The following is a 230,686-nucleotide window of genomic DNA, read 5'->3' on the forward strand; positions in this document are numbered from 1 at the left end:
ATAGCGCCTCCACACTCTCGAGTTCATTGATGCACTGTTCTGTACTCGCATATTCACTGCCCGCCAAACGGTTCTCGCGAATTTCCGTCAATCTTTCAGGATCTATCGTCAAGCCAAACAACTTATGGCGATGAATTTCGAATTCTGGCAACAGTCTTAGGCGACGAATGTCTTCTTCAATGAATGGATAGTTCACAACTCGCAGGCCAAATTGCATCGCCATATAAAGGCTGGTTGGCGTTTTTCCACTTCGCGATACACCCAATAAGATAATGTCAGCTTTATCTAGCCCCTTAAGCGTAATTCCATCATCATGCGCTAAGGTGTACTCAATTGCTGCGATACGATCAAAATAAGTATCAGAATCTTTACCCACACTCCGTGAGCGCTGCAGCTTCGGTTTTGGCTCCATCTGGATATCATCTTTAACCTGTTGGACGATACTCGCCAGCACATCGTAGCTGAACGCAGGGGCTTTCAATAATTTCTGTTTGATCTCCGGAATAACGATGGAAAAGAACACTAAAGGTTTCACTCCGTGCTCTTGGTAAGACAGCTCAATCTCTTTGAGAAGATCAGCCAATTTATCTTCACTTTCGACAAACGGAAACGTTTTTTCGTTAGCGTTAAACGGGAATTGACCCAAAACAACATGGCCTAATGTCTCACATGTTATGGCCGTTCCGTCAGAAACATAGAATACATCACGACTTTGAATATCAATTTGCATGTTTTATTTAAACTTTAAAATTCTTTTGAGTAGGATGGTCACCATAATATCGATAATAAAACCCGGCTGACAGTTACGTCCCCCACAGCTTTGAAAAATTGTTAAAATTTTTTGAGCCCACGCGTAATCGTTTGCCTTTCCCTACAAAGCTGCAATGTTTCTGGAGAAAGACATGCAAAAGAACACCCTCTGGTTCAATAGCCTATCCATGGAAGATGTCGACAAAGTCGGCGGTAAAAACGCTTCGCTTGGAGAAATGGTTTCAAATCTATCGAATGCTGGCGTTTCAGTACCGAATGGTTTTGCGACTACTTCTTACGCGTTTAACCAATTCCTTGATTATGAAGGTCTGGATGAACGTATCCACCAACTGCTCGATGAACTAGACGTTGAGGATGTAGAAGCTCTGCGCAAGACAGGTGCCACCATCCGTCAATGGGTTTTAGAAGCTCCCTTCCCTGCTGACCTAGAGCAGGATATTCGTAACGACTACCAAGAACTGATTGAAGGTAATACCGAGCTTTCAGTCGCCGTTCGATCTTCAGCAACTGCTGAAGACTTGCCGGATGCCTCTTTCGCGGGCCAGCAAGAAACGTTTCTTAACGTAAAAGGTATCGATGCTGTACTTGAAGCAACGAAACACGTTTACGCATCTCTGTTTAATGACCGCGCTATCTCCTACCGTGTGCACCAAGGTTTTGACCACCGTGGTATCTCGCTGTCTGCGGGTATCCAACGCATGGTGCGCTCAGATAAAGCCTCTTCAGGTGTTATGTTCACCCTAGACACTGAATCTGGCTTTGATCAGGTTGTGTTCATCACTTCCTCTTGGGGTCTAGGGGAAATGGTCGTTCAGGGTGCAGTAAACCCGGACGAGTTCTACGTTCACAAGCCAATGCTTGAAGCGGGTCAGCATCCGATTGTTAAGAAGACATTCGGTTCTAAACTTATCAAGATGATCTACTCGGCCAACCAAGAAATTGGCAAGCAAGTCGATATTATTGATACCTCAGCACAAGAGCGTGAGCAGTTCTCTCTTAATGACGAAGAGATCAAAGAACTGGCAAAACAAGCGATGATCATCGAAAAGCACTACCAGCGTCCGATGGATATCGAGTGGGCGAAAGATGGCATTGATGGCAAGCTTTACATTGTTCAAGCTCGCCCAGAAACCGTATGTTCTCAAAGCGAACAGAACGTGATTGAGCGTTACGAGCTGAACAACAAAGCAGAAGTTTTGGTCGAAGGCCGTGCTATCGGTCAGCGTATCGGATCTGGCCCAGTACGTCTGGTTGACTCGCTAGACCAAATGTCTTTGGTTCAAGATGGCGATGTGCTGGTTACTGACATGACTGACCCAGACTGGGAACCAGTAATGAAGAAGGCCTCGGCAATCGTCACCAACCGTGGTGGCCGTACTTGTCACGCAGCTATCATCGCGCGTGAGCTCGGTATTCCAGCAATCGTTGGCTGTGGCGATGCCACATCTAAGCTGACAGACGGCGCTACCGTTACTGTCTCTTGTTCTGAAGGTGAGACAGGTTACGTTTATCAAGGTGAGCTGGACTTTGAAGTGAAGCGTTCTGCGGTTGATGAACTGCCACTGCTGCCAACTAAAGTGATGATGAACGTCGGTAACCCAGATCGTGCATTCGACTTCGCGCAGATTCCAAACGAAGGTGTTGGCTTGGCGCGTCTTGAATTCATCATCAACAAGATGATTGGTATTCACCCGAAAGCACTGCTGAACTTCGATGCACAGAGTGACGAGCTAAAAGCAGAAATCACTCAGCGTATCCGTGGCTATAAAGATCCTATCGATTTCTACGTTAGCAAGCTGACTGAAGGTATCGCGACTATCGCGGCGGCATTCTGGCCAAAACGTGTCATCGTTCGTATGTCTGACTTTAAGTCCAACGAGTACAGCAACCTCGTTGGCGGTAAAGGTTACGAACCGCATGAAGAAAACCCTATGCTGGGCTTCCGTGGTGCGTCACGTTATATCTCACCTGTATTTGAAGACTGTTTCGAGCTAGAAACTCAGGCGATTAAGCGTGTTCGTAATGAGATGGGTCTGAAGAACGTTGAAATCATGATCCCATTTGTGCGAACTCCGAGCGAGGCTGCATCGGTTATCGATCTTCTTGCGAAGTTCGATCTGCGCCGTGGCGATCAGGGTCTGAAAGTCATCATGATGTGTGAGCTACCATCTAATGCCGTGCTGGCAGACGAGTTCCTCAAGTACTTTGACGGTTTCTCAATCGGTTCTAACGATATGACTCAGCTAACACTGGGCCTAGACCGTGATTCAGGCGACGTGGCTCACCTGTTTGACGAACGCAACCCTGCTGTTAAAGCCATGCTGCAAATGGCTATCGATGCTGCAACTAAAGCTGGTAAATACGTCGGTATTTGTGGTCAGGGTCCATCTGACCATGATGATCTGGCTGAATGGCTAATGGATCAAGGTATCAGCTCTGTGTCACTCAACCCAGATACTGTGATTGATACTTGGCTAAAACTTGGCCAGGTAAGCGGCAAATAAAACGGCTCGATAATTGAGTAAAAACCGCCTAGTCTGACTGGGCGGTTTTTTGTTTTCACGATTAAATCGCTGACTTTATTCTCTCAAAATGTCTATTTATCCGATTTCGACATTTTTCTCTCTACCCACTTTAATTCACCTAAAAACGCTCAACACCTTGCCCCACCTAGCGGCTCAACACTGAATTTATGAGTCCCACCTCTATTATTCAAAATAAAAATAAAGACCACACACAGTTCACGGTTGCAACATAATTTCAATCAAATTAACATCAGCAAAACAAAAATCCACCATTGAACGAAAATAGCACATTTAATCATGAATATTTAGCGGTTTTTATTGAATAGTATTGCAAAGGTATTCAAAAGACAGTAGGCTTGCGCCCGATGATTAAATGCAGATGTATAGTGAATATATATGCCAGGTGGATTGGCCTATCATATTGACTAGTAGTAACACGAGAATTGTAATGCAGAATAACGCTCAATCTATCAAACAGACGAAAGGTAAAGGCAACTTTTGGATGTTCTTTATCCCTTCTTTACTGGGTCTGTTTCTTTTCATGGCGCCGATTAGCTATGACGGTGATATCACCATTCCAGTCGCCGTACTGGCAAAATCCATCCAAGCTGTATTTGGTGATCACCTTGTAGGTATGGTCACTTCTATCATCTTATTTATGGCGGCAACATCATTGCTATGTCGTATTAAGAACCCTGCATTTATTGCTAACAACCCATTTTTGAACAGTCTGTTTAACCCAAGCCCTCTTTGGTTGGCAGTGCGTGTTATTGGTGGTCTTGCTGTTGCGATGACCTTCTTCCAGGTTGGCCCTGAAGCCGTATGGGAAGAAAATACTGGCGGCCTAGTACTAGAAGGTTTGCTGCCAACGCTATTCTCAGTATTCATCTTTGCAGGTCTACTGCTCCCACTGCTACTTAACTTTGGTTTGCTAGAGCTGTTTGGCACACTGCTAAGTAAAGTGATGCGCCCAGTGTTTAACTTACCTGGTCGTAGTGCTATCGACTGTATGGCTTCTTGGCTTGGCGATGGCTCAGTCGGTATCCTGCTGACCAGCAAGCAATACGAAAACAAATTCTACACACAGCGCGAAGCGGCTGTCGTGGGTACAACATTCTCAGCAGTATCCATCACGTTCAGCTTAGTCGTTCTTGCTCAGGTTGAACTAGAGCACTTGTTCTTACCTTTCTACGGTGCAATCTGTCTGGCGGGTATTGTCGCGGCAATCATCATTCCTCGCTTGCCTCCTCTAAGCATGAAGAAAGACGCTTTCATCGATGGCACTAAGCCAGCAAAAGATGCCGATGCTATTCCTTCAGGCCATACAAGCGTGTCTTGGGGTATGGAGCTGGCACTGGCGAAAGCGAGCCAAGTGAAATCATTTAAAGATGTCTTTGGTGAAGGCGTGCGTAACGCGGTAGACATGGTATTTGGCGTGCTACCTGTAGTAATGGGTCTAGGTACGATTGCTCTAGTGATTGCTGAGTACACGTCGGTGTTTAGCTTCCTAGGTCAACCATTCATCCCGTTCCTTGAGCTATTAGGCATCCCAGAAGCGGCAGCGGCCTCTGAAACTATCGTGGTTGGTTTTGCAGATATGTTTATCCCAGCGATTCTAGCGTCGTCTATTGATAACGAAATGACACGTTTCGTCATCGCTGCTATGTCTGTCACTCAGCTGATTTACATGTCTGAAGTTGGTGCGCTGTTACTTGGCAGCCGTATCCCAGTGAACATCTTTGAACTGTTTGCTATCTTCATTCTACGTACTTTAATCACACTGCCTGTGATTGCTGGAGTCGCCCATCTGATTTTCTAATCTCAGATTGCCAATCAATCTTTTTTCAAAGGCCCTTTCAGGGCCTTTGTTTTACCTGCCAACCTAGATCAGCAAAATAAAGTCTCTTACCTATACTTAAGTTAATTTGAGAGGTGGTAAAGGAGGGAGAGATGAGCCCTTTACTTTTGCACGTGCTATTGCTGACAACGCCCGCACCAACAGTCGATGCGAGCTCTTTACCTTTGAAATGTCGCCTACTCCATACTGCTGACAACTTTTGGTTTTATCGCGAGCAGATGGTGTATGAAAGCGAGCAGTTTGTGATCTTCCAAAACTTTAAAGGCCGAGTTGTCACTCAAGTGGACTTAAAAACCAATGAGTTGATCAGAACAACCTACATTGGCGAACCTTACGATCCCAAGTATCAGATCTTGCTTGGATTATGTGATAAATCCAAGCACACGGTTGAAATGTGGAAACTCAAACAAGTTCCCTACGATAATTGAGCCCTACCAATAGCGCTCAAAAGTAATATTACCACCTGTCGCTCGACGGAATTTTTCTAACCCAAACCCTTGCAGAGTCTTGGTGGTCTCTTTGATCATTTCTGGGTTTCCGCACAGCATGACAAAGCTGTTCTCCTGAGTGAGCTCTGCCTGCGCTCTTTCTTGAATTTCACGTTGATCCAACAGCTGAGGAATGCGGCCATACAAGGCGTTAGGGCACTGCTCTCTTGACACGACAGGCACATAAACCAAACGCCCTTCATATTGTTCAACTAACTGCTCAATCAAGTATCGATACACTAAATCTTTTTCATGCCTCACACCATGTACCAAAACAATCTTTTCATACCCCGGGCGAACATTAATATCATCAAGTAAAGACAAGAAAGGACCGATTCCTGTCCCCGTTGAAAGCAGCCATAAGTCTTGAGTCGGTTTAGGGATGGAGCTCAAAATTAAATCCCCGTAGGCAGTAGTTCCTACGTAGATAGAATCCCCCTCTTTCAACTGCTGCAGCTTGGGAGTCAGTTTACCTTCTGGGTTGGATACAATCAGAAATTCCAGTATATCGCTGCTGTTGAGTGGTGCGTTGACGACTGAATACGCTCGGCTGACCAATTGGCCATCATCGTCATATAGTGCAAGCTTAGTAAATTGGCCCGCTTTAAAGGTGAGAGGGGCGCCAGTAAGGCGTAAACTGAATAACTCTGGCGTCCAGTCAGTACGCTTATCGACTTTGGCGAGATTAAAACCATCGGGTGCGGTCATTGCAGATCCTCCATCAGGTTACCTCCTTAAAACCTACTCCTCTGATCTGTATAAGTAAAGACGGGTATTGACTTAGTTATTAAAGATCACATTTTGATAACATTTTCTCCAAACCACTTGATTCAGCATTAGAATAAAAGCTCTTTGAAAAACCAATGCAAGGAACACGCATGGAATCGTTACTAAAAGGCTTTCCTGTCATCACAGAAATTCCGGTCGCTTGGGGTGAAATGGATGCTCTGCAACACGTCAATAATGTCGTCTACTTTCGCTACTTTGAAACCGCAAGACTCGACTACTTTGAGCACATCAATCTTCTCGTCAACCTAAGCCAAAGCCATATCGGCCCAGTATTGGGCGAAACAAGCTGCCGCTATAAAATGCCCATCACCTATCCAGACACTCTGATGATAGGCTCTAAAGTCGTCGACATTCAGGAAGACAGATTCACTATGGAGTATCAGGTTGTGAGCAAGAAAGTCGGTAAAGTCAGTACCGTAGGGCGCGCCACCTGTGTGATGTTTGATTTTAAAAACAACTGCAAAGCAAACTTACCTGAGCAAATCAAACAGTCCATTTTAAATTTAGAAGCGACGGCAGAATCCTAATACACCGCTTGACCTTCCCCCTAGGGGAAGCTTTATGCTAGCCGAGTCATCGTCATTTTAGGTTACGTATGGGCTTCCCTTCGATTCGTAAATACTGGATTCTATTTATCAGCATGAGCGCCATGTTGGTATCCAGTTTTGCTACTAGCGAAACCCTAATGACGTTCGAAATGCTCAGCGATTCCGGTAGCAAGCAGGTTCACTGTGGCATGGCAATGAACATGAGCTCAGCGCTGACAGATTCTTCAATTCCATCAGACCATTGTGAAACCAGCGAAGAGATGGTTCATAACTGTTGTAGCGTGATGTGTGCAACGGTTTTCGCCCCCATTCCCCGAATTGATAAACCTCTACTAATCTCGACTCAGTTGGCTCTGATCCATTCAGATGTCCAAGGTCAGGTCATTACCCGTTTAAGCTCACTCTATCGCCCTCCGATAGCGTAATCCGTTCTCTGTTATCGACTCCCAGCCTATGGCTTTGGGAGATGGTTTTTCGTGCCTGTTAGGCACTCGGAAACGGACAATAAAGTGAAAATCAAACCAAGGATTCTGGCGCTTTCTGTCAGCGCCGCGGTCTGGTTTGCGCCTGTATCAGCAAGCAACTTGCAAGAGCAGGCTCACCAGCCGCAAGTCGTGCTATCACAATTGATCAGCATGGCACTCAATAACGACAGCAATCGAAAGCAATATTTTGCTCAGTCACAAGCTTTGCGCGAGACCGGCGTTGCCAGTGCCACGCTAATGGACCCCAAAATCAAAGTTGGCTTCGGTGGCCTACCTGTAGACAGCTTCAAATTCGACGAAGATCCGATGACGAACATTTCCGTCGGATTGATGCAACAATTTGAGCGTGGCTCGACACTGGAGTTACAACAAAAGAAAAGCAATCAACAAGCGGATGGCGTCGGTTTACAAATTGATGCCCGAGAACTGGATGTCATTAACAGCATGACCCAACTCTGGCTTGAACTGGGTTATCAGCAGCAGGCGAAAACCATCATGCTGGAAAACCGTCGTTTGCTCAAAGAAATGGAAAGCTTCATTCAGACCAACTATTCGATTGGTAAAAGCGAAGCTCAGGATCTGCTCAATGCTCAGCTTCAAGTGAGCAAACTGGATGAGAAGCTTCAGGCTAATCAGCAGATGCAACAGCGCTTGATGGCCCAGCTTTCAGAATGGTTGGGAACCAATTGGTCTGAACAGATTCAGAACGTCAGCGCATCCAATCAACTTAACTGGGCCAAGCTCGACCAACAGCTGAACGAGAACCTAGCAAGCTCCGAGTATTATCAGCAGCTCAGCCTGCACCCAATGGTAAAAATGGCCAGCCAAACTATATCCACTTCCGAAACTCAGGTTGAAATTGCACAGCAGGCTTACCAACCTCAGTTTGGCGTTGAAGTCATGTACGCCTACCGTCAGGCCAACGGCATGATGGGAGAACCTGCATCAGACCTGGTCAGTTCCTATCTAACCATGGACATTCCTCTGTTCACGGGAAACCGTCAGGACAGAAATCTCGCTGCGGCTCAATATCAGGTCGGCGCGGCCAAGTCCCAGAAAGACACGTTACTGGCTCAGATGAATGCCAAAGTCAACGCCTTGCTTGTCGACCGAACCAATTTAGCCCAACGACTAGAACGGTATCAGTCCACCCTTCTTCCTCAGGCCAACGCACGAATTCGCGCAGTTGAGCGAGGTTATCAGAACAACACGTCTCAATTTAACGATGTCATTACGGCCTCTGCCGATGAGCTTGCCCTGCAACTCGAACAGCAACGTCTGATTGCAGATTTAAACATTGTGAACAGCAACTTAGCTGCCCTACTGGACGGTTTTGATTATCAAGTTGAGCCAGTCACTTTGGCTCAAGGCGAACAAGAATAAGGTATCTGACATGAAAACATTACAAATCGCTGCTATCGCTCTGTTGGTAGGAGGCGCACTGGGCTATTCCGCTAATCATTTCCTAGCCGGATCTAGCATGGGAATGGACGCCAGGGCGGAGTCTGGTTCTTCTAATTCTGCTGAACCTCTCTACTGGGTCGCACCAATGGACCCAAACTACAAACGAGATAAACCCGGTAAGTCACCAATGGGCATGGACTTAATTCCAGTTTACGCCGAAGACATGGCGGGAGAACAAGATAAACTCGGAACCATTACGATTGATCCGTCGGTAGAAAACAACCTCGGCGTCAAGTCCGAACCCGTTACCCTAGAACCTCTCTCCCCTCGCATTGAAACAGTCGGTTACATTGCGTTTGATGAAAGCCAACTGTGGCAAACCAACGTACGCGTCGCGGGTTGGGTTGAAAAACTGTTCATCAATGCGATCGGTGAGAAGGTCAACAAAGGTGATGTGCTGTTTACGCTCTATTCACCTGAGTTGGTGAAAGCGCAGGAAGAGTTACTTAATGCCTCTCGAACCGGTCGAACCGGCTTAGTCAAAGGAGCCACTGAACGACTCGTGACACTAGGTGTAGACCGTGCACAGATTAAAGCGATTCTAAAACGCGGTAAAGCGTCACAGACGATAGAAATAAAGGCACCAGCTAACGGTGTGATTGCAAGTTTAAGCATTCGCGAAGGGGGGTATTTGTCACCCGCGCAAGCTGTGATCAGCGCTGGCCCGCTGAACAATGTTTGGGTAGACGCAGAAGTATTCGAACGTCAGGCGCAATGGATTAAAGCTGGCAGCGAAGCTTCGATGACATTGGATGCCATTCCGGGCAACGAATGGCAGGGTAAGGTCGACTACGTCTACCCGATTCTTGATCCTAATACTCGTACTCTGCGCGTCAGACTTAAATTCCCTAACCCAGATGGCGAGCTCAAGCCCAATATGTTCGCCAACATTGCTCTTCAACCTGTCAGTGAAGAGTCGGTACTGACTATTCCTAAATCTGCGGTAATACGCTCTGGCGGCATGGCTCGCATCGTTCTGTCACAAGGCCAAGGAAAATACCGCTCTGCTCGCATAGAAACAGGCCGCGAAGCTGGAGATCGGGTTGAGGTTTTGCAGGGCTTAACCCAAAACGATCAAGTGGTGACTTCCGCACACTTTATGCTCGACTCTGAATCCAGCCAATCTGCCGACCTTGCGCGCATTAATGGTGTTGAACCCGATGAGGAGACCGTTTGGGCTAAGGGAGAGATCACCGATGTCATGGCTGATCATGGCATGTTGACGATCAACCACCAGCCGGTACCTGAATGGGATTGGCCGGGCATGGTCATGAACTTTACTCTCGCTAAAGACGTCGATACGAGTGCATTCACAACAGGCCAAAGCATAGAGTTTGAAATGCAAAAAACCGAGTCTGGCCAGTACGAAATTGTCGACTACAAAGTGGATGACTCTGTTGTTGCTGGCGAGCTTTGGTTGCAAGGCGATATTTCTATGCTGATGGCCGACTTTGGCATGATCACCTTAAACCATCTCCCTGTGGCAGAGTGGAACTGGCAGGCCGGTGAGATGAACTTCTCCGTTGGCGATGAAGTGGATCTATCAGGTTTTGAGGAAGGTCAGCGCGTTCGATTTCTAGTTGAACGACAAGGTGCAGAATACCTGCTCAAGCAATTGGCGACGGATGAGGGCTAACAATGATCAATGCAATTATCCGTTGGTCAATCAGTAATAGACTCCTAGTATTGATTGCCACCTTAGCTATTGTTTTGGCTGGTCTTTACAGTGTAAAGAATACGCCTGTAGACGCAATTCCTGACTTATCGGATGTTCAGGTTATCATCAAAACCAGCTATCCGGGTCAAGCACCTCAGGTTGTCGAGGATCAGGTCACTTATCCATTAACCACTGCCATGTTGGCTGTACCGGGTGCAGAAACCGTCAGGGGATACTCTTTCTTTGGGGATTCCTATGTCTACATCATCTTTAATGATGACACCGATATGTACTGGGCCCGCTCGCGCGTGCTGGAGTATCTCAGCCAAGTCGCACCAAACCTGCCTTCCAATGCCAAACCAACGCTGGGACCTGATGCCACTGGGGTTGGCTGGGTTTACAGCTATGTTCTTCAGGATAAAACCGGACAACACGATTTAGCCCAGTTACGCAGCTTGCAGGATTGGTTCCTCAAATACGAACTGCAAACCGTTGATGGGGTATCGGAAGTCGCCACTGTAGGTGGTATGGTCAAGCAATATCAGGTTCAGATTGACCCCGCCAAACTGCGTGCTTACAACCTGACATTACAACAGGTTAACAACGCGATTCAAAACGGCAATCAGGAGACAGGTGCTTCCGTGATTGAGGTCGCTGAAGCCGAACACATGGTACGCACCACAGGTTACCTGACTAGCATCGAAGATATCCGCTCACTGCCACTTAAGGTAACCGAAAAAGGCACCCCGCTTCTGTTGGGTGATGTCGCGGATATTAACCTTGGCCCACAAATGCGTCGTGGCATTTCTGAACTCAACGGTGAAGGAGAAGCTGTTGGTGGTGTGATTGTGATGCGCTTCGGTGAGAATGCCAGTGAAGTGATCGCCAAAACCAAAGCCAAACTGACCGAGCTGCAACGCAGCTTGCCTGAGGGAGTCGAAATCGTCCCGACGTATGACCGTTCTACGTTGATCGACTCTGCGGTAGAAAACTTATGGAAGAAACTGGCTGAAGAGTTCATCGTGGTTGCGATTGTCTGTGCTTTGTTCCTGTTCCATATCCGCTCATCTCTGGTTATCGCTTTGAGCCTACCAGTGGGTATTCTGACTGCGTTTGTGATCATGCATTGGCAAGGGATTAACGCCAACATCATGTCATTAGGTGGTATTGCCATCGCCATTGGAGCCATGGTCGATGGCGCAATCGTGATGATAGAAAACGTTCACAAGCACATTGAACGCACTCCGCTCACCGATAAGAATCGCTGGCAAGTCATTGGCAAGGCCGCAGAGGAAGTCGGCGCACCGCTGTTCTTTTCTCTGCTAATCATCACGTTGAGCTTTGTTCCTGTGTTTGCTTTGGAAGGTCAGGAAGGGAAAATGTTCTCACCACTGGCATTTACCAAAACCTACGCCATGGCGGCCTCTGCTGGCTTAGCGATTACGCTAGTGCCTGTTCTGATGGGCTATTTCATTCGTGGCAAAGTGCTCCCAGAACACAGAAACCCAGTCAACAAAGAGTTAGTCTCGCTTTACAAACCCTTGCTCAACCTGAGCCTGAACTACCCTAAAACCATGATCGTCATTGCGATGGGACTTATGGCATCGGCTTACTACCCAACCAGTAAGCTTGGCAGCGAATTCATTCCTCCACTCGATGAGGGTGATTTGATGTACATGCCGACCACCTATCCGGGCATCTCGATTGGTAAAGCACGCGAGTTGTTACAGCAAACCAATAAGCTGATTAAGAGCGTCCCTGAGGTTGAAACGGTATGGGGGAAAATCGGACGCGCCGAAACCGCAACCGATCCAGCACCGCTGACCATGATTGAAACCGTCATACAGCTGAAACCTCGCCAGCAATGGCGTGAAGGTGTAACCACCGAATCGCTGCGCAAAGAGTTTGACGATTTAGTGCAGTTCCCCGGGCTAACCAATGCGTGGGTCATGCCAATCAAAACTCGCATTGACATGCTGGCAACCGGCATTAAGACACCAATTGGGATCAAAATTGCAGGCCCTGACCTTAACGTCATTGAACAAATAGGGGCAGAACTGGAGCCTATTCTCAATCAGGTCAATGGTACGGCGTCTGTTTATGCTGAGCGTGTCGCCGGTGGACGCTACGTCACTATCGATATTAAGCGTCGCTCTGCCGCTCGCTATGGCCTCAATATAAAAGATGTTCAACGCGTGATTTCCACTGCGGTGGGAGGCATGAACGTTGGGGAAACCATAGAAGGCTTAGAACGCTACCCGATTAATGTTCGATACCCGCAAGACTACCGTGATTCAGTGGTGAAATTACAGAACCTACCTCTGGTTACCCCAAATGGCGCTCGTATCGCACTGGCTGATGTGGCTGATATTCGTTACGAAGACGGCCCACCGATGATCAAAACAGAAAACGCTCGCCCTAATGGCTGGGTATTCGTTGATATCGATGGACGAGACCTCGGTTCGTACGTTGCCGAAGCACAACAAGTCGTGGCTGATCAGCTCAATCTGCCCGCTGGCTATTCTCTGGCTTGGTCAGGTCAGTATGAATATATGGAACGAGCGAAAGAACGCTTAAGTGTCGTGGTACCGATAACTCTGGCGATCATTATGCTGCTGCTTTACTTCAGCTTCCGTCGCATTGGCGAAGTGCTGATCATTATGATGACTCTCCCTCTCGCCATGGTGGGTGGCTTATGGCTGATGCACTACCTTGGCTATAACTTCTCGATTGCCGTTGGGGTCGGCTTTATTGCCCTCGCGGGTGTCGCCGTCGAAATTGGCGTCATCATGCTGGTGTATCTCAACCAAGCTTGGCACTACAAAAAGCTGGATGCCCAAGGGCAGAATCATTCCGTTACTTCCGATGATCTGTCAATGGCGATTCGAGACGGCGCAGGCCTCAGAGTTCGACCTGTGATGATGACAGTTCTGACCGTCATCATAGGTCTTGTGCCAATCATGTACGGCGAAGGCACGGGCTCTGAAGTCATGCAACGAATCGCCGCCCCTATGATTGGTGGAATGGCATCGGCGCTGCTACTCACGCTTCTGGTACTACCGGCCATTTTCAAATTGTGGAAACAAAGAGAAATCTCACGTCACTCATAACCATAGAACTATGTCCCCGTAGCTCAGTGCTTTGGGGCACCCTACTACTTAAGGAACCAATGATGAAAAAAACAATTCTGGCACTTGCACTGACTCTGGCTAGCACTCAAATTCTCGCTCAAATGGATCACTCATCCATGGAGCATTCCAAAATGAATATGGAAGGTATGGACCACTCGAAAATGATGGGCGATATGAAGGGGATGGACCACTCACAAATGAACATGGGCGAGATGTCCGATGTCGGTATGCCTGCCAAAGGTGCTAAACCAGACAAAGTGGTCCACGTGATCCTAGACGATGATATGAGCATTACATTCAAAAAAGAGGTGGATATAGAACCGAATGACGTGGTCCAGTTTGTGGTTATGAACAAAGGGAAAATCGAGCATGAGTTCTCCATTGGCTCAGCGCAAGAGCAACTCAAGCACCGTGAGATGATGAAGAAAATGGGCAACCACGCTCATGATTCTGGTAGTACAGTGACGGTTGCTCCGGGCAAAGCCAAGCAGTTACTGTGGCATTTCCATGGTGACAATAACGTTGAGTTTGCCTGCAACATCCCAGGACACGCGGAAGCTGGCATGGTCAAATCAGCAGTATTGTAACGCTCCCAAGCCTGCCAGCTGTTGCTGGCAGGCCGTCTGACGTCAGTCAAAGTGCTTCATCGGATATAAAGTGCCAGCTTTGGGCTGCTGTAAGTGACTCGGTAACGCGATAACATCATCAAAGCCCGCTAACGTATAAACTTTTTCGGAATTGGGAATATTATTCTTTCCTTCTCTTAGATGTGCCACGTTGTTGCGGTAAATCAGATTCTCAGCTCCCGGAGCTTGATGCTTGCTCGACTCCCCTGTCGCAATCAAGGGCCAATGATGGCTCCACGGCAACTGAATCAGGTTGTGTTCAACTAAATTTTTCCCACCATCGCCATTGTGAAAGTTCACATCCACTTCAAGGTGATTGTCATAAACCACATTGTATTTGGCTTGTTGATGTAAAGTTAAATGGCGAATTTTTCGCACCCTCTCGTTCGTCACTAAAATGTACTGACCGCGTATATCGTAATAGCAGTTACCGTTAATTCCCTTGTTGTAGCAGCGGTAGATATCATTACCGCGAAATGTCAGGTGTGAGGTATCGCTAGCTGCAAAGATGGGGTTCGTTCCTGCTTCAAACATGCGGGTATCTTGTACCCAAGAATCATGACTCTTTTCAGAAAACTTAGCCAAGCCGACATAGAGGTTTGGATCTGATACAGGTTGGTTTTTGTCTCCGGTTCGAGCCACCTTTACATCATTGGTAAATGGCCACGCAGATTCAACATGAGGCTCATCGAAATTGTTTCTATCTAGAGGCTCAAATCCGTCAACCGCAAGCTGAATCGTCATGTTCTCCAAACCCACCCCAAAGACATCCGAGAATTGGAAAGCAAATCTATCTGTACCATAGCCTTGCCAAGTATTACGCATGGTTACCAGAACATGTGTCTCTATTTTGCTGCTGCCGCGCAATACTACGTTTGAGCGCATCTCCACCGTTTTATCCAGCAAATAAACACCCTCTTCCAGTATTACTATTCCTCCGCCAGCACGCGCCACTTTATCCATTGCCGTTTGAATATCGTCCTTAGGCGTTATCTTCGCAACCACTCGTTCAGGATCAAAACATGGAATTCCACCTCTGACTCCAGCCTTCGTCCATTCTAGGCTCAGCGGAAATCGTTGGTCATACCGGCTGACATCAAACTTCCAATTCGCATCTCCAACCCGACTGCCCGCAGTGCACGCCGCCCAAGCAGATGGCCAGGTTATCAGGCTCAAAGTGGTTATAAGGAAAAGAGACGCTCGACGTAATACCGTAAACGAGAAGGGGATAGACATACTTTAACTCTGTTCAAAGTTGATCTTCTGAGCATAGAGACAAAACGGAGTAATCATTAATAGTTAACAATGATTAACCTTTAAGTAGGTCAAAGGGGGTTTCTAAAAAATCAAAAGAAGTAAATAAAGAAAAAGCCACGTATCTTAGACACGTGGCAAAACAAAAAGTGAATGGCAGTGGATTATTCGCTTCTTGCGTTTTATAGCCCCCAAGTTCAGGTGCTAATACTTAAAGTTTAGACGAAATAGTGCAACTATCTATTCATACGGTTTAATATCAATATTTTTCAAACTCACCGTTGTTGTAGTCGCTGATCGCTTGTTCAATTTCTTGCATGCTGTTCATCACGAACGGGCCATAGTGCACAACGGGCTCATCAATCGGTTCACCTAGGAAAATCAGCACACCGCTTGTGCTGTTTGCATTCAACTCAGCGACTTCTCCAGAAGACAAAAGTGCCATCTCACCTTGTTGCACCCTGCGTTCTTTAACACTAATTTCGCCCTGATAAACATAAAGCATCATGTTAAATTTCTGCGGCGTAAGTAACTTAATCTTCTGGTCTGTTTCAGAACGCCAGTCTGAAACTGATAAGGGCACTCCGGTTTTGCTCAGCGGGCCTTGTTGTACGTTGCCTTCAACGGATACCTCACCTGCTAGAACGCGTAATACGCCAAGGCTCTCATCTTGATATTCTGTGATAGTTTCAGGCTGAAAGTCATGATACTGAGCGGGTTTCATCTTGTCGCGCGCTGGCTGGTTTATCCAAATTTGGAATCCATGCAACTCGCCATCCTGCATGATAGGCATTTCACTATGAATCACACCTCGACCAGCCGCCATCCATTGAGCGCCACCAGAACGTAATTCGCCGACATTGCCCATATGATCTTTATGTTGGAAATGCCCTTTCAACATGTAAGTCAAGGTTTCAATGCCACGATGAGGGTGAGGAGGAAAGCCACCAATGTAATCGGAACGTTGATCAGACTTAAGCTCATCCATCATCAAAAATGGTGAAAAGTTGGCGTTATTAAATCCCGCAACGCGGCTAATTTTGACTCCATCACCATCAGATGTGGCGTGGGCTGAAATGATTTGACGGATTTCTCGAAGCTGGCTCATTGTTTTTCTCCTCAAGAGTGATAAGTACAGTCTATCTTCCTCTGGTCGAAACTTGAGCTTAAGGATTCGAGCTAGTTATTCAAAATATTTGAACAGCGATATCATCTCATCCAGTTGAAGCTTACCCCCTTTGTCGCTCCGATTTAACCTGATAGGATTGGTTATCCGCTTCAACCGGAGTAAAGTAGCCTACTTCACAAAAGGAAATAATAATGAACGCTCAAGCATTTATCGACGCAGGACTGCATTACATCCCCCACTCATTCACTGTGCCATTAGATTACTCTGCCCCGGAGAAAGGACATCTCGATATCTTTGCTCGTGAAGTGTCTCTCGTTGCAGACAAGAATTCGTCAAAACCGTGGCTGGTTTATTTTCAAGGTGGGCCAGGATTTCCATCACCACGCCAAAACGGCAATAACGGATGGATAAAACGCGCGTTGCAAAACTATCGCGTGTTGTTGCTTGACCAACGCGGCACTGGTAACAGTTCGGTTGTTAATCACCAAACATTGGACCATTTACAGCCGCAACAACAGGCTGAGTACCTGAGTCATTTCCGCGCCGACAACATAGTGCGTGATGCGGAATTCATCCGTGAACAGTTCGGTGTCGATAAATGGGCTATCTTAGGTCAGAGCTTTGGTGGTTTCTGCTCTCTGACTTATCTGTCTCTGTTCCCTGAGAGCTTGTCGAGAAGTTACATCACTGGTGGCGTACCCTCTGTTTCCCGTCACCCAGACGATGTCTATCGTGCGACGTTTAAGCGCACGATGGAAAAGAACCAAGCCTTTTTCAGCCAGTTTCCTAAAGCACAGCAATTATGTCAGCAAATTGCCAATCATATTCTGCACAACGAAGTGTACCTGCCCAATGGCCAGCGTTTAACCGTTGAGCAGTTCCAACAGATTGGGATTAACTTTGGCATTAGTGATACATTCTTGCCTACGTATTATTTACTTGAAAATGCATTGATCACCGTAGAAGGGAAACCTCAACTACGCTATGAATTCCTCAATAGTATGCTCATGGAGCAGAATTTCCAGACCAATCCAATTTATGCCATTTTGCATGAGTCCATCTACTGTCAGGGATTCGCCTCACAATGGAGTGCACATCGCATCCGTCAGGAAAACGCAGCGTTCAATTATCAGCAAGGGCAAGACTTTTACTTTACTGGGGAAATGGTATTCCCATGGATGTTCGACCAATATGTAACGCTAAAACCACTCAAACAAGCCGCTGAGTTGTTGGCCGAAAAGCAGGACTGGCCTCCGCTGTACTGTGGAACTCAGCTTTCACAAAATAAAGTCCCTGTGAGCTGCGCGGTTTACGCCGATGATATGTTTGTTGAGATGGATATCAGCCGCGAAACATTGTCAATGATACCTAATGCCAACGCATGGATTACCAATGAATACGAGCACAACGGATTGAGAGCCGACGGCGAGCATATTTTCGACAAACTGTTCGAGATGGGCGAACAAACTGCCGCCAATCTGTCATTGATATAATGAAATCAAGGCGAACACCGAGATCAATGGTTGGTGTTCGCCCTATCAAATCGTATAATTTCCTTATTAGTCTGTTATTGCTGGATTCAGAACATGTCTTCAAAGTTTATTGAACGAGCCTGGTCTCATCCTTGTGTCACTATGGAAGAAAAACTCGTCTTACTCGCTCTGGCAGAATTGTCCGATCGAAGTGGCGCGGTGATTACCACCATGGCAGAGCTACAAGAAATGACCAATGGTTCTGAATCCACGATTGATCATGTCCTTGGTAAACTGGCGGTTGAACAAGCCATTATTTCCTTGAGCAAGACATACACCCGTAAGCAAGGCAATATTAAGTGCAAAGTGAATGTGGGTAACCAGCATTCTATTCCGGTGTATGCTACTTCAGAACCGATTGCCAAGGTGCCGCAATTCCACAAGACTCAAGTCAAACCACTCAATCCCTCTGGTGCAAAGGGTAAAACGATTAACGTTGAAGAGCTGTCACCGAATGTCATTGAGTCTTGGGCGGAGGTCATTATGTTCCGTAGTGGGTTCGCCAATCAAACCAACGTTTGGGCAAGTTTCGTAGAGAAAGTTCAAGCCATTGGTCAGCCGTTGATGAACCAAGACGATCTGAACAGTCGTCTTCACGCACACCTGCACACGGAAAAGAGTTATGGGCAAGGCAAAGGTTTCAGTAATAAAAAGCCAGCAGCGACGAAAATGTCCCCCAACCAAGCCTTCAAGAAAAAGATGGCAAACTTCAACTTTGATTTTGACGATTAGGTAAAAGATGAAAGATATCAACGAGATCGCCTCTTCTTGGAAGCAAAAAAGTCAGGACAAGCCTGTTCAGAAAACTCAATCAGTGGCCAAACAGACTCCCCCTACGGTGCAACAGACTCAAAAGCCTACGACTCCTGCGGCTATTTCAAACGCAATTATCAATAGCGAGTTTAATCAGGAGTTGAAGGATGTACTGCGCCCTTATTCCGTAGAACAACGTAAACACATCATGGCCTTCTTCGGCAAAATGCAGGAGAACTTCTCAACCCAATTCACCCACATGTATGGGTCAGAACCAGATGATGAATTTGCCGCTTTCGCATCAGAGCTTTCAATGGATGATGTTGAACGCATCGTTCACCACCTGCGTGAACGTCTGGTAGCAGGTAAAGAGTGGCCACCCGCACTCGCTTTGCTCTCGATGTTGAAAGATTTACCACTCAACAATGAAATTCTTGAAGCCCGCCATCGCATCTTAATTAAGAAGGATCCGCAAACTCGCGTTGAAAAGTATATCTTCAACCGTAAAAACAGCTACCTAAAATCACTGTCTGAGAAAAATCTCGCCGAGGAATTTAAAGTGCTGTACATCAACGCTTATCAAGAAGTACAAAACAACCTCGATCAGACACTTGATCAACGAGAAAAAGACGTAGAACAGAGTGTCCTTAAAGTAGAACCGACTGACACTGATCGTGAGATTGAGCGTCGTATGGCTCAAGGAATACGACCTAGTGGAAAAATCGGCAGTATGCTTTCTCGTATTGATAAGCTACGTGGTGCTGTTAAAGCTACCCCTCAACCAGACACAGACCATAGCGTATGGGAAGACGTCACCGAACCAACAAAACCAGCGAAGCGAGAACAAATCGATCGTGAACAACAAGCCTTAATGGAACAAATTCTGCGAGAAACAAACGGCGACGATGAGAACCTTTAATATTCTAAAAAAAGAGCGAGATTTCTTTCTCGCTTCTACAGGGCGTTCCCATTGTAAAATCATCATCGACGATTACAGTCGCGACTTGCCGCTCGGTGAAGTCGAGCTGCACGTTGAAGAAGTCTCGAACAAATACAAATACTACTCCAACGAAGCCATTTTTAAGCTCACGCTGCCCCTTGAAGAGCAAAATAATATCGACATTTGTACACTCAGCAGTGGTCGTAAAAATCAGTTTCTTTACAAGAAATGCCTGAGATTAGGCGGAAAGTGGGAAAGCATTCTCGGTCAATGGGTGTTTTCCGCGTCTGTTGAAGACAAAGTACGTGAGCTGGAAAACATCATTCGCTCTGAAGAGCAATACTTCGAAGTGACATTCAAAGAAACCGTTACTCTGACCAACCAAGACCTGACTCTGTTTGGCTACCCCGTCGTACTCTCTTCCTCTCGTACATCCGTGCAAACCATGAAAGGCATCAGATTACATCGCGGTGATATCGCCGTGATGGGCAACAAAACCGTAATAGTCGCAGGCACAAAGATCCGCCTATTTGTGCCATTAGCAATAAAAGACAATCCTGACTTTCGTGAAGACTTCCTATGTGTGACAGAAGTTGAGAAAAAGCGTAAACCAAACAAAAAGACGAGCTATTCTTGGGAATAATGTCAATGCTTCCCTCGGCGAATCGTTCAGTGAGGGAAGCATTCGGCGATCATGCCATAGAGTGTAGGCCGATCATATTCCCTTCCGTATCGGATACGACAGCGATAAAGCCATGCGGGCCAATAGAAAATTTCGAATGTTCAACCTTTCCCCCAGCCTCCGCCACTCTCGCCTCTTCAACACTGCAGTCCTGACATGAAAAATACACCATGGTACTGTTACCTCCTGCGGAAACGCCCTCCATCTTGGCTAAAGCGCCTGTAGCACCGTACTGCTCCATCGATGCTGGGAATAGCCACATTTCCACCCCCATTTTGGCTTCATCATTCATCTGCTCTAGAGACACCTCAAAAACCGTTTGATAAAACGCCTTTGCTCGCTCCATATCATCAACATAAATTTCAAACCAACCAACCGGATTTGTTTGCATAACCTGTTCTCCTTGTGTATTACCCAATCAGTTAAAAGTAGACTTTTTTCACATCATTTCAAAATGAGTTTTGAGGTCAAAAATAAGCTGGGTTGATAGACAAACTGCGCGTCACCTTGTTCCTGCGAATCAAGGAAACTGGCCACTTGTTGAGCATATTTATGGCTATTGGCTCCTTCGGCCACAAACCGAACATCAACAGCATCAGGGTTAGCGTTTACTTCTACACACTCACTGTCAGCGTCAGTAGGACAAATCCTGACGTCATGAGCAGCGAGTGTGGAAATTAAGGTGAGGAGCAGTTGCTCATCAAAGTCACCGCTGGCACTAAAGTCCAAGTAAATATCCGTACAGTCGGATAAATCGCGCAGAGCAGCAGAAAGCAAAGATAACAACTCGTGGCTAGACAACGCAGCTATCGTTTCAAATCCGATCCGTCCTACGCCATTGCGCTTTACCCAAAACACTGTACCGGTTGTCGAATTCAGCTCACTGGTCGTTTCATCATTAATTTGCAACTCAAAAAGTTCTGTATCTAACTCGCTGATCATATGAGTCACCAGCCCCTGCCATTCCTCATCAGAGTTAACACGGTCAGCTTCCACTAGGTAAGGTTGATAGAGTTGCTGCCACTTATCTTCAACCGCTGAATATCGGCTTGTGTCTTGAGCGAATGTTTTCCACATCAACTCGTAGTCATCACTGTAACCGAGGCTGCTTCGGACCGTTGCGACTTGAGCACTTTGTGTCAACACTACTTTCACACTATCTGTATTCGTCCTTCCCCCGCTATCTTTTACATACAGCTCAAAGGTGTAAGTGCCTGTTTGTGTTGGGTTAATTAAGGTCGCAGTTAAACTATCAGAATTCAAAATAGCTAACTGCACTGGCCCTGATGTTTGTGTCCACTTTGTTTCTTTAATGCTGTAGACGTTTTTCGGGTAGGTTTTTGCAGAGCCACTGAGTGAAATCGTATTTTGGGGTAGGTTGTAAACCTTATCACTGCCTGCATCAACTGTAGGTTTGGTATATTTTTCTGCATCGCTGGCATCACTATCACACCCGGACAAGATAACCAAAGCGCACAATAATAGAAACTTAACTAGATTAGACATGCTTATTCCTCGCGTCATTAAAATTGGAAGCTGACACCCGTGGATAGAAAAAGGTTTTCGCTGCTGTAGAAGTCGATCTCGGAGTCTGTTTGTTGATATCCCGCCATCAGGTTGAGATTGGTATTAGGTAAGCCAAGTAAACGTTGATAGCTATAAACCGAGAAAAAGCCGAAGCTTTGCTGATCTTGTTTGCGATTGAAAACGGGATTATCTGCGTCATACTCTGCGGAGCCAAGACGGAACGTCGAGGTCAACGTATGATTTGAGCGGTGAAACGCCAGAGCAATTTGGCCATCAATTTTCTCGAAAGAGTGGGCACGACCTTCCGCATCTCTGAGGCTATAGTAAATGGCTGGCACAAGAGTAAACGAACGACTGATGGGTAGAGCACTCTCCACTCCAAATCGATGGTAATCACTGTCACGCATGAGAAGCGAACGTTGCGCATCACTCAGTGACTGAGAAAAACCGATCTCTTCTGTCTCGACTTCACTTTGCGCGTACGCATATTTTAAAGAAGCGGACAATGGACCATGTAAATCCATCGCAACCCTGAGGCCAGATACCTTATGGTCGGTGACACTTCTAGAAACCCCCGTTAGATAAGGGTCTCGCCACACTTCATCTTGCCCAGGCAGGCTACCAAACAGAGCGGTCGTAATCGCCATGTTTCTGCCTACTTTTTGTGACAAACCAAGCTCTGCTTGGAAGTTGGCTTCTGTTACCTGATCTTCGCTATTGCCAAAGAAAATGATCGTCTGACCAAAATTGTACTGCAGGCGACCTAATAGCATCGGCGAGACTTGATTTACTTTTTTCCCACTGTTGGATAAGTCTTGTGTCACAGCATTATCATCGTGGGTATTGTGCTGGGATTGGCTGCGTATATAACCAGCATTAACACTAATGACCCCGCTAAAGCCTAATACTGATGGATCCACTTGCGCAGACGTACTCGGAGAAAAAATGATGAAAAGTAGTGATTGACATACCAATAAAGGCCTTGTTCTGACGTACATGCGAATTCCTTTTTGAGTGACTGTTCATCAAGCCAATCAAAAGTAACATTCACCAATCAAATCAATCTTCACCCAGTTATGGACAGTTTGTGTCCGCAATGGTCACAATTCCACCAACCTAACTAATACACCCATAACCACTCATCGCTAAAGCGGCTTTTTTCGTTTACCATACGCACCCTTCACCATATGAATAAACACGATCACCTATGGCTGCATTGGATTTTAAACCACGTACAAGAGTGACTCATGCGGGCTATAAACCCATAAAAGGCGCTTTTCAACGTCCTAAAACATCCTCCTCTTTCTACCACTCTGTGCCCGATACACCGGAACCGACGCCTGAGTATCAATGTCGAATAAAAATACATTGTGAGAAAGAGGATCTGAACGCATTAACTGTGGGCGTATGGACACTTGGTAGAACCCAAGCGGACAAGCCGGTGAGGCAGTGGTCAGCAATGTCGTCTGATGACGGTAATACACTGTTGACAGCTCTCTGTTTCGAACAAGAAGAAAAAAACCTTTACCATGATGCTTTTCAACAGGCAGGCCACTCAACTTCATACACGGTTGCCTCAACAACATGCACCTCTGAGTATGTCAATGCAGAGTTTATCCCGGTCAAATTAGCCATCCAGCCCAATGAAACACGGTTAGCTTGGGCGACAGAAGGCTATTTTTATCATTTTGTTGAGAATCGTCTTATAAAAGAATACAAAGTGGTCGGAAACGGTCGATGGACCCTGCAACTCACTCGCTCAACTCATGAGTTGCTAACCGATGAATTAGTCTCAGAGCACCATTACCCGGCCATATTACTACCCTATAAAATAGAAAGGCGTGAAGTCTCACCCCAGCACCTTCTATATCGTTCAGAAAAACTCTCCGCAGAAACATTAGCAAGCCTAGATCATGCTTGGCTGAATCAACATGCCATGACTCTGGATTTACCCGGTATTGTGGCTGAACGAGGAAAACCTCTCATTAAGCGAAAGCCAGCCAGTAAAGTAAAGCAAGATGACACCGTGCCAAGTCAGACTCATATTGTGCAGCGAGTTCCTGAAACAGGTAAGCGTGAATTATGGCCCGATATCGCCGCTCAATATGGGCTGTCATCCAAAGCCTTGCTACAGCTTAATCCTAAATATGATGCAGACCCAACTCAGCTTAGGGTTGGCGATAAACTCACAGTCAGTGAGTCGGTGTGCAAGGCTTTCATGAAGCCACCGGAAATGGCTGCGCCGATTGAATCACTGAAAGAAGTGCATTTACTTGGTAATGTTTGGGGCAGATACCATGAATTAGCGCTCTCAGAATCTGCGGTCAATATAATGGAAGACCGTACCGTTTCAGGCTATGTACCGGTTTTAAACTCCGGTCGAATATACTGTGCCACCACCAACAAACAGAAATAAATGGAGTTCACAGGCGCAATAGAGGGCCATGTGCATAAAAATATGATTAGGTATGGCCATTCTATATGAGTGCGCGGAACTGCAACACAGTAATACTCTTGCTGCTAGTATTCATGGCGTTGTGTTTATAGCCTGATCTTCTACTGGTTGCGCTGACCCTTTAATAGTTGGCCATGTCAGGATAAACTGAGCTCCTCCCAATGGTGATGAGGTCACATTCACCTGACCCTGATGCCACTTCATTACTTGACGAACGATGGCCAAACCAAGTCCATGTCCTTTCTCACTGCTTCGTTCTTGGTTATCAAGCTGAATAAAAGGCTCAAAGATTTTTTCTTTATCTTGCTCATCAATACCAGGACCATCGTCTTCAATATTGAGGGAATACCTATCATTCTCATAAGCGAAAGATATCGATATTGTTCTATTGGCAAACCGACTTGCATTCGCAAGAAGGTTTTTCACCGCACGCATTAACCCTGCTTTGTCGATAAAGGCATAGTGCGAGCGTAAGTGCGGTGAACAATAAAATTTGACCTCCAGATCAACATGCTCTAGACGAAAAAATTCAACCTCCTTCGCCAATTCATCTGCCAGACAACATTGGGTAAATTGAGCTATATCTGCAATGCGATTGTATCTTGAAAGCAATAAATTTTGATTGATCAAATGGTCTAGATCTTCAATGCTCGACTGTATGGTCGTGTGATATTTATCTCTTTGTGCCCGAGGTAAAGCCTCATCCTCTATCATCTCCAAAGCAAAGCGCAACCTATACAATGGGGTACGTAAATCATGGGCTATCGCATTGGTCAGATCTCGCTGACCGGCGATCAATCGTTCAATGTTGTCCGCCATAGTATTAAATGAATGGCTTAATTGTGAAACCACCGATAAGCGAGAAGCCTTTGCCCGTTTGGAGAGTAACCCTTGTCCAAACTCGTTCGAGGTATGCACCAAGCGCTTGAGATCTCGCCAAAGAGGAAGCACCCACAAAACCAAGGCCAGAGAAATAATAACGAAAAATAATCCACCAATCGCAGAGGTGAGTTTTAACTGTGTGCTCTGAGACATATCATCATGGACATGAAGCCAGACTCCATCAGCAACAGGGGCCAGTAGCTCAATTTGTCCTTGTTGATTAATATAACTGACTATTTCTCCTGGCTTTTCTTCAATGGCTGACAAAGCATTGTCAGACAAGTCCTCGTCGTTTTTTAAACTAATCTGAAACGGAATGATTGTATTCTTCTCAGCTAAGTCCTGAGGCCACTCCTCTCTTGGCAAGGCCCGAAGCTGCTCAGAGGCAAGGAACAATGAACCCGCAGCTTGATTCAATGCTGCCAATTGAGTCGATTCATTTAACGCAAAGTAGATAAGGTAATTGCTTTGGCCCACACGTTTAAGCAGTGCCATTGGGTCCCCAAACAGAAAGGTAATCTCGCCACTCTTAATAGAATGGAAGACTTCTGCATCATCTTGGTATTTATCAAGCGATTCCAACTTTAGAGGATAAGCAAAATGCTCGGCATAGGACTGGATAATACCCTGCCATTGTATTTGTGGTTGCGCGAGCAGCTTTCCACTCAAAATATCAAAGTTAACGGCATAAACTTGTTTGTAAAACTGCTCTGAAAATGACTCATTCAAACGTTGAATGGGATTAATAGAGGTGGGAATAATCAGCAAGACAATTGGAACAAAGACCGCCAACCATAGAATAGAAAATGCTCGAATCACTATGCCACATCCTCTGTAGATACACACAACTGGTAACCTATGCCTCGGACTGTTTTGATTAACTCCGGCTCTTGTGGATCATCCTTTAATGTCCGCCTTAAACGAGAAATACGCCTATCGATCGTTCTGTCCAAGCCATCATATTCAAAACCACGAATCGATTGTGCAATCTCATCGCGAGACACCACTTGACCTGCGTTCTTAGCCAATAGATGGAGCAAGTCAAACTCGGAAGTGGTTAGCTTAATCAACTGGTTATCAATGGTTACTGCTCTATGTTTTAAATTGATCATTAAGTGCCCAAACGTCAACTCATCATTGTGTTTACTTGCAGATTGACGCTGCTGACGACGTAACAATGCACGAATACGTGACAGTAACAAACGCGGTTTAACCTGCTTTACCACATAATCGTCGGCGCCAAGTTCAAGCCCCATCACTTGATCAATATCGTCATCCAGCGCTGTTTGCATCAAGATCATACCTTGATAACCCGCTCTGATGGCTCTGCAGACATCCATGCCACTTTGTCCCGGCAGCATAATGTCAAGAATGACCAGATCCGGCTGCCCTTCCAAAATGGCATCTACAGCGCGGATTCCATCGGTGATAACATTGACCTCAAACTCATAGTTCTGCAAAAAATCTCTAATTAAATCAGCTAATTCCACATCATCTTCAACTAGAGTTATCGTATACGTGTTGGCTGTTAACATAGGATAGGTGAGCAAATGAACGTTAGAAGAACTATAACTCACCGTGATAGAAACGAATGTGACTATTTGTGACAAAAGAAAGAAGTTGTGACGAATCTAAGAAATCCACGATTCGCCATTTTCAAACTGACCAGAGCCTTCCCATATCTTATCTCGTTTTTTAGCCAGCGAGCTCTACATAGGCTTGCTCACTGATTAGATCGTCCAATACCTGATCCAGTTTGCTACGATTCTTCACCGTTTGACCCGCGATAATGATATGCGCCATACCATTGGCAACAGCAAGATGATGCTTTCTCCAAGTCGTTTCCGAAGGCTTAGGGAAGACGACTATGGTTGAATTGTCATTTCGCCAAGCTGGAATATTGTGCTGATTGAGCATCTGAACCGTTTCTTCCGCCAGTTCAAGACAGCTCTGAATTCGTTCTCTTTTTTCCTGTTCGCTGCTGCTTCTGATGAACTTCCACAAAAATAAAGGCGTTAAGCCATTGCGCGAACCTGTGAGCGTTTTGTCTGGAGCCGCAATGTATTCAATCTGATGGCTGATCTTATCGGTGTGCTCTTTAAGCGCCAACACCATGCCACACGGAATCGGTGACCCCAGCATCTTATGGCCAGACACAGATATTGAGTCAATGCCGTCTCTGAATGAAAACTTGGGCGGGTTGTCTACGTAAGGAATGATCATGCCGTGAAACGCGGCGTCCGCATGTAAGTAGTACTGATCACGACTAAAACCTGCGTTATACAGACGAGCCTGAATCTGTTCTAGATTATCTATCGCTCCAAGCATAGTCGTACCAATGTTAGCGAAGATAATGGGGGGCTTATTCGAGTTTTTCTTAAGAGCGGATTCAAGCGCATCATAATCCATTTCGCCATTAGCCTGAGACTCCACAACACGGTGCTCGACGTTAAGAAAACGAACAATCTTCATCACAGAGTAATGGGTATCTTTAGAAAAATACATCATTCCATCCGGAAAGCGTTCACGAGCAAGATAACAACCATACATGTTGCCTTCTGTCCCACCATTGGTGACGTATCCCCAAGCCTTGTCGGTTGTGGTATGAAATAACTGACAAAAGTAATTAACAACATCCTGCTCAAATTCAAAGGTGTTCATTGGGTAGTTCGACGTTTCAGCCCAGTCACCAACATTGTTAATGGTAAACTGGAAAAAGGACCATAGATCCTGATAGTCATAATCTGTCGCGACTGGATATCCCAACATCTGATGTTGGTTATCGAGGCAAACTTTGTAAAACTCTGTCAGTCTTTGAGTGTCATCATAAGAAAGTGGCATATTCAATCCTTTACGTCTGATTTATTGACGTCTAAATGCCCTTTTCGACTGATAATTACAACGGTAAATCGAACACCAAGTTCGGATGTGTGACTGGATGTATAAAACCACAGCATTTTGCTGATGAAAAACTAAGGATCAAGTTGCTTAAGTATTATATATCAAATAGTTAAGCCCACTACGTATTCGCGTCTTTAATCATTGTCGTACTCTTCGACAATCACCCAACAATTTACTGCATTGATATCAAGTTTAAGCACTTTGATTTATAGTATTTAGCCTCTCTTCGCTTTACACTTGACCTATCACTTCACAACCCACCCCATTCATGCTCAAAATTTCGAACACAGTGACACTTCAGGCATGGGAAATTCAACTAACGGCAATCCGTGCTCAAGGGGCTGGTGGACAGAACGTGAACAAAGTCTCCTCTGCAATACACCTGCAGTTTGATATTAAGCATTCAACACTCCCTTCAATATACAAAGAACGTTTACTGGCTTTACAGGATTCTCGAATCTCAAAAGAAGGGGTTATTACTATCAAAGCCCAGCAATACCGCACTCAGGAGCAGAATAAAGAAGATGCACTAAATCGACTCGCTGAACTGATTCGCTCCGCTAACGTTGTACAAAAAAAGCGCCGTCCTACCAAACCGACCCGAGCCTCCAAAGAAAGGCGATTGAAAGCCAAGGGAATAAAATCACAAACCAAATCTTTACGCGGTAAGGTAAGCCATTAACTGTCATAGCGAGTTCGGCTCATCCAGTCTGCACACTATGATAACAAAGGGGCTTGACCGTGTACCACGGCTCAATTAGCCGTGGTACACGGTCAACAAGTGATCACTCACTCTTGTTTTGTTTATTCTCGATAATCTGATTGATAAGCAGTGCTGACAAGATGATCGCTAACGCCAACCAAGTATTGTTTTGCACCGATTCGCCTGTTAGAAAAACACCAATCACTACTCCCACAGCAGGAACAAGATAGTTAGTCATTGAGGTAAAAACAGCCCCCGCGTTTTTGATGCTCCTCATGTACAGGTAATAAACTATCCCTGCGCACATGACACCAAGATAGACTAACGAGAGCATTGAAGATATTGTCGGGTTAGACTGACTCAATGGCGTGGTGATCATCGCGATGACAGTGAGCTGAACACTCGCCATACATAGTACATTACGTGCAATGATGAGTGGATGTTCTTGCTGCACTCGGTTAAGTAACAGTAATGCAATCGCAAAAGACACGGCCGCAACAACAATCGCCATCGAACTCAATAAGTTAATTTGCTGAGAGCTGGATGCTAACTCAGGGTAAAATAAAACTAGAAGCCCGCCAAAGCCTACAATAACGCTGATGGTGTTGCCCTTTGTTATTCTTGCACCTTTAATCAGTACTGGTGCGAGAAGTAAGGCGTAAAACGGCAGTGTCCCCATGAGTATTGCTGTGATTGAGCTGGATAATTTTTGTTGGGCCCATGGCACTAGAACAAACGGTATCACCGCTTCTAACAAGCCAATCAAAGCGAAAAGCCCCCACTGCTTGCTAGTACTTGTTATTCCTATGAGTTTACAAATCAGGATCAACGTAAGTGCTCCAAGGATGGCGCGAAATGTACCTATCCAAACTGGGTCAAACCCTGTTAAAGAGAGTTTCTGAAAAATAAACTGCGAGCCCCAAATGAGCCCAATGGCAAGCAGCGTTAAGTAGTTTTTAAACATCATTTGGATAACCTAAAGTGCATCATTTTCACTGGTGTATTTACGTTCTCAATCAAGTAAGTTTTATTGCAATATCAATTACGTCGCTTTAAAAGCAACGGCATCCACCTCTATTTTCATCCCATCAAGCGCCAGCCTTGGAACTGGGATTAACGTACTGGCTGGTAAGTGATCACATGGCCAACGCTTAAGCATCTCATCGCTCCAGATGTTCAGTTTGCTTTCATTATGATCAACGATTAACACTGTAATTTTTAAAACATCGCCGAAACTCAGTGCATGGGCAGTCAGGGCAATATCCAAGTTGGTTAAAACACTCTGTACTTGTTGGCGAAAGTCTTCACTTAAACGGTGCTCAATGCCTTCTCCCCCACTTTGACCTGAGATATAGACAAGTTGTCCATCAGATGGAGCCGTAACTGTGTGACAAAAACCATATGGCGTAGGATTGAATAGCTGTGATGGATTATGAAAAGTGATTGCTTTATCTGACATTTTTAGCTCTCTCTATTGTACGTTCAATTCTCACGCACTATAAAAGCTCGACCTAACTTGAGGTCAATGACATTTTTTATAATTTGGCGTGTTTAGAGAAAGGCAAGAGGTAGACAGCACTCCAAGCTCGAAGACGTTCATTTTCTTGCTCGACAATTATGGGGAAAGGGCTTATTGCGACCACAAATGTTATGTTATAACATATTAAAAATACAATAATGGAACACCAGAAAATACGCAGTTTGGGTGAAGGTTATGGAAGCAATCGAATCAATGGTTGAGCAGGCAGAAAAGCACTGTCTAGCGAAAGGTAAACGACTCACATCAAAAAGGAAGCAAGTACTCGCTACTCTTCTTCATGCTAACAAAGCTCTATCTGTTTACGAGTTAATGGATTACGCAAAAGCACATTTTGGTGAAACCATTCAAGCCATGTCTGCTTATCGCATTCTGGATTTTTTAGAAGAAGAGCACTTAGTACACCGGCTTAACGTTTCTAGCAAATACGTCGCATGCGCTCACATTCATCACGAACACGCCCACGGTGTCCCACAGTTTTTAATTTGTCGTCGATGTAACAAAACGCAAGAGCAGACTTTAGATCCTTCCATGGTCACAACCCTTGAATCAGACGCTGAACAAGTTGGATTTAAGCTTCTCACACCTCAGGTTGAAATTAATTGCCTGTGCGACGAATGCTGTCAAACCTCCTCATAACTCCCACATTCAATAATCGAAAAGGAGATTGCTAAAAGTAATGGCCTCAATATTAATTAAGAATGCCCACATCGTCAGTGAAGGCATAGTGAAGCAAATGGATGTACGTATTGTTGGTCAGAGAATTGATAAGATTGAAGTGAACATTTCAGCAAACTTTAATGATCAGGTTATCGACGCAAATGGTCACTACCTATTACCGGGCATGATTGATGATCAGGTACATTTTCGTGAGCCAGGATTAACTCACAAAGGCTCTATCGCTTCAGAGTCAAGAGCTGCTGTAGCCGGCGGGATCACCAGTTACATGGAGATGCCTAATGTTAACCCTTCTACAACCACGCTTGAAGCACTTGAGAAAAAATACGCCATTGCCTCACAGCACTCCGCTGCCAACTATGCATTTTATCTTGGTGCGACAGAGAATAACTTAGCTGAAATACAACGCCTTGACCCTTCGAAGCATTGTGGTGTCAAGGTCTTTATGGGTGCTTCGACAGGAGATTTATTGGTCGAACACCCACAAGCTCTGGATCGCATCTTTGCACAATCACCTGTATTAATTGTCACGCACTGTGAGAGCAGTCCAATCATTGCCCAAAACCTTGCTGATTTAAAGCAAACCAACAAACCGATCACAATCGAGGATCACCCAAATATTCGAGATGATAAAGCGTGCTATGCGTCTTCATCTTACGCAGTGTCACTCGCTAAAAAACATGGCTCTCAGCTGCATGTTCTCCATATCACCACTGAGAAAGAACTCTCACTGTTCGAACCAGGCCCAATTCAGGGAAAACTCATTACTGCAGAAGCGTGTGTCCATCATTTGTGGTTTAGCCATCAAGATTACGCGGAGCGAGGTAATTTGATCAAATGTAATCCTGCGATTAAATATCCTAGCGATCGTGATGCATTGATCCGAGCTCTTCATACAGGCCACATCGACATTATCGCCACAGATCATGCGCCACATACTTTAGAAGAAAAGCAAGTACCTTATGAGCAAGCGCCTGCAGGGATGCCACTGGTACAGCATGCTCTACTGAGCTTACTCGATCACGTCAGTAAAGGCCGCCTAAACCTAACTCAAGTGGTAGAGAAGGTATCGCACAACCCGGCCATCAGATACGCCATTCAAGATCGTGGTTTTATACGTGAAGGTTACTACGCTGATCTCGTGTTGATCGATATCAATTTCCCCACAAACGTAACCCACAGCAATAGTTTATATCACTGTGGATGGAGTCCTTTTGCGGGCCATACTTTCTCTTCAAAGGTCCAACGCACTTGGGTTAACGGCCAACAAGTATTCGATGGCGAACACGTCATCAGCCAATTTTCAGGCGCGCATGCACTGCTATTCAACCGTTAACGTAACATCAAACCATTGAGATACTTACATGTTAAGAAGAAACCCGAGCGGGCACATGCCTGTCGTCTCCGAAACGGCATTCATTGACCCAACCGCCATCATCTGTGGCAAAGTGATTATCGAAGATAATGTATTTATTGGGCCCTATGCCGTCATTCGAGCTGATGAAGTCAATGACCAAGGCGATATGGAACCTATTATCATTAAACGTGATACCAATATTCAAGATGGTGTTGTTATCCATTCAAAATCAGGCGCTTCAGTAACCATTGGTGAACGCTCTTCGATCGCCCATCGCTCAATTATTCATGGCCCCTGTGACATCTGCGATGATGTCTTCATCGGTTTTAACTCCGTGATTTTTAATGCCGCGATCGGCAAAGGGTGTGTCATTCGCCATAACTGCGTTGTTGATGGACAGGACTTACCTGAAGGGTTTCATGTGCCGCCAATGACCAATATTGGAGCAGATTTTCAGTTAGCGAGCATTTCCAAAGTGCCTCCTGAATATTCTGCTTTCTCAGAGTCTGTGGTTTCTGCAAATCACACCTTGGTTAAGGGATATAGGAGAATAATCAATGAGCTCTAAACATCCAATTTCAGCGGTACCAACCAACATCATTACTGGCTTTCTAGGTGCGGGGAAAACATCCGCAATTCTCCAACTAATGAAACAAAAGCCAGACCATCAGCGCTGGGCAATTCTGGTTAATGAATTTGGCGAAATTGGCGTTGATGGCAGTCTATTCAAAGGTCAGCACAAACAACCCGATCAAGTATTCATTCATGAAGTCCCAGGAGGGTGTATGTGCTGCGCGGCCGGCCTTCCTATGCAAATCGCGCTCAACCAGCTGCTAACCGAAGCCAAGCCAGATAGACTTCTCATCGAACCAACAGGGTTAGGGCACCCCAAAGAAGTATTACAAGTACTGTCATCAGCACACTATCGTGAGGTGTTGTCTTTACAGAAAACATTAACTCTCGTCGACGCTCGTCAACTATCGAATAAACAGTACACACACCACGATACATTCAACCAACAAATAGCCATTTCTGACACTGTAGTAGGTAACAAGGTCGACTTATATCAAGGCGACGAGAAACAACAACTTGAGTCGTATATACAATCCCTATCGGGCTCAGAAAAAAGGGTGATTTTTTCAAAGTTCGGAGCCATACCCTATCACGAGTTTGAAGGCCCAACACGGGCCAATGAAAAAGCTCACCACCACCACGATCACGGTAAGCCCAAGGTTTTAGCGGCAGATCTGCCTATGCCAGAAAGTGGGATAATCAAAGCCGTTAATCAAGGGGAAGGGTTCCGAAGTATTGGGTGGCGCTTCTCACCTGATAAAGTTTTCTGCCGGAAGAAGCTGACACTAATGCTGCTTGACCTTAAGGTCGAGCGTATGAAAGCCGTCTTTATCACTGATTTAGGAGTACTCGGCTACAATATGACCTCGGACGGGCTCAGCGAAGCAGTATTGGATGATGGGTTTGAAAGCCGTGTAGAATTCATTTCCCAGCAATTAGACGACAATCTAGAAGCGAAATTGCTGGCCTGCTTGCTCACTTAATCATCTCGGAGGGATTGTTGCCACATTTCCCTCCGCTTCTATCGTCATAGAGTGATACGTATTTTCTCTGCTAGTGCCATGGCAATATTGCTGGTGCAATAAGCACTTTCATTAATAAAGTGTGGGTACACTTCCTTCTCTCCCTGCCAATGCACGTCATAGCCAAAGAAAGTAGCGAGCAGTGGCTCCCCGGGCTTAACAACTTCAAAGTCTTTCCCACAAACTGTCGGATGAACCGTTGCAAGACGCATCCCATCACCATCCAGAGGGAATGAAACTTCCTCTGTATATCGATAGGCATCGTAACTTGCACCCATGGCCGCTTTACCCAAATTATGCAGTTCAACAAAGTCTAATATGGCAGTGAGCAATTGCTTCATAAGCTCTAGTGTTTCATATGTCAGAGAGCTATGTGCCTGAGCTCCTACTTCCAACATAATACCGTATTGACCGACTGAGCATAAATAAGGTTGCTCAGCCCATGGTTTTTGGTCTTCAAACAATACGTTAGCTTCTGGCATACGATGCTTCACATAGGCTCCCATCTGTCGATAAAAAGGGACCTGTGACAACAAAATCAATGTCGCGCCCATATTGCTGGTCGTGTTGTGTAAATCAACAATTAGCTGATTTTCGACTTGCGCATGTTGATCACGGAAGGAAGCTGCTAGGTTTGCTTCTTGTGACTCCTTAACAGGTGCAGTAGCGGAAAACTGACGGTTGAGATCAACATCAATGAACCGCACGTTCTTTTTCACTGCTTCTGGGTTAGCGACAACACTTTTCACTTCAAACGTTGAACGCTCAACCGAGTAGTTCCCATCTTTGATCAACTTCTGAAGGTACAAACCGGTTAATTCATTACCATGGGTACCTGCCACGACAAGCACTTGATTCAATTTCTGCATAACAATAGGTTCCAACTCCAAAAGGAAAATAATTATGTTATAACATAACAATCAATATAAGTAACTTAGAGATAAAATGCTCTGATTTAATCAAATTAAAAAATAGATAAATATGAGCTTCGTAAGCGTTTTTCAGAGATTTAGCACTATTATTTCTGCCTGGTTCACCAAAAGGTAACGACTAAGAAAAAGGCCACTGATGTGGCCTTTTTCTTTGACTGATGCTTTACCTCGACTCTAGTGGGTAAGAGCGGTAACTCCACATGCCGTAGGTCCGTAGAGCATCTCGATAAATACCGAGCAGCTCATTATCACTTGCCTTTGTGAGTTCCTTCAACGGCTTGTCTGGATAGCCTACAGTGTCAAACGTGATGCCTTGTGGGCCAGTTTGCCAACTGGCGACTTCAAACAAAGTCTGCCCGCGTCGAACATGGCTAGCAGAACTGATAATAGTGGCGTGTTTAATTTTATGACGAGCCAGTGCGTAACTACTAAACAAAGCATTACCAACGGTACTGGTCGCGTAGTTTTCTTCGATGATACGATCTGGGCTTATCCCCTTGGCAATTAACCAATCGGCCATCAATTTGCCTTCCGTCTTATGGTTTTTAGGTACACCACCCGTTAACACAATCAAAGCATCAGGGTTGGCCTTCGCCATGGCTAACGTCGTCTCAAGACGTTCAACCAAAATCTGGTGCATTGAGCCATCAGGGTTTAGAGCATAACCTAAGGTCACAATCGCGCCTTTGTCATTCAGCTTACCTTTTTCTGCACTGTCTTTTAGCGGCGTCGCCAAAACACGATCTACGGTTTCAAAGATACGAGTGATATCAGTGGCCTTGCCTGCATTCAACTTATGAAGTTTTTCCATATGCTTGCTTGATTCAGCATCATTACCTTTAAAGCGTTGCCAAACCGCCAGATACGCGTGCAAATCAATATCATCAGGAGCGACCATTAAAGCTTGTTCAAACAGCTCAATTGCGCGATCGACATTCTTGTTGTAGATCTGCGCGTTGGCCGCCGAAATCAGTAAGTCAGTGCGGTAAGGTTCGAGGTCGTAAGCTTCTAAAAGTCGATTAGTGACGATCTCCATATTGCTTGGCATTTTTGCTGTAAAACCTGCATGAGAGATACGCGCGGGAGATTTAAACGCCGTCACTGCGTCAGCCAACAATTGATCCACCACCTGACGTTTAGTGACAAGCTGTGCGTAGTCTGATGACGCTTGAACCGTCGTATCATTAGCAGCCAAAGAGTAAGGGGCAGCGATTAGCGCAATTGCGCCACTAAGAGCAAGGGCAATGATGTTCTTTTTCATGTAGATGTCCTGATGTAGTTATGTTTTTACTGCGTCTGTTATTTTTTTGCAGTGTAAATTTACTATTCAGAAAAACCGTGAACTCATCCTCATTAACTGATTGAACTGCCAATATTGGTTTAATTACACGAATCAAGATCACAAATTGCTATTAATGACATTTCATTTAAGGTCATAATTTTTCGTAACTAAATAATTTGTACCTTGGTACAACTCCTTGCGTGACTGAATGAAATGGGCGGTTTATACCGCCCAATTAGGAGTTAGAGTTGGTATTTAGTCAGGTCCGGACGCGTAGCAATGGCGTGCTCAACCATAGCGATCACTTTGGCGCGCTCTTCTCCTTTTAGATTCTGTCGAGGTGCTCGAACCTGCTCGGATCCGCGGCCGCAAACCTGTTCAGCCAATTTAATGCACTGAACCAGAGTGGGAATCGTATCCAGACGCAACAAAGGCAGGAACCAACGGTAAATTTCCAGCGCTTCCGCGTAGCGCCCTTGGCTGGCTAACTTATAGATCGCTCCCGACTCTTCTGGGAATGCGTTTGTCAGACCAGATATCCAACCGGTAGCCCCCAGCATCAACGACTCTAGTGCAATGTCATCCACACCGCTGAACACTGTGAATCTGTCATCAAATCGATTGTAGAGTTCAGTAATGCGGCGGGTATCTGTCGTTGACTCTTTCACCGCAACAATGCTGTCGTACTCAGCAAGTTTCTCCATCAAATCTAGGTTAACGTCAACGCCATAAGAGACCGGGTTGTTGTAGATCATGATGGGCATTTCCGGAGTCGCTTGCGCTAAAGTGGAGTAGTAATCGACCGTTTCACTGTCTGAAGTACGGTACACCATGGCAGGCATCACCATACAACCGTCGATTCCTATCTTTTGCGCATCTTGCATGTAATCAATTGATGCCGATGTAATCGACTCCGCAGTGCCCGCAATCAGGGGCACTCGACCTGCAACCACTTCGTGTGCTGCTGCAAGCACCTGACGTTTTTCATCTGGGTACAGCGCGCAATTCTCACCCACGGTTCCAAGGCAGATGATGCCATTGACACCATCATTAATCTGATTGTCGATTACCGTTTGTGTCGCATCTAAATCAATGCTCTGATCTTTGCGAAACTGAGTACTTACTGCCGGGTATACACCTTTCCAACCTACGTTCATCAATAACCTTCCACTTGTATATTATATGCAATTTAAAATAGCGGCCGAAACCACGTGATGAGTAGTCATGCCACTCAGAGTTAAAAAACCTGTTTCTGCGTTAAAACAAACTTCACTGCCGCCAAATCCGCCAATGCACTGCCCACGGATTTATAGAGTGTGATTTGCTGTGAGTCTTCGCGACCAACATGATGCCCACAGCACAGCTCAGGCAGTTCCGCACTTATCTGTTGCTCACTGAAGACACCTTCTTCAATAGGGATCAATAGATCACCGGCTTCCGCTAGTACGTTGATTCTGCTGTCGACAAATACGGTGGAGCGAGTGACCGCTTGCGTATCACACTCTCGTTTGTCTTTGTCGTGGTTGCCAATCAGATCGATGTGTGTGCCAGCTTGGATATTTCGACCATTAAATAGCGGCTGACTCGCACCTGTTACACACGTCACCATGTCTACTTCACTCAGCGCTGGATCGACAGAGTCAACCACTTCAACACTAAAACGTTTTGATTCAGGTAGCGCTTGATATTCACTAGCGGATAAAATCTCGTCCATCGCTTGACAAGCTTTTGCTTCATCGCGGCCCCAAACCAACACCTTACTCAAAGGTCGTACCGCCGCGTACGCCCAAGCCATGTATGGGGCGAGATTTCCAGTGCCGCAAATCAGCAGCCTGCTTGCATCCTGTCTGGCCAGATAATCCGCCGCGAGCGCTGACGCCGCCGCTGTGCGCCAGAAGGTCAATACTTTGCCATCGAGTAGCGCAAGCGGCTCACCGTTAGCGCGATCAAAGGCGAGAATTTTCGACGCCAGACTGTCTTTGCCTTGCTCAGCATTGTTAGGGAAATACGTGAACGCTTTAACGGTGATCAGCGACTCGCTCCATGCAGGAAGCAGTGCAAAAGCGTCATAACTACCGTCTTCAAGCGGCATCACTCTGCGCTGCGGAATGGTTGCCTGCTCGGTATAGGTTTGGCGCATCGATTCGATAAGTCCTCGCATCGAAAGACAATTGACGATTTGCTGCGCGTCGATATTAATCATAGATCCTCCAAAAACAGGACAGAGATTTTCCATTCTCTGTCGGAACATGAGTGAGGTTGCTTGTGTGAACGTCTATCCGAGTTGCTCTGCCGAGTTTCCCCCAAATTTTTATAACTCTGAACACACCCATCTTCGGTTAACTTTGTATTAACATAATTCAGAGGTATATTTTATACAATATTAAATTTTAAAATTTTTAGCCAAATCGATTTAGACAGAATGGCGCTAAATTTATATGTGGTTGCTCGCCACGATGAAGTTGAACAATTAAATCTGCAGTCACCGCCGCTTGAGTCAGCCCCAGATGTTGATGACCAAAAGCAAACAGCATTTTTCCGTTTTTCAGGCTATCAATCACAGGTAAAGAATCCGGTAATGAAGGTCGATTTCCCATCCAGGATGTTCCTGTATTTTCCAGATTACATTCTGGTTTAAGCACCGATTTCGCAAGATTTCTTAGCATGGTTGCGCGGCGCATATTAGCGGGTGAATTCAGGTCAGCATACTCAACAGTGCCCGCTAGTCTCAACCCATTCTGCATGGGCGTCATGATGAATTTTCTGTCTGCTGAGCTCACCGGAAACGGCAGAGTTTTCGCCAGATCTGGCATCATTAGATGGTAGCCGCGTTCCGCTTGTAGTGGCACTTTTATTCCCGTCATTTTCTTAACTAGGGAAGCGGATTCTGCCCCAGTGGCAACAATGACCTTATCAAAACTCTGCGAACGTTGCTGAACAGTGACGACCATTTTTTCGTCCTTTTCTTGGATGTTTTCGACTTCCCCTTTGCTCCACTCCCCCGATAATCCTTGAATGTAAGACTTAAGCTCAACGCACATATCATAAGGGCTCAAGCTATGTGAAGTTTTTGGAAAGAACACACCGTGGTTCACCGAATGAGAAAGTTTAGGCACTTTTTCTCGTACCGTTTTTCTATCCCAAACCTGATAACTGACTCCTTGCTCATCCATGGCATTCAAAGTGGATTGGTAAGCCGAAAATAGCTGAGAGTCTTCGAAAACAAGTAGTGAGCCTTCATCCACGATCAGATGACTCAGCCCAATTTCTTCTAACAAGCGTTGCCAACTTTCCATCGCCGAATGATTAAGTTCAGTCAATGCTTGAGTCGCGTGCTCAGTGGCTGATTTTCTTGCTTTCATCAGAAAGCGAATCATCCATGGCAGCGTTTTGTGGATGTCTTGAAAACGGACAGAAACCGGACTTGATGGGCTCAATAACATCTTAGGAAGTTGCGGGATAAGTGCCGGTGTTGCTAATGGGAAAATTTGCTCCGTTGCGAAGTGGCCAGCGTTGCCTTTGGAGCATCCTTCTCCCGCATTGTCTTTTTCAAATATCGTGACTTTTTCGCCATTCATTTGCAGCTTGAGCGCAATACAAAGTCCAATAATACCACCACCAATGACTGCAATTTTTTGCGCTTGTGAGGAATTTTTGTTCATCATTTATTTTGCTCCTTATCACGTTTCAAAAAATAAATTGTATAAAATATACTTAACATCACGATAACATCCCTCCAAAGCAGTTCAACCAATTTCGTATCCAAGGAGCGAGAAATGAGACAAGGAACCTTCTTCTGCATTGATGCACACACCTGTGGTAACCCGGTGCGTCTGGTTGCGGGTGGCGTACCGCCACTGCAGGGCGAAACAATGAGTGAGAAAAGGCAGTTCTTCCTTAAGCATTATGATTGGATCCGCCAATCCTTAATGTTTGAGCCACGCGGCCACGCCATGATGTCTGGTTCTGTTGTCCTGCCATCCTGTAGCGAAAACGCTGATGCTTCGATCCTGTTTATCGAAACCAGTGGCTGCCTGCCCATGTGTGGGCACGGCACAATCGGCACAGTCACCTCAGCATTAGAACAAAAATTGATTACTCCACGAGAAGAAGGCCGACTGATCCTTGACGTTCCAGCAGGTCAGATAGAAGTACACTATCAACGCGATGGCGAAAAGATCACTTCTGTGAAGATCTTCAATGTGCCTGCCTATCTTGCTCATCAAGATGTCACCGTCGATGTGGAAGGCCTTGGCGAGATCACCGTTGACGTCTCTTATGGCGGTAATTACTACGTTATCGTTGATCCTCAGGAAAACTATCTGGGGCTGGAGCATTACACCTCAGACGAGATCCTGATGTTTAGCCCTTGGGTACGTAAAGCCGTATCCGATGCCGTTGAATGCATCCACCCCGACGATCCAACAGTATGTGGTGTCTCACACGTACTCTGGACTGGCTCACCAACTCAGCCCCAAGCTACCGCTCGCAACGCTGTCTTCTATGGTGAGAAAGCACTTGATCGTTCCCCTTGCGGCACAGGTACCAGCGCACGAATGGCGCAATGGCACGCTAAAGGAAAACTAAAGCAAGGTGATGATTTTATTCATGAAAGCATCATTGGCAGCCTGTTTACTGGCCGCATCGAAGGCATTACGGAAGTCAATGGGAAAGCCGCCATCTTACCCAGTATTGAAGGCTGGGCGCAGGTTACCGGACACAACACCATCTGGGTGGATGATAACGACCCATATGCATTTGGATTTGAACTTAAATAGCCCAAGATCAACAGGACACGACCATGAATAAAACCAGCACTTTTTCTGCCCTCAATCCCGCAAACGAGCAGGTATTGGAAGGACAATTTCCAGAGCATCGGCAATCTGATGTCGACTTTGCGGCCAATGCCGCGGCTGAGGTGGCTAAATCATTTCGCCAAACCTCCCCAGCGATTCGAGCTAAGCTGTTACACAGTATCGCCGACCAACTGGAGCAAGCAAGAGAAGGTATTGTGGAACGAGCTCATCTTGAATCAGCATTGCCGCATGCAAGACTTAATGGTGAGCTAAGCCGCACAACTGCACAGCTTAAGTTATTTGCCAATGTCGTAGAAAGTGGCTTGTGGCAGGAAGCGATTTTCGACACTGCAGATCCTCAACGTTCGCCACTACCAAAACCGGATATTCGCCGTCAGAACATTGCTCTTGGCCCGGTTGCAGTTTTCGGTGCCTCTAACTTCCCTCTCGCTTTTTCCACGGCCGGCGGAGATAGTGCGTCAGCATTGGCAGCGGGTTGTCCAGTGGTCGTCAAAGGGCACCCTGCACACCCTGGCACCAGTGAAAAAGTCGCTGAATGTATTGCCAAAGCATTGGATGAGATGAGTTTGCCTCAAGCGGTGTTTACTCTGCTGCAAGGAACCAGCCATGAGTTAGGTCAGTCCGTGGTTTCTCATCCTAAAATCAAGGCGGTCGGTTTTACCGGATCGATTGTTGGTGGACGTGCACTCTATGATATTGCGCAGCAGCGCCCAGAACCGATTCCTTTTTACGGTGAACTGGGCGCTTCCAACCCTGTCTTCATCCTTCCCCAACGTATGGCGCAGCATGGCCAGTCTTTAGCCGAAGAATATTTGCTGTCGATGAATATGGGCTGCGGTCAGTTCTGTACTAAGCCTGCAGTGGTGTTCATCGTCGATGATAACGCTGGCAAGCAATTCCTGTCGTCGGTACGCCAAGGGATTCAAAACCAGCCTGGGCAGATCATGCTTACAGAAGGGATCAAACAGGGTTACCTGCAGCAAAGTGAGCTGCGCTCTCGCGAGCAAGGGCTGACACTCACCCAATCCCAGCCTGAACAAGGTGTACCCGCGTATCTATTTGAAACCAACAGTGAACAGTGGCGACACAACCCACAATGGCAGGAAGAAATTTTTGGTCCTCAATCCATTATCGTCAAATGTGAAAGCGCCGAAGACATGCTTGAGTTGAGCCAGAATCTGGCCGGAAGCCTGACGGCTACCATTCAGGCAGAAGAAGAAGATTATGCACTCGCAGCGACACTGGTGACTGAGCTTGAAGAAGTCGCTGGTCGCTTAGTGTTTAATGGCTGGCCCACCGGGGTTGAAGTCAGCTATGCCATGGTGCACGGCGGTCCTTACCCAGCTTCAACCATGCCTGCAAGCACATCAGTGGGGGCGGAAGCGATAAAACGTTGGTTACGTCCGGTCGCTTATCAGTCCATGCCGGACGAGTTATTGCCTAAAGCTCTACAGCAAGCAAACCCACTTAACGTGCGTCGGACTGTAGATGGTCAGTAATCACTGTTCAAAAAGGTACCAGCTGGTACCTTTTTGTTTTGACCCATCCCAAAAAACAAACAGGTGAACGGCTGCAAGGGTCGCAATGCCGGACGCTAATGGTATATTGAATAAAATATTGAATAAGAATGATGTGAGCGGAGACTTGGATGTCGCAAAAACCTGTTTTTAAAACTCGAACGCAGTTGGTCGAAGAAGCGATCCGAACCAAGATCCTCAAAGGGGAATTAAAGACGGGCCAACCCCTACGTCAAGATGCCCTCGCCAAAGAGTTCAACGTCAGCCGAATTCCAGTGCGTGAAGCTCTGATGCAGTTAGAAGCTCAAGGGCTGGTTGCGTTTGAGGCGCATAAAGGTGCCACTGTTACCGAGCTATCACCAGAGAAAATTGATGAGCTATTTGAACTGCGCGCCGTCGTAGAGTGCTTTATTCTGGAACGCGCTATCCAGAAAATGACCGATGAAGATCTCGCTAAAGCAAATGAAATTCGTCAACGATTTGAAGATGTTGTCAGCCGCGGAGACGAAGTGGAAGAGTGGAGCAACTACAACTATGAGTTGCACAAAGCCTTGTATGAGCCCGCTGAAATGCCAGAAACCATGGATGTGATCTACAACCTGAATACCAAGTGTGACCGCTATATTCGTATGCAGCTTCTGTTTACATCAGGCATAGTCAAAGCCGACAAGGAGCATGTCGCTCTGCTGGAAATGTGCCAGAACCGTGATATTGAAGGGGCGAAGTACATGCTGAAAAAACACATCCTCGAAGCAGGTGCTGATATTCGCAACTTGCTTATCGAGCGCCAAAACAATCAGGGCTGAAACTCATGCATATAGGACCAGAATTTTTGCTGGCTGCCATCCGCCAGAAAATCAAGAACGAAGGTTTGTGCTATAGCGAATTGTCTGAGAAAACCGGCGTGCCGCTTTCGACCATAAAGCGGCATTTGCATAATCCTTCATTGGGTCTGGACAAGATCCTGATGTACACCAATCACCTCAATAGTGATCTGATGGAGCTGACGCAATTAGCGGTTCAGATCCAACGAGACAATGAGCAGTTCCTCTCTGATGAGCAAAACGCTCTGTTTGTTGAGCACCCCTACCTTCTCGACTTTATCTACCTCATCACCTCACGTAACCAAACACCGCAACAAATTGCCGAGCAGTATCAACTCTCAGATATCAGCTTGAGATTCTACCTCAGCATCGCTGAAATCCTTGGCTATATGGAAGCGCACGGTGACAAGATCGTGTATCGCTCAGGCAGGCGATTTATCATGGAAGAAGGCACTGCACTCGATACCTTATTCAAGCGCCGTTTTGAAACGATCTCGATGAAAGACTCAACCCTTTCTCAGGTTTGTCAGGCAAGAGTGCGTTTGACCCAAGAGCAGAGGCTCAAACTCGAACAGGAAGTGGATCGTAAAGTCAGTGAAATGCACGCGGCGAATTGCGCCAACGAAGAGGGTGAGTTCACCAATGTGCTGTTTCGAATGACGCCCGGCCAGCAGATCTACTTCTCGGACGGACTACCAGAGATAGATGGGGAGCTGCTTAAACAGGTTTCCGCAAAATTCCGTAGGCGCTAAGGCCAGAGCGAGTTTGAAGTATCACTTCCGTCAACTTTCTGTGACTCTGGATTCATTCTCAGACTTTCATTTGTTCATTTTTCGCTCAGTCTCATTTTATAAGACCACAAGTCTCTGAAACTGCCACCTTGTTACAACAATGTTAAATATCGATTGTTGAAAGATTTTATACAATATACATTTTCTCTATCCCTTTCACTCTGTGCAGTACTCGCCACTCCGGTCGTTTTGAGTGTCTGATTTCCCTCCCTTCAGATGATAGGGATTTCATCCGATAAGGACATTACGAGGAAGCTATGAAAGCAAAACAACTGATCGCACTGAGTGCTATTGCAACGGTATTATTTGCCAGCAGTGCTCTCGCCAAACCATACCCATCAGGAACGCAGCTAGCTGAAAAGCAAGAGATTGTTTTAAACAACGGAGCGGAGGTCACCTCAATCGATCCGGCAAAACAAGCCGCAGAGCCAGCATTCAATTTAGGGCGAGACTTGTTTGAAGGTCTGACAACTCAAGACAAACAAGGCAAAACCATTCCCGGCATCGCTGAAAGCTGGCAAGCGAATGACAACAACACTGTCTACACCTTTACGTTGCGTCAGTCTCAGTGGTCGAATGGTGACCCATTAACGGCACACGATTTTGTTTATAGCTGGCAGCGCCTTATCGACCCGAAAACCGCGTCACCTTATGCTTGGTTTGCCGCGATTCCCGGAATCAAAAACTCCGCCAAGATTATGAAAGGTGAAGCACCAGCCAACACCTTAGGCGTGCGCGCCATTGATGATCACACCTTTGAAGTGACATTAGAAAAGCCAGTGCCTTTCTTCATCAAACTTCTGAGCCACCCTGTCCTTGCACCAGTTCACCAAGCCACGGTAGAAAAATACGCCAGCGAGTGGACTCAGCCCAAAAACATTGTAACCAATGGCGCTTTCACTGTGTCTGAGTGGAAAGTAAACGAAAAAATGGTGATGACAAAGAATGAGAAATACTGGGATGCTGACAACGTCATACTTGACCAAATCACCTGGCTACCTATCGGAGATGCCAACGTTGCACTAAACCGCTACTTAGCCGGCGAAATTGACCAAGCTCTGTCGATTCCCTCGGCTCAAAAGAACAAGCTTATAAAACAATATCCCGAGCAGGTAGCGGACACCAGTGCATCACTTGGCTCGACGTTCTACTATCTCAACACCAGTAAGGGCCCGACCAAAGACCTTCGTGTCCGTCAGGCACTCTCCTACGCTATCGACCGAAACATCATCACAAAAGCCATCGCCAAAAATGGCGGCATTCCAATGTTTACTCTGGTTCCACCTCAAACCGATGGTTTCAAATCTCACACACCGGAATTCGCAACTTGGACTCAGCAACAACGTAACGCTAAGGCTAAAACGCTGATTAAAGAAGCGGGTTATAGCAAGAGCAATCCGCTTAAGCTCACTTTCACCGTGCCGACTTTTTCTAAAGACGTCAAAATGGCCACCGCGATGGCGGGCATGTGGAAAAGTGTGTTGGGCGCACAAGTCGAAATTAAGCAACTTGAGCCAAAGGTATTCTATGCGCTGAAAGATCCGGGCAACATTAACCGTGGTGGCTGGACGGCTGACTATAACGAAGCCTCAACCTGGCTTGACATCTTTGTCTCGACTGGTGAATACAATGACTCAAAGTACAACAACCCAGAATATGATCGCCTGATGGCTGAATCGAAAAGCCTCAGTGACCCATCACAGGAATACATGGCTGCGGAACAGCTTCTGATTCAGGACATGGCGATCATCCCTATGTATCGCAATGGCAACGATCAATACCTGGTCAAGGATTACATTGGCGGCTATGAGCGTACCAATCCAGAATCCTCTTACTACCGCAAAAATGTCTATGTGAAAGCACATTAACCCGAGTTTGCCCAAGCCTGTCACTTCCCCCTAAAGCTCGGGCTTTTCTAAGCAAGGAGAGGCTATGTTGTTGTACATATTGCGCCGTTGTTTGATTGCCATACCGACATTGCTGTTTATTGCACTGGTGTCGTTTTGGTTAATGCATATCGCGCCCGGCGGCCCATTTGATATGGAACGTCCAATGCCAGAAGTGGTACGGGCAAATATCGAAGCCAAATTTCACTTGAACGAACCCTTTCTGGTTCAGTTTTTCATTTACATCACCAACTTCCTTCAAGGCGATCTCGGCCCAAGCTTTGTCTATCAGGATTTCACCGTCACTCAGCTTGTTGCTCAATCCTGGCCAGTGTCGGCGATCCTTGGTGTTATCTCGTTTTGTATCTCTGTGCCATTAGGTATGTTACTTGGCACTATTGCCGCTTTGAACCGCAACGGAAAAGTTGACTATTTACTTATGTCACTTTCAATGACAGGAGTGGTCATCCCTGCGTTTGTATTGGCTCCGGTGTTAGTCACGATTTTCTCGATTCAGCTCGGTTGGCTACCCGCCGGAGGGTGGGAAGGGGGTGAGCTGTCTTTCTTGATCTTACCCGTGTTGAGCTTGGCGATTGGATCCGTTGCCAGCATTGCGCGCGTGATGCGCGGTGCCATGATAGAGACGCTCAATCAGCCTTACATCCGCACCGCAAAAGCGAAAGGCTTGTCGACCAGCTACATTCTGTTTCATCACGCGCTTCGTCCTTCACTCATTCCTATCATTGCCATGCTCGGCCCCAGCTTCGTCGCAGTGGTAACAGGTTCGGTCATCATCGACATCTTTTTCAGCACTGGCGGCATGGGGCAGCATTTTGTCTCAGGTGCCCTCAACCGCGACTACGGTTTGGTGATGGGCATAACGCTGATCGTCGCCTCTTTGACCATCTTCTTCAATTTGGTGGTCGACATCCTTTACACCATCATCGACCCACGTATTCGAATTTAGGAGCGCTGCTATGTTAACCAAACGCATTGATGCCACGGAACTGACAGAGCAAATGAGTGCTCAGATAGAGGCGGTTGAAGGTCGGAGTCTATGGCAGGATGCCTGGACACGTTTTCGTAAAAACCGCGCCGCCATGACGTCGGTTTATGTCTTGATGTTTATCATCGTATGCATCACTTTTGGCCCGCAGGTCGCGGCATTCGACCATGATGAAATCGACTGGAACGTCGTCGTCGATCCCTATGAGCTAGGTAAACCATCGTTTAGTTCTGGTCATTACTTTGGTACCGATGATCTTGGTCAGGACATCTTTGCCCGCACCATGCAAGGTGGACGTCTCTCAATCATGGTCGGATTTATGGGCGCACTGGTTGCCGTGATTATCGGCACGGCTTGGGGAGCATTATCCGGATACATCGGAGGCATGGTCGACAGTGTGATGATGCGAATCATTGAAGTGCTCGACTCAGTGCCTTTTATGTTTATGGTCATTTTGTTTGTCACTCTGTTCGGCAACAACATCTATCTGATTTTTGTTGTGATTGGCATGGTGTCTTGGCTCGGGATTGCTCGCGTTGTTCGCGGCGTGACCTTTAGTATTAAGAAACGCGAGTTTATCGAAGCCGCCCATTCCATTGGTGTCTCCCGTTTCACTATCGTTCGCCGCCATGTACTGCCTAACGTACTGGGCATTGTGATGGTGTACTCCTCACTTATGGTACCCGGTTTTATTATGTTTGAATCCTTCCTTAGTTTTCTCGGACTCGGCGTTCAGCCGCCCGATACAAGCTGGGGCATTCTGATTGCGGAAGGCGCTAAGACCATTGATGTGGCTTTGTGGCAACTGATGTTCCCTTCCATATTCTTAGTCGCCACCCTGTTTTGCTTCAACTTCATCGGTGACGGGCTGCGAGACGCCCTCGACCCTAAAGATCGCTAAGGAGGCCTCATGAGTATTTTATCGATCAAAGATATGAATGTGCGTTTCAAAACGCCTGATGGTGAAGTTCATGCCGTCAGTAATCTGTCCTACAACATCCACAAAGGTGAAACACTGGGTATTGTTGGTGAGTCTGGCTCAGGGAAAAGTCAGTCTGTTTTTGCCTTGATGGGTCTGACAGCCGATAACGGTATTGTTTCTGGTCAAGCGAGTTTTCATGGCGAGAATTTACTCCGCATGTCCAAAAAACAGCTTAACCACATCCGCGCGGAAAAAATCGGCATGATCTTTCAAGATCCGATGACATCGCTGAACCCGTTTATGAAAGTCGGTAAACAACTTGCCGAAGTGTTAATGGTTCACAAAGGCATGAACCGTAGTGAGGCAACCCACGAAGCGATCACCATGCTTGATGCCGTCAGGATTCCTTCTGCCGCCACACGTATGGCTCAATACCCTCACGAGATGTCTGGTGGCATGCGACAACGTGTGATGATCGCCATGGCCTTATTGTGTAAGCCGGAGCTTCTGATTGCTGATGAGCCCACTACCGCTTTGGACGTGACGGTACAAGCGCAGATTCTCTCTCTACTACGCGATCTGCAGTCTGAATTTCACACGGCAATCTTGCTGATTACGCACGATATGGGCGTGGTTGCTGAGATATGCGACCGGGTGTTGGTTATGTACGGTGGACAGAAGATGGAAGAAGCGGATACAGATTCGCTGTTCAACCATCCTGCTCATCCGTATACCCTGGGCCTACTCGAAGCCATCCCTTCCATTACTAAAGATATGGACAGGCTTCCGACCATTCCCGGTAACCCACCTAGCGCTCTCACAGAACGTAAAGGCTGCCTGTTTAAAGAGCGCTGCAATCACTATCGACCAGAATGTAACACGTCAGTACCACCATTTCGGTCATTATCTCAACATCAATCTCTGGCTTGCCATGTTAATGGGCCTCAAGCCATTACTCAGATAGCGCGTCGAGCATAGGAGAGCGACATGAAACAGCAAGTATTGCTTTCAGCGCGTGATTTGCGCGTGCACTTTAACATCAACAAACACATCCTGCCGAGTAAGCGCAAAGTGGTCAAAGCGGTGGATGGCATCGACCTCGATGTTTATCGTGGCGAGACGCTCGGTATTGTTGGCGAATCGGGTTGCGGTAAATCAACACTGGCGCGAGCATTATTAAGGCTCATTGTACCTTCAAGCGGTCAGTTACATTGGAAAGGGCAAGATCTGTTAGCGCTGGGGAAACATCAACTCGCCGATAAACGGCGTGAGTTTCAGATGGTCTTTCAAGACCCATCGGCCTGCCTCAACCCTAGGCTCACTATCTCAGAGTGTATTGCCGAGCCTCTATTGACCCACGAGCCCAGCCTGTCGCGCTCAGAAGTGGAGCAGCGCGTGATTAAAATGATGGATAAAGTCGGTCTTTTAGCCAGCCAGCGTAACCGCTACCCCCATGAGTTTTCAGGCGGCCAGTGTCAGCGAGTGGGGATTGCCAGAGCCTTGATTCTCAAGCCCGATCTTGTGGTTTGTGACGAGCCCGTTAGCGCCCTGGATGTTTCTATCCAGGCGCAGGTCATCAATCTTCTTGATGATCTTAAGCAAGAGATGGGATTAACCATGGTGATGATCGCTCATGATCTTAGCGTGGTGCGCCACATCAGTGACCGAGTCATGGTGATGTATCTGGGTAAGCCGATGGAGATTGGCCGATACGACAAAGTCTTTGATGACGCTCATCACCCTTATACCAAAGCCTTGTTATCTGCGGTCCCGGTTGCCAACCCTACCTTGGCAAGACAGAGGAACGTTCAGCTATTGCCCGGCGACCTTCCCTCGCCTCTCAATCCGCCAAGTGGTTGCGTGTTTAGAACGCGCTGCCCGGACTCCAGTGACCAGTGCGCTCAACAAAAGCCCATACTTAGCGGACATTCAGACCATCAGATTTTCTGTACTCATACACAAATAGGAACTTATAACCCATGACCTTAACAACCGTTCCTCAGCGCCTTAATGCACTCCGCGAGAAAATGACTGAGCACCAATTTGACGCCTACATAGTGACAAACAATGACCCACACTCCAGCGAATATTCGGCAGATTACTGGCTGGCAAGAGAGTGGATTTCTGGCTTCACTGGCTCAGCGGGTAACGCCGTCATCACGACACAGTCCGGCGGCCTGTGGACAGATGGACGCTACTATATCCAAGCTGCCGAGCAATTACAGGGCTCGGGATTAACCTTGTTTAAAGCCCGTTTACCGGAAACTCCTACCATTGCACAGTATCTCGCGGACAGTTTAGATCAAAACAGTCGAGTAGGAGTTGATGGACGGAGCATCAGCCAGCAATTTTATCTGGAGTTGAAAGCCGCCTTTAAAGCCAAGTCGATACAGCTGGTCCTTGATCAAGACTTGATCAGCCCAATATGGGCCGACCGCCCTGCAAGACCGAGCGCGCCTTTGTTCAATCATCCACTCGAAGTTGCGGGGCAAACAGCGAGTGAAAAAATCACAAAAATTCGTCGCGTGCTCGAACAAAAAGCGGCTGATGCCCTGCTCGTTTCCACGCTTGACGATGTAATGTGGGCGCTCAATATTCGCGGCGGGGATACCCTGTACTGCCCAATTTCTGAAAGTTATTTGCTGATTACCCTTAACAGATGCCAACTCTTTGTCGACAAGCAAAAGCTGACAACTGACGTGCTCGCTACTCTGACGGAGCACGGTATAGAGATGGAAGACTATACGCAGCTTAGCAAGGCATTAAAGGAAATTACTCCTGATTCCGTACTCACTTATGATTGCAGAAACACCGACAGTTTGTTGATCAGTCACATTCCTTCTCAAGTACGTTTGCTCAATATGGCTTGCCCAGTCACTGCTATGAAAGCACGTAAGAATCACACTGAGCTTGCCAGCATGGAGGAGACGTTACGCAAAGATGGCGCCGCCGTCGTCAGGTTTATGAAATGGCTAGACGAACAAGTGCCCAGCGGTAAGGTGACAGAGCTCAACGCTGAACAAACCTTAATGGGATACCGCAAGGAAATTAACGGCTATATTGGGGAGAGCTTTCGAACCATTGCTGGTTTCGCCGAGCATGGTGCGAAAATGCACTATGCTGCCGACGATAAGAGCAATTACCGCGTTGATGAAAGCCAGTTCTTTCTAGTCGATTCAGGCGGTCAATACCTAGGCGGGACGACAGACATTACCCGCACCTTCCATTTTGGTCAGCCATCGGAGCAACAACGTCGAGACTACACCTTAGTGCTCAAGGCCGTGATTCGTCTCACCCAAACCCGTTTTATGAAAGGCTCCACTGGCGCTAATTTGGATATCATGGCACGCGGCGTTCTGTGGCAACACGGTATAGATTACAAATGTGGTACTGGGCATGGCGTTGGCATCTGTCTGAATGTCCATGAAGGGCCGCAGAACTTCTCTCAAAACCCAGCAGAAGTTGCTTTAGAGCCGGGGATGGTGATCACCAACGAACCGGGCGTTTACCGTCAAGATCAATACGGGATTCGCATTGAGAATATCCTCAAAGTGATTGAACTGGAAGAAAACGAGTTTGGGACGTTTTATGGCTTCGAAACCATAACTTTAGCGCCTATAGCCACTAACATGTTGGATAAATCGTTGCTGTTGAAAGACGAGGTGCACTGGCTCAACACTTACCATCAACAATGCCTTGAACAACTCAGCCCCTATTTGGACTCAGATACCCAGAATTGGCTGAATTCGGCCACAAAGCCGATTTAACCATTTGTCCTTTGTAACTTCTTTGCCAACCGTAAGGTTGGCTTTTTTACGACTAACCATTTGATAGATTTGTGATTTATCAATATCGATCAGAATAAGCAATACTGATAGAATCCCACCAATAAATAATCAATACAAATACCAATACACTTCCACTGATGTATTGGCTCGGAATATTAAAACCATGAAATCACTATCTATTCTAATCGCTACGCTTGCCATATCCGGCTGCGTTACCACACCAAAGTTTGAACAAGACATTTCTGGTCAGTGGCAATGCTCCGCAGAATCGACCATCGAACTCGTTAACCTCAAATACAATGACAACGTCCATTACTTCGAAGATGGACACTATGAAAAAGAGTCACTGCTGAAAATAACCAATTTAGATACCGACAGCACATATGACGTCAATATACTCAGTAACGGGAAATGGATGAAACGCAACGCTGCCCTACTAGAAGTGATTGATAAGCTGGAAACCACTTTTTCAGACAACTCGCCTGACGAGTTGCGGAAAGTTTTCGCTGACGAACTTTCCCCTACCGTAACCGAAAAGTGGAAATTAAAGGCAGTGAATGAAAACACCATTTCAATGACGGCAGAATCAGGTAGCCAGCTTTCTTGCAAAAAAGGCTAATAAAAAAGAGTAAATACACTGGGTATTTACTCTTTTTAATCTCAGGAGAGGTGAGTAATTATTGAACGGTAATTGTTTGAGTCGCTTGGTCTGCGCTCACATTTCCACTGTTATTACCTGAAACCTGCACTTCAAATTCTCCGGAGTTCCAGTTCGTCGCATCTATTTTGCCAGTAGACCAAGAGCCATCCGATGTTACTGTAACAACTTCATCAAGCTTGGTACTAAAGTTCCGCTTAACTTTCACGGTTAGCGTGCCATTGTGTTCGATACCTTTGGATTGCCCTGTGATATAAAACTCGCTAATTTCGTCTGATTCAATAACGTTATCGCCTGTTAATGGCTCGATTTCAATCAGTGGTTTAACAAAAAACGGTTCTTTATACACTTGCCCTACAGTATTGCCTGAAGCATCCTCAAAAGTGTTTAATAGAAACTCTTCCGTCGCACTGCCGGGCGTTAAATTAATCTCACTGCTTGTTTGGCCAGCCCACTGCTCGGAGATATCATCACCCATAGTGACTTTAGTAAAGGTCATAGGTACTCCAGCAAAGCTCCCGGAGAGCCCTTTTACAGACTCATCGAAGTTAACCGTTAAACTCACTATGCTACCCTCTTCTGGCATAGATGGCGTGAGAGACTCCACTTCCGTTACCGTTGGAGGTAAAGTATCTACAATGGATACCGAACTATTAGTCACGGGCTCTGCGGCAATCCCTTGCTGGTTTGTACCAGTGACTTCAACAGTGATAAGCCCCATTGGCCAATCAGAGATATCCTGACCACCACTGTTCGTGGTCCAAACTCCAGCTTCGGAAATAGACACTGTTTCTTGCCAAATAAAAGATGGCTCTTCTTGCGAGGTCACTGTAACGGTAATCATTTTCGTATCACCTGCGAAACCAATGCCCGTACCCTGGATCACCACATGCTTGGCCTCTTCAGAGTCAATCTCATTGTTACCTTCCACGGAATCTAGAGACAGTACTGGTTTCACCCCAGTTGCTGTCTCTTTATCACTGCCCGCTTCATTACCCGAGAGGTCTTGATAGCCCGCATTCACCACCGCGGTAATCGTGTCATCATTGGACGATAGCGTAACCGGCCCCACGGTTTCACCTACCCACTGCTGGGCGGGTTCGTTACCGGTGAAGACCACATCTACACCGCCCACGGTCGCCGTCACATTCGTTACAAGTTCACTAAAGTTCGCTGTAATCGTGACCTTCTTACCATCCTCTGGCACCACTGGTTCAAAGGCAATCTCACCGACCACTTGAGGTAGTGTGGCATCGGTGTAAGTAATGGTATCTGTCGCGGTATCCGCCGCCACACCATTATTGTTCAGACCAACAACCGTGAGATTAATATCACCACTTGGCCAATCACGGATATTTTGCGGTGAAGTACTCCAAGCACCATTTTGTGCTACTACGACCGTCTCTTCAAAATGGTGCTCCTTGGCGCTCCCGCTTAGTCGAGCCACAACCGTCACTTCATCATTCGCTTGAAAGCCTCGCGCCGTGCCTGCAATCACTAGCTGACGGGATTCTTGCTCATCAATGGGCCCACCTCGCTCCGTAATCTCAATCACGGGTTTCACGGGAGCTTCCGTTGAGCCTTCCTGCCCGCTATTGCCTTGCGCATCTAGATATTGCGTTACGGTCACGGTTTTGAGCACTTCATTGGCGTTCACTGTCACCACATCCGACGTGGTCCCTTCCCATACCGTCTTCGCCCCGTCTCGAGAGACAAAATTCACGTTCACACCGTCAACGTTTGCAACAACATTCTCCACGCGCTCGCTGAAAGTCACACTGACGAAGGCCGTTTGGTTATCGATGATAGGATCTCCTGAGTTCACGATGATAGTACTCACCTCAGGCACAATATCATCCTGCAACTCAACATCTTGACTTGCTTCGTCAGCGGCGTGAGAGTGGTCATTCATACCATTAACCGTGATGTTCAAGGTGCCGCTTTCCCATGATGAGAGGTTTTGCGATAAGGTTGCCCAAGCCCCCTCACTCACTGTTGCGGTCAGATCTAGTTCATCATTAAGTGGATTATCACTCGAAACGGCTACGCTCAACTCTGCGCCATCTTCAAAGCCTTTTGAACTCCCCGATATAACAAAGGCATCAGCCTCACTGGTCGATAAGTCATCAATATTCGGTATGGTAATGACGGGCTTAACATCAACCGGTTTCTCAAAACTGTCTCCTAAGTTCGGTGAACTTGCTGTGTCTTCGTAATTTGTTACAACTAACTTTGATGTGGATGAATTATCCGGAAGGATAAGCTCTGGGCTCGTCCCCACCCAGATTTTGGCAACGTCATCAAGCTGGCTAAAGGTAATCACTTGTCCGTTCAGAACTACTTCTGGTTGGCTCACTCGCTCACTGAAGGTCAGCGTGACGGTCGCTACTTCACCATCAATCAGCACTTCCTCTTCCGAGTGGGCAGACATAATAGTGCCTGTGGTTCCAGACATGGAAATTTGAGAATCTAGGACTTCCGGTTTGATACTGTCAATGTATTGGGAATTCTTTTCTTCAACCACCTCCTCAGACTCGCCACTATTTCGGCCTCTCACTTCAATTATGAAGTCCGACTCTTCCCAATTGGACATATCTTGATTCGGTATTGACCAAGTACCATCTTGGTTTACCTTGACCCCTGTGAATTCAAATTTATCGGTATTCGGGCGCTTGTCTGAAACCACTTTGACGGAAAGTTCACTATCTTTTAAAAAGCCTGTTGTTGTCCCGCTAAAGGTTATATTTGTAATGTTATCTTCTTCGGCATCAACAATGTTGTTATCTGTAACATCATCGATAGTGATGACCGGTGTAACAATGATGTCCTCAGAGAACTCCGCACCAACATTATTGAGTTCATCGTGATAAGCACTCACCACTAACTGTTTCGAATTCTCATTAGGATTAAGTGAAATCACTTGCGATGTTGTCCCAGTCCAGAGCTCTTTGAAGTCTTGAGATTCACCAAAATCAATATCGATGCCGTCAAATGTTGCAATGACCGCTTTCACTGGTTCGTCGAATTGTAGTGTTACAGTTATATTATCAGCTTCAGTTGGATGCTCAGGAGCCACTGCAGTAATACTGCCCGCAGGTGGTTCGTTATCTACATAATAAGTTGATGCCACGTAAGGGCCTTCAAAATTGCCGAATCCATCTTCCACCTTAGCGACAATTTCAAATCGTTCAGCTTCCGAGAAATCAGAGGCTAGAGAATCAATCGTGAAATCGTAGACTTTTTTATACTCCGTTGATTTGTCGTTATTGAGAGTAAATTCTATATCGGTCAACGTCTTTTTTTTTGAGTCATTCACCCAGTGGGCTGACAATTCTGTCTTCCGCTCATTAACTGTGGCGATATCTTCGATCGTTACCTTAGAGTGGACTTTACCTGCGATGTTATAATCGGCTCCTCCCGCTTCGGTATAAGCTCCCTCCTGTTGTATTAGGTTCGGCGTCACATTGACCGACGGTGCTTCCTGATCAATGCTGCCACCTTCATCATCAAAGATATCCTCACCAGAAAATGTTGGGTTCGCTGTCGCAAAATGGTTGGCTTGCTCAAGTACCTCCATAGAATCTACATTGTGAATTCCATGCGCCACATCATAGTAACCTTGAGCAAGCTCTTCACGGTACGTGGCCGAAGACAGCTCATAATTGCCAATCTTTATGCTGCCGCTGCTGCCTTCTCCATTTGCCTTACCATCATGCGATAAGTCTTGATAGAAGGCTAAGGCGTAATTCAACGAATTAGCCGACTGGTTCTCCGCCATATTGGTTAAGCTTTCGAGTAAGAAACGGTAGATATACTCATCTGAAAGAGGTTCAGGCAAAGGATCCTCTAACATTTTGTTGGTTGCATATTTCGTCGTAACAGGATCAAACCCAAGCATAGAGTTTGGTTGCGAATCTAGAGCAGAATTAACATCAGCTAAAATTTTTCGGGCGGTGCCTGCGGTTTTATCCGCTCCATCTAACTTATCCCACTGGCTATCAAATAAACCTGTGTGGTAGCTAGAGAATTCAGTTATATAGACGGTATTCTCATCTACTGCAGAAAAATATGCTCCAATATCTCCAGTATCGGGAATAGTAACTTTCGTAAACGTATTATTGCTCCATTGATAATAATGTGTTTCTCCCCCCTTATCACTTAAGTACACTCTAAAGAACTCATACCCTGACGAATCATAAGCAATAGTACAGCTGGCAACATCCTTTTGACCATCCACTTGCACAGTGTCGCATGAGTCTATGTAGTTAAAGGCTCCAAGATCACTCAAACCTTCTAACCTCACTGAAGCATCAATAAAGGGAGTAACAATCGTCACTTCAGGCATATCAAATGAAGTTCGGTAATAGACTTCTTGTGGTTCACTTTCATTGCCAGACGCATCTAAAGTCGAAATAACCAATTTTTGTCTATCCTGAGATGTTTTATTTCCATAAATGACCCCAAGAACCTCTTTAACATAGGGGACATAATACGTCATTTGAGGCACTGTACCGTCTGCTTCATGCTCTAACTTTTTAAAAGGGATCCCTTTGTTTTCACCTGGTTTAGCTTTACTAGCTACTTGCTCTGTTGTGATGTGCTGATGGTATTCATCCTCACCTTCTTTTTTGGAGTAATATTTAACTCTCAAAGTGAGGTTTTCTGCTGAGGAGCCATAGGTTTCTGAACCATTTTGGTCAGTGATGGTCACTGCTACATATGGAACCGATTGATCTACGAGATCTTGTGCGATGAAATCTGTAAACTCCAGCTCATCATCAATCTCTCCCATAGTGATAGCTAAGCCCTTTGAAGCATAATCGTACAGCACTTTAAGATACTCTGTAGCAGTTTCTACTGAGTCACTATTGTATGTAATGTCAGAATACACATCTTTATAAACAACTCCTTGCTCATTTTCAAAGTCAAAGAGTACGTTTGGGTATTCCAAATATAACGTTGGTGGGGTGTTATCGTTATATAATGTAAAGTTATGAGTACCAACGTTACCGTGAATGTCTTCGGCTGTAATTTCAAAATTTGCTTGTTCTCCAAAACTATCCGTTAAATAACCAACAGTCTCAAACTTACACCAAATTTCATCCCCAAAAACTTCCTCACAACTATAAGGCTCTGCTTTGCCATTAGACAAAGAAACAAGTACATTTCCATCTTTTAATAAATTAGGATCTTCTTTTACCAAACCTTGAAGAACATAGCTGTCAGCTTCACTATTGATAGTTTCAGCCGAAGTGATTTCAATGATAGGCGCGATATTGTCCCACTCAAATGGGATTTGAGACCCTACTTGGGCTCCATCTCCATTGCCGAGAACATCAGTAGCATGAATCAACAAATACGCTTCTGGTGAGGCCTCGACACTCTCTGGGTCCAGTTGTTCTGTGTCTACGTAAACTTTTAAGCTTGTTTCTCTTGGCCCTTCAACAAACTCACTTGTATCAAGCCAACAGATATCCCCTTCAGCTGGTTCAGCAGAACATATCACATCAGTCCATTGCTCACCGCTATCAAACTTGTGCTTTAATGTCACTTCCGCCGACTGGATACCAATCGTATCAGTCAGAGTGATATCAATGGACTCTGTGCCTTTAAGCACGCCATCCCCGTCTCGTATCGCAACCGGAGGCTCCTCATCAATGACCGTTTCTTCACGCGCAGGAATCGCACCGTCGGTTGAACCATTGGTACCTAATGCGTTTAGGTGCTCCGCCATCACCAGGTAATCTTCAACCGGGGTATTGGAAACGTTCAGGTCAGGATCACTGACAACCACTAAGGTGTGTTCTGCCATTTGATTGGTATAAGTATCAGGTGTCACTTTTTCTTCACCAAAATAAATATCTTCATCAAACGACCCAATAAGCTCCGAACCGTTAAGAAGCCCATCAGCAACAATGTCTCGATAACCAATATCAGACAGGTTCAACGAACTATAAACATTACCCGCATTACCACTTTCACCAATTAAGTCATAGGCATAGGAAGAATAAGCGGTCAACAATGCACCATACAGGTGTCCATCGCTCGCAGAGCCACTGATTCCCTCTTTGGTAATATCAATAGGCTTCACGGAATTGACATTGAATCCATACATAGCATTGATCGTATTGAGTGCATCATCTACAGCCCTTGAAGCTTCTTCACCTTGTTTGATCTTATATTCTGCAAGGCCCGCCACCATATAAGTCAAGGGAGTGAGCATCACATCTTGATCATTCCCTTCACCATAGTTAATAACACTGACTATCCGAATCGGTTTACCTTCACTGGTTTCTATCACCTCGTCCGTCAGAGGGTCTTTGTAAGCGCCCCCTTTCGCCTCTATATACAAAGGCATTGAAGCCGCATCGACTTCAATCGAATATTCACCGTATGCTGTCGTAGTGGCAGAGCCTAACTTACGACCGACTTTGCCATCTTGATATTCGTAGGCGGTAACAACAGCTTGAGAGACGGGTGCATCAAACACTATCCCGGAAACCGTACCTGTATCTCTGGACTGTGGTGACGAATCACCACCACCTCCACCACCTCCACAAGAACTCAGTGATAAAATGGTTATGATGGTGAGAAAAAGTTTAGTTATATATGGGTATCTCAACATGGTGCCGATGTGACGTTGCAAAAAAGTGGCTAAATTATATTTTCAAGCTCGATAATGGCAACGCGACATAATAACTAGAGATAAGCAATATAAGGATATCTAACCATATATAAATCTACAAAAATAGATTTCACTGCAAGTAAAATTAACTATTGCAATAGTAAAAATGAATGCTAATAAATATTCAAAGATAATGATTATGATATTTTTTTTGAATAATAAGAGCTAGGTAACATTAAATGATAACCATAAAAAATAAATAAAAAAAAACAATAAAAAATACAAATATAATATCTACTCACAAGGAATATAAATATAGAGTTACATTCACGGAAAGAATGAATTAGCTAATTAAGTGATAACATTCACTATTAAAAAATGGTAATGAATGAATGCTTTACATACAAAATATAAATAAAAAAGAGCGTATATCCTTTCAAATATACGCCCTTGTGTGAAAATCAGAATACTATCAATTATTCCGTCGGTGAAATGGTCACTGGTTTGAAGGTGGCGATGGCATTACCACCAGCCCCAGGACGATCAACATATGTTGTATTCTGCATCAAGGTGTAATAAACATCGACATAATCATCATCGTTGGTTAGTAAGCCATCTGGAATCACATCGATGATCTTACCAGTAATCTGAGCAATAATGGCGTAGCCTTGAACTTCTGGATCTGGGATCATTTTCAGAATTTCTTCCGCCGCTTTCACCAACAATTTAGCAAGCTCTTTATAGTCAGTGCCGTCATCTTGTTCCATCAGAATCATATCAACAGCGCCCCAACGATAGCGCGGCCAAAGGATCATAGTCTGCCCTGGATAATAGTCTTGACCATCGTAATCAAGGTAAGGCATTTCGACTAAATCAATTTCTGGCTCAACGCGACTTGGATCGACACCAGTAATAATGGCGTAGACTTCAGCTTTGCCTGAAATCCAAGGCTCTTGGTCGTCATTCAAACGAATTTTAGTCAACTGAGTGGTATTAAGAGGCTCAACATCAGCAGCCATGACCGAGCGGCTCATTTTGCTCATCTTAGTAACGGGCTTAGGTGCTGCATCATTGGTTGTGAGCTCGGTATCCTGACCTAAACGCTTCATCTCCGCTTGCATGGCCATCAAGCCAGCACGCAGCTCTTCGGCACCATTACTGTCCACAACCAGTACAGGCACATCAGGCATCTCATAGACGTCCAACTCATGAACTTGGCCATAAACATCATACGCTTCGATATATTGCCAATTAGAGTCATCACCCGATGGCTCGAATGCAAACAGTGGGCTTTGACCCTCTTTCCAGTTTTTCACCATAGAAGCATCCGCAATGCGTAGCTCCATTATTGAGTCGCTGTACTCACTAATCCCTTTCATTGCACGATAACTGCGCTCCGCTTTTTGCATTTTCTGGCTAAACGCAGAGTATGGCTGAGCAGACTGTAGTTTATTCAAAGGTGCGGAGAGATGCTCTTCACTAATCTGCGACTTGATTGAAGATTCAAGATCCGCATAGCGAGCACTGATTTGTAGTGCGATAGATTGTTTCTGTTGTGCAATAGCCTCAGCCTTGGATTGAGCATCTGTTGTGTCTACAGTCTGCGCATTCGACTGGAAGCCAACCACTGCCGTCGCAAGCATCATGCTGATAGATAGATTTGGTCTCATAAAAAATGATCCTTATTTTAATTTTTATCATTAATAGAGCATTTGCCCTACCCATAAAAACCTATCATCAATATCAATAAGTGGAAGTAAAACGATTGCATTTTGTTTTATTTTCCAGCTCAAGATCACTTTTTAACCAAATTGTATGATATTTAATCTTATCTAAATTAGAATATCCGAATAGATAATCCAATCAATAAACAATTTACAATATTATTAACTAAAAGAGCACCTTAGGTGCTCTTTTGTACTATCAAACTAATAAGTGGCGTACAACTCCACCTCTCCTCCTTGTTGATCAGCACTCAACGTAAAGTGGACATAGCCCGCTTGATCCACCTCAAACTCAACAAACTCACGGCTCCTACTCTGCTGACTCGCTGTATCAAAGTTGTCTCTTGTCGCCCAAGTATGTTTGCCAACGAATACATCCACGTTGCTCTGAATTTCATCTACAGGGTTTACCCAAAGCCTCACTGTAGCTGGTCTCTCAACATACATGCCTACATATCGCGTTTTATTTACCTTGATTTGTAAAGGCTCATTCACCGACATTAGTTTTGGCGTCAAATCATCTTGTTCAGCAGAAGGAGAGCGAGACACCGTTTTACTTGTCACCTTAACGGATTCAAATGATTCGCGAGCGGTTAAGCTGAAATAGTAACGGCCCGGAGTAATGAACCCGTTTGGCTGCGGTTTGATCTCAATTAGCTCGTCGCTTCCGCGCTGAAAGTCAGATAGCTGATACTCATAGTAGTGCGCCACACTTTGGTAGCTAGCGTATAGATCTGCGTCACCATCACCTTCAATCGAAACGGAGAATTCTGTCACTTCCGCAGGGATATCGATGTAAAACAGATGCTCATCGTAGGCGTTAGCGCTAAAGATCTGCGAATAATTGGCGGCAAAACTCGCTATTTCTGAACCTTGTGGCGATTGTTCTTTCTCACCGTCATCGTTGTGCGAGTCAGAATCGGCAGATGAGACTGCTTCTAGCCACAATTCAAACTCGTCATTGAACTCAACACCCAAACGCTTCGCTTGTTCACTCCAAGCCGTATAGTCGCCTTCTCGCGCAGCCTCCAATAAGCGTGCCATGCGCTCAGGGTACTCTTCTAGCATAAACCTCACCCCGAGATAACCCCAGCGGTAGATGCGGTTTACGTCATCTTCATACGTGGTTTCAATGACTTCGCTGAAAGACAGTGGCTGATGTTCAATCAAATCTACCGCGGCTTGGTAACCTTTACGGTAATGCATATACTCAGCAAATCCTTCTAGCCACCAGACCATATGACCACGGCTTAAAGTATCATTAAAATCACCATAGAGGTTGAAGCGCCCATCTAAATAGTGAACGTACTCATGCTCTAGGTTTAGGATGGCAAGCTCATCACCGGAGTCGTAGCGGTAAGCTAAAAAGCGAGCCACATTTTCAGGTTTGGATGGATCACCCTCTAGATATTGCCCTCCATTATCTGTGCTGTTACCGAACAGAAAATTAGAGTAGGTGACGTAAGCATCGTTGTCCTTCCAGACCACCACTTCTACCTTGTCATTATGATCATCATTGACTGGAACCCACCCAGAGTTCACCACCTGATGAAAGTCAGCTTCAACTGCTGACAGAACATCACACGCCTGTTCAGATTGTTGCTCTGATAAGTTTTGCGAACGAATGATCGCAGCGCCCTGACATTCATAACGGTGGGGAAGCACGCTGAGTTCAAGCTGCTGCTTACTTTGTTCAAGCTTTAATTTTTTGCCTTCTTCTGGCGCGTAAAATAAGATCATCTCCGCCGCCGCAATCCATAAACGCTCGCCTGCGCTGCCGATCGCATTACGATCCAGCGTACGTTTCATAAACGCCATCACCTGGTTACGAAGCTTGTCATCACGACTCGCTAATAAACGACCAGATTCACGTACCGCATTGTAGATAAGAAACTCAGCGTCCGTACCCAGTGCCCAGCGATTCTGATCAACAAACCGCTCTAACCTCACCAAATAGTCAGGGTGAGCTGCGAGATCCGCATAAAAATAGTCTCGCGCTACGTGACCACTCATCGCTCTGAACAAATTATTTAATCCATCCACATACTGCAGCTGTTGGCTATTTTGGCGGTTGAAGCTTTCGAGCAGATCAAGCATGGCGGACATAGCAACTGGCAGTTGTTTAACACTATCGACCATTAAGCTTATCGCAGACATCGCACGTACTTGCTCGCGGCCAATTGCTTGAGCATATTGGCTGCTTAGGAATTGAGCTGAGATTTGAGCCAGATCACGACTCAACTCTTCAGAATAATAGCCATAGCTTGATTGGGTTGAGTAACGCGCAAAGTACGAGGCTTTGATAAATTCGCTAAGGTTGGCAATTCGCTTAGCCTGCTGCTCATCCCCATCATACTGCGTCACTTCTTCAAGCAACTCGCGCTGTACTTGTCTGATTGACGTTTCGCTGTAGATGCCCGTCGCTGCTTCTTCAGGCGCATTGAACCATGAGTGATAACACGACGGCTCGGCGAGTTTGATTTGTGTCACCCAGTCAGAAGAGCGCGAAAGTAACTCATACTCACACTCCGGGGCAGATAAGGCATTGAAACTGATGCCAGCTAATAATAAAGCGCTGGCAATTTTCTTGGGAATAAACAAACGTTGATTATGCTTCATACGCAACACCACACTTATTGTAATGATTAGGAGCTGCGTTATATCAACTATCTATAAATCACATAAGACCGATTGATAAGCAATTTAGAGACTGGTTCCGATAATGCCTTAGATTAAATCTTCGCAAACGATTAAATAAAACACTTATTTAACAACTAGTTATAGTTAAAAAAGTTAATACGAAAGTCGCTAATCTGCTGCTCAACGTACTGTTGCCACTCAAGATCAGACATTGCTGACCCCGCCGTTGAACGTTGCTGGTCGAGTGACTCTTTGAGATCAGATAGCTGGCTTTGATAGCTTGCGACTTGTGCCTCCTGACTCGCGACTTGCTGCTCTCGTTGAACAATGGATGCCGACTGTTCAGCATTGAGGTATTTGGTGGCGAGCTGTGCTTTTGCTTGATCCTTTTGCTGCTGCGTAAAAGTGCTTGGTATTAGACTCACGCCTTTTTCATAACGTGCAGCACCGCTATCTAAAGACAGCGACTCTTCATTATGTTGCCATTGATTCAGCAATGCTTCATAGCTTTCAACATAACTCTCAGCGTTATCAGTCGCTAAGGCCTGGGATGCCAAACTAAAGTCATAGAGCGCATATTCTTCAGCAAACATAACACTTGCAAGCTCGCCCCAAATTAACAATGCCTGCCGCTTCATTTCTGCAATTCGATCAGCTAACGACTGGTATTGACTGAGCTCCAGCTCTCCCATTACCTCTTGCCACTGGGCTTTCAATTGAGGGTAACGAGCAAGGAGTTGATACCTAGCGTCCAACAGTTCCGCTTGGAGCTGAGCCAGTAGCAGTTCACAATCGTTACGCTGTTGGCACTGTTGCCAAAAAGATTCCAACGCTTCAACCAGCGTGTTTCCTGACGCTTCCGCAAGAGGATTTAACACTTTGCCTTGATGGGGAATCGTATTTTCGGACTGACTTTCACCCTCTTCCACTGTTCGAACAAGACTCTGGTTAGCAGCGACAGGTTGGTCAGAATACTCCCTCTCAACCGCCGCCCTAGAATTAACAACCTCATCAGCAGGCCAGAGAAAGATGCCCGCCGCAACGACGAGCATCAACAACAGGTAACGATAAACCATTACTTAATAACCGCCGACACAGGGAAATGGTCGGATAGATTGTAGTGCTTCCACAAGCGTTCATCTGTGCTGCGTGGTACATCTACACGGTTATCGTTGAATGATTTCACCACGTACTCGTCACTCACCATCACGTAGTCAAGATATTCGACATTCTCACCACCTGACATGGCTTCGCCAGCAAAATCATTAATGCGTGGATCGAAAGTCGATTCCGTGTAGCCTGAGTATTGCGGTTCAATTGCACTGAGATTCGCAATCATCTGCTGATAATCACCAGGGAACTTACGCTTGTTTACGTTGAAGTCGCCGCTGTAAACCACCGTTTCACTGGATGGAATATTGAGCGATGTAGCCAAGTCACGGATCTGTTTGAACTGACGCTGGCGATAATCACGAGCGGTATCTGTATCGAACGACGCTGTATGCGTAGCAAACACGTGATATGCCTTACCACCTTTAATTACTTCTGCGTAGTTGACACCTTTGTCCGCGAAGCAATCCGTTCCGGTACAATCAGGGAATACATACTGGGCTTGATTGACGATTGGGTAACGGCTGACGATAGTGACACCGCCGTCGTAAATGTTGATGCCATCTTTATCTAACATCTTGGTCTGGTAAGGATACTCTTTTGCCAATTCGCGTAGAAACTCCTCTCGACCGCTGGCAAACACTTCTTGCAAAGCCAACACATCGTAACCTTTGACGTATTCAGGGATCAGTGCGTAGCGATCGCCAATGTGCGAAGCAATAACAGGCAACGCCCAAATGTTGTAAGTCATTAACTTAAGCGTGTTTTCATCTGGCTCAACCGTTTCATCGACTTTGGCTGGTGTGATGGTGTAGTAAAGGTCATCATAACGAGCGGTATTCGCAGACTTAAACGCCAACTCCGCTTGTCGCTCACCAAATGCGGCCGTATTAAAGCGATGTACATTACGGTCATCTTTTAGAGCCAGTTCAACATCAGAGGAAGACACCCCATATTCAATAGTAGAGTTATACCAATGACCTTCCATCACTTGGTTTAGTACGACGCTTTCACCTACAGGGTTGGAAACCACGGTGTTGAATTGGTATGTCTTGCCCGATTTCACCCCTTCCCAGCGATTAAAGCTGAGTACTTGCTTGGTCTCCCATGGCCCAAGTGTTTCTGTGTGCTGTTTCCATTCTTCTCCATACTCAAGTAAATCGGTACCATCATGGCTCACCTGAATAGTCAGAGACTGGTCTGAATTATTGGTCAAATATACATCTGTGTCCGCTAAAGCGGGAAGCGCAATCAGAGACGCTAACAAGATATTCCACTGCTTAAGATTCATGTTTTGTTCCTTAGTTTTTGTTTGAAGGCTAGAACTTAAAGCAAACAAGTTGCATATTTGTTATAAATATATGACAAGAAAAAAATCACACAGGTTAATGAAAAACTGTGACGACAAGTCTATTTTTTGTTCAATTTAATGTTGGGAATTTAACATTTGACCTAATAGGGCAAGACTGGATTTAATCAGCGAGAAGTCGCTACGAAAAAGCCCAGCAACTGCTGGGCTTTATTCGAAGTCACAACTTACTGACGGCAACCTGCTGTATTGAAATCAACCACCAAAGCTGCATTGCTGAACTCTCCTGAGACTTTCAGGTATCCCCAATAATTCGCCTGACCATTAATGGTGATACATTCTGAATTGCCTGAATTATCAGACCATCCATGAAGATTAGATCCTTCGTCATTTGGCCAGCCGAAGTTGCTGTACTCCAACTTCAGATCACCAATCCCATGCGCCGATGTAATCGACATCGACTGATATTCATTAACCCCTTCAATGCTAAGCCAGATAGGTGATTGAGAAGCTAAACAGACAGGCTCTCCCGCGACCAATCGTCCCCCACTGACTTTTGAACGATCCGCGCAGTCCGTTGGCAGTGAATCATTATCGCCTTGGCTACGAATATTGATCGACGTATTAGTACTAGCGCTTAACCCATCATTATCCGTCACGGTTAAACGGACCGAATAACTCCCCTCACGGCTGTATTGGTGCGTCGGATTGGCCTGTGTACTGGTCGAGCCGTCACCGAATTCCCAGTAGTAGTTTGAGATTTCACCGTCGGAGTCTGAGCTGTCTTTGCTACTGAATGAAATGGCTTCACCTATTTGTCCCTCACTTTTGACTGATATTACTGCGGTTGGTGGCTGCGGATCCGAGCCACCATTAACCAACTCTTGTTGCCATTGTTCAAACTCACTTTGGTAAGCCGTAGACCAACCACTGATAATGGTTTTGTATTGCGACCAGTTGCCTTTTCGCGTTTCCACCAGCATCTGGTTTACGTCATCCATATGGCGCTCAAACATAAAGCGGACAGCCAGATATCCCCAGCGATAGATTCTGTCAACATCAAAGCCGTTGTACGTCGTTTCAAAGACTTCACTGAGTGTGTAGGTGGATCCGTCTTTGATCGTGTCTATGGCTTTCTGATTGCTGTCTTCGTTGGCGATATACTCCGCTACCCCTTCACTCCACCACACAACCTTTTCAGTTGGATGACCAAAATCACCATACATATCAAATCGCCCATCCAAGTAATGGACATACTCATGCTCTAGGTTCCAGACAAAATGATCTGGATTGGCGTATGAAGCTTCATAAGCAATGAAGTTAGGAACATTTCCTGGCTTGGCTGGATCACCCTCGAGATACATACCACCATTATTAGTATCAATACCGAATATGGGACCAGCATATTTACCATAGTCATCACTACTATCGAAAATATTGACTTGTAGCTGGGTGTTATGATCATCTTCAACTGGCTGATTACCCGTTTCTAGACGCTGATGGAAATACCCTTCTTCATAGCCCATTTTTTCACAAGCTGCCTGATGCTGAACTTGAGTCATATTCTGGGACAAAATACGCACCGTCGAGCTGCAGGTATAACTTTGGGACAGCACTAATGACTTCAGTTCTGTTTTGAAGTTACATATACCTAGATCGGTACAATCCGAGTAATGTGAAGCTGTGTCCGCCGTTGCCAGCCATACCGCATCGCCAAAGCCATACATTTCATACTGTTCGAAGATCTGCTTCACCTTGGCTTTGACACTCGCCTCAATGGTCGTATTTTGATAGCGCGTAAGTCGGCCAAGTTCACGGCCAGCGTTCGCAGTCATAAACTCATCATCACGACCAATGGAGTCTCGGTTCAATGCAAAATTTGACAATGCATTGACTAGATCAGTCTGTTCACCGATTTTAGCTTGGTATTCATCATTCCAAGTTCCTCCAAATAACACAGTAAATACACTGTTGACCGCATTACGCATATACCAATTTTTAGCGTAATCCGAGTTCCAGCGATGTAGCCATTGCGTGACCACGCCAATGTATTCATGTTCAAGGCTGGCACTGTCCATGGTAATAATCACTTCAGCCAGCACCTTACCGTGAGCATCGCTGTTCTCGTAAAAATGACCGTTGGCAACAAACGCATCTACCGCCTCTTTGACAGCAGGACGTACCGAAGAGGTAAAGCTGACTTCATCGTTGTAAAACTCTGCGTAATAGCCTGCACGTAAGTAAAGGAATAATGCTTCCAACTCATCACTTCCTCCACCTTGGTAATGCTTGGCTAAAGTGGTCGTGTGTTTAGCTACATTGAACATATTGACAGATTCAAATGTCGTCTCCTGAATACGGCTTTCCGCAGAGAACAACTCATTGACGCAGTTGGCACCTTGAGTGGTGATAGTATTAATCAGACTGGTGCTGTTCGATGTAGCAAACGCTTCTACATCACAAGGTATTGTCGCTTCTTCTGCCGTTACCCTATTCAGTTTGCTGATTATCGGCTCAGGCCTTTTAGGCGTGAGTTTGGTTGGTGCGTATTCTAGGTGTTGATCTTCTACACCATGATGATGTTCGTGATTGTGTTCTGCATTGTGCTCGACGACCTGCGGTACGGGCGCGCTGATGGCATAGGCATTCGCACTAAGTAATACACTAGCCACTGTCACTGTTATTTTTTTAAGTTCCATCTTATTTTCTTCTGTCTGTCGTTAAGTAGAAGCACTTCACGGTGAAGTACCATGTGCAATCGATAACCGATCGCCACTTACTCTAAACAGAGAAAAATATGCATAGTAAGCAAAATATTAACACTGGATATTCTGGTCTCAGTTTCTAATCTTGCTGGTTTCAAAATCCCATCCTTGATTTTATTTTCAGGAGAGAAAACCATCTTATGCTACTAATTCAGCCACTTTTTTACCGGAAATAGGCTGTCAAATGGATAAAAAAATCCCCAAACCTAGGCTTGGGGATTGTGGTACTAAAGCGACAATCTGATGACGTTACTCATCATCAACTTTTGGCGCGACTTTCTTTTTCGGGATGAAGACCGAATCACCCACAGCCACATTCTGGTAAAAACCTTTATCTCGCTGAACCGGTTTCTTCGTCGCTTTCTTCGTCTGTGGTTTAGCTTTCTTGACCACTTTCTTCTTACCACGGTAATCCGGTTTACGTGGCTTAATGCCTTTAAATTTACCTTCCAAGCCTTCCAGCTCAGAGAAAGTGAGATCTTGTTGCAGATACGCCTCCACCCGTTTAAAGCTGTCCCAGTCTTTAGGGCCCACCAAAGAGACTGCATCACCTTTATTACCAGCACGGCCTGTTCGACCAACACGGTGAACGTATTCTTCAGTGTGCTTAGGCATATCGAAGTTCACCACATGTGTCACATTGGCAATATCCAGACCACGAGAAGCCACGTCCGTTGTTACTAGAATCTTGAACACCGCACGCTCGAACTGACTCATAATGGTGTTACGCTGTGCCTGATTCAAGTTACCACTCAATGCAATCGCTTTAAGCTTCTTCTCGTTGAGTTTTTCCGTCAAACGCTCGGTGTCAACACGAGTTGCCGTAAAGATGATCAACTGCTTATAGTCAGCTTCTTCTAAAATACGCTCAAGAATCGCTTCTTTATGATCAAGATGGTCACACAAGTAGAACTTCTGTGTGATATCTTTATGTTCTTCGTTCGAAACACCAATTGCAATGCGTTTTGGGGCATCGAGCATTTCAAACGCAATTTCATTCACTTCAGCGTGATCCAACGTTGCTGAGAACATCAGTGTTTGACGGCGACGATGCTTAGCCGCGTTGTGAATACGACGCAGCTCAGGAGCGAAACCAAGATCCAACATACGGTCAGCTTCATCAAGAATAAGTGTCTCTAAACCATCCAAATGAAGAGAGCGGTGGTCAAGGTGATCCGCAAGACGCCCCGGTGTAGCAACGATAAATTTCGGGTAACGACGTAGCGCTTTCACTTGATCGTTGAAGTTTTCTCCTCCGACAATCAGAGTCGCGTCATAAGACAAACCACCCAGCATAGAACGTAGTTCACCGTATACCTGCTTTGCTAACTCACGCGTCGGAGCCAAAATCACACCACGAGGATCTTTTGCAGAAAAAGCTTTGTTCTTTAAAGACTTGTGCAGCATTGGTAGTACAAACGCCAATGTTTTACCTGAGCCGGTTTTTGAAGAAGCCAACAGATCTTTACCAGCAATCGACACCGGAATGGCTTGTTGCTGTATTTCTGTCGCCTTCTTGAAGTCAAAATGCTTCAGGTTTTTCAGTAAGCGATTGTCTAGGCCTAAATCTTTAAAGTGCAAAGTATTCTCCAAGTTCAAATGTGCGTTTCAGCCTTGCTCTTGGTTACGGCTTAAACGCGAAAGTGTTCAAAAACGCGCTATGATACCGTGAAAGGTTAGCACTGGATAGAGATCACAGAAAATTATCTGATTTCACTCCCTTTGCACCCCTCATTGTAGTTAGAACATTGACATTTATACCTCTCACCAGTGAGACATGTATCAACTAATTTGATAATTGCTTAAATTCTTGGGTTTTTTTGACTTTTTTCTGCTTTTTGAAGCCTAGATTTGAGTCTACACTTTATGAACCGTCACTATATGAGCAGAAATGTATAGGGCGTCTTTTTGATACTTTAAATGCAAGGAGTTCTTCTATGAACAAAATGTTGATCGCAGCTGCGGCGTCTTCTGTACTTCTTCTAGCGGGTTGTGCTTCTGGTCCAGACGAAGCATCTTCAGCAAAAATTGACGAGCTAAGCAATCAAGTTAGCCAACTAAGCCAAGATGTACAGGCTCTACAGTCAGAAGTACGTAAATCTGGCGATGCAGCAATGTCTGCTCAAGAAGAAGCGGCACGAGCTAATGAGCGTATCGACAACATTGCTCAGTCTTACACTAAGTAATTCTGTCAATTTTCGATCAGAAAGGGCCTGCAATTGCAGGCCCTTTCTATTCGTTTTAAAGCGATTGATGAATGTAGGAATCACTTGGTGACACCACCTCTACCGGTACTCCGTTTTGCGCCAGAATCGCGGCTCTTGCTTTCGCATCAGACAAATCAAACTCTTCTAACCACCATCTGAGCTCATGAGGAATCGTCAAATCTTTTTTGCTACCATCGCTGCGCGTTAGCGGTTCATGCGCTTCAAGAAACACACTCCGGTCGGGTTCGAGTGCAATCTTTACTGGCTCATTAATCACCCGCACTTTTTCGCCAAGTTTCACTTTTGGAAATAGCCAATCAATATCCTTAGGATCCATACGAATACATCCTGAGCTCACACGCAGGCCAATACCAAAATCTTTGTTGGTACCATGAATCAGATAATCTCCAACACCGTAAGCAAGACGCATTGCGTATTCACCCAGAGGATTATCAGGCCCAGCGGGTACAACTGGCGGCAATTCTATCCCTTTTTCAAGATACTCCTTACGAATAGAAGCTGGCGGCGTCCATGTGGGGTTCGGTCTTTTTTGACTGATGCTGGTGACCATTTCAGGAGTATCACGCCCAACTCGACCAATACCTACAGGAAAAATATGGACCAAGTTTTTCTCTGGTTGGAAGTAGTACAAACGAAGTTCAGCAAGATTGATGACAATACCTTCTCTTGGAACCTGAGGAAGGATAATCTGGGTTGGGATCGTCAACACGTAATCTTCAGCGGGAAGAAAAGGGTCAACCCCCTTATTCGCTGCCATTAGGGTCAGAAAGCCGACATCATACTGCTTAGCAATATCAGCTAAGTTTTCACCACTTTCAACTTGGTGATATTGCGTCCGTCCGACCATATTACTCCCCTCTGGAGGCAGTTCATAGGTTGCGGCAAATAGTGAAGCACTGAAGCAGCAACAGAGAGAGAGTAGTGTTCGCAACATTCTAAGCGTCCTTCGCTTCCTTGTAGAGCCGTAAGGTTACTTCTCTTTCCACCTTGTGATCAACTATTGGCGGCGGATATGACAAGCTTCTTACACCGCTCCATTTCCAAGGTTGATGAATATGTTTGTCTGGTACCTGAGCCAATTCAGGTATCCACTGACGAACGAACTCTCCGTTTGGATCGAAACGTTCTCCCTGAGTAATGGGGTTGAAAATGCGAAAGTAAGGCTGTCCATCACAGCCCGTTGAAGCACACCACTGCCAACCACCGTTATTCGCCGCATAATCACCATCGACAAGCTTATTCATGAAGTAGCGCTCCCCAACTCGCCAATCCACATGAAGATCTTTCGTCAAAAAGCTCGCGACTATCATTCTAAGGCGATTATGCATCCATCCACTCTGATTGAGTTGCCTCATTGCAGCATCGACGATCGGAAACCCCGTCTCCCCCAGCTTCCAGGCCTCAACCTGCTGTGGTTTATTGTGCCATACCAAACGTTCCCCCCAATCCACAAAAGATCTACCTTTACTTAACTTCGGTTCGAAGTAGATCAGATGTTGATAGAACTCACGCCATATCAACTCACTTTGCCAGACTTCTCTACCTTGGCTAAGAGGAGGTGTCTGGCCAAACATCAAACGCGCCATACACTGACGAATGGACAAAGCTCCAATGGCTAGATAGGGTGAAAGCTGACTGGTTCCTGAAACTGCTGGAAAGTCACGATTACGTGCATAACCTTCAATAGCTTGGCTATCAAAGTCTCGCAGCTTTTGAATGATTGATTGTGTATCAACGACATATTGGTCACTCGGCTCTCTTGAGTAACTGAATTTAACATCATCATTAAGCAAAAGAGAGCCTAATTGTTCAGGTAGTTCAGTCGAAGTAACTGCCTTGGGTTGACGAACGTGAAACGAGCAAGCATCAAGTTTTGCAAGATAGGCCTTCTTAAATGGTGTGAAGACTTTGAAGTAACTGCCTTGTTTGTTTACCACACTACCAGGGGTAAATAGGCACTTATCATCGCTGGACTCAAGTTGAATTCCGGCATGACTCAAACAAGATTCAAGCTTAGCATCACGTTGCTGTTCATTAACCTCATATTCTTTATTCACATAGACTCGGGTAGCCCCCAGTAAAGTAGCAACCTCAACCACACATTGGGCGCTCTTCGTATATGTTTCAACCTGCTGATAAAGCAGTGGGATACGCAAAGATTCGAGATCTTGCTTTAATGCCTGTAAGCGGCGATAGATCAAGTCGGCCTGAATAGGTGCCACACCATGATCCTGCCATGTTTCTGGCGTGGCAACATAAATACAGACAACCGGTTCACCCGTTTCAACGGCGTTGATCAATGCAGTGTTATCTTCGACTCTTAGATCACGCCTTAGCCACACAAGATTCATGACTTTACCCCTTAAGTCGCTGAAGCAATTCTGAAAGCACCAACTCACCTGAAACAGAGTCTTCCAGTTGTTTAATGGCAGACAATTGCGACTCACTCACCGCACGCGCACTGTATATCGCCAGTGCTGAGAATTCATCTAAGCATGGGTGATCGATCAAGCCAGACAAATCTTCAACGTCGTCGATCAAGGTGACTTTATATCCCTTCTCCACCAGTGAAAGTGCCATCAGACGAGAACCAATATCCATACTGCCTTGAACGCAAATAAACAGCGCTTTACCTGAACGTGCCACTTTGTTTTCAGCTTCAATGATAGCGTTGAGTTTAGTTAGCATCAGCGTATGGAATAAACCAAACTGAAGTGAACGCAGACTCTGCCTGACAAATCCAAGGGCTTGCACTACTGGTTGAATAAACTGGGCTTCTACAACATGGAGTGGATACTCTTTAAGCACCGAATGTATCAAGGTTTCAGCCTTACCTTTGTTGAGGTTGGCCAAAGCGTCCAAAACAGGCTCAACATCCTCTAGTTGAGTTTCACTAGCAGATACTTCGGATTCAACCTGCTCTCCTGATTCCAGCAAAGCTTTCACCTTACCAATCGACACTCCTTTGCCTAACCAGCCTTGGATTTTATTGATTAGGTCAATGTGTTTCTGAGTATAGAGGCGGTGACCTTTTTCTGTTCTTTCAGGCTCAATCAAACTATAGCGGCGTTGCCAAGCTCTCAGAGTGACTGGTTTTACGCCCGTCAGCTCAGATATTTCTCTTATTGCGTATCTCTTCATCTTATAGTCCGTATCTCAAGCGCATTTCCTGAGGGTGTGGCTGCAAAAATTTCTGCTCGGATAAATAAGCATCCGGATAAGCAGCCAAGTAATGTTTAATTAAAGTGATGGGAGCCAAGAGCGGTAACGTGCCTTGACGATATTGGTCAATGACATTGCACAGCTCGGCTTTCTGTTCTTTAGCAAGGTCTCGTTTGAAGTAGCCCTGAAGGTGCATCAAAACATTGGTGTTATTCTTGCGACTTGCTCGGTGAGAGACCGCCTTCATCAAACCAACACGGTATTTCTGGTAGAAAGTATCAATATCATAATCTTTGATGCTCGCAACTAAGCGGCCAAGCTCTTTATAAGATTGAGGGTGGTGCGCCATCAAAGTCAGTTTATAACGTGAGTGAAATGCAACAATTTTACCTGCTGTCGGTTCCCCTTGCATTGAATCGTAGAAATCTCTTAGCGTGTATATACGAGTAATGAAATTCTCCTTCAGTACAGGGTCATTTAAGCGACCATCTTCTTCTACAGGAAGCCACGGCATCTGCTTCATTAACTCTTGAGTGTATAGGCCGACACCAATATTTTCGGCCCCACCTTTCTTGTACACCTTGACTCGCTCCATACCACAAGTCGGTGACTTAGCGCAGACAATGTAGCCACATAGGTCGGTATGACTTAATTCAGCCACTTTACTTTTGGAGAATTCCACCATTTTGTCTGTGTGATCTATGGATGCATCTTTTGTTTCTACTAGAGCAATACGTTCTTGGTCCGAGATCAATCGGATCGTTGGTCTCGGAACAGGCATTCCCATCCCTACCTCGGGGCAAACAGGAACAAACTCGAAAAAGGGAGCAAGTTCTTTAGTAACAAACTTACTGATCTTATGTCCTGAGTCGAAGCGAACTTTTTCACCTAAAACGCAAGAACTAATGCCGACTTTGATTACGTTGCTCATATGATGCTCCAGTATTCTTGTTAATGTGTACAAAAATATCTTTTGTATAAGTTTTAGCACAACATTCCAAAGTTATACAAGAAATAAAAATGTACAATTTAACGAAGTGTTACGTAATTGATCCGTTTTCGGTTCATTTCTGAAGCAATCGTTTTTCCAAATCGATTGCATTAACCCTTTCAACAAAAAACGTTATAGACACTCATATCTATAGTTAAATGGGTAACTTTTGTGACACACTTCTCACGGAGCCTTGTCATATCTAGCTAGTATTTCTTCAACAGTTTTTTGAGAATCAACAAAATTAGTAATCAGAATACATAATTACTAATAAACTTGGAGTAACTACTATGGCAACCCCACACATTAACGCTCAACCAGGCGATTTCGCTGAAACAGTTTTAATGCCAGGTGACCCTCTTCGCGCTAAATACATCGCGGAAACCTTCCTAGAAGACGTAAAACAAGTTTGTGATGTTCGTAGCATGTTTGGCTTTACAGGCACTTACAAAGGTCAACGTGTTTCTGTAATGGGCCACGGTATGGGTATCCCATCAGCTTGTATCTACGTTCACGAGTTGATCGCTGAATATGGCGTAAAAAACGTGATTCGTGTGGGTAGCTGTGGTGCAGTACGTGACGACGTTAACCTGATGGACGTTGTCATTGGTATGGGTGCATCCACAGATTCCAAAGTGAACCGTATCCGTTTTAATGATCATGACTTCGCTGCAATTGCTGATTACGGCCTTCTAGAAGAAGCGGTAAACCAAGCACGCGCTCAAGAAGTACCTGTAAAAGTGGGGAACGTATTCTCTGCAGACCTTTTCTACACTCCGGAAGCAGACATCTTTGAGAAGATGGAAAAGCTTGGCATTCTAGGTGTAGATATGGAAGCCGCAGGCATCTACGGTGTCGCTGCGGATCTTGGTGCCAAAGCACTGACTATCCTGACAGTGTCTGACCACATCATCCGTGGTGAAAAGCTGAGCTCTGAAGAGCGTCAAAAATCTTTCAATGACATGATGAAAGTTGCGCTTGAGACAGCCATCAACATCTAATGACCTTTCTTTTGCTGCCAGTGCCTTGGCTCTGGCAGCCCAGATAATCCCGAGGGGGAGATAGTGACAACTGGCAAACTGCCTAAGGAAGCAGACGGGTTACAACTCAACTTTTGTAAAACATTGGCGTGTGACAACTTTGGATTGAGTGATGCACATCGATACGTCGTGCAACATGCTAACCCTAAGCGACCTGCGATGGTTTGTCGGGAGTGCGGTGCTTTCCCCCCCTTACTTAACAATCAGGAAGTGTTAAACGAACTCCATCGTTTAAGACAACTCCACAGTGACGGTCTTCCAGCGTGTCGCAATACCGATTGCGAAAACTGTGGCTTGTCTGTCCATACTCACAAACATCTGTATCATGCCTTTGGTTACAGCGGTGACCGTCAACGTTATCGTTGCAAGCTGTGCCAATCGACGTTCGTGGATAAATGGTCAGGTGCCAACAAAAAACTCGCCTTTCAAGAAAACCTCCTCGGTCTGCTCTTTATGGGCTACTCAGTACGTGAAATTTGCCGTAAATTAGAGATCAACCCGAAGACGTTTTACGATCACCTCGATCACATCGCTAGCCGATGCCGCCGCAAACTCGCCATGTTTGATGCCCGTTGGGTAAATCATGCCGAAAAGTATGAGCTCGCCTCTTACTATGTGCCTCTGCAGCCGAAGAGCAACAACGGCGTTTTATGGATCGCAACTGGAGAAGCAAGCTCGGGCTATATTCTTTGCCAGCACGTCAACTACTCTAGCAATGAAGAGCCACAAGGGGATATCGACCACGACCCCTATCAGGAAACCGCGCGATTTGTCTCTCGTGATCACTCATCAGAGGCCAGCATTCCTGTGCCACAGCCTTCACCGGTGCTCAGAGAACGTATCGACCAGCAATATCAAACCATTTTAGCCCGGGGTAATGTCGAGGACCCAATGGGTAACCTGACGGTGTTCAACTACCCATCAAAAGGGGCGCTCATTCGTCCACCTTATACATCTTACGCCCATTTCCTGCACGTTTTGGATCTATGTAACAGTGAGCGTCAGGTTTCTATCTATTTACCTCAGGACCCAGTTTTACGCTCTGCGGCGCTCAGCGTCTGTCTACCACGTATCCAGCGTCAAAATGTCGACCTTCTGTATGTAGAAGAAGACGCTAACTGGAATGAACAGCATCTGGTAGGCAAAATCGACATTGTTCATATGGGATGGTGGCGAGACCGCTGGGCAATTACCTCTTTTGCCAACTCGTCTAAAGGGATCTGTTATCTAGCAGGCAAGAATAACGAGCCTAAAGAATGGCTTAGCAAAGCAAGTATTCGACAAACTGAGTTCTATCAACAACGATTCCAAACTCTGTTTGAAAGCTTCATCAATGAGCCACGCCGTAAGCTTCGTCCAGGCGGGCTACTACCTATGTTGGACATTTTTCGAGCATGGCATAATTTGTGCTACCAAGATAAGAGTGGTATGACTGCAGCGCAGAGTCTTGGTTTAACTCAGTCACCTTTGACTCTGCGGGAACTGCTTTCATAATTACTAATATTGTGAAGTACGCCATTAAACCTTAGGCGTATTAATGCTTTTACTAGAGTTGCATCAGCCACTATTTTTATAATACTTTTGAATGAATATTAGAAATGGCTGCTAAGGGGTTGATTCATTGGATAAAAGCCAGCACCTGCTAGACACAGAGATTGAACAGCTCAAAATACGAATTGAAAGCGAGCCTGAGAAGGTTTTAGCTATCGCTGAACAGTGCGCAACGCGCGCCAATCAGATTTTATACCCGGAAGGGGCTGTGCAGTGCCTGATCATCATGTCTCGCTGTGCTTGGAGTCTAATGGATTATCGGCGTGGGCTGAAATACATCAAAGAAGCTCACAGCAAACTCAACTCTTTAGACACTGACGATTTTCTTCCTGAGATCCTTCATATCCACGCACTCCATTTTTGGGGGCAGGCTAAGTACTATTCCGCCCAGCAGTTCTGGATCAATGCATTGGAGCAATCTGCACTAGTCGATGAAATCGAAATCCAAATTGAATCCTTAATTGGGCTCGGAAACGTCTGGCGTATCACCCATGAGTACCAGCTTGCAAGAACCACTCATGAGCTGGCTGTGACCGTGGCCAATAACACCCGCATAGGTTGGCTGGAAGGTAAAGCAAGGATTCTCCTCGCCTGGGATCTTTACTTACTCAACAATTATGTGGAGATGCTGACGGTACTTGATGGCGCAACCGAGGCACTCAAAGGCCACGATGACAAAACTTGGCAAGCCGAAATGTGGGACTTCCGAGGGCTAGCTCTGCTAGGCCTTGAAAGAATAGAAGATGCAGAAGTGGCAACAGGAAAAGCACAAGCCCTCGCCGAAAAGCATGACCTCGTGTGGATGAAAGCCCATTCCTATATCAGCCAGGCAAGATTGGAGCTTTTGAGAAAGCGACCTGACGAAGCCGCAAAGCTATTGGTCCAGGCTGAGCGTTCTGCGGCTTCTTTCGATAATGGGGAGTTACTGTCACAAATCTGCTTTCAACAATCCCGCGTAGCTGAAGAGCAAGGTGACTTTAAAACCGCACTACGAGCTTTTCAAAAATATCGTAAATATTCAATAGACATGCTCAGAGAGCAAACGGCTCGCGTCAGCAACGATAAAGCTCGGGCATCAAAACGCCAACTTGAGCAACGAGCTCGCAAACTCATTAACCGCATCCGAGGTCAACACGAGTACGATCCTGAGAAACACCTCAATCAAATGGTGTCTGAGATTTACTGGTGGGAACAATTGGTGTTGTTTAAAACGGAACTTAAGCGATCCAATCATGCTGTTGTGATCATTCAACACAATGATCCTGAGTACCTTGAAGTATGTGCTGAACTGGCGCACTCACTTTGTACTCATCGAGATTTGCTCTCTCGACTAAGCAGCGATCGCTTAGGTATCCTACTATCAGAAAAAGACGACGCTGCACTGCAGGTATTCCACGTGTTGGCACAAATGATTGAAATCTATCCATGGCACCGCAAAGGCCTGAATAAGTCACTACCAAAAGTTGTTTTTCAGGACATCCTGACATTCCCGTTTACCCTAGAACAATTAGAAGAAAGCCAACCACTGGAAATACAGAATGGAAACATTGCTTAATAAAATCTCCGAATCGGGTTTAGATGCTTCTTCTGTGTCTGGGGAAGAAGCGATCATTTTCTGGAATCATATTCGCCAGCATATTGCGACAACGCCACAGGAAAAAGCACAAAGCCTGATCATCAGTGCTGAATATCGCAATGAACTTAAGCAGCCGAAGACCAGTATTGAAGAGTTAAGAAGTGCGCTGGAACACCTCTCTTTACCTAATGATGCTGAATTGATACTTGAGGTGAAAAATAGCTTGGCCGATAGGCTGGTTGAAAGTGGCGACTACTCGGGCGCACTTCAAGAATACATTACCTCTTCGACCATTGCGGTAGACACCAGTCATATTGATGCCTACGTATTAGCGGTATTGGGTATGGGCAACCTTTGTGATGCGTATGGCGACCATAACCGTGCCTTACGCTATTACCAGAAAATCGACAGTATTGACCATGCCATTTCCAGCCGTTCGCTGCGACTACGTTATAAGCTGTATATGTTGGCTTGTTATATTGAGCTTAACCGAACTTCCGCAGCACAAGATTTACTCAAAGAATGTTCTGAACTCGCCATTTTAGTCAGCGATAAAGTGCTGGCTGGGCAGATTTTGCTTTATCAGGCCAAGCTATTTCGTCGTCTGGGTAAACATGAACAAGCCATTGAATCCTTGGGCAATGTTCAATACACCGCAGGGAACATCCACTCTATTTGGCTATCGAACATGATTCGTCTTGAATTGGCACACAGCCTCAACGAGTCAAACAAGCCGCACCTCGCAAATTGGGTATTAGAAAGAGCTCAGAAGAAAATAAGGCGCTACGCCTCTCCTGTGCTGAATCTAAAATTAAATACTGCTCTCGGTGATATCTACGAGCAGCAAGGTGACTTTCAACAAGCTCTGGCCTGCCAAAAGAGGGCTTTTCGTATCGAAAGTGACTTAATGAAACAAATTCCCATTGGTGAGCTTGGTGCTGCCCAGTTACGTCGATTGTCACGATTTGAACTGCAGCTTAAGTTGATACTATCAGAGCTTGAAAACCGAGAACTCAAGGAAACAACTGAAAACCAAAAACATACCGTAGCTAAGCTCCAGCAAGACGTGTTTACCGACCCACTGACCAGTCTACACAACCGGCGCTGGCTCGATGTAAAACTCAAAGATCTGCTGTTACATGATGTACCTTTTGCTTTGATGGTGATTGATATTGACCATTTTAAATCGATTAACGACGAGCTCAGCCATCTGGTGGGCGATAAAGCCATCGTCAATGTTTCCCATGAACTGGCCGCCTACTTCAAGTTCAGAGGTGCATCGAGTGTCCGGTTCGGTGGTGAAGAGTTTTTAGTGATTCTTGAGCGTACGACTCTAGAGCAAGCAACAATGCATGCGGAGAACTACCGAGAACGCATTTTCAAATTTGGCTGGCAGAATATTCTTGGTGAGCGTGGACTTACCGTGAGTATTGGTATTACGCTTCACCGCGAAGGTGAAAATACTCAGCGTACCTTCTATCGCGCAGATAAAGCTCTATACCGAGCAAAAGCGAATGGTCGTAATCAAGTGTGCACTGAGTAAAACTAACGCCAAAAGAATAAAGAAATCCCACCAAGCGCAGCCAAAGTCCCCATCATGCTTTTAGCTGTGACCTTCTCGCCTTTAACCATGTAGATAAACAGCATGAACAGTGGACTGGTTGCAATCAACGTCTGAGCAATCGCAGGATTTGCATGTTTTAGCGCAATTTGTTGTAACCAGAGAGCGAGAAAAGTCCCAACAAAGATGGCACTCAACAGCCACAAAAAAGACGACGTAGATAGTTGACGCAAATGCATAATCATCGATGAAAACGGCTTTTTCTCAAACACAGTAATAACCAAAGCCACCGCCAACACTCCGACAGATAATCGAATCAATGCTCCCAACAAAGGCGGTAAATCTCCGGCAACAAGCGCATAATGAGAAATGACTACCCCCGAGGCCTGACAGACACTTGCCAGCATGCCAAATCCTACACCTGACCAATGCGTTTTTTCGCCGTGGACATCCGGTTGAAAAATCACAAAAGTGACCGCTGCAGTGGTGACCAAGACACCTACCCAGCTTTGTAGGGGCAGTATTGATCCCAGTGCAACTAGCGCTAAAACACCGGATAATGGCGGGGCCAACGACTCCAACAGCAGGGTTTTATTCGCACCAATTCGCTTTAATGAGGCAAAGTAGGCACTGTCTCCAATCGCTATTCCTATAATTCCGGACAACGCCAATATCAACAAATGGAGAGTGGATACCTCAGTGGCTGGTCCATCAAGCCATGGCATGACTATTAACATCATCCCAGACGCTGCAACGCCTTTAACAATATTGAGCTGCATCGCTGAAAAGTGATGACTAAACTGGCTGTAAATCCAAGTCGCGACCGCCCAAACAACAGCCGCAGATAGTGCGGCAATTTCTCCCTGAAATTCCATCCGTTCACCTTAAGACTGGATTAAGAAAATGGGTAAACACTCTCTAATTTCTTGTTTTTATTTCTATACTTAACTTCGTATCACCGTACGTTTTATTGAATAAAAACACAATAACAGGGACGCATTTATGTTTTTGGACTACTTCGCGCTAGGCCTACTTATTTTTGTCGCATTGGTCATTTTCTACGGCATCATTGTCATTCACGACATCCCCTATGAAATCGCCAAAGAGCGGCAGCACCCGCATCAAGACGCCATCCACTATGCTGGCTGGGTCAGCTTGTTCACACTACACGCTATTTGGCCATTTCTCTGGATATGGGCCACATTGTGGCGTCAAGAAAGAGGATGGGGGTTTCAGAAACTAGAGGAAGAACAGCACGATATTCATCATCGTGTTGATTCACTCATCGATCAAGTTAATCAGTTGCAGCAAGCCGTGCACCAACTAAAAGAACAGCATCAGGCTGAACTTTCGCTCACTACCCGAACTGGCGATAATAAGGAGGAGCAATAATGGATTTACTCCTCATATTGACCTATGCCGCATTATGTATTGCCATATTTAAAATCTTTAATATTCCACTCAATAAATGGACCGTGCCCACGGCCGTATTAGGTGGTGTGGTATTAGTCGGCACACTGATTCTGCTGATGAACTACAACCATCCGTTCACCCAACTAGGCAATCAGGTATTTTCCAGCACGCCTATTGTCTCAGGTGTGCGAGGCCGCGTGATCGAAGTGCCGGTTGAACCTAATAAACCTCTTAAGAAAGGGGACATTTTGTTCATGATCGATCCGGTTCCTTATGAAGCTGAAGTTGAAAAACTGGAAGCTCAGATAAAAGAAGCCAGCCAAGGCGCACTGGGGCTAGAATCTGATGTGCAAGAAGCGCAAGCTGCTCAAGCTCAGGCCATCGCAGACCGAGACAAAGCGCAACGCGAATATTCACGGTATCAGCGCGGTTTCGATAAAGGGGCGTTCACCGAACAGGAACTGGATACACGACGTCAGGCATACAAAGCTGCTGACGCGGCGGTGAAAGTTGCTGAAGCTAGGGTGGAGCAAGCCAAGATCGCACTCAACTCTGAAATTGGTGGAGAAAACACCACAGTGGCTCGCCTGTTAGCAGAGCTACGACAGGCTGAGTTTGATCTGGAGCAAACCATTGTCAGAGCCCCTACCGATGGCTTTGCAACCCAGTTAGCCTTGCGACCCGGCGTTATGGCCGTTCCACTGCCATTAGCACCAGTGATGACCTTTATTCATACAGAGGAAACACTTTATGCGGCCGCGTTTAGGCAAAATTCCTTACAACGCCTGCAACCTGGCTATGAAGCAGAATTTCTCTTCAGAGCGCTTCCTGGTAAGGTTTTTAAAGGAGAAGTAGTCGATGTACTGCCTGCGATTGGTGAAAGCCAATTTCAAGCCCGTGGAGCTCTTCTAGGGACAGAAGCACTACGGACAAGTGGACGAGTGTTTGTGACACTTAAAATTACGGACGACTTATCTGATTATCATTTGCCCATGGGTACTGCTGTCGAAGTGGCGGTTTATTCAGATAAATTCACCCACGTTTCGATTATGCGCAAAGTCCTCATCCGAATGAAGAGTTGGCAAAACTATCTCTATCTTGACCACTAATGTCGACAGGATAGTACAAAGGCCTCTAAACAGAGGCCTTTGTTATTTAAGTATGCTCTTAGCCGATAAAGGAGATGTAACCTTGTAGGATGATCAGGTTCACAATATCAATAAAGAAGGCGCCCACAATCGGTACGACCATAAAAGCTTGTGGGGAAGGGCCAAATTTATTCACCAAAGACCCCATATTCATAACAGCGGTCGGCGTTGCCCCCAGACCAAAACCACAATGCCCACCCGCAATAACAGCCGCATCGTAGTTTGAACCCATCACCTTAAACGTCACAAAGTAAGCAAAAATACCCAAAATGACAGACTGAACCGATAGGATAATCAGAAATGGAATCGCGAGATCGAAAATATTCCATAGTTTTAAGCTCATCAAAGCCATAGCCAAAAACAGCGACAAAGACACAGTACCCAAAATATCAACCGTCTCCGCATCCACTTTGTGAGTTTTGGTCACTTCCAGAATATTGGTGATAAACACACCGATAAACAACGCATAAACAAAGTCAGGGATCATCAGCCAACTGATTTCTAAGCTGCTAACCCATTGTTCAAGGTATTTAGCACCAGTGACACAAATGAGGAGGATAAAAAGTATTTCAATGACCTTTTTTGCTGTCACCTTATCTTCTTCGTATTCGTTATACGTCACCACTTCTGGGAACTTTTCGTGGGTTTGGGTACCACGCCCGTATTCAGATTCAAAGTTATTCTTGTTAATCAACTTCTGTGCTACTGGGCTACCAATTATACCGCCAATAATCAAACCAAATGTCGCCGAGGCCATCGCGATTTCTAAGGTGTTACTCAAACCATAGGTCTCTGTAAAAGTTTGAGACCATGCAGCACCAGTACCATGGCCGCCGGATAAGGTAATAGAGCCAGCAATCAAACCCATTAATGGGTCTAAACCTAGAGCTGAAGCCAATGACACCCCAACACCGTTTTGAATAATGATGTAAAAAGACGCAACCGCAAGGAAAACAAAGACTTTCGCTCCACCTTTCATTAACTGCGTATAGTTTGCAGCTAACCCCACGGTACTGAAAAACATCAGCATAAAGGTATTCTGCAGTGGCAGTGAAAATTCCAAACTTACGCCATTAAAATGCATTGCAGTGATGATCATCGCAACGATTAATCCACCAACAATAGGCTCTGGAATGTTGAATTTCTTCAAAATTGGCAGCTTTGAGTTTACAAAGTGACCTAGAAATAACACGCTGATAGCAATTAAGAAAGATTCTAGTGGTCCAACCGAAATTATCTGATTCATATAACCTCTTCATTGTTTGTCACTCATCTTCCCTAACGAGTAAAGAGCATACTGCTCTAAGCCTTTTCGTTACCAAGGGAGCAGGTAACAATTGTAGGCATTGATTGAGATATTCTCTATTGAAAGGTGCCCTCTCTACTGTGGATATTCCCACGCGATTTTCAACAGTAAGACCCGATGATGTACTTTAGGGTCAAAAAGAAAGCGGGCATTATTAATAAACTCACGAGCGTTTGTCGAGTACAGAGAGAAAATTCGTTTTATGAATCACTGTAAATTGACGAAGAGTGAGCTAAAAAGCAAAAAAAAAAAAGCCAACCGCAATAATGGCGATTGGCGTATATATTGTGTGAACAAGTTCATTCACTAACAACGTCAGTTGGCTAGGTGACCCTCGGCTTAATAAGGGTCACCCTAAATAAAGCAGGTATCGTGCCAACTTTAAAACCCACAAAAACCCTAATCTTGATCCAACTTTTCACCAATTTATTATAATGAAAATGCAAAATGAAAATTGCATTTTGCAAAAAAGTGCAATTCGATATTAAACAAGTATCTTATCAACTAGTTTATCCATTCACTATTTTCATACTTTTTTGACGTCAATCCGATATACTCCCACTACCTAAACTGAACCGCTGTAACGAATGAACTATCTATCTACTTTCTTCAAAGGCTTAGCTATGGGCGCTGCCGACGTGGTACCAGGCGTCTCTGGTGGTACCATTGCCTTCATCACTGGTATTTATGACACATTATTGGAGAGTATCCGGCGTATTAACCCAAGCTTAATTGGTATTTTAAAACGCGATGGATTGAAAGCTGCGTTTAATCATATCAATGGCTTATTCCTTATCGCTCTCTTTGGTGGTGTACTAACCAGCATTGCGACTCTGGCAAAGCTAATTTCATGGCTATTAGTGACACACCCTATCCCTCTCTGGTCTTTCTTCTTTGGCTTAATTCTGGTTTCGGTCTTCCATATGCTAAAGCAAATTGAAAAAAGAAGTATCAGCCGACTTATCTTCCTATTACTCGGGGTTGGGTTTGCTTATAGCATTACCATCCTCAAACCACTTCAAATGGATCCGACCAATATTAATGTCATGTTTGCGGGGGCTATCGCCATCTGTGCCATGATTTTACCGGGGATCTCAGGCAGCTTCATTTTGTTGCTCATCGGCATGTATAGCTCCGTTCTAGGTGCGGTGAAATCACTGGATGTGACTATCTTGCTGCTCTTTCTCACTGGCTGTGTGATTGGCTTGCTGAGTTTTTCTCACGTATTGTCTTGGCTACTAAAACGCTTCAGGGATGTGACTCTGATTTTTTTAACTGGCTTAATGATTGGCACATTACCAAAGATCTGGCCTTGGAAAGAGACTCTAACCTGGCGGACGAATTCGAGTGGTGAGCAAGTCCCACTAGTCGAGCGCAACCTATCACCGTTTGACTTTGAAGCCATCACGTCACAGCCAGCACAAATAGGCATCGCTGTCGTTCTTATGTTGTGTGCCATTGCTCTAGTGCTGGGGCTAGAAAAGTTTGCCGAAAGCCGCGAACTCTAATCACTAAAGCAGCCAACTGGCTGCTTTTCTTTTCATCTTTGTCTACTGAATCTCATTCCAAAAGCTCATAATGGTCAATGATGGCTCGTCGCCCACTTCACGCAGACGTATTCAAGTATTAAAAAGCGGGGCTGATTAAGTAATCGCTTCATCAATTTGAAACCCGGCATTTGCCGGGTTTGTAATTGTATAGAGAAAACAGCCTGTCAGATGACAGGCTGTTAAATATTTATAGAAGGGTCTGCCGGCTTGGTAAGAAAACTTCACCCAGCATACAACGAACGCTGCCACCCCCGATCGACTCAATGGTCTGAACGTTGAAAGGTAAAAGCTTTCCGTGGCTCGCAAGTTGGGCACGTTGTGCTGATGAGAAGGCATCGTACGCCGATTGTGACATGGCAATCACTTTGTCACCATTCACCGTTTCAAGTTCTAGAATGTTGCCACAGAACTGGTTCATCTGCTCAAGGCTGATAGAAATAACCTGCTTATCTTTCGCCAGAGACTTAAGTACAAAACGACGTTCAAATTCAGGAATCACTTCGTCACAAATGACGCAGAAACGCTCCCCGATCGCCATCATCACATTCGTATGGTAGATCGGCTTGCCTGACGGTAAGGCAGTCTGGAATGACACAACACGATCGTAACCGATACGCTCAGCGTAGTCTTCCAATACTTCGCGATCACAACGCTGTGACAACGCCGCATAAATAGTACGATTGACATGATCAATGACCATCACACCCGTACTTTCTAGATGTGCATTTTGAGCCAGATAATCAGTCAGAGAATCTTCTGACACCACCTTTCGCCCTGCGGCTTCTAGAGCTTCACGCAAAGCATCTGGGCGAACTTCCTGCTGACGGTTTTCACACGCCATAGGGAAAGTGTACAAAGCACCATCAGCAGTAGTGCTGAACCAGTTATTAGGGAAAACGGCATCGGGCGTTTCGACTTCACCAAGAGGGTAATCAAATTCCACAACTTGAACACCAGCTTGGCGCAACTGACCAACCATGGTATTAAATTCTTGCATCGCTTGCTTGCGAACTTGCTCCGTGGTTTCGTTGACTTGATGTTGGAACTCATTGTCTCGAGCGGTTTCAGCATTAAACGCAAATTCTTTTGGTGGAACCATTACCACACAGTTGGCGTTTTGCACGGTAGAAACTGACTTTTCTAGTTGTGTTTGCTGTTTGAACATGGCGATAGACTCGTTATATCTCACTCACTTACGCTGAATTGTAGACATATTGTTAAGATAACAATTACTGAATTCATGCATAACAATCGATACCAATCTTACATTTTTACTGTGAATCTTAAGTTTTACAGTAAATTTTATGGATCGAATGACATTTAAAACCCTTTGACTGAATATTATGCAGCTATTGGTATAACAAATGGTTGATATACGGTTACATTTCACACATTAACGAGCTACCATATGATGCAAAGCGCAACCGCTATCTATAGCTTTCTTCTGCGTTGTGAATTTTAAGGCGAGTTATGTTTAAGAAATTTGAAGGTTTCACGAAACCTTTTCCTAATGAAGAACCTTCTCAGCCACCGAGTGGAATTTTTGCTTTCTGTCGTTATTACACTCGCGGGTTTGAAGTACCTCTGATCCTTATGTCGTTGATGGCAACGGTTGTGGCCATCGTAGAAGTGTCATTATTTGGTGCCATGGGCAACCTTGTTGACTGGCTGTCAACCAGTAACCCTGAAACATTCTGGCAAGAAAACCGATCCGAACTCATGCTTTATGGTGGTTTGCTCTTAGTTGTCATGCCTGTTTTGGTCGTTGCCTATTCACTATTGGTGCACCAAACACTCCTTGGCAACTATCCGATGTCCATTCGCTGGTTAGCGCATCGCTACTTGCTAAAACAAAGCCTGAATTTCTATCAGGATGATTTTGCAGGTCGTGTCGCGACTAAGGTGATGCAAACCTCTCTGGCAGTCCGTGAAACCGTAATGAAAACCATGGACGTTTTCGTTTATGTATCCGTATATTTCACTGCGATCGTCGTGCTTCTGGCTCAAGCTGACTGGCGTCTGATGATCCCTATGGTTATTTGGCTATTGTGTTACATCGCTATTCAGATCTACTTCGTACCTAAATTGAAAAAGGTCGCTTCTGAGCAAGCTGATGCCCGCTCCACAATGACAGGGCGTATCGTAGATAGCTACACCAACATTGCTACGGTTAAACTCTTCTCCCACAGCAAACGGGAAACTGTGTACGCAGAGAATGGCATGCGTGGTTTCCTTGATACCGTTTATCGTCAGATGCGCTTAGTCACCGGTTTTGACGTCGCCGTCGAAGTCACTAACTACCTGCTGGTCTTCACCATAGGTGCTCTCTCTATCTACCTTTGGATGGACAACTCGATCAGTATTGGAGCTATTGCTATAGCCATCGCTCTGGCTTTGCGTATCAACGGCATGTCTATGTGGATTATGTGGGAAGTCGGCGCCCTATTCGAAAATATGGGGACTGTTGTCGATGGCATGAAGACACTATCTAAGCCGATTGATATTCAAGATAAAGACAATGCAAAGCCGTTAACGGTTAAGCAAGGTGGTATCCAGTTTGACGACGTCAGTTTCCATTATGGTGACGAGAGTAGAGGTGTGATCAGCCACCTCAACCTTAACATCAAGCCAGGAGAAAAGGTCGGTCTGGTTGGTCGCTCTGGCGCAGGTAAATCAACTTTGGTCAACCTGCTCCTTCGTTTCCATGACGTTGAAAGCGGTAACATTAAGATAGACGGTCAGGTGGTTTCTGATGTCACTCAAGACTCTCTGCGCAGCAATATAGGTATGGTAACCCAAGATACCTCACTGCTACACCGCTCAATTCGTGACAATATCCTCTATGGAAACCCTGATGCCAGTGAAGACGATCTGCTACGCGCAACCAAACAAGCCCATGCACACGAGTTTATTGAGACACTGAGTGACCCATTCGGTAACAAAGGCTACGATGCTCAGGTGGGTGAGCGAGGCGTCAAGTTGTCCGGAGGACAAAGGCAGCGTATCGCCATCTCACGTGTGCTGCTTAAAGATGCGCCTTTGCTCATTTTGGATGAAGCCACTTCGGCCCTTGACTCAGAAGTCGAAGCTGCAATTCAAGAAAGCCTCAATGAGCTGATGGAAGGGAAAACGGTTATCGCCATTGCCCATCGTCTATCCACCATCGCCGCAATGGATCGATTGATTGTTTTGGATAAAGGACAGATTGTTGAGCAAGGTACTCATCAGGAGCTGATCCAGAATGAAGGCATTTATGCTCAGCTCTGGGCGCACCAGACGGGCGGTTTCATCGGCGACGAAGATCAGCAAAAACAAACGGCTTAATCCACCCGTTTAAAAACATTAAAGCAGAGGTTTCGCCTCTGCTTTTTCGTTTTCGATATTCAATCTGCCACAACAATTGATATATACTCGCGCCATTCGCATTCAACCAAGTTCAACAAAACCAATGAATAAAAGTTTACTGACAAATGTGCTGGCACTGGCGCTATTAGCTGGCGGTTATCAAACAGACAACCAAGTCGCGTTTTACGCCGGCTTGTTTGCTTTTTCTGGCGCAATCACCAACTGGTTAGCGATTCACATGCTGTTTGAAAAAGTCCCTGGTTTATACGGTTCAGGGGTTATTCCAGCACAATTTGAAGAATTTAAAGCGGCAATCAAAAACCTAATGATGGAACAGTTTTTTACTGCAGAAAACATCGACCGATTCTTAAACAAAGAAATGTCAGGCAAAACATTGAACCTTGAGCCCGTATTAGAAAAAGTCGATTTTAATCCAACGTTTGACTCTCTGGTCAATGTCATTGCAAACTCTTCCTTTGGCAGTATGCTGGCCATGTTTGGTGGCACTGAAGCCCTGCAGCCATTAAAAGAACCTTTTGTTGAAAAAATGCAGGAAGCGGTAGTAGAAATCAGTCAAAGCGATGCGGTTAAAGAAGCCCTAAAGGGTCAACTGGAATCGCCAGCTATGATGGAAGAGATTCAGGTTAACATTGAAAATATTATTGATCAGCGTCTAAGTGAACTAACGCCAAAGCTGGTCAAAGAAATCGTCCAGAAAATGATTAAAGAGCATTTAGGCTGGCTGGTAGTCTGGGGAGGCGTTTTTGGTGGCTTGATTGGTATTGCGTCGTCGTTTATCGCCTAACTCAAGACATGAAAACTCAGAAAGGGAAGCTCGCACTTCCCTTTTTTGATCTAGAGCGTCGCTATTAAATCAGCATTCACACCAAAACTGGTTTTGTGCTCTTCAATCACTACTTCACTTCGCGTCTGAATCACACCGGGTAAGGTACCCAGCTTAGTCGACATAAAATTCTGATACGCTTTCATATCTTTAACTCGAACCTTAATCATGGTGTCAAAATCACCAGATAATGAATAACACTCTTCTATCTCTGGCATATCTTCCACCGCTTTAGCGAACTTCTCAAAGATTGAGAAGCTGGTTTGGTCAAGACGGATATGAATAAAAACCTGCACATCTAAACCCAATTTTTCTGGGTTGAGCTCAGCGTGATAGCCCTTGATATAGCCTTCTTTTTCAAGGCGTTTAACCCTTTCAGAGCAAGGTGAGGTGGTCAAGTTTACTTGCTTAGCAAGTTCTACAACAGGTAGGCGGCCTTTTAGGTTTAAGGTTCGGAGGATTTCACGATCAATTCTATCTAAGTCCATTTAACGCTCTGATTAGATGTCTTTCTTTATGCTTATCATAATAGAAACAAGTCAATGAAACCTAATAAAGGAACAGCTTTAGAAGAAATTTTATTGGCAAGAATAGAAATTTATGCGGCTTCAACATTCGAGAGCTCACGCTCTTGGACTAAGTCTGCCTGAGTGTTGCACACACGACAAAACGACTGCTTTTCCATTTTTACATAATGTGCGCCCTGGAAGAGGGTCGCCAAGAAACACGCCAAACTCTTTTTCACAGAGTCATGCTCTTCTTGGCATCGCTTCATAACAACTTTGTGAGCAGTCACTTTTTGGCAGCAATGGCAATATACCTGAGGCATTTTCTTTCTCCGTGAGCGATGGCGTTATTGATAGTGGACATATTAGTAAGGCCTTAGTTCCAATTGCTCAAATTTTCATTTTAAATTTGTGAACCAAGTTCAATTATTAATCAATTTTATTAAAAAAGCCCCGAATATCGGGGCTTTATGTTTCGTCAGTTCACTGCTTATTCAAGCTCAGTAAGCTGTTTTTCAAACTTCGCGTGCTGCACTTTTACCGATTCTTCTGGTTCACCTGTCATCAGGCTTACAACCACAATTGCGATAGTAGAGAAGATGATTCCCGGAACAATTTCGTAAACATCGAACCAACCACCTGTTAGTTGCTTCCATACCACGATAGTCACACCACCAATCACTATACCAGCAAGCGCGCCATTACGGTTCATGCGAGACCAGTAAAGGCTAAGCACCAATGCAGGACCAAATGCCGCACCAAAGCCTGCCCACGCGTAAGACACTAGGCCAAGAACTGAACTGTCTGGCGTCATCGCTAGGATTAGTGCGACGATAGAGATAGCCACTACCGCAATACGGCCAACCATCACAATCTCTTCTGAACTTGCATCTTTCTTCACCAGCTGCTTATAGAAGTCTTCTGCCAACGCGGAAGAAGAAACCAGAAGCTGTGAATCGGCCGTACTCATGATAGCCGCCAAGATCGCCGCAAGTAGAACACCCGCTACAACCGGATGGAAGATAGAGTTCACCAGTAACATGAAGATCTTCTCGCCATCATCAATGGATACGCCAGAGTTGGTAACGTAAATCAGACCAACCAGACCAACCAGCATTGCGCCAACCATAGATAGTGCAGTCCAAATCACGGCGATATGACGCGCAGTGGTTAAATCCTTGTTGCTGCGAGCAGCTTTGAAACGAGCCAAGATATGCGGCTGACCAAAGTAACCTAGGCCCCACGCAACCAAAGAGATGATCGCAATCGCTGACAACGGTTCACCTTTTGTGTCATTCCAGAAAGTCAGCAACTGAGGGTTGATGTTGGTGAGATCAGAGCTTAGTTGACCAAAACCACCTTCCATCGCTGCAATAGGTACAATCATCAGCGCGGCTGCCATCAGAAGGCCTTGTACAAGGTCAGTCCATGATACCGCTAAGAAACCACCGAATAGCGTGTAGGAAACCACACAAACCGTACCAATGATAACAGCTGTGGTGTAATCCAATCCGAATACTGTTTCAAACAGTTTTCCGCCTGCTACTAGACCAGAGCTGGTATAGAAAAGGAAGAATAAAAGGATGAAGAAAGCAGAGATAACCTGAATCAGTTTCGAATTATCATTAAAGCGGCGTGACAGGAATTCAGGCAACGTCAGAGCATCCGTCGTAATACTGTAAGTACGAAGACGCTTAGCACTGATCAACCAGTTCAGCCAAGTACCCACTAACAGACCACCTGCTAGCCAAAATGCTTCAATACCGGCAGCGTATGCATAGCCAGGAAGCCCTAGTAGTAACCAGCCACTCATATCTGACGCACCTGCTGAAAGGGCTGCTGGCCAAGGCCCTAATGAACGGCCACCCAAAAAGTAATCCGCTGAGTTTTTCGTTCGTTGGTATGCAATAACGCCTATTGCCAGCATCAGAATGAGATACGCAATAAACGTGGTCGTAATAGCAAAGCTATTTTCCATGTGTTTGTCCTCTTATAAAAGATCGCCTTCCATGAACGCCCCCACTTACACAGAGTGAGGGCTCTCTGAGAAAGGATTAGTGGGCTTCACTCCCAAGCTCTAGCAAGGTCGCATTACCACCCACTGCTGTTATATTTATTGTTCTCGTTCGCTCTGTGATAAAGCGAAGCGATAAGTGTGGATCGTGTGCGACCGGAATCGCAGTCACGTCCGTTTCCGAAACTAGGCCAACAATCGCGCCTGAACGTTTCGCTAATTGGCGGTTGATTGTACGTTCAACCTCCTGATTACCTATGTATCCAACACTACGTACATCTGACTCCAGTAACTGATGATATGCATCAAGAGAGGCAAATTGTAATAGATTCATAGGTAGGGAAGACTGCTTGTAGGCAGCTTCCAAATCCTGGCTAAGTTGCGCATCATCACTGCACAAGATGATGCTATTACCAGCAATTAAGGCCGCTGTCAGCTGAGCTACGGTCGCCTGCTGAGAAGACGCTGATGCCTCCTCTTGAATTATGAGCGCCACCCCACGGCCAGCGGTATACAACTCGTTAGTTTCGCCTGTCGGACCAATCAATTGGTGTGTTTCAGCCAGCAGGGCTGAAGCATGCTCAATATGATAAGCCATCACGGACGCTAAGTTTTTTTGCTCTAACTGCAAAGCCTGTTTAAAAGAAAGCAAACACTCACTTTTAGAATCAAAGCTAGTCAGATTCCAGTTTTCCCAAGCTGAGTAAGCATCAGAAAAACGAGTTACTTGATGAACCATAATCTTTCTCCTTACCAACAGATTAAGAAAACGAAGTTTGTGTAAAACGGAATAGGTAGTGCGGGCCGCCAGCTTTTGGCCCCGTACCAGAAAGGCCCTGACCACCAAACGGTTGCACGCCAACAACCGCACCCACCTGATCACGGTTGATGTAGCAGTTACCCACACGTGCGTGTTTTTCAATCCAGCGGTAAGTGGTTTCGTTACGGCTATGAATCCCCATAGTCAAACCAAAACCTGTGCTGTTAATGCGATCTACAATCTGATGCAGTTCATTGGCCTTGAAGCGCACAATATGCAGAATCGGGCCAAATTGCTCTTCTTCTAAGCACGAAATATCACGAATTTCAAAGGCACTTGGTGCAACGAAATCACCGTGTTGATGTTCTTCACCCAAAGTAAGTTCAGCCACTTTCTTTTCCGTCGCGGTCATACGCTCAATATGCTTAACCAGTTTGGTTTTGGCTGTCGTATCGATAACCGGCCCCACATCGGTGGAATGAAGATAAGGAAGGCCGACACTCAGTTCCTGCATCGCCCCCTGAATCAGTGCAACGATGCGATCAGCGATGTCTTCCTGAACATACAGTACGCGCAAAGCACTACAACGCTGGCCTGCTGAGGCAAACGCAGAACGAATAACATCACGTACAACCTGTTCAGGTAGCGCTGTACTATCGACAATCATTGCGTTTTGACCGCCTGTTTCCGCGATAAACGGAACTGGCTCAGCATCACGAGCCGCCAATGTTTGATTGATTCGTTGCGCTGTCGCCGTTGAACCCGTAAAGGCAACACCAGCAATGGCAGAGTGAGAGGTTAATGCCGAACCGATTTCAGCACCGCGACCTGGCAGCAGTTGAATAGTCCCCGCAGGGAAACCTGCATCATTCATCAGCTCAACTGCACGTGCAGCAATCAAACTAGTTTGCTCTGCTGGTTTAGCGACTACTGTATTACCCGCAACAAGAGCAGCGGTAATTTGGCCGAGGAAAATCGCCAGTGGGAAGTTCCATGGACTGATACAGACAAAGACACCACGTCCTTGACGAGACACTGTACGAGATTGGCCATCAAAGCCTTGTAGCTGAAGCTCACCTAAAGCATCAACCTGCTTAGCGTAGTAGCGACAGAAATCAACCGCTTCACGCACTTCATCAATGCTGTCGTGAATTGTTTTACCTGCTTCCTGATGGCACAGTGCCACAAGCTCAGCGAGGTTTTCTTCTAGCAGGTCAGCTAACTTATCCAGCTTCTCTGCTCGTAGAGCTTTATCACTCTTCTGCCAATTTGCAAATGCCTGCTGTGCACCTTCGATCGCTGCGGAAACATGATCAAGAGATGCAAAGGCTACCTGACCGACTTTAATACGGCGGTCATAAGGCGCTGTGACCACTTCAGTATTCACATTTACCTTGATCATGCTTTCAGCATAAGCTTGACCATTGATGATCGGGCCTGCCATCCATTGCTTATTTAAGAACCCTTCAACAGCTTGCTCAAAAGGCTTCGCCTCAGACTCCACATCAACGTTGACACCGTAAGAGTTACGACGCTCAGGGAATATTTGTGGTGGCAGTGGAATATTGACATTATTCAGCGTATCAAACGCTTTCAACATATCGACAGGATGCTGCGTCAATGTTTCAACAGGACAACGAGCATCGACTAAGCGGTGTACAAATGAGCTATTTGCACCATTTTCCAACAAGCGACGCACCAAATATGGTAAGAGATCCTTGTGGCTACCCACAGGTGCATAAATACGAACTGGCTGCTGGTAAGCTTCCATCGCATGGTTATATAGGGAATCCCCCATGCCATGTAAACGTTGGAATTCGTAATCTTTATGTTGAGCCATCACTGCGATTGATGTGACGGTTTGGGCGTTGTGACTAGCGAATTGAGGGAAAATATTACCGCGAACATTTTCAGAAAGTAGGAATCGAGCACACGCTAGATAAGCAACATCCGTCGCTTCTTTGCGAGTATAAACTGGATAGTTATCGTAACCAGCTTGTTGAGACCATTTTATTTCACTATCCCAGTAAGCACCTTTAACTAGGCGCAGCGGGATCAAATCACCCTGCTCTTTTGCCAAGCCATTAATCCAAACCAACACAGGCAATGCACGTTTTGAATAAGCCTGAATTACCAGACCAAACTTGCCCCAACCTTTGACTAAGTCACTGCGATACACTTTTTCGAACAACTTGAGTGACAGTTCAAGACGATCGGCCTCTTCTGCGTCAATAGTGATCGCCACATCAAGTTCAACAGCGCGGCGAAGTAGCTGCATTAGCGTATCAGCTAACTCAGTCATCACACGTTCTTCGTTTGCCACCTCATAACGTGGATGAAGTGCAGAAAGCTTGATAGAAACGGAAGGCGCAGGGCTGGTCTCTAACCCATATTTATCGCGTCCAACCGCTTCAATTGCCATTAAGTAATCTTTGAAGTATTTGTTAGCATCTGAAGTAGTCAGCGCAGCTTCACCTAGCATATCGTAGGAATAAGTGAAGCCTTTATCACGCATGTTGCGGCCATTTTTCTGAGCTTCCGCAATGCTTCGACCCAAAACAAACTGATGGCCCATCACCTTCATAGCCTGATGCATCGCTTTACGAATCACTGGCTCTGACATCTTGTTGACTAGGCGATTGACTGCTGAGACAGGACTTTGTGAATCCGCTTCAGGAAGCCCCACCACTTTGCCCGTCAGCATCAATCCCCAAGTGGACGCGTTAACGAATACAGAATCTGAATTCTTAAGGTGAGATTTCCAGTCAGCAACACTGAGCTTATCTCGGATTAAAGCATCAGCAGTCGCGGAATCCGGAATACGCATTAGCGCTTCGGCAAGACACATCAACAAGATACCTTCTTGAGTATCTAAACTGTACTCAAGCAACAGGGCATCAATCATCTGGATTGATTTTTTGTCTGCGCGGATGGTTTCGATCAGCTCAGTTGTTTTCGCGGTGATCTGTGCTTTTTCAGCATCAGTAGGGATTGCCAAAGGCAACAATTGTTCAAGCCATTGGGATTCGTCCACCATATAAAGTGGCGAGATCAATGACCACAGTTTGTTAAGCGGCTGCTCAACAAACTCGGCATTCAACACATCAGTTGCTGTAAACATGCGTTTTCCTCAATCTCAAACCTGATAAATTCATCAGGATTCTTACAATGGTTTGCAGTGTATTTTGAGCGCGAGAGGATTACTTGTCAAAAGCTCCGAGTTTTTTGCTAAAAACTCTGATTATTAACAAAACAAAAACAGAGTCACATGCAAATGAGCAAAATAATATATGGTTAATCTTTTCTTATTTAACCAAATTGTTTCTTGTAGCGGGATGGAGACATGCCTTGCAGTCGAGAAAAGGTATGGGTAAAAGCACTTTGACCAGAAAAGCCTGTCAGTTCTGCCACTTGGCCAAGTGAAAGATGCCCTTTTTCAATCAGTGATTTAGCCATATCAATACGCTTACCGAGCACATATTGATGAGGTGTGATTCCCATCTGTTCTTTAAATAAGTTGTGAAATTGGCTTTCACCCAGAAAGACACTACCAGCTAATTGAGCAACTGAGATCTTTTGACTCAGGTGCTGCTCGATATATCGATCAATCGCCTCAAGGTCGAAACGCGATTCTTTGCGCGAAGGAGCAAACGTCGACATATGACGCTGGAGAAGTGCGATAACCGTATCGTTGCAGGCACGACTAAGAAGCAAGTCTTCTGGGTTGGAATGCATCTCAGCCACCAGCATTTGTATGAGCTTCTGGATTTGTCCGTCGAGCTGAAAATAAGTATCACGCTGACTGATTTCATTGAGCTTTTGTAGCATCAAGGGATCATCTCCTGACGGAGGGGGCATGTTCAAAACCAGAATATCTGACTGGCCGACCACACCACCAAACGCATGACCTGAACCGGAGCTCACAACACAACCTTGGCCCGGGCCAACTAAATTACCAAACCCACTGACTTCAAACTCCGCCTGCCCTTTCAGGCCAATGACTACCTGGGTATAGCTGTGATCATGGCAATCCATATAAGAAGGCAATGTCACTAGCTCCGCAGGCTTAGGTGACAAAAGTTTGGCATGTTCACCAGTCAATGCTGGGTGCTTAGATGAGCTCATAACACAGTTTTGTGATCTTAAATGACACTAGAGTCGCATGTTATACCAAAAACTTCTCAATCCGAAATCTATTCAACCTCATATGCAATCGAGCAAATACTAACCTTGCTCTAGGCTTAAAACCGAGTCCCTAAAACAGGAAAAAGCTGTTCAACATAAGCTTCGGAAGAATGATCAAGTGCACATAAATTACGGTATATGTCACTTCTAGCCACATTTCTTTTTGCAGATGCTCAATCTTCACTTGCATATTTCCCCAATCAACTCAAAATGATAGGTAGCATCCAAGTTTTATATACACTCATGAGATTATTCTGCTCAAACGCTGATTAATCTGTTAAAAGAAAGATGCAGGGATAAAAGAAAAACTTGGGAGAGACAGGGGAACAAGGACTGTCAAAAGTTTGTCTTTTTTGGGTTTTTACGTTGGTAATAAAACGTTAATTGTTGCAGGGAAATATGATAACACGTCGCATCCCAGCGCTTTTAATTGCGCTAAGCCCTATATGGGTATCGACTTCGGTTTTTGCGGAAACGGCTGACTCTGCCGATCCTGTCGCAGCTATCGATAGTAAGTTAGAAAACAAACAAAGTGAACTGCAAGCGCTAGGCGCTGAGTTCGAAGGTGAGTCCGAACGTTTACAACAACTTAGGGCTGAACTGAGCAAATACCAGCGTGAAGAGCAAGAGCTCAACGCTAAGCGTAATCGCGCTAAATCTGCACTGGACAAACAATATAATCGCCTTCTAGACGATCCAGATGTCGATCTGCTGTCTTTCCAACAAGAGTACCAGCAAGCTTGGTCCTCTGTGAAAGAAAACCAAACACAAATTCTTGAACAAGAGCAAGCCATTACCGAGCAGGAAATGCGTTTATCTCAGATAAAGCAGAAACGCTCTCGAATTAACTCCGAGCTGTCTTACCTTAAGGAACAGAAAGTAGAGGCACGCGTTAAACGACTCGATGCCGAACTTCGTGAAAGTGACGTACTCAATACCGCGTTTAAAACCACATGTTCAGCAACCATGACATTGGGTGAGTGCACTAATCAGGGTAAATACCTCACCAAACAACGTGCAGTCAACACATTCAAAGCGAAGCTACTTGACGGTCTAACCGAAGCGAACCTTGCCAAGCAAAACCTGAAAGGTGTTCAGCTCAACGTGTTTGTTCAAGAGAGCCAAATTATCCGCTCAGGCTTCGAAGGCAATAACAGTTACTACACTGAAATGCAGGCACAGCTTCAAGCTCGTCCAGAAGCGTCAGCAGCATGTAAACTACTAAATGTCTCTTCCCGTTACTGCCTGAATGGGGCTGAAGTGACGAAAAAAGACCAGAGCAACAACAAAGAGAAAAGCTGGGCAAACATTACCGTTCGCTCAGATCAGTATGAAGATCGTGTCACCATTAACGGTGTCAACTATGGTAGCACGCCAGTCGAAGTTGTCCTCCCTAGGGGTAAGCATCAGTTCACTGTTTCTAAAGACGGTTTCCAAACTTACAATCGCACTATTGCCGTCCATGGCAATGACACAGTTTGGGTTAAGCTACGTCCGGATTCAGATATTTAACCCACTTCTCTTTTTAGAAAGAGGGGGATTGCACAAAATTGACCAAAAACGCCACTTTGTCGTAAGTTATTGCTTTATAACTTAAGACAAAATGGCGTTTTCGTTTAGAATAAGCCCATCAGATAGAAAAAATTGTAGAAATAGATAATGCGAACTGGTTTACCAACGCTCCTTCTTCTTGCTTTGTCACCTTGCTTTCTCACAGCCAATGCTTTGGCCCAAGAGGCGCGAGACCCTATTGTCGTGATCGACCAGCAGTTATTTGACAAGCACGAAGAGCTAAAAGCAGCAATACAAGCTCGAGATGAGCAAAACGCAAAGTATGAAGAGCAACAACAGTCTGTCGCAGAGTTAACCAAACTCGTCAAATCTTTGGATAAAACACTCAGCGAAGCCAAAGCGAACCTCGAAAGCGACTATTCTCGAATGATTGACAACCCAAGCATCGATTTAGCTGCAACGCAGGAAAAATACCAAGACGCTTGGTCAAAGGTAAAACAAAACCAAAAGCAACGCCTATCTGAAGAACAACAGCTGCAAGAGCTCAAGCACCAACTGGATCTTGCAAATAGTGAAGTCGAAGCCATCGAACAAAGCATTGAAGTTTTAGACCAAAATAAACTCCGTGCTCGCGCTGAACGTCTTCAAGAAGAGCTGCAACAAGCTCACACTTTATCCGTCAGCTTTACTAACCGTTGTCAAGCGGATATGACCATCGCTCAATGTGATCGCCAGACACGTGACCTTGCCTTGCAAAAAGCCGTCAAACAGTTCCAATCCGAGCTTATTGCTAGCACCAGTGAGCCTCAAGTCGTCAAGCTGAACGCCAACAAAGTACCTTTCAATATTCATGTACTTCGCTCAAAATCCAAAGAATCGGGCTTCTATGATGGTGTTCGCTACCGAAGCCTGATGGATGTGGAAATGCAAGCTCGACCAACCCAAAGCGCAGCGTGTACATTGCTCGGTATCGATAAACAATACTGTTTTGAGCCAGAAACTTTGAGTGACAAAGATGCGTTTGTCAGTAACAAAGAAGTCGCTTGGGTCACCTTGACCATTCGCTCCAATCTTTTTGACGATAACGTAACGATCAATGGTGTTAACTACGGTAGCACCCCTGTAGAAGTCATGCTTCCTGTTGGCCCACACATGATCACTGTTGAGAAAGAAGGTTACCGCTCCTTCCACCGCGAGCTGACTGTAAAACGTGACCAAAATCTACGCGCCGTCTTGGTTGAAAAAGCCAATCCTCTACGTGAAGGTGACAAGTTCGCAGATTCCCTAGGGTCAGGGCTTCAAGGGCCAGAACTCTCTACCATTCTTTCTGGTCAATATCTTGTGGGTGAACACGGCTCCAAGCAACTAAAACTCAAACACCCATTGGGGTTTGGAACTACACCGATTACCGTCGGACAATTTAAAGCTTTTGTTGATGCGACCAACTACCAAACCGACGCAGAATTAAAAAACACCTGTACAGCTATCGTCAAAGGTGAAGTGACACCGATTTCAAAAGGTTACTGGCGAAACCCAGGCTTTAAACAAGCATCCAACTCCCCTGTTGTTTGTGTGAGCCGAAATGATGCGCAGGCCTATGCTAACTGGTTAAGTAATAAGACTAATCACAGCTATCGATTGCCAAATGAAGATGAGTGGGAAATTGCCGCTCGAGCAGGGGCTGAAACTCATTACTGGTGGGGCGATCAGTTTATTCCCAACCAAGCTAATACAGGTTGGGGAGGTACTCCTTGGTCAAACAAGAGTACTTCTCCCGTCAATGCCTTCAAACCCAATCGTTTAGGTATTTACGACACAGTGGGCAACGTTTGGCAGTGGACTAGCGATGCCCGAGGTTTGCTCAAAGGCGGCGCATGGAACTTCTCTCCGGATATGGCCGCTGCGCATCAGCAGCTATCATTGTCCAGTTCGTCCGCAGCTAACTATGTTGGCTTTCGAGTTGTACGTGACATCCACTAAGTAGACCAGCAGGGGGGATTTCCCCCCTTTTTTGTACCCATAATCCAGATAGAATCAGTTCTGAGTTCAGCCAACACTGAGCTTAGTATCGATTGGTACGTCTATACTCAGTTCCTCGTACTGAGTTCATAGAACCTCTTCTACACGTCGACAAGAACAATTCTTGTATTTGCCAGCTCTCCTGTCGATTGCTGGCAATTTTTTATTCAAAACACAATTCAAATATAGCCAAAATTTCTTATATTCAGGCCATCAACTGCAATCAGGAATGGATTGGCGGATTACTCATTTGATATCATATGTCGAATACTGTGAACGGCAGGAATGACCTTGGAACCACACTTAATATCCCTGTTTAACCAACTACCTGGTTATTGGGGCTGCAAAGACCGCCACTCGATTTTTGCTTATGCGAACCGCGCTTACGCCAAGTTGATTGGTTTTAATTCACCACAAGACTGTATTGGTCTCACAGATCACCAAATGCCAAGTCCCACCACTAAATGCGCCAGTGACTTTCAAGAGCAAGATCGTTTTGTCATTGAAAACAAGCGGTCAATCAAAGTACTCGACATACACCCCTACCCAGATGGCACTTGGCACACTCATATTTTTAGTAAGTCCCCATGGTTGGATGCACAAGGTAATGTACAAGGAACCATATTCTATGGGCAGGAGCTGACAGATACTGCCATTCTCGAAGTTGGGCATTGGATTTGTCGAGCGACTGGGTTGCACGACGAAGAACGGATATCACTAAATCATCTGTCGCCCAAAAATCACCAAATAAAGCTGACGACACGTGAATCTGAAGTCCTTTTCTTGCTGCTTTATGGCAAGAAGCCAAAATACATCGCAGACATCATGAACATCTCAACCAAGACGCTAGAAAACTACGTGCTCCATCTAAGGGAAAAATTCGGTGCTCACAGTAAAGCACAGTTAATCGATATGGCTTTGGATGCAGGATTTGGCTCACACATACCACACACGCTATTACGCACTCAACTTTCGGTCGTGCTCAATAATGAATACGCCGCATAAAGCGGCGTATTGTATGAGTAAAAGTAACGTTATGGAGCCAGTCGATCGATGTGCCACTCACCGTTTGCTTTGGAGAACAGGAATCGGTCATGCAGGCGGTGATCTCCCCCTTGCCAGAATTCAATGCTTTCCGGCTTAATACGAAAGCCGCCCCAAAAAGTAGGTACAGGAATCTCACCTTGAGCAAACTTCTGCTTCAGCTCAAGAAACTTACCTTCCAATACTCCGCGTGTTGAAATTCGGCTGCTTTGTTTACTGGCAATTGCAGCCAATTGACTCTCTTTAGGCCGTGAGGAGAAGTACTTAATGTTCTCCGTAATACTCAGCTTCTCTGCCACACCCGTAATATGGACCTGACGTTCTAATGGATGCCACGGGAAATGAAGACTTACTCGAGAGTTACCTTCTATTTGCTGCGCTTTACGGCTACCGAGGTTGGTATAAAATACAAACCCTTGAGTATCAACGTGCTTCAACAAAACGATTCGCTGGAAAGGTTGACCCTGCTCGTCTACCGTCGCTACGGTCATGGCCGTCGGATCGGTGAGCTTAGCGTCAATCGCTTGCTGTAGCCATAAGTTGAACTGATCCACTGGGTTAGCTTTAAGATCTTTTCTACGCAAACCACCCTTACTGTATTCACGGCGGATATCTTCGAGTTCCATCTTCTCTCCTGCGAAATTTTTTTGCTGATTGTGCGCTCATATAGACATGAACACAAGCGTATGTACCACATTGCCTGAGAATTTGATGTATTGGAAAGAGCTGTCATTAGCAGATAACAAGTTATCAAGAAAAATACCCGTATATACTTAGTACAACTGATTGATTGTTTTCTATTATGTAAGTGTTTGATATAGCACATCGTTCTAACAGCTATAACTTAACATTTGCCAATATGAATAATAGAATCAATCGAATACGCCAAAGCAACAAGGAACATCAATGAGTCAAGACAGCTACAACAAGCTCTCAAGTAATGAGCTTGAGTATGTGGATGACAAAACGGCAGCACTTCTACTCAATACACCGAGTAGTGCTCGTATTATGCTGTGGGTGATGGTTCTATTTTTCATTCTGGCGGGTATCTGGGCTTCATGGGCTCAAATCGATAAGGTGACCGTAGGGCAAGGAAAAGTAGTTCCCTCTTCTCAAGTACAAATAGTACAAAACCTTGAAGGTGGGCTCGTGAAAGAAATTCTTGTTCGCGAGGGACAGGTGGTTCAAAAAGGCCAGCAACTACTGTTAATCGATGATACTCGCTTCCGCTCTGATTTTCGCGAACGAGAACAACAAGTCGCCAACCTAACGGCAAGTGTGCTGCAGCTCTCCGCTTCTATCACGAGTGTCACTATTAATGAAGACTTCAGTGAAAAATCTTGGCAGAAAAGTGTCCAGATCGATTTCAGTAAGCTTGCTTTCCCGCCCCAACTTGAAGAGCGACAGCCTAAATTGGTTGAGCGTCAGCGCGCGGAATATCGTCAGGATTTAAACAATCTGCGTAACCAGATTTCTTTAATCGATCAACAAGTCAAACAAAAACAGCAGGATTTAGTAGAAATTCAAGCCCGAGTCAGAAACCTGCGTGAAAGTTATAACTTCGCACGCAAAGAGCTAGAGATCACTAAACCCCTTGCGGATGAAGGTGTAGTACCACGGATTGAACTACTCAAGCTTCAACGTCAGGTAAACGATACTCGCCGAGAAATGACCTCCAGCGAACTGAAAGTTCCCGTACTCAAATCAGCGATTAAAGAGTCTATGCTTGGTCGTATTGATGCCGCACAGAAATTTCGTTCAGAGCAACAAGAAAAGCTCAACGAAGCACAGGATAAACTTTCTGCTCTTACTGAGTCTACCGTAGGTCTAGAGGACAGAGTGAATCGTACGGTGGTCATTTCCCCTGTCACTGGCACGGTCAAAACACTCAATGTCAACACTGTGGGTGGAGTTATACAACCGGGTATGGACATCGTGGAGATCGTCCCAAGCGAAGATACATTGCTCGTCGAAGCTAAGATTGCTCCACAAGATATTGCATTCCTCCGCCCTGATTTACACGCCATTGTCAAATTCAGCGCTTACGATTTCACCAAATATGGTGGGTTGGAAGGAACACTTGAACACATCAGTGCCGATACCACCACGGATGAAGAAGGCAATAGCTTTTATCTTGTCAGGGTTCGAACCAAAGAAACCAGCCTCAATAACGATACCTCTTTACCTATCATTCCTGGCATGACTGCATCCGTCGATATCATCACAGGCAAACGTACCGTCATGGAGTACTTACTCAAACCTATTTTAGGTGCCAAAGGCAACGCATTGAAGGAATAAAGATGCCAACAACCAGTACGACAAATAAGGTCAGAGCTTAGCCCACATGAAATATTGGCTAATAGCTCTGCTTATTATTTTGGCTTCCACGGCTTCACAGGCGCTTAATACTCAAGAACAGCGCTGGGTTGAAGCTGTGCGCAACACCTATGGAGACAGAGCAGGGAAGCGGGTCGAAACTTGGCGTCGTGAGATGGAACAATTTAAGGGCTTGTCAGAAAGGCAAAAGCTTACCGAGGTCAATAATTTCTTCAACCAACTGAATTTTGTTAACGATGATCGTTTGTGGGGCAAGAAAGACTACTGGGCTACCCCACTCGAGTTCTTGGGCAGTAACGCTGGGGATTGTGAAGACTTTACCATTGCCAAATATTTTTCTCTGCTCGAGCTAGGCGTCTCAGATAGAAAGCTGCGTTTGGTATACGTGAAAGCCATCACGCTAAATCAGTTCCATATGGTGCTCGCATACTATTCGAAACCCAGCGCAGAGCCTATTCTGCTGGACAACATCGATCCACGAATCAAAAAAGCATCCAAGCGCCGAGACTTATTACCGATCTACAGTTTCAACGGTAAAAATCTTTGGCTAATGAAATCGAAACAAGGGCAACTGGCAGGAAAATCATCCCGACTCAGTCTGTGGAATGATCTTCGTGCCCGTGAAAAATCACTCAAACTGAATAAACCAATAGTGAATTACGATGAGTAGGCAATATGACTTTATATAAACAGCTTGTCGCGGGAATGATTGCTGTATTTTTGATGCTGATGGCTTCGGTTTTCATCATCGAATTTAACACCACGCGCAATAACTTAGTGCAGCAGCAGCGCTCAGAAGTGAATAACACCATTAATACGGTCGGCTTGGCTTTGGCTCCCTATCTAGAGAGCAAAGATCAGGTCGCAGTGGAATCTGTTATCAATGCTCTATTTGATGGCAGCAGTTATTCCGTCGTTCGACTGATCTTCTTAGATAGTGGCGAAGAGATTCTGCGCTCTTATCCAGTCAAACCTCTCGATGTACCAGAGTGGTTCACCAACCTACACTTGTTTGAAAAAATTCACGATCGGCGTGTAGTGACCAGTGGATGGATGCAATTAGCCGAAGTTGAAATCGTCAGCCACACTGGGGATGCCTACACCCAGTTGTGGAACGCATTCGAGCGTTTGGTTGTTGCTTTCAGCCTGATTTTTACTATTGGTCTCTTGGCCATCGCCTTTATTCTTAAACGTGCCCTTCGTCCTCTTCAACTCATCGTGGAGAAAATGGAACAGGTGGCACGCAATCAATTTGGAGATCCTCTTCCTAGACCAACCACGAAAGATTTAATCTATGTCGTTGATGGCATCAACAGTATGTCCGCACAGGTAGAGAAATCCTTCCAAGCTCAAGCCAAAGAAGCTCAACAGCTACGTGAACGCGCGTATATTGACCCTGTTTCTGGGCTTGGCAACCGCGCTTACTATATGAGCCAGTTGAATTCATGGCTTGGTGAAGGTGGTTTTGGTGGTGTAGCCATTCTTGAAGCCAGCTTTATTCATGAGTTGTATGAGGAAAAAGGTTACGAAGCAGGCGATGGCATGGTACGCGAGTTAGCAGATCACCTAAAAGTGTCTTTGACTTCGCCGGATGTGACGCTTGCTCGTATATCCTCTGCCGAGTTCGGTTTTATCTTACCAAACATAGATGAAACGGATCTTAAACTAGTGTCAGAGAGCATCGTAACTTACGTTCAAGACATCAATGCTGACCCGACCGGCATGGCCACATCGAACTTATCGCTTGGCGTCGTCTACAGCGAAGCAACTAAGAGTGCGTCTGAAGTGCTCACCATGCTAGATAATGCTTTAGCCACGGCAAAATCTGACCCAGAAATAGCCTACGGCTACGTCACCGGTAACAGCTCCGAGAACCTGATGGGTAAACAACAGTGGAAGACACTAGTCGAAGAAGCGATGAGCAACGACTGGTTCCAGTTCCGTTTCCAAGCTGCCAATGACGGTTGGGGTAAAACTTACCACCGTGAAGTCTTCTCTTCTATAGAGAAAAATGGTGAGCGCTTTAGCGCTAATCAATACTTATTCGCTCTTGAGCAGTTGAATGCCAGTCACCTGTTCGATGAGTATGTGATCAAGGCAATTGTAGAACGCTTAGAAAATGGCGAATTTGCCGAACCCATCGCAATTAACGTCTCGCAAAGCAGTATTGCTCAACCGAGCTTCATCCGCTGGATCACTCAGATGCTAAACCGACACAAATCGGTTGCCAGCCAATTGCATTTCGAAATTCCTGAAAGCTGCTTTGTAAATACGCCACACCATACTGCTCTATTCTGTAATGCAGTGCGTAACGCGGGTTCAGATTTTGGTGTTGATAACTACGGGCGTAATTTCCAGTCGCTGGACTACATAAATGAGTTCCGCCCTGCTTACGTGAAACTGGATTATCTCTACACTCATCATCTGGATGATGAGAAACAGAAATTTACCCTGACTTCTATCTCACGTACCGCACATAACCTTGGGATCAAGACCATTGCGTCGCGAGTTGAGACACAAACCCAGTTGGACTTTTTGTCTGAACACTTTATTGATGTCTTCCAAGGCTTCATTGTCGATAAGTAAAAAGGTTTTAAATGCAGGATCCTTTACTCAATTCGCTGATTTACGTCAGCCGTTACTTCGGGCTGGCCAATTCACCGGAAGCATTGATTAACGGCTTACCTTTAACAGAGGGTAAGCTCACGCCATTCCTATTTCCGCGCTCTGCAGAGCGTGCTGGACTAGTTGCAAAAGAAAATCGTTCCAAGCTCGAAGATATTTCAGATTTAGTCTTACCTGTCGTTTTGTTACTCAAAAGCGGCGATGCATGTGTGCTTAACGCCATTAACAGCGACAAGCAGGAAGCTGAAATCGTTACAGGCGAATCCGGCTTAGTACCAATCTCTATCCCTTTGGATGAGCTGGAAGAGCTCTACATCGGTCGCTATTTTCTGGTTAAGAAACAGTTTCGTTACGATGAGCGCTCTCCGGAAGTCCTCAAAACCCGTGAAGGTCACTGGTTTTGGAGCACCATCTGGCAGTCAAAGAACATCTACCGCGATGTCTTAATCGCTTCTATTCTGATTAACTTGTTTGCCGTAGCTGCACCGATGTTTACCCGCCTAGTTTATGACAAAGTGGTGCCCAATCTTGCGTTTGAAACCTTATGGGTACTGGCAAGTGGTATTTTCGTCATCTTCCTGTTTGACCTGACACTCAAGATCATGCGCAGCTACTTCATTGATGTGGCGGGCAAGAAGTCGGACATATTAATTTCATCCAAACTGTTCAGCAAAGTACTTGGTATTCGCATGGAATCAAGGCCCCCCTCTGTTGGGGCTTTCGCCCGCCACTTACAAGAATTTGAGTCCATTCGGGAGTTTTTTACTTCAGCAACCATTGGCTCTTTGATTGACCTGCCGTTCTCCTTACTCTTCCTTGTCTTGATTTGGTTAATGGCTGGCAATCTAGTCTTGGTTCCCATTGCTGGCGTCGTGATTCTGATTGTTTACTCAGCGCTGATTCAGGGCCCATTGCGCCGTACCATTGAAGAAGGCTCACGTCTTGCTTCACAGAAATACGCTAACTTGATTGAGAGTTTGTCAGGGCTTGAAACCGTAAAATTATTTGGTGCACAGAGCCAATTTCAGTTCCGCTGGGAAGAAGCCGTTGCTCATATGGCCAACTGGAATATCAAGAGCCGTCGCATCACAGATGGTATCCAAAATACCGCTGGCTTTGTTCAACAAGCGTCTAACGTCGGTATGATCATCCTAGGTGTGTATCTGATAGCAGAAGGTGAACTCACCATGGGTGGCTTGATTGCCGCCACCATGCTTAGCGGCCGAGCCATTGGCCCTATGGTTCAACTTTCCTTACTCTCTACACGCTACAATCAAGCTAAATCGTCTATGACCATTATCGAGCAAGTCATGGAAATGCCAGATGAACAGGAAGAAGGGAAGCGCTACATCCACCGCCCTATTGTTCAAGGTAAGATTGAACTAGATAAAGTGACTTTCCACTATCCTGATTCGCCCATTGCATCTATTCGCGATCTAAGCATCACGATTAATCCGGGTGAGAAAGTGGCAATCATTGGTCGAATTGGCTCAGGTAAGACAACACTGGAACGTTTGATACTGGGTCTATTTAAGCCAACCGAAGGCCATGTACGCATCGATGATACCGATATTGAACAACTGCATCACATTGATATTCGGCGTAACATCGGCTGTGTACCCCAAGACAGCCAACTGTTCTATGGTTCGATTCGCGACAACATTACCCTTGGCCGCCCACTAGCCGATGATCGTGATGTGATGGATGCCGCCAATCGTGCTGGCGTAACCGTATTTACACAACAAGACCCCGCTGGTTTAGAACGTCAGGTTGGCGAAGGCGGCTTGTTACTCTCAGGAGGACAGCGTCAAGCCGTGACTATTGCACGCGCCTTCCTTGGTCGCCCACCAGTGCTGTTAATGGATGAGCCAACCAGTGCTATGGATAACCGCTCTGAAATGCACATCAAGCAGCAGTTGGAGCAACTTAAGCCATCAGAAACGCTGATCTTAATTACGCATAAAACGTCTATGCTCGATGTGGTTGATCGAGTCATCGTCATGGAAAAAGGTTGTGTGATTGCTGATGGACCTAAAACTGAGGTACTTAACAATCTCAAGCAAGGTAAAGTGAGAGCCGCTAACTAAACTGACAAAAACAATAAAGCCGCTCAATATTGAGCGGCTTCTCTTTACCTACTATAAGAAGAGCTGTCTAGATTAGCAGTCTGCAGGGCCGACTTCTTTCCATACCCCCCACTGGCCCGATTGAGATGGGTCATCACCTTGTGTCCACCACTTGGCTTCCCAGACTTTCCCATCCCAAGTCACTTGGTCACCGCCATTGTATACTGCGCCAGAATCCCAAGCGTTGGTACAAGTACCGCCACCTGTACCTTTCTTCGCAACAACGACAGTCGCCAAAGCAGAAGAGGTCGCTTGAGCGTCACTCACTGTAACCGTAAAGAGTAATGAAGTATCTTGCGTATATTCCGCTGCGGTAAACGTCACCGTTGCACCATTAATGGTCGCATTAATTCCGGCAGGCACATCCCAGCTGTACGTTAATGTATCATTATCGGCATCACTAGAACCTGAGGCGTCAACCACCACTACGTCTCCAGCATTCACTGTAGCAGGAGCTGACACTACAGCAACTGGCGCAGTGTTCACAGGACCAGTGTCTTTCGCCTGCACTGTCACAACCACAGTGTCAGTCCCCGTAGCTCCTTCATTATCCGTGACTGTTAGTTTGAAAGTAAGCGTTTCAGTTTGCGCAACTTCTGCCACATCAAAACTTGCTTGTGCGGTGTCTGCACCCGTTAGTGAAACACTAGTACCTGAGAGTTGTTCCCACGCATAGCTTGCAACACTGCCATCAGAATCGCTTGAGCTGCTGCCATCCAATACAACCGATGCAGGACCTGTCACAGTTATATCAGCGCCAGCTACAGCAACAGGAGCTCGATTCGCCGGAGTTCCACCAGCAAGACCTTCATGCATCGCATTGAGAATATCACCGTTGTCGGCATCGATTTCCCAAGAGAACAAGCCAGCAAGACCTAAGCTACGTACATAGGCACCCTTCGCTTTCACAGAACGGTCATCATCAAATGTAATCAGCTGGCCTGTAGAACGATTCCAGACCCAAGGAGCTTCAGCCAGCGCATCGTATCCGTATTCAAAACCGTTGATGCCAGTATTATCCGCGCCAAGCATAAAGGACTTCACACCTTTATAGTCAATTACACCATCTTCCCAAACACCTTGTGCTGTGCTGCCTTTCAGCTTACCAGTCCCGGTCCCTGTCATTGGGTCATTAGGATCGGTAAGCGTATCAGGTGTCACACCTTCCCAACCACGACCATACATTGCAGTACCAACAACCAGTTTGTTCGCAGGGACGCCCTGCGCTAACAAGAGCTGAATACCATTGTCTGTTGTGTAAGCAGGCCCTTTGTACGGTTCACCATTTTCATCCACCCCAGAGCCGTCACATTGGCCAGGACGCATAAACGTTCCGCAATAAAGGGCGGTCTGATGGCCCGGTACATTATTCCAACCGCCGTAGAAGTCGTATGTCATCGCAAAGATGTAATCCATATACTGAACCGCATCGGCATAATTCACGTCTTCTATCTTGTCATAGCCAACCCCGATCGCAGAAGTCAGCTCGTAGGTGCGCCCCGTATCGGCTTCCAGCTGATCTAGCATTGCACGTAGTTCTTGCATCAACGCGACATAAGCCGGGCCGTCATTCACCGGGTCACCAAGATCTGGAGCCGCACCGCCGCCACCTGGGAATTCCCAGTCAATATCGACGCCATCATAAAATTTCCAAGTCGTCAGGAAGCGCTTAACAGAAGCGACAAAAGTGTCTCGGTTCGCTTTGGTAGTAAAGTCAAAGAATGGGTCTGATAACGTCCAACCACCAATAGAAGGGATGATTTTAAGATCTGGATTACGCTGCTTAAGCGCCATCAGCATCGCGTAGTTACCTTTGATAGGAGAGCTGTATTCATGACCAGCTTGAGGGAAACTTTTCTGATAAGCTGCCCAAGGATCATGAATCACAACTTCGTAATCAGGAACACCAGTACAGGCGGTCATCAACGCATTGTAGCTGTTACCACCAACAGATTTCACAGACTCATTCGGACCACAAATAGGAATGAAGCCATAAAGGATATGAGTCAGGTTATCGGCAGGAATATTATCAACGGTAAATTCACGTCCATAAATCCCCCACTCGACAAAGTAAGTACCAACGACTGTGCTCGGGTCGGTGTTGTAGCTCTTGTTATTGGGATCGACGTTCATCGCCAGTGGTGCTAAATGAGCACCATCGGTATCTGCGACCACGATCTCAGCAGGCGCACTCGTGCTACAGCCACTTTCATCACAAGCTTCAATGGTCATTTGATAACGACCACCTGTCGCATACTTGAAGTTGGCTGTTGTTTGGCTACCCGAAATTGGACCAGTAGCTACCTCAACACCATCAAAGTAAACCTTGTATGTGTCCCCTGTTGTGCCACTCCACTGATTAAACTTAATAGCGATGTCAGCCTCATCAAAATATTTCACCATTTGGTTGTAACCAGCGGTGGTTTCCATTGCTAATTCAATCTTCGAGAACTGAAGATTGTTCGAGCCGTAGACATCAATACTTGGGGCTGTTGGTGCAGCCATCGCAGTGCCGGATAGCGCCAAAGCGATACTAGCGGCGCACAAAGTTATACGATTCATACCTATTTCTCTCATTCCTTGTACATTTACCCGAAAGTTGGGAAGTGATACCCATCGCCGTAAGTTGCCTTAAATGCCTAGCTGGCCAAGTAGTGAGCCGAAAAACTTATCGAGGATCGGTATTCGCTGTTCTTTGCTACATCACGAAGAACATCACTTTCAGTATTCGAGAGACTTTTTTTTTGATGAAAAAAATAAAGACTCTTTTCGAGGCAAGATCAGAAAATAATTGTATATCTTAGACTTGTTACATCACAAATGAGGATGCCTGCCCATATTTTATAAAATATCAGATATAGAAAAACATACTTATTTGTCAATAATTTAAAGAATGAGATACCAAATATAGTAATAAAAACATATAGAAGATACTGCCTCCTAAAGGGGTTAGGAGGCAGGTTTTAATCAAGGATTATTTGGACTTAAATCGCGCCGTGAAATGACGCAGTACAGGTGGTTCGTACTCAAACGTTAAGCCTTTAAGTTCATGAGCACGTTCTTTGAGCGCAATGATCGCATCAGCGATGTAATCCATGTGATCGTTGGTATATACACGGCGGGGTATAGTCAAACGCATCAGCTCCAGCTCTGACGGCTTTTGTTTACCTGTTTCGGGATCACGCCCTAAAAGAAGTGAACCTATTTCTACGGCGCGCACACCAGATTCAAGATATAGGGCATTACATAAAACATGCGCAGGGAACTCCTCAGGTGGAATGTGTGGCAGTATCTTCGCTGCATCGACAAACACTGCATGACCACCTGTGGGATACTGAATAGGAATACCACCTTCACGTAAGCGATCACCTAGGTACTGAACTTGGCTGATCCGGTAGTGGAGAAAATCTTCGTCTGCTCCCTCATACAAACCACGAGCCAACGCTTCCATATCTCGACCCGCCATACCGCCATAGGTCACAAACCCTTCCATCGGAACACAGCGAGTTCGTACCGCTTGAAAAAGCTCCTCATGATCTCGAATACAGCACAAACCACCGATGTTAACCATTGGATCTTTTTTGGCTGACATGGTAAGCATATCGCCATATTGATACATTTCACGAATGATCTCTAAGATGGACTTATCCTGATACCCTTCTTCACGCTGTTTTATAAAGTAGGCATTTTCGCAGTAACGGGCGGAATCAATCACGACTGGAATATCATTTTTACTCGCTAACTCATAGACAGCACGCATATTTTCCATCGAAACGGGCTGACCTCCTGAACTGTTACAAGTGACGGTGGTGATAATCGCACAGACATTATGAGCGCCATACTGTTCTATCGTGGCTTCCAACTTATCGAGATCAAAGTTACCCTTCCAGTCATAAGGCGTCGTTGTATCAAAGGCATGTCTATCCACCACATTGATTGCCTTACCACCATTCAGTTCGATATGTCCAGCGGTTGTATCAAAGTGATAGTTGGAGATGAAAACTGGCTCCGTCCCACCGCGAACGCTACGCATACGCTCAATCAGCGCTGGAAACAGAATTTGTTCTGCCCCACGTCCTTGGTGAGCAGGCACTGTAAGCTTATAACCAAAGAAATGTTCCACTGCCTGACACAAATTGTAGTAGTTGCGACTTCCGGCATAGGACTCATCTCCCATCATTATGCCTGCCCATTGGTTGTCGCTCATCGCACCTGTCCCTGAATCTGTTAGAAGGTCGATGTACACATCATCACTCTTTAATAAGAAAGGGTTGAGACCAGCTTCATTCAACGCGATGACTCGATCTTGGTATGTGGTCACTTTGATCGGTTCAACCATTTTAATACGAAAAGGCTCTGGTATACGTTTCATGTTTAATTTCCTATAGATAGATCTATCCCTGCAGAAAACTGCATTAGATTCAAAAATAAAATGACAAATAAGAGCGGCGCGTATGCACCTGAGGAAATTAAATAAGTGCTGATTCTTTATTCAGCAGGGACAAGCAGAAGTCTAAGTTATACCATGGCGACAACACTAAGCGGCTGTCGTGCATCCAAATGCATTTCATAGCGTTATCCTTTATTTTGGTTACAGACACATCAATCAATATAGTCGTGTTGTTATCTATTTACCGTGAAACGCCGCTCAAAAACTATCCGTTATAGAAATGAAAGCCGAACATTCATAAACCTAAAAGGCCTTATTTAAAGTTCGTCACGGGCACCTCTCACACTCTAGTTCGAATAACTAAGACATTTATCATCATTAAAAGTTAAGTTTCCGTGAAATCTTATCACTTTGACATTCATCTAATTGAAACCTATTAACTTGCTAGGCAAAGTATTGGTAACCAAACCAAATGGATCAAGTCATGAAAATCAGTACAACATTATTGGCTGCAACAGCACTGAGCCTCAGTGCGATGGCAGCGGCCGAAGTCACGATTACCGTCCCTGAAACAGTGGACGTCTTGGTTGCAAATGATGCCAAACCAGAATTGTCTGGCGGTTTCTTTTCGGCGAATAAAACACTGACTCTGCCAAATGGTGAGAACCAAATCTTATTCCGCTATCAACCGTACTTCACTCAAGGTAATGACCGAATTATTCTTGAAAGCGACCCTATCATTGCCACTTTTAATACCAGTGATACAGAGCTGACGTTCGACATGCCGAAATACCGTGATCACCACGAAGGTGAGAAGAAAATTAAAGATGTAGACTGGCAACTGACGACAGAAAACGGCAACCCGCTTGCCGTCACTCAGGACAAGCTTATAAAAGATGGAATGCAAATAGGGCGTAACTTCCAAATTGAGCTAGCTGATTACAACCGTCGTGGTGGTGTGGCTGCGGTTTCAGCCGCCGCAATAGGCGCAGCAGTCCAGCCAGTTCATCTACCCGCTCAAGTGACGAAGGAAGGCGTCAAAGGCGATTCCACAGCGGAAGAGATGCTGCATTTCTGGTACAACAAAGCCGATGCAGAAACACAAGCACGCTTCAAACAGTTCTTGCTGGAAAAGTAATCAAGCTCAATAAGCCAAAGGCCTGCGCATTAAGCGCTGGCTTTTTCTATGGCAGGGTGACCTGTAGAAATCTGATAACACTCCAGTTCATTCTCCATCAGGCATTCAAACACTACCGCATCAAGTTTACCGTCATCCACCAACCCCTGAAGAATTTGCATTGTTTCATTAAGCAAGACCCCTTGTCGATAGGGGCGAGATTGCGTCAAAGCCTGAAATACATCGGCAATAGCAACAATACGACTGGGTTGATCCAACTCTTTGGCCGTCTTCCCTAAAGGATACCCTGAACCATCAAGCCTTTCATGATGGTTTGAAGCCCAATCAATTACTTGACTGGAACGAAACATGTTCGTTAATGCATGGCGAGTATCCGTCGCATGACGCTTGATACAGGCGTATTCTTCATCGGTCAACTCTGCAGGTTTATGCAAAATAGCCACTGGAGTTTTCAGCTTGCCAATATCATGCACCAAACCAGCCAAATACAACATACGTTGCGCTTTCGTCGAATACCCCAATTGTTTACCTAGAAATGAGGTTAACTCTGCAACATGTCGAGAATGCTGGAATGTGAAAGTACTTTTGGCATCGACAATCTGGGCAAAAAATTCTGCCACCGCAATCGTGTCTTCCAACCCCAAACACGATGAAAAGAAAGGTATGGAAGGAAAGCGGCTTGCCATGGTTTCTATATAACGAGATTCCATAGAAAACCAGAAGTCGTCATTATCGATCAATTCACACATATGTTGAACCATATTCGGCTCAAATAAAGTACCAACATTTGCGGTGAGTTCACCAATAATCGACCGCTTATTATTTTCAGTGATATTGCCGTATTGATCCGGGTAAAAACGTGAGTAGAGATAGTCGACTCGATCGGAAATAAATAGCAGCCCAGCAAGCTGTTTATCCGTTTCAGACAGTCTGTCTTCACAGCTCAGATGTTGCCATTGAGTATGGTGATACAAAACCGGCAGAGCAAAAACAGCTAAAGGTGGACAAACACTCAGCAACCCATGTCCTTTAATACAGTGCTTCTTTGTGTTCTTCGGAGCCATTGACTCGAACAGATAGGTCAATTCATCAGACTGTGAAACACCGCAGTCATGAATCAACCCCAGAGAAAAAGCGAGTTGAGATAGCTCTTCCTCCCACCCCATTCGTTTAGCACATTGATAAGCAATGTACCCAACTCGGTAACCATGGTTGATATCATCAATTCCAACGTCATCGAGGGCTGAAGCGATTTCAAATAGCACCTGACGTAAATCTACGCTTACGTTATCAAGCGATTCATCCATTCGTATTAACCTAACTGACTAATTTTTCTTATTTTAGATTTATAAGGCTAAACGATTTCGTTTCATAAAAACCATAAATTCATTAAGACTATTTATATAATTGTGATTTGTATAACGTCTTGGGCGAACTTCGTGCTACATGAAAAATGTTTTTGCAACAAGTGTTTATGGTCATACCAGTCATTCTCTGTTAAGTTAACCTTTCATATTCAACTTGTTTAGGTTCCTTATGTTCATAATCTCTATCGACTCTGAACTCGAACTCGCTCTTGTCCAGGAATCATTTGCCACTCAGTACAGCGAATTAGTATCCAATCAAACAGAATACTTATCAAAATGGTTAGCTTGGCCTCCCTACTGCCAGTCTGAGCAGGACTTCCGTATGTTCGTTCAGCGTGTATTACATGAATATGCAGAAGGGAAATCAATGACGTGCGCAATTCTCTACAATCATGAAATTGTGGGTAACTGCAGTTTTAACACCATTAATCACGATACTAAAACCGTCGAAATTGGTTACTGGCTATCGCAACACCAGCAAGGCAAAGGCATCATTACGCGCGTGGTGAACAAACTGATTGATATTGCATTTAATGAGTACCAGATGGAGAAAGTCCAGCTATCTGCCGCCAAAGACAACCTACCGAGCCGACAAGTCGCCGAGCGAGTAGGTATGACCCTAGAGGGTATCATCACCAATAAGGAAAAAGTTGGAGATCGAATTCTGGATCATGCCATTTATGGGATTCACCGCCACAATGTTCATCATTGAGTAGATTGATTCCAAGCACAGATTTATTGGTTGACTGAGGTATTTAGTCTCGCTTGGTGATAGGATTGCGGCTTTAAAACCAAAGAGAGAACACCGTGTCTTCATTGCTAAAGCTGCTCTTAGTCGTTTTAACGCTGGGTGTAGGCTTCTTCGCCGGTGACCTATACCAATGGTTTCAAAGCCGTTCTCAAGTCAAACCTTTGTCAGAATACTGCTTACTCACCACTCAAGCTTGTGAAAGCGATAATGTTCGTATAAAAGTTGATCGCGACATCAGTCAGCCACTGGTACCTACCGAAATCGTCGTAGACTGGCCCGAAGCTCAACAAGAAAGCCTGTTGCTGACTTTGGAAGGCTACGAGATGGAAATGGGTACCGCCGTATTTAAACTCAATAAAAGCTCAACAGGCCAGTTTACAGGCCAGGTTATTCTGCCGGTATGTACGACTGATGCCATGACTTGGGTTGGCGAACTCACTGATGGCCAAAACAGTGTGAGCACCTCGATTAGGATGGAACAATGAGTAAGAACTGGTCTTTAATTTTAGTTGCCGCGTTTGCACTTGGCTTTGGCGTGAAAGCGTATCTGGATTCACAGCCAACGGCCGAGGCTCCTGCTGCAACCAGTAAAGAAGTCGTCCTGTTCGGTGAAAATGACGAACCGGTCAAAATCTTCGATCAACAAGACTCTCGCGTACGTGTTGTTTACTTTGGCTTCACACGTTGCCCAGATGTCTGCCCAACATCATTAGCCATGCTAGCTGGTGCACTGAATCAGGTGGACGAAAGTGTTAAGTCTAAATTCAGACCTATGTTTGTCTCACTCGACCCAGAGCGTGACGCGGCAGCGGATTCTTACAAGTACGCACAATATTTTCATCCAATGATTGAAGGACTATCAGCTCCACTCGATATCACAACGCCTCTAGCACATAAATATGGCGTTATTTTCCGCAAGACCCAATTAGAAAACTCAGAGCTTAAGTATACGCTCGACCACAGCTCCTATTTCTACTTCCTAAAACCAGATGGCACATTAATTACTAAAGTGCCACACACGCTGACACCAGCTCCTTTGGTTGAAGCGATGAAAACACTTACGTCACAAGGAAACTCGTAATGAAGTTAAAAGCCCTTATTTTAGCGTCCATTGCTCTGAGCCAACTTGCTCACGCGGCTTCAGACGTCATGCTATCCCATACCTATGCGCGTGCGACTCCACCGAGTGCAGCCACCAGTGCGGTATTCACGGAAATCATGAACCACAGCGCAAAAGACCGCGTTATCGTATCAGCCAGTACAGACGCTGCAGGCAAAGTAGAGCTGCATGATGTGATTAAAGAGGGCGATGTAATGAAAATGCGTCAAATCGATCAAATTACTGTGCCAGCCAATGGCATGGTTGAGCTAAAACCAGGTAGCCTGCACATTATGCTATTTGACTTGAAAAAGCCGCTGGTCGAAGGTGAGAGCATTGATGTGAAACTGACCTTTGCAAACGGTGAAGAACAGACCGTCTCAGCACCTATCAAGAAGGTCATGAGTGGAATGAGCCACAAACATCATCACTAAGTTTTGTTGATTAGCCCGGCCTTCGCCGGGCTTTTTATTGTTCACTCTTTAGCGAGTTGGATAGAGCTGAGCAAAGTTGTCCACCTGCTTTTCCCAGATGGGTGGTGTGCCAATATGCGCCTGCACCGCAGATATAAACTCTCTAACCAGTGCCGTTTGTTTACGATGCGGGTACAAGGCGTACAGGGCAAGGCCTCGATTACATAGAGTGTAATGCGTCAGGATCGGCTTTAGATTCATCTCGGCAACTGGGCGGTATAGGTTGGAAGAGGAAATCATGGCATAGCCAAGCCCATCTTGGACGGCCACTAACAAAGTCAGCACATCATTGACCTTGTATTTACCCGTCATTTTGTGATTTATGAACGTACTGCCACCCGGTGCTTCACTAATACGTGCCGTATCTACGGTTAATGGCCCATTACTATAGACGACAGAAGGCAAGCTCATTAGCTCGTCCGGCGTCTGAGGTTCTCCGTGCTGCTCGATAAAGCTTTCAGACGCCAGAATCACCGGTCTGATATCAGCGATTTTCTTCGCAATCAAACTCGAATCTTCTAGCCGACCAAGACGAAATGCGACATCAAAGTGATCAGAAATAATATCTGAACGTTTATCATCCATTTGCAGGTTAATTTCCACCTCAGGATAACTGCGCATAAATTGCGTAATCACGGGCTGAAGGTAGTGCTGGCCAATATGCAAAGGTGCGGTAATGCGTATGCGTCCTTTCGGCCTTGCCTGATAAGAGTCTGCGATGGAGTGAACATGCCCTAAAGTCCCAACCAGATTATGTGCCTGCTCGAGAATTTCTTCACCCGCTGGCGTTAGGGAAAAGGAGCGCGTTGAGCGATTAAGAAGCTGCACACCCAGCTCTACTTCCAGTTTTTTGATCTGTTTTGACAACGATGAGTTGTCCATATTGTGTAAGGTTGCAGCTTTGGTAAAGGAGCCTTGCTGCACCACATCAATAAACAGCGCTAACTGGTTAACCAAGGACATCCACTCCTCCTATTTTTGCGCCCTTTGCCACTGCACTAACCATTTGTCTAAATGGTTAGCAAATTGCTGTCGATCCGCTTGGTTTAGCGGTGCTGGGCCGCCCGTTTGGACACCACTACTGCGCATGGTTTCCATAAAATCACGAATATTAAGGCGTGATTTTATGTTCTCTTTGGTGAACTGCTCCCCACGAGAACTCAACACGTGGCCGCCTTTGGTGATGATCTCATCGGCCAATGGGATATCGCTGGTGATCACCAGATCGCCAGCTTCACAGCGCTGAACAATCTCATTATCTGCGACGTCAAAGCCAGCCTGAACTTGTAGCATGGTGACTTTTGGAGAAGCAGGAGTACGGATAAACTGGTTAGCCACTAGAGTGACTTCCACGCCAGTGCGCTCAGAGGCTCGAAAAAGAATGTCTCTGATAACTACCGGACACGCGTCTGCATCAACCCAAATTTTCATCTATTACTTTCCTAAATCTGCAATTGGCGCCATTACACCGCAAAAGCGCCTTGCTGAATAGCCTTATTTGAATTTCACCGCGGTACCACTGACGCTCACCATCATCATGCTGCCGCCACTGCCAATGACTTCGTAATCAATGTCGATGCCGACGATGCCATCGGCACCCAGCTCACGTGCTCGCTCTTCCATTTCAGCAAAAGCTATCTCACGAGCTCGGCCCATCTCTCTTTCATAGGCGCCAGAGCGGCCACCGACGACATCTCGAATTGCGCCGAACATATCTTTAAAAATGTTTGCTCCTAAGATAGCTTCACCGACCACAACGCCCAAATAATCTTGTACAGGTCGGCCTTCAACTACTGAAGTTGTTGTTTTAATCATAATCTTTCTCCTTTTGAATCACTGTTATCCATATTAGCAGTGGGGTTAGTCAAACACTGAGCTCACAAACTAATCTTGCTACAAGGTTAACTTCGGCTGAATAAAGTCGATAAACGCGGAGATTCGCCGTGCCACTGCTGAAGATTTGTAGTACACAGCACTGACCTGCTCTCGACCGGTATCAAGACGCTTAGCATCATCAAGCAAAGATACCAGCCTACCTTGTTTAATATCTTCGCGAACCATAAAGCCAGACAAACAGGCAATACCATTAGATGCCAATGCCAACTGCCGAACCGTTTCACCATTACTCGACGTGATATCTGGCTCTATGGCATCAGCTCCTTTTAGCGGCCATTGGTTAAGCACTTTAGGTGATGTAAAACCTATCAATTGATGCGACTGTAGTTCTGACGTTGTGCGGGGCACACCAGCAGATTCCAGATACAGGGGAGAAGCAACGATGAAGAGCTCACTTTTACCTAGTGGACGTGCATGCAATGTTGAATCTTTTAGTTGTCCAATACGGATAGCGACATCGGTGCGCTGCTCGAGCAAATCAACAAAACCTTCGTTAGAGGTTATTTCCAACTCAATCTCTGGATAAGTATCTTTGAATGACTGTATCAGCGGTACAAGCTGATGGAAAACAAATGGACTGGCGGCATCCACTCGTAACTTACCTCTAGGACGTTCGCTTCCAGAAATCAGCTCTTCTTCAGCCTGATGAATAATGTGAAGGCCCTTACGCACAGAGTCAACAAAAGACCTACCTTCTTGGGTTAACTCTACCCGCCTTGTTGTTCGGTTCAATATTGAAACACCCAGCTGTTTCTCCACCTTGCTTACCGCACGTGAAATTCTGGCAACTTGTATGTTTAACATTTCAGCTGCCGCCGAAAACCCGCCGCTATCGACAACCGCGAGTAGCATTTCTAACTCATATGAACTTGTGCGCATTTCTTCGTCCATTAAATTCAATTACCTTTATTTATAGCAAAAGTAATTTGATAAAATCACCATTTTTAACAAATAAAAGATTTTCAATAATGGCGGCCACGACATCATTATTGGAATTTATTATGCCAATTGCACTTTTTGCTTTAACCCTCAGTGCCTTTGCTATCGGCACTACTGAGTTTGTTATCGTCGGATTGATTCCGACCATGGCAAGCGACCTTGCAGTATCCCTACCTTCCGCTGGCTTATTGGTTAGCTTATATGCGCTTGGCGTGGCAATTGGAGCTCCTGTCATAACTGCGCTTACTGGCAACTGGCCAAGAAAAAAGGTCCTATTGTCCGTAATGAGCTTGTTTGTTTTAGGGAATGTACTCGCGTGGCAAGCTCAGAGTTATGAAACTCTGATCATCGCTCGTATCCTGACCGGACTGGCTCATGGTGTTTTCTTTTCCATCGGTTCTACTGTTGCGACAGGACTGGTCAGCAAAGAAAAAGCCGCCAGCGCTATCGCGATCATGTTTACAGGCCTTACCATTGCTTTGGTCACCGGTGTTCCTCTTGGCACCTATATCGGGCAAGCATTTGGATGGCAGGCGACATTTCTCACCGTGGCTATTCTTGGCGTCATTGCCTTGCTTGGCAGTGCCCTGTTAATCCCTGCCCACCTCAAACAGCCACCAGCAACCAAAATTTCAGCCCAGCTAAAGGTTCTTACTGAACCTAGGTTGCTACTGGTTCATGCGATTACGGCACTTGGATATGGAGGCACTTTTACTGCTTTCACTTATCTCGCCCCTATACTGGAAAACGTTTCTGGATTTAGCTCTGGGACCATAGGGTTAATCATGTTGGTGTATGGTGTTTCGGTTGCCATTGGCAATATCTGGGGAGGCAAAATGGCCGATAAACTTGGACCTGTCAAAGCACTGACCGCCATTTTTATTGGTCTTGCGATGATACTGCTTGTCTTCAACCTTGCTGCTTACCATCCTGTTAGTGCTGTTATTACGATTCTAATCTGGGGGGTATTCGCCTTTGGTAACGTCCCTGGGTTGCAAGTTTACGTGGTTAATCTGGCAGAAAAACATACGCCTGATGCGGTTGATGTCGCCTCTGGACTTAACATAGCGGCGTTTAACGTCGGCATCGCTTTGGGCTCGTGGGGAGGAGGATTAATCGTTGCACAGAATGGCCTAATGAATACACCTTGGGTCGGCGCTTTGATTGTCATCATTGCCCTACTTCTCACCCAATTCAGCGGTTTGCTCGATAAGCGTGAAGCAACATGTCAGGGCGCAGAAGTAAACTGAAGTCGCTTCCCTTCCATGTATAGGCATATCTATTAATAATAGTCGATAAACAGGGCTAGCATTTAGGCGTACGTTCTTGAAATACCGGAAGAGTTCTTATTCTTTGCTTGGCGATAGAGCACTTGGAATGACTTTAACATTCAACTCATTGGGTAGGTGATCTTTATTGGTGTAAATACGCTCAAAGTGAGCAAGAGGCGCAACCTTGATCGCAGTAGTGCGCTCCCATTTAGTGGCATCAGCTACCAGCCAAGTTTGGCGACTGTTGCGCATGATGGATTGAGACAAGTCCGATTCTAACTGCTCATGCTCCATTGCGAAGTGACTGCTTGTCACCGATGCACAACCGCATAGGCCGATATCGGCTTCAAAGCCCTCGAAGAAGTTGACCACACTGCTCCCCACCAGATCTTGATGCTCACGGCGAAACAGGCCGCCGGCAAGGTAGACTTCAATGTTCTGATTGGCTTCTAAGATTTTCGCGACTTGCAGGTTGTTGGTAACGACGCGCAAGGTAGTTTTCCCCAATAGAAACTGAGCAATGCGCGTAACCGTAGTACCAATACCAATCATCACGGTCGCACCATCTGGAATGGCTTCCGCGACCGCCATGGCGATGTCATCTTTGGTGGTCGACTCCACCTCTGAACGAAAGCGATAGCTGGTGTTTGTTAAGGTAGCAGGCAAACTGATCCCACCGTGAACTCGACGCGCTAGCCCTTGCTCGCACAAGTTGTTTACATCGCGCCGAATGGTTTGCGTGGTCACTGAAAACAACTCGGCTAACTGGTCGATCTGAACATCCTGATCCACTTTAAGGGTCGCGAGAATCTGTTTTTGGCGTTGGTTCAGTTCCATAGTTCCTACTAAAATTCGTTTGGCTTATCCGTGATGATGTAATCCACACCCAAATCGTAAAACGCCTGTGCTTTGTCTGGCGCATTCAACGTCCAGATCTTTAACACCAAACCCGCGTTTTTAATCGACTTCGCAATCTTAGCATCAAGAATTTTGTGATCAATGTGGATGCTGAACAAGTCCAAGTCTTGCAACGACTCTAGGCTAAAGTCATTCCACACTTCGCAGATGAACCCACGTCTTACTTCCGGTATCTGCGCTCGGCAAATGGCCAGTGCCTCTTTGCTAAAACTTGATAAAAGCAGCTTATCCAACGGGTAGTTTTTCTGCTTCACTACCTTAACCACTTGCTCTACCAGAGTGTCGATGGTTTTGTCATCGTAGGTTTTCAACTCAAGGTTCAGCGTGAGCCCGAGATCGACACATTTATCCAACGCCTCTTCGAGAGTGGGAATGGATACTCCTTCGAACGATGCGCCGAACCAACTCCCTGCATCGAGTGCTTTAAGCGCCTTAGTATCAAGGTCTGATACTTTACCTTTGCCGTTGGTACAACGATCAACCGTCTTATCGTGAATGATAACTGGAACGTTGTCGGCGCTGAGTTGGGTGTCGATTTCTACCCATAGGGCACCTGACTGAGCAGCGTGTTCAATGCTCACCAAAGTATTCTCTGGTGCTAACGATGCCGCACCGCGATGGCCTGTAATCATAGTGTACCCTCAATGTTCATTTGAAAACCAAGCGACAATAGATTGGTTTTATTACAGTTTTATTATTTATAACGATCTATCCGTTAATTTAGCTGAAAAGCGACATCAGCGGCAATGGCTGATGTCGCTAAACAATTGTGAGATCTCATTCAAAATATGTTCATATTAATAATGAAAATGTTCATATGAGTGTAATAATTCACTCGCATACTCTACAAATATTACATATCACTCTCTAATTTTTATAAAACAGCCATCAATAAGGTACTGACAAATGAAAAAGCTATTAGGTGCGGTAATTACAGCGGCAGCGCTACTTTTAGTAGGTTGTGGTGAATCGAAAAAGCCTGAAGCTGAGGCGACTGCTGATCCAATCAACATCAACATGAGCCTGGTATTTACGCAAAATGAGTTACTGACCAAGGAGCTCATTAAGGCGACAGACAAAATCCGTGAACGTACTGACGGTTCAGTGAACATCAAAGTATTCCCAGGCGGGCAGCTACCTGTATACAAAGATAACCTAGAGCAAGTTGTAAACGGTGCAAACTGGATCGCGGTCGAAGATTTAACCTACCTCGGTGACTACGTGCCAGACTTCGCGGCGCTTGCTGGGCCAATGCTTTACAACACGTACGATGAATACCTAGCAATGATGGACACAGAGTTTGTCGCTGGGCTAAAAGCGAAAGCAGAAGAAAAAGGCATTAAAGTACTGAATGCAGATTACATGTTCGGCTTCCGCCACATGATCACCAACAAAGAGATCGTGAACTCTGCAGATATGAAAGGCATGCGTATTCGCGTACCACAGAGCCAACTGTTCATTAGCACGCTATCTGCGATGGGCGCAGCACCAGCTTCTCTGCCATTCCCAGAAACTTACGCGGGTGTTCAGCAAGGTGTGGTTGACGGTCTGGAAGGTTCTATTCTGACGATGTACTCGACTAAGATCTATGAAGTCGCGAAGAACATGTCACTCACTAAGCACTTCCTTGGCACAGTCGGCATCTATATTTCTCCTAAGTTATGGGACAAGTTCACTCCAGAGCAGCAGCAAATCATTAACGAAGAGCTGGAAGCGGGCGCGATTTCAAACACCTCTGAGCTGGTCAAGCTAGATACGGAATACACCCAAAAGCTGGAAGAACTTGGCGTAACGTTTAACGAAGTCAACTCTGAAGAGTTCAACCAGCTAACGGCTGATGTCTACAACCAGTTCCCTGAATGGAGCGAAGGCATCCACGCTAAGATCATGCAAGAGCTAGAAACGATTCGTGCGGCTCAATAACTCACAAAACACTGACTAACCTAGATGCGGCTTGATGTTTTTCAGGCCGCATTGTTCGTAAATTATCTATGGTTAATAGGTAATTTTCCGGAGACGATTTTTTGTTTTTACTAAGAAATATTGAAGAGATCCTCGCTTCGATTGCTATTTCAATCACAGTACTGGTTGTGATTGTGAACGTGGTTTTACGTTACGGGTTTGGCTTTGTCGTCCCTTGGAGCGAAGAGCTGTCTGTCATCTGCTTTATCTGGGCGGTGTACTTAGGTATCAGCTCTTGTTACAAGCACAAGCTGCATATGGGCGTCGACGTCATGGTCGCTATGCTGCCAAGCAAAGCAAAACCTGCATTTAAGCTCGGTGTGTCTGTGTTCTTACTGGCCCTCAATATCTTGATGGCGATTCTGAGCTATCAATACCTGATGCTTTCCAACAAAGTCACGCCTGTAATGGGCTTATCGTACTTCGCCATTAACGGCGTACTGGTACTTTGTTTTGTTCTTATGGCTATTCACACAGTGAAGTTCATTGTGGATGACGTCGCGTTACTTAAGCGTTCACATAAATAGGTTCTGTCGATGGAAAGCTATCTGCCAATCATCATTCTATTTGTCCTTTTTCTGCTCAATATTCCCATTGCTTTTTCACTGATCGCCTCATCGATGGTCTACTTCTTATTCATCAATGATTCGATTCCCGTAAGCTTGGTCATGCAGCGTTTTATAAGCTCCGCTGAATCTTTCCCGCTGCTAGCGATACCGTTTTTCATTATGGTCGGCTCGGTCATGAACTACGCCGGGATCAGCCGAAGCCTGCTGGCCTTTGCCGATTCTATGATTGGTCACAAAACAGGTGGCCTGGCACAGGTTAACGTAGCATTAAGCACTCTAATGGGCGGCATCTCGGGTTCTGCCAACGCTGATGCTGCGATGCAGTCGAAAATACTAGCGCCAGAAATGACCAAACGCGGTTATGACCTACCCTTTACCGCGGCGGTAACCGCGGCTTCTTCAAGTATTAGCCCAGTGATTCCGCCAGGCATCAACCTGATTATTTTTGCGTTGCTCGCCAATGTTTCTGTTCATCAGATGTTTATTGCGGGCTATGTGCCAGCGCTTCTGATGGCGGCTTCACTGATGCTGACCATCGCGTTTATCGCCCGCAAACGTAAGTACAAGCCATCTCGTTCAGAGCCTGCAACAGCGAAAGAGCGTTTCCATTACTTCCTGAAAGCGGTGCCTGCATTATTGATTCCTTTCGGCATCATTTTGGGAATGCGCTTTGGCTTATTTACACCGACTGAGGCAGGAGCGATTGCGGTTCTACTCTGCATCATCATTGGCGCATTTGTGTATCGCGAGCTTGGCTTCAAACACATTCCAATGATCATGCGTGAAACGGTTCAAGGCACCAGTAGCGTCATGTTCATCATTATTGGTGCCATGGTGTTTGGTTACTACATGACGCTGGAGCAAATCCCACACAATGTGGCCTCAGCGCTGATTGAACTGACAGACAACAAACTGGTATTGCTGCTACTCATTAACGCTCTGCTGTTGGTCGTAGGGATGTTTATTGAAGGTGGCGCGGCGATGATCATCCTCACGCCATTGCTACTGCCAGCCGTACTGAATTTGGGCGTCAACCCAGTTCACTTCGGCATCATTGTCATTGTAAACATCATGATTGGGGGTGTGACACCGCCATTTGGTTCAATGATGTTCACCGTATGTTCCATCCTAAAGGTACGTATGGTTGATTTTGTACGAGAAGTGGCGCCACTGCTGTTGGCTCTACTGACGGTGTTGATGCTGCTGACTTTCTCAGAAAGCTTAGTGATGTTTTTGCCGAATTTACTTTAACACGATGTATTGAAAGAGTTTTGAGGTGTAAAAATGAATTCGGTAACGAATGATTTAAACCAAAACTGGAAACAGGTCGACTGGGTACTGACAGATGTCGATGACACCCTAACTTGGGAAGGCCGTTTGCCGCCAGAGACCTTAATCGCGCTACAAAAATTAAGAGACTCAGGCAAGAAAGTGGTTGCTGTAACTGGCGCTTGTGCGGGTTGGTGTGACCATATTGCCCAGCTTTGGCCTGTGGATGCCGTATTAGGTGAAAACGGCGCATTTATTATGGAAAAGAAAAATGGATTTCTTACCTTACGCTCTGGTGTTTCTCTTGAAGCTATCCGCGACGACCAGACAAAGCTAAAAGCGCAGGTTGAAGACATCCTACGTGACTACCCAGATTTGTCACTAACGCTGGATCAATCTTATCGTTTGTGTGAAGTGGCGATTGATATCGGCCAGAACCGCCCCCGTGTAGACGAAGCCGTGATCGAAGAAATTGTCGCTAAGATTCATGCTTTAGGTGCCCACGCCACCGCCAGCTCGATTCACATTAATGCATGGTATGGCGAGCACTCGAAAAAGGCGACAGCCACAGCATTCCTTACCGAGAAAGGCCTGTCTAGCCAAGAGATCACAACGCGCGCCTGTTATGTCGGTGACTCAATGAACGACCAGCACATGTTTGAAATTATGCCAAACAGTGTTGGGGTCGCGAATATTAAACACTATTGGGATCGATTGGCGTTTCATCCTTCGGTCCTAATGACAGAGCCAGGCGGCTACGGTTTTGCGCAGTTTACTGAAAAGTTGCTAGCACTCAATACTCAGTAAGCAGTTAAGTATTTAGCCCTCAAGTGCAACCTGTTAATGCCCAGGATATTCAGCTTTTACCATGGAAGGTACTAATCCAACGTAGACCAATCGACCTAGGCTTTATCTATCTTTCAAAAACTGCCTAACAACCCAACTAAAGAAGACAACGAGTGGGACAACTTGAATGAATAATAAGATAGGCTTAGGAAAGAAATAGATCAAAGCAATCAAAATTGATAGAAAAAGAATAATAAGACGCACAACATAACGTGCGTAGTAAGACAAGTCATGCACACCTGCAGCAGTTTGAGGCTCATCAATGAGCCTCAACACAGACTGAATTTTGACCGTTTCGGTGCCACCTTGGGAAGAGTGATATTCTACATCTGTGTATGTTGCATTGTTTGAGCTTTCGACATAAATTACCCCACTCAAATCGTATATCTGCGAAAATGGGTATTTAAGGTCAACAGTGATCCAACTGTCGCATTCGGCTTTAATAATACAAAAATTCTTGATTTGATTTCCTTCTTCTATCTCCTTGTAAACGAGGTCTACAAGCTTTGTAGGCATCTTTGATGCCATGAGAAACTGGAAACACGCGTGGCAAATTCCGCCTCTAGAGGCTAATGCGTTGGGGGCGACAAACTTATAGCACTTATTGCAAGTAAATATGCCCATAACTGAAGGCCTAATTCGGAATTACCTCGTCTTACGATAATTCTAGAACAGTACCTTGTATATGTTGAATGATGAGACTAGGGGAAGGGAGCTCCCCTAGTCCGGTGCTTTCTGACCTTATTGTGAATATTATCGATGCGCACTAATCAGTCGCTTATGGAGTTGATCTTTCATCACTGCCCGATCATGCTTCATTTTGTGCATTTCTTCATCACTAACAGGAGAGTCCATCATCTCCAATTTGCGGATTTCCTTATCTAGTGAATCGTAGGACTTCATTGCAGCGAGAAAATTTTCATCCATTTTAGCTAATGCTCGAATGGTTTCTTTGTACTGTGGAAACTCATTGAGTAGAGAGTGATCTTCACCTAGCATAACGGCTCCTTTGCTATCTTAGTCGATTTGGTTAGGTTGTTTTTTATACAAACATAGCACCCTTAATTACCCATCGTTGCGATCTCAATCGACAACTTCACTCGGGACTCTATTTTTGACCAAATCTTAACTTTCTCTAACTCTCTTCTCTGTTGTTCACAATGGCATAAATCAAAATGCCCCCAAATAATATACTATGAGGGGGATCGTAATCAGTGATAACAGGGATGATATGACAAGCGCAAGGGATAGTGCGTAGTTTACCTCTTGGCGACATTTACCGCTAAAGCCTAACGTATTGAGTCCAATTGGTAAGCCTGCCAGCAAACATATTTGTTTGGTCATCGTTAGCGAAAATGGGCTTAGGACAACAAAGAAGAAAGCTGGCATTAATACGACCTTTGTTAACGAGATAATAAATGCCGCCTTAATGCCCTGTACATTCAATCGATTAGCTGTTAATCGAGCGCTTAATACCCAAATTGTGCCAAACTGTAATACGTATACCGTCGATGACTTAAGGTATGCGACTTCTACTCCTTGCCATACCTGTAATTTCGATAACACAAAACCAACTAATATTGCCCACGACAAAAGTGGAACATTGGGTAGAGCTCGTTTTACCTTTTTTGCTCCTCGAACAGCCGCAAGCAAAGATGCACACATAAACAGAATGAAGGAGTGAAAAGGAATAATCATATAGATCAGTGAAATGACTGATTCATTACCTAACCACAAAAACAGCGGAACACCAACCAACACTAAATTTGAAAAACTTGTACTGAGCGCAATACTCACCGATTCATTGTGCCCACCGACTCCCAAAAAACGACAGCAACACAGATAAGCCCCCACCATGAATACAACAGCAAGTAGATAGTAAACTCCTGAGTAACTCAGCAATGCTTTAAAGCTTATCTCTCCCAAGGAAACTAAAAACAACATTGCCAACGGAAGGATGCGATTAATGAATAGTGACTCGATAGCTTGACGGTAAGCCAATAGCCACGAAGTATTACTCACACATCCTAGCAGAATGAACACCAGTACCCCGAAGAGTTCCGGACTCATAAGCCACACCTCATCCCTTCCCTCCAGATTCCACATGGTGAATGACCTTATGGTCTACTTTTTCAACCTTGTGGGCCAAAAACTCAGCGTTGTCTGGTAAAACAATACTGAACTTTGAAGCGGCCTGTAATGATAATGATGCCTGATCGATACTAAAATCATACACATGCCCAGCATACTTTCGATCAGTAGATATAAAGTGAATATGGTAACCCGGCACAGTCATTGGATAAGCGAATGTTGGAGATTTAAATACAACCATCGTCCCAGTAATATTTTGATATTCATTCACTTGTTCGTTATCAGCAATAAATTGCTTAAGATCAAGGTCATTATGACCTGCTGGTTTAGTAATGCTTCTTGCCCGCACAAGATTAAAACGCCCTTCTATTCGCATAACATAAAATACATTGTCCGACACTAATCGAGGTTTTAACAAGCGCGTAAAGTGCGCTTTACTATCGACATTCTCAAGGCTAAAAACGGTGTGAGGATAAAAGTTTGACACAATCGAAAACGGTGTTTTCGTGTCTAAAGAAGGTTGCTCAGTATGGCCCTGCCCATCTCGAGTGATAAATACCTCCCCATCCAGAAATACCATTTCTCCTCTAATCCCATTAGCCGTACCAAGTCCAAGGTTACCGTGCTTAACGATCTCTCGATAAGTCGTCGAACCAGTGTAAGCGCCTGTCATGGTCGCACCTGTCACACCAGCTTGGAAGATTTCCCCATGATGATCGAAAGAAAATGCAGGAAGTGCCGTACAATAAGCAAATAATATCGTCAGTATTTGTTTCATACTTCTGCTACCTTCGCGGTCAATTTGTGGATAGTTAGGTAACCCAAAAATGCAACCAATGAAAGAGATAAAATTTCCGCTGCCATTGCTGCAGGAGTGATATCAAAAAAGTACCCCCACATTGATGCGCACAAAGAAGAAAAACCGATCTGTAAGCAACCGACAACAGCAGAAGCACTGCCTGACTTTTCCGCATTCAAGCTAACAGCCGATGAGATCCCTAGGGTTAAAACGATGCCATTTGAAGTCGCAAGCAATGCCATCGGTATTATAAGCTGCACTGCCGCAGTGACGTGAGTAAACTGACAGGTTACAAACAACACTAAAGCCCCGAAGCAAAAAATAACCAACCCTAAAAAGAAGGTACTCTCAATTCCTACCCTGCCAGACATGAACTTACTGATTCGAGAACCAACATAAATCATTAAGGCCAATGGTATATAGAAATATCCGATTTGTTTCTCGGTGTACCCCATATCATGATAAATAAATGAGGCCTGAGTGAGAAAAGTAAACCAAGTACCATATAACATCAAAACACATAGTGTGTATTTCCAAAACTGTCCATTCCCGACTATGGATAGATAGTCTCCAATAATGTCGCTAATCTTATATTCCTTTGAATCAACATTAACATTCGACTCCTTAAAGCTAATGCTAGTGATCGTCAATAAAACCCCTCCGAAAAGAAATATAAAAAGAAAAGAATAACGCCAGCCTAAGTATTCTATAATATACCCGCCAATTAATGGAGCAATAGCAGGTGAAGCCGCGACAAGTGGATAAATGAAGTTATAGACATGTGCAGATTCTTCTCTACTGTATAAATCAGAAATAATGGCTCTTCCTACAACCAAACCGGAACATGCTCCACATGCTTGAATAAATCTAACAATAATAAGTTGTTCAATAGAGTTAGCATAAATGGCAAATATAGAAGCTACTGTGTATATAAAAAATCCGAACAAAATAACAGGTTTTCTACCTAGCCGATCAGAGAGAGGGCCATAGACTAATTGAAATAAGGACAAACCTAACAAATAAACACCAATAGTCAGTTGGACATCATTTACACTTGCATTTAAATCTTTTGCTATTGTATTTAGCCCTGGAATATAAATATCCGATGCGATCAATCCCATCATACTCATCATTGTTAGTATTAATAACAATGTGAAGTTATTATTTAATTTTTTCATAGTTTTTAAAGAAGGTTATTATTATTCTTTGCGTAATAAGTATTAGGTACACACACATCATCTCTGCAGATGACATCAATGAGACAAGGGCGATGGCTGTCAAGTGCTTGCTGATAAACGGAAGGCAGTAAGTCAGGATCACTCACCCGATATGCGGTGAGTCCCAAAGATTCTGCATATTTTTTCCAATCATGCTGAGGTAGTTTTGTCAGCTCTGGCATGAAGCTTTGATGTTTCTGCGTTTCAACATGGATACCACCGTGAGCACTGTTGTTGAGAACAACAAAAACCACAGGGATATCGTACCGGGCAGCCGTTTGGATCTCATTACCGTGCATAAGCATGCAGCCATCACCTGTAATGACAATACTGGTGTATTCAGGTTGAGCTAACTTGGCGGCAACCCCTGCACATATAGCCCAACCCATTGGCGCTGTACTCGCAGAAGTTAAATATTGGTTAGGCTCGTAGCTTTGCCAGTAATGAGCACAAAACACTCTGTGGCTGCCAGAGTCTACAGATACGATACTACTTCTAGGCGCATGAAGACGAAGCTGACAAATAGCCTCTTTCGGATGGATACCATACTCTGAGCTAAACTCATCACACTGAACATGCAGTGGAACAGTGAACAACGTATTTAGCCAAGAGATGTGCGCACACGAGGAATACACTTTTTCAGACTGAACTCTCACCCAAAGCTGATCCAAAAATTCATCGGGGGAGGCATGTATTTTGCGGCTATCTAACGGCAAGTAATACTGCCCTAGTTTCGCTGAGCAACAAAACCATTGTGCGCTTTTCGCCAACTGGTCACTCCAGCATAGTGAGGAACGCTGATCAAAATTAACACCAAACGTAACCACATGATCGAATGCATCGCTCAGCAGTGCTTCCATCGCTCGCTGATGACCCGCAAATCCGAACACCCCTAAGTACATTTTATGATCCTCAGGAAACGTACCCTTTGCATCTAGCGTTACCGCCACTGGAATATCTAATTTCTCAGCAAGCTGAATAACCACTTGCGCACAGCGAGAATTTCTTGCTTCAGGTCCCAATAAAATTAAATTCCTAGCATCCGGTTGGGCGAGTTTATCTGCGACCATCTTAACCAGTTGCGGATTTGCGGAAATGGGATACTGATGAGTTTCAAGAGGTCTAGCCTTTGGATCCAACTTTGCTTTTTGTACATCCAAAGGGAGTTGAATAAAAGCAGGGAGTTTGTTGGGTAAGGCCATTCGTTCAAATGCTTTTGCTAAATAATCAGGAATTCGCTCAGCATGGTTGACTCTGGAGGCCAATCCCGTAACAGTCTGGTAGACCGCTACATCGTTTGTACCTAATGCTGACCCATCCTGAAATGCCCCTTTGGCTTCGTGATGGGTCGCAACATCTCCGCTCAGGGCTAAGATAGGGACACCATCAGCCCACGCTGATGCCACTGCAGGTAATAAATTCATAGCTCCTGGGCTTGATATGGATAACGCAACGCCCACTCCTTGCGTCACTCGAGCATAAGCATCCGCCATATATCCTGCACTGGCTTCATGAGTAACGACGACCGGGTGTATTCCCCTCATATTTGTCATATCTTCCATAAAAGGTTGAACCATTTTTCCTGGAAGCATGAAAATATGCTGGATTCCTTTTTCCTTGAGTGATTCAAGAATATATTTTGATCCCGTTATAACACGTGAAGATATATTTAATTCTTCATTCTTCTTTAAAATACCCATTACTCATTATTAGGCTTATGGAAGCCTCCCTCCTTTAAAATAGTCTCCGGTATCTTATCTTTCAGTCCGAGCTGGAAACCTTTTATAATTAAGTCATGGCTTGAGTCACAATTAAGCTTATTTTTTATTGACACTATATGTGAATCGAATGTTCTTGGTGATATAGACAAGTACTTAGACGCTTCTTGTCTTTTGTATCCATTTAAGAAAAGGAAAGCGACTTCCTTTTCTTTCTTGCTTAAATCTTCAATATTATTTCCATGACTAATCGTGAAACAATTTGTTGAGAACTTAATCATTTCCATCTCATACCGATATTCGAAAATCATTGCATGAGCAATGATTCCTGCAATTTCACCTTTCGAGTCTTCAATTATTTTTTTACGAATATGTAGGTTATGCTTTTTACCCTTACTATCTATGATAGGTTCAAATAAATCGTACTGACTACCTGAAAGTATATCTCTCTCATGAGCTTGATAGATTTCAGAGTATTCCTTCCAAGGCATATCAAAATCAGTCAAGCCTAATATATCCTCGACAGAAGAAAATCCTGACATTTTTAGAAACTGAGAATTGCAAGCAACAAATCGATGTTCTTTGTCTTTAACCAATAAGAATCCTTCATCAAAACCTATTAACGGGTTTGACTGGTAATAATCAAAAATATTAATCGCTGCTCTCCAATAAAATCGACTCTTTATGTGACGATGCAGTCCACCTCAACCCAGCATATAGATTGTAAAATTTTGCCTCACAACAGTTTGCTACTGTTGCGACTCTTACCCAGCGCTTGATGTACTTTATCTTTTAGAGTTGTTAACTTTCAGGTGGATAAATTTACACTTAGTTACATTTTAATAAAATAGAGATGTTCACCATTTTTCATATGAATTGACATCTTTATCGATCTTATGCCGGCAACTCTCGTCAATTTCCCCCATTCATCGGTAGCACCGAAAATTCACTGGCTCCGCCCAATTAGTGATTTCTCAATTCCAGTAGCGTTTGTAGGGATCAATCAAACCAGAATACATGGAGTCAAACATGAGAGAACTCACTTTAACCTCGTCGGTTGGAATTGGCGCAGACAACACACCAGATGACGTACTAAACGTACAAAAAGCTTTGAACCAGTTGAGTGATAAAATTGGCTTAACAGCCCCACTGCAAGAAGATGGTGTTATTCATTCAGAGACTGACCAATCACCAACGTGCCTAGCGATCGCCGCAATGCAAAAAACCATTCTTGGCTTTCATCATCCTGATAGCCGTATCGATGCGAATGGCAAAAGCCACCGCACACTCAATAAAGTTCTGGGGACAGGGCAAAGAACTCTTAGTTCCTTATTCTTGCCAGCGATTGACCCCGTCAAAGGGCTGACTGACGAAGACTATCATGATGCAGCCGAATCTCTGGGTTGTGAAGTCGCCGCGATTAAAGCGGTCTCAGAGGTTGAATCTTCCGGTAGTGGTTTCTTCGAGTCTGGCTTACCTTGCATTTTGTTTGAAGCCCATCAGTTCTCTAAATACAGTGATCGTCGCTTTGATGAATCTCACCCGAACCTCTCATCTCGAAAGTGGGATCGTTCACTCTATGTGGGTGGTGAAAAAGAGTATGACCGCTTGAAACAAGCCATCGACTTGGATAGAACTGCCGCTCTGAAATCAGCCTCTTTCGGCCGTTATCAAATCATGGGCTTTAACCATCAGGCTGCAGGTTATGACGATGTCGAAACGTTCGTTCACGACATGTTCGTTGCTGAACGTCATCACCTGATGGCCTTCGTCAACTTTATTAAGTCAAATTCTAAGCTACACGAAGCAATACAGGCTCTCGACTGGCCAACTTTTGCTCGTTACTACAATGGTCCTGGCTATGCAGAGAACCGCTATGACGAGAAATTGGAGTCCGCTTACCAGACTCATTCAGCGTAACAGCTTGCGCAGGGTAACCTGCGCAAATTTCACTTAGGCGCAGAAAGGAGTCTATTCATGAACAATTCCCAATCAACAACCATCGCACAATCCTACGATGATTATTATCGCATCGGCTTGTACACCTCTCGCTATCCAAAAGCCAATATCCGGGTCTTGAATACCCTTTTTCATCACGCTCAGTTTCTTGGTCAAGATGCAATAGCACTGGACTATGGATGTGGTAACGGGCGATATAGCTACCCACTGCTTAAACAAACAAACTTACATCTGTATGGCTTTGATATCAGTGAAATAGCGGTTCAACAGGCCAAGCAAGCAACGCAGCACTACTCCGAGCGCGTGGAGTGGTTCAACGACCAAACACAGCTGATCCAACACATCGATAGCCACAAGGTAAACTTCCAGTTAGGTTTACTTCTTTTTGGTGTCATGAGCCATATTCGAGAGCAAGCGGAACGCATCAAACTCTTAAAGTGGTTTTATACAAATATGCAACCCGATGGTTCACTGATCTTATCCGTACCTAATCGACGACGGCGTTTTTTCAAACGGCAATGGCAACAAAGAAATCAGCAACAACTGCCGGGAGATATTCAATACGAGCGTTACCAGTCGGGCCGAAAAATCCCTCTTTTTTATCATCTTTACACTGTAAACGAGATTAAATCAGAGCTCCTTGAAGCCGGGTTTGAAATCGAGACAATCACCGCAGAAAGTATTTTTCCAGAGCGTTTTGTGATTCAGAGTTCTGTAATGGCCTTTTTAGACAATTTGCTGTGTAACCTTCTGCCAGCATCACTGGGTTATGGCTTATTAGTAGTGGCAAGGAGGCGCGCATGATTCGTTTGTTTACCCTCTTCTTGTGCTGCTACATGCTGCTCCCTGGACATGTTCAAGCGCAAGACTTACTGAGCAAAATTAAACAATCTGGTCGGATTGTTATTGGTGTCAAAGCCGATTACCCACCTTGGGGAATGCTGGACAGTAATAGTCAACCGGCAGGTTTTGAACCCGACTTGGCAAAAATGATTGGCCAAGCGCTCAACGCCAAGGTCGAATTCAAAACAGTCACTAGTGCTAACCGATTCCAAAAACTTAATGAAGGGCAAGTCGATATGCTGATTGCTACCGTTGGCGATTCGATGCAACGTCGACAGCGAGTCCGTATGATCACACCTCACTATTTCCGCAGTGGTGTCACTGCACTGGCCCACAAATCCAACCTTGTTGCACAATGGACAGACTTAATCGGGAAGCCCGTCTGCCTGACGGCTGGGGCATACTTTAATAAGTCTTTGGTACAAAATTATCGGATCAAACCGATCATTTTAATGAGCAACCGAGATGCCAAACTGGCTCTGCTGACGAATAAATGTCAGGCATGGGCTTATGACAGCGGCATCCTATTCCACTTGTCGAATCAAAAAGAGTGGAGTGACTATAGTGTTGATGTAGAAACCATCATGCCCATTCACTGGTCAATGGTCACTCGCAAGGATACCGCATCACAATCTTTCGCAGACTGGTTGTCTCGCTTTATTGCCAGCCGCATCAGAGATGGTCGACTAAAGAGCCTCGCTCAACAATGGCAGCTACCTGAACAAGACTATCTCGCTCAGCAACACAAAAACTGGAACTCAGTGGATGAAAATGGTGATGCCTTGTGTCAAGCCAATAGCCAGGAAATAAGCCGGCAGAAACTCTGCTTTGATACTGTCATATCGCTTGGTCAGCAGGGTGATAAAAAACTGTGGCCTTTTGACCGATTCGATACCGAACGGCTTATCCAGTCAATGCTCCATACCGCTCTCTTCACTTTGGTGTCGATCTTTACAGCGGTAGCACTGGCATTATGCTTTACCCAAATGACCCTGAGTTCAAAAATCTGGGTATCCAAACCCATCGCCTTTCTGACTCACCTACAAAGCTCAATCCCTCCGATTTTGATGCTTTACCTGATCTATTTTGGCGCTTTATCTTTCTGGAATGAGCACGGCCAGCATTGGTTATTAAGTGGAGCCAGTGTCGCGTGGTTGGTACTGGCACTGTACACAGCATCAGGAATCAACAACCTAGTCACGGCAGAAGTGGCATCACCACTTTCCTTAACTCAGCGATACCTTCATCATAGTGCAGGAGTCAAAGCCAATTTAGTCAATCTCGCCAAAGCAGCCGGCATGGCCAGTGTTATTGCTTCCCCCAATGCCGTGCTTGTCGTTAACACCTTAGTCTCGAGCTCTGGCTACCCCGTCCTACTCATGACTCTTCTGGCTCTGTTTTATTATCTCGAAGTCCTGCTGTTTGCTTACCTTGTCGGCAAGCTATTCACACGCTATTCCGATTATCTGAAACGACAAACTTCGGCCGATATCAACAACAAAGGAGCGTTGCAATGATTCTATCAGACATGGCTTTATGGCTGTCGCTCACTTACGCGTTTAGTCTCAATATCCTAATTGCCATATCAGCAATGACCATCGGCTTCCCACTAGGGGCTCTCTTAAGCCGTGGAGCGAATCACAGCCAAGCCCCCATAAAATGGTTGGCAAAAGGCGCTCAATCTTTGCTCTGCAACGTGCCCAGTTTTGTCATGCTGTTCTACTTGGCGTTAATCGTCCCCTCACGCTGGGAAATGATGGGGTTCGAGATGTATGTCCCAGCTCTAGGTAAAGCTATCATCGCTCTGGCTATCCCTGTCATGGGCTACAGCTGTGACCTAGCCACACAAAAGCGTACCAGCGGTAAGTCCTTCTCGTTATCGGCCGTCAATCAATTTTTCCTAGTCATCTTGATGGCTTCCACCACAGCCTCGGCTATTGGGGTGGACGAGATTCTAGCTACATCAAACTCCTACATTGCTTCATCAGGAAAAGCCGACGCAATACTGCCTATTTACACCATGGTGGCGTGTTTCTTTATTGTCAGTGGCGCCTTGTGCCAAAGCTTTTTGAAGACTTTCATCGCACTCGCTGAAAAGCGTCAACATCGGCATGTTGAATCGGGAGACCAATCATGATCAAGCCTTCCGAATTGCAGTACTACCATTTACGCTGGATTGCGGCGCTCATTTGGTCAGCCGCGGCCTTCATCACCATCAGTATTTACCAGTGGCACGCAGATATCGATACTGAAATCCGTCATCATCTGGTGCAGCAGAGCCAAACCGCCACTCAAGCCATTAATAAACGCTTGTCTGAGTTATCACACAAGACAGAACTGCTCGCATCTGCCATCAATCAGAAGCAACATAATGATCAAGAGCTGCGTGATTTGATCACTCAATCCGTGATGACCACCAAAGGCGCACATCGTGGAGGGATCGCCTTTCACAAAAATCGCTACCCGCTGTCAACCAACCCTTTGTATTCGCCCTACTTTCAAAAAAATGGTGAGAATCGTCCAAACCAGTTTATTTCAGAGCGTTACGACTACACCTTGCCAGACCGAATGAACAACGGCCCACGCACATTCTGGTTTCACCAACCGATGGAAAAAGGCAGTATGTGGATGGAGCCGTATTTCGGTACTAACGCCAATACCTGGCTGGCTGAATATATTGTACCGTTTGAGTCCAGCTACGATGGGCAGATCAATAACGGCTTTGATGGCATTGTCTTTCTCAATTTTTCCCTCAACAGCCTGACGAAACAAGTTCTTAACCTTAACCTTGGAAGCCAAGGCTTTGGCATGCTGATTTCACATACTGGGCAGATATTGGCCTACCCTAATAAGTCTGTGCTAGGCAAGGATATTTATCGCTTAGATCGCAACGAATATCCGCTTCTTGCATCGATCTCAGAGCAACTTTCTAAAGGCAACTTGTCTACCTTTTCTCATCCTGTGACGGGTCGAGAAGAATGGATGGTGCTGAGCAACATCGCTGGCCTAGATGCTCAACTTGGGCTCATCATTGATGCTGATGAGCTACGAAAATCTACCGCCTCTCACGCTTGGTATCATGATTTGGTTTGGTTTCTGCTCATCGCAGGCTTGATTATTTTTATCGCTTCTTTGCGTTTTCCCAACTCCTCGAGATACCGATTAAGACGCCTATTCACTGTTCTATCCTTGTGTCTTCTTTCTTATCTTTTACTGCTTTGGTATCAAGCCCTTGCACCAAAACCGTTGAGCAAAGGAGAAGCATTATTAGTCAACGAAGAAAGCGCCTATCTGGCTTCGCAGGCTCATTACCCTCTAGGGGGGAAAGCGTCCTCTGAGCACATTCACCCTATCAACTTAACCATAGAGTCCTTAGATCTTGTTGAAGCCGATCAAGTCAGCATTGTGGGGAAAATCATCACCACAGAGCAAACCACCGATGAGCCCCCCCTGCATATCAATAATTCACTGGATACCTCTTGGTCTTTAATCCGAGAAAGTGAAGAATTTCAGCTCTGGCAGTTTGTCGCCCTCATCAAACAGCCTTTTGATTACGAGTCTTTCCCGTTTGACCGTGAAGTCATTGAATTGACTATGATTCCGAGGCCAGAATCTGGTTACCTGATGTTGGTTCCAGAATTCGACAGCTATCCGTCAATGCGACCCGAAGACCTGCCCGGAATTAGGATGGCCGAGCACGATTTTGGTAGCTGGAAGCTGCTGCAAAGTTACTTCAGCTATCAGACTGACCAGCTTTACAACGGCCATCGCACCATCAACCTTAAGTACAATATGGTGATCCAACGCAGCATCACTGGTCCACTGATTAGCCACATCATGCCGCTGTTGGTCGTGAGCTTTCTCACTTACTGTATGTTGCTTCTATGGACAAAAGATGAAAAACAGCAAGCACTATGGGGTTTCAACACTGCCACCGTTCTCCAATACTGCGCGTCATTGTTTTTCATCTTAGTCATTGCGCATGTTGCCCTGCGTGAAGAATTGAACGCCCAAGGGGTTATCTTCATCGAATATTTCTATTTCCTCGCTTATCTGCAAATCATTTTCACCTCGATTGGCGCTCTGGCTTACACCACTGAGATGAAAATTCATGCACTAGAGTACCAACAAGGGCTGCGAGTCAAACAATGGTACTGGCCGTTACTGCTGATGCTGTCGTTGATAATTACTTTATTGTTTATCGAAAAATGACCGAGCATCGATTCACGGCAATTCTAGTTGAAAATCCCCGAGTATTTTTCGGGGATTTCGCTACATTAGACACGTTCAATGCCCTAAAAAACAAGGAGTGACTCGTGTCAGTGAATACCCAATACATTCAACAAGAAGTACTTAAAATTCTCGATCAACTGTCGATGCCAGAAAAGCTATCTCAAGACAATATGGATGAGTGCTGGCAAAAGCTCAATCAACTGCAAGTGCTCAATCAAGTTGAAATTTCTGCACTGGATTTTAAAGGAAGCAGCTCCCCATTGGATGAGTCGGTCACGATACGAAATCGTGGCAATCTGACCGTTGACATCAGTGGCTGGCACATTCAGGCCGGGTCGCCTGATCAGCAGTATATCTTCCCTGAGCATACCTACTTATCGCCGTCTGAAAGCATCAAAATTGACACTTCTGGCAAATCTGAGCACAGCTTCGGCTCTAATCAACCAGTGTGGAATAACCGAGGCGATCTTGGCACGCTGGTTAACCAAAATGGACAAACGGTATCCAGCTTCATTTATGGTGATAAGGCCCACCCCCATACCATCATCAGTCATATTAACTATGACGGTGAAGAGTTTCGCAGTGAAGGGGATGAGTATGTTGAAATTCATAATACCTCTGAACATATCGTTGACCTCAGCAACTGGCGCTTAGAAGCACTACGCAATGAGCGTTGTTTTGTGTTCCCTGAAAACACTCAGCTTGCGCCACTAACATCGCTGCGCATCTTTACCAACAAAGCTTCGCTTGAGCGTAACGAGTTCAGCTTTAATAGCCCTACCGCCCTGTGGAACAACAATGGCGGTAGCTGCGCGCTGATCGATTATCAGGACAGAGAAGTGTCCAGCTATAACTATTAATCAAAAGGGGATAGCCGTTGACGAGTGACTCACCAGTAAGATCAAGGACTCATGAATCGGTCCCTGAGTCTGATCTACAGCAGTTGATCCGCGAAGGTATTCAACTGCTGCAATACGTTGCTCGTCACGGTGATCTCACCATTGATCCAGGGATTGCTGAAGGAATCTACCGCGCCAAATATAGGATCGATACTCGGCATTGGAGTGTTGAGGATGAAACCTTGCTGTTGCAATGTTATGACCGTTTAGCCAAGCAGGTCTACCCAGTGACGGTTGAGAGTATTAAAGCTGTCGTCCCTGACGCCAAAGATGGCAAGCTGGAATTACCAGGTGCGTCGAGAGTCATCACTTGGTATCGGCGCTACACGGTTTTCACGCTAATTTTCCTGTTGCTTGTTCAGATGTACTATTTGTTTGGTTACGCTCTGACACAAAACCTCCTGACCTCAGTCGGTGCTTCAGACACACTCGGTTCACCTATGCCACCCGATATGGAAGCCAACTACCAACTGCTTAGGAACTGGAACCACATCTGGCTAGGTGGACGCAATATTCCTTTGGATGCCGAGAGAACCGTCAATGAAGATTCACCAGTCGAGTACTCCGCAAATCTGATCGCCGCCCAATCCGTATTGCAAATGCTGCAAAACTACATTTTACCACTGATGTATGGCCTGCTTGGGGCGTTCATTTTCGTTCTACGTAGCTTGCTGCAACAAGTCCGAACCCTCACCTATACCGCAAGTCGTGAGGTAGGCTATCGACTAAGGCTCACGCTTGGCTGCCTAGCCGGAATGATCACTGGCTGGTTACTCAAGCCCGAGATGGGTGATATGACACTTTCCCCTATGGCGCTGGCCTTTATCGCCGGTTACAGCATCGAAGTGCTGTTTACTTTGCTTGATCGCCTGATTGATGGGATTCGTCGTCAGCCTGAGTCGCCTCCTGAATCTTCTTCAGCGGGTCGAGCGCCTGATTAGCCATTGCCGGAGCTTGTTCAACAAAGGTTTTCACCAATTTGGCCACCATCTCCAAAGATTCTTTCTGTAACGATTCCAGCCTATCCACGCCTTGCAGCACACTGATAACTTTCTGATAGACCTTGACCTTTTGCTTTACTTGCTCGGGTGTCATCTTCAGCTTTTGCAATTTGGGTTTGTACGCTTTCTTGACAATTTTGAGTGCATTAATCAAATCTGACATAACCTTCCTCGCTTTCGTGCCCTGCTTTTAACTTATCACTCAACAAGCAATAAACACGGTCAAATAACCCAATTATTCAGCCAATTAGCCTGAGCGAACTCCTCCCTTTCACGTCATCATGGCGTGAAACCCGAAAAATAAGGATAGACAATGAAGAACCATTACCTTGGCTGGCTCGCCGCCTGTTTACTATTACTGACAGGTTGCACGCTACGCTTGGTCGCACCCTACGATCTTCAAACCGTTCAGCAAGCACAAAGTATCGAGCGCGATATTGAATTCCTTTACCTCAGTCTGCAGGCACTACCGGAAAATGAGCGCCTCTATTCTAGATTCGTCGACCAATACCTCAAGATAGACGTCAACATTCGTGGGCTAGAACGCCGACAAGCAAGACGAGAGCAAAATCAAGAAACTTTAAAACAAGCGCAAACCTTAGTTCAGTTCTGGCAACAAGACATGAAAACACATCAACAAAAACACACCCTGTCAAACTTTCTCATCAAGCGTCGATTAGACCAATACCAGCGGCTTATTGATGCGTTAATCCGTGGTGAACTCGCCAAACAATAATTTTTTAAGGAACAGAAAATGACGGAAAACATAGACAGCATCATTGAACAGATCACCAGCCAAATTGAAGATTCACCGATTAAAAACCTGCTGGCCAGTGCACTGACAGTCACACTTGATAAACAAAAGTCCACGCTGGAAGAGCTGATTGCCGCAAGAAACAATGGCGACTTAACCGATGAAGAGTTTGAGTTAGAAATCACGCGTGAAAAACAAATTGCCGAGGCTGAAATGCTTACTTGGCAGATCAGTGCCAAGTCGGAAGTACAAAAGATCGTCAATAAAACATTTAGCGCACTGGTGAACACGCTAGTGTAACGGTTTCTGGCGGGAGAACTCTCGCCACTTTACTCATAAGGGGGAAGAATGGGCAAATACCGACGCCGTCGAGTCATATGGGTTCCTCGTGGCTACCGACTCAAATCCCGCTATCGCACACTAAGTCAGGCTTCGCAAGCAGAAGCACAACCACAGGCAGCGTCCGTTTCTCCTACCGCAGAAGCGGCAAGCCCTCCATCAACTTCGCAGACAAGCCAGGAGGCTCTTTCATCAAGTGAGTCACTCGTACAAGAAGCGGACAAAGCCACGAGTAATGCCAACACTAAGCTCGCCGAATTTGATACCCACTTTAATCCGTATCAAAGTTATGTCCAAGATCTTGCCCGCTGCCTAACGAGTATGCCAAAAAGCGTGTTTAGCACTCACCCTCAAGAGGAAGCCGTATGCACTGAAAAGGCCGGCTCTGCCGAAGAGCAGGTGACTCCTGCAAAAAAGCCACGCGAGAGCGCCCCCCCAGAATCTGGTGAAGAACCGATTAAGCTCAGACCAAAAATGGAATCCGAAGTCACCGCAGCATCGGCCAGTCACATTTCACCCACTGGCGTTAACTGGTCTCAATCATCAAGCTATCAGGATGGTGCGGCTTACACTTACCAATTTCATTTTAAGGCCAGCCCATCTTCAAAGAATGAGCGTAAAGTCGCCGTAGACACTCAAAAGGAGAGCTCTTCTCAAGTAGATGAAAATAAAGATAAAGTGATATGTAATCCTGCCAATTCAAAGGGCAAAGAACAACCTCGTCAACCTCACCTTCGTAGGCTGACAGGCGTACGTTCCTGCATGCGAGCAACGGATCATCAATAACCCCAGAAGAGTGAACTATTGCACCAAGTATGCACGCCCTGAAAACCCTATTCTGCGGAGGTAACTACTCAACAGGAGAAACCAATGAGACAACTACTATTTCGCCTTTGCGAAGCTTCTGACGGACGCACTTTTGCTTTCTTAACAGATCAGCCAGATGTTGAAGATTTTTTTGATAGCGGCTACAAGGTGGCCTATAAGTACCGAGATGGACACAAAGGTAAACAACTATTGGCCCGCTGGCGAAGTTCATATTCTGTTAAATCACAACCTTACACTCAGGTCCCAGAACAAGACGAACTTCCAGAAGGGGTACAAAGTGCATTTGATACCATGATCTCCAGCTTGATCCCTGGTGTCGATGTTTTCTTCTGTGATTACAATTTAGCCATCGAAGCGGATCTGCCTATCTGTAACCAAGTGATGGATGCTTATCGTTCTACTGACTTCGTTCTCTTCTCATGTGAAGAACTGATTGGCAACGATCCAAATACTCAGCCATATATGGTCTCTTATGCGGCACCACGCTACCCTGAATCAGGGAACACTGGCAGCCAACACCGAATCTACAGTAAAACCGATGGCTTTGCCTTTGCTCAAGCTGTGAATGCTATCGTTAACCAACGAGATCGTGATGCGCTGAATGGTGGCCATATCCGCTCAGAAGTCGATACCTACATTAGTGAACCCTCTGTGAAAGAGTCCGTTGCGGAGCAAGTGATTAATCGTTTTGTTGAAACACTGCCTCAGTTTAACAGCAACGTTAAAGCCCTTAGTGCCCCCACTGAATAATCCCAACTGGGAGGACTCTTAATGCGAGCAGACCAAATGTATTATGCGGCCTTCAGCGCCGCATTAATGGCCGGAGCAGAACCCGGCCTCGCCCAACGGCTGGCATACCAACTGGCTTATCTGGCGCTTTCTTCTCCGATCCATGAAGCACAGCCAACACCTGAGGCATCACCGGAACTGCAGGAATGGTCAGAACACTCTCGAGCAGGCGGACCGATGTCGATGCGCCCTATTAACCCGTTAAGTCACGTTGACTGGCTCAATGGCGGGGCGCTCAATGAGCGAGGTTCAAAACTTGGGCAGCACGGAATCACTGGCCGATATCACTACTCTCATGAAGCGAGAGAAGTCAATCGCCCCCCCTCACCTGAGCAGAAATACGCTGGTAAGATTAACCGCGCTATCCTACTGGCCATGACAAATGCCGATAGCCTTGCCACCAGCAAGTTTGTGGCTGCGTTGTATCAATACCTCAAGTCAATCAACGCAAAAAAGGCAGACGTTCAGCACAACTACTGGTTGCTGATGCACACGATTCGCTGTTTTTTGTTTGGCACTACATTTCAATGGCAACCAGAATATGCCAAAAGCACAGACGTAAGACAGCAGAGCAAGCCCATGTATCCAGTGATAAAAGCGCTATGGTCATGCTTTGAAGCGGGGATTGAAGAACCAGAACTTTCAGATATTTTGTCTGAGCAACTGAGTTATTTCTCACCATCTCAGCAAGTTCAATGTCTGTCGCTGGGCACCGCCTTTCGCCCTGACCTGTTGAATGATTACAACCTAGCCAATCATGCAAGCCAAAGCCGACTGTTCTTACATGAACTGGATGATGCCCAGCAATGGCTGGACAACTCGTGACCTCAACCTAACGCCAGCATCCCCTACTCTATGCTGGCTTATCCCGAGTTTCTACTCCCCCTGATTGATACCCTGACATCATAATGCATTCGGAGAAACTTTATGATTCAGCAATCCCTACTTAGCCACCTCGCTAGCCAGCACAATTTTAGTCGGGCAAACCAAGTCATCGCTATGTCTCAAGCCAAACCTTTTGTGCATTCGTGGTTAACTCTCGATCTTAGCCTCTCTTTGACGCAATCTTCAGACATGGATGACATCCATTTCGCGTCACCATATTTCAGTGGCGATGAGTACCTTAAGTTTGTGACCAAACCGAATACTGTGGAACCTTGTGACAAACGCTACGCGTCAAAGGCGGATCTGCATATCGTCACTCCGGGAAAAAACCTCTGGTTTGAGTTTCATGTTCTGCATCAGGACGAACTGGCATCCAAAAAAGATCGCAATAAACTCTATGATGATGTCAAACGAGTCACCGCATTGCGTGACGCCTTACCCGGAGATGAAGTGATGTTGTTGGTCGGATTGTGGGGTAGTTTCAGTGGCGAAGACATTAAGCACTTCGAGCCACTTGATAACAATAGGCAGTGCGCTTATGTTCTCGATACCAGCTTAACGGGCAGCACCCAGATTGCGAGACTGAGTCAAATGAAAAAAGAGGGCGAACCTCGCTTTCTGCTCGCGGCTTTCTAACAAGATTTGCAGAGACAGCCACAAAAAAATCCGCCGTTGATGGCGGATTTTTGTTTCCTTAATCGACTAGGTTCTAGCTTTCAATTGACGATATAACTCCATCAGTGGATATCGCACTTGCACCAACATGATCGTTTGCAGATAGATACCCAGCAAATCTTCACAATTGGAAGATTTGAGTTTATACGGCACACAAGAATCCAACGCCGCCCACGGCCCGTTATTTTGGTCACCTACCGCTTCGTAATAAACGTTAGAAGGGTTGTTACCATCTAAATTCGCATCAAGAGTGAAGCAGATATATGTCGTGTGAGCCCGGTTATTCTGGTTCAATACTCGTTGGTTCATACCTTGTTGTATCTGGCTATTAAAACTCACCAGAATCTCTTTCGAATTCACTGTTTCAATCACTCGAACATTATGGATATTGGTAGTACCAAACTTTTTGCTCTTAAGATCAACGGCTCGGCCTTTGATGTCGTTATACGCATTGGTATTGACGGTAAGCTTGACTAGCCCCAGGGGGAAATCCATATTCTTAAAGCAGTCCTTGCTGTCAAGTTGCAACCAAGTACTCAACAAAGCATCGTTAACCACTTTGAATTTGTCGTTTGGATTGATCTTTGTAGAGTTTGGCTTGAGCAGTATAGATAGTGCGGTGTTGACTTGAGAGAAAGTTAAAGGGTTAAGAATGCAGGCTTTGAGGTTAGGTAGGTTCTTCATTAGCTTATTGACATTACTTTGATCACAAGCCGCTGTGAGCAGCAATCCTGAACCTGTAATCGCTAGGTCATAGTTGCCTTCTACTGCTTTATTGATGTAATCAATCACACCATCGGTCGGTCCTTGCTCATTGACGGAAGCCGCAAAGTGATTCACTTTACCGAGCAGATCATATTTTACCTGCGGAATGATACCTCTTCGATGTGTACCGTTTTGCTGGTTGGGAATTTCTTGAATGGTTGCTGCGTTTCCAAGGGCTTTCAGGTTCGCTCGGTTGTTGTTCAAACCGGCAATGGCATAAAAAGCGGCGGCTGCCCGTTTCTTTCTCTTTGCCTCTTTATGTGGACTACCACTAACACCTAGCTCAATCTCACCAATCAGCAGCAAGTTTTCAAACAACATATAACGCCAACCAGGGATCTTAAACTCATTATTTTGGTCATCGCTCAAGACGGTGACTTCATCTTTGACTGAAATATAAGATTCAGGGTTGCCCATACGCGGTGTCGACAAGTCAACCACTTCCGACTTAAATCGGATATCTTCCGTATTACCGCCATGGGTGATCCTGAAGTCATACACTATAGCTAGACGATAGAGCAAGAAGCCAGGAATCGTATGGTTAACATAGATGGTTGGAGTACATTGTGCCTGATAACCTAACCCACTGATATTATCGGTCATCGTGTGTGAGACCGTATCAAGAGGGCCAAATTCAATTCTCTGGCTGTTATTATTAAACAAACGATGGTTGCGCATCTCCCATTCAGGCAAGTAACGCATGTCGCGACCGACTTGGTAACATCGACTTTGGTTATCCCGATACGCCACAGTTATTGGCCCGACGAGCCCAGTCTCTTCTCTGACCACCTTTTCTATGATCCCCAATAACTCACCAGTTAACCAGTTGTTCATCGTGGTGTTCATGCCCACAGTAACATCATTTGGCCCTACACCCGCTCTCAGAGCTTGCGCAGCATCCTCAAGGACTTCAATCATTGCATCATGGACAGTATCCAACTCTGCGTTTGGATTAGCACCCGTCGCCCACTTGGTGTAGGTGGCCAAATCCGGCATCACCTGAAAATCCCAGTCACTCGTCGGGTGTCCACCAGTATCCAACTTGGTTAACGCAGCCCCGCCCTTTAAATAGTGGTAATAAATATTATTGGTGTTGAGCCCCGCTTTCGTACGAAGCGCTGCATCGGCTCTTAACGCCGCAGCTTCCGTGGGCACGGCAACAACTTCAAGAAACTTCTCGGTAATTTCACTATCGACACGACGCTTTATTTCACGCGCTTTTTGTTGAATGGCATTAATTGGCATCTTAGATTCCTGTTTACTGAACTAAAGGTTGGAAGCGCGCCTTTACATGAAGTTTTTTGGCTAATCACAGCTCAAAAAGCTAAGCAGTTATGAAGACGCACGGCTTCCTCCACTCTAGCGACGCTATGGCTCCAATACTTTGGCGAACCGATGTGAAACCTAGGCGAACCAATGACGAGTTTTGTTGGTTTCATAAGTCAGCGAATCGCTTCCATTTCTCAACTCAGCATTACATCCCCCGAGAAGATCACAGCTAAGCCTGAGTGAATCCACCGGTAGATTCATATAGTTGAACCACTTCATGTGTGATTCGTCAGCACAACGTGCTGACGTTTTTGAAATTTCACGCCTTGGGCGCTTCGTCCAGCCATTCAACCTAATTGGAGTGACAGCAATGCCAACTAACACCAACCCTTTAAGACAGGGGGCTTCAAGCAGCTCAACTGACAACGAGAGTGCCCCTCTCACAACCAGCCAACAGCAAGCTATGGATGAGTATCTGTGGCAGCAACTCACAGAGTTAGAAAACGTTAACTCTGAAGAACAGTAAGGAGCCCGTGATGACCATCAGAAATAGAGCATGTAAGCATTTGGCTTCAATCCTCAAAAGCCGAGGGGATTGGGAAAATGGGATGAGGAACATAGGCGTAGGCACGATACCTGAAAAAGTCGATTATCGAGATTGGACGCATTTACTGCTCAATAGCGGCGACTTCGTGTACTTCCTATATCAGGACTTTCCGACTGTGTTAGCTCATATGCAGACAGTGCTGTCAGATTTACTCGCCGACAAAAATGTGAGTACACACTCCTCCTTCTTAGATTCGCTTATCAACTCGAGCTCGAAAGAATCCGTTAAGAGCCTGAGTGGCGCTCAAGTCCACCTAGCCAAAACAAGTAAACTATGCCCCAGCCTTGTTTCCCCTCTTGTTTTAGAGAAATCCAATGCTGCCTCAATGGCTCGCGCTTTATATGCCGATCTCAAAGCTAGCTTCAATGGCATTAAAGCCGAGATATCGGAATACCCCAAAAGACTCCCGAGAGATATCCTCGATACTAACCCCGCTTCGACAAACTATGCCGATTGGTTAATGCAGCTAATCAGCTCAGATTCCTTTAATCTGTTCTGCAACGAATACTCTCCGCAAACCATCACAGCAATGAACTTTTTGTGGCAGAAGATCAAATATGACACACATGATGTCACCAGCACTGCGGAAGCACCTTATGTGGTATGTAGCGGATTATTTGGCAGCGACACCCCCGCAGACAAAGATGATTTCGTTCAGTTCTTTGACAAGCAACTTGACATCATGATCAAAAAGCTTGATTTCCCAACACCTGAAATCGAAAAACCAGAATCGATTCATTTTGTCTCAATTCCATTTGAGAAAATGCCACTCGCAGGCTTCCATTCGATAGACACACTCATTACTCAAGTAAACCCAATGCTTGATTTGATTAAGGCAACTCAACGGCAAACCAGTGAAGAGCCATGGCTTCAATGGTTCAAAAAACAAATCATCGGCATACCTACCACTCTGCGTGAAAATGCTCGTAGTATTTTATGGTTTACGCTTGGTCAAATAGCCAGTAGAGGTGGAACCGCATTAGGGCTCCATTTCGGCGGAAACTTGCTGACTCCGTTAACCGCAACCGTTGATTTCAATACGTATATGGCCAAACAACTGCTTCTTTACGATCTCAAACAACATGGTAAAGAGACATTAAAACTTAAGAATGACGATCCTGTTATGGCGTCCATCATCTTGGCCATCGACAATATTGATTGGGCGGCCGTGCGCTACTCATTCAAAGTCACGCCATTCGGTCTGCTTATTTCTGCTTACAGTGGATTTAAATGGGTAGCGAGGAAAACAGGTGTGAGCGATGGTGACAAATCTCAGGCGCAAAAACTATTAGAAGTAGCCGATTTGATTCACAATAAAGATCACCACAATGATGCTCAGGTTCGCCTAGCACTGATTACAATCTTCCACTTGGTGGAGCAAAAACCGCACAAGTTTGTCGAAATCATGACGTGTAGAACCGATGCAGCCATCAGCACTATAGCAGATAAGCTGAGAGCTTAGTTTGATGGCAGCCTAAACCTAACAAGCTGCTTATAAAGTAAAAAACCCATAGAGCTTTATCTCTATGGGTTTTCTCTAAAACCAACCATCAACCATTAGCCGGAATAACATATTGAACTGATAAAGCGTTAAAAAGCTTAACCAAATGATGAACACTAAGTCTAATATTCGCATTCACTTTCCTACCTTTCGAGTTTAAATCCAAACTCTACAGGGTATTCTCAAGTCATTCCCAGTTTAACCGAGGCATCTTTTTGGCTTTAGCATTAAGTCATGCTTTACCTAGCTTTTTAGGTGTGGGCTGGATTCCCCCTTTTTGTCATAGCTTCTTCCATAGAATAGTGCTCGCCTTTTTGATGAAAGGTTTTGAATGGTTCTGGACCTTGTTCACTGTCATAAATCAAGTCGAGATCTTCTATATTTTCAACAACTAACCCAATATCATTTTCTAAAAGTGAAATAATATTTGAATATTGTACTTCGTTTTCAGGGAAAATAGGTATACAGGCTTTCGCCAAGGCTCGATATATATACCCTTCATTCTTCATTGACGGTGTGCATGAATCAATACTTGTAAATATACATATAATATTTCTTTCTCTATTAGCTCTTATAGCCATGAATTGGTCATATGGAACTACTCGACGATAAGGTTCATCTTGCTTTCTATTTATCAGAAAAAACGATACCAGCATGAAGCTTCCGGCACCCACTAACACTGCAGGGCCAACGAAAGCAACAAGGATTAAACAAACTGCGCTTCCCACGAAACCAATAATTTTAACTGCGTTAGGAACCCAAAGTGGCTCTCCTAAGCTCTGGTGCACAATAATACCTTTTTTGGATAAAATGTAATCAAACCGATCATCCGATGCAAAGCTTATATATGTAGCCAACCAGCCTATAGAGAGTCCGACTAAAGTAGAAATGGCAAGCCCTTCCATGTTTTTCCACATATCTATATTTGCAACTAAGCCAATACCGATCAGAAGTGCAGAAATTAATAGAATAGGAAAGAACCACCACTTTTTCCTAAGCCATCTGTCTTTTTCATCTAAGTTAAAACTGGTCCAAGAAAAAACCTGAGTACTATTCTCTATATCTTCTATCTGTTTTTTTTGTAACTCTGAGAATTCTTCTAACGTTATATAAAAAGGTAAATGCGCCAACTTCTCACCCTCGGGTTTGTATTATTCTACTATCGCCATTCAAAAGTGACTGGTATTGTTTTGACAAATTAGCATCAAACTCTGCAGTATATGTGCTCTTTTCATTAAGAGCATTTTGGTAAACATACTCAGTATTTGACACTAGATCTCCAGATACCAAGTTTCGACCTAAATATTCTACTTTTAATGTCACATACTTGCTAGTAGGCTCTGAAGAAGTTGACATTATTGAACTGTATTCAATATGTTCCGTATTATTGTCGACCTTCAGCCAATCTTCTGTTTCATGAGAAGCGGAAACTCTAAGAGCATCAATATTAATTGTGTTAGGTATACGTAATGTTATTTTAAGTGCTACCTGATGCGAAATCACTGTAGGATAGCTTGAATTTCCACTTTCGACAGATAGGATTGGTTCTTGCGTAATAACTGGCTGTCTTATTAATTTGTCTAGCTCTGCAAGAGCTTCATTCACTAGTTTCGAATTTTCCTCTACAGATGCTTCGAGTTCTTGAGAGGTACTCCATCTGTTCCTCGTTGAAGAATACCCCCAAGGAAGGTTAGACAACCATCTTTGATAGTCATCTTTCTTTTCACGCTCTAGTAGAATTGTCGTAGCAACATAAGCAATAGCTGCTACTGCCAAAATAGCAGTTGCAAATAGTCCTGCTGTAAGAGACAAGGATAACATTCCTGAATAGCCAACAGTCTGAAGGCCTAGAACTACACTTGAGGACACTAGAGAGGTACCTTGTATAAGCAATAAGTTCTTTTCGACACTGGATTTTGCACTAGTGTAGCGATTGTAAACTCTATAACCTTCAATTGAAGTGGCTAATAAACCTAGCAAGGCAGTTCCTGCCAGCCATTTGTTATACAAACTAAGTTGCTTTAATTGTGCAGTATCTACACCTATCTCAATCTGCCTAGATGTAAGAGTCTTTAAAGAGTATCTGCGTAAGGTCTCATTACCCAATTGAGACGACCAAACTTGGCTTGTTCTAATACCAACAACTGCAGAAAGCGAGTACATCCCTGTTTGAATAATTGCCAGGTACTCATCTGTCTGAACAAAATCATCCTCAAATGCATCATCTAGGGCATCATGAAATGAGATAAGGTTGAACAACAAACCGATAAAGCCGAGCCCGCCTACCGATTTATAGTAATCTCCAAGCCTATCAATTTTTCCCTTGAGAATATCCAGACGCACGTTCGCCATCGCAGATGCGAAATCTTTCGGTAGAACAATCTTTTGTGGGTATTCCAGCATGCTGGCTCTAAGCACTTTTTTAGCGTTGGCGTATTTTTCCCGAGCCGTCTTGAAAGCACTCTTGGATACTGATTTATCATTACGATTAAACGCATCAACTATAGCTTTGGATTCTTTTAAGATCGCCTCATTGCGTTTGATCTTATCTCGCCACTCGACAAATTTGGTCGAGTAGTCAGTCGGCACTTCCAGCCCCATCTTAAGAGCAAGGCGTTCAGCCATAGCCATTCTCATGTAAGTCGTATTCGCAGTGGCAGTCGGGGCTACTGCAGATAGAACCAGTACGGATGACTGAGCGATGAAGCTGGCACTCGTTTTTGGCGCGGCAAGCGACAGCGCTTCGACAAATTCGTGGATAAGCAGGTGAATATTCTTGGCCCCGTCACTGAGAGGTTTAAGCAGTTCGCTGCCATAAACATCTTCGTTGGTGAGAAAATCCACCAGCTTGCTGAAAATACCTGTAGCGCTTCCCCAATTTGAAGCTGCCGACGCAAATTTGTCCTGAATGCTGGGTTCTGTTTGTTGCTGCGCTGAAACCGTAGCAGCGTCATCAATACTCATTGGAATTGCAGAGCCTAGAATGTTGAAAAGTTCTCGACTGAAACCGCTCGTATTGAGCGGAATGATCGTCGTCGGTTTACTGAACTCTGCCGCGATAAATGCTTGATTCTCCTCATGTTGGATAAAAGTGACTGCCTCGACTATTTGCATGTGATAGTGGAGTAACTCATTCTGAGTTTCCCTATCCCATAAGTCCATCAGCCACTCAATACGGCGCGGAGACAATTTCTCTAACGTCTTTCGAAAATCTTCCCTCACCTTTGTCACAGATTCGAATAATTCTTCGCGCTTGTTGGTCAACTCTTCCATTTCAGAGAACATACGCTGCCAGTCGAGCATTTTTCTCCATTTATCCGTCGCCACCCATGTCTTATAACTTTTTAATAGGGTAGGTGAAACACAGTATTTTTCTTGGAAATACGCTTCTCTTGACTCCATTGTTGAGGACATGTTTGAGCCATATAGCTTGTTAAGTTCGTTGTTAACTTCATTAAACTGCCCAGGATAAGCTTCATTTCGCTTCGCCATGTCCACAAGACTTCGACTAGAATAATAGCTTGAGAGATCTTTATAGAACTCAAGCTCCTGTCCTCTGCGTTTGACGATAGATGGCATATCAAGATCATCTTTTGAACCGAACATACAAAGCTGCATAGCAGTTTGCATCAAGGCCCACTGGCTAGTGTATTGCTCTTCGAATAATCGGTATGGCGAAGCTACCCCAACAAAATACGCTGAGACATCACGCCCTTCAGCCAAATAGTCGTCAATTGCCATGATGCAAGCAGCTTCGTCAGGAGGTAATGTACTTTTTATCTCCGCAGCGGATGCCACAGGTTTCACTTCTAGATCTGGATACTCACTATCTAGCGAAGTGAGGACACTACTGTTAGCAAAGCGATGATCATTAATCACACTATCTTCTATATCCGCCACTTGAGATAACAGTTCAATATCACCAACATCAGAGGCCTCTGGCAGCTTTAGTGCCCGAGTCGACATAAACTGGCCATTTTTCGCTTCGCCAGCACGAACTCTTTCATAGCTTTCCCAGCTCCAGCGGTGCTTTGAAAACACACATGATATGGCGGTTTTTGTCGGGTAGGTAATGTAGGGCTTGGCTTCTTGTGCCTGACCACGACTCTCTTTGCCTAGCTCAGGGTCTTCACTTTCACTCATCAGATACTGAGTAAAATTCACCCCTTGAACCTCGTATTCGTCGAGCTCTTTAGTCATGTGGTCATAAACATATAACCAACCGTCTCTTAGCTGCCTCAGCGTATAGCCTAAACCTGAATCTGAACTGTATTTTGTTGACCCTTTACCCTTCCAGCCCTCAGGCAGCCCATATGGTTTGGTTGCGGGCTCTGCCTCTGGATCGTCGATTTCGTCGATGGCGTAACGCACAGGAACAATATTGATCGTCTCCCCTTCTACCTCTTTTTTCTTCAGGTTGAGCTTTTCTGCGGGCACGTCTTGTTCAGGTGGCTCAATTTTTTCAGTTCCACCTTCCCAGAACATGCTGTGCTCAGGCGGAGAACCTGCCAAATCATCCGAGGGGATGTCAGATTTCTGGTTCAATGACGCCAATGTGCCATCTTGGTCGTACGCCGAAACAACGTCATCATGACTAAAAGGTTGATTATTCCAAAACATGGATGTCTTAGGGGGAAGGGGTTATGGTTACTCATGCTTACACCAGACGAAGAAAATATCGGATTAAAGCAAATGTCATACCAAATATTTTTTAATTAAAATTCAATAAGTTAATTTTCCGCGGTCCTCCGTGACACAATATTTCGTTAAATCGTACAATAAATGGTTTTTTCTCACCATTTTTTGTGTCATCCACTAACCAAACTTCTTCGCCACTTCAGCCGCTTTGCTACCTAGCTCAGCAAAGTTGGCGGTCCCTTTTTCCATGATTTTCTGTGCTTGTTCAATCACCTGCACGTATTTGGGATCACCAGTGGCAAGAAGTTCAGACAAAGCAACACCGATAGCGGTGGTACTAATGGTGTTGAGATTGCGCAGGTTGTCAGCCGCATCTTGCACGGCAATGGCAGTGGATTGAGCGACCGATTGTTTGGCCTTGTCAGTCGTGCTCTCATTCGACATTGGCGGTTATCCGTTAGCCGCCTTTTTTGAGGATCAATGCACATGCCGTCGAGGTCGAAGCATTACTGATGGCTTGCATACCTTGCTGTATGGTGACGGCATTTTGCATATGCAGACCCATAGTGTCTGACATGGCTGACTCCGTCAGTTGATCGATCATCTCTGATACTTGTTTAAGATCTTCAGCACCCTTCTTGTCACTCATGATTCACTCCTAAAACAAAAGGCCAATGTCATAATTGAATTGGCCGTTGGGTCAACTGGTACGGTTGGCAAGAAAATCAAAGCGCAATAACGTTATTCTTCGTCTTTTTCGACGATCGCTTCTGTGGCTCGCCCGAGTACCGCTGTTCCAATCGCTGTCAGTGCGTTAACGCCCTGCACCGTCGCAGCCTGCATACCAATATTGGCCTGCTGCTGTGCTGATGTCGCATTATTGTTCAGGTTCGACATCGCTAAGCCCATAGAGGTAAACAAATTACCCATTGCATTAGCCGGTGATCCCGCCAGTACTTGAGTATTGGTTTGAGTTACGGAGTCTGTGATCTGCTCGTTGACTTTTTTCGGCATGATAACCTCACTTATTGAATTTCATTTGGAAGCAGCTCCTGCAGCTGCTGATTGATTTTGCTGATTTCTTGCTCAAGTTGACCCTCAATATTATCCAGCATGCCTGTGACTGCATTTTCCACTTCATCGATAGACTCTTTTACCTGACCGGAGCCAAAGCTCTTCTGCGAGTCAGCAATAAGCTTCTGAACATCCTGCTGTTGCTGCGCGGTAAAGGACTCAATCTGTTTAAGCTGTTCATTGACGTCAAACTTGATTGGATCATTGCTGGCCATCACTCGCCCCTTTATCTCTCTTCAGAAAGCGCAGCAAACTGAATGAACGCTTCTTCTCTTCATCGCTTTCTTGAATGTCTTCCGAGCCACCTTCTTCTCTACCCAGTCGGTGACTGGCATCAACAAAAATGGCGGGCTCGGTTTTAGGCTCAACTTTCGCCTCAACCGTCGGTCGAGTCTGAGTCTGGAGCAATCGGGCACAGGCGTTGGTTACCGATGCCGCGGTGGTCATTTGTGATTGCTGTTGGGTGCTAACCGCGTTGTGCATAGACAAACCCAGCGTATCAGCCAAGGTGGTTTCCAACAGGCTGGTCGGCTGTGACGAAAACCCCTGCAGCGTATTAAATTGGTCAATCGTATTTTGCGAGAGCTCTTGTTCGAACTCATTTTCGAATCTTGTATCCTGCTCTTTCATGTTCACTCCTTGCGATGCCTTCAACAGGCGCTGAAACGGATGCTGAACTCACAAACCTGAAATGGAAATGAGAAGAACAGCGATATCTACTGAGAGCGGTCGTGCAGCACTGTTGCGACTTTTTCGCCTACCACACCAAAGTTCTCGGCGCCATTCGTCACCACTTTTTGCGCTTGGTTGATGATGTCCATGTATTTAGGATCCCCAGTTTCCAATAGCTGACTGAGTGCTGTACCAATGGCCGTGGTGCTCAATGTGTTCAGGTTGCGCAGATTATCTGTTGCGTCCGCAAGTGCCATGGCAGTGGATTGCGCCACAGATTGATTCGCAGCATGGAATGCTGACTCTGCCTGCTCAGGGGGTGTGTTTACCGTTTTCATTCACATCTCCTTCAAAGACACCTTTGCCAGCCACTAGACTGACAAAGGTGCGTACGGCATTACGAGTCTTTTTCGATGATGCCTTCTGCGCTTCGGCCAACAACCGAAGAGCCGATTGACATAAGCGAGTTAACGCCTTGGACAGTCGCAGCCTGCATTGTGATTTGTGCTTGTTGCTGACCGCTTGTCGCGTTATGAGCAGCAGTGCCTAACGCTTGGCTGGTAGACATTAGCAAGTTACCCATTGCCATTGCCGGAGTTTCACCAACCACTTTTGTGTTCACCTGTGTTACTGAGTCTGTTACTTGTTCATTAACTGGCATTGTTTCGTTCCTTATTTGTTGTTAACAATTAGTTTTTCCAACTTGGCTATCAATTAGCCTTTTTCGATGATGCCTTCAGCACCACGGCCAATGACCGAAGAACCGATTGCCATCAAAGAGTTCACACCTTGTACTGTTGCAGCCTGCATAGTGATTTGTGCTTGCTGCTGTGCAGCCGTCGCGTTGTGAGCAGCATTACTCAAAGCGTGGCTGGTAGACATCAACAGGTTGCCCATGGCCATAGCGGGTGTTTCACCAACCACTTTCGTGTTCACCTGTGTTACTGAGTCTGTTACTTGTTCATTAACTGGCATAATTTGCTCCTAATTTCAGTTAATTAGCTTGCGCTAGGTTCTAGGATGAGTTCGACACTACGGCCAATAACCGCGGTACCTGTAGCGAGTAAAGAATTCACTCCCTGCACTGTCGAAGACTGATGGACCAAAGTGGCTTGCTGGTTTGCCCCTGTACTGTTGAGAGCAGAGATGCCCATTGCCTGACTGGTTGAAAGCAACAGGTTTCCACCCGCAATAGCAGGGGTGTCGCCCACTACTTCGGTATTTACTTGCGTCACAGAATCAGTGACCGCATCATTTACTGGCATATCAAATGCTCCTTTGCTGGTTAAGAAGCGCAGCATTGCACTTCAAAACTGACTAAGATCCTTTTGCTGCAATGGAATAAATCAACCCGGAACCTAACGCCGTATTTGTGACCACTATGGTCTGAATTTGCTGCTGAGCGTGTGTGGCATTTTGTGAAGCTTTCCCTAACGAATCGGCCACCATATTGAGATACATATTGCGCGATGTAGTCGGGGTGAATTGACTCAGCATTTTCTCGATGTTGATTTCCATTGCAGAGGCTCTTGAAGTTCGTCTCTATGCTTTCCATATTAGGAAGAAGTCCGCTGTATAACTTGGTCAAATCCCTCAAGAATTGCGGCCTTTTCACCAACTTAGGTCGCGTTAGAAAAGCGTACTTTGTCTCTTTCTTTTTGACGGTACTGGCGAGGTGTGCAGCCAACATTACGCTTGAACATTTTCTCGAAGTGGCTCAGATCACCGAACCCAGATTGCAAACACACTTCGGTCACTTTCATCATTGGTGATTCATCAATCATCTGCTTGGCATAGCGGATACGAACTTTCACCAATAGCGATTTGAACGAAAATCCAATGTGCTGTCGGAATAGATAAGACAGGTGAGATTGGCTGGTATACGCCGAATTGGAGAGATCGGCGAGAGTCAGCTCTTCAGTGAAGTTGCTACTCATATAATTGAGCGCTTTAAGTAACCCTGGATGGAGGTGGCGAAAACCACTGAACTCTTGGCTTAGCACAGCTTCGACAATGTCAAAGGTTTCACTTTCTGGAAAAAGATCGAGATTTTGAATATCTGTGGCATCAATGTCGTTACCGCAGCAGGAAGCCAAAGTCACAACAACGCGCTGTAACTGCTCAACATTCCCCGGCCAGTGATATTTATGCAGCAATTGAATCGCTTCAGGAGTAAATCGGGTTGTAGTGAAAGACTGGATCTTGTTGAGGATGTGATCAATATGATTAGAAAGGTCTTGCTTCCGTTCTCTAACAGGGGGGATATGGAGTTCTAAATGAGGAATTTCTGTACCGAGTAATTTGGCGAGAAATTGCCGATTCCCTCCAGCACTATTCAGCGATTCTGTACAGGAAATGATCAACTGGACTTTTTTTTCGGCCAAACTGCGTTGAAACTCCTCTTGGCTGAATAAAGTGGTCAAGTAGTCTTTCTTCTCTTGTGGCAGCACATCCACTTCTGACAAATATAAAGTGCCTTGTTTCGCTTGATTAAGGCTACTTTCCAGATACGCTTTAAACTGCGATTGATTGTGGATAGTCGGCGGAATAAGAATGAAGCGCCCTTTACCTTCCGGTCTATTAAGATGGATAAGAGAAGCAATGGAACGCTTTTCGGTACCACTTTCTCCGCTAATAAACACTGGATAACTGGTTCGCGCAGCAAACTCAATCTGACTTTGAATTCTCTGTATTGAAGGGGATAAGCCTAGCAGAGGGTAATCTGCTCCACTTCTATTTACAGAATGATGTGGAAATGAATTGTAGTTATTAAGTACCGCAGGATGGCCTTTTAAAACCGTACCTGTATTGGCATAGCTCAGCTCTGACATTGTAATTATTCCTTTATTTAAATGTAGTCTCAGACGTCGAGCTTCTATGCTAAGGGGAACCCTCCTAGGTAAATCGGTGTTATTGGCTAAATTCGCGGCCAAAGCAATGAGAAACTCGTTGAATATGAGGTAGCTAGCATTTACAAAGGCATAGTGAATGCGTTAACAGGGGTAATCAATGCCTGGCAAGCAGGGAGTAGATAGCGGCAAAAAAACTGGGATTATTGTCGAAAAATGACGAGAGCTGTGACCAGTGTGACAACTTCGATAGTGCATAAACATTGATTATCTATGCAAAGATAGAGTCATCCGACCTCTATATGCATCTAATTTCTCAAGTAATGAGAATGACCTATTTTTTAACACCCAACACTTCAAACGTTAAATATGAAAACATTCAGATAAAACAACCCGCCAATTTTGTTACCGCAGGGTTAAACACCAATATAATCCAGTGATAAAGATCACATCTATAAATCTATCAGCGCATTTTATTTTCTTTTTTTTCACTTCGGCTGATAACCTCCTGCACGCCTTGAAGTGAACTCAAGGTGCATAACTATAAGGAGTGTTCACTATGAATACCAAGAAACCGATGTCGCTAACCAGCCGCGTTATTCTCGGCATGTTAGCAGGTATCTTGACAGGGTTTGCGATTCGCAGCCTCTTTGCCGACAACGGATTTGTCGACACATACATCGTCAATGGACTGTTTGAAGTTGGTGGCCAGATATTTGTCGCCAGCTTAAAAATGCTTGTTGTTCCACTGGTGTTTGTTTCACTGGTTTGCGGAACAAGCTCACTAAAAGACCTCTCCACTTTAGGTCGAATGGGTGGTAAAACACTCGCTTTCTATATTGCGACAACCGCTGTTGCGATCACACTTGCTTTAACGATGGGTAACCTATTCCAACCAGGTGCTGGTGCCGATCTCACTGCCGCTAGCTCGTTTAAATCGGCAGAAGCCCCTTCTTTGGGTCAGGTCATCATCGACATGTTCCCAACCAACCCAATCAGCGCAATGGCTGAAGGGAAAACACTTCAGGTTATCGTATTTGCCGTGCTGTTTGGTATCGCTATCAGTGCTGCGGGTAAACCGGGTGAGCGTATTGCCGCTGTATTTGCAGACCTTAACGAAGTGATAATGAAGCTGGTTGCGCTACTAATGAACCTAGCCCCTTACGGTGTATTCTTCCTGATGGCGAAGCTATTCACAGGCCTAGGGTTGGGTGCAATTCTAAACCTAGCGGAATACTTCGTTGTTCTAGCAGGTACACTTGTGCTTCACGGTCTGGTTACCTACAGTGTGATGCTGAAAGGCTTTACTGGTCTTAGCCCAATCACCTTCCTGAAGAAAATGGAAGATGCCATCATGTTCGCTTTCTCCACCGCGTCTTCTAATGCGACAATTCCTGTCACAATGGAAACGGCGAAGAATCGCATGGGTGTAGAGAACCGTGTTTCTTCATTCACCGTTCCTCTAGGTGCGACCGTGAACATGGATGGTACGGCGATCATGCAAGGTGTCGCAACCGCCTTTATCGCTCAAGCCTTCAATATTGATCTCACCATGGGTGATTACCTGATGGTGATCCTAACGGCAACGCTGGCATCTATTGGTACTGCTGGAGTTCCGGGTGTTGGGCTGGTAATGCTGGCGATGGTACTCAACCAAGTCGGCCTCCCACTGGAAGGTATCGCCCTGATAATGGGTGTTGACCGTCTACTAGACATGATCCGTACTGCCGTAAACATCACAGGTGATAGTGCAGTGACCGTCATTGTTGCCAAGTCGGAAGGGGCTCTGGATGAGTCACGCTTCAACGATCCAATGGCCGGCGTGAAAGAAGAAGAAGTGAATCTGAAAAAAGCAGGCGCTTAATTTTCTTACTCACTAATAATAATGCCCTGTGCTGACGCATAGGGCATTTTTTTGCACCACTCGTTAGAATTTAAATTTAGCCACCAGCTGGCTGAGAGAGTTCGCATTGTCTTTCAGATCGGCACAATGATGGGAGGTTTGATTCACCATCTCAGTGTTGCTGCGTGCCACATCAGCAATACTCGATACATGCGGAGCAATTTCATTGATAACCTGAGACTGCTCATTGGTCGCCGTGGCGGTCTGGCTACTCAGTTGATGAATCTCATCCACAAACTGATTGATCGACTCTAAATGCTTCTCTGAAGCCTGAGCGGCGGTTAAACACGCTTTACCAGTACTGTGACTCTGACTAACTTCTTTCACCACCGTATCGCTGAGGCCCTGAAGATTTTCGATAATGGTGCGAATTTCACTGGCTGAATCCTGTGTGCGTGACGCTAATGTGCGCACTTCATCCGCCACCACAGCAAACCCTCTCCCCTGATCTCCTGCACGAGCTGCCTCTATCGCCGCATTGAGAGCAAGCAAATTGGTTTGCTCTGACACGCCACTGATCACATCCAGTACCGTATCAATGGCGTTGATGTCATTGGAGAGCTTCTCAATACTCTGACTGCTCTGATCCAACTGTCGACTCATCGCTTCGGTATGAGAAAATGTGTCGCTGACCGATGACAAACCATGTTTCACTTCTACTGTCGCCTGCTGCACATTGTCTGACGTATTGTTGGCATTGCTGGCTATCTCTTCCGAGCTAGCGCTCATTTCATGGATCGCTGTCGCGACTTGGTCAATGTTCTGCTCTTGCCCTTGGATCTGATGTTTCATCTCACTGGCTTGAGAATCAATATGATCAATGGTTGCCACCAAATCAACGCGCGAGCGGTCGATCTCTTGCAAGACATTGCCCATATAAGCAACAAACTGGTTGTAACCACGAGCAATGCTGCCAACTTCATCATTGCGGCTTTCATCCAGCCTTTGCGTCAGGTCACCACCACCGCCACCGATTTCCAGCAGCAAATCTGCCGTGGTCGACAGAGGTTTAAGCAAAGCATTCGTCATATAAGCACTGATGATGATAAATAGTAAAGCCACTACCACACCGATGTAAGTCATGGTCTGAATAAACTGATTCAGCTCCGCCAGCACTTCACTTTGGGGCTGAAGAGAAACCAGTGTCCAACCGAGCTCTGGTAAGGCAATAAACCCGACAATCATGGCGCTGCCGTTCACTTCAGCTTCAATAATGTGCGAGTCTGTGTCACTGAGTTTACCCAGCTCCGCTGCCAATTCTCGCAGCTGTAAGTCGTTGAGTGATTTACCAACTAGATTGGCATCTGCGTGAATTTTCACTACTCCTTGATTGTCGACCAGCATCAGTTGACCTTGCTCACCCAGTGAATAGTTTGCGACGGTTTTCCCCATATTTTGTAGTGACAAGCCAATCCCGGTAACACCAATACGCTTGCCTTGTTGCATCACCACATGGTTAACAAACACAGTCGCGACACCAGTAGAGTCATCGACATCAATCGATAGCTCGACTTTCTTGCCACTGGCGAGAAAACCATAAAACCATTGGTCATCATTAGACTGCGCCGACATGTCTTTCAATTTGCCGGTCGGAATGTAGTAGCTACTATCAACGGTATTAACGTAGAACGCCGTCAGAGCACCAAACTGCTGCTTGATACGGCTAAGGATATCGACGATTTCTTCACTGCCCTCACCTGTAAATTCGGTCAGTTGGGAAAGCTCCGACATCACATCTGCGATAACCAGCGGTTTCTCCAACTCAAGCTTAATTTTGTTACTCACTTCTCCCAACGAAGCCGGAAGCTGCTGTGAATAGGTTTGGTCGAGAATGATCTTACGACCTTGGCTCACGGTGGTACTGATCAGTACGATGATCACCAGAACCACTGCCAATACTGTCGCCAGTATGGTTTTGTGTCTGATGCTGATGGCTAATTTCGTCACATCTAAATCCTTTTATAATTGACCAATGTAGGGCCCATCTAATGAGCCCGTGAAAAGAGAAAGAAGGTAGAAATGTCGCTCTCAGCCTTTCACTCACGACTAATGCGTTACCTATCAATAGTAAACGTAGCACAGCCGAAATTTCTGCATGCGTTGATTGAAGATAAACATCACAACTTCAACAACCTTGCATTTCTTGCTTCTTAACACCTATAAAAAACCCCGGAACACGTTCCGGGGAAAGGGAAATACACTGTCTGGAGACAGCTGGGAATGAGGAGTCTATGTCAGCCTGAACATAGGATGACAGGAAGTCAGGCTGACACTCAGTCCCGCAAGGACAGTTATTGGATAACTGCACCTTGTTCCACCCAAACTCCGATAAGGGATCGTTCCTCATCAGTCATCTGAGTAAGGTTGCCCAGCGGCATCACTTTAGTCGCAACGGACTGAGAAATGATGCGTGGAACGTTCGTTAAGATCTCTTCAGGGGTATCCAGTACCACTCCGGCTGGCGCAACCGCAAATGCTGCGTGCGTTGGCGTGGCAGAGTGACATACAGAGCAGCGCTCCTGAATGACCTTGTTCACTTCGGCAAAGCTGACACCACCTGTTGTAGATGCTGCTTGCTCCTGAGGAGCCTGCTCATCGGTTGATGCCGATGCGGTTTCATTTGCTTCTTCTGTCGCTGTTTCAGCAACAGGCACAGCCTGCTGTTGTACAACCGGTGCTTTCGCCACTGGCGCTGCAGGTCGGTTCGCATAAGGAGAAGTCACAAATGCCAACGTGATCATACCCAAAGCCGCCACAGGGATCGTCCAGGCAAATTTCTGACTACCATGACGTGTGTTGAAGTAGTGTCGCACTAGGATACTGAAGATCGCCAGACCCGCTAGAATCGCCCAGTTGTATTCCGAACCGTAAGTGCTCGGGAAGTGGTTACTGATCATGATGAACAGTACAGGCAATGTTAGGTAGTTGTTGTGGCGAGAACGCAGTAAACCTTTCGCTGGCAATGCCGGATCCGGTTCGCGGTTTTCTTCAATCGCACTCACCAGATTGCGCTGCGCTGGCATGATAACGCGGAAAACGTTACCCACCATGATCGTACCTATGATGGCACCAACGTGGATGTAAGCACCACGACCACTGAAGACCTGAGCCAGTCCGTAGGTCGCACCAACAAGCAGCACAAACAGAACCAGTCCCAGCAACATTGGGGTTTTGCCTAAAGGCGAATCACACAAGAGATCGTAAATGAACCAGCCCGCGACTAACGCACCCACACCAATCGCAATAGCAGTAGTAGATGACAGGCCAGAGCCTGGTGCAATCAGATAGATTTCTGCGTTGAGGTAATAAACAACCGCCAGTAGCAACACACCGGTAATCCAAGTGAAGTATGCTTCCCATTTAAACCAGTGCAGGTGCTCTGGCATTTCCGGTGGCGCAAGCTTGTACTTTTCAAGGTGGTAGATACCACCGCCATGAATTGCCCACAAGTCGCCTGACAGGCCAGTTTTCGGGTTAACGCGGTTTAGGTTATTCTCCAACCAAACAAAGTAAAACGATGCGCCAATCCAGGCGATCCCGACTATCATGTGAACCCAGCGAATCGCCAGATTCAACCACTCCGTGATATGTGGATCCATAATAAACTCCTATTTACTGCCAGCGCTTTCCATCACAAGGGAACCCTCTGATGGTCAGTCCCAGCATTACAACGCTTGTTCCATGCGTTGCTCTTCATCCGTGCTGTTGTTGCCTGGAATATCTTCCAGATGCAGAGAGACCAAATCGGTGTCGAAAAACACTTCATCACAGTTATGCCCTTCACCACCTCGATCGACGATCAAAAACTGATCACGCTCGGTCAGCGCCAACACCGGATGGTGCCAAACACCTTTGTGGTAATTGACACCTTGTCGGCCATTGCTGATAAAGGCACGGCTTTGCGACAACTGCGGGTCATCTCCTTTTGGTGCAACAACAATTAAATATGGTCGCCCAAGCAACGGAACGAAGGCCTGTGAGCCAAGCGGATGACGTTCCAGCATTTTTATCGTTAGAGGGTAACTCAGCGGCGTGGCCTGAAAGATACTGATGATGGCTTCACCACCTTGATCTTGCACGTCTGTGCTCGCCAGCTTGTGGTAACGACGGGTTGAGCCGTTATTGATCATAAAGTAGTCGCTGTTTTCGACTTCAATAACGTCTCCAAATTCTGCAAACGACTCTTTGGTGAGTGGCTCTATTTTTAATCGGCGAATTCCATTGCTCATTGTGCTTCCCTCGCTTATTCCGCTTTAGTTCCAAATAAACGCAGGCGGCTAATACCACCATCCGGGAAGATATTCAGACGAACGTGCGTCACAGCACCCAGTTCATTCACTTCAGAGACAAACTCATGAATATCGTGTGCCTTGAGCTTCTGTGCTGGCAAAAGTTCACGCCAGAACAGGCTTTGTGTCGCCACCTGATCATCTGTGCCACCTTTAACGTAGGCCGCCTGAATAGAGCAGCTGTCTGGGAAGTTGCCTTTAAAGTGCGCTGTATCCACCACAACACGTTCGATATTACCGGCGTGCCCAAGTGCAACGATCACCCAGTCATTCCCCGGCGTGCGTCGACGTGCGGTTTCCCAGCCATCACCCATATTTTCACCTCGGCCAGGGCCAAGAATGTTTGATTTATTACCGTAGTGCTCGTCACTACATGCCAACGCACGACCGCCATTTTCAACAGCGGCTAAGTCCACTTTCTGCTGAGCATCAATGCGGTCCCAATCCACACTTGGTCGGCCGTAAACACGAAGACGTGCAACACCGCCATCTGGATAGATGTTAAGACGTAAGTGAGTGAACACTTCGTCGCTTTCAATTTGCTCAAGGTGATGATGGTCGCCTTGCAAGCTCATTGAAGGCAGAATTTCTTGCCATTCAGAGGCATCCGTTGGGTCGCCATCAGGTGAATAACACGCATCGATGGATGCCGATGGTGGGAAGTTACCCGTAAAGAAAGAGGTATCGATATCAACGCCTGCAATCGTGCCAGCTAAGCCTAGACGAATCACACAATAGTCGTAGCCTTCGCCACGCTTACGGCGGCTTTCCCAGCCATCCATCCATTTTCCATTGTCGTCATAAACACCTTCCTTCCACTCCGGCGCTTCACGGCGTAAAAGGCGGCTTTTATCCGCAAAGAAATCATCGGTCGCGTAGATAGCTTGTGCGCCCAGTTTGTCATCAGCAAGGTTAATGTATTGTTCAAAATCTAAGGACATTTCCTTCATCCTTCCAATTAATCAAAAATAGGTTAAGTGAGTCAGTTATCTGCTCCTAAAGAGCGTTATTACGGGATAGTCGCCAGCTCAGTGACTTACATATCTCGCAGGCGAAACAAGGCAATCTTGTTGATTTCCTGAATCGCAGTAGCAAACTCAGTTTCACTATCATTTCCTAATCGCATCTCGAACGACTCAAGAATTTGGTAACGATTGGCCCCTTTCACTGCCATGATGAAGGGAAAGTTGAAGCGACTTTTGTAGCTGTTGTTATAAGTGGTAAATTTCTCGAACTCGTCCGCAGAGCATTGATCAATGCCCGCCCCTGCTTGTTCAGCAGTCGAGGCGGCGGTCAGTTCCCCATTGACGGCTGCACGACCGGCTAGATCCGGGTGAGCGTTAATTAAATCCAATTGCTGTGCTTTCTCTGCACCCAGTAAAGTTTCAGCCATACGCTGATGCAGATGTTCAATCTTGTTATCGTCGACGCTCAGCCCTTTGTCATATACAGCTTCAGCGACCCATGGACTGTGCTCATACACATCACCAAAATGCGAGACAAATTCCGCGCGAGCCATCTCCGATGGTTTACAGGTACGAAATTCGGACATATTACTTCTCCTTTTTTGGTGTGTATGGGTGGTGTTCATGCCAGTGGTGAGCAATATCAATGCGGCGACATAGCCACACATCATCATGTTGTTTTACGTAATCGAGAAAACGCTTGAGTGAAGCAAGACGACCGGGTCGACCAATCAAGCGGCAATGCAATCCGACCGACATCATCTTTGGGGCGGACTCCCCTTCTTCATAAAGAGTGTCAAACGTGTCTTTCAGATACTGGAAGAATTGCTCACCAGAGTTGAACCCCTGAGCGGTAGCAAAACGCATGTCATTAACATCCAAAGTGTATGGAATCACCAACTGAGGACGACCCGCTTCAGTGTGCCAATACGGCAAATCGTCATCATAGGCATCGGAGTCGTATAAGAATCCGCCTTCTTCCGCCACCAAACGACGGGTATTTGGCCCAGTGCGACCGGTATACCAACCGAGTGGTCTGCTACCTGTGATCTCTTTGATGATTTCAATCGCTTTTGCCATGTGGTCACGCTCTTGTGACTCATCCATGTACTGATAATCAATCCAACGATAACCGTGGCTACAAATTTCATGGCCTGCTTGCACCATGGCTTCTGCCACGTCAGGGTGTCGCTCAATCGCCATAGCCACCGCAAAAACGGTGAGTGGAATTTCGTATTCGTCAAACAGGCGTAAGACACGCCACACACCAGCACGACTACCGTATTCATAGATAGACTCCATGCTGATATGGCGCTCACCCTTAATAGGTTGAGCGGCTGGGATTTCAGATAGAAAGGCTTCGGACTCGTCATCTCCATGCAGAAGGCAACGCTCACCACCTTCTTCATAATTCAATACAAATGACACTGCGATACGAGCACCGCCCGGCCATTTGGGATGCGGAGGATTCGCCCCATAGCCAACCAGATCTCGTGAATAATCCTTATCCATTCAGGCTCTCCTTAAAAAGCTTGGCGCGATTGTAACGCCACATCAACTTCATACATTCATTGTATACAATAAAATATCTTAATGTAAAGATTTTGTTGCTAAAGTTACTTTTTATCAACATAAGCATATTAATCAATTAGTTACAAATAAATGCACTTCAATACAGACGAAATTACACTTCACATAATTCATTTTTCAATTTATCCACTAGTAACATTTTTATAACAACGAGCTTTACTATATGAATATTTTGTGTACATATATAGGTATCCAACAAAGTTTAAAAACAACTTTGTATACAATTTAAAATAACCTCAAAGCTAAGGAGAGCGCGACGCGCGAACAGGAATTATGGGAAAACTAACCACACACGTATTGGATACAATGCATGGCCTGCCAGGTGCAGACATCGAAGTTGAACTGTTCCGAGTGGAAGGTGACAACCTAACCAAGATTAAAACCGTCACGACTAACTTTGATGGCCGCACTGACGCGCCTGTTTTAGAAGGCGAAGCTTTTGAACTTGGAAAGTATCAGCTTGTTTTTCACGTTGCCGATTATTTTCGCAACAAAGACGTCGACCTGGGCGACATTGCCTTTCTCGATGACGTCGTGATCCGTTTTGGATTGGGTGAGAAAGATGCGCACTATCACGTGCCGCTACTGGTTTCACCGTATAGCTTCTCGACTTATCGGGGCAGTTAACGCAATAACGATAAGCGTCACCTAACAGCGTCATATAACTATTCAATCGGGATAATTGAAGTTCGTCTGAGACAGAGACGTCCGGGCGAAGTGCGGTCTTCAATTGAAGAAACACCAAAATAAAAGGACTTGCTGACATGAATGAAAGCAAAGCAGAAGTGCTTAATACCGAAGGTCAACCTAGTGGCTTTTTGGAGCGCTTTTTCAAACTGAAAGCACATGGAACCAGTGTCAAAAATGAAATGATTGGGGGCATCACCACCTTTGCCACAATGGCGTACATCATTTTCGTAAACCCTCAGATCATGGCCGCTTCTGGAATGGATTCAGGCGCCGTCTTTGTCGCAACCTGTATCGGTGCAGCCATCGGCTGTCTGTTAATGGGGCTGTTTGCTAACTGGCCTGTCGGTCTGGCACCGGGTATGGGCCTCAACGCGTTTTTCTCATTCACCGTTGTCAGCGAAATGGGTTACAGCTGGGAAGTGGCACTAGGTGCGGTGTTCCTCTCTGGTATCCTGTTTGTCGGGATGAGCTTCTATAAGATTCGTCAGTGGATCATCGAAAGTATTCCTGAAAGCTTGCGCTTCTCTATGACAGCCGGTGTCGGACTATTTCTTGGTCTGATTGGTCTTAAAACCGCAGGCATTGTCGTCGAAAACCCAGCAACTTTGGTCTCACTAGGCGATTTCACCAAGCCAGATGCCATGCTCGCTGCCATCGCATTCCTTATCATCGCTGTGCTCAGCGAACGTAAAATCTTCGGTGCTGTTCTTATCGGCATTCTGAGTGTGACTCTGATTGGCATGATGCTAGGGCTGGTGCATTACAACGGCTTCTTCTCTGCACCGCCAAGTATTGCTCCAACCTTTATGGCAATGGACATTTCTGGCGCATTTAATATCTCAATGGTGAGCGTGATTCTAGCCTTCTTGTTCGTCAATATGTTCGATACTGCAGGTACCCTGATGGGCGTGGCAGAGCGAGCACACTTGATCAACAAGGAAACAGGTAAGATTGAAGGCCTAAGCAAAGCGTTGAAAGCCGACAGTATCTCTAGTGTGGCAGGTGCGTGTGTAGGTTGTCCTCCGGTGACTAGCTATGTTGAAAGTGCCGCTGGTGTGGCTGCGGGCGCTCGTACAGGTCTGTCTGCCATTGTGGTTGCTGTTCTTTTCCTCGCGGCAATATTCTTATCGCCTCTGGCGGGGATGATTCCATCGTACGCGACCGCTGGCGCACTGATTTATGTAGCCTTTGTGATGATGAGCAGTATGCAGCACGTCGACTGGAAAGACTTCACTAATGGTGCTCCTGCTGCGATTACAGCACTGATGATGCCACTGACCTTCTCGATTGCTAACGGTATCGCGTTAGGCTTCATCACTTACACTGTGCTCAAAGTTGCCACGGGTAAAACCAAAGACGTCTCTATCTCGATGTACATCCTGACGGTCATCTTCGTTGCCAAGCTGATTTACATCTAATTCATCTCCACCACCTCGCCTGAGCTTCTGCTCAGGCGAGACTGTTACACGTAAAATCCATCGACCCTACGCAGTTTGTAGAAGTCTGTCACCTGTTTAGTGGGAGCATTCCCCACTCAACGAGAGATAACCAATTACGCCAACTCTCTCTGAGGTAAAACAAATGAAACTTCTGTACACGCTTGACCAAAAACCGCCTCATGGCATCACTTTACTCCTTGCACTCCAGCATATGCTGGCGTCTATCGGCGGCATTGTTGCCGTTCCTCTCATCGTCGGCGCCTCTATTGGGCTTCCCAACGAAGAAATTGTTTCTCTGATTAATGCCGCCCTACTCGCCTCAGGTATTGTCACCATAGCGCAGTGTCTCGGCTTAGGTCCGATTGGTATTCGCTTACCTGTGGTAATGGGCTCCAGTTTTGCGTTTCTTGGCGTCGCCATTGCGATAGGCCGCGAAGGTGGTGTGGCTAGCATCATGGGGTCGGCGTTAATCGGCTCACTGGTGGTGATTCTCGCCAGCTTCTATATGGATAAGGTACGCAAGCTCTTCCCGACCGTGGTCAGCGGCGTGGTCGTCACCTTGATCGGTTTGACCATATTGCCAGTCGCAATGAACTGGGTCGGCGATGCACCTGCCGCCAGTGAAAACTTCGCAACACTACCCAAGCTTTTCCTCGCCATAGTGTCATTGGGCATTGTGGTCGCGGTATCGGTTTACTGCAAAGGGGCCGTGGCAGCGTCCGCCATCGTGATTGGTCTGGCTGGCGGTTATATCGCTGCCCTTTCCATGGGCATGGTCAATCTGGACGACGTCTCGACCGCCGCTTGGGTCGGTGGCCCAGAACCGCTTAAATACGGTTTAAGCTTTCACGCCAGCGCCATTGTCAGTATGAGTTTGGTTTACATTGTCGTGATTGCAGAAGCCACAGGCGACTTCATGGCGCTCGCCAGTAACTGTAACAAGCAAGTATCAGGTAAAGATTTACAACGTGGCTTGCTGGGTGATGGCCTCGGCAGCACGCTTGCCGCAATTCTTACCGCGATGCCACTGGCCTCGTTCAGTCAAAACGTCGGTATTGTCGGCATTACGGGCGTTGCCAGCCGATTTGTCGTTGCTGCAACCGGTGGCTTGCTCATCCTAGGCGGACTCTTCCCGAAACTGGCTGCGATTGCCGTCACCATTCCAAAGCCGGTATTAGGCGGCGTCGGTTTTGTGATGTTCGGTATGATTGCTTATGCTGGGATTCGTATGCTGATCACCGCCGCGGACACCAAACGTAACGCTCTGGTGATTTGTGTTGGTCTTGCTTCAGGTTTGGCGGTTACGTTTGAGCCGCGTCTGCTACAGCACCTACCCCATGATATAGCCAACTTCCTACACTCAGGTATCACAACAGGTACCATCGCAACCGTTCTTCTGCATCAACTGCTACCTAAATCAAGCCGCAGAGAAGAGCGCGATGCGCTCAAAGAGAGCCGCGACCAAGTGCAAGAAGAACTAGCACAGTCTAAGAAAGAAGAGCAGTCACCAGACGCACAAAGCCCGTTGAAAGCTCAGCAAGAATAACAACTGTTTCGGTTGCTCCTCTCTAGAAGCAACCGAAACACACTTAGCGTCAGACCAGTCTGGCAATAACTCAACCTAAAATCGATCAAGACCCTCTCCCCTGAAATGGCTGAGATGGCTAAGGATTACTATGAATGGAAACCATCTGGATTAAGAATCCACTGGCAATTTACACTGCAAATCATCAAGACGCGCAAGGCGGCTTGGTGGTGCAGGGAAACAAGATTGTCGAACTTATCGCAAAAAACGAGACGCCGTCTCATCAGATAGATTACGTCGTCGACGCCTCGCACCATGTGGTGACCCCCGGCTTAATCAACGCCCACCATCACTTCTACCAGACTCTGACTCGCGCCTATCCTGATGCCTTGAACAAAGAATTGTTCCACTGGCTGCAAAGCCTGTACCCAGTGTGGGCGAATCTAGACGAAGAGATGATGAGTGTCGCGACTGAGCTGGCACTGGTAGAACTGATGTTATCTGGCTGCACCACGGCATCCGATCATCACTACCTGCTACCGAATGGGCTCGAACATGCGATTGATCTTCAGGTTGAAGCGGCGCAAAAACTCGGCGTACGAGCCATCTTTACCCGCGGTTCAATGAGCCTCGGCGAAGATGAAGGTGGCCTTCCGCCTCGTCACACCATTCAGACCGAGCAAGCGATTGTCGATGACAGCCAACGCTTGATTCGCCAATACCACCAGCACCACGATGGCGCCATGACGCAAATCGCCCTCGCGCCGTGTTCGCCCTTCTCTGTAACCACAGATCTGATGAAGGAAACTGCCTACATTGCTGCGCAGGAAAACGTCATGATGCACACGCATTTGTGTGAAACACTCGACGAAGAAGATTTCTGTCTGCAGAAATTCGGCCTGAGACCCGTCGACTACCTTGAAGACGTTGGTTGGCTGAATGATAGAACCTGGCTGGCACACGGTATTCATTTCAATCAAGAAGAGATCCGCCGTCTTGGCAAAGCAGGTGTTGGAATCAGCCATTGTCCGACATCGAACATGATGTTGGCATCGGGGATCTGCAAAAACAACGATTTGGAGGCCGCTGGCGTCAAAGTCGGTTTAGGTGTCGACGGTTCGGCATCCAACGACGGCTCTAACATGATTGCCGAAGTTCGTATGGCGATGTACTTGCAACGATTGCAATACGGCTCAGCCAATGTCACCCATTTCGACGCCCTTCGCTGGGCAACACAAGGCTCTGCTCGAGCTATGGGTCGCAGCGATATCGGAGAACTGGCCGTCGGCAAACAAGCCGATCTTGCCATGTTCAAGCTCGATGACATCCGTTTTTCTGGCAGTCACGATCCGTTAGCCGCTCTGATCTTATGTGGCGCACAGCAAGCAGACCGAGTTATGGTCGCGGGTCACTGGCGCGTTCTCAATAGTGAAGTGATTGGTGTCGACTTGCATCAACTTCTCAACCGACATAAACACGCCGCCGCGCGTTTGGCGAAAAAAGCACTCGGTGAATAAACCTAATTCAGCCCTAGCATCACGCTGGGGCTTTTTATTCTTTCCCTCATAATTCGATCTTTCCCAACGAATAATTCAGGCGTTTTCATTACACTGGTGTATCGAGTTTACACTGCAAATTATACAGGCACTCACACCCTTACGGGGTAGATACAGGATTCATTTCAGTATGGAAACACTCTCAATTGCGCAGGCTCAAAAGCTCGCGCTACTCTCTCAAGGTTTGCCACAAAGCCTGAAATCAGGCAGCGCCTTACAGAACACGCTGTCAACATTTGAGCGTATCGGTTATGTGCAAATCGACACTATCTCGGTTGTTCAACGCGCCCACCATCACACCTTGTGGAGCCGCAATTCAAAGTATCAACCCAATCACCTCGATAAGCTGGTAAAAAATCGTTCTGTATTTGAATACTGGTCTCATGCTGCCGCTTATTTACCCATGCGAGATTATCGCTTCACTCTGCCACGTAAACAGGCCATAAAATCCGGAGACCAGAATCATTGGTATCGCCGCGACAACCAGTTGATGAATGACATCATGAGTCGAATTGAGCACGAAGGGCCATTAATGGCAAAAGACTTTGAGTCTGCGGGCGTCAAAAAGCAGGGCTGGGGAACCAAACCCACGAAGCAGGCGTTGGAGAATCTGTACATGCAAGGTGATCTAATGATCACTGAAAGGCGCAACTTCCATAAAGTGTATGACCTGACAGAACGAGTCCTGCCGCCAGGAATAGATACCTCAATGCCAAGCAATGAAGAATATGGGCGTTATCTGGTGATGAATTACCTCAGAGCGCATGGTTTTGGTCATCTGTCGGAAATCAATTACCTACTCAAAAACACTAAGCAGCTGGTCAGCAACACGATGAAGCAATTGTGCCAACAAGGTGAAATTTTCCCTTTTAAGGTCGACGGCCATACCTATTACACGTTCCACGGCGCGTTGGATTTGCTCGGTAAGCGCCTCAATCGCCAGAAGGCCAAAATACTCTCTCCGTTTGATAATCTACTGATCCAGAGAAAACGTGCTCAGAAGATTTTCAACTTCGATTACTTGCTTGAGTGCTATGTGCCAGCGGATAAACGCCAGTTTGGTTACTTCTGCCTACCTGTCATGTGGGATGGAAAGTTAGTCGCTCGTGTTGATTGCAAAGTAGACAAGCCAACCTCGACACTTCAGGCGCTAAGCTTACATATCGAACCCACACTGAGAAAGCGAGATGACTTTCACTCTGCCCTCGAACAAGAGCTGTCGGAATTTGCCCAGTTCAATCAGTGTGAGCAGTTTAAAATCCAACAGATTCATGCTTAACCTTCAGATACAAACAAACCCCGACCAGTGTCTCTGGTCGGGGAATTGAGTTCACTCAAAGGCAGTGGTTAACTCAAATTAGAACACTTTTTTGATTGCGGCATCGGCGCATTCCACATCTAGGTGACCACCCGGTGCTCCACCTACACCAACGGCACCGATTAGGTTGCCATCAAGCTGAACAGGTACACCACCCGCTAAGAACAGCAAGTTGTCATCCATATTTTGCAAAGGCTGCATAATTGGCTTGTCAGCGATCAGCTTCATCAGGTTGCCTGACGGCTGTTTCATACTGGTCACAGTAAAGGCTTTCTTACGTGAACTGTCTAAGGTGTGGATGCCTGCGTCGTCTGAACGAAGTTGAGCCAGTACATTGCCCGATAGGTCAACCACTGTCGCTGATACTTTGTAGCCTTTCGCCTCACATTGATTAACAGCTTCTTTTGCCAGACTGAAAGCGGACTGAGACGAAATTTGCGTCACTGATACGGTGTGGCCTTTATCTGCGGCTGACGCATTAAAAGACATTGAAAGGAAGCCAAGAGACGCTGCTAGTACGCTAAGTTTGATTGTTTTCATGTTCACTCCTGTAAGGTAGACCTTGTTTGATTCGACAGATACATCCTAACTAAAGCTCTATTACTGAAGACTTTCCCAATCATTACAAAGCTGTAATGTTGGTTAAATTCATGAAAGGTTGTTGGTAGAGTATGAAGGACTGTTTAGGGAGAGTGAGGAAATGGACAGCTGATGAAAATACTTTTGATTGAAGATGACACCCACATAGCACGCTTTCTTATCAATGGCTTCCAGCAGGAAGGCTGTACAATAACGCACGCCACCAATGGCGTTGACGGATTGCATGAAGCCATCAGCGAATCTTACGATGTGATTGTGCTCGACATTATGCTGCCACAAAAAGACGGCTTTGAAGTCTTGGCTCAACTGAGAGGAGAAGGCCATGTAACACCAGTTCTCATCCTGAGCGCAAAACACTCTGTAGATGAAAGAGTTAAAGGGCTGCAATCGGGTGCGGATGATTATCTGGTGAAGCCGTTCGCTTTTCCGGAACTGCTGGCTCGTTGTCAGTCACTGGCTCGCCGAGGTCAACAGAACCCTGCTCAAAGTTATCAATTAAACTACAGCGAGTTATCGCTGGATCTGCTAAAGCATTCACTTGAAAGAAATGGCGCCTCGATTCAACTCAATCAACGAGAATTCATGTTGATCAAACTAATGTTGGAAAACCCTGAAACCGTCATTTCAAAAACCGCCATTCTTGAGCATGTCTGGGGCCATCAGTTTGATCCGCAGACCAATGTGGTGGATGTACTGGTGTGTCGTTTACGCAGCAAAGTGGACAAAGGCTTTGATACCCCATTAATTCATACACTCAGAGGGGTTGGCTATGTCCTCAAGTCACAACATTGAGCAGGCACTGGCTAAGGCACGCAACACACTACTGATGCGGTTTATGGCGATCTTATTGCTGTGCCTGATACTGGTTGAAATAGTGGTTGGAGTGATGTTCTTCTTCGATTTATACCGCACCGAAAAGAAAATCCTCAACTCAATGGCCACTGAATACCAGCGTATTCTTACCTACGATTCAGCCGATCAACTGATTCACGTCATGACTGCAAACCCGCATCGCCTGATTGAAAACAATATCGCGGCTTTTTCTATTTCGAAAGAGCCTACGGCCAGCCCCAACTTTGTCGCTGGTGACAGCAACTTGCCAGCCGACATCCTACTCAATGATTACCTTACTGACGATAAATCTTGGTTTACGGCTTTCATTATTAACTCATATATGTCGCTGAAGATTGAAGGAGAAACGCTGGATTTTTGGTTAGTTCTCGACAATCAACCGCGTTACGCCATCGCCTACAAACAATGGCTGATGACTTTGTACGCCTTAATTGTGTTGGTTGCTATCACTACTTTGTTCACTCACCGCATTATTCGCAGCGCGATGTCACCACTGGTTACGCTCGGAGATTCTCTGGATAAGCTAAGCCAAGGCAAGTTAGAGATGACGGACAAGCCAGCCGCCACGCCGCAAGGGCTGAGCGTCATCAGTGCCAGTGTGCATGACGCTATCGCCCGACTGCACCATGTTACAACCACACTCAATACGACCGTCGATGCTATTGCTCATGATATTCGTACCCCCTTGTCACGGATCACGCTCAGTTCACAATCCGCACTGTTAGACAACAAAGACACTCAGCACATGGAGCACGCTTTATCTGATTGCGCTGAATACGCCATGCAAGCCAGCAATATGCTTACTGCTCTAATGAAGCTCAACGATGAAGTCACCGGTAAGCGTCAGCAACAAAGCACCTCAACCAATGTCTCTGAGGTGCTGAAAACCGTTGTGAGCTGGTATGAAGACGTGGCGGATGACAAACAGATTCAATTGCAGGCAATGGCTGATGACAATCTCATCATTCAATCAGACCCAGAAAAACTCACACAGGCGCTGGTGAACTTGGTCGATAATGCAATTAAATACACCGGAACAGGCGGAAAAGTTGTTCTAAAAGCCGATAAAACCAGTGATCATCACGTTCAGATTCTTGTCTCAGATACAGGTATTGGTATCGACAAACAGTATCAGGATTTGATTTTCGAGCGGCTCTACCGCGTTGATGCGAGTCGCAGCAATATTGAAGGTTACGGGCTAGGCCTATCACTGGCCGCCGCTATGGTTGATAACTTAGGTGGCAACATTCAACTGGTGTCTGAACCGAATCAAGGCAGTACATTTACGATTACGTTGAGCGCGAACTCAAACAGTAATGGATAAAAAGGGGACAAGCGTCCCCCTTTTTAAATACCACACCGTTCATCGGCTATAGCGCCATAAGCGGAATTTCACCAACAAATTAAACATCTTATTGTCCCATGGGGCAGCAATCATACTCGCGAGATCGATTTTCCCTTTCTTCACCACGCCTTTTGCTTTGCTGAAATTCAGAAAACCCTCTTTACCGTGGTAGTGGCCCATTCCTGAAGCACCCACGCCGCCAAAAGGAATATCATCTGCCATCACATGAATCATAGAATCGTTGATGCAAGCGCCGCCAGAATGAGTCGTATCAAGGAGCTGATTTGCCCGGCGCTGATCATTATCGAAGTAGTACAGCGCTAGTGGTCTCTCGCCCGCTTGAACGTACTCCGTAACTTCCGACATATCCGAATAGGTGATAACCGGAAGAATCGGACCAAATATCTCTTCCTGCAACACCAACATGTCGGTAGTTGGATTAAGCACAAGCGTCATTGGCATTTTTCGAGTACCCGAGAAGTCTTCATTTGCAGGGTTTATCTCAATTAATGTTGCGCCTTTGTCCTCTGCATCTTGTAGATACTGCTGAAGTCGGTGTAGCTGGCGTTCATTAATGATTGCGGTGTAGTCCTGATTGTTTTTCATGCTTGGATAGCGGCTGGAGAACACTTCATTGAATGCCTCGCAAAACTCTTCCACTTGAGAGTGATGGCAGAACACATAGTCAGGAGACACACACACCTGACCGGCATTAATCGCCTTACCAAATGCGAGACGTTTCGCCGCTTCTTTGGCAGAGTAGCTATCGTGAATAATAGCGGGAGACTTCCCTCCAAGCTCCAGTGTTACAGGCGTTAGGTTCTCTGCCGCAGACTTCATCACCAATTTGCCCACGCTGGTTGCTCCCGTAAACACTAGGTGGTCAAAGGGTAATTTGGTGAACGCGCTGCTGACTTCAACATCGCCTTCCACGACTGCTACTTCATTCTCATCAAAAATTGAACCTAGCATCTCTTTCATTACCGTAGACGTCTTCGGAGCAAATTCTGAGGTTTTGATCATGGCTCGATTGCCTGCCGCCAGAGCACCGATAAGAGGTGATAAACCAAGAAAAATCGGGAAGTTCCAAGGGACAACGATGCCAATCACACCAAGTGGTTGATATCTAACTTCAACCCGAGACGGCTTAAGGGAAAGAGGCACATGGCGTTTTTGCGCTTTCATCCATTTGCGTAAATGCTTTTTGTTGTATGCAATACCTTCCAATGCAGCAAGAATCTCCACCATCATGGTTTCCGCCGAGCTACGGTTACTGAAGTCAGCGCTGACAGCCTCAATAAGCTGATCTTTGTAGTCCAACACCGCGTAGTTCAGCTTCTTCAGCTTAGTGATACGCTCATCTACATTTGGCATTGGATTTTCTGCAAATGCTTGTTTCTGAAGGTCAAGCACCTGGCTTAGGTTGTCAAATGAAGAGTGTGTGTGGTCTATCATTACGGCTGTCATAGTTCTGTCCTCCAATCTGATTTACACAAATTATACGAAGAGAACGGCAATAAAATAATTGAATATTTTTCTTATCCGTTGCAAAAATTTGGAATAACCAAGTTTATACTGGAGCTATGCACAAAGTTTGTCGGTGTTAGAAAGATCCTTCATTAGCCAAACTGTACCAGTGGCATACAATCAATAGCCATGAAACCTGATATCGACCCACATTGACTGACTTCCTAATGTGCTATGTGGCCGACAATTGAAGAGAAGAACTATGCTTGATGTTTCGGATATAAAGCTACTACAGAAAGTGACAGAATTGGGCAGTATCAACAAGGCTGCTGACGAGCTTTATATGTCGCAGCCAACTTTGAGCAAGCGTATTTCACGACTGGAACAGACACTGAACGTAAAGTTGTTTTTCCGTCATAGCTCAGGAATGCAGCCCACTGATGTGACTAACTACCTGATAAAAAACGGACAGTTGGTGCAGGCTAAATTGGATTCAATGTGCCGACACGTTGAACGGCTTGCCTCTCTAGAAGGCGGTAAGCTGAATATCGGTGTTGGGCCTCTCATTGAGCAACTTTACTTTCCCAAACTTTTATTGGACTTTGTCGAGCAAACCAGTCAGGTCAAGACGTTACTCAAAACCGCGAATGCGAGTGAACTGCTCACTATGACAATGGATGGTCACCTCGATGTCGCTGTAGGACCATTTAACATTGATGACTTACCCAATGAGCTTATTTCAGCTCCTGTGCAAGGTGCGCCCATTGCGTTTGTCGCTCGTCCAGAGCATCCATTGTTTAGCGATAAGAAACTCAATTGGGATAAGCTTAAACAATACCCAGTGATTACTCCTGATGCTGGCAACACACTCAAAAGCTATCACTCAAGCCAGTTCAACAGCGATTCCGTCCAGATAACCTGCGATAACTACACCACATCGAAATCTCTGGTGAAAACATCAGACTTTCTCACCGCGGGTCCCAGACTGCTCTTTTCCCGAGAGATTCAAGAACAACAGTTAGCTGAGATTCCTCTAGAATCAAATATTTACTGGCAGTCATCGTGGATAGCGCGGCGAGAAGCGGTCTACACCCCAACGGTCAACAAATTCATTAAGATTCTGGAAGCTAACGCGCTCGCTGGAGGCTAAGTTCAGCCATACCATAAATACTGGCCTGAGCGTAAATGCTTCAGGCCAAATAGTCACACTGCAAAGTTAACGCATTGCTTCAAAGCTAAGTGGGTCCGCGTTACCATCACAATCAAACTTAGCGACATGCTCGTACCCCTCTAACGTCATCGGCACACCACTTTTCGCATTCCATTCAAAACCGCACTGCTTGCTCTCAATCAGGCTGTAAATGTAGCTGCTACTAATAGACAACGGGTCGCCGTCATTGCTGCAATCAAACTTGGCTATATGCTCGTTACTGCCCATTGGGCTTGGCGTACCTTTGGCGGCATGCCACTGCAATCCGCAGGAAGAGCCATAAATATTGGCATAGATGTAACCGTCTTCTATCTGCACAGGATCAGCTGAGCCATTACAATCAAATTTTGCCACATGCTCGTAACTGGCTAGCGCTATCGGTGAGCCCTTGTCTGCATCCCACTCCAAACCACAACGCTTACTTTCAATCGTGGCATAGACTTTTTGCGCCTCTATATCACCAACAAGAGGAAAACCATCAAGGCGTAATCGGTTTTGCTTGATACCGAGAAACTCTAAAATCGTTGGCACAATAAAGGTTTGAGCTGGCAGGTTATACAGGCCGTCAAAGTCTTGGTTCGCCACGGAAATATAAGACTGATAGCGGCTGTGCAGAGGTTGGTTGGAAGCAATAAAAATGGTCTTTTCACTCGAGGTTTGGTTACCATGGCCACTGCCTGTTCTAGCATTACGGCCATGATCAGTGGTGACCAGAACCAGCCACTCCTCGTTTTTCTCAGTCTGGCGTTTCTCAACCGCATCTAGCAGCTTACCCAGTCTAGCATCGCTGTCTGTAATTGATTTGTCGTACTCGTCACCCCAGCCATGGCTATGACCTGCACCATCAGGCTCATCCAAGTGAACAAAGATAAAATCAGGGTTTTGAGAGCCCAGGACTTCCAGCGTTCGATTTACACTGTAATCGTCGCCGCCCCCTTCAGAATGAGCCACTAACAGAGGCATATCTGCAGGGAAATAGAGTGTATTAATGGTTCCCCAGGTCGAAAATGAGTACATCTGAGCTTGGTCATTGGCATTGTGAATCTGACGAAAGATACTTGGCCAGTCAGAATCAGCGGGGCCGACACTATTACTCGAAATGCCGTGTTTGTTGACCCAAACACCAGTAAGAATCGTTGTCCAACCCGGGCCACTACTGGTCTTCTGTTCACTAAATCGCCCTTTTACGCCTCCGGCATAAGCTTTCGTGAGCTGGAGACGATCAAAAGCAGGGGTCGGTAATTTAGCGATATGGTCGAACTGCATGCCATCAATGCCAACCAACAATACCTTCTTATTGCTGGCCTGCGCACTGGTGACAAAGATGAAAAGTAGCGGTAGCAGCCAACGAAACGTTATTAGTCCTTTTGTCATGATTGTTGTTCCTGTCGAGTTAAACACGCGGACGATTTAACACAGCATTCATGACATCAATGTTATCTGGTGATGAATTTTAATACGCAATAAAGTCAATAAGATGGGGGTAATTCCATCTACATATGTGGCCTCATCGCAGTAAGGTTATATTCTAACGCGGAGCTTACCAGTTTCGGGGTCGGCAGCTTTGGGTTTCTGCCGCTAGGCTGATGAACAGAGCCCTGTTCGTGCAACTCATCACCAAGTGTCGTCTTATAAACCAACTCATCTGGGCTGCTTGGTTCGTTATGACACAGGTACACTTCGGTCGAGTCTTTGAGTTCATATATCTTAGATAATGACTCAAATGTCGGGTCGCTATCTTTAGCCAAATCCCCTTCTCCAGAATGAAGATGTGAATCACCCACGAATAATGCATCACCAATTTTAAAGGTAAGATCAGATGGCGGATGGCCGGGAGTTTCTAATACTTCTATATGTGAATGGCCAAAATCCAGTTGTTCATTTTCCAACAGGAAGTGCTCAAAATGATAAAGATCGGTAAGTGACAGATCATCCTTGCAGCTAGCGTATACCTCTTTGACATGATCAGAAATGTAGATAGGCGCTTGTAGTACTTTACTCAGATAGAACGAACCCGACAAATGATCAGCATGAATATGTGTCTCAAGAATCGCGGTGACATGAAGTTGATTTTGTTTAACGTGCTCAATAATCTGCTGCGCGGATTCAAAGCTGATCTTACAGTTTTCCTCATCGTAATCAGCAACGGGATCTATCACTATCGCCTCATTAGTGTCCGAATCTGCCACCACATAACTCAAGCTGCCGGACTCAGGATGAAAAAAGTGCTGAATGTTCTGGGTTGTCATTATGCCCTCCCCTAAAGACCACTTTCACTGAACATGACTTTGAGTTTAGCCATTAATAGCCTTTAGCGAGAGGAACATTGATCATTATTTACCCCATGTTGGTGAAGTAGAACTAGAAAGAGGTCTTTCTAGTTAAGAATCAGGCCAGTACCAATTTGGAGATGAAAGAGGGTCTAAATCCGGAATGATCGTCTGGCCGAACTCCTTATCCAACTGGATTGCATGATATTCAGGGTGCTCAGCCAAAGCCGCAATCAAGCGAGGCGCATGTGACACAACCCAGACTTGAGTATTCTTTGCCGCGTGAGAAATTAGACGCGCTAAAGCAGGCAACAAATCTGGGTGAAGGCTGGTTTCTGGCTCATTAAGAATCATCAAGCTTGGTGGTCGAGGCGTAAGAAGAGCGGCCACCCACAGCAAGTAACGTAAAGTCCCATCTGACAACTCAGCTCCACTTAATGGCCTTAATAAACCATGCTGCGAAAACTCTAACGAGAATCGGCCATCAGCCTGATTAACGATGCGGAGAGTGGCACCGGGAAAGGCATAGTCGATGGCCTTGTAAAGCACCTCTTTGTCACCAATTTCGATAATGGTCTGTAAGGCTGCAGCCAGATCGCGGCCATCATGATGCAAAACCGGAGTACGAGTTCCAAGCTGAGGCAGTCTTGCGGGGGCGTCTTTATCGGTTCTGAAATGATCATAAAAGCGCCAGCCACGAATCGTTTCTCGCAGCATAAACGCCTCAGGCGTCGCCATTGGATCGGCAATTTGATCGAACAAGCTATGATAAGTAGCGATATGGCTTGAAATTACCTGCCATTTTCGTCCTTCACGCGCTTTAATCGCTGGCCCGTTTCGGTCTATCAACGCACTAGCTGGTCGATACAACGGGCCATTCCAAATACATTCACGTTTTATCTCTGGGTCAAAACCAAACATCGATGTCGTTGGTTTTGGCAAACCTAAAGAAATCGCGTAACTGAACTCTTCTGTCGCAAAGCCAAGCTTGAGACGTTTGACCTTCTGCCTAACGGTGGCTTCAACGGCGTGTTCACCTCGCTTCATCGCATTGGTTATCTTTTCCGGCCCCGCCCAGAAAGTTGAATCCAGGCCACCTTCAGTCGCGAGCGCAGACACCACACCACCTTGCGCTGTATCCGCCAACAAACGAAGTGCTTTATACAAGTTGGATTTACCGGTGCCATTGGCTCCCGTTATCACATTCAATCTGCCTAGTGGAATAACCAGATTTAGAATCGAACGATAATTATTGATCGCCAACGCTGTAATCATATTCACATCTCGTTTAAATTAAATAAAACATATATTGAAAAACTATTAATCGAACGTTAACATTCGATCGTCTACATGTCATGCGGCCCCCAGTATTGACGAGCTCCACAGTGTGGATCCTACCTTTTTGTGAGACATTCAGCCAAAACCTTTCAATTTAGTCATTTAGAACGGTAAACCATTCATTTTAACTAACCTTTTAGTTAGATTGATGTGCGCTTTATTTTATATTATTACCCATCTTTGTATGAGAATTCAGGGTGCGTCATGGGTGTTACAGTTTGTGCTAATGGGCTAAGCGTGGTCCATAAAGGATCGGGGGGTGAAGCCAATGCCACATTACCCGATGTTTGTTTAACCACAGTTGGTCCTTCCGTTGTTCCCATTCCATATGGTAACAATGCAAAATCAGCCGATCTTGTCGATGGAACCACGACTGTCTCTATGGATGGCGGCAACAGCATCGCTATCAAAGGCAGCAAGTTTGCAGTCAGTACAGGGGATGCAGGCGGTGACAAAAAAGGCGTGTCATCTGGCACGATTGAGTCCGAAGCCGAATTTATCTCGGCTTCTCCGACCGTAACAATGGAAGGCATTGGAGTGTGTCGTCTGACAGACCAGATGACGATGAACAAAGCGAATACTATGTGTCTTGGCGGTGTACAGAACCCATCGGTATCTGTCACCGAAGATCAGGAAGGTACTTATACGCTGGATCTCACTTGCAAATACCCTAATGGCCAACCTTACGCGAATGCACCGTTTGAACTCAGAGAATCTGGTGGCGGCTCAATTGGTGGCGGGGTTTTAGACTCAACAGGTTGTGGCACCGTCGGCGGCTTACCACTAAAAGAATGTATCTTGGTGCTAAAAGAGACCACTGACACCTATACCCCAAACGCAACTCTACCTGTGAATGTTCCTACAGAAACCTACGAAGATTCTCATGACTTTTGTACTTTTGTTGCGGGGAGAAGAGCGCCGTTTTGGGAGGACAAAGTTGGTGTTGCCAATGACTGGGGCATCTTGCTCTCACCTTCTTTTAGCGATGATGATTTCAAGGCTATGGTCTACGAACAAAGCCGAATCTTGTCACCCCATGTGGTCAGCAAAAACCATTCTAACGATTTCTCCGAGTCTTTCGTTTCATCCCTTTTCCATATTCAGGAAGATCTTGAATCACTAGAAAAGTACGAATCACTACTTGAACTCCTTTTCGAGAAAGTGCATGAGAACGGCGATATCCTGCGCATCCTGTTCCAGGCGGATCTTCTGGATCCGCCTTCTGAACTGCTTGCCAAGCTACGTTTGTTGGGTACAGGTAACACCATACAGCACCTTCAACTGGTTCTTTGGACACTCATCAACCAACAGCTTTGTGGCTTTATCGATGACTTGATTGCTGCCTTGGACATGCGATTAGAGTTTATTCAGGCGCAAGCTGAGGCTCGCTCTCTAACCGCAGTTCAAGAAGGAGTTCAAGGCTATCGAGATGGCATGAAAGTAATGTCTCGTGCGCTTCCTGATGTCTTCAGTGAAATCCTCACCCAGACTAACGATAAGCTTTTAACCATTTCAGGCATGGCGATTGGCACCATCGTGAATGTCACGGGTCAATCAGGTTTCGCAACGAACTCAGGTGAAATCAACGCCGTTGTCTACACCAAAGCCAACAACCTCAACCGTCCTTCTTTCATTGTCTTTGACGACGTTTTCTCAGATTAAGGTATGACCTCATGGATGCAGTTTTTCCTATAACACAAAGAAATGGTGAGCCCTATCATACGCTTAGTGATTTCACTAAACTTTTCGATCAAGTCAAAAGCGGGCGCTACCTTCTAGGGCAAGGTTATGGTTGGCACAGTGGTGTTCATTTAACATCCAAAATGGTGCCTTGGGGCAAAGGGTTAAGACCAATCCAAGCAATGATGGATGGGAAAATTATCGCGTATCGTATTCACCCTGACTACCAAACCACCACATACAAAGACCAAGAGCTCAAATACAGTAACAACTTCGTTCTACTGGAACATGAATACAAAAACCCAGAAAAGGATGACGAAGTCTTTAAACTGTACTCTCTCTACATGCATCTTGCTCCACCATCGGATATTGGGGCTAATTCATCGCTAACGACTCGCTATAAGTTGGTTGATGATGGGTGGAACGTGCGAACGTTTAAACTTGGTGGTGCTCCTGAAAGAGGGAAAGTGGAAAGCAAAGTCTCTATGTCAAGCGGTACGGTTTTGGAGTATTTGCATGCAGAAGAGCAAGAAACCGTAGGGTTTGAAATTGGGGGCCACACTTATAAGATGATTAAGTGCCGCGTTGTTCAATTGGGTGACTCCCCTTCATCTAGCGAAAAGAAAATGAAAGGCAAAATCGTCTGGTTTGCGGCAGGCAAAGACAGCGATTTCGATATTCTTAACGACACTTCTGTGATGGTCCCAGAGCCTGTCTCTGAACCAGAGTGGATGTCTAAAAATGCCGCCTCATTGCGCGATGGCAGCGTCGTAACACTGGGCCTCCCCTTACCACTCAACATCGACTTTGGCGCTATCGAAGTGAAAGCGGGGGACGAACTGGGCTATATGGGGCTTCACGAGTACAGTAACGATGCCCACGCCACCAAGAAAGAAGATAACCGAGTCCACATAGAGCTATTTTCCGTAGAAAAACCGCCTGAGTTTTTCTTAAAAAAGATTGCCCCAAAAAATGCAGAAGAAAGCCCTCTTATCACCATTGACGGCAGTGGGAGTGATGGCGCTCTGAGCGTATCCAATGCGTTCTACAGCCAACTGCTCGAAGAGCTATCCAAAGGTGAAGAGGTTGATTTCTCGGCATTCAAACCAAGAGAAGCCAAAGTTTACTTAGAAAACAAACGTAAACACTTTGAGCGCGTTATCGCAAAGCACCCTTCTGACTGGTATACAGACGTCACTAAAGATAGCTATTCTATGATTCATCAACTCGCCAAAGAAGTGATGGATGAAAAGTACATGACAGGTTTCGTGTCTGAAAAGGACTACCTAGAGTCACCTTGGCGTAGTGAGGTCATGAACCATCACGAAATATTCTCACAGCATGAACGAGAAAGAGCGGATAAGTTTTCTTGGATGCAAGACACCCAAAGTAAGATTACGCTCCCGGACGATAAAAGTGTCTGGCATTATTGGCCTTTTGTTAATTTCAAGTCACAGCTGATAACAGTAGAGTTAATACACAAAGTTTTCGGAAATACATCAGACTGGTTTATGGGTAGAGGAAATGGCACCAAGTGGCAAAAACAATTCCATGACTCACACCCAGAAATAGTAGGATTCGACAAGTTTGAATTTGTTGAGCTCCTAAATCAAAAGATGGAAAAATATGAAATCTCTACACCGTTGCAGCAAATACATTTCCTAGCACAGATATATCATGAGAGTGCAAGCTTTGATACAACTTTAGAGTACGGTTCTGGGAGTCATTATGACCCTGGAAGCCATAAAAGTGCAGAAAAGATGGGGAACACTAAAAAGGGAGACGGACCCAAGTATAGAGGTCGAGGTTTGATGCAGCTGACTTGGAAAAATAACTACAGAAACTATTCTGAATACTCATCCGTAGATTATGTAAAAAAATACGACTCTGTAAGTAAGAGCATGGATGTTGCCATTGACTCTGCTTGCTGGTATTGGAGGAATAGTGGGGGGGTCCACAAGCTTTACAATGCAAAGGGTGATATAAACATTTTGGTTGATAACGATCCATACAACGTAAAACTAATATCAAAAGCTGTAAACGGTGGAGACCGAGGTCTGTCAGAAAGAACTCATCACTTCAAACAACTTAGAGAAGAAACTGGATTATGAGAGCAGAAATTCTACTAATATCATTGGTATCAGCAGTAGCATATGCAGCGGATATAGATGCATATATAGAAAAAGATAATGAGGCTGTAATTGGTAAAATATGCCAAGCTAGTGTTTGTAAAGTTATCGGTATAGAAGATAGTGAGTACAATGATTTTATAGATATAAAAAGACTATCTACTCCATATGAAAATTATCACTTCATCTCTGATACTTTTTCAGGGGTTAATGAATGTGGAAAAATATACTATTTAAATAAATCAAAAGATGCTTTTGTTTATATAAAAGACCAAAACATGGAAGAAATAACTCTTTGTAATTTAAAACAATCTGGTGACTACATTATTGATAATAATAGAAGTTCAGCTTTAGAAACCTATGAAAGCGTTTGGAAAATAAATAATCATAAGTTATTACTAAATTATGAAGATAAGATTGTTGGTGATTTTTACATAAAGCGAAAAACTTCGAAAGAAGAATTTTTAGTCAGTAATGAAAAAGATGCACTAAAGAGAGAAAGACTCCATGCTAAAGTCACTACCGAGCGTTCATATTTTTATGATAAAGACTTTAATAGATTAGGAAGTTACGTTATTGATGGCGATGAGGTCAACGTAACTGAGTATTACTATGATGGAGAGACCGAGTGGGCATTTTCAAAATACAATAATACAATTGGCTATCTAAAAAAAGATACATTGCTTGTAAGTCCTGATTGATATTAATTCAATATAATAAACACTCAAAATATATATTCTAGGCTTAAAAAGGATGAAATCACTAGTTGTAGTCACTCTCATATCTAACTCAATAGTAAGTAAAAACTTTGATGGGTATTATTCATTAGAATGTGGTGCTTTTCATGAGTCATTTGGGGAAGTATCAATTAAGAATGAAGAAGCAGTGATTGAAGTGGCCAGTAATCAAGTATATATCAAAGCCAGAGTCCTAAACCATGATGATAGATATCACCTGTATTACAGCTCGTCAGATATCGGGCTAGGAGGCTTTGATATACCATTTGACAAAATAGATATTACATATCCAATTGCACAAATCAACCAAATAAGAAATGGAATCGCGTTTAACTGGTTTGGGTTAATCGATTCAGATGGAAAAAGGATTAATCTCCCTTTTTATTCCTTACCCATCGATAAAGGCATATTGAAACTACAAAAGTGTAATGAATAATGAAGTCAAACTATTTGATATTAGCAATATTTCAGTTAATTTTCATTAACTCATCTTTAGCTTTTGAAGATGAGTATTTTAATGCGAACTTTGCGAATTCATCATTCATGATAAAAACCAACCCTATTGATAATTCCTGTTTATCTACAAGGGTAATAGTCTTGTTCTCAAAGCTAGTAACTTTACTATCGATGGGTATAGTACTTTAAAAGAAATAAAACCCAGCTCAGATGGATTCACCATAGTTAATAAAGGTAATAGTTTCTCTGGACAGTTTGAAATATACATATCGTATGAAAACAATGAATTTATAGTAAGAAAAACAAAATCTTATATAAGTTATGTATCAGATGGTATCTTTTCAATAACTAAAAAATGTCAGAAGAACACTAACATATTATTAGAGGGTGCATCGGTGTCTGACTTAGAACCTCTTTTGTTTCTGGAGAATGACAAAGGATTCAATAAATATTGTCACATCGATGTTGATTCTTAATATAATTTACCTTGGATTGAAAAAAGGTTTAAATTAAAAGAAGTACCTATAAGCAAAAACCTATTTATAAATTTGTATGATCTATACCCTATAAAAAAGGAAAACCAAGTCCATTATAACAATATAGCTTATTATCTCTCTAAGGATGGATATCATAAATTTTCGATCGATATTTTAGAAAAACTAACAGCCATTGTTCCTAATAGAACTGTCGCCTACCTTAACCTTGCTGATTCGTATCAAGAATTAAAAAACCACAAACTTGCGAAAAGAAATTATTTGATTTATTACAACCTAATGAGGAAACATAATCAATCTAATAAAGTTCCTGAGAGAGTATATAATTATCTTGAAGTCGAAAACCTTAAAGATAGCATCGTAGAAAAATAAGCAAGCTATCTATGTGTAATAAAGGTAAAGAAGTATCAAAACCATTTCCTCCCCATTTTGGAGCGAGCTTTCAATAATAATGAAAATAAAAAACACACTAGTAGCATTCGCTATGACCATCGCATTTCCAGCTTTCTCAATTGCCACATTGGTGACAGAACAAGGGGATCGGATTGATATTTCCGAACAAGATCACGAGTACGCTCCCTATTTTCTGTCAATCACTACCGGAAGTAAAACCACCAAAGTAGACGAATATACTGTTGAAGGAGGACCGCCGATTTTCAACGGTATGGATGAAATATCCCTAAGAAACAACCCGTACCTTTTAGTTCAAATAACTTGGGACATAAACCACTTCGATATAAAAGGGACTCAATATACTTCTTATCTGTACAAGTTTGAAAATGGCTCACTGATACGTGAAACGAATCTATCTCAGGACAAGAACTTAGATGGTTTTTCTGGATACTACTCTGATGGCGGCACGAGCGAGTATAAATACGATACGTTACTAAAGGTCAAAAAATACTTGTTATCTACTTATGGGAACTAAAAAAGCGCCCCGTCCTTTCTCTGCTTACACAAACATGCCGGTATCGGATATCTCAGGCATAAAACCGTTATCGGCTTAGCAGGTTCAGGAAGGAGCGCTTAACTCGTTAGATGGGCAGTGGAATCAGCTCCAGACCCAGCACACCACTGATGCTCATCACCACCAGCAGAGAGACTTTAAACACCGATTTCGACCATTGGACGTAATTGCTGTAGTCAACCTTGCGAAACGTCACCTGCGTCCACATAAAGCACACAACAGCGGCAACCGCTAGGTACTCATAGCCAGCCTCTCCCAATAGGAATAGAGCCAGTGAGACGGCACCAAAAGCCGCAACATATGCCTTCATATGGCGATGAGCTTTGTTGATGCCTTCTTTCACTGGCAAAACTGGAATACCCGCGTCACGGTAATCTTGCATACGGAACATCGCAATCGCGTACGAGTGCGGCATTTGCCATAAGCAGAACATGGTAAACAGCAGAATGGCCTCAAGGCTGATGTAGTTTGTTACCGCCAGATAGCCCACCAGAGGTGGCACTGCACCGGAAATGCTACCCACTAGCGTGCCGTACACAGACGTACGCTTGTACCACATGGTGTAGAAAAACACGTAAAACACGTAGCCCAAAAGCACTACCACTGCCGACAGCGGATTGGCGAGCTGAAACAACAAGGCGGTCCCGCTGAGCAGCATCACCAAGGCATAGACAAAAGCAACATCGATATTGATGTTACCTTTGACGGTTTCTCGATTCTGAGTGCGCTTCATCTTTTGGTCGATGTCTCGGTCAAAGATGTTGTTCACTACGCAGCCTGAAGCAATCACAAGCCCGACACCAGCGAGTGTCGCCAGTAACAAGTTCAGACTTGCGTGCTCTGTTTTTGCGGCAAGGAAAAACCCCGCCGCAACAGATATCAGGTTGCCGAAAATGATGCCCGGTTTGGTAATAGACAAATAACTTTTCAGCATACTCTGGCCTACAGCTTCATGTTGACGTTCATGTTGTAGATGATCCACACCGAGCCAGCGATAAGAATCAAGACAACGATGGCTGTAAACATCAGTGACACTAGGTTCCAGCGACCATCGGAGGTTTTTACTTCCATATGCAGGAAGTACTTAAAGTGCACAAAGATTTGTACCAAAGCACAGCCAAACAGAAGAACATATGTCGTCGTGTCAGGCAGCGATTGCGTCCACACAAAGTAGAACGGAATCACGGTCAAAATCAGAGATGCAACGAAACCTTTAACGTAATCCGACGCACCCGTTTCCAGATGTTGATCCATTACATAACCCCCAACAGGTAAACGATGGTGAAAACACAGATCCAAACAATGTCTAGGAAGTGCCAGAACAGGCTCAGGCAGTTAAAGCGCATCGCCATATTGTCGTTAAGACCTTTCGTCGACAGTTGGTGATAGCACACCGCCAGCCAGATAAGACCAAACGTCACGTGCAGGCCGTGAGTGCCCACCAGCGTGAAGAACGCAGAAAGAAATGCGCTCGCCTGTGGGCCGTAGCCCTCAGCAATCAAGTGATGGAACTCATACACTTCCATACCGATAAAGCCAAGCCCGAGCAAGAAAGTCACTTGCAACCAACGCTTTAAGCCCGCGACATCTTTGCGTTTCATGGCAATCATGCCAAAGCCAAACGTGATACTACTGAACAGCAGCAGCATGGTTTCAACGAACACAAATGGCAGTTCGAAAATATCTTTACCTGTCGGCCCGCTAATCGAGCCGCTTTCTAGCACTGCGTAGGTCGCAAACAGGGTCGCAAACAGTACGCAGTCACTCATCAGGTAAACCCAGAAACCAAACAGCTTGTTGCCGCTGGTATCGTGGTGATCATGAGCGTGAGACGCGATGTTAGCTTGCATACGTCACCTCCAGATCGTCTTTCTTATTATCATCTTGCACAGGTTTTTTATTTGCTTCTTCAAACTGAGCACGGCGCTCAGCTTCAATCGCTTTTATCTCTTCGACTTCAACGTAATAGTCCACGTCATCGTTGTAGCTGTGTTGGATACAGGTCACGATGATGCCAACGAAACTCGCTGCTGCCAGCCACCAGATGTACCAAATCATCGCAAAACCAAATACCAGTGCCCATGCAGACACATAAATACCTGTCGGCGTGTTTTTCGGCATATGGATGCGTTCGTATTCCACTTCTTTGGTTGGGTCGAACTCACCGCTCTGCTTCTGATACCAGAATGCGTCCAGCTCGTCGCCTTTTGGTAAATGCGCGAAGTTGTAAAACGGCGGAGGTGAGGACGTCGCCCACTCAAACGTACGGCCACCCCATGGGTCACCTGTCAGATCACGATTCTGTTCGCGATCACGGATACTGACGTAAATCTGGATGAACTGGCATACGACGCCCATCGCAATCACAGCAGTACCAGCTGCTGCAACGGCCAGCAGAGGGAAGTACTCTGGGTTAATGTCTTGGCTCAAGCGACGAGTCATGCCCATAAAGCCCAGTGCGTACAGTGGTAGGAAAGCCATCAGGAAGCCGACAATCCAAAGATAGAATGCACGCTTGCCCCAAGCTTCGTTCATCGTGAAGCCAGTCGCTTTCGGGAACCAGTAAGTGATTGCCGCAAAGCAACCAAACACCACACCACCGATGATCACGTTATGGAAGTGCGCGATCAGGAATACTGAGTTGTGAAGAACAAAGTCAGCCCCCGGAACCGCCATCAGTACGCCAGTCATACCACCGACTGAGAAGGTGATCAGGAAGCCCACCGTCCACATCATTGGCGTGGTAAAGCGAATGCGGCCTTTGTACATGGTGAACAACCAGTTGAAAATCTTCACCCCGGTTGGGATGGAAATAATCATGGTCGCTATACCGAAGAAGGCGTTAACGTTCGCACCCGACCCCATGGTGAAGAAGTGGTGCAGCCATACAACAAACGCCAGAATAGTAATCACTACCGTTGCCCACACCAGCGAGGTGTAACCAAACAATTTCTTGCGAGAGAAGGTCGCGGTCACTTCCGAGAACACACCAAAGATTGGCAGGATCAGGATGTACACCTCAGGGTGGCCCCATGCCCAAATCAAGTTGACGTACATCATCACGTTGCCGCCAAGATCATTGGTGAAGAAATGGAATCCGAGGTATCGATCCAGTGTCAGCAATGCAATCGTCACTGTCAGGATTGGGAACGAGATGATGATGAGGATGTTGGCACATAAAGACGCCCAAGTGAAAACTGGCATCTTCATCATTGGCATGGACGGAGTACGCATACGCAGGATAGTGGCGAAGAAGTTCACCCCCGTCAGCGTGGTACCGACACCGGATATCTGCAAGGCCCATATCCAATAATCGACCCCAACTCCCGGACTAGCATCAATACCCGACAGAGGCGGATACGCTAACCAGCCAGTACGACCAAATTCACCTAAGCCTAGCGACATATTGGTCAGGATGACACCAACAATAAACAACCAGAAACTGAGGTTGTTCAGATACGGAAAGGCAACATCACGAGCACCAATCTGCAACGGAACAATGATGTTCATCAGGCCGATAACCAGAGGCATCGCGACGAAGAAAATCATGATCACGCCGTGTGCGGTGAAGATCTGGTCATAGTGATGAGGCGGCAGGTAACCTGCTTCGCCCGCAGAAGACAGCAACTGCTGACTGCGCATCATGACCGCGTCGGCAAATCCGCGCACAAGCATCACCATCGCAACTGCGATGTACATAAAGCCGAGTTTTTTGTGGTCTACTGACGTAAACCACTCGTTCCACAGGTACTGCCATTTCCCTGCTTTGGTCACCGCGACAACCACTGCCAAACCAACCAAAGCGACAATCGCTAAGGTGATGACGATGATGGGTTCGTGGTATGGAATTGAATCGAGAGTTAATCTTCCAAACATTACGATTGTCCTTGGTTTTCAGGCAAACAGTTCATTGAACCAGGATGCTGGGTCACGACATCAGTAAACAAAAACGGTGGCACACTGGAGAACAGCGTGACTGGCTCAGCGACACTTGGTGCTGCCAGCGAGCGGAATTGCTCCCAGTCTTCGATGCGATCTGGGCTGGCTTTCACCTTCTGCACCCAGTTCAGGAATGCCGCGCGATCAGGCATAGCGGACGCAGTAAATTTCATCTGCGAGAAACCTTTACCGCTGTAATTTGAAGCAAAGCCTTTGTAATCGCCTTCATGGTTAGCAATCAGGTTCAGCTTGGTCACCATGCCCGGCATCGCGTAGATCTGTGTCCCAAGGCGTGGGATAAAGAACGCATTCATAATGTTGTCTGACGTCAGTTTGAAATTGACCGGGACATCTTTCGGAAACGCAACGTAGTTAACCGTTGCAATGTGTTCTTCCGGATAGATGAACAGCCATTTCCAGTCAAGTGACACCACTTCAATCGTCATGGGTTTCACATCACTCACCAGAGGCTTAGACGGCTCCAGTTCGTGCGTTGAACGCCATGTAATGGTGGCAAGAATCGCGATGATGATGATAGGAATCGTCCATACCACCACTTCGATCTTAGTCGAGTGAGCCCATTCAGGCGCGTACTCTTCGTCGGTGTTAGTTGCGCGGTATCGGTAGGCGAAGTAAATCGTCATCAGAATCACTGGGATCACAACGATCAACATCAGCAAAAGAGCGGTAATAATCAGCTCTTTTTCCTGGACACCAATAGCACCTTTCGGGTCAAGCAAAGCAGAATTACATCCTGAGAGCAGCAGAATGGCGGTCACCAAACTTCCCCTCGACAAGATGCGTTTATATCTTGAGGCTTCCATTAACTTTCTCGATGTTTGTCCGGTTGCAGGGCAATGCCTGAAGGCCGGTTGTTATAGTCATTAGAATGTTTATGTGTTGAGCATGTGCAGCATCGCAAAGCAAAGCGTGGGGTATCAAATAAGCAATCCGGTTAAAAACCATGCTGCTTATATGGTTTAATTGTTACACTTTGAAATACAATGTTACATTCTGCGCATTATGCTTAGATCGAAATTGAAGCTCATCTGTCGAACTTGGAAACTAACCTTCCATTTATGAAATTGACGTATTGATCAACAGCCATTTATCGCCCACAACGCCGTTGACGTGCCACATAAGAAAGCCATGAAAGATAAAGGATAGTTGCCGATTTACAGCCCGATTGGTAAATAAGTCATCTGCTCACCTTTAACAAGCTAAACAGCGCTATTTATAGATAGATAAATGTGACATTAATCACATTAAAGAATTCACGTAGTTTTTGATGGGTATTCACAAAAAGATCACTACTACGCGCGAAGTATTCACAGTGAAAATTAGATCAATATCCGCGGAGACAATGAATGAAATAAAACGCCAGAGTTCAGCCCCTTAGAAAAATATCCCCATCCAAACGAATGGGGAAAGAAGGGCCAGATTGATATAACACCAAATTATCGAAAGGTTCTCACGCCTCTAAACGAAATGCTCAATCAGACATACTGGTGCATCCACTTGGCACTGGTAATTGGCTGGAGTAAGAAGACCTGTTGATTGGCAACGCAGGTAACTAGCGAGATTATTAGAATGTTGATTGGCGACAATTAGCCAGTTGCCATCAGATGATAACGTAAAGTCTCGCGGAAATTGGCCCTGACAATCTTGCGCCGCTAACCACGAAGGTAATCCATCCACCAGCTCGAAAATGCTAATCGCATTCTGCTGACGACAAGAAACGTAAATAAAGCGCTCATCAGAAGACAGCTTGATCGCTGCTGCGGCCTCTCCTTTTGGCTGGCCGGGCAGTAAGTCGCACTGGTCTACCATACGCCAGTGGTTACCTTCCTTAGTCAGCGTAATCAGCGTTTCCGCTAGCTCGCATACAACGTAAGCCATATCTTCATCACCATTCATCACCAGATGCCTAGGGCCACAGCCGGGAGGCAGTGACACGGTTTGATGAAGTTGGAACTGGTCACTTTGTGTATCAATGTCATAGAGATGCAGCGAATCACTGCCCAAATCGACCACAGCCAACTGAGGTGTGTGATTTAAAAACTGTACCTGATGAGCGTGTGGCGATTGCTGACGTTTACTGTTCGCTCCTTTGCCATCCACAAACAGGTCCGCGACGAGTCTGAGTGGCTTTCCATCACCATCCAACATGTAGACATTCACATTTCCGGATCCATAATTGGCCACCGCCACATATCGCTGCTGGCAATCCACATCAATATGACAAGGGTAGTCACCTTCAATGGCCAACACGTCAGAGCGAGCATTCGACTGAAACACCAAAGCAGCGCTGTCGGGGCGGGAAACTTCAGAAAATGTATAGAGACCAGAGGAAGTGTGAGTGAGGTAAGAGGGGTTGCGTATCACCATGGCATCATCAAGTCGCGTCAGCTCCCCCGAAGAAGTGTTGAGGCTCACTTGAGCAATGCCCTGGCTCTGACTTGGATCGTCGGTATAGGTACCAACATAAAAATGTAAGTGATTACTTGCTTTCATTATTGACCATATAAATAAAACATTAGACTCTTAATACATTGCCGCCAACACACGTTGACGGCAATGCCAAAAGTCAATGAGTTGGCCAGTTTGTGAAGTAGCGTCTTGATAACTAGGGCTAACGAAAGGCAAGCCCGTCAAATTATCTTGAGCTAAGCTCCAGAAAAAACCACCCCAATATAATTATAAATAATTGAAAAATATAACAATAACCAATGAAAGTGTAGTAAAAGCAACATCATTTTTAAACTTGTAACTTATATTCTCCAACCTTCATAACAAGGAGGATATTTTGAACAATCAGTCATTTTCTCTCAGCGTCGCTGCCCTAGCTTTGCTGGCCACAAGCCATGCTGCAGCCACAACGCTAGAAATTAACAATAAAAAAATCACCAATCTTGATGAAATATCAGTTAGCTATACTGGTGTAGAAGCAGAGGACCAAGGTGTAGAGTGGGTCGCCGTTTTTAAGGATGGCTCTGAGCCAGATGAGAATTACGGCAGCTGGTCATATTTATCGGAGGAATCAGGTAACATCACTTTGCCGCCTCAGCTTCCCGGAGACTATTATCTCACCTGTTTAGAAGGGTCTGACTATACCACTGAAAAATGCCAACGTGTGGCATTCAATGTCGAACAACGCCCTGTTTTAACAGTCACAGTAGAAGGCCTGCCAAAATTCATTGATGGCATTTCAAACAACTTTGATCCTGATCTTCTTCCCACCACGACGAATTCAGTAATGCAGAATGTGACTATTTCGTACGATGGTCTCATCGGTGATGATACCTTAGAGGAAGTGACTGAAGGAGCCATAGAGCTGGGTATTAGCCAAGATGGCTACCGTTTTACAGGTTTAACTTCCGAGAAGTATGAAATTGTCTATGACCTCAATACTCAACTCTATGTTAATCGCTTGCCTCAAAAATCTCATGATGAAATTCGAGTAGTGTCAGCAAATGTATGGCGGACTGACCTTTACGGTTGGGATGACAATAACTGGAATGGTTTACATATGGGCCGTGGGGGACAAGTAATAAGAACAATCTTAGAACTCGACGCTGATGTGGTTGGCATGCAGGAATACATGCATCCGGAAACAGAAGGACTCGACCCAGAGTTTATTGAGAGTCAACTTGAGTACGAATCTGGGGAAGAATGGCATAGCTGTCATAACTATCGTATCGTCACAAAATTAGAGGTCGTTGCCGAACATAAACAAGGTTGCGAAGTCCTTTTACCTAATGGTAAGCCCTTCTACTTTGGTGAAGTACACCTAGGGTTAGACCCAGACTGGGCTAATCATTATGTACCTTATACAGCACACCAAGGTTGGAGCGAAGAAGAAATCGTTACAGCCGCTGCAGATAACTGGGGAGAAGGCAATGACAATATTATCTCAGAAAGTGCCATGACTGGTGACTCTATCCCTGCTTTCTTTGTCGGAGACTACAACGAACCAAGTCATAACGACTATACTCAGGCAGCTGCTGACTATGAAGAGCACAAACCACTCCGCGGAAAACGTATTCCTCTTGCCATTCCATCCATGCCAATGTCTAACATCATGCTCAATGATCTCGGGTATGTTGATACTTATGATGTAGCGCGTCAGAACCGCAATAAGGAATTAAACAACGATCTCCCAGCAGAAATTAACTTCCCTGGCGTTACTTGGGGTAATTATGGTGTGGCTGATGCTCATCGCATAGACTTTATTTATTATCGAGATGCAGTCTCTAACCCAATGAAGGTTAAAGATTCCTTTGTCATCGGCGGCCGTCCGGATCCAAATGCGGATTACCCATTTGCTAACGACCATGTCGAAATACCATACACTCCAGAAGTATGGCCTAGTGACCACCGATGGGTATTGACTTCGATGACATATGAAACAGAACAAGCGGAGTCTGGAGGGAGTACTGGGCCATTAACTTTATGCCTTATCACTTTCTTTGCGTTGTTTGGTCGCAGAGAACATAAGTCAGTTTTCTGATGGCTTCGTCTCTAATTAGCAGGATGTGGCTTGCCACATCCTGCTCTATAGCACTCACTTTGACACAGAAACAAAGATTGGGTTTGAATAAAACCAAAGGTCATAATAGTTACGATCGTTGATGGCATTAAACCGTGACTGGTGGTCCGAAATATCAATATGCTCATCGGGGAGTGGATTACCAAACTCATCCGTTTCATGAGGGGTATTAGGTGCCAAGTTAGTGCCACGTAAACGGAAGTATTGGTCTTCTTCAGCGGTAAAGCTAAACGTCATCGTTGCATAACCTTCGCTATCCACTGTCCAATCATCTTGAGTAAAACGCGCAATTACTTGCGTTGATGGGTTAACCGCTTGATCATATTCAGGAGTGCCCGGTTTTGCTCTTGGGTAAACATCGCCCGCAATCAAATCGACATGATGCACAACAGGCTTCATCCCCGTCGGCTCATTACTCCCAACCTCTTCCTCATAATTATTGGTTTCAGGGCTTTTGAAGCGGATGGTGATTGTCACTTCATCTCCCTGATTGACTGAAAGATCACCGCCCATATAGGCCACTTCTCGATCATGCATGGCGTTAAAGCTCAGTGCATCAATTAAATCACCATAGGTACTGAATGATCGACCTGATCGCAATGCTTCTAGAATACCCTTAATTCCCTGCTCAGCTGCATCTGGGATCCATAGGTGGGTTTTTGCATACTCACCCGGGCGATAACCACTACTGTATTCCCCATGATCGGTTTTGAAGTGATAATCAGAGTTAGTAAAGTTCCAAATTCGACGCCCTTCTCCTAATAGTGCATCCCACTGCCCACCAACCTCAGCAATGATGAAGTCAGCGCCGCCATAAGAGCGGTAAGGCAGGTTCCTTTCAATGTAATATTCAGCATAGCTGCCACGATCTGGTTCCATTTGTCCCCCCATCATTCCCTCTAACGCGAAAACAACATCAGGTGCTGTATCATGGAATTCACGAAAGTCGGAAATAACATAATTATCGTTATAGCGAGATGGGTGATTGATCATACCAAAGCTGCTGGTAGGGTAATGCTCCTGTAACCAAGCCAATGCAGTTAAAGCATCATCGTGCGTCTTATTTGCTCTATCACCTTGTTCCTCCCATTCGAGCACATCTTGTGGGTCGAAAGCGCTAGCAGGTTGTTCAGTAAAGTAATACTCAAACTGCTGAATGGCTTTTAACGACTCAGGTGACTGAGGTTCATCTCCTAAAATAGCAATATTAAAATGTTCGTGCGCCGGCATATCCCACTCAAACGCAGAAAAGATCGTCTTTCCTGGATAGTGACCCATGAGTTGAGAAAACTGAGTAAATGGTACTTCAAATTTTTCCATACCTAGAGAAAAAGGGATTGGTCCTTCTGGTATATCTTCTCCGGCGTGATCTCGTTGAGACATACGTAAATGGTTAGTCAAAATAGCCCAGTCCAGACCATAATTCTCAAAGCTGTGATTCAATACGTCTTCTAAGTTTCTTTGCGCATCATCCGACTGAATAGAGTGGATGTGCAAGTCTCCGGTTGTCCATCGACCACTTAGATTTTCAACTTCTGTTTCAGAATCATTGCAACCCGATAAAATGGCCATCGATGCAAATATGGCAACGGCTATTGGTGTTTTTTTTAACATGGATAATCTTCATTTAGGCAAAGTTTGAAGAGAAGAATTATTTATATCAAATGTGACCCTTTTATTTACCTTTTATTACTCCATACGATAAAAACACAATTAAAAACATTTGCATATGGAGACAACATTCATTGACTTTAATTATTATTAGTATACTTCTTCATATATATTTAATATTTTTACTATCTAATACCTGGTCATGATTAGGGATCAGGTATGAAATATATAATCACACTTCTAGTATTTTTCTCAGGCTATACATTTTCATGTGACGATGCTCGACTACATAGAAAACTCATGCAACGTCAAATGTTTGAGAGTTACATGTCAAGGGGAGAAGCTACAGTGGAACTTGAATTCGCTTCTGAAAACAGTGTCTCTTTAACGATCACTCCCCCTAAACCTATACACCACTTAGATATAAAGTTCAGTAGCAGTCATAATATACAACTGTCTTCTCATGAATTTTTCAGGTTAGATGATATAAGTAAGCTACCCAAGATAACGTTTATAAAGAATGGGGAAGGATTCTCTTTTATTGAATCGGAGATCACCGCTTATTTTATGGATGGAACTATTAAGAAGAGCTCTGATAAATTATACTTAAGAGAATTAAAGAAAGCATAATAATAACATAATCATCTATAGGAATATAAACGCCAGCATGGAAGCTGGCGTTCTTTTAGTGACAGGAATTTCATTTTACTTAATACCGTACTTCTCCAGAATCTTCTCAAAAGTACCGTTAGATTTAATCTCTGCCAATCCTTTATTAAAGGCTTCAATATACTCAGCGTTATTCGGATTGGCTAATCCCGATGTCACATGCAAAGGGTTCACAGAAAGGGCATTACTTGTAAACTCAAAATCGTCTAGGTTCATGCCGGCTCCAGACAACGTAGACTTAGCCACGAGTTCATCTTCCAGAGTCAGATCGATTCGTTTCGCCATCAGTTTTTTAGCATTGGCAACCAAATCGTTCGCCTCCGGTTTTTTGAAATTAGAAGCATTTAAAAAGTCATCACCATAGCCGTAATTGCGAATAATACCCACGGTTTTACCTGACAAGCTATCCATGCCATTGTATTCAAACCCATCCCCTTTGCGTTTAATGAATTTTAACGAGTTCTCTAAGTAAGGATCGCTGTAGTTCAGGTAAGACGTCCTTTCATTGGTAAACCAAGTCGCCACTAGGACATCGATACGTCCATCTTTCACTTCATTCAATGCCCGAGTCCAAGGCATAATTTTGAAATCAACCTCATGCCCTTGGGATTTGAAAGCTTCGGTAATGATTTCGACTGACACCCCAGGATTCGCACTGTCTTTTTGCACAAATGGTGCCCAAGGATCCTGTGCTGCCGTGATGGTTGCAGTATAACCAGTGATTGAAAATAGGGCTGTGAAAGCCAGTAATACGAAATTTCTCATAACATATCCTCTATGAAATAACCTAAGTGCGGAATTTCGCCATATGGCTGGCGATACTCTGGCTTAAGCTCAAGACTTCTTCTGTTCTTTGGGCATTTTGAGTCGCACCTGAAGAAACCTCATTTGTCGCTTCCGATGCTTCTACAATTGCCTGACTGATTTCCTCAACGGCCATCCTTTGCTCATCCGTCGCTTGAGAAATTTGGCCACTGCGATCGGAAATAATCGTAATCAAGCTCTGAACTTCTCCAACCGAAGATTGCGAATCACTGACTCTAGCCGCGGTTGATTCAAGTAATGTGGCAATACGAGTCAACTCATCCTCAACTGACTTGGTGGCCACCCCCAGCGCAGCAATATTTTTTTGGATTTGCTCTGTGGATTCACTGGTTTTCACAGCTAAATTACGCACTTCATCAGCTACCACCGCAAAACCTCGCCCTTGTTCACCAGCACGCGCTGCCTCAATCGCGGCATTCAGTGCTAACAAATTGGTTTGCTCAGAAATATCATTAATGACGTTTAACACCGTGGTAATTTTCTCGCCCTCTTCAATCAAGATGTGCATCTCTGCATTCACATGATTCATTTCTTCACGCATGTTAATGATGTCACTGGCAGAGCTTTCAATTGCCTCGTTGACACTGGAGGCCAAGCCTGTTGCCGTTTGGGCTTGTTGCGCAGTTTCTGAGGCGGTGTCTGCGACTGTTGCGACTGACTGATTAAGCTCAGTGGCCGCAGCTGCTACGGTCGTAAGCTGATGTTTCTGTGATTCGAGCTTCTCTGCGTTCGTTCTTGCCGTTGCCCCATTCGCCAACGCTTTTTCACCCAAGGCTTCAGAAGATTGATTAACATCTTGGACAATAACTCTTAAAGACTCAGTGAAACTATTGATCCCATTGGTGATTTCATCAAACTCACGATATTTAGCCGAAGCCAGTTTATTGGTTAAATCACCATCCCCTGACGCTAAGTCTTTAATAACATCTGTCAATTGAGAAATGGGCCTTAGTACCGTCATTGTCAGAGCCAGAATGATGACAATGGAAATAATAATATCGAGAATAATCAACTCAATTATGTTAGTTCGTAGCAAGTCAGCCAATTTGGCATCCATCGCATGAGTATCGAAGTAAACAACCACCTTACCGACCTTGTTTTCTTCACCATAGTCTATGAAGGTGAGCTCGGTTGATTGGCTGTTTTCCGATGTGTACGCTTGCTTATCTGTGACATCCACAAGCTGTTTTTCGTCTCCTTCACCTTGTTTTGTTAGGAATAATAATTCGCTGTCCTGAGCATCAATTAATTGTATGGCTGAAATTTCAGGCAGATCCAGTTCTGCCGACATCGCCACCTTTGCCGTGTCCAAGTCAAAATCCCAAACCGCTTTAGGCAAGCTAATCGACATCCTTTGGCTGGTATTTTGCACATTAACCAGCAACTCTTGATGTAAATTTTCTTTGAAATTCTGATACTTAATAAATGCTGAGACCAGTAACACCAGTGTCAATGCTACGATGACCTGGACTAGAAATACCACCTTTAACCTTTTCAAAACTTGCCCCTTATGATTTTCGGCAGTTATCTAAAAAAGTAGTAAGTGATTAATCAATTATCAAATTTAACAATAAACGAGATGAGCATCACACAGGGGATTTTTATTGCTCTTCACCTTTTAAAGTGTGTGGAATTAGCGAAACAGCAACGGGAAGGCTCGTTATGCCTAGACTTACACGTCAATAATTGATCTACACGCTCGGAGACTTATTGGTAGGTACTCACCTCAATCAGATTACTATCTGGATCGAGAAAGTAGACGGAGGTAATGGCACCTGTCGCACCTGATTTTTCGACTGGCCCCTCCACTATCTCAACATCTAGGCGATGTAAGTGAGTAATCACATCATTGATTGCCCAGTTGGTGATTAAACAAAGATCGCCAGAGCCTACCCGAGCATTGTTGCGAGTTTCTTGACCTAATAGTTGAAGGTTAATTTTCTGGCGACCAAACTTCAGCGCTTTACGCCCACCAGAGAAAGTGACTTCTTCCATCAGCAATACCCGGCGATAGAAATCAACCAAAGCATCAATATTCGATACGGTAAGGACGAGGTGGTCAATATAGCTGATCATAATTATCTTTTTCCTTACTTAACCCGTCTTCAGTGCAAGGCTAGACGAATGAACACGAACGCAGCTTACACAAATACAGCCAACGGAGTGTTGGCTGTATGGTCTAATGAATGATTCTCTCACCTTGTTTACTGTTCATTATCTGCGATAGATCAATAGTTAAAGTTAAGATCCTCAAAGCCGACTTTTGCGGTAATGAGTTCATTATAGAAAACTCTTGCCCAGAAGGAACAAGGGGAAAGCTCACACTAGCCGGCCATGTTGATGACGACTCTCTACTCTCTACTGTTTGATTCAGAGACTGAGAAAGTAAACGCTGGCAAACGAATCATAACACTTACCTCCAACGTGTGTTTCAGCAGGCTCTGAAGAGCCCGCTGATATTAGCGATTTACAGCTTGTTTTCTAGATCTTTGTCTTCAGCAAGATCAGAGACCATTGCTTCAGTCGTGATCATCAGACCCGCGACTGAGGCCGCAAACTGCAGGGCAGAGCGAGTGACTTTTGCTGGGTCAAGGATACCCATATCAATCATATTGCCATATTCACCACTTGCAGCGTTGTAGCCATAAGTCGAGTCACCGTCTTTCACTGCATTAGCCACGACAGACGCTTCATCTCCGGCATTAACAGCAATTTGACGAAGAGGTTCTTCCATAGCTCGAATGGCAACACGTATTCCCATATTTTGATCGTCATTGTCACCCTGAAGCTCAGCAAGCTCTTTTGCTATCTTGGTCAAGGCAACACCACCACCGGCAACAATGCCTTCTTCAACCGCAGCACGAGTTGCATGTAACGCGTCATCAACACGATCTTTCTTCTCTTTCATCTCAACTTCAGTTGCCGCACCGATCTTGATCACTGCGACACCACCAGATAGCTTCGCGATACGCTGTTGAAGCTTGTCTTTATCATATTGAGAAGTGGTCGTTTCGATTTGTTTTTCAATTAATGCAACACGATCCGAAATAGCACTTGCATCTGCCGCACCACCGACAATGGTGGTCGCATCTTTCGTGATGGTCACTTTCTTCGCTGAGCCTAACTGCTCTAGCGTTGCCTTTTCTAACTCAAGCCCAATCTCTTCAGAAATCACTGTACCTGCCGTTAGAATCGCAATGTCTTCCATCATCGCTTTACGGTTATCGCCAAAACCTGGCGCTTTCACCGCTGTAGCACGGACAATGCCACGCATGTTGTTCACAACTAACGTAGCTAGCGCCTCGCCTTCAATATCTTCAGCAATAATTAATAGCGAGCGAGAGGCTTGTGAGACCGCTTCAAGGACTGGCAGCAACTCGCGAATGTTGCTGACTTTTTTGTCCACCAACAAAATATACGGATTATCGAGCTCAACTGTGCCATTGTCTTGGTTGGTAATGAAGTAAGGCGACAGGTAACCGCGATCGAACTGCATACCTTCAACCACAGACAACTCATTATCTAAGCCCTGCCCTTCTTCAACCGTAATCACACCATTACGACCTACTTTTTCCATGGCTTCTGCAATGATCTCACCAATAGCACGATCACTGTTCGCGGAAATACTGCCCACTTGAGTAATGGATTCTTTATCACTACACGGCTTAGACATTTCACGTAACTTAGCCACTGCAGATTCAGTCGCTTTATCAATACCACGCTTCAAGTCCATTGGGTTCATGCCAGAGGCAACCGCTTTCAGTCCTTCATTAATAAACGCTTGCGCCAATACAGTTGCGGTCGTGGTACCATCACCAGCTTCATCATTAGCTTTCGAAGCCACTTGCTTAACCATCTGCGCGCCCATATTTTCGAACTTATCTTCTAGTTCAATCTCTTTCGCAACAGATACGCCATCTTTAGTGATTGTCGGAGCTCCGAACGATTTATCTAAAACAACATTGCGGCCTTTAGGACCGAGCGTCACCTTCACAGCATCTGCCAGTAGGTTAACTCCCTTGAGCATTTTTTGACGTGCGTCATTTGCAAATAGTACTTCTTTTGCAGCCATGATTTATCTCCTCAAAAACAACTACCAACCATTACTCAACAATTGCCAATACGTCAGACTCGGACAAAATCAAATACTCTTGCCCATCAATTTTCTCGGTTTTAACACCGTAGCCATCATTGAAGATGATCTGATCACCAGTCTTGATATCCATCGACGCACGATCACCATTTTCTAGACGTTTACCCAATCCAACAGCAATCACTTTGCCTCGGTTAGATTTCTTGACCGACTGGGAAGTAAGTACAATCCCACCTTCAGATTTATTTTCGACCTCTTGCCGTTCAACAAGTAACTTGTCATTTAAAGGACGAATTTTCATATTGAAACACCTCCTATATTGAATACAAAAATAAAACAGGTTAAGACAATTGACTGAAACAACGAGCCTTTGACTCGCTTTCGGTAAAATAAATAAGGTCACTAGATACGACTTCAAGGGCTATTTTTAATAAAAAATTTTTATCGTCATAATAAATATTATCTATTAACCACAGCCCTTCAGTTAAAAAGGATGATTTACCTAAACAATACAATCAATGATGGCATATTTAGAAAAGCGAGAATAAGTTCAGAAGAAAGGGATTGAGCAGAAGGATATTAACGCGCATAGGCGACAATAAGTGCCGCCTGTAACGCTTCAAAATTTTAACTTCTCATACCATGTTGAGTAGGCCTAGGACAGTAAGTAGCAGAAGCATAAGGCGGATATCTAAGTTCTGGTTGTATCCTAAAGTGAGGTTTGTTGTCTGAAGTACCAAATACTTCAAATGTACAGTCACCTATTTCATGCCTTGGGCAAACCTGTACACCATTTCTTAATATCATTTCAGTTTTACAAGATGGGCAAATATTCATCCTTTCCTCCTTGCAAACATCATATGTTTTACACAGACTCTAATTTGGGCTGTGCACTAGCACAGCCCAAGTTACGGTCATTTCTTATGTTCAATGACATTATTATCATATGACTGAATCTCAATACGTTTCGGCTTCATCGCCTCCGGTATTTCTTTTTTGAGATATACAGCCAGCAAACCATCTTTCATGGTAGCATCGGTCACTTCTACATACTCAGTTAGGTTAAAGCGTCGTTCAAATGAACGATTAGCAATGCCTTGATAAAGCATTTTGCTTTGATCATCATCCTTGGAAGATTCTTTATTCCCTTTGATAGTCAGCAAACCATTTTCTACCTGAATATCGATATCGTCCTGAGAAAAACCAGCAACGGCAAGTGTGATGCTGTATTCGCCCTCACCCAACATTTCGATATTGTATGGAGGGTAACCGCTAGGGATTGGATCAGAAGTTAGTGCGCTGTTAAGCAATGAAGCGACTCGATCAAAGCCAATCGTTGTGCGATATAGTGGGGTAAGATCAATTGAGTTCATAATATCCTCCTAAGAAGCAACATTAATTATTCAATCAAAATGAAGAGGCTAATTACTTTGGTAACTTAACCTCACCAATATTTATATTAACTCTTCGCCCTCTATTCAAGTATCGTAAAATATATTTTTTTCATAAGAATATAACCAGATGTTATATTCTTATGGTTTGTAACGATGGCACTAATATGATTATCTAAGTAGTAAGCTTTGGACGACTTACTTTACTTAAAATAACATTGATAAGTACCAGCAGCGGCCCTCCCATCAGCATTCCCATCGCTCCCCATAACCATCCCCAAAAGACTAACCACACAAACAAAATTAGGGGGTTTAAACTAAATCTTTTACCAAGTAGAGTCGGTGTCGCCAATTGACTCTCTATAAGATTGATTGCCAAAAAGAGCGAAGCAACCGTCAATGAGTAACTTAGAGACTCAAACTGCAAAAAGGAAACCAAGGCAAAACAGGTCACTGAAACTATTGGCCCAAGATAAGGGATATAGTTCATCAAGCCAGCAAATGCTCCCCACAGAAACGGGTCTTTTAATCCCATCATGTAGAATACACAGCCAACAACCACTCCTAAGCACACATTGATGATCGTAATAGAGCTTATATATCGAGAAAGATCGGTTTGAACCACCTTCACCAGCTCAACCACCTTGCGTTTATCGGAAAATCGTGTGAACAAAGATAAGCTTTGAGAATATATCTGACGTCCATAACTCATCATGAAGTACGCCATAAAAAGCGCGACCATTAATTGTGTGACTATCGTTGGAGTTGTAGTGAGTACTGATTTAATGATAGAAAATGAGGTATTGCTTGTGAGCCCATCATTAGCCACTGTGCTACCGAGAGTGAAGTCACTCTTGTCACCTAACTCACTACTTTCAGCCGCTTCACTTACTTCATTAGAAACATTCTGAATTAACATTGGCAGCTTAGACCACCATTGCTGAGCGGGCTCACTTAACAGATTTAAACTCAAAACAATGCAGCTAACGAGCCCTAATAAAACAGCAATAACATTAATGACACGAGGAATGCCAAAACGCACTAATCGATTGACTAGGGGGCCACATAGAAGAGAAATAAAAGCGCCAAAAAAAACGGGTAACAAAAACGGTTTGGCAACATGTAATATGAAAATGAACATTATTATAAGAGCAATGGTCATTAAACTATATTTTAATATATTCTCTTGTTTAACGTTCATTATGTTCCTCAGATATTAAGATCCAGTTCTGGCTTAGTCACACTAAGCTTAATAGTGAATAACTACATTGATAACTAAGCCAGAACCTATTAATTATTTATCAAGTGAATGAATCAGTAGACGTACTTGCTTATAACCATAAAAAAACGTCCTGAGATTTTTGACTTTGCTAAGGACGAACATGCCGAGCACAGCGAACCCTGCCGCATGAAATGGGGATTGCTGTACAAAGCTTTTTCCTTTGAAGTAGAGCAGCCCTAAGCTGAGTGCAACTTGACGAGCTTTACTATCACACTCAAGACTTTTCATTAGAATTTTCTGCTGTCGTTTTTTCATTGATCGCATGACACAACCTCCCAAGCTGCTCTTTGGTATATTCAAAACCCACAAATTGCTTGTAATATCGGCTGCCGAGTATCAAAAGCATAAGGATAACGCTGAACGCTGCAATGAAAGCGCTATAACCGACTAAAAGGTTCAAAGTAAAGTAGTACCCCATAACCCCAATACCGACGGCGATGCTAATAAGAAACATCGGCAGCAATGCAACGAAGAGGAGTTTAATGACGATGAGTTTTTTACTCGCGGCAACCGTGTTACGCAACTCCAAAGAAAACAACTCAAAAATCGACATTGACCATTGTTGAGTGTGAGATTGGAATACGGTTAGGTCTTTTAAAAGGCCCCTCAGTTGAACGATCGCTCGTTCTAAAAGCTCCTCTTCGCGATGTTGAGGCTCATTGTGTGCGTCGTTGATATTATGAGACTGCATAACTTTCCTCTTCGTGCATCATTCAAGCTTATTTGATTAGCTTAGAAATAGCCCAGCCTGCAATAAAGGCGCATCCAACGCTCAAGAGTGGTCGCTCTTTAATCATGTTTTCGGCTTGCTCTGTTTTATTTTTTACAGTTTCAGACCCTGCTTCGAGCGTGTCTTGAACGGTATTTTTCACATTTTCTATTGCTTCTGAAGCAACCCCTTCTGCCATTTCATAAATCTCTTCGGCCTGCTGCTTAGAATCAGTTTTTTTAGTATTTGCATTTGGCATACATAATCTCCTTAACTTATACAATGAGAGAAAATAAAGTGATGATTCAAAATTAACTATCACTTCTTACACTAAGCTAAGCGAACATCATGCCAACTTTAAAATAGCTTGCCGCATATGGTATTAGAGAGTTTTCTGGTAATAAAAAGGGTGCCATTCATGTAATATTTTCACTCATTTTCCATGAGGATTGTACCTTTTACAAAATTGCATTTATTTCTTCCATAATCTAGGGCTTAGTGGCGATTTTATTTGGCACGTAACATGCTTTACTTCTATTACGAACAAATCTAAATGAGGCACTATGAAAAATAAAAGTATTTCATCTGTTATAAGTTTAATAGAAAGTGGGAATATTATTTATGAAAAAGCGATATCTAATGTAGATAATAAAGATATAAAAAGAAGTCTTTTTGATATATATGCGATTAAGAAGTGTGCTGAGTTAAAACTAAAGTCGCTCTCAAAACCTTCAAAACCGCACAAGCTCATTCCAGACAGCTACACCATTAATGCTCGACGATATTGCATTGAAGCAGAGGAAGAGAGAGGAAGTGCAAATGACAGTCTCTATCTGGAACATTTGTCGGGCATAGAAGAAAAAACCATTGACGACATAGCAATACTATCAAAGCAAGCGCCAGAATTGAGACAAAAAATAACAACAATTAAGAGAGAAGTAGAAATGTGCCGTCATAAAATCAATGACTTACGGTCAATAGAGTGAACAGTCAAATCTTACACAGGTATGGAAAATACGGTTAAGACAAGAAGGAGTAACAATATGTGGGTGGAAAATCACAATAAAACTCTCGATGCAACGCACCATCAAAGCATAGATAGAATATTATTCGCTCTTAAAGAGCATTATCAATCATGCTGTCAGCTCGTTGAATACAGGACGCACCAAACTCTCTCTAGAGCCGCGAGTCGTTTTTTAAAAGTAGAGCGTTCGATGATCAATGAAATCAAGATTAAAGTCCTTGATTTCAAAACAGAAAATAATCATTCAATGCAAGAAAGCCAGTCCGTTGTGATTAGCAGCTACGACGAGATGTATCAAAGCAATCGACAATTAATCACCTATTTGAAAAGTGCGATTGGAACATTTAACAACCAAAAGCTGTCATCATTCTTTTCTTACTGGGTTGCCGCATTACAAGTGGAAAATGACGAAATGGCGAAGCATTTATAGTTTAGTTCGATATTATCCACTTCTAGACGAATAGGCGAGCGGCTGTAATAAAAAGCGTCAAGCAAATAGGCTTGACGCTTTTTATTACTATTATTTTTCTTCATGCAAAAAACAGGGTACGAGTTTTTCTTTTGATTATAAACCATCAAAGTATGCTCCACCCTGCTATAAAACACATCAAGAGCCTAACACCATTTTATTAAACTCAGTCTTGTGAACCGAATTAGAATCGATATTCCACACCTAATGATGCTTGGTTAAAATCTGTTTCTGTGCTTGCACCATTAGTAACGTTCTCTGCATTGAGTTCTACGTCGTACCACATATATTCAGCATTGATTAAGAATTGATCTGTCACTTTGAAACCCACACCGGCACCAGCAAATACACCTTCGTCTTCTTTACTGCCCCCGAAGCCCGCAATATTGTAGTCTGTCGTGTACCACATTTGACCACCTTTTGCGTAAAGATCAACACGCTCAGCAATGGGAGCTATAATTTTTAGAGCAGCGGTATAACCGTCTGTTTCCGTATTAGCTAAATTATTACCATAGCTACCAAAATCAATATACCCCCCCTCTAATGCTAAGTAAGGGTTAAAGCGGTAACCGATTAAGCCTTGAATAGCATCGCTGTCATCATCAAAGTCATCTTGCCCATCAACTTTCAAATAACCATAGTTGGCACCCACATAAACGCCATGCTCGTTGGAGTCCGCAGCGTGTGAAAAAGTACTAAAGGTTGCTAAAGAAAAAAGGCTAATCAAAGTAACAACATTGCTTTTCATTTCGTTCTCCTAATATAAGTTCCATTGAAATATCGATTTATATAGAGCAAAAGAAATGCCAACTTTAAAAAACATTTGAAACATACTAAAAATGACAGAACATTAACATAACTCGGTTGAATACCGAATAAAAGAACAAAAATTAGTCTATTTATTACCTTATAAAAACATTTTTAAATTATGGTAAATAAACGCCGTGAAAAATATTCTTGTTGTTATGTAACTTTTTCAAAAAATAATAAAAATAGATTTTCTAAACTCGATTAGAAACCATCTATTATTTAGTGAAATTTTAAAAAAGATGTGATGACTCTAATGACCAGTTAAGGTGAGAATATGAAAGCAAAAGCTATTAGTCGTTTTTTAGGGGGGCTATGTTGCCCAAAGGGTTTATTATGGATAATCATCAATCACCCAGTGCAAAGTACCTTCAGATGAAACGTTCACAACACAGGTGTTTGCATGGTTTCATGCCGATCTTACTTAATCGAATGAATTGAGTACTGCCGAAAACCGGAAAAGCCATCGCTTAACATCACAAGCACTGAAAATCAGGGTGATGGCAATGGCTTGGCTCAAACTAAGGTTAACAATCACAAGCAAACACCGTTAGCACCATAAGAGGCCGGGTGACGCCTGCTCATGAACAATTACATCTTAGCGACATTATTCGCCACTATGCTTGATAGGCTTTCTCCTCCTTTCGCCTCAAAGTCCAGTGTTCGAATAGGAAACGGAATCGTGATACCAGCATCCGACAGCGATTCCTTAATCGCTACAATGCTGTCATTTTGTGCTTCCATGTAACCAAAGTCGCCAGGGTAATTAATCCAAAACCATACCAGCAAATTGATACTACTGTCGGCGAAACTGGCAGCATGAACCGCTGTGTCTTCGGGGTTACTCACATAAGGTTTTTGATTAATAGCTTCTGTTATTACTTTGCTCGCTAAATTAGGACAGTCCGCGTATGAGATACCGACAGGAATTTCTATTTTTCTGAGACCTTTTCGACTGTAGTTCGTCAATATGTTACGAAAAACCATTTTATTTGGAATCATAACGTGCTGACCTGAAAACGTTTCTACAAGAGTATTGCGCAAATTAATTTGAATAACTTGCCCCATAACGCTGTTGGATTCGACAATATCGCCTATTTTAAATGGCTTGCGGATACTCATCGTGATCCCTGAAATCAGGTTTTCGGTCATATCTTGAAAAGCAAAACCAATAGCAAGCCCCAAAATACCCGCCCCTGCTAGGAGTGATGTAACCGTACCTTGCAATCCAACAAAGTCTAACGCGACAAAAAAACCAACGGTTATAATAATCACTTTAACAATCGATGCTAATAAGTTGGTCGCTTCCTTTGAATCTACGACTCGGTTGCTCAAGTTCCTAAATAATCGGCCGCCTAGGTTAGCGATAAAGATAAAAGCAAACAACGTAAAGAGCGCAACAATAAGATTAGGAATCAACTTGATGGTTTCAACAAGCCAATGCTCCAGCTTTTGCTCAATTAAATGGTTAAATTTCTCAATGTCGAAAGAGAGATTCATCTCCATGGTGAAGTCCTTCATTCATGATTGGTGCTGTCATCAGTGACTATGGAATGCAAACAGATAAAGCTTGGCTTTTGATGCTTATCTCAAGTGATTCAGCGGAGAACTTTTCTCCATCAATGACATAGTGGATCGGTCGATTTGAGTCTATTTTGACTTGCTTTGCAGACTCATAATCAAAAAATGAGGCTTGTTCTTTGAGGCCTAAGCTTGAAAGCAAAACATCAGACAGCGCTAAAGCTCTTTCCCCAAGCGAAGCGGTATTTTCTAAATAGGTAATATGCAATTGACCATCATCAGGTCTTGGCTCTTTACCTCCTTGAGCAAGGACCGTACTGAAAGGCGACGTGTTAGCAACCACTAAGCTTTGTAATTCAGCTTCTCGTGCTGGCTCCCCATCCTTAGTGACTTCAAACCACTGACTTTCTCCTGCCACAACCGCAGAAAATAAACCCGATAAGTAAGCAAGTTGGCCATTTTTATTTTTCTGTTCACGATGCGCGTAATCAATCATCTTCTCTTCAAACCCAATACCAAGAATAAGCAGTATTGGCTGGTCGTTACAGTACGCCAAATCCATTTTCTTAGACTTGCCAGATAGAATAGCCTCGCAGGCCTTTTCAACAGGTGACACTTTTGTCGCAAAACCATAGAGCACATGACATAAAGCATTTGCAGTACCCAATGGGATAATCCCGAGTGCCGTGTCTGTCCCCACGATTTGTCTTGCCACCTCGCTGACGGTGCCATCTCCGCCAGAGACGATGATATGAGAAGCATTTCGCGCTTTTGCTTGTTTGGCTAGAGATTCCGCTGATACTTCTTTACTGGTGGTCACTATGTCTAAATTGAACTTTCGGGTGAGCTCTCGAATAACCTGTTGCTCACTCGTTTGCCATTTGCCTCCACCTGCAACAGGGTTAGCAATGAGGCAGCATTTGTCTTCAAGATTGAGCAGTCCCTTATCACTGATAGCATTCAGCACCTTTAGTTGCTTTTTGTTCAACTGCGCAGTGCTTCTTACATCATTGATATTTTTGAGCACTTGCTCCACGCTCAGAGATGGATTTTTCGCTAACAGGTATGCTGCAACCACAAACACAGAGCGGCCACGGCCAAGTGCACAATGAACAACTACGGACCTTGATTGGCTTATCTGAGTATCTATCCAATTAAGAGCATGTTTAAGCTTGCGTAACTTAGGGGCTTGATGGTCGAGTACCGGGGTATTGAGGTAATGAAACTCTTCGCTGGTCATCGCACTCTCTAAACCCGAAAATTCTGCGGTGACATCAACAATGCACGTTATGTTTTGAGATTGTAGAAATGACAAATCGGAGGGGAGTAGACGTCGAGAAACATATAAACCTTCTCCCATCTGCTGAATGGGATCGACTTTATCTCTTTTAATAGCCCAAGTATTGTATAAACGAATGCCTAGAAAAAAAGGAATAAACGCCCACCGGATCCACCAAGCTATTTTGCCATCACTATTTTTTCTAAATATGGATGGCATCTCGAAGATATAGGCGGCACTAACGATAGACATCGATAACCCTGACCAAACCAATAGTAAGCTGAATAATACATTGGGAACAAATGCTGCTATAGAAAAACAAGCGATAGCAATGAGTATATAGTACTTAACGATAAACATGGTGAGGCCTTAATTTCTCTGTGTATTAAAAAAGCGGGCCCATAAATGGGCCCAAGTTGTTAAACCAAAACCTACGCTTCACTATCAAGCTTAGGTGACACTTCGAATCAAGCCATCTCTTGCTCATATTTTCGAGCCAAAGTTTCTTTCTGATCTGAGTCTAAAACTCGTCCAGCCGTTTGAAAGAAACGCTGCTCTTCTTCTTCTAAATGATGCTCTACTTTGTGTTTGAGTGTCTTCATCAGTGTGAGCCAAGCTGGTGAAGACATTTCGGTGTCATCAAGCTGAGCAAGCACCTTATCAATACCGTGGTGTTCAGCGATACCGTGCCTAGTCATATCAACGGATTGATCGCTCTCTATTAAAGGTGCATAGAAGTGGCGTTCTTCCGCGACCGCATGCTTAGTTAATTCTTCTTTAAGACTGGAGTAGAATTCTTGCCTAGCCTGAGTATCACCTGATGTTTGGAGTATCGCATCCATCAAAAGCCGTTGCTTCTCATGGCTATCTTTAAGCACATCAAATATGTTTTTCATATCTAGCTCCTGCTTCAATTCTTTTTATGAGGTTCGGATGATTAATTCGTGAGTTAATGCCTTTTGTTAGCAGTCCTGATCTTCCGTACCAAGTTGCTCTTTCACGTTCTCACAGCCGTCCTCTATCTGATTTTGAGCTTCCTCTACCGCTTCGTCAGCTCTTTCTCCAGCTTGCTCTAGGGGGCCGTCGTCACTACATGCGGCAAGCGTAAAAGCAAAACCTGTTGCCAATAGAAAACGGAAAATAACTGTGCTTATATTCATAAAAACTCCTAACTCTTATCTTTGTTAACTAAACTCATTACCACCGATACAAGCAACGAAATAGCAAATATATAAAACATAACTTTAGCTACTGTTGCTGCAGCGCCTGCTATACCACCAAATCCAAATAAAGCTGCTATGATGGCAAGAATAAAAAATATTAAAGCCCAGCGAAGCATAATGTTCTCTCTTATATCTGTTGGTAAATTTATTATTGAATTACTTCAAGTTTATCAATGACTTTATCAACATCGGATGTATTACGAGCAATAGATAGCGCAAGGTCATGTTCCGTATCTGACGTCACCGAACCCTTTAATACCACAGTGCTTTCTTTAGTTTCCACTTCGATATCAGTACCACTGACTCCCGTATTCATTAATAGTCGAGTCTTAACAATGGCCGTTATTTTGGTATCCGTTAAGACCTGGGTTGATTCCTTATTTTTATCTTTTTCATTATCGATGACCGTAAGTTCATTCTTTACCGACTTAACATCATCAAGGCTTAATACTAATTCTTCAGCAAGGGCTTTTTCTGTCTGGTTTTCAACTGAGCCCGTTAAAGTTACAACCTGGTCTTTAACATAAGTGTTAATATCAAAAGAGTTCAAATTGGAATTAAGTAATAGTGTCGTTTCTGCTTTACCGTCAATCCAAGCATCTAGCGTATCTTCTTTCCACATGCTATCTGCAACCGCTGCAGAAGAAGAAGAAGTAGCGATAACCGTTGTTAGTAGAATTTTACTTGCAATGTTTTTCATCATTTATCTCCTTTTTTGTACTTGCATTACCATTAGAGCAAACCGCATGCCAAAAATTCAAACTATTGAATTAAAAGGAATTACATGAAAAACTAAAAATAATCTTAATATTTTCAATGATGGAGAATGAATAATTTACAAGGAGTATTTGTAAAAAATATAAATATTTATCTCGTCCGAGTTAGTGATACACCATAATAATATTACCCGATTTTTATCTATCATTTTAAATATTCAATCATTATTATTCACAAAAAACGTGGAAAAAAGCCATACATTCTCTTTCCTTATGCCTCGTGCTATCATCCCTCTCACTACTGTTGAAAGAGAGTTAAATCATGGCATTACCAACACTGTTCGTAGAATTACAAGATCAGAAATTATTGTCTCAAATAAGCTCTCTGGAAGAGTTGTCACGATTTGACACGATTAGCAATAATGACAACGAACACTGGATAGATAGCCTACAACGACTTCAACCCAATGCCGCTATTGTTGAAGTATCTCAATTCACCAACGATGATTTTGTCGCCCTATCCAGTGCCACAGGCTTGGAAGAATTGGATTTGGTCATCATCGGCTCCGGTGCACCCAATAAGAATTTAGACATGATGATGAAAAGCGGCGCCATTTTTCATTATAGAAAGCCAGTTGATATCCAAATTTTGGCCGATACTCTAGCGGACTTTAGTCAATACTTCCTAGAAAAGCAGGAAGAGGGGAAAAAAATATCCACAAGCGACTTAGACCAATTTGGAATGTTAGTCGGCTCCTCAAGGCCAATGCATAACTTGTATCGCACCCTCAGACGAGTGGCGAAAACAGAGGCCAACGTATTGATCATTGGTGAAAGCGGTGCAGGTAAAGAGCTCGTCGCGCAGACTATCCACCTTGCCAGTGATAGAAAGGAGCAGCCTTTTATTGCCATTAACTGCGGCGCCATCAGCCCAGAATTAGTCGACAGTGAACTCTTTGGTCATGAAAAAGGCGCATTTACAGGCGCTAACCGAACGCACCAAGGTGTTTTTAAGCAAGCAGAGGGAGGGACATTATTTCTTGATGAGGTCACCGAAATGCCCCTTGAACATCAAGTTAAATTACTGCGAGTACTTGAAACAGGCGAGTATCGCCCAGTCGGCAGTAACACACTCTGTATTGCCAACACTCGTATCATCGCCGCCACCAACCGTGATCCACAAGTGGCTATTGAAGAGCAATTTTTACGAGAAGACCTCTATTTTAGATTAGCTCACTTCCCTATCAATATTCCCCCTCTCAGAGAACGAGGTAGTGATATTGTCGGCCTTGCTAAACATTTCATCGCTCACCGGAATGCGAATGAAGCCGCTCCAAAAGCGATTACAGCCTCAGCGCTAGAAAAAATCGCAGCGCATACATGGCCTGGCAATGTTAGAGAATTAAAACACTGTGTCGAGCGAGCGTTCATTTTGGCGGACGATACGATTAAAGATGAACACCTCATTTTTGATACTCCTCCTTTAGAAACAGGGACAACATTAGAGGAGAGAGTGCCAGCTGGTGTGACTCTAGAAGAAATAGAAAAGGCCGCTATTATTAACACTCTTGAAGAAAATGAAGGCAACAAAAAAGAAACCGCAGAGGATTTAGGAATAAGCATAAAAACGCTCTACAACAAGCTGGATAAGTATCAGAGTTAATTAAGCCATACGCTTGTTCCAAGTAAGGGAAGCTCAACTCTGTTGAAGGTGGCGAGGCATGTTACTCACTGACTGCAGCCGTCACCTTAATTATATCAGTGATTGGCTCAGGCTTATGAATGTAGTATCCCTGTGCAAAATGCACTCCTATATCTGATAGACACTGATAAATGGCTTTATTTTCCACAAATTCTGCCACCGTTTTTAAGCCCATCGCTTGGCCTATTTCATGGATAGATTTCACCATTTGGTAGCTGATCTTGTCATGCTCAATATCTCGGACAAATGAACCATCAATTTTGACCGTATCTAAGGGAAGCTCTTTTAAATAGGTGAATGACGAAAGACCTGTGCCAAAGTCATCCAGTGAAAACTGGAAGCCAAGGGCTCGTAATGAGTGCATCACTTCTATTGTGCCATGAAAATCACGCATCGCAGCAGTTTCAGTGACCTCAAAGATAATACAGCGAGGGTTAAATACGTAACGGTTGAGCATCTTATTGACAAAATCGACCAGACTATAGTCCGAAATGGTCTGTCCCGACAAATTGACTGAATAGGTTCGATCACTGCGGCTTCCCATCGAACTAAACAGGGCAGTCATCACATAGCGATCAATATCCGGCATCATATGATAACGTTCAGCGATAGGCAGAAAAGCATAAGGAGAGATAACTTCCCCTTGTTCGTTTTTCAGACGCAACAGGACCTCATAGTAAAAAGGCACAGTGTTATCTGAAATAGGCGAGATTTTTTGGCAATATAAAACAAATCTTTCTTCTTGGATGGCTTTGTTTATCTCTTCTATCCACTTCACCCCCCGAATATAACTTTCAAACTCATCATTTTTCGCGTCAATGATATGAGTACGATTGCGGCCATGGTCTTTCGCTGCCTTACATGCCGTATTAGCAATACTCAGTAGCTTAGTGAGCTCAGGGGCGGCGTTAGTATAGAAAGGGGCAACACCACTTGATACCGTTATTCTGACCGAGTTCTCATCCAAGTTAAAAGCATAGGCGTCAATATGCTTTCTAACGTCATCGGCGAAGCCTTGCGCTTCGTGTACCGTATAGTCATCAAGTAACACGGCAAATTGGTCGCCCCCTATACGAGCAATAGGCTGACCTTTTGATGTTCGGCTTTTAAGGATATTGGCAATTTTGCATAACACTTCATCACCCAGAGAATGACCAAAAGAGTCATTGATGGTTTTAAAATTATCAATATCAAAAAAAGCCAGCGCTGCATTCTGATGGAGGTGATTAGTTTGACTGACCAGTTCCAAAAACTGTGTTTCAAAAAACTGTCGGTTGTTCAACTGCGTCAACATATCATTATTTTCTCGATACAGCAGAGCGGTTTCATCGCTTATTTCACTAATAACAATCAGTACGCCTTTGAGCATGCTATAACACTGTATATTCAGACTTTGTCCATCAACAACGACGTTTCTAACTTCCAGTTCACTATGCTTACCACTCAGGAGTAATCGATCAATTTTATCTCTTACATCTGGAACATCTGCAAGCAAGCTATAGTAATGACGATCCAAGAAGTCTTTGGGGCTCTTATTCTCTAGCCCGAGTAAGCTCAGCGCTGCCGTATTTACTAAGTTAACTTCACCAGATTCAGAAAAAGTGATCAAGCCATTAGGTATTGCTCCAACAATACCAGACATGAGCTCAAGTAACGTAGCGGTTTGTTTTGATGGGTTAGGCATAACGATTCCCTCTTATAACGATGACAGTCGCATCCTTATCTTCGTATGCACAGTCGTTGAAAATAGTAGTGGCGATGTTATATACATCCCACTCGTGCCAATCTTGGTTGGTTAATGGTTCAATATTCACCCCAGAAGAGTGAAGCAGGCAGGTAAAATGATTAGGCCTTGGAATGCGAAGATGGCTCGCCACCCCATGAGTAAAGTGTTTGGTCTCACAGAGCGGTGCATTTACTAAGGTACTTTCATCATAGCTCAGCCAATGTAAAGGGGGGGTATTCATCACGAGGAAATCAAGATTGTCACGGCATATTCTCATCAGGCTGAGTTTCAACTGCCCGGTGATGTCTTCGTTGTGGTCAAACATGCTCAAGCACTGATCCATGATCATTTCAAGCGGCTCAGCCATATGTTGGGTGATTTCCTCTGCAAGCTTATTGGCAACCAAACGTCCACGCTCTTGAGTCGAGTCGTTATCATTATGGCTGTCAATAAGGGCTATAAGGCAGGTATCACCTTGATATTGCTTTACAACATAAGCATTGCCATTGTGAATCTGATTCACTGCAGGATAGGAGATCGCCCTCACTAAAATGTCATCTTCTGAGACAGGTAAAAACTTTCGCAGCGTAATCGAGGTTCCCGTTTCGTCTGATTTATTGATGACCATTTCATCAGAACAGCGTTTCGCCACCCCTAGACCGAGGCCTAAGCTTTGGTCTTTAAACGTTGAATAGCCATCCGTTAGCGCTTGTGAGAGATCAGCAATACCTTGACCGTTATCTTCAATGGTGACCTCAATTCCTAAATGGTTAGAAGTACTGGATATAAACATATACCCACCTGAAGCGTAACGAACCGCATTAATGGTTATTTCAGAAACCGCTGCATTAAAAAGGCTGGCTTGGTAATCAGAGATTCCAATTTCTAACGCATGCATCTTACAATGCGATGCGATAAGGTACGCTTCCACTTCATTTGAGAATGGATAAATGCATTGCTCAATATTCTTCATTACTACGAGTAGGGGCCGTCGGTACCAGAGCGTAACCAGATTCTTGGATGCAAAATTTCGTTGCCGCTTTTAAATCTCGTACTATCAGATGGCGGCCTAAAGCAACACCAGCGCTTGACATGGTTCTTGCGATGACGCCTCTTAAGCCACAGAACACGGGCTTCGCCCCAACTAAAACTATGGTATCAGCCGCACGCACTAGCTGTGACGCTACCGATGTGTCTATTGCATCGACATTGGACAGGTCTATAACAACAAAGTCGCTGTTTGATGACTCAACCATATCCGTCAGCTTAGCAGTAATCGCTTCCATCCGAGCTGAGTCTATCGTTCCAAATAACCCCGTATAAATACAGCTATCAAACACTTCAGAGGCCACCATGGGGGACTCACCACCTAACTGTTTACGACTAATGGCTATGTTATCCATAACATTTCTCCTACCAACTGACCTGTGACTGCTATTCCTGATAGCCTCGGAGATCCAAATGACTCTCAGCCTATCTGGATACACAACTTAACTTGGGAAATTTAATTCCCTACTTCTAAAGTAGCGCAAATAACCCCATAAGCAATATGTTTTATAAAACATTGAGGAATCAAAAGAGGAGGCAGTCAAATCAGCCTCAGAGATAATATCGGACACCACTGCGATGAAAACTGCGATGATAATAGTTAGGATTTACCCGTCACCCCACAACCCTTAATCACTAGCTGGGTGATGAATTCAGCGGCTTGTTGGTAGTCATCATTATCCAGCGTGTCTTTCTGCATAACGTTACAGATCTGCCAGCTGAAATCAGCGTATGTCTGCGTCGCTGCCCAGATGGTGAACATCAGGTGGTGTGCAGGGACTTTATCCATCAACCCTTCTTCACTCCAGGTCGCGAACTTATCCAAAATCATCTGTGACTGCTTAAACAGCTCCTGTCCGATATCTTCTGGTAGAACCTTGGCACCAGACATCACTTCATTAGCGAAAACTTTAGACGCGTGTGGGTGGTCGCGCGAAATACGCAGCTTAGCCTCAATGTATTGAGTTAAGGCTTCGACTGGGTCGTCGAGTTCTTCAATTGGGCGTGAGGCCTCCAGCAACGGCTGAGTCACAGTCTGGAGCACGGCATAATAGAGCTTATCTTTACTGCTGAAGTAGTAGAACACATTAGGTTTAGGGATATCTGCGGCTTTTGCAATATCCGCCATCTTTGTCGCTGCGTAGCCATGGGTGGCAAATTGTTCACTCGCGACATCGATAATCAATCCCTGATTTTTCTGCCTGATACGAGACATTGTTATTCCCTATACATCTGGTGTAACGACATACTAAACAATATGTTAAGAGAGACAAAGTGATGAGGATAAAAAATCCCGAAGTAAGCACACCAGGAGCCTGCAATATGGAGCCCGAGGAAGGTGTAACTCCAACCTGCTGTCTTACGACGGGAACGCGTATAAAAGGAGACGAAAAACTACGCGATTTAGTAATGAATCATTTAGGGGCAGCGACTACGGATTCAAGCCATGAGAGAACCAGTAGGACCGCTACACCATGGAACGATGCGGGAGAGAAATCCACATCGTCCTGACAGGAATTAGTCCCTGATTGAGTGGCCTGAGCGTTTCTCGATCGCTTTAATCAGCGCAGAGTGATCCCAGTTCTGGCCGCCCATTGCTGCACAATCTTCAAACAACTCCTGAGCATTTGCGGTGTTTGGTAGTGCTACATCCAACTCTTTAGCGCCAGACAATGCAAGATCTAGATCTTTCTGGTGCAATGTAATCTTAAAGCCTGGGTCGAATGTACCTTCCACCATGCGCTCGCCATGCACTTCAAGAATCTTCGAGTTGGCAAATCCGCCAAGCAGTGCCTGACGTACACGCGCTGGATCGGCGCCCGCTTTTGACGCAAACACTAAGGCTTCAGATACGGCTTCGATGTTCAACGCAACAATGATTTGGTTAGCGACTTTACACGTCTGGCCCGCACCATTTTCACCGACTAGCGTGATGTTTTTGCCCATCACCTCAAACAGTGGACGCGCTTTATCAAAAGCCGATTGCTCACCACCGACCATGATGCTTAATGACGCATTAATAGCACCCACTTCACCGCCTGATACTGGCGCATCGAGATATTGCGCACCACTTTCGTTGACGCGTGCTGCAATCGCCTTGGTGGCGATTGGTGAAATCGAGCTCATGTCGATAACCAGTTTGCCTGCTGCACCACTTTCGTTTAAGCCAGCTTCAACACCGTTCTCGCCGAACAGTACGTCTTCCACCTGCGGTGTGTTTGGCACCATCAGGATAATTGCGTCTGCCAGACGGGTCGCTTCTGCTGGTGAATGACAAACCAGTGCACCAGCTTCAACAAGTTCTACCGGTGGTGGGTTGAAATGATCAGATAGAACAATGTCGTGACCCGCTTTTTGCAGGTTGATCGCCATTGGCTTACCCATGATACCTGTGCCGATAAATGCAATTTTCATAATATGTTCTCCGTAACGTTAACCGCACTTAGCGGTATAGGTTTAGCCAATCTAAGCCTTCAGTTGTGGTGGTTTTTGGCTTGTATTCACAGCCCACCCAACCTTGGTAACCCAGTTCATCCAGATGTTTGAGGACAAACGGGTAGTTAATCTCACCCGTTCCCGGTTCATGACGGCCTGGGTTGTCTGCCAGCTGCACGTGGGCGATCTGGCCGATGTTGGCACTCATGGTTGGCGCTAAATCCCCTTCCATGATCTGCATGTGGTAGATGTCGTACTGAATGAACAGGTTGTCACTGCCCACTTCTTTGATCACTGCTTTGGCCTGCTCAGTGGTATTGAGGAAAAAGCCCGGAATATCACGAGTGTTAATCGCTTCAATAACCAGTCGAAGCCCCGCTTCCTGCAATGCTTGAGCAGCGTATCTAAGGTTAATGACAAAGGCTGCATGCGCATCCTGTTGGCTGATACCAGCCGGGGTAATCCCCGCCAGACAGTTGACCTGCGTATTGCCCAGCACCTTGGCGTACTGAATGGCTAACGCAACACCAGACTGAAACTCTTCGATGCGTGACGGGTCACACGCAATGCCGCGGTCGCCAGCATCCCAATCACCCGCCGGAAGGTTGAACAGCACCTGTGTCAGGTTGTTTTGCTCCAGCTTCTGTTTGATTTGCTCAGCATCGAATGCGTAAGGGAAGAGATATTCCACACCGCTGAATCCAGCCTGAGCTGCAGCGTCAAAGCGCTCAAGGAAATCAACCTCGGTAAATAACATGGATAAATTTGCAGCAAACTTTGCCATAGTGATGTCCTTTTTCTTGCAGCCCTTTCGGGCTGCTTCAGTATTTTGCAATAAACGGATTATTGATTGGCTAGCGCGGTTGGTGCGTCGTCGATGCTGTCTGCCAGAGATTCAAACTCGTTGATGGCATCAATCTCTACACCCATAGCAATGTTGGTTACGCGCTCAAGAATCACTTCCACCACAACAGGTACTTTGTGTTTGTTCATCAACTCTTTCGCCTGTGCAAACGCGGCCTGCATCTGTTCTGGGTCAGTTACACGAATCGCTTTACAACCTAAGCCTTCAACCACCGTCACATGGTCAACACCGTAGCCATCAAGCTCTGGCGCATTTTGGTTTTCAAACGCCAACTGAACACAATAGTCGATATCGAACTGGCGCTGCGCCTGACGAATCAAACCTAGATAGGAGTTGTTCACCAATACGTGGATGTATGGCAGGTTAAATTGAGCGCCTACCGCCAATTCTTCAATCATGAACTGGAAGTCGTAGTCTCCCGAAATTGCCACGATGTCGCGGTTTGGATCCGCTGCACGTACGCCTAGAGCAGCTGGTGTTGTCCAGCCAAGCGGACCTGCTTGACCACAGTTGATCCAGTGGCGTGGTTTATAAACGTGAAGGAACTGCGCCGCTGCAATCTGAGACAGACCGATAGTACTGACGTAACAAGTATCGCGGCCAAAGGCTTTGTTCATCTCTTCATAAACACGCATTGGTTTGATTGGCGCGTCAGTGTAGTGCGTCTTACGCAGCATGCTCGATTTACGCTGCTGACATTCCGCCACCCAAGCACCACGATTAGGCAGTTTGCCAGCATCACGCCACTCACGAGCCACTTCAACCAGCAATTCCAGCGCTGCTTTGGCGTCAGAAACAATACCAAGATCCGGACAGAACACGCGGCCAATTTGAGTTGGTTCAATATCGACGTGAACAAACTTGCGGCCCTTGGTGTAGACATCCAGTGAACCGGTGTGACGGTTGGCCCAGCGGTTACCAATACCGAACACAAAATCCGATTCCAGCATAGTCGCGTTGCCGTAGCGGTGCGCAGTCTGCAAGCCCACCATACCGGCCATCAGTTCGTGGTCATCCGCAATGGAACCCCAGCCCATCAAGGTTGGGATAACAGGCACGCCAGTAATTTCAGCGAACTGTTGCAGTAGCTCTTCCGCACCAGCGTTAATTACGCCGCCACCTGAAACAATGACTGGGTTTTCAGACTCACACATCATCGCCATCGCTTTCTCAACCTGCGCACGTGTCGCTTTTGGTTGATACGCTTCTAGCGGCTCATAGGTGTCGATGTCGAATTCAATTTCCGTTAGCTGAACATCAAGTGGAAGGTCGATTAGAACCGGGCCCGGACGACCAGAACGCATTAGGTGGAATGCCTGCTGGAAAGCACGCGGCACCTGAGCGGGCTCTAGAACCGTCGTCGCCCATTTGGTGACTGGTTTCGCAATGGATTCAATATCCACCGCCTGAAAATCTTCTTTGTGCAGGCGGGCTCTTGGCGCCTGACCCGTAATACATAAGATTGGAATGGAATCCGCCGACGCTGAATACAGGCCAGTGATCATGTCTGTCCCTGCTGGGCCAGATGTACCGATACAGACACCAATGTTGTCTTGATTAGTACGGGTGTAACCCTCCGCCATGTGCGATGCACCTTCTACATGTCGTGCTAACACATGATCAATACCACCGAGCTTTTTCATTGCCGCGTACATAGGGTTGATGGCAGCGCCTGGAACGCCGAAGGCAATGTCTACGCCTTCCTTTTTCAATACTTCTACCGCTGCTTCGATTGCCTTCATCTTTGCCATGCGAACCTCCATTTAAATTGTATACAATCAAAAGATACTTTGTGTACTATGAATCAATTTCTAAATATAGCAACCCCCATTTGCAACATTTTTTCAACATAGAACATTTACCCTAAGTGGTTGCTAACCCCATAACACAAAGAAATCATTGCTTTACATAAAATATCTTTACGTAAAAATAATTTCCCAGACGAGTAAATGAAAAATAAATGTTAAATACCCTTTGATTGTTTACAAATTTTCCCATATAAGTATTCGTGTAAATAATTTTTGTACACAAAATCGATCAATATTGTTTAAAGGAGACGAACAATGAATTTGAACGATCTAGCCGAAAGAGAAGAAACTGCCTGTCTGGAGGTTGTCGGTCATACAGACAGCCCAGGCTATAAGGAGATTCTGTCAGATGAAGCCCTTTCGTTTCTGACAGTATTGGTAAACCGATTTGGCGCCCATCGTGACGCTTTGCTGCAAGCACGCGAGGAACAGCAAAAGCAATACGATGCAGGCGCATTGCCAGATTTCAGAACTGACACTCAGGCGATTCGTGATGACAAATCATGGAAAGTGGCAACACCACCGCCAGAGCTATTGGATCGCCGAGTAGAAATCACCGGTCCGGTAGACAGAAAAATGGTTATCAACGCGCTGAACTCTGGCGCGAAAGTCTTTATGTGCTGCTTTGAAGATGCTTCTTCACCGACATGGGAAAACATGGTCGAAGGGCAAATCAACCTCAGAGACGCCAACGCAGGCACCATCAGCTACTTTGACGACAAAAAAAATAAGCAATATGAGCTGAATGCTAACCCTGCCCTACTGATCGCTCGTCCACGCGGCCTGCACCTGCCAGAGCAATCAATCCAATTCAATCAACAAGCGATTCCGGGCTGTTTAATGGACTTCGCTTTGTACTTCTATCACAACTATCAGACTCGAGCGCAACAAGGACTGGGCGTTTACTACTACATTCCTAAGCTAGAAAGCATGGAAGAAGCAAAATGGTGGGATGACGTATTTGCTTTCACTGAAGATCACTTCGACGTGGTACGTGGCACCATCCGCGCGACCGTACTGATCGAAACACTGCCAGCAGTATTCCAAATGGAAGAGATGCTCTACGCCATGCGCGATCATATCGTGGCGATGAACTGCGGTCGCTGGGATTACATTTTCAGCTACATCAAAACGTTGAAAAACCATCCAGATCGCATCCTGCCAGATCGTCATGTGGTTGGTATGGATAAAGAGTTCCTCAATGCTTACAGCCAGTTACTCGTCAGAACCTGCCACCAGCGTGGTGCGTTGGCAATGGGCGGTATGTCGGCCTTTATTCCTGCCAAAGACCCGCAGGAGATGGAACGCGTCACCGCTAAAGTGATTGAAGATAAAGAACGTGAATCACGCAATGGTCACGATGGCACTTGGGTCGCTCACCCTGCTTTGGTCGACTTGGCGATGTCTGTGTTTGATAAAAACCTTGAAGGCAAAGTCAATCAGCTCGATTTCGTCAGCCCTACGCACGAGATTGGCGCAGAGCTGCTGCTTAAACCGTGTGAAGGTTCGCGTGACGAAGCTGGCGTGCGCAAGAATATTCGCATCGCTCTTTACTACATTGAGGCATGGATTCAGGGCTCAGGTTGTGTGCCTATCTATGGTCTGATGGAAGACGCGGCAACGGCAGAAATCTCACGCGCGAACATCTGGCAATGGATTCATCACGGCGTCAAGCTGGATGACGGCCAAACCTTCAACAAAGAATTATTCCACACGTGGTTGTATCAGGAACTCGACACTATCAAACAGGAAGTGGGTGAGGCTCGCTATGCGGCAGGCCGCTTTGAAAAAACTGCTGACCTTTTCTATAAGCTGTCTACTGCAGAAGAGTTCGCCACCTTCCTGACCTTACCTAGTTACGAGCTTCTGCAAGGAGCCGCGTAAACAAAAAATCAGGAGATAACATGGGAAGTTTAACTCTAGAACAAGCACTAGCCGTCATTGACGGTACTTTTCAGGCTGGACAAAAGAGCCAAAGCGCCCCTCTGACGGTCGCTGTACTCGACAGCGGAGGAAAGCTGATTACGTTGCAACGACAAGATGGCAGTAGCATGATGCGGCCAGACATCGCAATCGCAAAAGCCTGGGGTGCTCTCGCGCTCGGCTGCTCCTCCAGAAAGCTCGCTCAAGACGCAGACAACCGCCCCGCGTTTATCTCCGCCGTAAACGTTCTGGCACACGGTAATATGGTCCCCGTTCCTGGTGGCTTACTTATCCGTGATGCTGAGCAGAACATCCTCGGCGCGGTCGGTGTCAGTGGAGATATCTCTGACCTCGACGAAAGCTGCGCCCTGCGTGGTATTACTCACGCCGACTTGTTCTGTGATGAGAACGCAGCATAACCCTTCATCAAAAGCGGCTTCGGCCGCTTTTTTATTACCGTTAACGGCCCAACACGGGCAGTTCTGTCAACACTTCCTGAAGTAAATCCGAAAACGCATCAATGACTGGCTGTTTGCGCTCATTAGCAATGTCATCAGGCCGCTGGATCACACCGTACTGATAGCGAGGCAAGTCCAAGATCGGCAACGCACGAATCTTGTGATTGTCCATTCCTTTGAGCATGGTGCTGTTGGCAATCGACACACCAATCCCTTCCGCCACCAGTGAACAAGCGACATCGACAGAGTGCGCTTCAACAACGATTTCCGGAAACAGATTACTGCGAGTAAACCAGTTCATCACATCATGACGAGTACTGCTCTTACGCCCGATCATGACCAGTTTCTGATCGCGCAAGTTGTCAGCGTTGACCGAATGGAATGCCTCGAACTCATGGCCCTCGGGAAACACACACATCGCAATCCCTGAATCCAGTGCCGTGGAGCGAAACTTGGAATGATTGCTGATGCGGGTAAACCCGACATCGGCCTGACCGGAATAGACACTTTCTTCAATCGACTGATAATGGCTGGAAAACAATTCAACCGACACGTCAGGAAATAGCGCTACCAGCTGCTTGATGAGTTTAGGGGCCAGTGACTTGGCAAAGGTATAAGGCATTGCAATCTTGAATACTTGCTTTGCTTTGCGTCCCCTTTTGATTTCCGACGCCTGAGTCTGGAGCTGCTCCATACCCTCTAAAACGTGCAGTGCGTTTGATAACAAATTGAGCGATTCGGGCTTAATTTTCAGTCGCCCTCGGTCTCGTTCAAAGAGATCCAGATCAAGCTCCT

General features: G+C 45.2%; 204 protein-coding genes (2 of these 204 running past the window's edge). 92 read left to right on the top strand and 112 right to left on the bottom strand.

The window, feature by feature from the left end; genetic code table 11:
• Positions 1-730, bottom strand: partial view of a pyruvate, water dikinase regulatory protein gene (locus L1D31_RS02585; RefSeq protein ID WP_239835524.1) — the 5' portion only. 104 nt of this gene lie to the left of the window's left edge; the window shows 730 of its 834 coding nt (coding positions 1-730); the start codon lies at positions 728-730; its stop codon lies beyond the left edge, outside the window.
• A gap of 172 nt (positions 731-902) precedes the next feature.
• On the opposite strand from L1D31_RS02585, the gene ppsA reads away from it, so the two are divergent.
• The 3 genes from ppsA (at position 903) to L1D31_RS02600 (ending at position 5,582) form a co-directional block, all read left to right on the top strand.
• Entirely contained in the window at positions 903-3,275 is a 2,373-nt protein-coding gene (gene ppsA / locus L1D31_RS02590; protein WP_239835525.1) for a phosphoenolpyruvate synthase, read from the top strand.
• 469 nt (positions 3,276-3,744) lie between these two features.
• A complete protein-coding gene (locus L1D31_RS02595) occupies positions 3,745-5,115 on the top strand; it encodes a YjiH family protein (protein ID WP_239835526.1) in 1,371 nt (456 codons plus the stop codon).
• 131 nt (positions 5,116-5,246) lie between these two features.
• A complete protein-coding gene (locus L1D31_RS02600) occupies positions 5,247-5,582 on the top strand; it encodes a hypothetical protein (protein ID WP_239835527.1) in 336 nt (111 codons plus the stop codon).
• Positions 5,583-5,585: 3 nt separating this feature from the next.
• On the opposite strand, the gene L1D31_RS02605 is transcribed toward L1D31_RS02600, so the two are convergent.
• The gene (locus L1D31_RS02605) at positions 5,586-6,350 is read right to left on the bottom strand and encodes a ferredoxin--NADP reductase (RefSeq protein ID WP_239835528.1); all 765 of its coding nucleotides are present in this window, start codon (positions 6,348-6,350) and stop codon (positions 5,586-5,588) included.
• A gap of 170 nt (positions 6,351-6,520) precedes the next feature.
• Here L1D31_RS02605 and L1D31_RS02610 point away from each other — a divergent pair, with 170 nt between their 5' ends.
• The 6 genes from L1D31_RS02610 to L1D31_RS02635 all read left to right on the top strand — a co-directional run bounded on the left by L1D31_RS02610 (position 6,521) and on the right by L1D31_RS02635 (position 14,303).
• Positions 6,521-6,958, top strand: a complete 438-nt coding sequence (locus L1D31_RS02610) for a thioesterase family protein (RefSeq protein WP_239835529.1) — start codon at positions 6,521-6,523, stop codon at positions 6,956-6,958.
• 68 nt (positions 6,959-7,026) lie between these two features.
• Positions 7,027-7,404, top strand: coding sequence for a hypothetical protein (locus L1D31_RS02615; RefSeq protein WP_239835530.1), 378 nt, complete (start codon positions 7,027-7,029; stop codon positions 7,402-7,404).
• An 84-nt stretch (positions 7,405-7,488) separates the two neighbouring features.
• Positions 7,489-8,847: a TolC family protein gene (locus tag L1D31_RS02620; RefSeq protein ID WP_239835531.1), complete on the top strand. Its 1,359-nt coding sequence runs from the start codon at positions 7,489-7,491 to the stop codon at positions 8,845-8,847.
• A gap of 10 nt (positions 8,848-8,857) precedes the next feature.
• Positions 8,858-10,564 carry an efflux RND transporter periplasmic adaptor subunit gene (locus L1D31_RS02625; RefSeq protein ID WP_239835532.1) on the top strand — a complete coding sequence of 569 codons (1,707 nt, stop codon included), beginning with the start codon at positions 8,858-8,860 and terminating at the stop codon, positions 10,562-10,564.
• Positions 10,565-10,566: 2 nt separating this feature from the next.
• Entirely contained in the window at positions 10,567-13,695 is a 3,129-nt protein-coding gene (locus L1D31_RS02630; protein ID WP_239835533.1) for an efflux RND transporter permease subunit, read from the top strand.
• A gap of 62 nt (positions 13,696-13,757) precedes the next feature.
• Entirely contained in the window at positions 13,758-14,303 is a 546-nt protein-coding gene (locus L1D31_RS02635) for a cupredoxin family protein (RefSeq protein ID WP_239836363.1), read from the top strand.
• Between the two features lie 42 nt (positions 14,304-14,345).
• Here L1D31_RS02635 and L1D31_RS02640 read toward each other — a convergent pair whose 3' ends face one another.
• Positions 14,346-15,578: a hypothetical protein gene (locus L1D31_RS02640; protein ID WP_239835534.1), complete on the bottom strand. Its 1,233-nt coding sequence runs from the start codon at positions 15,576-15,578 to the stop codon at positions 14,346-14,348.
• A gap of 277 nt (positions 15,579-15,855) precedes the next feature.
• The gene (locus L1D31_RS02645) at positions 15,856-16,704 is read right to left on the bottom strand and encodes a pirin family protein (protein ID WP_239835535.1); all 849 of its coding nucleotides are present in this window, start codon (positions 16,702-16,704) and stop codon (positions 15,856-15,858) included.
• Between the two features lie 212 nt (positions 16,705-16,916).
• Here L1D31_RS02645 and L1D31_RS02650 point away from each other — a divergent pair, with 212 nt between their 5' ends.
• The 4 genes from L1D31_RS02650 to L1D31_RS02665 all read left to right on the top strand — a co-directional run bounded on the left by L1D31_RS02650 (position 16,917) and on the right by L1D31_RS02665 (position 20,593).
• Positions 16,917-18,218: an alpha/beta fold hydrolase gene (locus L1D31_RS02650; RefSeq protein WP_239835536.1), complete on the top strand. Its 1,302-nt coding sequence runs from the start codon at positions 16,917-16,919 to the stop codon at positions 18,216-18,218.
• A gap of 93 nt (positions 18,219-18,311) precedes the next feature.
• Entirely contained in the window at positions 18,312-18,989 is a 678-nt protein-coding gene (locus tag L1D31_RS02655) for a hypothetical protein (protein WP_239835537.1), read from the top strand.
• Between the two features lie 7 nt (positions 18,990-18,996).
• Complete coding sequence (locus L1D31_RS02660; RefSeq protein WP_239835538.1) at positions 18,997-19,929, top strand: hypothetical protein; 933 nt, start codon at positions 18,997-18,999, stop codon at positions 19,927-19,929.
• On the top strand, positions 19,916-20,593 hold the full coding sequence (locus L1D31_RS02665) for a hypothetical protein (protein ID WP_239835539.1): 678 nt from the start codon (positions 19,916-19,918) through the stop codon (positions 20,591-20,593). Before L1D31_RS02660 ends, L1D31_RS02665 begins: the two co-directional genes overlap by 14 nt.
• Before the next feature lie 49 nt (positions 20,594-20,642).
• Here L1D31_RS02665 and L1D31_RS02670 read toward each other — a convergent pair whose 3' ends face one another.
• Genes L1D31_RS02670 through L1D31_RS02680 form a run of 3 tightly spaced genes read right to left on the bottom strand, consistent with a single transcriptional unit; the run spans position 20,643 to position 23,157 of the window.
• Positions 20,643-21,023, bottom strand: a complete 381-nt coding sequence (locus L1D31_RS02670) for a VOC family protein (protein WP_239835540.1) — start codon at positions 21,021-21,023, stop codon at positions 20,643-20,645.
• Between the two features lie 53 nt (positions 21,024-21,076).
• Entirely contained in the window at positions 21,077-22,138 is a 1,062-nt protein-coding gene (locus L1D31_RS02675; protein WP_239835541.1) for a hypothetical protein, read from the bottom strand.
• 17 nt (positions 22,139-22,155) lie between these two features.
• Positions 22,156-23,157, bottom strand: a complete 1,002-nt coding sequence (locus tag L1D31_RS02680) for a DUF2860 family protein (RefSeq protein WP_239835542.1) — start codon at positions 23,155-23,157, stop codon at positions 22,156-22,158.
• 209 nt (positions 23,158-23,366) lie between these two features.
• On the opposite strand from L1D31_RS02680, the gene L1D31_RS02685 reads away from it, so the two are divergent.
• Positions 23,367-24,575, top strand: a complete 1,209-nt coding sequence (locus L1D31_RS02685; RefSeq protein ID WP_239835543.1) for a LysM peptidoglycan-binding domain-containing protein — start codon at positions 23,367-23,369, stop codon at positions 24,573-24,575.
• 111 nt (positions 24,576-24,686) lie between these two features.
• Here the strand turns inward: L1D31_RS02685 and L1D31_RS02690 are convergent, their stop codons facing one another.
• The 3 genes from L1D31_RS02690 to L1D31_RS02700 all read right to left on the bottom strand — a co-directional run bounded on the left by L1D31_RS02690 (position 24,687) and on the right by L1D31_RS02700 (position 28,337).
• The gene (locus L1D31_RS02690; RefSeq protein ID WP_239835544.1) at positions 24,687-26,315 is read right to left on the bottom strand and encodes an ATP-binding protein; all 1,629 of its coding nucleotides are present in this window, start codon (positions 26,313-26,315) and stop codon (positions 24,687-24,689) included.
• Positions 26,315-27,031 (bottom strand): winged helix-turn-helix domain-containing protein, encoded by a 717-nt coding sequence (locus L1D31_RS02695; protein WP_239835545.1) that lies wholly within the window; start codon positions 27,029-27,031, stop codon positions 26,315-26,317. The genes L1D31_RS02690 and L1D31_RS02695 overlap by 1 nt, the downstream gene beginning before the upstream one ends.
• Before the next feature lie 160 nt (positions 27,032-27,191).
• On the bottom strand, positions 27,192-28,337 hold the full coding sequence (locus L1D31_RS02700; RefSeq protein ID WP_239835546.1) for a histidine decarboxylase: 1,146 nt from the start codon (positions 28,335-28,337) through the stop codon (positions 27,192-27,194).
• A gap of 328 nt (positions 28,338-28,665) precedes the next feature.
• Between L1D31_RS02700 and arfB the strand changes: the two genes are divergently transcribed.
• Positions 28,666-29,079 carry an alternative ribosome rescue aminoacyl-tRNA hydrolase ArfB gene (arfB, locus tag L1D31_RS02705; RefSeq protein ID WP_239835547.1) on the top strand — a complete coding sequence of 138 codons (414 nt, stop codon included), beginning with the start codon at positions 28,666-28,668 and terminating at the stop codon, positions 29,077-29,079.
• A 103-nt stretch (positions 29,080-29,182) separates the two neighbouring features.
• On the opposite strand, the gene L1D31_RS02710 is transcribed toward arfB, so the two are convergent.
• Positions 29,183-30,064, bottom strand: coding sequence for an EamA family transporter (locus L1D31_RS02710; RefSeq protein ID WP_239836364.1), 882 nt, complete (start codon positions 30,062-30,064; stop codon positions 29,183-29,185).
• A gap of 78 nt (positions 30,065-30,142) precedes the next feature.
• A complete protein-coding gene (locus L1D31_RS02715; RefSeq protein WP_239835548.1) occupies positions 30,143-30,559 on the bottom strand; it encodes a RidA family protein in 417 nt (138 codons plus the stop codon).
• 255 nt (positions 30,560-30,814) lie between these two features.
• Between L1D31_RS02715 and L1D31_RS02720 the strand changes: the two genes are divergently transcribed.
• From L1D31_RS02720 to L1D31_RS02735, 4 genes are read left to right on the top strand one after another with little or no spacing between them, the layout of a single operon-like run.
• On the top strand, positions 30,815-31,276 hold the full coding sequence (locus L1D31_RS02720) for a transcriptional repressor (RefSeq protein ID WP_239835549.1): 462 nt from the start codon (positions 30,815-30,817) through the stop codon (positions 31,274-31,276).
• A gap of 40 nt (positions 31,277-31,316) precedes the next feature.
• The gene (locus tag L1D31_RS02725; protein ID WP_239835550.1) at positions 31,317-32,651 is read left to right on the top strand and encodes a dihydroorotase; all 1,335 of its coding nucleotides are present in this window, start codon (positions 31,317-31,319) and stop codon (positions 32,649-32,651) included.
• Between the two features lie 28 nt (positions 32,652-32,679).
• Positions 32,680-33,240, top strand: coding sequence for a carbonate dehydratase (locus tag L1D31_RS02730; RefSeq protein ID WP_239835551.1), 561 nt, complete (start codon positions 32,680-32,682; stop codon positions 33,238-33,240).
• Complete coding sequence (locus L1D31_RS02735) at positions 33,230-34,228, top strand: GTP-binding protein (RefSeq protein WP_239835552.1); 999 nt, start codon at positions 33,230-33,232, stop codon at positions 34,226-34,228. Before L1D31_RS02730 ends, L1D31_RS02735 begins: the two co-directional genes overlap by 11 nt.
• A gap of 44 nt (positions 34,229-34,272) precedes the next feature.
• On the opposite strand, the gene L1D31_RS02740 is transcribed toward L1D31_RS02735, so the two are convergent.
• The 5 genes from L1D31_RS02740 to L1D31_RS02760 form a co-directional block, all read right to left on the bottom strand.
• The gene (locus tag L1D31_RS02740; RefSeq protein WP_239835553.1) at positions 34,273-35,136 is read right to left on the bottom strand and encodes an aspartoacylase; all 864 of its coding nucleotides are present in this window, start codon (positions 35,134-35,136) and stop codon (positions 34,273-34,275) included.
• 226 nt (positions 35,137-35,362) lie between these two features.
• The gene (locus L1D31_RS02745) at positions 35,363-36,460 is read right to left on the bottom strand and encodes a YdcF family protein (RefSeq protein WP_239835554.1); all 1,098 of its coding nucleotides are present in this window, start codon (positions 36,458-36,460) and stop codon (positions 35,363-35,365) included.
• Positions 36,461-36,723: 263 nt separating this feature from the next.
• Positions 36,724-37,638 carry a dihydrodipicolinate synthase family protein gene (locus L1D31_RS02750; protein WP_239835555.1) on the bottom strand — a complete coding sequence of 305 codons (915 nt, stop codon included), beginning with the start codon at positions 37,636-37,638 and terminating at the stop codon, positions 36,724-36,726.
• 80 nt (positions 37,639-37,718) lie between these two features.
• Entirely contained in the window at positions 37,719-38,684 is a 966-nt protein-coding gene (locus L1D31_RS02755) for an ornithine cyclodeaminase family protein (protein WP_239835556.1), read from the bottom strand.
• Positions 38,685-38,880: 196 nt separating this feature from the next.
• Positions 38,881-40,146, bottom strand: coding sequence for an FAD-dependent oxidoreductase (locus tag L1D31_RS02760; protein WP_239835557.1), 1,266 nt, complete (start codon positions 40,144-40,146; stop codon positions 38,881-38,883).
• A 111-nt stretch (positions 40,147-40,257) separates the two neighbouring features.
• Between L1D31_RS02760 and L1D31_RS02765 the strand changes: the two genes are divergently transcribed.
• The 11 genes from L1D31_RS02765 to L1D31_RS02815 all read left to right on the top strand — a co-directional run bounded on the left by L1D31_RS02765 (position 40,258) and on the right by L1D31_RS02815 (position 52,651).
• Positions 40,258-41,259 (top strand): 4-hydroxyproline epimerase, encoded by a 1,002-nt coding sequence (locus tag L1D31_RS02765; protein ID WP_239835558.1) that lies wholly within the window; start codon positions 40,258-40,260, stop codon positions 41,257-41,259.
• A gap of 23 nt (positions 41,260-41,282) precedes the next feature.
• The gene (locus tag L1D31_RS02770; RefSeq protein WP_239835559.1) at positions 41,283-42,797 is read left to right on the top strand and encodes an aldehyde dehydrogenase (NADP(+)); all 1,515 of its coding nucleotides are present in this window, start codon (positions 41,283-41,285) and stop codon (positions 42,795-42,797) included.
• Between the two features lie 149 nt (positions 42,798-42,946).
• A complete protein-coding gene (locus L1D31_RS02775) occupies positions 42,947-43,621 on the top strand; it encodes a GntR family transcriptional regulator (RefSeq protein ID WP_006960251.1) in 675 nt (224 codons plus the stop codon).
• Positions 43,622-43,626: 5 nt separating this feature from the next.
• Positions 43,627-44,391 (top strand): transcriptional regulator, encoded by a 765-nt coding sequence (locus tag L1D31_RS02780; RefSeq protein ID WP_239835560.1) that lies wholly within the window; start codon positions 43,627-43,629, stop codon positions 44,389-44,391.
• 296 nt (positions 44,392-44,687) lie between these two features.
• On the top strand, positions 44,688-46,298 hold the full coding sequence (locus L1D31_RS02785) for a peptide ABC transporter substrate-binding protein (RefSeq protein WP_239835561.1): 1,611 nt from the start codon (positions 44,688-44,690) through the stop codon (positions 46,296-46,298).
• Between the two features lie 64 nt (positions 46,299-46,362).
• Positions 46,363-47,283 carry an oligopeptide ABC transporter permease OppB gene (gene oppB, locus L1D31_RS02790; protein ID WP_006960248.1) on the top strand — a complete coding sequence of 307 codons (921 nt, stop codon included), beginning with the start codon at positions 46,363-46,365 and terminating at the stop codon, positions 47,281-47,283.
• Between the two features lie 10 nt (positions 47,284-47,293).
• The gene (locus L1D31_RS02795) at positions 47,294-48,223 is read left to right on the top strand and encodes an ABC transporter permease subunit (protein WP_239835562.1); all 930 of its coding nucleotides are present in this window, start codon (positions 47,294-47,296) and stop codon (positions 48,221-48,223) included.
• 9 nt (positions 48,224-48,232) lie between these two features.
• Entirely contained in the window at positions 48,233-49,222 is a 990-nt protein-coding gene (locus L1D31_RS02800; protein ID WP_239835563.1) for an oligopeptide/dipeptide ABC transporter ATP-binding protein, read from the top strand.
• A gap of 9 nt (positions 49,223-49,231) precedes the next feature.
• Entirely contained in the window at positions 49,232-50,227 is a 996-nt protein-coding gene (locus tag L1D31_RS02805) for an oligopeptide/dipeptide ABC transporter ATP-binding protein (RefSeq protein ID WP_239835564.1), read from the top strand.
• Positions 50,224-52,011 carry an aminopeptidase P family protein gene (locus tag L1D31_RS02810; protein WP_239835565.1) on the top strand — a complete coding sequence of 596 codons (1,788 nt, stop codon included), beginning with the start codon at positions 50,224-50,226 and terminating at the stop codon, positions 52,009-52,011. Before L1D31_RS02805 ends, L1D31_RS02810 begins: the two co-directional genes overlap by 4 nt.
• A gap of 184 nt (positions 52,012-52,195) precedes the next feature.
• On the top strand, positions 52,196-52,651 hold the full coding sequence (locus tag L1D31_RS02815; RefSeq protein WP_239835566.1) for a hypothetical protein: 456 nt from the start codon (positions 52,196-52,198) through the stop codon (positions 52,649-52,651).
• Between the two features lie 58 nt (positions 52,652-52,709).
• On the opposite strand, the gene L1D31_RS22645 is transcribed toward L1D31_RS02815, so the two are convergent.
• The 7 genes from L1D31_RS22645 to L1D31_RS02850 form a co-directional block, all read right to left on the bottom strand.
• Positions 52,710-59,180, bottom strand: coding sequence for a tandem large repeat (locus L1D31_RS22645; RefSeq protein WP_239835567.1), 6,471 nt, complete (start codon positions 59,178-59,180; stop codon positions 52,710-52,712).
• Positions 59,181-59,791: 611 nt separating this feature from the next.
• Positions 59,792-60,985: a DUF3103 domain-containing protein gene (locus tag L1D31_RS02825; RefSeq protein WP_239835568.1), complete on the bottom strand. Its 1,194-nt coding sequence runs from the start codon at positions 60,983-60,985 to the stop codon at positions 59,792-59,794.
• Between the two features lie 258 nt (positions 60,986-61,243).
• Positions 61,244-63,658: a M9 family metallopeptidase gene (locus L1D31_RS02830; protein ID WP_239835569.1), complete on the bottom strand. Its 2,415-nt coding sequence runs from the start codon at positions 63,656-63,658 to the stop codon at positions 61,244-61,246.
• A gap of 155 nt (positions 63,659-63,813) precedes the next feature.
• Positions 63,814-64,755 carry a chromosome segregation ATPase gene (locus L1D31_RS02835; RefSeq protein WP_239835570.1) on the bottom strand — a complete coding sequence of 314 codons (942 nt, stop codon included), beginning with the start codon at positions 64,753-64,755 and terminating at the stop codon, positions 63,814-63,816.
• Positions 64,755-66,080, bottom strand: a complete 1,326-nt coding sequence (locus tag L1D31_RS02840; RefSeq protein WP_239835571.1) for a sphingomyelin phosphodiesterase — start codon at positions 66,078-66,080, stop codon at positions 64,755-64,757. Before L1D31_RS02840 ends, L1D31_RS02835 begins: the two co-directional genes overlap by 1 nt.
• Positions 66,081-66,325: 245 nt before the next feature.
• Positions 66,326-68,797: a collagenase gene (locus tag L1D31_RS02845; RefSeq protein ID WP_239835572.1), complete on the bottom strand. Its 2,472-nt coding sequence runs from the start codon at positions 68,795-68,797 to the stop codon at positions 66,326-66,328.
• Positions 68,798-69,112: 315 nt separating this feature from the next.
• Positions 69,113-70,456: a DEAD/DEAH box helicase gene (locus L1D31_RS02850; RefSeq protein WP_239836365.1), complete on the bottom strand. Its 1,344-nt coding sequence runs from the start codon at positions 70,454-70,456 to the stop codon at positions 69,113-69,115.
• A 344-nt stretch (positions 70,457-70,800) separates the two neighbouring features.
• On the opposite strand from L1D31_RS02850, the gene L1D31_RS02855 reads away from it, so the two are divergent.
• The gene (locus tag L1D31_RS02855; RefSeq protein ID WP_239835573.1) at positions 70,801-71,049 is read left to right on the top strand and encodes an Lpp/OprI family alanine-zipper lipoprotein; all 249 of its coding nucleotides are present in this window, start codon (positions 70,801-70,803) and stop codon (positions 71,047-71,049) included.
• Between the two features lie 55 nt (positions 71,050-71,104).
• On the opposite strand, the gene L1D31_RS02860 is transcribed toward L1D31_RS02855, so the two are convergent.
• From L1D31_RS02860 to L1D31_RS02875, 4 genes are read right to left on the bottom strand one after another with little or no spacing between them, the layout of a single operon-like run.
• The gene (locus tag L1D31_RS02860) at positions 71,105-72,025 is read right to left on the bottom strand and encodes a L,D-transpeptidase family protein (RefSeq protein ID WP_239835574.1); all 921 of its coding nucleotides are present in this window, start codon (positions 72,023-72,025) and stop codon (positions 71,105-71,107) included.
• Position 72,026: 1 nt separating this feature from the next.
• Positions 72,027-73,442 carry a deoxyribodipyrimidine photo-lyase gene (gene phrB, locus L1D31_RS02865; RefSeq protein WP_239835575.1) on the bottom strand — a complete coding sequence of 472 codons (1,416 nt, stop codon included), beginning with the start codon at positions 73,440-73,442 and terminating at the stop codon, positions 72,027-72,029.
• 4 nt (positions 73,443-73,446) lie between these two features.
• On the bottom strand, positions 73,447-74,232 hold the full coding sequence (locus L1D31_RS02870; protein ID WP_239835576.1) for a MerR family transcriptional regulator: 786 nt from the start codon (positions 74,230-74,232) through the stop codon (positions 73,447-73,449).
• Position 74,233: 1 nt separating this feature from the next.
• The gene (locus L1D31_RS02875; protein WP_239835577.1) at positions 74,234-75,184 is read right to left on the bottom strand and encodes a DUF523 and DUF1722 domain-containing protein; all 951 of its coding nucleotides are present in this window, start codon (positions 75,182-75,184) and stop codon (positions 74,234-74,236) included.
• A gap of 350 nt (positions 75,185-75,534) precedes the next feature.
• Between L1D31_RS02875 and deoD the strand changes: the two genes are divergently transcribed.
• The 4 genes from deoD to L1D31_RS02895 all read left to right on the top strand — a co-directional run bounded on the left by deoD (position 75,535) and on the right by L1D31_RS02895 (position 80,954).
• Positions 75,535-76,245, top strand: a complete 711-nt coding sequence (gene deoD / locus L1D31_RS02880) for a purine-nucleoside phosphorylase (protein WP_006960227.1) — start codon at positions 75,535-75,537, stop codon at positions 76,243-76,245.
• A gap of 63 nt (positions 76,246-76,308) precedes the next feature.
• A complete protein-coding gene (locus L1D31_RS02885; RefSeq protein ID WP_239835578.1) occupies positions 76,309-77,778 on the top strand; it encodes a lactate dehydrogenase in 1,470 nt (489 codons plus the stop codon).
• 127 nt (positions 77,779-77,905) lie between these two features.
• Positions 77,906-79,390 carry a hypothetical protein gene (locus L1D31_RS02890; protein ID WP_239835579.1) on the top strand — a complete coding sequence of 495 codons (1,485 nt, stop codon included), beginning with the start codon at positions 77,906-77,908 and terminating at the stop codon, positions 79,388-79,390.
• Positions 79,374-80,954, top strand: coding sequence for a GGDEF domain-containing protein (locus tag L1D31_RS02895; RefSeq protein ID WP_239835580.1), 1,581 nt, complete (start codon positions 79,374-79,376; stop codon positions 80,952-80,954). The genes L1D31_RS02890 and L1D31_RS02895 overlap by 17 nt, the downstream gene beginning before the upstream one ends.
• Positions 80,955-80,956: 2 nt before the next feature.
• On the opposite strand, the gene L1D31_RS02900 is transcribed toward L1D31_RS02895, so the two are convergent.
• Positions 80,957-81,847: a DMT family transporter gene (locus tag L1D31_RS02900; protein WP_239835581.1), complete on the bottom strand. Its 891-nt coding sequence runs from the start codon at positions 81,845-81,847 to the stop codon at positions 80,957-80,959.
• 127 nt (positions 81,848-81,974) lie between these two features.
• On the opposite strand from L1D31_RS02900, the gene L1D31_RS02905 reads away from it, so the two are divergent.
• Entirely contained in the window at positions 81,975-82,364 is a 390-nt protein-coding gene (locus L1D31_RS02905) for a DUF3302 domain-containing protein (RefSeq protein ID WP_239835582.1), read from the top strand.
• Entirely contained in the window at positions 82,364-83,494 is a 1,131-nt protein-coding gene (locus L1D31_RS02910; RefSeq protein ID WP_239835583.1) for an HlyD family secretion protein, read from the top strand. The genes L1D31_RS02905 and L1D31_RS02910 overlap by 1 nt, the downstream gene beginning before the upstream one ends.
• A 58-nt stretch (positions 83,495-83,552) precedes the next feature.
• Here L1D31_RS02910 and gltS read toward each other — a convergent pair whose 3' ends face one another.
• Positions 83,553-84,779: a sodium/glutamate symporter gene (gltS, locus tag L1D31_RS02915; protein WP_239835584.1), complete on the bottom strand. Its 1,227-nt coding sequence runs from the start codon at positions 84,777-84,779 to the stop codon at positions 83,553-83,555.
• Between the two features lie 647 nt (positions 84,780-85,426).
• On the opposite strand from gltS, the gene L1D31_RS02920 reads away from it, so the two are divergent.
• A complete protein-coding gene (locus L1D31_RS02920) occupies positions 85,427-86,347 on the top strand; it encodes a DUF368 domain-containing protein (protein WP_239835585.1) in 921 nt (306 codons plus the stop codon).
• A 229-nt stretch (positions 86,348-86,576) separates the two neighbouring features.
• Here the strand turns inward: L1D31_RS02920 and L1D31_RS02925 are convergent, their stop codons facing one another.
• Entirely contained in the window at positions 86,577-87,554 is a 978-nt protein-coding gene (locus tag L1D31_RS02925; protein ID WP_239835586.1) for an arginine deiminase-related protein, read from the bottom strand.
• A 305-nt stretch (positions 87,555-87,859) separates the two neighbouring features.
• Here L1D31_RS02925 and L1D31_RS02930 point away from each other — a divergent pair, with 305 nt between their 5' ends.
• A complete protein-coding gene (locus L1D31_RS02930; protein WP_239835587.1) occupies positions 87,860-89,713 on the top strand; it encodes an ABC transporter ATP-binding protein in 1,854 nt (617 codons plus the stop codon).
• 124 nt (positions 89,714-89,837) lie between these two features.
• Entirely contained in the window at positions 89,838-90,539 is a 702-nt protein-coding gene (locus L1D31_RS02935) for a DUF445 domain-containing protein (protein WP_239835588.1), read from the top strand.
• Between the two features lie 50 nt (positions 90,540-90,589).
• On the opposite strand, the gene L1D31_RS02940 is transcribed toward L1D31_RS02935, so the two are convergent.
• From L1D31_RS02940 to L1D31_RS02965, 6 genes are all read right to left on the bottom strand, one after another.
• Positions 90,590-91,066, bottom strand: coding sequence for an Lrp/AsnC ligand binding domain-containing protein (locus L1D31_RS02940; protein WP_239835589.1), 477 nt, complete (start codon positions 91,064-91,066; stop codon positions 90,590-90,592).
• A 110-nt stretch (positions 91,067-91,176) separates the two neighbouring features.
• Positions 91,177-91,407, bottom strand: a complete 231-nt coding sequence (locus tag L1D31_RS02945) for a hypothetical protein (protein WP_239835590.1) — start codon at positions 91,405-91,407, stop codon at positions 91,177-91,179.
• 167 nt (positions 91,408-91,574) lie between these two features.
• Positions 91,575-93,062 carry a sodium/proline symporter PutP gene (putP, locus tag L1D31_RS02950; RefSeq protein ID WP_239835591.1) on the bottom strand — a complete coding sequence of 496 codons (1,488 nt, stop codon included), beginning with the start codon at positions 93,060-93,062 and terminating at the stop codon, positions 91,575-91,577.
• 76 nt (positions 93,063-93,138) lie between these two features.
• Positions 93,139-93,837 (bottom strand): 1-pyrroline-5-carboxylate dehydrogenase, encoded by a 699-nt coding sequence (locus L1D31_RS02955; RefSeq protein WP_239835592.1) that lies wholly within the window; start codon positions 93,835-93,837, stop codon positions 93,139-93,141.
• Positions 93,838-93,859: 22 nt separating this feature from the next.
• Positions 93,860-96,979 (bottom strand): bifunctional proline dehydrogenase/L-glutamate gamma-semialdehyde dehydrogenase PutA, encoded by a 3,120-nt coding sequence (putA, locus tag L1D31_RS02960; RefSeq protein ID WP_239835593.1) that lies wholly within the window; start codon positions 96,977-96,979, stop codon positions 93,860-93,862.
• 188 nt (positions 96,980-97,167) lie between these two features.
• Complete coding sequence (locus L1D31_RS02965) at positions 97,168-97,983, bottom strand: AraC family transcriptional regulator (protein ID WP_239835594.1); 816 nt, start codon at positions 97,981-97,983, stop codon at positions 97,168-97,170.
• A 459-nt stretch (positions 97,984-98,442) separates the two neighbouring features.
• Here L1D31_RS02965 and L1D31_RS02970 point away from each other — a divergent pair, with 459 nt between their 5' ends.
• From L1D31_RS02970 to L1D31_RS02980, 3 genes are all read left to right on the top strand, one after another.
• Positions 98,443-99,555, top strand: a complete 1,113-nt coding sequence (locus L1D31_RS02970) for a PEGA domain-containing protein (protein ID WP_239835595.1) — start codon at positions 98,443-98,445, stop codon at positions 99,553-99,555.
• 147 nt (positions 99,556-99,702) lie between these two features.
• On the top strand, positions 99,703-101,535 hold the full coding sequence (locus tag L1D31_RS02975; protein WP_239835596.1) for an SUMF1/EgtB/PvdO family nonheme iron enzyme: 1,833 nt from the start codon (positions 99,703-99,705) through the stop codon (positions 101,533-101,535).
• 324 nt (positions 101,536-101,859) lie between these two features.
• Entirely contained in the window at positions 101,860-102,579 is a 720-nt protein-coding gene (locus L1D31_RS02980; RefSeq protein WP_239835597.1) for a helix-turn-helix transcriptional regulator, read from the top strand.
• 29 nt (positions 102,580-102,608) lie between these two features.
• On the opposite strand, the gene pdxH is transcribed toward L1D31_RS02980, so the two are convergent.
• Positions 102,609-103,244: a pyridoxamine 5'-phosphate oxidase gene (gene pdxH / locus L1D31_RS02985; protein ID WP_239835598.1), complete on the bottom strand. Its 636-nt coding sequence runs from the start codon at positions 103,242-103,244 to the stop codon at positions 102,609-102,611.
• A 280-nt stretch (positions 103,245-103,524) separates the two neighbouring features.
• On the opposite strand from pdxH, the gene L1D31_RS02990 reads away from it, so the two are divergent.
• Genes L1D31_RS02990 through L1D31_RS03005 form a run of 4 tightly spaced genes read left to right on the top strand, consistent with a single transcriptional unit; the run spans position 103,525 to position 109,667 of the window.
• Positions 103,525-104,916, top strand: a complete 1,392-nt coding sequence (locus L1D31_RS02990; protein WP_239835599.1) for an HlyD family type I secretion periplasmic adaptor subunit — start codon at positions 103,525-103,527, stop codon at positions 104,914-104,916.
• A 46-nt stretch (positions 104,917-104,962) separates the two neighbouring features.
• Entirely contained in the window at positions 104,963-105,625 is a 663-nt protein-coding gene (locus tag L1D31_RS02995; protein ID WP_239835600.1) for a transglutaminase-like cysteine peptidase, read from the top strand.
• Positions 105,626-105,630: 5 nt separating this feature from the next.
• On the top strand, positions 105,631-107,541 hold the full coding sequence (locus L1D31_RS03000; protein WP_239835601.1) for an EAL domain-containing protein: 1,911 nt from the start codon (positions 105,631-105,633) through the stop codon (positions 107,539-107,541).
• Between the two features lie 11 nt (positions 107,542-107,552).
• Entirely contained in the window at positions 107,553-109,667 is a 2,115-nt protein-coding gene (locus L1D31_RS03005; protein ID WP_239835602.1) for a type I secretion system permease/ATPase, read from the top strand.
• 72 nt (positions 109,668-109,739) lie between these two features.
• On the opposite strand, the gene L1D31_RS03010 is transcribed toward L1D31_RS03005, so the two are convergent.
• Both L1D31_RS03010 and L1D31_RS03015 read right to left on the bottom strand, forming a co-directional pair.
• Positions 109,740-112,268: a glycosyl hydrolase family 18 protein gene (locus L1D31_RS03010; RefSeq protein ID WP_239835603.1), complete on the bottom strand. Its 2,529-nt coding sequence runs from the start codon at positions 112,266-112,268 to the stop codon at positions 109,740-109,742.
• A gap of 412 nt (positions 112,269-112,680) precedes the next feature.
• Positions 112,681-114,078: a tryptophanase gene (locus tag L1D31_RS03015; protein WP_239835604.1), complete on the bottom strand. Its 1,398-nt coding sequence runs from the start codon at positions 114,076-114,078 to the stop codon at positions 112,681-112,683.
• Positions 114,079-114,580: 502 nt separating this feature from the next.
• Between L1D31_RS03015 and L1D31_RS03020 the strand changes: the two genes are divergently transcribed.
• A complete protein-coding gene (locus L1D31_RS03020) occupies positions 114,581-115,234 on the top strand; it encodes a DUF2057 family protein (RefSeq protein WP_239835605.1) in 654 nt (217 codons plus the stop codon).
• 29 nt (positions 115,235-115,263) lie between these two features.
• Here L1D31_RS03020 and L1D31_RS03025 read toward each other — a convergent pair whose 3' ends face one another.
• Positions 115,264-116,541: an HD domain-containing protein gene (locus L1D31_RS03025; protein WP_239835606.1), complete on the bottom strand. Its 1,278-nt coding sequence runs from the start codon at positions 116,539-116,541 to the stop codon at positions 115,264-115,266.
• A gap of 229 nt (positions 116,542-116,770) precedes the next feature.
• On the opposite strand from L1D31_RS03025, the gene L1D31_RS03030 reads away from it, so the two are divergent.
• The 4 genes from L1D31_RS03030 to L1D31_RS03045 all read left to right on the top strand — a co-directional run bounded on the left by L1D31_RS03030 (position 116,771) and on the right by L1D31_RS03045 (position 118,885).
• Positions 116,771-117,313 carry a GNAT family protein gene (locus tag L1D31_RS03030; protein WP_239835607.1) on the top strand — a complete coding sequence of 181 codons (543 nt, stop codon included), beginning with the start codon at positions 116,771-116,773 and terminating at the stop codon, positions 117,311-117,313.
• 95 nt (positions 117,314-117,408) lie between these two features.
• On the top strand, positions 117,409-117,837 hold the full coding sequence (locus L1D31_RS03035; protein WP_239835608.1) for a hypothetical protein: 429 nt from the start codon (positions 117,409-117,411) through the stop codon (positions 117,835-117,837).
• A complete protein-coding gene (locus L1D31_RS03040) occupies positions 117,834-118,433 on the top strand; it encodes an SCO family protein (RefSeq protein WP_239835609.1) in 600 nt (199 codons plus the stop codon). The genes L1D31_RS03035 and L1D31_RS03040 overlap by 4 nt, the downstream gene beginning before the upstream one ends.
• Positions 118,433-118,885, top strand: a complete 453-nt coding sequence (locus L1D31_RS03045; RefSeq protein WP_239835610.1) for a copper chaperone PCu(A)C — start codon at positions 118,433-118,435, stop codon at positions 118,883-118,885. Before L1D31_RS03040 ends, L1D31_RS03045 begins: the two co-directional genes overlap by 1 nt.
• A gap of 48 nt (positions 118,886-118,933) precedes the next feature.
• Here the strand turns inward: L1D31_RS03045 and L1D31_RS03050 are convergent, their stop codons facing one another.
• The 4 genes from L1D31_RS03050 to L1D31_RS03065 all read right to left on the bottom strand — a co-directional run bounded on the left by L1D31_RS03050 (position 118,934) and on the right by L1D31_RS03065 (position 121,699).
• Positions 118,934-119,887 carry a LysR family transcriptional regulator gene (locus L1D31_RS03050; RefSeq protein ID WP_239835611.1) on the bottom strand — a complete coding sequence of 318 codons (954 nt, stop codon included), beginning with the start codon at positions 119,885-119,887 and terminating at the stop codon, positions 118,934-118,936.
• A 9-nt stretch (positions 119,888-119,896) separates the two neighbouring features.
• On the bottom strand, positions 119,897-120,355 hold the full coding sequence (locus L1D31_RS03055; RefSeq protein WP_006960182.1) for a YaiI/YqxD family protein: 459 nt from the start codon (positions 120,353-120,355) through the stop codon (positions 119,897-119,899).
• A 63-nt stretch (positions 120,356-120,418) separates the two neighbouring features.
• The gene (locus L1D31_RS03060) at positions 120,419-120,739 is read right to left on the bottom strand and encodes a heavy metal-binding domain-containing protein (RefSeq protein WP_019276990.1); all 321 of its coding nucleotides are present in this window, start codon (positions 120,737-120,739) and stop codon (positions 120,419-120,421) included.
• A 78-nt stretch (positions 120,740-120,817) separates the two neighbouring features.
• The gene (locus tag L1D31_RS03065) at positions 120,818-121,699 is read right to left on the bottom strand and encodes a LysR substrate-binding domain-containing protein (protein ID WP_239835612.1); all 882 of its coding nucleotides are present in this window, start codon (positions 121,697-121,699) and stop codon (positions 120,818-120,820) included.
• 122 nt (positions 121,700-121,821) lie between these two features.
• Here L1D31_RS03065 and L1D31_RS03070 point away from each other — a divergent pair, with 122 nt between their 5' ends.
• Positions 121,822-123,009, top strand: coding sequence for an MFS transporter (locus tag L1D31_RS03070; protein ID WP_239835613.1), 1,188 nt, complete (start codon positions 121,822-121,824; stop codon positions 123,007-123,009).
• Between the two features lie 96 nt (positions 123,010-123,105).
• On the opposite strand, the gene L1D31_RS03075 is transcribed toward L1D31_RS03070, so the two are convergent.
• Both L1D31_RS03075 and L1D31_RS03080 read right to left on the bottom strand, forming a co-directional pair.
• A complete protein-coding gene (locus L1D31_RS03075) occupies positions 123,106-123,867 on the bottom strand; it encodes a DeoR/GlpR family DNA-binding transcription regulator (protein ID WP_239835614.1) in 762 nt (253 codons plus the stop codon).
• An 8-nt stretch (positions 123,868-123,875) separates the two neighbouring features.
• A complete protein-coding gene (locus L1D31_RS03080) occupies positions 123,876-124,580 on the bottom strand; it encodes a glycerophosphodiester phosphodiesterase family protein (protein WP_239835615.1) in 705 nt (234 codons plus the stop codon).
• Positions 124,581-124,854: 274 nt separating this feature from the next.
• On the opposite strand from L1D31_RS03080, the gene L1D31_RS03085 reads away from it, so the two are divergent.
• The 4 genes from L1D31_RS03085 to L1D31_RS03100 all read left to right on the top strand — a co-directional run bounded on the left by L1D31_RS03085 (position 124,855) and on the right by L1D31_RS03100 (position 128,555).
• Positions 124,855-125,871, top strand: a complete 1,017-nt coding sequence (locus L1D31_RS03085; RefSeq protein ID WP_006960162.1) for a C4-dicarboxylate TRAP transporter substrate-binding protein — start codon at positions 124,855-124,857, stop codon at positions 125,869-125,871.
• A gap of 101 nt (positions 125,872-125,972) precedes the next feature.
• Positions 125,973-126,437, top strand: coding sequence for a TRAP transporter small permease (locus L1D31_RS03090; RefSeq protein WP_019277198.1), 465 nt, complete (start codon positions 125,973-125,975; stop codon positions 126,435-126,437).
• Between the two features lie 9 nt (positions 126,438-126,446).
• A complete protein-coding gene (locus tag L1D31_RS03095) occupies positions 126,447-127,730 on the top strand; it encodes a TRAP transporter large permease (RefSeq protein WP_006960159.1) in 1,284 nt (427 codons plus the stop codon).
• A 33-nt stretch (positions 127,731-127,763) separates the two neighbouring features.
• Positions 127,764-128,555, top strand: a complete 792-nt coding sequence (locus L1D31_RS03100) for an HAD-IIB family hydrolase (RefSeq protein WP_239835616.1) — start codon at positions 127,764-127,766, stop codon at positions 128,553-128,555.
• Positions 128,556-128,657: 102 nt separating this feature from the next.
• On the opposite strand, the gene L1D31_RS03105 is transcribed toward L1D31_RS03100, so the two are convergent.
• The 7 genes from L1D31_RS03105 to L1D31_RS03135 all read right to left on the bottom strand — a co-directional run bounded on the left by L1D31_RS03105 (position 128,658) and on the right by L1D31_RS03135 (position 135,015).
• Positions 128,658-129,110, bottom strand: coding sequence for a hypothetical protein (locus L1D31_RS03105; RefSeq protein ID WP_239835617.1), 453 nt, complete (start codon positions 129,108-129,110; stop codon positions 128,658-128,660).
• Between the two features lie 237 nt (positions 129,111-129,347).
• Entirely contained in the window at positions 129,348-129,593 is a 246-nt protein-coding gene (locus L1D31_RS03110) for a DUF465 domain-containing protein (RefSeq protein WP_239835618.1), read from the bottom strand.
• A 171-nt stretch (positions 129,594-129,764) separates the two neighbouring features.
• Complete coding sequence (locus tag L1D31_RS03115; protein ID WP_239835619.1) at positions 129,765-130,664, bottom strand: hypothetical protein; 900 nt, start codon at positions 130,662-130,664, stop codon at positions 129,765-129,767.
• Positions 130,665-130,674: 10 nt separating this feature from the next.
• Positions 130,675-131,463: an acetolactate decarboxylase gene (locus tag L1D31_RS03120; protein WP_239835620.1), complete on the bottom strand. Its 789-nt coding sequence runs from the start codon at positions 131,461-131,463 to the stop codon at positions 130,675-130,677.
• Positions 131,460-132,662, bottom strand: coding sequence for a multidrug effflux MFS transporter (locus tag L1D31_RS03125; protein ID WP_275666043.1), 1,203 nt, complete (start codon positions 132,660-132,662; stop codon positions 131,460-131,462). Before L1D31_RS03125 ends, L1D31_RS03120 begins: the two co-directional genes overlap by 4 nt.
• A 5-nt stretch (positions 132,663-132,667) precedes the next feature.
• Positions 132,668-134,401 (bottom strand): thiamine pyrophosphate-binding protein, encoded by a 1,734-nt coding sequence (locus L1D31_RS03130; RefSeq protein WP_275666044.1) that lies wholly within the window; start codon positions 134,399-134,401, stop codon positions 132,668-132,670.
• On the bottom strand, positions 134,401-135,015 hold the full coding sequence (locus L1D31_RS03135) for a LuxR C-terminal-related transcriptional regulator (protein ID WP_239835623.1): 615 nt from the start codon (positions 135,013-135,015) through the stop codon (positions 134,401-134,403). Before L1D31_RS03135 ends, L1D31_RS03130 begins: the two co-directional genes overlap by 1 nt.
• Positions 135,016-135,448: 433 nt before the next feature.
• On the opposite strand from L1D31_RS03135, the gene L1D31_RS03140 reads away from it, so the two are divergent.
• The 7 genes from L1D31_RS03140 (at position 135,449) to L1D31_RS03170 (ending at position 143,294) form a co-directional block, all read left to right on the top strand.
• A complete protein-coding gene (locus L1D31_RS03140) occupies positions 135,449-136,339 on the top strand; it encodes an N-acetylmuramidase family protein (protein ID WP_239835624.1) in 891 nt (296 codons plus the stop codon).
• A gap of 57 nt (positions 136,340-136,396) precedes the next feature.
• Positions 136,397-137,182, top strand: coding sequence for a methyltransferase domain-containing protein (locus tag L1D31_RS03145; protein WP_239835625.1), 786 nt, complete (start codon positions 136,397-136,399; stop codon positions 137,180-137,182).
• On the top strand, positions 137,179-138,738 hold the full coding sequence (locus L1D31_RS03150) for a transporter substrate-binding domain-containing protein (RefSeq protein ID WP_239835626.1): 1,560 nt from the start codon (positions 137,179-137,181) through the stop codon (positions 138,736-138,738). The genes L1D31_RS03145 and L1D31_RS03150 overlap by 4 nt, the downstream gene beginning before the upstream one ends.
• Positions 138,735-139,358, top strand: a complete 624-nt coding sequence (locus L1D31_RS03155) for a hypothetical protein (protein WP_239835627.1) — start codon at positions 138,735-138,737, stop codon at positions 139,356-139,358. The genes L1D31_RS03150 and L1D31_RS03155 overlap by 4 nt, the downstream gene beginning before the upstream one ends.
• On the top strand, positions 139,355-141,433 hold the full coding sequence (locus L1D31_RS03160) for a hypothetical protein (protein WP_239835628.1): 2,079 nt from the start codon (positions 139,355-139,357) through the stop codon (positions 141,431-141,433). The genes L1D31_RS03155 and L1D31_RS03160 overlap by 4 nt, the downstream gene beginning before the upstream one ends.
• A gap of 104 nt (positions 141,434-141,537) precedes the next feature.
• Entirely contained in the window at positions 141,538-142,314 is a 777-nt protein-coding gene (locus L1D31_RS03165) for a lamin tail domain-containing protein (RefSeq protein ID WP_239835629.1), read from the top strand.
• 17 nt (positions 142,315-142,331) lie between these two features.
• Positions 142,332-143,294: a hypothetical protein gene (locus tag L1D31_RS03170; protein ID WP_239835630.1), complete on the top strand. Its 963-nt coding sequence runs from the start codon at positions 142,332-142,334 to the stop codon at positions 143,292-143,294.
• Here L1D31_RS03170 and L1D31_RS03175 read toward each other — a convergent pair.
• Positions 143,206-143,517 carry a hypothetical protein gene (locus L1D31_RS03175; protein WP_239835631.1) on the bottom strand — a complete coding sequence of 104 codons (312 nt, stop codon included), beginning with the start codon at positions 143,515-143,517 and terminating at the stop codon, positions 143,206-143,208. The two genes, L1D31_RS03170 and L1D31_RS03175, sit on opposite strands and share 89 nt — an antisense overlap.
• Before the next feature lie 150 nt (positions 143,518-143,667).
• On the opposite strand from L1D31_RS03175, the gene L1D31_RS03180 reads away from it, so the two are divergent.
• From L1D31_RS03180 to L1D31_RS03205, 6 genes are all read left to right on the top strand, one after another.
• Positions 143,668-144,090, top strand: a complete 423-nt coding sequence (locus L1D31_RS03180) for a hypothetical protein (protein ID WP_239835632.1) — start codon at positions 143,668-143,670, stop codon at positions 144,088-144,090.
• Between the two features lie 18 nt (positions 144,091-144,108).
• A complete protein-coding gene (locus tag L1D31_RS03185) occupies positions 144,109-144,408 on the top strand; it encodes a hypothetical protein (RefSeq protein WP_239835633.1) in 300 nt (99 codons plus the stop codon).
• A 48-nt stretch (positions 144,409-144,456) separates the two neighbouring features.
• Positions 144,457-145,233, top strand: coding sequence for a hypothetical protein (locus L1D31_RS03190; RefSeq protein ID WP_239835634.1), 777 nt, complete (start codon positions 144,457-144,459; stop codon positions 145,231-145,233).
• A gap of 84 nt (positions 145,234-145,317) precedes the next feature.
• Positions 145,318-146,025 carry a hypothetical protein gene (locus tag L1D31_RS03195; protein WP_239835635.1) on the top strand — a complete coding sequence of 236 codons (708 nt, stop codon included), beginning with the start codon at positions 145,318-145,320 and terminating at the stop codon, positions 146,023-146,025.
• Between the two features lie 21 nt (positions 146,026-146,046).
• Positions 146,047-146,889: a hypothetical protein gene (locus L1D31_RS03200; protein WP_239835636.1), complete on the top strand. Its 843-nt coding sequence runs from the start codon at positions 146,047-146,049 to the stop codon at positions 146,887-146,889.
• 102 nt (positions 146,890-146,991) lie between these two features.
• On the top strand, positions 146,992-147,585 hold the full coding sequence (locus L1D31_RS03205; protein WP_239835637.1) for a hypothetical protein: 594 nt from the start codon (positions 146,992-146,994) through the stop codon (positions 147,583-147,585).
• Positions 147,586-147,651: 66 nt separating this feature from the next.
• Here L1D31_RS03205 and L1D31_RS03210 read toward each other — a convergent pair whose 3' ends face one another.
• Positions 147,652-149,634 carry a hypothetical protein gene (locus tag L1D31_RS03210; RefSeq protein ID WP_239835638.1) on the bottom strand — a complete coding sequence of 661 codons (1,983 nt, stop codon included), beginning with the start codon at positions 149,632-149,634 and terminating at the stop codon, positions 147,652-147,654.
• Positions 149,635-149,935: 301 nt separating this feature from the next.
• Here L1D31_RS03210 and L1D31_RS03215 point away from each other — a divergent pair, with 301 nt between their 5' ends.
• Together L1D31_RS03215 and L1D31_RS03220 are read left to right on the top strand one after the other, a co-directional pair.
• Entirely contained in the window at positions 149,936-150,184 is a 249-nt protein-coding gene (locus L1D31_RS03215; protein ID WP_239835639.1) for a hypothetical protein, read from the top strand.
• Between the two features lie 10 nt (positions 150,185-150,194).
• On the top strand, positions 150,195-151,727 hold the full coding sequence (locus L1D31_RS03220; protein ID WP_239835640.1) for a hypothetical protein: 1,533 nt from the start codon (positions 150,195-150,197) through the stop codon (positions 151,725-151,727).
• Positions 151,728-152,017: 290 nt separating this feature from the next.
• Here the strand turns inward: L1D31_RS03220 and L1D31_RS03225 are convergent, their stop codons facing one another.
• The 13 genes from L1D31_RS03225 to L1D31_RS03285 all read right to left on the bottom strand — a co-directional run bounded on the left by L1D31_RS03225 (position 152,018) and on the right by L1D31_RS03285 (position 160,981).
• The gene (locus L1D31_RS03225) at positions 152,018-152,896 is read right to left on the bottom strand and encodes a hypothetical protein (protein ID WP_239835641.1); all 879 of its coding nucleotides are present in this window, start codon (positions 152,894-152,896) and stop codon (positions 152,018-152,020) included.
• 4 nt (positions 152,897-152,900) lie between these two features.
• Positions 152,901-156,386, bottom strand: a complete 3,486-nt coding sequence (locus L1D31_RS03230; protein WP_239835642.1) for a toxin VasX — start codon at positions 156,384-156,386, stop codon at positions 152,901-152,903.
• 195 nt (positions 156,387-156,581) lie between these two features.
• Positions 156,582-156,848, bottom strand: coding sequence for a hypothetical protein (locus tag L1D31_RS03235; RefSeq protein WP_239835643.1), 267 nt, complete (start codon positions 156,846-156,848; stop codon positions 156,582-156,584).
• Between the two features lie 13 nt (positions 156,849-156,861).
• The gene (locus L1D31_RS03240) at positions 156,862-157,053 is read right to left on the bottom strand and encodes a RebB family R body protein (RefSeq protein ID WP_099608220.1); all 192 of its coding nucleotides are present in this window, start codon (positions 157,051-157,053) and stop codon (positions 156,862-156,864) included.
• Positions 157,054-157,145: 92 nt separating this feature from the next.
• Positions 157,146-157,418, bottom strand: a complete 273-nt coding sequence (locus L1D31_RS03245) for a RebB family R body protein (protein WP_019277222.1) — start codon at positions 157,416-157,418, stop codon at positions 157,146-157,148.
• Between the two features lie 11 nt (positions 157,419-157,429).
• Positions 157,430-157,693, bottom strand: coding sequence for a hypothetical protein (locus L1D31_RS03250; protein ID WP_239835644.1), 264 nt, complete (start codon positions 157,691-157,693; stop codon positions 157,430-157,432).
• Positions 157,680-158,108, bottom strand: coding sequence for a RebB family R body protein (locus L1D31_RS03255; protein WP_239835645.1), 429 nt, complete (start codon positions 158,106-158,108; stop codon positions 157,680-157,682). Before L1D31_RS03255 ends, L1D31_RS03250 begins: the two co-directional genes overlap by 14 nt.
• 86 nt (positions 158,109-158,194) lie before the next feature.
• Positions 158,195-158,488, bottom strand: coding sequence for a hypothetical protein (locus tag L1D31_RS03260; protein ID WP_239835646.1), 294 nt, complete (start codon positions 158,486-158,488; stop codon positions 158,195-158,197).
• 59 nt (positions 158,489-158,547) lie between these two features.
• Positions 158,548-158,811, bottom strand: a complete 264-nt coding sequence (locus tag L1D31_RS03265; RefSeq protein WP_006960110.1) for a RebB family R body protein — start codon at positions 158,809-158,811, stop codon at positions 158,548-158,550.
• A 53-nt stretch (positions 158,812-158,864) separates the two neighbouring features.
• On the bottom strand, positions 158,865-159,125 hold the full coding sequence (locus L1D31_RS03270; RefSeq protein ID WP_006960109.1) for a RebB family R body protein: 261 nt from the start codon (positions 159,123-159,125) through the stop codon (positions 158,865-158,867).
• 23 nt (positions 159,126-159,148) lie between these two features.
• Positions 159,149-159,415 (bottom strand): RebB family R body protein, encoded by a 267-nt coding sequence (locus tag L1D31_RS03275; protein WP_239835647.1) that lies wholly within the window; start codon positions 159,413-159,415, stop codon positions 159,149-159,151.
• A 52-nt stretch (positions 159,416-159,467) separates the two neighbouring features.
• The gene (locus tag L1D31_RS03280; protein ID WP_006960107.1) at positions 159,468-159,668 is read right to left on the bottom strand and encodes a RebB family R body protein; all 201 of its coding nucleotides are present in this window, start codon (positions 159,666-159,668) and stop codon (positions 159,468-159,470) included.
• A gap of 101 nt (positions 159,669-159,769) precedes the next feature.
• Entirely contained in the window at positions 159,770-160,981 is a 1,212-nt protein-coding gene (locus L1D31_RS03285; protein ID WP_239835648.1) for an AraC family transcriptional regulator, read from the bottom strand.
• 577 nt (positions 160,982-161,558) lie between these two features.
• On the opposite strand from L1D31_RS03285, the gene L1D31_RS03290 reads away from it, so the two are divergent.
• On the top strand, positions 161,559-162,863 hold the full coding sequence (locus tag L1D31_RS03290; protein ID WP_239835649.1) for a dicarboxylate/amino acid:cation symporter: 1,305 nt from the start codon (positions 161,559-161,561) through the stop codon (positions 162,861-162,863).
• Positions 162,864-162,926: 63 nt separating this feature from the next.
• Here L1D31_RS03290 and L1D31_RS03295 read toward each other — a convergent pair whose 3' ends face one another.
• The 6 genes from L1D31_RS03295 to puuE form a co-directional block, all read right to left on the bottom strand.
• Positions 162,927-164,849, bottom strand: coding sequence for a methyl-accepting chemotaxis protein (locus L1D31_RS03295; RefSeq protein WP_239835650.1), 1,923 nt, complete (start codon positions 164,847-164,849; stop codon positions 162,927-162,929).
• A 344-nt stretch (positions 164,850-165,193) separates the two neighbouring features.
• Entirely contained in the window at positions 165,194-166,501 is a 1,308-nt protein-coding gene (locus tag L1D31_RS03300) for a urate hydroxylase PuuD (protein WP_239835651.1), read from the bottom strand.
• 66 nt (positions 166,502-166,567) lie between these two features.
• On the bottom strand, positions 166,568-167,131 hold the full coding sequence (locus L1D31_RS03305; protein ID WP_239835652.1) for an ureidoglycolate lyase: 564 nt from the start codon (positions 167,129-167,131) through the stop codon (positions 166,568-166,570).
• A 14-nt stretch (positions 167,132-167,145) separates the two neighbouring features.
• Complete coding sequence (alc, locus tag L1D31_RS03310) at positions 167,146-168,132, bottom strand: allantoicase (protein WP_239835653.1); 987 nt, start codon at positions 168,130-168,132, stop codon at positions 167,146-167,148.
• A 95-nt stretch (positions 168,133-168,227) separates the two neighbouring features.
• Positions 168,228-168,743, bottom strand: a complete 516-nt coding sequence (gene uraD / locus L1D31_RS03315) for a 2-oxo-4-hydroxy-4-carboxy-5-ureidoimidazoline decarboxylase (protein ID WP_239835654.1) — start codon at positions 168,741-168,743, stop codon at positions 168,228-168,230.
• A gap of 1 nt (position 168,744) precedes the next feature.
• Positions 168,745-169,668, bottom strand: coding sequence for an allantoinase PuuE (gene puuE, locus L1D31_RS03320; protein ID WP_006961856.1), 924 nt, complete (start codon positions 169,666-169,668; stop codon positions 168,745-168,747).
• 351 nt (positions 169,669-170,019) lie between these two features.
• On the opposite strand from puuE, the gene uraH reads away from it, so the two are divergent.
• From uraH to L1D31_RS03345, 5 genes are all read left to right on the top strand, one after another.
• Positions 170,020-170,373, top strand: a complete 354-nt coding sequence (gene uraH / locus L1D31_RS03325; protein ID WP_006961857.1) for a hydroxyisourate hydrolase — start codon at positions 170,020-170,022, stop codon at positions 170,371-170,373.
• Positions 170,374-170,510: 137 nt separating this feature from the next.
• Positions 170,511-171,854, top strand: coding sequence for an NCS2 family permease (locus L1D31_RS03330; protein WP_019274943.1), 1,344 nt, complete (start codon positions 170,511-170,513; stop codon positions 171,852-171,854).
• Positions 171,855-172,017: 163 nt separating this feature from the next.
• A complete protein-coding gene (locus L1D31_RS03335; protein ID WP_239835655.1) occupies positions 172,018-173,421 on the top strand; it encodes a nucleobase:cation symporter-2 family protein in 1,404 nt (467 codons plus the stop codon).
• A 134-nt stretch (positions 173,422-173,555) separates the two neighbouring features.
• On the top strand, positions 173,556-174,917 hold the full coding sequence (locus L1D31_RS03340; protein ID WP_239835656.1) for an 8-oxoguanine deaminase: 1,362 nt from the start codon (positions 173,556-173,558) through the stop codon (positions 174,915-174,917).
• Between the two features lie 169 nt (positions 174,918-175,086).
• A complete protein-coding gene (locus tag L1D31_RS03345; protein ID WP_239835657.1) occupies positions 175,087-176,235 on the top strand; it encodes a crosslink repair DNA glycosylase YcaQ family protein in 1,149 nt (382 codons plus the stop codon).
• 78 nt (positions 176,236-176,313) lie between these two features.
• Here the strand turns inward: L1D31_RS03345 and L1D31_RS03350 are convergent, their stop codons facing one another.
• Positions 176,314-176,814, bottom strand: a complete 501-nt coding sequence (locus tag L1D31_RS03350) for a heme-binding protein (RefSeq protein WP_239835659.1) — start codon at positions 176,812-176,814, stop codon at positions 176,314-176,316.
• A gap of 171 nt (positions 176,815-176,985) precedes the next feature.
• Here L1D31_RS03350 and L1D31_RS03355 point away from each other — a divergent pair, with 171 nt between their 5' ends.
• Entirely contained in the window at positions 176,986-177,666 is a 681-nt protein-coding gene (locus L1D31_RS03355) for a response regulator transcription factor (RefSeq protein WP_239835660.1), read from the top strand.
• A complete protein-coding gene (locus L1D31_RS03360; protein ID WP_239835661.1) occupies positions 177,644-179,050 on the top strand; it encodes a HAMP domain-containing sensor histidine kinase in 1,407 nt (468 codons plus the stop codon). Before L1D31_RS03355 ends, L1D31_RS03360 begins: the two co-directional genes overlap by 23 nt.
• Before the next feature lie 39 nt (positions 179,051-179,089).
• On the opposite strand, the gene L1D31_RS03365 is transcribed toward L1D31_RS03360, so the two are convergent.
• The gene (locus tag L1D31_RS03365; RefSeq protein WP_239835662.1) at positions 179,090-180,538 is read right to left on the bottom strand and encodes a coniferyl aldehyde dehydrogenase; all 1,449 of its coding nucleotides are present in this window, start codon (positions 180,536-180,538) and stop codon (positions 179,090-179,092) included.
• 262 nt (positions 180,539-180,800) lie between these two features.
• On the opposite strand from L1D31_RS03365, the gene L1D31_RS03370 reads away from it, so the two are divergent.
• Complete coding sequence (locus L1D31_RS03370) at positions 180,801-181,688, top strand: LysR family transcriptional regulator (RefSeq protein WP_239835663.1); 888 nt, start codon at positions 180,801-180,803, stop codon at positions 181,686-181,688.
• A gap of 66 nt (positions 181,689-181,754) precedes the next feature.
• On the opposite strand, the gene L1D31_RS03375 is transcribed toward L1D31_RS03370, so the two are convergent.
• The 3 genes from L1D31_RS03375 to L1D31_RS03385 form a co-directional block, all read right to left on the bottom strand.
• Positions 181,755-183,122, bottom strand: a complete 1,368-nt coding sequence (locus L1D31_RS03375) for an alkaline phosphatase family protein (RefSeq protein ID WP_239835664.1) — start codon at positions 183,120-183,122, stop codon at positions 181,755-181,757.
• A gap of 119 nt (positions 183,123-183,241) precedes the next feature.
• Positions 183,242-183,997: an MBL fold metallo-hydrolase gene (locus tag L1D31_RS03380; protein ID WP_239835665.1), complete on the bottom strand. Its 756-nt coding sequence runs from the start codon at positions 183,995-183,997 to the stop codon at positions 183,242-183,244.
• A 132-nt stretch (positions 183,998-184,129) separates the two neighbouring features.
• Positions 184,130-185,293, bottom strand: a complete 1,164-nt coding sequence (locus L1D31_RS03385; RefSeq protein ID WP_239835666.1) for an AAA family ATPase — start codon at positions 185,291-185,293, stop codon at positions 184,130-184,132.
• 267 nt (positions 185,294-185,560) lie between these two features.
• Between L1D31_RS03385 and L1D31_RS03390 the strand changes: the two genes are divergently transcribed.
• The 5 genes from L1D31_RS03390 (at position 185,561) to L1D31_RS03410 (ending at position 191,780) form a co-directional block, all read left to right on the top strand.
• The gene (locus L1D31_RS03390) at positions 185,561-187,018 is read left to right on the top strand and encodes a DUF4150 domain-containing protein (protein WP_239835667.1); all 1,458 of its coding nucleotides are present in this window, start codon (positions 185,561-185,563) and stop codon (positions 187,016-187,018) included.
• Positions 187,019-187,029: 11 nt separating this feature from the next.
• Positions 187,030-189,147 (top strand): glycoside hydrolase family 19 protein, encoded by a 2,118-nt coding sequence (locus L1D31_RS03395; protein ID WP_239835668.1) that lies wholly within the window; start codon positions 187,030-187,032, stop codon positions 189,145-189,147.
• Positions 189,144-189,866 (top strand): hypothetical protein, encoded by a 723-nt coding sequence (locus tag L1D31_RS03400; protein ID WP_040122120.1) that lies wholly within the window; start codon positions 189,144-189,146, stop codon positions 189,864-189,866. Before L1D31_RS03395 ends, L1D31_RS03400 begins: the two co-directional genes overlap by 4 nt.
• 52 nt (positions 189,867-189,918) lie before the next feature.
• Positions 189,919-190,338, top strand: coding sequence for a hypothetical protein (locus L1D31_RS03405; RefSeq protein WP_040122121.1), 420 nt, complete (start codon positions 189,919-189,921; stop codon positions 190,336-190,338).
• 998 nt (positions 190,339-191,336) lie between these two features.
• The gene (locus tag L1D31_RS03410) at positions 191,337-191,780 is read left to right on the top strand and encodes a hypothetical protein (protein WP_239835669.1); all 444 of its coding nucleotides are present in this window, start codon (positions 191,337-191,339) and stop codon (positions 191,778-191,780) included.
• 106 nt (positions 191,781-191,886) lie between these two features.
• Here L1D31_RS03410 and cyoE read toward each other — a convergent pair whose 3' ends face one another.
• The 6 genes from cyoE to L1D31_RS03440 form a co-directional block, all read right to left on the bottom strand.
• Positions 191,887-192,753, bottom strand: a complete 867-nt coding sequence (cyoE, locus tag L1D31_RS03415; protein ID WP_006961882.1) for a heme o synthase — start codon at positions 192,751-192,753, stop codon at positions 191,887-191,889.
• 8 nt (positions 192,754-192,761) lie between these two features.
• Positions 192,762-193,073, bottom strand: coding sequence for a cytochrome o ubiquinol oxidase subunit IV (gene cyoD / locus L1D31_RS03420; RefSeq protein WP_006961883.1), 312 nt, complete (start codon positions 193,071-193,073; stop codon positions 192,762-192,764).
• Complete coding sequence (gene cyoC, locus L1D31_RS03425) at positions 193,073-193,669, bottom strand: cytochrome o ubiquinol oxidase subunit III (RefSeq protein WP_021455231.1); 597 nt, start codon at positions 193,667-193,669, stop codon at positions 193,073-193,075. Before cyoC ends, cyoD begins: the two co-directional genes overlap by 1 nt.
• Entirely contained in the window at positions 193,659-195,695 is a 2,037-nt protein-coding gene (gene cyoB, locus L1D31_RS03430; protein ID WP_019275229.1) for a cytochrome o ubiquinol oxidase subunit I, read from the bottom strand. Before cyoB ends, cyoC begins: the two co-directional genes overlap by 11 nt.
• Positions 195,695-196,582 carry a ubiquinol oxidase subunit II gene (cyoA, locus tag L1D31_RS03435; RefSeq protein WP_080568982.1) on the bottom strand — a complete coding sequence of 296 codons (888 nt, stop codon included), beginning with the start codon at positions 196,580-196,582 and terminating at the stop codon, positions 195,695-195,697. Before cyoA ends, cyoB begins: the two co-directional genes overlap by 1 nt.
• A gap of 655 nt (positions 196,583-197,237) precedes the next feature.
• Positions 197,238-198,272, bottom strand: a complete 1,035-nt coding sequence (locus L1D31_RS03440; RefSeq protein WP_239835670.1) for a lactonase family protein — start codon at positions 198,270-198,272, stop codon at positions 197,238-197,240.
• Between the two features lie 292 nt (positions 198,273-198,564).
• Here L1D31_RS03440 and L1D31_RS03445 point away from each other — a divergent pair, with 292 nt between their 5' ends.
• Positions 198,565-200,268: a hypothetical protein gene (locus L1D31_RS03445; protein WP_239835671.1), complete on the top strand. Its 1,704-nt coding sequence runs from the start codon at positions 198,565-198,567 to the stop codon at positions 200,266-200,268.
• A gap of 54 nt (positions 200,269-200,322) precedes the next feature.
• Here the strand turns inward: L1D31_RS03445 and L1D31_RS03450 are convergent, their stop codons facing one another.
• From L1D31_RS03450 to L1D31_RS03500, 11 genes are all read right to left on the bottom strand, one after another.
• On the bottom strand, positions 200,323-201,921 hold the full coding sequence (locus L1D31_RS03450) for a hypothetical protein (protein WP_239835672.1): 1,599 nt from the start codon (positions 201,919-201,921) through the stop codon (positions 200,323-200,325).
• Between the two features lie 702 nt (positions 201,922-202,623).
• Positions 202,624-203,352, bottom strand: a complete 729-nt coding sequence (locus tag L1D31_RS03455; protein ID WP_239835673.1) for a transporter substrate-binding domain-containing protein — start codon at positions 203,350-203,352, stop codon at positions 202,624-202,626.
• A gap of 22 nt (positions 203,353-203,374) precedes the next feature.
• Positions 203,375-204,910, bottom strand: coding sequence for a methyl-accepting chemotaxis protein (locus tag L1D31_RS03460; protein WP_239835674.1), 1,536 nt, complete (start codon positions 204,908-204,910; stop codon positions 203,375-203,377).
• A 209-nt stretch (positions 204,911-205,119) separates the two neighbouring features.
• On the bottom strand, positions 205,120-205,491 hold the full coding sequence (locus tag L1D31_RS03465) for a VOC family protein (protein WP_239836366.1): 372 nt from the start codon (positions 205,489-205,491) through the stop codon (positions 205,120-205,122).
• Between the two features lie 388 nt (positions 205,492-205,879).
• Positions 205,880-207,484, bottom strand: a complete 1,605-nt coding sequence (groL, locus tag L1D31_RS03470; RefSeq protein WP_239835675.1) for a chaperonin GroEL — start codon at positions 207,482-207,484, stop codon at positions 205,880-205,882.
• Positions 207,485-207,515: 31 nt separating this feature from the next.
• A complete protein-coding gene (locus L1D31_RS03475) occupies positions 207,516-207,806 on the bottom strand; it encodes a co-chaperone GroES (protein WP_239835676.1) in 291 nt (96 codons plus the stop codon).
• A gap of 613 nt (positions 207,807-208,419) precedes the next feature.
• Complete coding sequence (locus L1D31_RS03480; protein WP_239835677.1) at positions 208,420-208,878, bottom strand: Hsp20 family protein; 459 nt, start codon at positions 208,876-208,878, stop codon at positions 208,420-208,422.
• Between the two features lie 193 nt (positions 208,879-209,071).
• Positions 209,072-210,097, bottom strand: a complete 1,026-nt coding sequence (locus L1D31_RS03485; protein ID WP_239835678.1) for an AI-2E family transporter — start codon at positions 210,095-210,097, stop codon at positions 209,072-209,074.
• A 93-nt stretch (positions 210,098-210,190) separates the two neighbouring features.
• Positions 210,191-210,406, bottom strand: coding sequence for a hypothetical protein (locus tag L1D31_RS03490; RefSeq protein ID WP_239835679.1), 216 nt, complete (start codon positions 210,404-210,406; stop codon positions 210,191-210,193).
• On the bottom strand, positions 210,393-210,869 hold the full coding sequence (locus tag L1D31_RS03495) for a hypothetical protein (protein WP_239835680.1): 477 nt from the start codon (positions 210,867-210,869) through the stop codon (positions 210,393-210,395). The genes L1D31_RS03490 and L1D31_RS03495 overlap by 14 nt, the downstream gene beginning before the upstream one ends.
• 28 nt (positions 210,870-210,897) lie before the next feature.
• A complete protein-coding gene (locus tag L1D31_RS03500; RefSeq protein ID WP_172563972.1) occupies positions 210,898-211,146 on the bottom strand; it encodes a hypothetical protein in 249 nt (82 codons plus the stop codon).
• Between the two features lie 304 nt (positions 211,147-211,450).
• On the opposite strand from L1D31_RS03500, the gene L1D31_RS03505 reads away from it, so the two are divergent.
• Positions 211,451-211,873 carry a DUF2383 domain-containing protein gene (locus L1D31_RS03505; protein ID WP_239835681.1) on the top strand — a complete coding sequence of 141 codons (423 nt, stop codon included), beginning with the start codon at positions 211,451-211,453 and terminating at the stop codon, positions 211,871-211,873.
• A 57-nt stretch (positions 211,874-211,930) separates the two neighbouring features.
• Positions 211,931-212,341 carry a hypothetical protein gene (locus L1D31_RS03510; protein ID WP_239835682.1) on the top strand — a complete coding sequence of 137 codons (411 nt, stop codon included), beginning with the start codon at positions 211,931-211,933 and terminating at the stop codon, positions 212,339-212,341.
• 223 nt (positions 212,342-212,564) lie between these two features.
• Here the strand turns inward: L1D31_RS03510 and L1D31_RS03515 are convergent, their stop codons facing one another.
• From L1D31_RS03515 to L1D31_RS03545, 7 genes are all read right to left on the bottom strand, one after another.
• Positions 212,565-213,128: a porin family protein gene (locus L1D31_RS03515; protein WP_172564412.1), complete on the bottom strand. Its 564-nt coding sequence runs from the start codon at positions 213,126-213,128 to the stop codon at positions 212,565-212,567.
• A gap of 650 nt (positions 213,129-213,778) precedes the next feature.
• Complete coding sequence (locus L1D31_RS03520; RefSeq protein WP_239835683.1) at positions 213,779-214,693, bottom strand: mechanosensitive ion channel family protein; 915 nt, start codon at positions 214,691-214,693, stop codon at positions 213,779-213,781.
• A gap of 40 nt (positions 214,694-214,733) precedes the next feature.
• Complete coding sequence (locus tag L1D31_RS03525; protein ID WP_239835684.1) at positions 214,734-216,347, bottom strand: diacylglycerol kinase family protein; 1,614 nt, start codon at positions 216,345-216,347, stop codon at positions 214,734-214,736.
• 107 nt (positions 216,348-216,454) lie between these two features.
• A complete protein-coding gene (locus L1D31_RS03530; protein ID WP_172563976.1) occupies positions 216,455-216,883 on the bottom strand; it encodes a hemerythrin domain-containing protein in 429 nt (142 codons plus the stop codon).
• A 66-nt stretch (positions 216,884-216,949) separates the two neighbouring features.
• Positions 216,950-217,147 (bottom strand): hypothetical protein, encoded by a 198-nt coding sequence (locus L1D31_RS03535; protein WP_172563977.1) that lies wholly within the window; start codon positions 217,145-217,147, stop codon positions 216,950-216,952.
• A gap of 8 nt (positions 217,148-217,155) precedes the next feature.
• The gene (locus tag L1D31_RS03540; RefSeq protein WP_172563978.1) at positions 217,156-217,326 is read right to left on the bottom strand and encodes a DUF1328 family protein; all 171 of its coding nucleotides are present in this window, start codon (positions 217,324-217,326) and stop codon (positions 217,156-217,158) included.
• A 32-nt stretch (positions 217,327-217,358) separates the two neighbouring features.
• A complete protein-coding gene (locus L1D31_RS03545; protein ID WP_345772829.1) occupies positions 217,359-217,910 on the bottom strand; it encodes a BON domain-containing protein in 552 nt (183 codons plus the stop codon).
• A gap of 338 nt (positions 217,911-218,248) precedes the next feature.
• On the opposite strand from L1D31_RS03545, the gene L1D31_RS03550 reads away from it, so the two are divergent.
• Positions 218,249-219,589 carry a sigma-54 dependent transcriptional regulator gene (locus L1D31_RS03550; RefSeq protein ID WP_239835686.1) on the top strand — a complete coding sequence of 447 codons (1,341 nt, stop codon included), beginning with the start codon at positions 218,249-218,251 and terminating at the stop codon, positions 219,587-219,589.
• Positions 219,590-219,650: 61 nt separating this feature from the next.
• Here L1D31_RS03550 and L1D31_RS03555 read toward each other — a convergent pair whose 3' ends face one another.
• From L1D31_RS03555 to gcl, 7 genes are all read right to left on the bottom strand, one after another.
• Positions 219,651-221,312: an EAL domain-containing protein gene (locus tag L1D31_RS03555; protein ID WP_239835687.1), complete on the bottom strand. Its 1,662-nt coding sequence runs from the start codon at positions 221,310-221,312 to the stop codon at positions 219,651-219,653.
• Positions 221,305-222,327, bottom strand: a complete 1,023-nt coding sequence (locus L1D31_RS03560; protein WP_239835688.1) for an ATP-binding protein — start codon at positions 222,325-222,327, stop codon at positions 221,305-221,307. Before L1D31_RS03560 ends, L1D31_RS03555 begins: the two co-directional genes overlap by 8 nt.
• Positions 222,314-222,757 carry an STAS domain-containing protein gene (locus L1D31_RS03565; RefSeq protein WP_239835689.1) on the bottom strand — a complete coding sequence of 148 codons (444 nt, stop codon included), beginning with the start codon at positions 222,755-222,757 and terminating at the stop codon, positions 222,314-222,316. Before L1D31_RS03565 ends, L1D31_RS03560 begins: the two co-directional genes overlap by 14 nt.
• Before the next feature lie 245 nt (positions 222,758-223,002).
• The gene (locus L1D31_RS03570; RefSeq protein ID WP_239835690.1) at positions 223,003-223,617 is read right to left on the bottom strand and encodes a TetR/AcrR family transcriptional regulator; all 615 of its coding nucleotides are present in this window, start codon (positions 223,615-223,617) and stop codon (positions 223,003-223,005) included.
• Positions 223,618-223,919: 302 nt separating this feature from the next.
• Positions 223,920-224,819: a 2-hydroxy-3-oxopropionate reductase gene (locus L1D31_RS03575; RefSeq protein WP_239836367.1), complete on the bottom strand. Its 900-nt coding sequence runs from the start codon at positions 224,817-224,819 to the stop codon at positions 223,920-223,922.
• 25 nt (positions 224,820-224,844) lie between these two features.
• A complete protein-coding gene (gene hyi, locus L1D31_RS03580; protein ID WP_239835691.1) occupies positions 224,845-225,621 on the bottom strand; it encodes a hydroxypyruvate isomerase in 777 nt (258 codons plus the stop codon).
• A gap of 59 nt (positions 225,622-225,680) precedes the next feature.
• Positions 225,681-227,453: a glyoxylate carboligase gene (gene gcl / locus L1D31_RS03585; RefSeq protein ID WP_239835692.1), complete on the bottom strand. Its 1,773-nt coding sequence runs from the start codon at positions 227,451-227,453 to the stop codon at positions 225,681-225,683.
• 312 nt (positions 227,454-227,765) lie between these two features.
• Between gcl and aceB the strand changes: the two genes are divergently transcribed.
• Positions 227,766-229,394, top strand: coding sequence for a malate synthase A (gene aceB, locus L1D31_RS03590; protein WP_239835693.1), 1,629 nt, complete (start codon positions 227,766-227,768; stop codon positions 229,392-229,394).
• A gap of 20 nt (positions 229,395-229,414) precedes the next feature.
• Complete coding sequence (locus tag L1D31_RS03595) at positions 229,415-229,852, top strand: heme-binding protein (protein ID WP_006959844.1); 438 nt, start codon at positions 229,415-229,417, stop codon at positions 229,850-229,852.
• A 40-nt stretch (positions 229,853-229,892) separates the two neighbouring features.
• Here L1D31_RS03595 and L1D31_RS03600 read toward each other — a convergent pair whose 3' ends face one another.
• Positions 229,893-230,686, bottom strand: the 3' portion of a protein-coding gene (locus L1D31_RS03600; RefSeq protein WP_239835694.1) for a LysR family transcriptional regulator. The gene runs 127 nt beyond the window's last position; only the last 794 of its 921 coding nucleotides appear in the window; its start codon lies beyond the right edge, outside the window — the gene reads right to left on this strand; its stop codon occupies positions 229,893-229,895.

It is taken from the genome of Vibrio sp. Isolate23 (assembly GCF_022398095.1).
GTDB lineage: Bacteria > Pseudomonadota > Gammaproteobacteria > Enterobacterales > Vibrionaceae > Vibrio > Vibrio coralliilyticus_A.

What these genes read in the sequence shown, in the direction of transcription:
- ppsA (WP_239835525.1), top strand. Translation starts at nt 903, where the DNA reads ATGCAAAAGAACACCCTCTGGTTCAATAGCCTATCCATGGAAGATGTC.
- L1D31_RS02595 (WP_239835526.1), top strand. Translation starts at nt 3,745, where the DNA reads ATGCAGAATAACGCTCAATCTATCAAACAGACGAAAGGTAAAGGCAAC.
- L1D31_RS02600 (WP_239835527.1), top strand. Translation starts at nt 5,247, where the DNA reads ATGAGCCCTTTACTTTTGCACGTGCTATTGCTGACAACGCCCGCACCA.
- L1D31_RS02605 (WP_239835528.1), bottom strand. Translation starts at nt 6,350, where the DNA reads ATGACCGCACCCGATGGTTTTAATCTCGCCAAAGTCGATAAGCGTACT.
- L1D31_RS02610 (WP_239835529.1), top strand. Translation starts at nt 6,521, where the DNA reads ATGGAATCGTTACTAAAAGGCTTTCCTGTCATCACAGAAATTCCGGTC.
- L1D31_RS02615 (WP_239835530.1), top strand. Translation starts at nt 7,027, where the DNA reads ATGGGCTTCCCTTCGATTCGTAAATACTGGATTCTATTTATCAGCATG.
- L1D31_RS02625 (WP_239835532.1), top strand. Translation starts at nt 8,858, where the DNA reads ATGAAAACATTACAAATCGCTGCTATCGCTCTGTTGGTAGGAGGCGCA.
- L1D31_RS02630 (WP_239835533.1), top strand. Translation starts at nt 10,567, where the DNA reads ATGATCAATGCAATTATCCGTTGGTCAATCAGTAATAGACTCCTAGTA.
- L1D31_RS02635 (WP_239836363.1), top strand. Translation starts at nt 13,758, where the DNA reads ATGAAAAAAACAATTCTGGCACTTGCACTGACTCTGGCTAGCACTCAA.
- L1D31_RS02640 (WP_239835534.1), bottom strand. Translation starts at nt 15,578, where the DNA reads ATGTCTATCCCCTTCTCGTTTACGGTATTACGTCGAGCGTCTCTTTTC.
- L1D31_RS02645 (WP_239835535.1), bottom strand. Translation starts at nt 16,704, where the DNA reads ATGAGCCAGCTTCGAGAAATCCGTCAAATCATTTCAGCCCACGCCACA.
- L1D31_RS02650 (WP_239835536.1), top strand. Translation starts at nt 16,917, where the DNA reads ATGAACGCTCAAGCATTTATCGACGCAGGACTGCATTACATCCCCCAC.
- L1D31_RS02655 (WP_239835537.1), top strand. Translation starts at nt 18,312, where the DNA reads ATGTCTTCAAAGTTTATTGAACGAGCCTGGTCTCATCCTTGTGTCACT.
- L1D31_RS02660 (WP_239835538.1), top strand. Translation starts at nt 18,997, where the DNA reads ATGAAAGATATCAACGAGATCGCCTCTTCTTGGAAGCAAAAAAGTCAG.
- L1D31_RS02665 (WP_239835539.1), top strand. Translation starts at nt 19,916, where the DNA reads ATGAGAACCTTTAATATTCTAAAAAAAGAGCGAGATTTCTTTCTCGCT.
- L1D31_RS02670 (WP_239835540.1), bottom strand. Translation starts at nt 21,023, where the DNA reads ATGCAAACAAATCCGGTTGGTTGGTTTGAAATTTATGTTGATGATATG.
- L1D31_RS02675 (WP_239835541.1), bottom strand. Translation starts at nt 22,138, where the DNA reads ATGTCTAATCTAGTTAAGTTTCTATTATTGTGCGCTTTGGTTATCTTG.
- L1D31_RS02680 (WP_239835542.1), bottom strand. Translation starts at nt 23,157, where the DNA reads ATGTACGTCAGAACAAGGCCTTTATTGGTATGTCAATCACTACTTTTC.
- L1D31_RS02685 (WP_239835543.1), top strand. Translation starts at nt 23,367, where the DNA reads ATGGCTGCATTGGATTTTAAACCACGTACAAGAGTGACTCATGCGGGC.
- L1D31_RS02695 (WP_239835545.1), bottom strand. Translation starts at nt 27,031, where the DNA reads ATGTTAACAGCCAACACGTATACGATAACTCTAGTTGAAGATGATGTG.
- L1D31_RS02700 (WP_239835546.1), bottom strand. Translation starts at nt 28,337, where the DNA reads ATGCCACTTTCTTATGATGACACTCAAAGACTGACAGAGTTTTACAAA.
- arfB (WP_239835547.1), top strand. Translation starts at nt 28,666, where the DNA reads ATGCTCAAAATTTCGAACACAGTGACACTTCAGGCATGGGAAATTCAA.
- L1D31_RS02710 (WP_239836364.1), bottom strand. Translation starts at nt 30,064, where the DNA reads ATGTTTAAAAACTACTTAACGCTGCTTGCCATTGGGCTCATTTGGGGC.
- L1D31_RS02715 (WP_239835548.1), bottom strand. Translation starts at nt 30,559, where the DNA reads ATGTCAGATAAAGCAATCACTTTTCATAATCCATCACAGCTATTCAAT.
- L1D31_RS02720 (WP_239835549.1), top strand. Translation starts at nt 30,815, where the DNA reads ATGGAAGCAATCGAATCAATGGTTGAGCAGGCAGAAAAGCACTGTCTA.
- L1D31_RS02725 (WP_239835550.1), top strand. Translation starts at nt 31,317, where the DNA reads ATGGCCTCAATATTAATTAAGAATGCCCACATCGTCAGTGAAGGCATA.
- L1D31_RS02730 (WP_239835551.1), top strand. Translation starts at nt 32,680, where the DNA reads ATGTTAAGAAGAAACCCGAGCGGGCACATGCCTGTCGTCTCCGAAACG.
- L1D31_RS02735 (WP_239835552.1), top strand. Translation starts at nt 33,230, where the DNA reads ATGAGCTCTAAACATCCAATTTCAGCGGTACCAACCAACATCATTACT.
- L1D31_RS02740 (WP_239835553.1), bottom strand. Translation starts at nt 35,136, where the DNA reads ATGCAGAAATTGAATCAAGTGCTTGTCGTGGCAGGTACCCATGGTAAT.
- L1D31_RS02745 (WP_239835554.1), bottom strand. Translation starts at nt 36,460, where the DNA reads ATGAAAAAGAACATCATTGCCCTTGCTCTTAGTGGCGCAATTGCGCTA.
- L1D31_RS02750 (WP_239835555.1), bottom strand. Translation starts at nt 37,638, where the DNA reads ATGAACGTAGGTTGGAAAGGTGTATACCCGGCAGTAAGTACTCAGTTT.
- L1D31_RS02755 (WP_239835556.1), bottom strand. Translation starts at nt 38,684, where the DNA reads ATGATTAATATCGACGCGCAGCAAATCGTCAATTGTCTTTCGATGCGA.
- L1D31_RS02760 (WP_239835557.1), bottom strand. Translation starts at nt 40,146, where the DNA reads ATGATGAACAAAAATTCCTCACAAGCGCAAAAAATTGCAGTCATTGGT.
- L1D31_RS02765 (WP_239835558.1), top strand. Translation starts at nt 40,258, where the DNA reads ATGAGACAAGGAACCTTCTTCTGCATTGATGCACACACCTGTGGTAAC.
- L1D31_RS02770 (WP_239835559.1), top strand. Translation starts at nt 41,283, where the DNA reads ATGAATAAAACCAGCACTTTTTCTGCCCTCAATCCCGCAAACGAGCAG.
- L1D31_RS02775 (WP_006960251.1), top strand. Translation starts at nt 42,947, where the DNA reads ATGTCGCAAAAACCTGTTTTTAAAACTCGAACGCAGTTGGTCGAAGAA.
- L1D31_RS02780 (WP_239835560.1), top strand. Translation starts at nt 43,627, where the DNA reads ATGCATATAGGACCAGAATTTTTGCTGGCTGCCATCCGCCAGAAAATC.
- L1D31_RS02785 (WP_239835561.1), top strand. Translation starts at nt 44,688, where the DNA reads ATGAAAGCAAAACAACTGATCGCACTGAGTGCTATTGCAACGGTATTA.
- oppB (WP_006960248.1), top strand. Translation starts at nt 46,363, where the DNA reads ATGTTGTTGTACATATTGCGCCGTTGTTTGATTGCCATACCGACATTG.
- L1D31_RS02795 (WP_239835562.1), top strand. Translation starts at nt 47,294, where the DNA reads ATGTTAACCAAACGCATTGATGCCACGGAACTGACAGAGCAAATGAGT.
- L1D31_RS02800 (WP_239835563.1), top strand. Translation starts at nt 48,233, where the DNA reads ATGAGTATTTTATCGATCAAAGATATGAATGTGCGTTTCAAAACGCCT.
- L1D31_RS02805 (WP_239835564.1), top strand. Translation starts at nt 49,232, where the DNA reads ATGAAACAGCAAGTATTGCTTTCAGCGCGTGATTTGCGCGTGCACTTT.
- L1D31_RS02810 (WP_239835565.1), top strand. Translation starts at nt 50,224, where the DNA reads ATGACCTTAACAACCGTTCCTCAGCGCCTTAATGCACTCCGCGAGAAA.
- L1D31_RS02815 (WP_239835566.1), top strand. Translation starts at nt 52,196, where the DNA reads ATGAAATCACTATCTATTCTAATCGCTACGCTTGCCATATCCGGCTGC.
- L1D31_RS02825 (WP_239835568.1), bottom strand. Translation starts at nt 60,985, where the DNA reads ATGAGACCAAATCTATCTATCAGCATGATGCTTGCGACGGCAGTGGTT.
- L1D31_RS02830 (WP_239835569.1), bottom strand. Translation starts at nt 63,658, where the DNA reads ATGAAGCATAATCAACGTTTGTTTATTCCCAAGAAAATTGCCAGCGCT.
- L1D31_RS02835 (WP_239835570.1), bottom strand. Translation starts at nt 64,755, where the DNA reads ATGGTTTATCGTTACCTGTTGTTGATGCTCGTCGTTGCGGCGGGCATC.
- L1D31_RS02840 (WP_239835571.1), bottom strand. Translation starts at nt 66,080, where the DNA reads ATGAATCTTAAGCAGTGGAATATCTTGTTAGCGTCTCTGATTGCGCTT.
- L1D31_RS02845 (WP_239835572.1), bottom strand. Translation starts at nt 68,797, where the DNA reads ATGGAACTTAAAAAAATAACAGTGACAGTGGCTAGTGTATTACTTAGT.
- L1D31_RS02855 (WP_239835573.1), top strand. Translation starts at nt 70,801, where the DNA reads ATGAACAAAATGTTGATCGCAGCTGCGGCGTCTTCTGTACTTCTTCTA.
- L1D31_RS02860 (WP_239835574.1), bottom strand. Translation starts at nt 72,025, where the DNA reads ATGTTGCGAACACTACTCTCTCTCTGTTGCTGCTTCAGTGCTTCACTA.
- phrB (WP_239835575.1), bottom strand. Translation starts at nt 73,442, where the DNA reads ATGAATCTTGTGTGGCTAAGGCGTGATCTAAGAGTCGAAGATAACACT.
- L1D31_RS02870 (WP_239835576.1), bottom strand. Translation starts at nt 74,232, where the DNA reads ATGAAGAGATACGCAATAAGAGAAATATCTGAGCTGACGGGCGTAAAA.
- L1D31_RS02875 (WP_239835577.1), bottom strand. Translation starts at nt 75,184, where the DNA reads ATGAGCAACGTAATCAAAGTCGGCATTAGTTCTTGCGTTTTAGGTGAA.
- deoD (WP_006960227.1), top strand. Translation starts at nt 75,535, where the DNA reads ATGGCAACCCCACACATTAACGCTCAACCAGGCGATTTCGCTGAAACA.
- L1D31_RS02895 (WP_239835580.1), top strand. Translation starts at nt 79,374, where the DNA reads ATGGAAACATTGCTTAATAAAATCTCCGAATCGGGTTTAGATGCTTCT.
- L1D31_RS02900 (WP_239835581.1), bottom strand. Translation starts at nt 81,847, where the DNA reads ATGGAATTTCAGGGAGAAATTGCCGCACTATCTGCGGCTGTTGTTTGG.
- L1D31_RS02905 (WP_239835582.1), top strand. Translation starts at nt 81,975, where the DNA reads ATGTTTTTGGACTACTTCGCGCTAGGCCTACTTATTTTTGTCGCATTG.
- L1D31_RS02910 (WP_239835583.1), top strand. Translation starts at nt 82,364, where the DNA reads ATGGATTTACTCCTCATATTGACCTATGCCGCATTATGTATTGCCATA.
- gltS (WP_239835584.1), bottom strand. Translation starts at nt 84,779, where the DNA reads ATGAATCAGATAATTTCGGTTGGACCACTAGAATCTTTCTTAATTGCT.
- L1D31_RS02920 (WP_239835585.1), top strand. Translation starts at nt 85,427, where the DNA reads ATGAACTATCTATCTACTTTCTTCAAAGGCTTAGCTATGGGCGCTGCC.
- L1D31_RS02925 (WP_239835586.1), bottom strand. Translation starts at nt 87,554, where the DNA reads ATGTTCAAACAGCAAACACAACTAGAAAAGTCAGTTTCTACCGTGCAA.
- L1D31_RS02930 (WP_239835587.1), top strand. Translation starts at nt 87,860, where the DNA reads ATGTTTAAGAAATTTGAAGGTTTCACGAAACCTTTTCCTAATGAAGAA.
- L1D31_RS02935 (WP_239835588.1), top strand. Translation starts at nt 89,838, where the DNA reads ATGAATAAAAGTTTACTGACAAATGTGCTGGCACTGGCGCTATTAGCT.
- L1D31_RS02940 (WP_239835589.1), bottom strand. Translation starts at nt 91,066, where the DNA reads ATGGACTTAGATAGAATTGATCGTGAAATCCTCCGAACCTTAAACCTA.
- L1D31_RS02945 (WP_239835590.1), bottom strand. Translation starts at nt 91,407, where the DNA reads ATGCCTCAGGTATATTGCCATTGCTGCCAAAAAGTGACTGCTCACAAA.
- putP (WP_239835591.1), bottom strand. Translation starts at nt 93,062, where the DNA reads ATGGAAAATAGCTTTGCTATTACGACCACGTTTATTGCGTATCTCATT.
- L1D31_RS02955 (WP_239835592.1), bottom strand. Translation starts at nt 93,837, where the DNA reads ATGGTTCATCAAGTAACTCGTTTTTCTGATGCTTACTCAGCTTGGGAA.
- putA (WP_239835593.1), bottom strand. Translation starts at nt 96,979, where the DNA reads ATGTTTACAGCAACTGATGTGTTGAATGCCGAGTTTGTTGAGCAGCCG.
- L1D31_RS02965 (WP_239835594.1), bottom strand. Translation starts at nt 97,983, where the DNA reads ATGAGCTCATCTAAGCACCCAGCATTGACTGGTGAACATGCCAAACTT.
- L1D31_RS02970 (WP_239835595.1), top strand. Translation starts at nt 98,443, where the DNA reads ATGATAACACGTCGCATCCCAGCGCTTTTAATTGCGCTAAGCCCTATA.
- L1D31_RS02975 (WP_239835596.1), top strand. Translation starts at nt 99,703, where the DNA reads ATGCGAACTGGTTTACCAACGCTCCTTCTTCTTGCTTTGTCACCTTGC.
- L1D31_RS02980 (WP_239835597.1), top strand. Translation starts at nt 101,860, where the DNA reads ATGACCTTGGAACCACACTTAATATCCCTGTTTAACCAACTACCTGGT.
- pdxH (WP_239835598.1), bottom strand. Translation starts at nt 103,244, where the DNA reads ATGGAACTCGAAGATATCCGCCGTGAATACAGTAAGGGTGGTTTGCGT.
- L1D31_RS02990 (WP_239835599.1), top strand. Translation starts at nt 103,525, where the DNA reads ATGAGTCAAGACAGCTACAACAAGCTCTCAAGTAATGAGCTTGAGTAT.
- L1D31_RS02995 (WP_239835600.1), top strand. Translation starts at nt 104,963, where the DNA reads ATGAAATATTGGCTAATAGCTCTGCTTATTATTTTGGCTTCCACGGCT.
- L1D31_RS03000 (WP_239835601.1), top strand. Translation starts at nt 105,631, where the DNA reads ATGACTTTATATAAACAGCTTGTCGCGGGAATGATTGCTGTATTTTTG.
- L1D31_RS03005 (WP_239835602.1), top strand. Translation starts at nt 107,553, where the DNA reads ATGCAGGATCCTTTACTCAATTCGCTGATTTACGTCAGCCGTTACTTC.
- L1D31_RS03010 (WP_239835603.1), bottom strand. Translation starts at nt 112,268, where the DNA reads ATGAATCGTATAACTTTGTGCGCCGCTAGTATCGCTTTGGCGCTATCC.
- L1D31_RS03015 (WP_239835604.1), bottom strand. Translation starts at nt 114,078, where the DNA reads ATGAAACGTATACCAGAGCCTTTTCGTATTAAAATGGTTGAACCGATC.
- L1D31_RS03020 (WP_239835605.1), top strand. Translation starts at nt 114,581, where the DNA reads ATGAAAATCAGTACAACATTATTGGCTGCAACAGCACTGAGCCTCAGT.
- L1D31_RS03025 (WP_239835606.1), bottom strand. Translation starts at nt 116,541, where the DNA reads ATGGATGAATCGCTTGATAACGTAAGCGTAGATTTACGTCAGGTGCTA.
- L1D31_RS03030 (WP_239835607.1), top strand. Translation starts at nt 116,771, where the DNA reads ATGTTCATAATCTCTATCGACTCTGAACTCGAACTCGCTCTTGTCCAG.
- L1D31_RS03040 (WP_239835609.1), top strand. Translation starts at nt 117,834, where the DNA reads ATGAGTAAGAACTGGTCTTTAATTTTAGTTGCCGCGTTTGCACTTGGC.
- L1D31_RS03045 (WP_239835610.1), top strand. Translation starts at nt 118,433, where the DNA reads ATGAAGTTAAAAGCCCTTATTTTAGCGTCCATTGCTCTGAGCCAACTT.
- L1D31_RS03050 (WP_239835611.1), bottom strand. Translation starts at nt 119,887, where the DNA reads ATGTCCTTGGTTAACCAGTTAGCGCTGTTTATTGATGTGGTGCAGCAA.
- L1D31_RS03055 (WP_006960182.1), bottom strand. Translation starts at nt 120,355, where the DNA reads ATGAAAATTTGGGTTGATGCAGACGCGTGTCCGGTAGTTATCAGAGAC.
- L1D31_RS03060 (WP_019276990.1), bottom strand. Translation starts at nt 120,739, where the DNA reads ATGATTAAAACAACAACTTCAGTAGTTGAAGGCCGACCTGTACAAGAT.
- L1D31_RS03065 (WP_239835612.1), bottom strand. Translation starts at nt 121,699, where the DNA reads ATGCGCACAAGTTCATATGAGTTAGAAATGCTACTCGCGGTTGTCGAT.
- L1D31_RS03070 (WP_239835613.1), top strand. Translation starts at nt 121,822, where the DNA reads ATGCCAATTGCACTTTTTGCTTTAACCCTCAGTGCCTTTGCTATCGGC.
- L1D31_RS03075 (WP_239835614.1), bottom strand. Translation starts at nt 123,867, where the DNA reads ATGGAACTGAACCAACGCCAAAAACAGATTCTCGCGACCCTTAAAGTG.
- L1D31_RS03080 (WP_239835615.1), bottom strand. Translation starts at nt 124,580, where the DNA reads ATGATTACAGGCCATCGCGGTGCGGCATCGTTAGCACCAGAGAATACT.
- L1D31_RS03085 (WP_006960162.1), top strand. Translation starts at nt 124,855, where the DNA reads ATGAAAAAGCTATTAGGTGCGGTAATTACAGCGGCAGCGCTACTTTTA.
- L1D31_RS03095 (WP_006960159.1), top strand. Translation starts at nt 126,447, where the DNA reads ATGGAAAGCTATCTGCCAATCATCATTCTATTTGTCCTTTTTCTGCTC.
- L1D31_RS03100 (WP_239835616.1), top strand. Translation starts at nt 127,764, where the DNA reads ATGAATTCGGTAACGAATGATTTAAACCAAAACTGGAAACAGGTCGAC.
- L1D31_RS03105 (WP_239835617.1), bottom strand. Translation starts at nt 129,110, where the DNA reads ATGCCTACAAAGCTTGTAGACCTCGTTTACAAGGAGATAGAAGAAGGA.
- L1D31_RS03110 (WP_239835618.1), bottom strand. Translation starts at nt 129,593, where the DNA reads ATGCTAGGTGAAGATCACTCTCTACTCAATGAGTTTCCACAGTACAAA.
- L1D31_RS03115 (WP_239835619.1), bottom strand. Translation starts at nt 130,664, where the DNA reads ATGAGTCCGGAACTCTTCGGGGTACTGGTGTTCATTCTGCTAGGATGT.
- L1D31_RS03120 (WP_239835620.1), bottom strand. Translation starts at nt 131,463, where the DNA reads ATGAAACAAATACTGACGATATTATTTGCTTATTGTACGGCACTTCCT.
- L1D31_RS03125 (WP_275666043.1), bottom strand. Translation starts at nt 132,662, where the DNA reads ATGAAAAAATTAAATAATAACTTCACATTGTTATTAATACTAACAATG.
- L1D31_RS03130 (WP_275666044.1), bottom strand. Translation starts at nt 134,401, where the DNA reads ATGGGTATTTTAAAGAAGAATGAAGAATTAAATATATCTTCACGTGTT.
- L1D31_RS03140 (WP_239835624.1), top strand. Translation starts at nt 135,449, where the DNA reads ATGAGAGAACTCACTTTAACCTCGTCGGTTGGAATTGGCGCAGACAAC.
- L1D31_RS03145 (WP_239835625.1), top strand. Translation starts at nt 136,397, where the DNA reads ATGAACAATTCCCAATCAACAACCATCGCACAATCCTACGATGATTAT.
- L1D31_RS03150 (WP_239835626.1), top strand. Translation starts at nt 137,179, where the DNA reads ATGATTCGTTTGTTTACCCTCTTCTTGTGCTGCTACATGCTGCTCCCT.
- L1D31_RS03155 (WP_239835627.1), top strand. Translation starts at nt 138,735, where the DNA reads ATGATTCTATCAGACATGGCTTTATGGCTGTCGCTCACTTACGCGTTT.
- L1D31_RS03160 (WP_239835628.1), top strand. Translation starts at nt 139,355, where the DNA reads ATGATCAAGCCTTCCGAATTGCAGTACTACCATTTACGCTGGATTGCG.
- L1D31_RS03175 (WP_239835631.1), bottom strand. Translation starts at nt 143,517, where the DNA reads ATGTCAGATTTGATTAATGCACTCAAAATTGTCAAGAAAGCGTACAAA.
- L1D31_RS03180 (WP_239835632.1), top strand. Translation starts at nt 143,668, where the DNA reads ATGAAGAACCATTACCTTGGCTGGCTCGCCGCCTGTTTACTATTACTG.
- L1D31_RS03185 (WP_239835633.1), top strand. Translation starts at nt 144,109, where the DNA reads ATGACGGAAAACATAGACAGCATCATTGAACAGATCACCAGCCAAATT.
- L1D31_RS03190 (WP_239835634.1), top strand. Translation starts at nt 144,457, where the DNA reads ATGGGCAAATACCGACGCCGTCGAGTCATATGGGTTCCTCGTGGCTAC.
- L1D31_RS03195 (WP_239835635.1), top strand. Translation starts at nt 145,318, where the DNA reads ATGAGACAACTACTATTTCGCCTTTGCGAAGCTTCTGACGGACGCACT.
- L1D31_RS03200 (WP_239835636.1), top strand. Translation starts at nt 146,047, where the DNA reads ATGCGAGCAGACCAAATGTATTATGCGGCCTTCAGCGCCGCATTAATG.
- L1D31_RS03205 (WP_239835637.1), top strand. Translation starts at nt 146,992, where the DNA reads ATGATTCAGCAATCCCTACTTAGCCACCTCGCTAGCCAGCACAATTTT.
- L1D31_RS03210 (WP_239835638.1), bottom strand. Translation starts at nt 149,634, where the DNA reads ATGCCAATTAATGCCATTCAACAAAAAGCGCGTGAAATAAAGCGTCGT.
- L1D31_RS03215 (WP_239835639.1), top strand. Translation starts at nt 149,936, where the DNA reads ATGTGTGATTCGTCAGCACAACGTGCTGACGTTTTTGAAATTTCACGC.
- L1D31_RS03220 (WP_239835640.1), top strand. Translation starts at nt 150,195, where the DNA reads ATGACCATCAGAAATAGAGCATGTAAGCATTTGGCTTCAATCCTCAAA.
- L1D31_RS03230 (WP_239835642.1), bottom strand. Translation starts at nt 156,386, where the DNA reads ATGTTTTGGAATAATCAACCTTTTAGTCATGATGACGTTGTTTCGGCG.
- L1D31_RS03235 (WP_239835643.1), bottom strand. Translation starts at nt 156,848, where the DNA reads ATGTCGAATGAGAGCACGACTGACAAGGCCAAACAATCGGTCGCTCAA.
- L1D31_RS03240 (WP_099608220.1), bottom strand. Translation starts at nt 157,053, where the DNA reads ATGAGTGACAAGAAGGGTGCTGAAGATCTTAAACAAGTATCAGAGATG.
- L1D31_RS03245 (WP_019277222.1), bottom strand. Translation starts at nt 157,418, where the DNA reads ATGCCGAAAAAAGTCAACGAGCAGATCACAGACTCCGTAACTCAAACC.
- L1D31_RS03250 (WP_239835644.1), bottom strand. Translation starts at nt 157,693, where the DNA reads ATGGCCAGCAATGATCCAATCAAGTTTGACGTCAATGAACAGCTTAAA.
- L1D31_RS03255 (WP_239835645.1), bottom strand. Translation starts at nt 158,108, where the DNA reads ATGAAAGAGCAGGATACAAGATTCGAAAATGAGTTCGAACAAGAGCTC.
- L1D31_RS03260 (WP_239835646.1), bottom strand. Translation starts at nt 158,488, where the DNA reads ATGAAAACGGTAAACACACCCCCTGAGCAGGCAGAGTCAGCATTCCAT.
- L1D31_RS03265 (WP_006960110.1), bottom strand. Translation starts at nt 158,811, where the DNA reads ATGCCAGTTAATGAACAAGTAACAGACTCAGTAACACAGGTGAACACA.
- L1D31_RS03270 (WP_006960109.1), bottom strand. Translation starts at nt 159,125, where the DNA reads ATGCCAGTTAATGAACAAGTAACAGACTCAGTAACACAGGTGAACACG.
- L1D31_RS03275 (WP_239835647.1), bottom strand. Translation starts at nt 159,415, where the DNA reads ATGCCAGTAAATGATGCGGTCACTGATTCTGTGACGCAAGTAAATACC.
- L1D31_RS03280 (WP_006960107.1), bottom strand. Translation starts at nt 159,668, where the DNA reads ATGGAAATCAACATCGAGAAAATGCTGAGTCAATTCACCCCGACTACA.
- L1D31_RS03285 (WP_239835648.1), bottom strand. Translation starts at nt 160,981, where the DNA reads ATGTCAGAGCTGAGCTATGCCAATACAGGTACGGTTTTAAAAGGCCAT.
- L1D31_RS03290 (WP_239835649.1), top strand. Translation starts at nt 161,559, where the DNA reads ATGAATACCAAGAAACCGATGTCGCTAACCAGCCGCGTTATTCTCGGC.
- L1D31_RS03300 (WP_239835651.1), bottom strand. Translation starts at nt 166,501, where the DNA reads ATGGATCCACATATCACGGAGTGGTTGAATCTGGCGATTCGCTGGGTT.
- L1D31_RS03305 (WP_239835652.1), bottom strand. Translation starts at nt 167,131, where the DNA reads ATGAGCAATGGAATTCGCCGATTAAAAATAGAGCCACTCACCAAAGAG.
- alc (WP_239835653.1), bottom strand. Translation starts at nt 168,132, where the DNA reads ATGTCCTTAGATTTTGAACAATACATTAACCTTGCTGATGACAAACTG.
- uraD (WP_239835654.1), bottom strand. Translation starts at nt 168,743, where the DNA reads ATGTCCGAATTTCGTACCTGTAAACCATCGGAGATGGCTCGCGCGGAA.
- puuE (WP_006961856.1), bottom strand. Translation starts at nt 169,668, where the DNA reads ATGGATAAGGATTATTCACGAGATCTGGTTGGCTATGGGGCGAATCCT.
- uraH (WP_006961857.1), top strand. Translation starts at nt 170,020, where the DNA reads ATGGGAAAACTAACCACACACGTATTGGATACAATGCATGGCCTGCCA.
- L1D31_RS03330 (WP_019274943.1), top strand. Translation starts at nt 170,511, where the DNA reads ATGAATGAAAGCAAAGCAGAAGTGCTTAATACCGAAGGTCAACCTAGT.
- L1D31_RS03335 (WP_239835655.1), top strand. Translation starts at nt 172,018, where the DNA reads ATGAAACTTCTGTACACGCTTGACCAAAAACCGCCTCATGGCATCACT.
- L1D31_RS03340 (WP_239835656.1), top strand. Translation starts at nt 173,556, where the DNA reads ATGGAAACCATCTGGATTAAGAATCCACTGGCAATTTACACTGCAAAT.
- L1D31_RS03345 (WP_239835657.1), top strand. Translation starts at nt 175,087, where the DNA reads ATGGAAACACTCTCAATTGCGCAGGCTCAAAAGCTCGCGCTACTCTCT.
- L1D31_RS03350 (WP_239835659.1), bottom strand. Translation starts at nt 176,814, where the DNA reads ATGAAAACAATCAAACTTAGCGTACTAGCAGCGTCTCTTGGCTTCCTT.
- L1D31_RS03355 (WP_239835660.1), top strand. Translation starts at nt 176,986, where the DNA reads ATGAAAATACTTTTGATTGAAGATGACACCCACATAGCACGCTTTCTT.
- L1D31_RS03360 (WP_239835661.1), top strand. Translation starts at nt 177,644, where the DNA reads ATGTCCTCAAGTCACAACATTGAGCAGGCACTGGCTAAGGCACGCAAC.
- L1D31_RS03365 (WP_239835662.1), bottom strand. Translation starts at nt 180,538, where the DNA reads ATGACAGCCGTAATGATAGACCACACACACTCTTCATTTGACAACCTA.
- L1D31_RS03370 (WP_239835663.1), top strand. Translation starts at nt 180,801, where the DNA reads ATGCTTGATGTTTCGGATATAAAGCTACTACAGAAAGTGACAGAATTG.
- L1D31_RS03375 (WP_239835664.1), bottom strand. Translation starts at nt 183,122, where the DNA reads ATGACAAAAGGACTAATAACGTTTCGTTGGCTGCTACCGCTACTTTTC.
- L1D31_RS03380 (WP_239835665.1), bottom strand. Translation starts at nt 183,997, where the DNA reads ATGACAACCCAGAACATTCAGCACTTTTTTCATCCTGAGTCCGGCAGC.
- L1D31_RS03385 (WP_239835666.1), bottom strand. Translation starts at nt 185,293, where the DNA reads ATGATTACAGCGTTGGCGATCAATAATTATCGTTCGATTCTAAATCTG.
- L1D31_RS03390 (WP_239835667.1), top strand. Translation starts at nt 185,561, where the DNA reads ATGGGTGTTACAGTTTGTGCTAATGGGCTAAGCGTGGTCCATAAAGGA.
- L1D31_RS03395 (WP_239835668.1), top strand. Translation starts at nt 187,030, where the DNA reads ATGGATGCAGTTTTTCCTATAACACAAAGAAATGGTGAGCCCTATCAT.
- L1D31_RS03400 (WP_040122120.1), top strand. Translation starts at nt 189,144, where the DNA reads ATGAGAGCAGAAATTCTACTAATATCATTGGTATCAGCAGTAGCATAT.
- L1D31_RS03405 (WP_040122121.1), top strand. Translation starts at nt 189,919, where the DNA reads ATGAAATCACTAGTTGTAGTCACTCTCATATCTAACTCAATAGTAAGT.
- L1D31_RS03410 (WP_239835669.1), top strand. Translation starts at nt 191,337, where the DNA reads ATGACCATCGCATTTCCAGCTTTCTCAATTGCCACATTGGTGACAGAA.
- cyoE (WP_006961882.1), bottom strand. Translation starts at nt 192,753, where the DNA reads ATGCTGAAAAGTTATTTGTCTATTACCAAACCGGGCATCATTTTCGGC.
- cyoD (WP_006961883.1), bottom strand. Translation starts at nt 193,073, where the DNA reads ATGGATCAACATCTGGAAACGGGTGCGTCGGATTACGTTAAAGGTTTC.
- cyoC (WP_021455231.1), bottom strand. Translation starts at nt 193,669, where the DNA reads ATGCAAGCTAACATCGCGTCTCACGCTCATGATCACCACGATACCAGC.
- cyoB (WP_019275229.1), bottom strand. Translation starts at nt 195,695, where the DNA reads ATGTTTGGAAGATTAACTCTCGATTCAATTCCATACCACGAACCCATC.
- cyoA (WP_080568982.1), bottom strand. Translation starts at nt 196,582, where the DNA reads ATGGAAGCCTCAAGATATAAACGCATCTTGTCGAGGGGAAGTTTGGTG.
- L1D31_RS03440 (WP_239835670.1), bottom strand. Translation starts at nt 198,272, where the DNA reads ATGAAAGCAAGTAATCACTTACATTTTTATGTTGGTACCTATACCGAC.
- L1D31_RS03450 (WP_239835672.1), bottom strand. Translation starts at nt 201,921, where the DNA reads ATGTTAAAAAAAACACCAATAGCCGTTGCCATATTTGCATCGATGGCC.
- L1D31_RS03455 (WP_239835673.1), bottom strand. Translation starts at nt 203,352, where the DNA reads ATGAGAAATTTCGTATTACTGGCTTTCACAGCCCTATTTTCAATCACT.
- groL (WP_239835675.1), bottom strand. Translation starts at nt 207,484, where the DNA reads ATGGCTGCAAAAGAAGTACTATTTGCAAATGACGCACGTCAAAAAATG.
- L1D31_RS03475 (WP_239835676.1), bottom strand. Translation starts at nt 207,806, where the DNA reads ATGAAAATTCGTCCTTTAAATGACAAGTTACTTGTTGAACGGCAAGAG.
- L1D31_RS03480 (WP_239835677.1), bottom strand. Translation starts at nt 208,878, where the DNA reads ATGAACTCAATTGATCTTACCCCACTATATCGCACAACGATTGGCTTT.
- L1D31_RS03485 (WP_239835678.1), bottom strand. Translation starts at nt 210,097, where the DNA reads ATGAACGTTAAACAAGAGAATATATTAAAATATAGTTTAATGACCATT.
- L1D31_RS03490 (WP_239835679.1), bottom strand. Translation starts at nt 210,406, where the DNA reads ATGAAAAGTCTTGAGTGTGATAGTAAAGCTCGTCAAGTTGCACTCAGC.
- L1D31_RS03495 (WP_239835680.1), bottom strand. Translation starts at nt 210,869, where the DNA reads ATGCAGTCTCATAATATCAACGACGCACACAATGAGCCTCAACATCGC.
- L1D31_RS03500 (WP_172563972.1), bottom strand. Translation starts at nt 211,146, where the DNA reads ATGCCAAATGCAAATACTAAAAAAACTGATTCTAAGCAGCAGGCCGAA.
- L1D31_RS03505 (WP_239835681.1), top strand. Translation starts at nt 211,451, where the DNA reads ATGAAAAATAAAAGTATTTCATCTGTTATAAGTTTAATAGAAAGTGGG.
- L1D31_RS03510 (WP_239835682.1), top strand. Translation starts at nt 211,931, where the DNA reads ATGTGGGTGGAAAATCACAATAAAACTCTCGATGCAACGCACCATCAA.
- L1D31_RS03515 (WP_172564412.1), bottom strand. Translation starts at nt 213,128, where the DNA reads ATGAAAAGCAATGTTGTTACTTTGATTAGCCTTTTTTCTTTAGCAACC.
- L1D31_RS03520 (WP_239835683.1), bottom strand. Translation starts at nt 214,693, where the DNA reads ATGGAGATGAATCTCTCTTTCGACATTGAGAAATTTAACCATTTAATT.
- L1D31_RS03525 (WP_239835684.1), bottom strand. Translation starts at nt 216,347, where the DNA reads ATGTTTATCGTTAAGTACTATATACTCATTGCTATCGCTTGTTTTTCT.
- L1D31_RS03530 (WP_172563976.1), bottom strand. Translation starts at nt 216,883, where the DNA reads ATGAAAAACATATTTGATGTGCTTAAAGATAGCCATGAGAAGCAACGG.
- L1D31_RS03535 (WP_172563977.1), bottom strand. Translation starts at nt 217,147, where the DNA reads ATGAATATAAGCACAGTTATTTTCCGTTTTCTATTGGCAACAGGTTTT.
- L1D31_RS03540 (WP_172563978.1), bottom strand. Translation starts at nt 217,326, where the DNA reads ATGCTTCGCTGGGCTTTAATATTTTTTATTCTTGCCATCATAGCAGCT.
- L1D31_RS03545 (WP_345772829.1), bottom strand. Translation starts at nt 217,910, where the DNA reads ATGAAAAACATTGCAAGTAAAATTCTACTAACAACGGTTATCGCTACT.
- L1D31_RS03550 (WP_239835686.1), top strand. Translation starts at nt 218,249, where the DNA reads ATGGCATTACCAACACTGTTCGTAGAATTACAAGATCAGAAATTATTG.
- L1D31_RS03555 (WP_239835687.1), bottom strand. Translation starts at nt 221,312, where the DNA reads ATGCCTAACCCATCAAAACAAACCGCTACGTTACTTGAGCTCATGTCT.
- L1D31_RS03560 (WP_239835688.1), bottom strand. Translation starts at nt 222,327, where the DNA reads ATGAAGAATATTGAGCAATGCATTTATCCATTCTCAAATGAAGTGGAA.
- L1D31_RS03565 (WP_239835689.1), bottom strand. Translation starts at nt 222,757, where the DNA reads ATGGATAACATAGCCATTAGTCGTAAACAGTTAGGTGGTGAGTCCCCC.
- L1D31_RS03570 (WP_239835690.1), bottom strand. Translation starts at nt 223,617, where the DNA reads ATGTCTCGTATCAGGCAGAAAAATCAGGGATTGATTATCGATGTCGCG.
- hyi (WP_239835691.1), bottom strand. Translation starts at nt 225,621, where the DNA reads ATGGCAAAGTTTGCTGCAAATTTATCCATGTTATTTACCGAGGTTGAT.
- gcl (WP_239835692.1), bottom strand. Translation starts at nt 227,453, where the DNA reads ATGGCAAAGATGAAGGCAATCGAAGCAGCGGTAGAAGTATTGAAAAAG.
- aceB (WP_239835693.1), top strand. Translation starts at nt 227,766, where the DNA reads ATGAATTTGAACGATCTAGCCGAAAGAGAAGAAACTGCCTGTCTGGAG.
- L1D31_RS03595 (WP_006959844.1), top strand. Translation starts at nt 229,415, where the DNA reads ATGGGAAGTTTAACTCTAGAACAAGCACTAGCCGTCATTGACGGTACT.